209 protein-coding genes, 3 rRNA genes and 1 pseudogene (2 of these 213 only partly in view) are annotated in these 230,686 nt (G+C 69.2%); 100 read left to right on the top strand and 113 right to left on the bottom strand.

The annotated features are described in order from the left end of the window. Nucleotides 1–294, top strand: partial view of a DUF2786 domain-containing protein gene (locus BOX37_RS09605; protein ID WP_084759514.1) — the end only. 960 nt of this gene lie to the left of the window's left edge; 294 of the gene's 1,254 nt are visible here — the last part of the coding sequence; the start codon falls outside the window, past its left edge; the stop codon is at nucleotides 292–294. Between the two features lie 117 nt (nucleotides 295–411). Here BOX37_RS09605 and hisH read toward each other — a convergent pair whose 3' ends face one another. The 9 genes from hisH to BOX37_RS09560 all read right to left on the bottom strand — a co-directional run bounded on the left by hisH (nucleotide 412) and on the right by BOX37_RS09560 (nucleotide 11,916). Beyond that, nucleotides 412–1,047 (bottom strand): imidazole glycerol phosphate synthase subunit HisH, encoded by a 636-nt coding sequence (hisH, locus tag BOX37_RS09600; protein WP_071927337.1) that lies wholly within the window; start codon nucleotides 1,045–1,047, stop codon nucleotides 412–414. Further along, the gene (gene hisB / locus BOX37_RS09595; protein ID WP_071927336.1) at nucleotides 1,044–1,658 is read right to left on the bottom strand and encodes an imidazoleglycerol-phosphate dehydratase HisB; all 615 of its coding nucleotides are present in this window, start codon (nucleotides 1,656–1,658) and stop codon (nucleotides 1,044–1,046) included. The genes hisH and hisB overlap by 4 nt, the downstream gene beginning before the upstream one ends. Nucleotides 1,659–1,676: 18 nt before the next feature. Continuing rightward, on the bottom strand, nucleotides 1,677–2,804 hold the full coding sequence (locus BOX37_RS09590) for a histidinol-phosphate transaminase (RefSeq protein ID WP_071927335.1): 1,128 nt from the start codon (nucleotides 2,802–2,804) through the stop codon (nucleotides 1,677–1,679). Continuing rightward, entirely contained in the window at nucleotides 2,801–4,138 is a 1,338-nt protein-coding gene (gene hisD, locus BOX37_RS09585) for a histidinol dehydrogenase (protein ID WP_071927334.1), read from the bottom strand. The genes BOX37_RS09590 and hisD overlap by 4 nt, the downstream gene beginning before the upstream one ends. 164 nt (nucleotides 4,139–4,302) lie before the next feature. Next, nucleotides 4,303–5,901, bottom strand: a complete 1,599-nt coding sequence (locus BOX37_RS09580) for a serine/threonine-protein kinase (protein ID WP_084759513.1) — start codon at nucleotides 5,899–5,901, stop codon at nucleotides 4,303–4,305. Between the two features lie 90 nt (nucleotides 5,902–5,991). After that, nucleotides 5,992–7,737 (bottom strand): penicillin-binding transpeptidase domain-containing protein, encoded by a 1,746-nt coding sequence (locus tag BOX37_RS09575; protein WP_071927333.1) that lies wholly within the window; start codon nucleotides 7,735–7,737, stop codon nucleotides 5,992–5,994. Between the two features lie 40 nt (nucleotides 7,738–7,777). Further along, nucleotides 7,778–9,862 (bottom strand): acyltransferase family protein, encoded by a 2,085-nt coding sequence (locus BOX37_RS09570; protein WP_338039851.1) that lies wholly within the window; start codon nucleotides 9,860–9,862, stop codon nucleotides 7,778–7,780. A gap of 128 nt (nucleotides 9,863–9,990) precedes the next feature. Then, nucleotides 9,991–10,863: an arylamine N-acetyltransferase family protein gene (locus BOX37_RS09565; protein ID WP_071927332.1), complete on the bottom strand. Its 873-nt coding sequence runs from the start codon at nucleotides 10,861–10,863 to the stop codon at nucleotides 9,991–9,993. Nucleotides 10,864–10,923: 60 nt separating this feature from the next. Further along, nucleotides 10,924–11,916, bottom strand: coding sequence for an alpha/beta hydrolase family protein (locus BOX37_RS09560; protein WP_071927331.1), 993 nt, complete (start codon nucleotides 11,914–11,916; stop codon nucleotides 10,924–10,926). Between the two features lie 224 nt (nucleotides 11,917–12,140). Between BOX37_RS09560 and BOX37_RS09555 the strand changes: the two genes are divergently transcribed. Continuing rightward, on the top strand, nucleotides 12,141–13,319 hold the full coding sequence (locus BOX37_RS09555) for a winged helix DNA-binding domain-containing protein (protein ID WP_071931334.1): 1,179 nt from the start codon (nucleotides 12,141–12,143) through the stop codon (nucleotides 13,317–13,319). A 128-nt stretch (nucleotides 13,320–13,447) separates the two neighbouring features. Further along, a complete protein-coding gene (locus BOX37_RS09550; protein ID WP_071927330.1) occupies nucleotides 13,448–14,086 on the top strand; it encodes a GNAT family N-acetyltransferase in 639 nt (212 codons plus the stop codon). Between the two features lie 106 nt (nucleotides 14,087–14,192). Here BOX37_RS09550 and nadC read toward each other — a convergent pair whose 3' ends face one another. From nadC to nadA, 3 genes are all read right to left on the bottom strand, one after another. Further along, nucleotides 14,193–15,053, bottom strand: coding sequence for a carboxylating nicotinate-nucleotide diphosphorylase (gene nadC / locus BOX37_RS09545; protein WP_071927329.1), 861 nt, complete (start codon nucleotides 15,051–15,053; stop codon nucleotides 14,193–14,195). Between the two features lie 169 nt (nucleotides 15,054–15,222). Further along, complete coding sequence (locus tag BOX37_RS09540; RefSeq protein WP_071931333.1) at nucleotides 15,223–16,920, bottom strand: L-aspartate oxidase; 1,698 nt, start codon at nucleotides 16,918–16,920, stop codon at nucleotides 15,223–15,225. Between the two features lie 31 nt (nucleotides 16,921–16,951). Then, nucleotides 16,952–17,989, bottom strand: coding sequence for a quinolinate synthase NadA (gene nadA, locus BOX37_RS09535; RefSeq protein WP_071927328.1), 1,038 nt, complete (start codon nucleotides 17,987–17,989; stop codon nucleotides 16,952–16,954). Nucleotides 17,990–18,066: 77 nt separating this feature from the next. On the opposite strand from nadA, the gene BOX37_RS09530 reads away from it, so the two are divergent. Then, a complete protein-coding gene (locus tag BOX37_RS09530; RefSeq protein WP_071927327.1) occupies nucleotides 18,067–18,804 on the top strand; it encodes an NUDIX hydrolase in 738 nt (245 codons plus the stop codon). A 30-nt stretch (nucleotides 18,805–18,834) separates the two neighbouring features. Here BOX37_RS09530 and BOX37_RS09525 read toward each other — a convergent pair. Then, nucleotides 18,835–19,584: pseudogene (locus BOX37_RS09525) on the bottom strand (MFS transporter); the annotation flags it as partial. Between the two features lie 176 nt (nucleotides 19,585–19,760). On the opposite strand from BOX37_RS09525, the gene BOX37_RS09520 reads away from it, so the two are divergent. Then, the gene (locus BOX37_RS09520; RefSeq protein WP_071931332.1) at nucleotides 19,761–20,495 is read left to right on the top strand and encodes an AraC family transcriptional regulator; all 735 of its coding nucleotides are present in this window, start codon (nucleotides 19,761–19,763) and stop codon (nucleotides 20,493–20,495) included. Nucleotides 20,496–20,538: 43 nt separating this feature from the next. Next, on the top strand, nucleotides 20,539–21,042 hold the full coding sequence (locus BOX37_RS09515) for a nitroreductase/quinone reductase family protein (RefSeq protein ID WP_071927325.1): 504 nt from the start codon (nucleotides 20,539–20,541) through the stop codon (nucleotides 21,040–21,042). Nucleotides 21,043–21,074: 32 nt separating this feature from the next. Here BOX37_RS09515 and BOX37_RS34615 read toward each other — a convergent pair whose 3' ends face one another. The 6 genes from BOX37_RS34615 to bioB all read right to left on the bottom strand — a co-directional run bounded on the left by BOX37_RS34615 (nucleotide 21,075) and on the right by bioB (nucleotide 25,106). Further along, nucleotides 21,075–21,242 (bottom strand): hypothetical protein, encoded by a 168-nt coding sequence (locus BOX37_RS34615; RefSeq protein ID WP_167659916.1) that lies wholly within the window; start codon nucleotides 21,240–21,242, stop codon nucleotides 21,075–21,077. A gap of 101 nt (nucleotides 21,243–21,343) precedes the next feature. Then, nucleotides 21,344–22,525 (bottom strand): AI-2E family transporter, encoded by a 1,182-nt coding sequence (locus tag BOX37_RS09510; RefSeq protein WP_071927324.1) that lies wholly within the window; start codon nucleotides 22,523–22,525, stop codon nucleotides 21,344–21,346. Nucleotides 22,526–22,606: 81 nt separating this feature from the next. After that, nucleotides 22,607–23,140: a DUF1353 domain-containing protein gene (locus BOX37_RS09505; RefSeq protein WP_071927323.1), complete on the bottom strand. Its 534-nt coding sequence runs from the start codon at nucleotides 23,138–23,140 to the stop codon at nucleotides 22,607–22,609. An 82-nt stretch (nucleotides 23,141–23,222) separates the two neighbouring features. Continuing rightward, a complete protein-coding gene (locus BOX37_RS09500) occupies nucleotides 23,223–23,864 on the bottom strand; it encodes a DUF2567 domain-containing protein (protein WP_240505287.1) in 642 nt (213 codons plus the stop codon). 8 nt (nucleotides 23,865–23,872) lie between these two features. Beyond that, nucleotides 23,873–24,082 carry a biotin synthase auxiliary protein BsaP gene (gene bsaP, locus BOX37_RS09495; RefSeq protein WP_071927321.1) on the bottom strand — a complete coding sequence of 70 codons (210 nt, stop codon included), beginning with the start codon at nucleotides 24,080–24,082 and terminating at the stop codon, nucleotides 23,873–23,875. Nucleotides 24,083–24,092: 10 nt separating this feature from the next. Next, entirely contained in the window at nucleotides 24,093–25,106 is a 1,014-nt protein-coding gene (bioB, locus tag BOX37_RS09490) for a biotin synthase BioB (RefSeq protein ID WP_071931331.1), read from the bottom strand. A gap of 145 nt (nucleotides 25,107–25,251) precedes the next feature. On the opposite strand from bioB, the gene BOX37_RS09485 reads away from it, so the two are divergent. Next, nucleotides 25,252–25,836 carry a TetR/AcrR family transcriptional regulator C-terminal domain-containing protein gene (locus BOX37_RS09485; RefSeq protein ID WP_071927320.1) on the top strand — a complete coding sequence of 195 codons (585 nt, stop codon included), beginning with the start codon at nucleotides 25,252–25,254 and terminating at the stop codon, nucleotides 25,834–25,836. A gap of 111 nt (nucleotides 25,837–25,947) precedes the next feature. Here the strand turns inward: BOX37_RS09485 and BOX37_RS09480 are convergent, their stop codons facing one another. The 3 genes from BOX37_RS09480 to BOX37_RS09470 all read right to left on the bottom strand — a co-directional run bounded on the left by BOX37_RS09480 (nucleotide 25,948) and on the right by BOX37_RS09470 (nucleotide 29,526). Continuing rightward, on the bottom strand, nucleotides 25,948–27,108 hold the full coding sequence (locus BOX37_RS09480) for an alpha/beta fold hydrolase (protein WP_071927319.1): 1,161 nt from the start codon (nucleotides 27,106–27,108) through the stop codon (nucleotides 25,948–25,950). A gap of 78 nt (nucleotides 27,109–27,186) precedes the next feature. Next, on the bottom strand, nucleotides 27,187–27,645 hold the full coding sequence (locus tag BOX37_RS09475; RefSeq protein ID WP_071927318.1) for an SRPBCC domain-containing protein: 459 nt from the start codon (nucleotides 27,643–27,645) through the stop codon (nucleotides 27,187–27,189). 9 nt (nucleotides 27,646–27,654) lie between these two features. Further along, nucleotides 27,655–29,526: a hypothetical protein gene (locus tag BOX37_RS09470; protein ID WP_156910347.1), complete on the bottom strand. Its 1,872-nt coding sequence runs from the start codon at nucleotides 29,524–29,526 to the stop codon at nucleotides 27,655–27,657. A 266-nt stretch (nucleotides 29,527–29,792) separates the two neighbouring features. Here BOX37_RS09470 and BOX37_RS09465 point away from each other — a divergent pair, with 266 nt between their 5' ends. Next, complete coding sequence (locus tag BOX37_RS09465) at nucleotides 29,793–30,350, top strand: hypothetical protein (RefSeq protein ID WP_156910346.1); 558 nt, start codon at nucleotides 29,793–29,795, stop codon at nucleotides 30,348–30,350. A 206-nt stretch (nucleotides 30,351–30,556) separates the two neighbouring features. On the opposite strand, the gene rrf is transcribed toward BOX37_RS09465, so the two are convergent. The 7 genes from rrf to BOX37_RS09430 all read right to left on the bottom strand — a co-directional run bounded on the left by rrf (nucleotide 30,557) and on the right by BOX37_RS09430 (nucleotide 39,722). Next, a 5S ribosomal RNA gene (gene rrf, locus BOX37_RS09460) occupies nucleotides 30,557–30,673 on the bottom strand. A gap of 96 nt (nucleotides 30,674–30,769) precedes the next feature. Beyond that, nucleotides 30,770–33,904 (bottom strand): 23S ribosomal RNA (locus tag BOX37_RS09455). 331 nt (nucleotides 33,905–34,235) lie between these two features. Next, nucleotides 34,236–35,752 (bottom strand): 16S ribosomal RNA (locus tag BOX37_RS09450). The 16S, 23S and 5S rRNA genes sit together here, the layout of an rRNA operon. A 500-nt stretch (nucleotides 35,753–36,252) precedes the next feature. Further along, complete coding sequence (bioD, locus tag BOX37_RS09445) at nucleotides 36,253–36,921, bottom strand: dethiobiotin synthase (protein ID WP_071927315.1); 669 nt, start codon at nucleotides 36,919–36,921, stop codon at nucleotides 36,253–36,255. Next, nucleotides 36,918–38,072 (bottom strand): 8-amino-7-oxononanoate synthase, encoded by a 1,155-nt coding sequence (locus BOX37_RS09440; RefSeq protein WP_206045794.1) that lies wholly within the window; start codon nucleotides 38,070–38,072, stop codon nucleotides 36,918–36,920. The genes bioD and BOX37_RS09440 overlap by 4 nt, the downstream gene beginning before the upstream one ends. Nucleotides 38,073–38,119: 47 nt before the next feature. Further along, nucleotides 38,120–39,397, bottom strand: coding sequence for an adenosylmethionine--8-amino-7-oxononanoate transaminase (locus BOX37_RS09435; RefSeq protein ID WP_071927314.1), 1,278 nt, complete (start codon nucleotides 39,395–39,397; stop codon nucleotides 38,120–38,122). Nucleotides 39,398–39,455: 58 nt separating this feature from the next. Beyond that, nucleotides 39,456–39,722 carry a MarR family winged helix-turn-helix transcriptional regulator gene (locus BOX37_RS09430; protein ID WP_240505286.1) on the bottom strand — a complete coding sequence of 89 codons (267 nt, stop codon included), beginning with the start codon at nucleotides 39,720–39,722 and terminating at the stop codon, nucleotides 39,456–39,458. Here BOX37_RS09430 and BOX37_RS09425 point away from each other — a divergent pair. Genes BOX37_RS09425 through treY form a run of 3 tightly spaced genes read left to right on the top strand, consistent with a single transcriptional unit; the run spans nucleotide 39,702 to nucleotide 44,786 of the window. Then, nucleotides 39,702–40,178 carry a cupin domain-containing protein gene (locus BOX37_RS09425; RefSeq protein WP_240505285.1) on the top strand — a complete coding sequence of 159 codons (477 nt, stop codon included), beginning with the start codon at nucleotides 39,702–39,704 and terminating at the stop codon, nucleotides 40,176–40,178. The two genes, BOX37_RS09430 and BOX37_RS09425, sit on opposite strands and share 21 nt — an antisense overlap. Before the next feature lie 58 nt (nucleotides 40,179–40,236). Then, nucleotides 40,237–42,357 carry a glycogen debranching protein GlgX gene (gene glgX, locus BOX37_RS09420; protein WP_071927313.1) on the top strand — a complete coding sequence of 707 codons (2,121 nt, stop codon included), beginning with the start codon at nucleotides 40,237–40,239 and terminating at the stop codon, nucleotides 42,355–42,357. A gap of 8 nt (nucleotides 42,358–42,365) precedes the next feature. Beyond that, nucleotides 42,366–44,786, top strand: coding sequence for a malto-oligosyltrehalose synthase (gene treY / locus BOX37_RS09415; RefSeq protein WP_206045793.1), 2,421 nt, complete (start codon nucleotides 42,366–42,368; stop codon nucleotides 44,784–44,786). A gap of 174 nt (nucleotides 44,787–44,960) precedes the next feature. On the opposite strand, the gene BOX37_RS09410 is transcribed toward treY, so the two are convergent. After that, nucleotides 44,961–45,383: a hypothetical protein gene (locus BOX37_RS09410; protein WP_071927312.1), complete on the bottom strand. Its 423-nt coding sequence runs from the start codon at nucleotides 45,381–45,383 to the stop codon at nucleotides 44,961–44,963. Nucleotides 45,384–45,419: 36 nt separating this feature from the next. Then, nucleotides 45,420–45,773, bottom strand: coding sequence for a nuclear transport factor 2 family protein (locus BOX37_RS09405; RefSeq protein ID WP_071927311.1), 354 nt, complete (start codon nucleotides 45,771–45,773; stop codon nucleotides 45,420–45,422). 156 nt (nucleotides 45,774–45,929) lie between these two features. Between BOX37_RS09405 and BOX37_RS09400 the strand changes: the two genes are divergently transcribed. Beyond that, nucleotides 45,930–48,635 carry an AAA family ATPase gene (locus BOX37_RS09400; RefSeq protein WP_071931327.1) on the top strand — a complete coding sequence of 902 codons (2,706 nt, stop codon included), beginning with the start codon at nucleotides 45,930–45,932 and terminating at the stop codon, nucleotides 48,633–48,635. 1 nt (nucleotide 48,636) lies between these two features. On the opposite strand, the gene BOX37_RS09395 is transcribed toward BOX37_RS09400, so the two are convergent. Next, nucleotides 48,637–48,855 carry a hypothetical protein gene (locus BOX37_RS09395; protein ID WP_071927310.1) on the bottom strand — a complete coding sequence of 73 codons (219 nt, stop codon included), beginning with the start codon at nucleotides 48,853–48,855 and terminating at the stop codon, nucleotides 48,637–48,639. Nucleotides 48,856–48,952: 97 nt separating this feature from the next. Between BOX37_RS09395 and BOX37_RS09390 the strand changes: the two genes are divergently transcribed. Further along, nucleotides 48,953–49,387 (top strand): nitroreductase family deazaflavin-dependent oxidoreductase, encoded by a 435-nt coding sequence (locus BOX37_RS09390; protein ID WP_071931326.1) that lies wholly within the window; start codon nucleotides 48,953–48,955, stop codon nucleotides 49,385–49,387. A 128-nt stretch (nucleotides 49,388–49,515) separates the two neighbouring features. Next, the gene (gene ilvA / locus BOX37_RS09385; RefSeq protein ID WP_420811618.1) at nucleotides 49,516–50,859 is read left to right on the top strand and encodes a threonine ammonia-lyase IlvA; all 1,344 of its coding nucleotides are present in this window, start codon (nucleotides 49,516–49,518) and stop codon (nucleotides 50,857–50,859) included. Nucleotides 50,860–50,863: 4 nt separating this feature from the next. Here the strand turns inward: ilvA and BOX37_RS09380 are convergent, their stop codons facing one another. The 4 genes from BOX37_RS09380 to dnaE all read right to left on the bottom strand — a co-directional run bounded on the left by BOX37_RS09380 (nucleotide 50,864) and on the right by dnaE (nucleotide 59,663). Further along, a complete protein-coding gene (locus tag BOX37_RS09380) occupies nucleotides 50,864–52,117 on the bottom strand; it encodes a serine hydrolase domain-containing protein (protein WP_071927308.1) in 1,254 nt (417 codons plus the stop codon). 76 nt (nucleotides 52,118–52,193) lie between these two features. Beyond that, nucleotides 52,194–53,945, bottom strand: coding sequence for a malto-oligosyltrehalose trehalohydrolase (treZ, locus tag BOX37_RS09375; protein WP_071927307.1), 1,752 nt, complete (start codon nucleotides 53,943–53,945; stop codon nucleotides 52,194–52,196). Between the two features lie 125 nt (nucleotides 53,946–54,070). After that, a complete protein-coding gene (locus BOX37_RS09370; protein WP_084759512.1) occupies nucleotides 54,071–55,966 on the bottom strand; it encodes a hypothetical protein in 1,896 nt (631 codons plus the stop codon). Between the two features lie 106 nt (nucleotides 55,967–56,072). Beyond that, nucleotides 56,073–59,663 carry a DNA polymerase III subunit alpha gene (dnaE, locus tag BOX37_RS09365; RefSeq protein ID WP_071927306.1) on the bottom strand — a complete coding sequence of 1,197 codons (3,591 nt, stop codon included), beginning with the start codon at nucleotides 59,661–59,663 and terminating at the stop codon, nucleotides 56,073–56,075. Between the two features lie 305 nt (nucleotides 59,664–59,968). Between dnaE and BOX37_RS09360 the strand changes: the two genes are divergently transcribed. From BOX37_RS09360 to BOX37_RS09310, 11 genes are all read left to right on the top strand, one after another. After that, nucleotides 59,969–61,150 (top strand): sensor histidine kinase, encoded by a 1,182-nt coding sequence (locus BOX37_RS09360; protein WP_071927305.1) that lies wholly within the window; start codon nucleotides 59,969–59,971, stop codon nucleotides 61,148–61,150. A gap of 21 nt (nucleotides 61,151–61,171) precedes the next feature. Further along, a complete protein-coding gene (locus BOX37_RS09355) occupies nucleotides 61,172–61,972 on the top strand; it encodes a LytR/AlgR family response regulator transcription factor (RefSeq protein WP_071927304.1) in 801 nt (266 codons plus the stop codon). An 82-nt stretch (nucleotides 61,973–62,054) separates the two neighbouring features. Beyond that, nucleotides 62,055–62,420 carry a hypothetical protein gene (locus tag BOX37_RS09350; RefSeq protein WP_071927303.1) on the top strand — a complete coding sequence of 122 codons (366 nt, stop codon included), beginning with the start codon at nucleotides 62,055–62,057 and terminating at the stop codon, nucleotides 62,418–62,420. 260 nt (nucleotides 62,421–62,680) lie between these two features. Beyond that, nucleotides 62,681–64,435: a sodium/solute symporter gene (locus tag BOX37_RS09345; RefSeq protein ID WP_071931324.1), complete on the top strand. Its 1,755-nt coding sequence runs from the start codon at nucleotides 62,681–62,683 to the stop codon at nucleotides 64,433–64,435. Between the two features lie 151 nt (nucleotides 64,436–64,586). Continuing rightward, nucleotides 64,587–64,943, top strand: coding sequence for a DUF485 domain-containing protein (locus tag BOX37_RS09340; RefSeq protein ID WP_071927302.1), 357 nt, complete (start codon nucleotides 64,587–64,589; stop codon nucleotides 64,941–64,943). Then, the gene (locus BOX37_RS09335; protein WP_071927301.1) at nucleotides 64,940–66,565 is read left to right on the top strand and encodes a solute symporter family protein; all 1,626 of its coding nucleotides are present in this window, start codon (nucleotides 64,940–64,942) and stop codon (nucleotides 66,563–66,565) included. The genes BOX37_RS09340 and BOX37_RS09335 overlap by 4 nt, the downstream gene beginning before the upstream one ends. Before the next feature lie 75 nt (nucleotides 66,566–66,640). After that, the gene (gene acs, locus BOX37_RS09330) at nucleotides 66,641–68,584 is read left to right on the top strand and encodes an acetate--CoA ligase (protein ID WP_084759511.1); all 1,944 of its coding nucleotides are present in this window, start codon (nucleotides 66,641–66,643) and stop codon (nucleotides 68,582–68,584) included. A gap of 23 nt (nucleotides 68,585–68,607) precedes the next feature. Then, on the top strand, nucleotides 68,608–69,240 hold the full coding sequence (locus tag BOX37_RS09325) for an LON peptidase substrate-binding domain-containing protein (RefSeq protein ID WP_338039850.1): 633 nt from the start codon (nucleotides 68,608–68,610) through the stop codon (nucleotides 69,238–69,240). Between the two features lie 234 nt (nucleotides 69,241–69,474). Beyond that, nucleotides 69,475–70,131 (top strand): hypothetical protein, encoded by a 657-nt coding sequence (locus BOX37_RS09320; RefSeq protein ID WP_071927300.1) that lies wholly within the window; start codon nucleotides 69,475–69,477, stop codon nucleotides 70,129–70,131. After that, nucleotides 70,121–70,681, top strand: coding sequence for a DUF6529 family protein (locus tag BOX37_RS09315; RefSeq protein WP_071927299.1), 561 nt, complete (start codon nucleotides 70,121–70,123; stop codon nucleotides 70,679–70,681). Before BOX37_RS09320 ends, BOX37_RS09315 begins: the two co-directional genes overlap by 11 nt. A 15-nt stretch (nucleotides 70,682–70,696) precedes the next feature. Then, nucleotides 70,697–71,122: a Rieske (2Fe-2S) protein gene (locus BOX37_RS09310; protein ID WP_071927298.1), complete on the top strand. Its 426-nt coding sequence runs from the start codon at nucleotides 70,697–70,699 to the stop codon at nucleotides 71,120–71,122. Between the two features lie 8 nt (nucleotides 71,123–71,130). Here the strand turns inward: BOX37_RS09310 and BOX37_RS09305 are convergent, their stop codons facing one another. Further along, nucleotides 71,131–71,598, bottom strand: a complete 468-nt coding sequence (locus tag BOX37_RS09305; protein ID WP_071927297.1) for a VOC family protein — start codon at nucleotides 71,596–71,598, stop codon at nucleotides 71,131–71,133. 140 nt (nucleotides 71,599–71,738) lie between these two features. On the opposite strand from BOX37_RS09305, the gene BOX37_RS09300 reads away from it, so the two are divergent. Then, the gene (locus BOX37_RS09300; protein ID WP_071927296.1) at nucleotides 71,739–72,599 is read left to right on the top strand and encodes a TIGR03619 family F420-dependent LLM class oxidoreductase; all 861 of its coding nucleotides are present in this window, start codon (nucleotides 71,739–71,741) and stop codon (nucleotides 72,597–72,599) included. Nucleotides 72,600–72,608: 9 nt separating this feature from the next. Here the strand turns inward: BOX37_RS09300 and BOX37_RS09295 are convergent, their stop codons facing one another. Together BOX37_RS09295 and BOX37_RS09290 are read right to left on the bottom strand one after the other, a co-directional pair. After that, nucleotides 72,609–73,310, bottom strand: a complete 702-nt coding sequence (locus BOX37_RS09295; protein ID WP_240505283.1) for a hypothetical protein — start codon at nucleotides 73,308–73,310, stop codon at nucleotides 72,609–72,611. Next, on the bottom strand, nucleotides 73,307–74,260 hold the full coding sequence (locus BOX37_RS09290; protein WP_071927295.1) for a hypothetical protein: 954 nt from the start codon (nucleotides 74,258–74,260) through the stop codon (nucleotides 73,307–73,309). Before BOX37_RS09290 ends, BOX37_RS09295 begins: the two co-directional genes overlap by 4 nt. 86 nt (nucleotides 74,261–74,346) lie before the next feature. Here BOX37_RS09290 and lspA point away from each other — a divergent pair, with 86 nt between their 5' ends. The 3 genes from lspA (at nucleotide 74,347) to BOX37_RS09275 (ending at nucleotide 76,667) form a co-directional block, all read left to right on the top strand. Further along, complete coding sequence (gene lspA / locus BOX37_RS09285) at nucleotides 74,347–74,955, top strand: signal peptidase II (protein WP_071927294.1); 609 nt, start codon at nucleotides 74,347–74,349, stop codon at nucleotides 74,953–74,955. A gap of 73 nt (nucleotides 74,956–75,028) precedes the next feature. Beyond that, the gene (locus BOX37_RS09280; RefSeq protein WP_071927293.1) at nucleotides 75,029–75,955 is read left to right on the top strand and encodes an RluA family pseudouridine synthase; all 927 of its coding nucleotides are present in this window, start codon (nucleotides 75,029–75,031) and stop codon (nucleotides 75,953–75,955) included. Continuing rightward, nucleotides 75,948–76,667 carry a hypothetical protein gene (locus tag BOX37_RS09275; protein ID WP_240505282.1) on the top strand — a complete coding sequence of 240 codons (720 nt, stop codon included), beginning with the start codon at nucleotides 75,948–75,950 and terminating at the stop codon, nucleotides 76,665–76,667. Before BOX37_RS09280 ends, BOX37_RS09275 begins: the two co-directional genes overlap by 8 nt. Nucleotides 76,668–76,795: 128 nt before the next feature. On the opposite strand, the gene BOX37_RS09270 is transcribed toward BOX37_RS09275, so the two are convergent. Both BOX37_RS09270 and BOX37_RS09265 read right to left on the bottom strand, forming a co-directional pair. Next, nucleotides 76,796–77,614, bottom strand: a complete 819-nt coding sequence (locus BOX37_RS09270) for a PhzF family phenazine biosynthesis protein (RefSeq protein WP_071927292.1) — start codon at nucleotides 77,612–77,614, stop codon at nucleotides 76,796–76,798. Nucleotides 77,615–77,694: 80 nt separating this feature from the next. Next, complete coding sequence (locus tag BOX37_RS09265; protein WP_071927291.1) at nucleotides 77,695–80,118, bottom strand: cation-translocating P-type ATPase; 2,424 nt, start codon at nucleotides 80,116–80,118, stop codon at nucleotides 77,695–77,697. Nucleotides 80,119–80,153: 35 nt separating this feature from the next. On the opposite strand from BOX37_RS09265, the gene rarD reads away from it, so the two are divergent. Continuing rightward, nucleotides 80,154–81,080, top strand: coding sequence for an EamA family transporter RarD (gene rarD, locus BOX37_RS09260; protein WP_071927290.1), 927 nt, complete (start codon nucleotides 80,154–80,156; stop codon nucleotides 81,078–81,080). A gap of 93 nt (nucleotides 81,081–81,173) precedes the next feature. Continuing rightward, nucleotides 81,174–82,103, top strand: a complete 930-nt coding sequence (locus BOX37_RS09255; RefSeq protein WP_084759509.1) for an ADP-ribosylglycohydrolase family protein — start codon at nucleotides 81,174–81,176, stop codon at nucleotides 82,101–82,103. Nucleotides 82,104–82,276: 173 nt separating this feature from the next. On the opposite strand, the gene BOX37_RS09250 is transcribed toward BOX37_RS09255, so the two are convergent. The 3 genes from BOX37_RS09250 to BOX37_RS09240 form a co-directional block, all read right to left on the bottom strand. After that, entirely contained in the window at nucleotides 82,277–85,516 is a 3,240-nt protein-coding gene (locus BOX37_RS09250; protein WP_084759508.1) for an arabinosyltransferase domain-containing protein, read from the bottom strand. A 117-nt stretch (nucleotides 85,517–85,633) separates the two neighbouring features. After that, a complete protein-coding gene (locus tag BOX37_RS09245) occupies nucleotides 85,634–86,140 on the bottom strand; it encodes a WKL family lipoprotein (protein WP_071927288.1) in 507 nt (168 codons plus the stop codon). A gap of 58 nt (nucleotides 86,141–86,198) precedes the next feature. After that, the gene (locus BOX37_RS09240; RefSeq protein ID WP_240505396.1) at nucleotides 86,199–87,506 is read right to left on the bottom strand and encodes a DNA polymerase IV; all 1,308 of its coding nucleotides are present in this window, start codon (nucleotides 87,504–87,506) and stop codon (nucleotides 86,199–86,201) included. Nucleotides 87,507–87,675: 169 nt separating this feature from the next. On the opposite strand from BOX37_RS09240, the gene BOX37_RS09235 reads away from it, so the two are divergent. Next, the gene (locus BOX37_RS09235) at nucleotides 87,676–88,551 is read left to right on the top strand and encodes a UTP--glucose-1-phosphate uridylyltransferase (RefSeq protein ID WP_071927286.1); all 876 of its coding nucleotides are present in this window, start codon (nucleotides 87,676–87,678) and stop codon (nucleotides 88,549–88,551) included. Nucleotides 88,552–88,555: 4 nt separating this feature from the next. On the opposite strand, the gene BOX37_RS09230 is transcribed toward BOX37_RS09235, so the two are convergent. The 23 genes from BOX37_RS09230 to BOX37_RS09120 form a co-directional block, all read right to left on the bottom strand. Continuing rightward, nucleotides 88,556–89,038 (bottom strand): NlpC/P60 family protein, encoded by a 483-nt coding sequence (locus BOX37_RS09230; protein WP_084760756.1) that lies wholly within the window; start codon nucleotides 89,036–89,038, stop codon nucleotides 88,556–88,558. Between the two features lie 437 nt (nucleotides 89,039–89,475). Next, nucleotides 89,476–92,682 carry an isoleucine--tRNA ligase gene (ileS, locus tag BOX37_RS09225; RefSeq protein WP_071927285.1) on the bottom strand — a complete coding sequence of 1,069 codons (3,207 nt, stop codon included), beginning with the start codon at nucleotides 92,680–92,682 and terminating at the stop codon, nucleotides 89,476–89,478. Nucleotides 92,683–92,964: 282 nt separating this feature from the next. Beyond that, nucleotides 92,965–93,168: a hypothetical protein gene (locus tag BOX37_RS09220; protein WP_071931317.1), complete on the bottom strand. Its 204-nt coding sequence runs from the start codon at nucleotides 93,166–93,168 to the stop codon at nucleotides 92,965–92,967. A gap of 87 nt (nucleotides 93,169–93,255) precedes the next feature. Beyond that, the gene (gene wag31, locus BOX37_RS09215) at nucleotides 93,256–94,119 is read right to left on the bottom strand and encodes a DivIVA-like cell division protein Wag31 (RefSeq protein ID WP_071927284.1); all 864 of its coding nucleotides are present in this window, start codon (nucleotides 94,117–94,119) and stop codon (nucleotides 93,256–93,258) included. A 60-nt stretch (nucleotides 94,120–94,179) separates the two neighbouring features. Continuing rightward, on the bottom strand, nucleotides 94,180–94,482 hold the full coding sequence (locus BOX37_RS09210; RefSeq protein WP_071927283.1) for a YggT family protein: 303 nt from the start codon (nucleotides 94,480–94,482) through the stop codon (nucleotides 94,180–94,182). A gap of 89 nt (nucleotides 94,483–94,571) precedes the next feature. Then, nucleotides 94,572–95,324: a cell division protein SepF gene (locus BOX37_RS09205; protein ID WP_071927282.1), complete on the bottom strand. Its 753-nt coding sequence runs from the start codon at nucleotides 95,322–95,324 to the stop codon at nucleotides 94,572–94,574. Nucleotides 95,325–95,511: 187 nt separating this feature from the next. Then, on the bottom strand, nucleotides 95,512–96,252 hold the full coding sequence (locus tag BOX37_RS09200) for a YggS family pyridoxal phosphate-dependent enzyme (RefSeq protein ID WP_071927281.1): 741 nt from the start codon (nucleotides 96,250–96,252) through the stop codon (nucleotides 95,512–95,514). Next, complete coding sequence (pgeF, locus tag BOX37_RS09195) at nucleotides 96,249–96,980, bottom strand: peptidoglycan editing factor PgeF (RefSeq protein ID WP_071927280.1); 732 nt, start codon at nucleotides 96,978–96,980, stop codon at nucleotides 96,249–96,251. Before pgeF ends, BOX37_RS09200 begins: the two co-directional genes overlap by 4 nt. 196 nt (nucleotides 96,981–97,176) lie before the next feature. Beyond that, nucleotides 97,177–98,430 carry a cell division protein FtsZ gene (gene ftsZ / locus BOX37_RS09190; RefSeq protein WP_071927279.1) on the bottom strand — a complete coding sequence of 418 codons (1,254 nt, stop codon included), beginning with the start codon at nucleotides 98,428–98,430 and terminating at the stop codon, nucleotides 97,177–97,179. Nucleotides 98,431–98,561: 131 nt separating this feature from the next. Next, nucleotides 98,562–99,239: a cell division protein FtsQ/DivIB gene (locus tag BOX37_RS09185; protein WP_071927278.1), complete on the bottom strand. Its 678-nt coding sequence runs from the start codon at nucleotides 99,237–99,239 to the stop codon at nucleotides 98,562–98,564. A gap of 8 nt (nucleotides 99,240–99,247) precedes the next feature. Then, complete coding sequence (gene murC / locus BOX37_RS09180) at nucleotides 99,248–100,771, bottom strand: UDP-N-acetylmuramate--L-alanine ligase (protein WP_071927277.1); 1,524 nt, start codon at nucleotides 100,769–100,771, stop codon at nucleotides 99,248–99,250. Continuing rightward, complete coding sequence (murG, locus tag BOX37_RS09175; RefSeq protein ID WP_071927276.1) at nucleotides 100,768–101,907, bottom strand: undecaprenyldiphospho-muramoylpentapeptide beta-N-acetylglucosaminyltransferase; 1,140 nt, start codon at nucleotides 101,905–101,907, stop codon at nucleotides 100,768–100,770. Before murG ends, murC begins: the two co-directional genes overlap by 4 nt. Then, nucleotides 101,904–103,415: a putative lipid II flippase FtsW gene (gene ftsW / locus BOX37_RS09170; protein ID WP_420811617.1), complete on the bottom strand. Its 1,512-nt coding sequence runs from the start codon at nucleotides 103,413–103,415 to the stop codon at nucleotides 101,904–101,906. The genes murG and ftsW overlap by 4 nt, the downstream gene beginning before the upstream one ends. Further along, entirely contained in the window at nucleotides 103,393–104,829 is a 1,437-nt protein-coding gene (gene murD / locus BOX37_RS09165) for a UDP-N-acetylmuramoyl-L-alanine--D-glutamate ligase (RefSeq protein WP_071927274.1), read from the bottom strand. Before murD ends, ftsW begins: the two co-directional genes overlap by 23 nt. Before the next feature lie 50 nt (nucleotides 104,830–104,879). After that, the gene (gene mraY / locus BOX37_RS09160; RefSeq protein ID WP_071927273.1) at nucleotides 104,880–105,956 is read right to left on the bottom strand and encodes a phospho-N-acetylmuramoyl-pentapeptide-transferase; all 1,077 of its coding nucleotides are present in this window, start codon (nucleotides 105,954–105,956) and stop codon (nucleotides 104,880–104,882) included. After that, nucleotides 105,953–107,446: a UDP-N-acetylmuramoyl-tripeptide--D-alanyl-D-alanine ligase gene (locus tag BOX37_RS09155; protein ID WP_071927272.1), complete on the bottom strand. Its 1,494-nt coding sequence runs from the start codon at nucleotides 107,444–107,446 to the stop codon at nucleotides 105,953–105,955. Before BOX37_RS09155 ends, mraY begins: the two co-directional genes overlap by 4 nt. After that, complete coding sequence (locus BOX37_RS09150) at nucleotides 107,443–108,984, bottom strand: UDP-N-acetylmuramoyl-L-alanyl-D-glutamate--2,6-diaminopimelate ligase (protein WP_084760754.1); 1,542 nt, start codon at nucleotides 108,982–108,984, stop codon at nucleotides 107,443–107,445. Before BOX37_RS09150 ends, BOX37_RS09155 begins: the two co-directional genes overlap by 4 nt. Nucleotides 108,985–109,138: 154 nt before the next feature. After that, nucleotides 109,139–111,022 (bottom strand): peptidoglycan D,D-transpeptidase FtsI family protein, encoded by a 1,884-nt coding sequence (locus BOX37_RS09145; protein ID WP_071927270.1) that lies wholly within the window; start codon nucleotides 111,020–111,022, stop codon nucleotides 109,139–109,141. Beyond that, the gene (ftsL, locus tag BOX37_RS35200; protein WP_240505281.1) at nucleotides 111,019–112,044 is read right to left on the bottom strand and encodes a cell division protein FtsL; all 1,026 of its coding nucleotides are present in this window, start codon (nucleotides 112,042–112,044) and stop codon (nucleotides 111,019–111,021) included. Before ftsL ends, BOX37_RS09145 begins: the two co-directional genes overlap by 4 nt. Next, nucleotides 112,041–113,039, bottom strand: coding sequence for a 16S rRNA (cytosine(1402)-N(4))-methyltransferase RsmH (gene rsmH, locus BOX37_RS09135; protein ID WP_071927268.1), 999 nt, complete (start codon nucleotides 113,037–113,039; stop codon nucleotides 112,041–112,043). The genes ftsL and rsmH overlap by 4 nt, the downstream gene beginning before the upstream one ends. 219 nt (nucleotides 113,040–113,258) lie before the next feature. Beyond that, nucleotides 113,259–113,690 (bottom strand): division/cell wall cluster transcriptional repressor MraZ, encoded by a 432-nt coding sequence (gene mraZ / locus BOX37_RS09130; protein ID WP_071931316.1) that lies wholly within the window; start codon nucleotides 113,688–113,690, stop codon nucleotides 113,259–113,261. Between the two features lie 431 nt (nucleotides 113,691–114,121). Further along, nucleotides 114,122–114,559, bottom strand: a complete 438-nt coding sequence (locus BOX37_RS09125) for a DUF3040 domain-containing protein (RefSeq protein ID WP_071927267.1) — start codon at nucleotides 114,557–114,559, stop codon at nucleotides 114,122–114,124. Between the two features lie 125 nt (nucleotides 114,560–114,684). Beyond that, nucleotides 114,685–115,134: an SAV_6107 family HEPN domain-containing protein gene (locus BOX37_RS09120; protein WP_071927266.1), complete on the bottom strand. Its 450-nt coding sequence runs from the start codon at nucleotides 115,132–115,134 to the stop codon at nucleotides 114,685–114,687. A 116-nt stretch (nucleotides 115,135–115,250) separates the two neighbouring features. Here BOX37_RS09120 and BOX37_RS09115 point away from each other — a divergent pair, with 116 nt between their 5' ends. From BOX37_RS09115 to BOX37_RS09095, 5 genes are all read left to right on the top strand, one after another. Then, entirely contained in the window at nucleotides 115,251–115,883 is a 633-nt protein-coding gene (locus BOX37_RS09115) for a GNAT family N-acetyltransferase (protein WP_071927265.1), read from the top strand. Further along, nucleotides 115,880–117,457: a phytoene desaturase family protein gene (locus tag BOX37_RS09110; protein ID WP_071927264.1), complete on the top strand. Its 1,578-nt coding sequence runs from the start codon at nucleotides 115,880–115,882 to the stop codon at nucleotides 117,455–117,457. The genes BOX37_RS09115 and BOX37_RS09110 overlap by 4 nt, the downstream gene beginning before the upstream one ends. A gap of 175 nt (nucleotides 117,458–117,632) precedes the next feature. After that, complete coding sequence (locus BOX37_RS09105) at nucleotides 117,633–118,451, top strand: carotenoid biosynthesis protein (protein ID WP_206045792.1); 819 nt, start codon at nucleotides 117,633–117,635, stop codon at nucleotides 118,449–118,451. Nucleotides 118,452–118,556: 105 nt separating this feature from the next. Then, nucleotides 118,557–119,303 carry an LppM family (lipo)protein gene (locus BOX37_RS09100; RefSeq protein ID WP_084760750.1) on the top strand — a complete coding sequence of 249 codons (747 nt, stop codon included), beginning with the start codon at nucleotides 118,557–118,559 and terminating at the stop codon, nucleotides 119,301–119,303. 1 nt (nucleotide 119,304) lies between these two features. Next, nucleotides 119,305–120,477 (top strand): glycosyltransferase family 2 protein, encoded by a 1,173-nt coding sequence (locus tag BOX37_RS09095; RefSeq protein ID WP_071927262.1) that lies wholly within the window; start codon nucleotides 119,305–119,307, stop codon nucleotides 120,475–120,477. A 134-nt stretch (nucleotides 120,478–120,611) separates the two neighbouring features. Here the strand turns inward: BOX37_RS09095 and BOX37_RS09090 are convergent, their stop codons facing one another. Continuing rightward, a complete protein-coding gene (locus BOX37_RS09090; RefSeq protein WP_240505280.1) occupies nucleotides 120,612–121,331 on the bottom strand; it encodes a hypothetical protein in 720 nt (239 codons plus the stop codon). 191 nt (nucleotides 121,332–121,522) lie between these two features. Next, a complete protein-coding gene (locus BOX37_RS09085; protein WP_156910715.1) occupies nucleotides 121,523–122,464 on the bottom strand; it encodes a methylenetetrahydrofolate reductase in 942 nt (313 codons plus the stop codon). 263 nt (nucleotides 122,465–122,727) lie between these two features. Between BOX37_RS09085 and BOX37_RS09080 the strand changes: the two genes are divergently transcribed. From BOX37_RS09080 to BOX37_RS09065, 4 genes are all read left to right on the top strand, one after another. Further along, nucleotides 122,728–123,882, top strand: coding sequence for a polyprenyl synthetase family protein (locus BOX37_RS09080; RefSeq protein ID WP_071931312.1), 1,155 nt, complete (start codon nucleotides 122,728–122,730; stop codon nucleotides 123,880–123,882). Between the two features lie 7 nt (nucleotides 123,883–123,889). Then, nucleotides 123,890–125,518, top strand: coding sequence for a phytoene desaturase family protein (crtI, locus tag BOX37_RS09075; RefSeq protein ID WP_071927261.1), 1,629 nt, complete (start codon nucleotides 123,890–123,892; stop codon nucleotides 125,516–125,518). 137 nt (nucleotides 125,519–125,655) lie between these two features. Then, complete coding sequence (locus BOX37_RS09070) at nucleotides 125,656–127,266, top strand: alpha-(1->6)-mannopyranosyltransferase A (protein ID WP_071931311.1); 1,611 nt, start codon at nucleotides 125,656–125,658, stop codon at nucleotides 127,264–127,266. Continuing rightward, a complete protein-coding gene (locus BOX37_RS09065) occupies nucleotides 127,263–128,300 on the top strand; it encodes a phytoene/squalene synthase family protein (protein WP_084759504.1) in 1,038 nt (345 codons plus the stop codon). The genes BOX37_RS09070 and BOX37_RS09065 overlap by 4 nt, the downstream gene beginning before the upstream one ends. Before the next feature lie 81 nt (nucleotides 128,301–128,381). Here the strand turns inward: BOX37_RS09065 and BOX37_RS09060 are convergent, their stop codons facing one another. After that, a complete protein-coding gene (locus BOX37_RS09060) occupies nucleotides 128,382–128,750 on the bottom strand; it encodes an Rv2175c family DNA-binding protein (protein WP_071931309.1) in 369 nt (122 codons plus the stop codon). 128 nt (nucleotides 128,751–128,878) lie between these two features. Here BOX37_RS09060 and pknB point away from each other — a divergent pair, with 128 nt between their 5' ends. The 3 genes from pknB to BOX37_RS09045 are packed head-to-tail and all read left to right on the top strand — an operon-like array spanning nucleotide 128,879 to nucleotide 131,704. After that, the gene (gene pknB / locus BOX37_RS09055; protein WP_071931308.1) at nucleotides 128,879–130,816 is read left to right on the top strand and encodes a Stk1 family PASTA domain-containing Ser/Thr kinase; all 1,938 of its coding nucleotides are present in this window, start codon (nucleotides 128,879–128,881) and stop codon (nucleotides 130,814–130,816) included. 57 nt (nucleotides 130,817–130,873) lie between these two features. Next, nucleotides 130,874–131,215, top strand: coding sequence for an ArsR/SmtB family transcription factor (locus BOX37_RS09050; protein ID WP_071927260.1), 342 nt, complete (start codon nucleotides 130,874–130,876; stop codon nucleotides 131,213–131,215). A gap of 3 nt (nucleotides 131,216–131,218) precedes the next feature. Beyond that, complete coding sequence (locus BOX37_RS09045; protein WP_071927259.1) at nucleotides 131,219–131,704, top strand: SRPBCC family protein; 486 nt, start codon at nucleotides 131,219–131,221, stop codon at nucleotides 131,702–131,704. A 171-nt stretch (nucleotides 131,705–131,875) separates the two neighbouring features. Here BOX37_RS09045 and BOX37_RS09040 read toward each other — a convergent pair whose 3' ends face one another. After that, complete coding sequence (locus tag BOX37_RS09040) at nucleotides 131,876–133,261, bottom strand: class II 3-deoxy-7-phosphoheptulonate synthase (RefSeq protein WP_071927258.1); 1,386 nt, start codon at nucleotides 133,259–133,261, stop codon at nucleotides 131,876–131,878. Between the two features lie 194 nt (nucleotides 133,262–133,455). Here BOX37_RS09040 and BOX37_RS09035 point away from each other — a divergent pair, with 194 nt between their 5' ends. Further along, nucleotides 133,456–133,953 (top strand): polyadenylate-specific 3'-exoribonuclease AS, encoded by a 498-nt coding sequence (locus tag BOX37_RS09035; protein WP_071931307.1) that lies wholly within the window; start codon nucleotides 133,456–133,458, stop codon nucleotides 133,951–133,953. 68 nt (nucleotides 133,954–134,021) lie between these two features. Here BOX37_RS09035 and qcrB read toward each other — a convergent pair whose 3' ends face one another. Genes qcrB through ctaE form a run of 4 tightly spaced genes read right to left on the bottom strand, consistent with a single transcriptional unit; the run spans nucleotide 134,022 to nucleotide 138,310 of the window. After that, nucleotides 134,022–135,644 carry a cytochrome bc1 complex cytochrome b subunit gene (qcrB, locus tag BOX37_RS09030; RefSeq protein WP_071927257.1) on the bottom strand — a complete coding sequence of 541 codons (1,623 nt, stop codon included), beginning with the start codon at nucleotides 135,642–135,644 and terminating at the stop codon, nucleotides 134,022–134,024. Beyond that, nucleotides 135,641–136,780, bottom strand: a complete 1,140-nt coding sequence (qcrA, locus tag BOX37_RS09025) for a cytochrome bc1 complex Rieske iron-sulfur subunit (protein ID WP_071931306.1) — start codon at nucleotides 136,778–136,780, stop codon at nucleotides 135,641–135,643. The genes qcrB and qcrA overlap by 4 nt, the downstream gene beginning before the upstream one ends. Beyond that, nucleotides 136,777–137,640 (bottom strand): cytochrome bc1 complex diheme cytochrome c subunit, encoded by an 864-nt coding sequence (qcrC, locus tag BOX37_RS09020; RefSeq protein ID WP_071927256.1) that lies wholly within the window; start codon nucleotides 137,638–137,640, stop codon nucleotides 136,777–136,779. The genes qcrA and qcrC overlap by 4 nt, the downstream gene beginning before the upstream one ends. Before the next feature lie 58 nt (nucleotides 137,641–137,698). Beyond that, complete coding sequence (gene ctaE / locus BOX37_RS09015; protein ID WP_071927255.1) at nucleotides 137,699–138,310, bottom strand: aa3-type cytochrome oxidase subunit III; 612 nt, start codon at nucleotides 138,308–138,310, stop codon at nucleotides 137,699–137,701. Nucleotides 138,311–138,488: 178 nt separating this feature from the next. Here ctaE and BOX37_RS09010 point away from each other — a divergent pair, with 178 nt between their 5' ends. Together BOX37_RS09010 and trpD are read left to right on the top strand one after the other, a co-directional pair. After that, nucleotides 138,489–138,938 carry a hypothetical protein gene (locus tag BOX37_RS09010; RefSeq protein ID WP_071927254.1) on the top strand — a complete coding sequence of 150 codons (450 nt, stop codon included), beginning with the start codon at nucleotides 138,489–138,491 and terminating at the stop codon, nucleotides 138,936–138,938. A 105-nt stretch (nucleotides 138,939–139,043) separates the two neighbouring features. After that, a complete protein-coding gene (gene trpD / locus BOX37_RS09005; RefSeq protein ID WP_071927253.1) occupies nucleotides 139,044–140,105 on the top strand; it encodes an anthranilate phosphoribosyltransferase in 1,062 nt (353 codons plus the stop codon). A gap of 9 nt (nucleotides 140,106–140,114) precedes the next feature. Here the strand turns inward: trpD and BOX37_RS09000 are convergent, their stop codons facing one another. The 3 genes from BOX37_RS09000 to BOX37_RS08990 form a co-directional block, all read right to left on the bottom strand. Next, nucleotides 140,115–140,390 (bottom strand): Lrp/AsnC family transcriptional regulator, encoded by a 276-nt coding sequence (locus tag BOX37_RS09000; RefSeq protein WP_071927252.1) that lies wholly within the window; start codon nucleotides 140,388–140,390, stop codon nucleotides 140,115–140,117. A 9-nt stretch (nucleotides 140,391–140,399) separates the two neighbouring features. Next, nucleotides 140,400–140,942 (bottom strand): phosphoribosylanthranilate isomerase, encoded by a 543-nt coding sequence (locus BOX37_RS08995; protein WP_071927251.1) that lies wholly within the window; start codon nucleotides 140,940–140,942, stop codon nucleotides 140,400–140,402. Nucleotides 140,943–141,038: 96 nt separating this feature from the next. Beyond that, entirely contained in the window at nucleotides 141,039–142,934 is a 1,896-nt protein-coding gene (locus BOX37_RS08990; RefSeq protein WP_071931305.1) for a DEDD exonuclease domain-containing protein, read from the bottom strand. A gap of 574 nt (nucleotides 142,935–143,508) precedes the next feature. On the opposite strand from BOX37_RS08990, the gene BOX37_RS08985 reads away from it, so the two are divergent. The 13 genes from BOX37_RS08985 (at nucleotide 143,509) to BOX37_RS08925 (ending at nucleotide 157,062) form a co-directional block, all read left to right on the top strand. Beyond that, nucleotides 143,509–144,078: a C40 family peptidase gene (locus BOX37_RS08985; protein WP_071927250.1), complete on the top strand. Its 570-nt coding sequence runs from the start codon at nucleotides 143,509–143,511 to the stop codon at nucleotides 144,076–144,078. A 179-nt stretch (nucleotides 144,079–144,257) separates the two neighbouring features. Then, the gene (locus BOX37_RS08980; RefSeq protein WP_156910342.1) at nucleotides 144,258–145,322 is read left to right on the top strand and encodes an NlpC/P60 family protein; all 1,065 of its coding nucleotides are present in this window, start codon (nucleotides 144,258–144,260) and stop codon (nucleotides 145,320–145,322) included. Between the two features lie 9 nt (nucleotides 145,323–145,331). After that, complete coding sequence (locus BOX37_RS08975) at nucleotides 145,332–146,345, top strand: hypothetical protein (protein ID WP_071927249.1); 1,014 nt, start codon at nucleotides 145,332–145,334, stop codon at nucleotides 146,343–146,345. A 45-nt stretch (nucleotides 146,346–146,390) separates the two neighbouring features. Then, a complete protein-coding gene (locus BOX37_RS08970) occupies nucleotides 146,391–147,518 on the top strand; it encodes a glycosyltransferase family 4 protein (protein WP_071927248.1) in 1,128 nt (375 codons plus the stop codon). A gap of 43 nt (nucleotides 147,519–147,561) precedes the next feature. Continuing rightward, nucleotides 147,562–147,954, top strand: a complete 393-nt coding sequence (locus tag BOX37_RS08965) for a polyketide cyclase / dehydrase and lipid transport (RefSeq protein ID WP_071927247.1) — start codon at nucleotides 147,562–147,564, stop codon at nucleotides 147,952–147,954. Nucleotides 147,955–147,997: 43 nt separating this feature from the next. Beyond that, complete coding sequence (locus BOX37_RS08960) at nucleotides 147,998–148,435, top strand: SRPBCC family protein (protein ID WP_071927246.1); 438 nt, start codon at nucleotides 147,998–148,000, stop codon at nucleotides 148,433–148,435. Continuing rightward, nucleotides 148,432–149,712, top strand: a complete 1,281-nt coding sequence (locus BOX37_RS08955; RefSeq protein ID WP_240505393.1) for an ArsA family ATPase — start codon at nucleotides 148,432–148,434, stop codon at nucleotides 149,710–149,712. The genes BOX37_RS08960 and BOX37_RS08955 overlap by 4 nt, the downstream gene beginning before the upstream one ends. Further along, the gene (locus tag BOX37_RS34870) at nucleotides 149,702–150,625 is read left to right on the top strand and encodes a hypothetical protein (RefSeq protein WP_206045791.1); all 924 of its coding nucleotides are present in this window, start codon (nucleotides 149,702–149,704) and stop codon (nucleotides 150,623–150,625) included. The genes BOX37_RS08955 and BOX37_RS34870 overlap by 11 nt, the downstream gene beginning before the upstream one ends. Next, entirely contained in the window at nucleotides 150,622–151,617 is a 996-nt protein-coding gene (locus BOX37_RS08945; RefSeq protein ID WP_071927244.1) for an ROK family protein, read from the top strand. The genes BOX37_RS34870 and BOX37_RS08945 overlap by 4 nt, the downstream gene beginning before the upstream one ends. Before the next feature lie 117 nt (nucleotides 151,618–151,734). Then, nucleotides 151,735–152,460, top strand: a complete 726-nt coding sequence (locus BOX37_RS08940; protein WP_071927243.1) for a lysophospholipid acyltransferase family protein — start codon at nucleotides 151,735–151,737, stop codon at nucleotides 152,458–152,460. Between the two features lie 186 nt (nucleotides 152,461–152,646). Next, a complete protein-coding gene (locus BOX37_RS08935) occupies nucleotides 152,647–154,035 on the top strand; it encodes an AarF/UbiB family protein (RefSeq protein ID WP_240505279.1) in 1,389 nt (462 codons plus the stop codon). A 147-nt stretch (nucleotides 154,036–154,182) separates the two neighbouring features. Further along, on the top strand, nucleotides 154,183–155,739 hold the full coding sequence (locus BOX37_RS08930) for an alkaline phosphatase D family protein (RefSeq protein WP_084759502.1): 1,557 nt from the start codon (nucleotides 154,183–154,185) through the stop codon (nucleotides 155,737–155,739). A 51-nt stretch (nucleotides 155,740–155,790) separates the two neighbouring features. Beyond that, nucleotides 155,791–157,062: an FAD-binding oxidoreductase gene (locus BOX37_RS08925; RefSeq protein ID WP_071927242.1), complete on the top strand. Its 1,272-nt coding sequence runs from the start codon at nucleotides 155,791–155,793 to the stop codon at nucleotides 157,060–157,062. A 401-nt stretch (nucleotides 157,063–157,463) separates the two neighbouring features. Here the strand turns inward: BOX37_RS08925 and BOX37_RS08920 are convergent, their stop codons facing one another. Both BOX37_RS08920 and ctaC read right to left on the bottom strand, forming a co-directional pair. After that, nucleotides 157,464–157,880 carry a cytochrome c oxidase subunit 4 gene (locus BOX37_RS08920; RefSeq protein WP_071927241.1) on the bottom strand — a complete coding sequence of 139 codons (417 nt, stop codon included), beginning with the start codon at nucleotides 157,878–157,880 and terminating at the stop codon, nucleotides 157,464–157,466. A 10-nt stretch (nucleotides 157,881–157,890) separates the two neighbouring features. Continuing rightward, nucleotides 157,891–158,985 (bottom strand): aa3-type cytochrome oxidase subunit II, encoded by a 1,095-nt coding sequence (gene ctaC, locus BOX37_RS08915; protein WP_071931301.1) that lies wholly within the window; start codon nucleotides 158,983–158,985, stop codon nucleotides 157,891–157,893. Between the two features lie 379 nt (nucleotides 158,986–159,364). Here ctaC and asnB point away from each other — a divergent pair, with 379 nt between their 5' ends. After that, complete coding sequence (gene asnB / locus BOX37_RS08910) at nucleotides 159,365–161,344, top strand: asparagine synthase (glutamine-hydrolyzing) (protein ID WP_071927240.1); 1,980 nt, start codon at nucleotides 159,365–159,367, stop codon at nucleotides 161,342–161,344. Between the two features lie 61 nt (nucleotides 161,345–161,405). Here asnB and BOX37_RS08905 read toward each other — a convergent pair whose 3' ends face one another. Together BOX37_RS08905 and BOX37_RS08900 are read right to left on the bottom strand one after the other, a co-directional pair. Further along, nucleotides 161,406–162,332: a carbohydrate kinase family protein gene (locus BOX37_RS08905; RefSeq protein ID WP_420811616.1), complete on the bottom strand. Its 927-nt coding sequence runs from the start codon at nucleotides 162,330–162,332 to the stop codon at nucleotides 161,406–161,408. A 342-nt stretch (nucleotides 162,333–162,674) separates the two neighbouring features. After that, nucleotides 162,675–163,031 (bottom strand): HesB/IscA family protein, encoded by a 357-nt coding sequence (locus BOX37_RS08900; RefSeq protein WP_071927238.1) that lies wholly within the window; start codon nucleotides 163,029–163,031, stop codon nucleotides 162,675–162,677. Between the two features lie 313 nt (nucleotides 163,032–163,344). Between BOX37_RS08900 and BOX37_RS08895 the strand changes: the two genes are divergently transcribed. Further along, nucleotides 163,345–163,947 carry a DUF3043 domain-containing protein gene (locus BOX37_RS08895; protein WP_420811615.1) on the top strand — a complete coding sequence of 201 codons (603 nt, stop codon included), beginning with the start codon at nucleotides 163,345–163,347 and terminating at the stop codon, nucleotides 163,945–163,947. A 54-nt stretch (nucleotides 163,948–164,001) separates the two neighbouring features. On the opposite strand, the gene BOX37_RS33845 is transcribed toward BOX37_RS08895, so the two are convergent. Further along, nucleotides 164,002–164,169 carry a hypothetical protein gene (locus tag BOX37_RS33845; protein WP_156910341.1) on the bottom strand — a complete coding sequence of 56 codons (168 nt, stop codon included), beginning with the start codon at nucleotides 164,167–164,169 and terminating at the stop codon, nucleotides 164,002–164,004. A gap of 86 nt (nucleotides 164,170–164,255) precedes the next feature. Here BOX37_RS33845 and BOX37_RS08890 point away from each other — a divergent pair, with 86 nt between their 5' ends. From BOX37_RS08890 to BOX37_RS08865, 6 genes are all read left to right on the top strand, one after another. Beyond that, nucleotides 164,256–165,227, top strand: a complete 972-nt coding sequence (locus tag BOX37_RS08890; protein WP_071931299.1) for a helix-turn-helix domain-containing protein — start codon at nucleotides 164,256–164,258, stop codon at nucleotides 165,225–165,227. A gap of 176 nt (nucleotides 165,228–165,403) precedes the next feature. Continuing rightward, entirely contained in the window at nucleotides 165,404–166,321 is a 918-nt protein-coding gene (locus BOX37_RS08885; RefSeq protein ID WP_240505277.1) for an alpha/beta hydrolase, read from the top strand. A gap of 199 nt (nucleotides 166,322–166,520) precedes the next feature. Continuing rightward, on the top strand, nucleotides 166,521–167,042 hold the full coding sequence (locus BOX37_RS35195) for a bifunctional adenosylcobinamide kinase/adenosylcobinamide-phosphate guanylyltransferase (protein WP_071927236.1): 522 nt from the start codon (nucleotides 166,521–166,523) through the stop codon (nucleotides 167,040–167,042). A 39-nt stretch (nucleotides 167,043–167,081) separates the two neighbouring features. Beyond that, nucleotides 167,082–168,197, top strand: coding sequence for a nicotinate-nucleotide--dimethylbenzimidazole phosphoribosyltransferase (gene cobT, locus BOX37_RS35190; protein ID WP_071927235.1), 1,116 nt, complete (start codon nucleotides 167,082–167,084; stop codon nucleotides 168,195–168,197). A gap of 175 nt (nucleotides 168,198–168,372) precedes the next feature. After that, entirely contained in the window at nucleotides 168,373–169,122 is a 750-nt protein-coding gene (locus BOX37_RS08870) for an adenosylcobinamide-GDP ribazoletransferase (RefSeq protein ID WP_071927234.1), read from the top strand. A 134-nt stretch (nucleotides 169,123–169,256) separates the two neighbouring features. Beyond that, complete coding sequence (locus BOX37_RS08865) at nucleotides 169,257–169,970, top strand: MBL fold metallo-hydrolase (RefSeq protein ID WP_071931298.1); 714 nt, start codon at nucleotides 169,257–169,259, stop codon at nucleotides 169,968–169,970. 55 nt (nucleotides 169,971–170,025) lie between these two features. Here the strand turns inward: BOX37_RS08865 and BOX37_RS08860 are convergent, their stop codons facing one another. Both BOX37_RS08860 and gcvT read right to left on the bottom strand, forming a co-directional pair. Beyond that, nucleotides 170,026–171,123 carry a branched-chain amino acid aminotransferase gene (locus BOX37_RS08860; protein WP_071927233.1) on the bottom strand — a complete coding sequence of 366 codons (1,098 nt, stop codon included), beginning with the start codon at nucleotides 171,121–171,123 and terminating at the stop codon, nucleotides 170,026–170,028. A gap of 54 nt (nucleotides 171,124–171,177) precedes the next feature. Further along, complete coding sequence (gcvT, locus tag BOX37_RS08855) at nucleotides 171,178–172,278, bottom strand: glycine cleavage system aminomethyltransferase GcvT (protein WP_071927232.1); 1,101 nt, start codon at nucleotides 172,276–172,278, stop codon at nucleotides 171,178–171,180. Between the two features lie 43 nt (nucleotides 172,279–172,321). On the opposite strand from gcvT, the gene BOX37_RS08850 reads away from it, so the two are divergent. From BOX37_RS08850 to BOX37_RS08835, 4 genes are all read left to right on the top strand, one after another. Next, nucleotides 172,322–172,546, top strand: a complete 225-nt coding sequence (locus BOX37_RS08850) for a hypothetical protein (RefSeq protein ID WP_156910340.1) — start codon at nucleotides 172,322–172,324, stop codon at nucleotides 172,544–172,546. Further along, nucleotides 172,543–174,093: a bifunctional phosphatase PAP2/diacylglycerol kinase family protein gene (locus tag BOX37_RS08845; protein WP_240505275.1), complete on the top strand. Its 1,551-nt coding sequence runs from the start codon at nucleotides 172,543–172,545 to the stop codon at nucleotides 174,091–174,093. The genes BOX37_RS08850 and BOX37_RS08845 overlap by 4 nt, the downstream gene beginning before the upstream one ends. A 98-nt stretch (nucleotides 174,094–174,191) precedes the next feature. Next, nucleotides 174,192–174,821, top strand: coding sequence for a nucleotidyltransferase domain-containing protein (locus BOX37_RS08840; protein WP_071927230.1), 630 nt, complete (start codon nucleotides 174,192–174,194; stop codon nucleotides 174,819–174,821). A gap of 144 nt (nucleotides 174,822–174,965) precedes the next feature. Then, nucleotides 174,966–175,214, top strand: a complete 249-nt coding sequence (locus BOX37_RS08835; protein WP_071927229.1) for an excalibur calcium-binding domain-containing protein — start codon at nucleotides 174,966–174,968, stop codon at nucleotides 175,212–175,214. A gap of 54 nt (nucleotides 175,215–175,268) precedes the next feature. On the opposite strand, the gene BOX37_RS35185 is transcribed toward BOX37_RS08835, so the two are convergent. Together BOX37_RS35185 and msrA are read right to left on the bottom strand one after the other, a co-directional pair. Continuing rightward, entirely contained in the window at nucleotides 175,269–176,462 is a 1,194-nt protein-coding gene (locus BOX37_RS35185; protein WP_071927228.1) for a hypothetical protein, read from the bottom strand. Nucleotides 176,463–176,640: 178 nt separating this feature from the next. Then, nucleotides 176,641–177,156: a peptide-methionine (S)-S-oxide reductase MsrA gene (gene msrA, locus BOX37_RS08825; protein ID WP_071927227.1), complete on the bottom strand. Its 516-nt coding sequence runs from the start codon at nucleotides 177,154–177,156 to the stop codon at nucleotides 176,641–176,643. 202 nt (nucleotides 177,157–177,358) lie between these two features. On the opposite strand from msrA, the gene BOX37_RS08820 reads away from it, so the two are divergent. Both BOX37_RS08820 and BOX37_RS08815 read left to right on the top strand, forming a co-directional pair. Beyond that, on the top strand, nucleotides 177,359–177,784 hold the full coding sequence (locus tag BOX37_RS08820) for a carboxypeptidase-like regulatory domain-containing protein (protein WP_167659915.1): 426 nt from the start codon (nucleotides 177,359–177,361) through the stop codon (nucleotides 177,782–177,784). Nucleotides 177,785–177,862: 78 nt separating this feature from the next. Beyond that, entirely contained in the window at nucleotides 177,863–179,818 is a 1,956-nt protein-coding gene (locus tag BOX37_RS08815) for a GMC family oxidoreductase N-terminal domain-containing protein (protein WP_071927225.1), read from the top strand. Here the strand turns inward: BOX37_RS08815 and BOX37_RS08810 are convergent. The 7 genes from BOX37_RS08810 to BOX37_RS08780 form a co-directional block, all read right to left on the bottom strand. Then, nucleotides 179,815–180,198 carry a DUF742 domain-containing protein gene (locus BOX37_RS08810; protein WP_071927224.1) on the bottom strand — a complete coding sequence of 128 codons (384 nt, stop codon included), beginning with the start codon at nucleotides 180,196–180,198 and terminating at the stop codon, nucleotides 179,815–179,817. The two genes, BOX37_RS08815 and BOX37_RS08810, sit on opposite strands and share 4 nt — an antisense overlap. Continuing rightward, on the bottom strand, nucleotides 180,195–182,141 hold the full coding sequence (locus tag BOX37_RS08805) for a sensor histidine kinase (RefSeq protein WP_071927223.1): 1,947 nt from the start codon (nucleotides 182,139–182,141) through the stop codon (nucleotides 180,195–180,197). The genes BOX37_RS08810 and BOX37_RS08805 overlap by 4 nt, the downstream gene beginning before the upstream one ends. A 142-nt stretch (nucleotides 182,142–182,283) precedes the next feature. Continuing rightward, nucleotides 182,284–183,591, bottom strand: a complete 1,308-nt coding sequence (locus tag BOX37_RS08800; RefSeq protein ID WP_071927222.1) for an AAA domain-containing protein — start codon at nucleotides 183,589–183,591, stop codon at nucleotides 182,284–182,286. Next, nucleotides 183,588–185,072: a hypothetical protein gene (locus tag BOX37_RS08795; RefSeq protein ID WP_071927221.1), complete on the bottom strand. Its 1,485-nt coding sequence runs from the start codon at nucleotides 185,070–185,072 to the stop codon at nucleotides 183,588–183,590. The genes BOX37_RS08800 and BOX37_RS08795 overlap by 4 nt, the downstream gene beginning before the upstream one ends. Beyond that, nucleotides 185,069–186,154: a hypothetical protein gene (locus BOX37_RS08790; RefSeq protein ID WP_071927220.1), complete on the bottom strand. Its 1,086-nt coding sequence runs from the start codon at nucleotides 186,152–186,154 to the stop codon at nucleotides 185,069–185,071. Before BOX37_RS08790 ends, BOX37_RS08795 begins: the two co-directional genes overlap by 4 nt. Next, complete coding sequence (locus tag BOX37_RS08785; protein ID WP_071927219.1) at nucleotides 186,151–186,951, bottom strand: hypothetical protein; 801 nt, start codon at nucleotides 186,949–186,951, stop codon at nucleotides 186,151–186,153. Before BOX37_RS08785 ends, BOX37_RS08790 begins: the two co-directional genes overlap by 4 nt. A 586-nt stretch (nucleotides 186,952–187,537) precedes the next feature. After that, entirely contained in the window at nucleotides 187,538–188,149 is a 612-nt protein-coding gene (locus BOX37_RS08780) for a GNAT family N-acetyltransferase (protein WP_071927218.1), read from the bottom strand. A 221-nt stretch (nucleotides 188,150–188,370) separates the two neighbouring features. Between BOX37_RS08780 and BOX37_RS08775 the strand changes: the two genes are divergently transcribed. Together BOX37_RS08775 and BOX37_RS08770 are read left to right on the top strand one after the other, a co-directional pair. Then, nucleotides 188,371–189,051: a TetR/AcrR family transcriptional regulator gene (locus BOX37_RS08775; protein ID WP_240505274.1), complete on the top strand. Its 681-nt coding sequence runs from the start codon at nucleotides 188,371–188,373 to the stop codon at nucleotides 189,049–189,051. Nucleotides 189,052–189,060: 9 nt separating this feature from the next. Beyond that, nucleotides 189,061–190,572: a leucyl aminopeptidase gene (locus BOX37_RS08770; protein WP_071927217.1), complete on the top strand. Its 1,512-nt coding sequence runs from the start codon at nucleotides 189,061–189,063 to the stop codon at nucleotides 190,570–190,572. Here BOX37_RS08770 and BOX37_RS08765 read toward each other — a convergent pair whose 3' ends face one another. Further along, nucleotides 190,573–190,923 carry an oxidoreductase gene (locus BOX37_RS08765; protein ID WP_071927216.1) on the bottom strand — a complete coding sequence of 117 codons (351 nt, stop codon included), beginning with the start codon at nucleotides 190,921–190,923 and terminating at the stop codon, nucleotides 190,573–190,575. Nucleotides 190,924–191,179: 256 nt separating this feature from the next. On the opposite strand from BOX37_RS08765, the gene sucB reads away from it, so the two are divergent. The 7 genes from sucB (at nucleotide 191,180) to ppnP (ending at nucleotide 197,317) form a co-directional block, all read left to right on the top strand. Then, entirely contained in the window at nucleotides 191,180–192,913 is a 1,734-nt protein-coding gene (gene sucB, locus BOX37_RS08760; RefSeq protein WP_071927215.1) for a 2-oxoglutarate dehydrogenase, E2 component, dihydrolipoamide succinyltransferase, read from the top strand. A gap of 18 nt (nucleotides 192,914–192,931) precedes the next feature. Next, entirely contained in the window at nucleotides 192,932–193,837 is a 906-nt protein-coding gene (locus BOX37_RS08755; RefSeq protein WP_071927214.1) for a TIGR01777 family oxidoreductase, read from the top strand. After that, the gene (locus tag BOX37_RS08750; protein ID WP_071927213.1) at nucleotides 193,837–194,343 is read left to right on the top strand and encodes a GNAT family N-acetyltransferase; all 507 of its coding nucleotides are present in this window, start codon (nucleotides 193,837–193,839) and stop codon (nucleotides 194,341–194,343) included. Before BOX37_RS08755 ends, BOX37_RS08750 begins: the two co-directional genes overlap by 1 nt. 86 nt (nucleotides 194,344–194,429) lie before the next feature. Beyond that, nucleotides 194,430–195,113, top strand: coding sequence for a hypothetical protein (locus BOX37_RS08745; protein ID WP_071927212.1), 684 nt, complete (start codon nucleotides 194,430–194,432; stop codon nucleotides 195,111–195,113). Between the two features lie 91 nt (nucleotides 195,114–195,204). After that, nucleotides 195,205–195,954: a lipoyl(octanoyl) transferase LipB gene (gene lipB, locus BOX37_RS08740; RefSeq protein WP_071927211.1), complete on the top strand. Its 750-nt coding sequence runs from the start codon at nucleotides 195,205–195,207 to the stop codon at nucleotides 195,952–195,954. Then, entirely contained in the window at nucleotides 195,951–196,973 is a 1,023-nt protein-coding gene (gene lipA / locus BOX37_RS08735) for a lipoyl synthase (protein ID WP_071927210.1), read from the top strand. The genes lipB and lipA overlap by 4 nt, the downstream gene beginning before the upstream one ends. 32 nt (nucleotides 196,974–197,005) lie before the next feature. Beyond that, the gene (gene ppnP / locus BOX37_RS08730; RefSeq protein WP_071927209.1) at nucleotides 197,006–197,317 is read left to right on the top strand and encodes a pyrimidine/purine nucleoside phosphorylase; all 312 of its coding nucleotides are present in this window, start codon (nucleotides 197,006–197,008) and stop codon (nucleotides 197,315–197,317) included. A 42-nt stretch (nucleotides 197,318–197,359) separates the two neighbouring features. Here ppnP and BOX37_RS08725 read toward each other — a convergent pair whose 3' ends face one another. The 4 genes from BOX37_RS08725 to BOX37_RS08710 all read right to left on the bottom strand — a co-directional run bounded on the left by BOX37_RS08725 (nucleotide 197,360) and on the right by BOX37_RS08710 (nucleotide 200,316). Then, nucleotides 197,360–197,896: a hypothetical protein gene (locus BOX37_RS08725; protein ID WP_156910338.1), complete on the bottom strand. Its 537-nt coding sequence runs from the start codon at nucleotides 197,894–197,896 to the stop codon at nucleotides 197,360–197,362. An 81-nt stretch (nucleotides 197,897–197,977) separates the two neighbouring features. Then, a complete protein-coding gene (locus BOX37_RS08720; protein ID WP_071927207.1) occupies nucleotides 197,978–198,712 on the bottom strand; it encodes a glucose 1-dehydrogenase in 735 nt (244 codons plus the stop codon). 115 nt (nucleotides 198,713–198,827) lie between these two features. Beyond that, complete coding sequence (locus tag BOX37_RS08715) at nucleotides 198,828–199,394, bottom strand: VldE C-terminal domain-containing protein (protein ID WP_240505273.1); 567 nt, start codon at nucleotides 199,392–199,394, stop codon at nucleotides 198,828–198,830. 253 nt (nucleotides 199,395–199,647) lie between these two features. Beyond that, entirely contained in the window at nucleotides 199,648–200,316 is a 669-nt protein-coding gene (locus tag BOX37_RS08710; protein WP_240505272.1) for a TetR/AcrR family transcriptional regulator, read from the bottom strand. A 164-nt stretch (nucleotides 200,317–200,480) separates the two neighbouring features. Here BOX37_RS08710 and BOX37_RS08705 point away from each other — a divergent pair, with 164 nt between their 5' ends. The 3 genes from BOX37_RS08705 to BOX37_RS08695 all read left to right on the top strand — a co-directional run bounded on the left by BOX37_RS08705 (nucleotide 200,481) and on the right by BOX37_RS08695 (nucleotide 202,382). Beyond that, on the top strand, nucleotides 200,481–200,696 hold the full coding sequence (locus BOX37_RS08705) for a hypothetical protein (RefSeq protein WP_071927205.1): 216 nt from the start codon (nucleotides 200,481–200,483) through the stop codon (nucleotides 200,694–200,696). Beyond that, complete coding sequence (locus BOX37_RS35755; protein ID WP_071927204.1) at nucleotides 200,693–201,946, top strand: hypothetical protein; 1,254 nt, start codon at nucleotides 200,693–200,695, stop codon at nucleotides 201,944–201,946. Before BOX37_RS08705 ends, BOX37_RS35755 begins: the two co-directional genes overlap by 4 nt. Nucleotides 201,947–202,022: 76 nt before the next feature. After that, nucleotides 202,023–202,382, top strand: a complete 360-nt coding sequence (locus BOX37_RS08695; RefSeq protein WP_071927203.1) for a hypothetical protein — start codon at nucleotides 202,023–202,025, stop codon at nucleotides 202,380–202,382. A gap of 121 nt (nucleotides 202,383–202,503) precedes the next feature. Here BOX37_RS08695 and BOX37_RS08690 read toward each other — a convergent pair whose 3' ends face one another. Beyond that, nucleotides 202,504–203,151, bottom strand: coding sequence for a DUF5753 domain-containing protein (locus tag BOX37_RS08690; RefSeq protein ID WP_071927202.1), 648 nt, complete (start codon nucleotides 203,149–203,151; stop codon nucleotides 202,504–202,506). Nucleotides 203,152–204,344: 1,193 nt separating this feature from the next. Here BOX37_RS08690 and BOX37_RS08680 point away from each other — a divergent pair. After that, complete coding sequence (locus BOX37_RS08680) at nucleotides 204,345–205,559, top strand: helix-turn-helix domain-containing protein (protein WP_071927200.1); 1,215 nt, start codon at nucleotides 204,345–204,347, stop codon at nucleotides 205,557–205,559. Between the two features lie 20 nt (nucleotides 205,560–205,579). Here BOX37_RS08680 and BOX37_RS08675 read toward each other — a convergent pair whose 3' ends face one another. The 7 genes from BOX37_RS08675 to BOX37_RS33835 form a co-directional block, all read right to left on the bottom strand. Further along, a complete protein-coding gene (locus BOX37_RS08675) occupies nucleotides 205,580–206,047 on the bottom strand; it encodes a hypothetical protein (protein ID WP_071927199.1) in 468 nt (155 codons plus the stop codon). A gap of 83 nt (nucleotides 206,048–206,130) precedes the next feature. Continuing rightward, nucleotides 206,131–207,900, bottom strand: a complete 1,770-nt coding sequence (locus BOX37_RS08670; RefSeq protein ID WP_071927198.1) for an alpha/beta hydrolase — start codon at nucleotides 207,898–207,900, stop codon at nucleotides 206,131–206,133. After that, nucleotides 207,897–208,238, bottom strand: a complete 342-nt coding sequence (locus tag BOX37_RS08665) for a hypothetical protein (RefSeq protein ID WP_071927197.1) — start codon at nucleotides 208,236–208,238, stop codon at nucleotides 207,897–207,899. The genes BOX37_RS08670 and BOX37_RS08665 overlap by 4 nt, the downstream gene beginning before the upstream one ends. Nucleotides 208,239–208,241: 3 nt before the next feature. Further along, nucleotides 208,242–208,688: a YbaB/EbfC family nucleoid-associated protein gene (locus BOX37_RS08660; RefSeq protein WP_071927196.1), complete on the bottom strand. Its 447-nt coding sequence runs from the start codon at nucleotides 208,686–208,688 to the stop codon at nucleotides 208,242–208,244. 18 nt (nucleotides 208,689–208,706) lie between these two features. Continuing rightward, nucleotides 208,707–209,315, bottom strand: a complete 609-nt coding sequence (locus BOX37_RS08655) for a DUF3558 family protein (RefSeq protein WP_071927195.1) — start codon at nucleotides 209,313–209,315, stop codon at nucleotides 208,707–208,709. Further along, the gene (locus BOX37_RS08650) at nucleotides 209,312–209,698 is read right to left on the bottom strand and encodes a hypothetical protein (protein WP_071927194.1); all 387 of its coding nucleotides are present in this window, start codon (nucleotides 209,696–209,698) and stop codon (nucleotides 209,312–209,314) included. The genes BOX37_RS08655 and BOX37_RS08650 overlap by 4 nt, the downstream gene beginning before the upstream one ends. After that, on the bottom strand, nucleotides 209,691–210,176 hold the full coding sequence (locus tag BOX37_RS33835; RefSeq protein ID WP_156910337.1) for an ESX secretion-associated protein EspG: 486 nt from the start codon (nucleotides 210,174–210,176) through the stop codon (nucleotides 209,691–209,693). The genes BOX37_RS08650 and BOX37_RS33835 overlap by 8 nt, the downstream gene beginning before the upstream one ends. A 1,371-nt stretch (nucleotides 210,177–211,547) precedes the next feature. On the opposite strand from BOX37_RS33835, the gene BOX37_RS08640 reads away from it, so the two are divergent. After that, on the top strand, nucleotides 211,548–211,892 hold the full coding sequence (locus BOX37_RS08640; protein ID WP_156910336.1) for a hypothetical protein: 345 nt from the start codon (nucleotides 211,548–211,550) through the stop codon (nucleotides 211,890–211,892). 890 nt (nucleotides 211,893–212,782) lie between these two features. Here BOX37_RS08640 and BOX37_RS08635 read toward each other — a convergent pair. Then, nucleotides 212,783–213,334 (bottom strand): 2'-5' RNA ligase family protein, encoded by a 552-nt coding sequence (locus BOX37_RS08635; RefSeq protein WP_167659914.1) that lies wholly within the window; start codon nucleotides 213,332–213,334, stop codon nucleotides 212,783–212,785. Between the two features lie 504 nt (nucleotides 213,335–213,838). Beyond that, nucleotides 213,839–214,429, bottom strand: a complete 591-nt coding sequence (locus BOX37_RS08630) for a hypothetical protein (protein ID WP_156910335.1) — start codon at nucleotides 214,427–214,429, stop codon at nucleotides 213,839–213,841. Between the two features lie 168 nt (nucleotides 214,430–214,597). On the opposite strand from BOX37_RS08630, the gene BOX37_RS08625 reads away from it, so the two are divergent. The 4 genes from BOX37_RS08625 to BOX37_RS33830 all read left to right on the top strand — a co-directional run bounded on the left by BOX37_RS08625 (nucleotide 214,598) and on the right by BOX37_RS33830 (nucleotide 219,840). Further along, a complete protein-coding gene (locus BOX37_RS08625; protein WP_071927189.1) occupies nucleotides 214,598–214,861 on the top strand; it encodes a hypothetical protein in 264 nt (87 codons plus the stop codon). Nucleotides 214,862–214,954: 93 nt separating this feature from the next. Further along, nucleotides 214,955–218,266: a DEAD/DEAH box helicase gene (locus BOX37_RS08620; protein WP_071927188.1), complete on the top strand. Its 3,312-nt coding sequence runs from the start codon at nucleotides 214,955–214,957 to the stop codon at nucleotides 218,264–218,266. 57 nt (nucleotides 218,267–218,323) lie between these two features. Next, nucleotides 218,324–219,688 carry a TIGR01777 family oxidoreductase gene (locus BOX37_RS08615; RefSeq protein WP_071927187.1) on the top strand — a complete coding sequence of 455 codons (1,365 nt, stop codon included), beginning with the start codon at nucleotides 218,324–218,326 and terminating at the stop codon, nucleotides 219,686–219,688. 2 nt (nucleotides 219,689–219,690) lie between these two features. Next, nucleotides 219,691–219,840 (top strand): hypothetical protein, encoded by a 150-nt coding sequence (locus BOX37_RS33830; RefSeq protein WP_156910334.1) that lies wholly within the window; start codon nucleotides 219,691–219,693, stop codon nucleotides 219,838–219,840. 183 nt (nucleotides 219,841–220,023) lie between these two features. On the opposite strand, the gene BOX37_RS08610 is transcribed toward BOX37_RS33830, so the two are convergent. After that, nucleotides 220,024–220,854: a MerR family transcriptional regulator gene (locus tag BOX37_RS08610; RefSeq protein ID WP_071927186.1), complete on the bottom strand. Its 831-nt coding sequence runs from the start codon at nucleotides 220,852–220,854 to the stop codon at nucleotides 220,024–220,026. A 214-nt stretch (nucleotides 220,855–221,068) separates the two neighbouring features. Here BOX37_RS08610 and BOX37_RS08605 point away from each other — a divergent pair, with 214 nt between their 5' ends. Then, entirely contained in the window at nucleotides 221,069–221,632 is a 564-nt protein-coding gene (locus tag BOX37_RS08605; RefSeq protein WP_071931294.1) for a lipocalin family protein, read from the top strand. Next, complete coding sequence (locus BOX37_RS08600) at nucleotides 221,629–222,942, top strand: cryptochrome/photolyase family protein (RefSeq protein WP_071927185.1); 1,314 nt, start codon at nucleotides 221,629–221,631, stop codon at nucleotides 222,940–222,942. The genes BOX37_RS08605 and BOX37_RS08600 overlap by 4 nt, the downstream gene beginning before the upstream one ends. Nucleotides 222,943–222,949: 7 nt before the next feature. Here the strand turns inward: BOX37_RS08600 and BOX37_RS08595 are convergent, their stop codons facing one another. After that, nucleotides 222,950–224,002: a methyltransferase domain-containing protein gene (locus tag BOX37_RS08595; protein ID WP_071927184.1), complete on the bottom strand. Its 1,053-nt coding sequence runs from the start codon at nucleotides 224,000–224,002 to the stop codon at nucleotides 222,950–222,952. Between the two features lie 175 nt (nucleotides 224,003–224,177). Between BOX37_RS08595 and BOX37_RS08590 the strand changes: the two genes are divergently transcribed. Then, nucleotides 224,178–224,498, top strand: coding sequence for a hypothetical protein (locus BOX37_RS08590; protein ID WP_071927183.1), 321 nt, complete (start codon nucleotides 224,178–224,180; stop codon nucleotides 224,496–224,498). 27 nt (nucleotides 224,499–224,525) lie between these two features. Here the strand turns inward: BOX37_RS08590 and BOX37_RS08585 are convergent, their stop codons facing one another. Together BOX37_RS08585 and BOX37_RS08580 are read right to left on the bottom strand one after the other, a co-directional pair. Continuing rightward, nucleotides 224,526–224,981: a PTS sugar transporter subunit IIA gene (locus BOX37_RS08585; RefSeq protein ID WP_071927182.1), complete on the bottom strand. Its 456-nt coding sequence runs from the start codon at nucleotides 224,979–224,981 to the stop codon at nucleotides 224,526–224,528. Continuing rightward, the gene (locus BOX37_RS08580; RefSeq protein ID WP_071927181.1) at nucleotides 224,978–225,208 is read right to left on the bottom strand and encodes a PTS sugar transporter subunit IIB; all 231 of its coding nucleotides are present in this window, start codon (nucleotides 225,206–225,208) and stop codon (nucleotides 224,978–224,980) included. The genes BOX37_RS08585 and BOX37_RS08580 overlap by 4 nt, the downstream gene beginning before the upstream one ends. Nucleotides 225,209–225,435: 227 nt before the next feature. Between BOX37_RS08580 and BOX37_RS08575 the strand changes: the two genes are divergently transcribed. The 5 genes from BOX37_RS08575 to nagB all read left to right on the top strand — a co-directional run. After that, complete coding sequence (locus tag BOX37_RS08575) at nucleotides 225,436–226,782, top strand: PTS transporter subunit EIIC (RefSeq protein WP_071927180.1); 1,347 nt, start codon at nucleotides 225,436–225,438, stop codon at nucleotides 226,780–226,782. Between the two features lie 4 nt (nucleotides 226,783–226,786). After that, nucleotides 226,787–227,050: an HPr family phosphocarrier protein gene (locus BOX37_RS08570; protein WP_071931293.1), complete on the top strand. Its 264-nt coding sequence runs from the start codon at nucleotides 226,787–226,789 to the stop codon at nucleotides 227,048–227,050. Next, nucleotides 227,050–228,714: a phosphoenolpyruvate--protein phosphotransferase gene (gene ptsP, locus BOX37_RS08565; protein ID WP_071927179.1), complete on the top strand. Its 1,665-nt coding sequence runs from the start codon at nucleotides 227,050–227,052 to the stop codon at nucleotides 228,712–228,714. The genes BOX37_RS08570 and ptsP overlap by 1 nt, the downstream gene beginning before the upstream one ends. 174 nt (nucleotides 228,715–228,888) lie before the next feature. Then, complete coding sequence (locus BOX37_RS08560) at nucleotides 228,889–230,064, top strand: N-acetylglucosamine-6-phosphate deacetylase (RefSeq protein ID WP_071927178.1); 1,176 nt, start codon at nucleotides 228,889–228,891, stop codon at nucleotides 230,062–230,064. After that, on the top strand, nucleotides 230,064–230,686 hold the 5' portion of the coding sequence (nagB, locus tag BOX37_RS08555) for a glucosamine-6-phosphate deaminase (RefSeq protein WP_071927177.1). It continues 157 nt past the right edge of the window; only the first 623 of its 780 coding nucleotides appear in the window; it begins with the start codon at nucleotides 230,064–230,066; the stop codon falls past the right edge of the window. Before BOX37_RS08560 ends, nagB begins: the two co-directional genes overlap by 1 nt.

Genomic DNA, 230,686 nt, shown 5'->3' with positions numbered 1-230,686 from the left:
ATCGACACCGCCCCCACCACCGCCGAAGCCCGCTCCCGCGCCTACCGCAAAGCCTTCCTCACCGCCTACGCCACCCGCATCGGCGACCGCCTCACCGCCACCACCGAGGCCGCCATCGCCGAATCCGACCCCACCCAACTCCTCCCCGTCCTTGCCTCCCACCAGCAACGAGTGGACAAAGCCTGCACCACCTACTTCCCCACCACCCACACCCGAGGCATCACCATCCGCAGCACCGAAGGCTGGAACGCGGGCGCCGAAGCCGCCAACCGAGCCCGCCTCGACCACCCCTGAACCCCTATCGACCGTTCTACCCGTTTCGACGGAGCCCTGGACTGCGGTTGCCGACTGTGCCACGAGGTGCCGTCCGCGGAGTTCGGTGCATCCGAACGCGAGCCCAGTGGCTCCGTGTCAGATCGAGCCGATCCAGTTGCGCAGCAACTGCGCACCCGCGTCCCCGGACTTCTCCGGGTGGAACTGGGTGGCCGACAGCGGTCCGTTCTCGACGGCGGCCAGGAACGGGACGCCGTGTTCGGCCCAGGTGAGTTTCGCGGGGGCGATGTGCTCGTTGTCGGGAAGCTCCCACTGCTGCGCAGCGTAGGAGTGGACGAAGTAGAAGCGGGTGTCGGCATCGAGGCCCGCGAACAACGTGCTGTCGGCGGGTGACTTCACCGTGTTCCAGCCCATGTGCGGCAGGACGGGGGCGTCGAGGTGGGCGACCGTGCCCGGCCATTCGCCGCACCCCTCGGTCTCCACGCCGAACTCCACCCCGCGGTCGAACATGATCTGCATGCCGACGCAGATGCCGAGCACCGGGCGCCCACCGGCCAGGCGCTGACCGATGATCCGCTCACCGCGCACCTCGCGCAGCCCGGCCATGCAGGCCGCGTACGCGCCGACACCCGGTACGACCAGCCCGTCGGCGGCCAGCGCGGCCTCGGGATCGGCGGTGACCTGTACCTGCGCACCGGCGCGCACCAGCGCGCGTTCGGCGGAATGTAGATTGCCGGAGCCGTAGTCCAGCAGGACGACGGATTTCGTACTCACAGCACGCCTTTCGTGGACGGGACGCCGCTCACCCGAGGGTCGATCTCGACGGCCGCGCGCAGGGCACGTGCCACCGCCTTGAACTCCGCCTCGGTGATGTGGTGCTGATCGCGGCCGTAGAGCACGCGCACGTGCAGCGCGATCCGGGCGTTCTGCGCGATCGACTCGAAGACGTGCTTGTTGAGCACCGTCGAGTACGAGGCGCCGGGGCCCGCGCTGGGAATGATGGTGTGCACCAGGTGTTCCGGCTCACCGGTGAACACGCAGTACGGCCGCCCGGACACATCGACGGCGGCGTGGGCGAGGGTCTCGTCCATCGGGATGAACGCATCGCCGAAGCGGCGGATGCCCTTCTTGTCGCCCAGGGCCTGCCCGAGCGCCTGCCCGAGCACGATGGCGGTGTCCTCGACGGTGTGGTGTGCCTCGATCTCGATGTCGCCCTCGGCCCGCACGACCAGGTCGAACCCGCCGTGCGCGCCGAGCGCGGTCAGCATGTGGTCGTAGAACGGGACTCCGGTGGAGATGTCGGTCTCGCCGGTGCCGTCGAGGTTCAGCTCGACCAGGATCGAGGACTCCTTGGTGACGCGTTCCACCCGCGCTGTTCTGCTCATGTCAGTTGCCTCCAGCGGTCAGTGGGTGAGGTCGGTGCCCGCGATACCGGCGCTCACCCGCAGGAATTCGTCGTTCTCCGCGGCGAGGCCGATGGTGGCGCGCAGGTAGCCGGTGATGCCGACATCGCGAATGAGCACCCCGGCGTCGAGATAGTGCTGCCAGGCGCGCGCGGCGTCGGTGAACCGGCCGAACAGGATGAAATTGGCGTCACTGGGGATCACGTCGAACCCCAGCGTGGTGAGCGCGGCGGCGACCCGATCACGCTGGGCCGCCAGCTCGGCGACGCTGCCGAGGGTCTCATCGGCGTGGCGCAGCGCGGCGCGTGCGGCGGCCTGGGTGACGACCGACAGGTGATACGGCAACCGCACGAGCAGGATCGCGTCGATCACCGCGGGCGAGGCGGCCAGGTAGCCGAGCCGTCCGCCGGCGAAGGCGAAGGCCTTGCTCATGGTGCGGGTGACCACGAGCTTGGTCGGGAACCGGTCGATCAGGGTGATCGCGCTGGGCGCGGCCGAGAACTCGCCGTAGGCCTCGTCGACGACCACGATGCCGGGCGCGGCATCGAGGACGCGCTCGAGCTCGTCGATCGGGATGCTGTGCCCGGTCGGGTTGTTCGGGCTGGTCACGAACACCACATCGGGGCGGCGTTCGGTGATCTGGGCGACGGCGTAGTCGATGTCGAGGGAGAAGTCGCCGCTGCGCTCGGCCTCGACCCACTCGGTGTCGATGCCCTCGGAGATGATCGGGTGCATCGAGTACGAGGGCACGAAACCCAGTGCGCTGCGGCCGGGTCCGCCGAAGGCCTGCAGCAGCTGCTGCAGGATCTCGTTGGAGCCGTTGGCCGCCCACACGTTCGCGGCGTCGACCGCGATACCGGTCTGGTGGGTCAGGTACTCGGCCAGATCCGAACGCAGGGCCACCGCGTCGCGGTCGGGGTACCGGTGCAGATCCGCGGCGGCGGCCCGCACCGATTCGGCAACATCGTCGATCAGCGCCCGGCTCGGCGGGTGCGGGTTCTCGTTGGTGTTGAGCTGCACGGGCACGGTCAACTGCGGTGCCCCATACGGCGATTTGCCGCGCAGGTTCTCCCGCAGCGGCAGCTGGTCCAGGCTCGCCGAGGCGCCGGGCACGGTGGGGGTACTCATGACAGCGCCTCGAAACGAACCTGCACGGCCTGCCCGTGCGCGGGCAGATCCTCCGCATTCGCCAGGGCGACCACGTGCCCGGCGACATCCTTCAATGCCGCCTCGGTGTACTCGACGATGTGGATGCCACGCAAGAAGGTCTGCACACTCAGCCCCGAGGAGTGGCGCGCACAGCCCGCGGTGGGCAGCACGTGGTTGGACCCGGCGCAGTAGTCGCCCAGGCTGACCGGCGCCCACGGCCCGACGAAGATCGCGCCCGCGCTGCGCACCCGCGCCGCCACGGCCGCGGCATCGACGGTCTGGATCTCGAGGTGCTCGGCGGCATAGGCGTCGACGACGCGCAGACCCTGGGCGATGTCGTCGACCAGGACGATCCCGGACTGCTTGCCGCTCAATGCTTCCCCCACGCGATCGTGGTGCTTGACCACGGCGAGCTGGGCGTTGACGGCGGCATCGACCGCGTCGGCCAACGCCACCGAATCGGTGACCAGCACGCTGGCGGCGAGCACGTCGTGCTCGGCCTGGCTGATCAGGTCGGCGGCCACGTGCACCGGATCGGCGGTGGCGTCGGCGAGCACGGCGATCTCGGTGGGACCGGCCTCGGCATCGATGCCGACCAGGCCGCGGCACAGCCGCTTGGCCGCGGTGACGTAGATATTGCCCGGCCCGGTGATCAGGTCGACCGGTTCCAGCGCGGCGCCGTCGGTATCGGTACCGCCGTAGGACAGCAGCGCCACGGCCTGCGCACCGCCGACCGCCCACACCTCGTCGACGCCGAGCAGCGCGGCGGCCGCCAGAATCGTCGGGTGCGGCAGCCCACCGAACTGCGCCTGCGGCGGCGAGGACACCACCAGCGATTCCACACCCGCGGCCTGGGCCGGAACGACGTTCATCACGACCGAGGACGGGTAGACGGCATTGCCGCCGGGGACGTACAGCCCCACCCGCTCCACCGGCACCCACTTCTCGGTGACGGTCCCGCCGGGCACCACCTCGGTGACGCTGTCGGTGCGCCGCTGATCGGCGTGCACCTTCCTGGTCCGCTCGATCGCCACCTCGAGGGCGGCGCGCACGGCCGGGTCCAGCTCGTCGAGGGCCTTGGCCAGTTCGGCGCGGGGCACACGCACCGCGGCGGGCCGCACACCGTCGAACTTCTCGCTGTAGTCCAGCGCGGCCTCGGCACCCCGGTCGCGGATGTCCTCGACGACCGGCCGCACATGATGCAGCACCGAGTCCACGTCGACCCCTCCGCGCGGCAGCGCGGTGCGCAGCTCGGCAGCGGAAGGAGTACGACCGCGCAGATCGACGCGGGCGAGCTCGATGCGGGTAGTCATATCGGGGTGCAGTCCTGTCTGTGCTGGGAGTCGAACAGCCGACCCGGGCGAGCACGATCCCCGCTCAGGTCAGCTACCAGCCTAGTGGTCGCCCGCCACCGCTTTTCCGGCACATCCTCCCCAGCGCCGGAAGATCACTCCGCGAGCGGAGCCGCGGGGTGATCTCAGCGGGTGTCGCCGTCGATCCGCAGACCGCCACCCATGCTGACCACCCGCATCACCATCGACTTGGTCTGCCCGTTGATGGTGATGCTGGCCAGGCGCATGTCGCTCGAGCCATCGGAGTTGTTGGTGCCGGTGATGCTGGCGAAGGTGTTGACGGTGCGCTCGTTCCAGTACTGCCGGAACTCGCCCTCACTGCCGTAGACCTCCTGCGCGGCCGGGGTCAGCATCGACCACGAACCACCCGGATTGCTGAAGAAGTTCTCCACCAGCAGACCGGCCGAGCCGATGTCGACGGTGCCCACATTGGCGGTCTGGCCGAGCGCGGGGACCGCGGCGGTGGTGGTCGGCGCCGCCGAGGCCTGCACCGAGGTGGTCGGATTCGCCTGCACCGAAGGGGAATCGGAGTCAGAGCTGCTCATCGCGCTGATCGCCACCGCGATCGCCGCGATCACAGCACCGACACCGGAACCGATCAGTACCGCCCTGCCCTTGCCCGCCCGCTTGTGCTGTGGGGCGGGTGCGGGCTGCGCCTGGGTCGGCGGGTGCGCGGCGGTGTCGTGGCGTGCCGGCGGGCGCGGATTGGAGCGAATCTGGCGGGTGGTCGGCGTCGAGGCGCCCGCGTGCGAGGTACGTCGGCCCGACTGCCGGATCACCTGGGTGGCCGCGGTGGAGTTGCGTCGACCGTAGGCCTCACTGGCCGGGACGAATCCGGCGGACACCGCGTTGGAGTCGGCGTCGGCGAAGGCGGCCAGCGCGTCGCGCGCCTCGGTCATCGTGGGCCGGTCCAGCGGGTCCGGGCTGAGCAGGTCGAGCAGGAAGTCGGTGGCCGGGCCCGCGTTGCGGGGCTCGCGCACCTGCCCGTTGGCCGCGGCGTAGAGCACGGCCAGTGGATTGGCGTTGGCACCGTAGGGCGGTTCGCCCTCGAGCGCGTGGAACAGTGTCGCGCCGAGCGCGAACACATCAGCGGCCGGCGTGGGGTCGGCGCCGCGCGCGACCTCGGGGGCGAGGTAGGCGGCGGTTCCGCAGATCAGCCCGGTTTCGGTGAGGGTGACGTCACCGGCGGCGCGGGAGATGCCGAAATCGGTGATCTTCACCTCACCGTGGTCGCCGAGCAGGATGTTGCCCGGTTTCACGTCGCGGTGCACCAGCCCGACCCCGTGGGCCGCGATGAGCGAGGACGCCACCTGTTCGCCGATGCGAGCGACCTCGGCCAGGGGCAGCGGACCCTTCTGCCCCAGTTCGCCGGCCAGGCTCACCGATTTCAGGTACTCCATCACCAGGCACGGGTCGCCGTTGTGCTCGGTGATGTCGAACACCACGATGGCGTTGGGATGCTGGAAGCGTGCCGCGTTGCGGGCTTCCCGAATCGCACGCTGGCGCAAGACATCCCGCTCGCCCTCGGGCAAGCTGGGTTTGATGTGGATCTGCTTCACTGCCACCGAGCGTTGGAGGCGTTCGTCGACAGCACGCCATACAACGCCTGTGCCGCCGCTACCAATACGCTCGACCAGGCGGTAATGCTCCGCGATCTTCTGACCGGTATCGATGGCGCCTACTCCGAACCTTCTCGAAATTGTGACATCCCGCGTATTGACCATGGATATGGTCCGTCGACGAGTGTAGCTGGCTGTGTGATGACCGCGTGCGGCAGCGGGGGGATTGCTCGCCTACGACACCGGTGATGTGCGTCATCGTGTCACACGAAGCATCCGTCCCGCTGCCTCGACCGCCGGTCCGGAGCTGCCGGCATCAGCCACGAACACCGCGAACGCGAGGTCACCGTCGATCCCGACGAACCAGCCGTGGGCACGGGTGTCGTCGAGGTATTCGGCGGTGCCGGTCTTGCCGAGCAGACCGGGGATGTCGCGCAGCGCGGTGGCGGTGCCCACGCTCACCGTCTCGGCCATCATGGCCGCTATCTGCGCGGTTACCTCCGCGGGCACCGGCTCGGGCTGCCGATCTGCCGTGCCGGGCTGCCCGCGCACGATGGCCGGGGCGGGCGTGGAACCGTGCGCGAGCGAGGCGGCCACGAGCGCCATCCCGAACGGCGAGGCGGTGACGGTGCCCTGTCCGATGCTCGATTCGACCCGTTGCGCCGGGTTCTCGGCGGACGGCACCTTGCCGGTGACGGTCGTCAAGCCGGGTGTCACATAGTCGACCCCGAGCCCGAGTTGCGCGGCCGCGGCGGTGAGCCCGTCGGGTGGCAGGCGCACGCCCAGCTCGGCCATGGTGGTGTTGCACGAGCGCGCGAAGGCCGTGTGCAGCGGCACCTGACCGAGGTCGAAGCCGTTGTCGTTGGGAATGGTGCGGCCCTCGATGGTGGCCTTTCCGGGGCAGGGCAGCACGGTGTCGACGGTGAGGTCGGAATCGGCCTGCAGCGCGGCGGAGGCGGTGACCGTCTTGAAGGTGGAGCCTGGCGGGTAGAGGCCGGTCAGCGCGATCGGGCCCTGGGCGTCGGCGGGGGCGTTCTGCGCGACGGCGAGCACTTCCCCGGTGGAGGGCCGCAACGCGACGATGGCGGCGGGCTCGGTGAGCGGGGCCAGGGCGCCCTCGGCGGCGTTCTGTAGGTCGATGTCGATGGTGGTGGTGATGTCGCTGGTCGTGGTGGCGTCGGGCCCGGCGATGCGCTGGGTGCCCTGGGCGGTCTGCGCGCGCACCGCCCAGCCGGCGGCGGCGTCGGCCTGCTCCTGCCACAGTTCGGCGAGTCCGGCCAGGGCCGGGCCGGTCAATGCCTTGTCCACGGTGAGCAGCCGGGTCTGAGGGGCCAGTGTCACCCCGAACACCCCGGTGAGCGGGTCGCGGACCGGCGCGATGTCCGCCTCGCGCAGGACTGCCGCAGTCGTCGACTTGCCCTGCGCCGCGTCCAGAGCCGAGCGCAGACCGGCCTCGGTGACCCCGTGCGGCGCGAGCAGCGCGGCCACCGCGGGCAGGTCGGCATCGGGCGCGATCCGCACCAGCGTCACCACCTGCTCGGTCATCAGTTCGCCGCCGGTGGCGTCGAGCACCCGCGCCGGACGCGGCCAGACCGGGCTGTAGCTCAGTGGACCGAGGTCGAGTCCGGGCGCGACGGTGCGCGGATCCCAGTCGATCTTCCAGCCGTCGGCGTCGGTGGCCGATCCGGTGCTGGTGTAGGTCCACTCGTTGCGGCCCTCCGGACCGAACTTCCAGGTGGATTCGAGGGTGAAGAAGTTGTCGTCGGTTCCGACGACCCGCACGGTGTCGTTCGCGCCGAGGTTCTCGAACAGCGTGGTCAGGGTGGCCGTTGCCGGGTCGGGCGCGTCGGTGAGCGCCGCGGCGGCGACGGCGTCACCGCTGCTCAGCGCGGCGGCGAAGGCTTCGGCGACGGTCTCGGGCTGATCGGGGCCCGTGGAGCAGGCGACAGGCAGCAGCGCTAGTGCCAGGAGCAGGACCGGTGTCTTGCGGAGGAGGCGCACGCGTCCGAGGGTAACCGCCGCGAGGACGTCGGTGCGGTAGTCACCACCAGCCGGTGATGGTGCCGATCTGGCGACCGAGTTCGGGCGCGAGCGAGCGCGCGTAGCTGGCGGTCAGGTGGTGTTCATCGCGGTAGATGAGCACATTGCCCTCGACCACCCGGCAGCGCTGCGGTCGGCAGACGGCGTCGGAGAGGTCGAGCAGGTGCACATTGGGGAATCCGGCGGCCGGTTCCAGGGCGGGGTCGGCGGGGGCCAGCGCCGAGGCGCGGTCGAGGCCGCAGCTGTCGGGGTCGCCGCGGTGGGCCAGGCAGTCGGTGGCGCGGTAGAGCACGCCGTCGCGGCGTAGCCGTGGCGTGTCGCGCAGCGCGAGCACATTGAGTCCGCGCTCCTGCATCGCCGACCACACCTCGAGGTATTCGATGGGCACCTCGTCACCGAGGCCGTCCTGGCGGTACCGCGTGGACAGGGTGAGTACCCAGTCCGGTGGATCGGCGGCCAAACGGTCGAGCACTTCCCTGGACCACTCGTGACACTCGGGAAACGGCCACTCGGCGTAGGACGGCTGGTCGGCGAGGGTGACCGGACAGCCCTCCTTGAGGTAGGAGATCACCCGGATCCCCCGTTCGGCGCCGAGTACCTCCAGCGCGGGAATCCAGTGCTCGGAATGCGACCCGCCGACCACCGCGATCGAGCGGGCCGCGTTCGGATCACCGTAGGTGCAGACACGGACCTCCCGACTGGGGGTGATGCAGCCGTCGGTGGTCGGCGGCGGACTGTCGACCCCGCCCTCGAACACCGTGGGGCGCATCGGTTCCGGCGAGTACTCCGCGCCGGTGAGCAGGGCGGTGGCGCCCGGATACCGCTGCGCGTCCAGCTCGCGGGGCGGCACGGCCGGATTGGCGGCCAGGACCAGCTGCCAGCCCATCGTCACCACCAGCACGGCGACGGTGGTCGCCGCGACCAGTACCCCGGCCGCCCGATGCTGCTTTCCTTCGTGGGACCGGCCCCGGGGTGGCAGCCGTAACGGTGTCTCGATCAGGCGGGTGGTGGCATAGGCGAGCACCAGCGAGATCGCGATCACCACCAGCCCGTCGACGAGTCCGGCGTGCGAGCGTCCCGACTCGGCCAGGTAGAAGATGAGGATCGGCCAGTGCCACAGGTACAGCGGATAGGCCAGCGTCCCGAGTTCGGTGCAGATCCGCCCGCCGAGCACCCGGTTCGGCCACGCCGACGGTCCGTCGGCGAACCCGAAACCCGAGGCGATCACCAGGCAGGCCGCCCCCACCGGCCACAGCGCCGCGACGCCGGGGAACTGGTTCGCGCCGTCGAAGAGTGGACCGCACGTCAGCACCATCGCCAGACCGACCACCGCGGCCAGGGCGCGCACCCGGGTCGGCAGCCGCAGCCAGGGCGCGGCGACGGCAAGGGCCGCGCCCGCGAGCAGTTCCCAGACCCGCGCCATGCTGTCGTAGTAGGTCCAGGCCTGGTGCTGCGCGGTGCCCGCGGTGGCGTACCAGAACGAGAGCAGTCCGAGCGCGGTGAGCGCGATCAGCAGACCGGGCCGATCGGCCCTGCCGCGCCGCCGCAGCCAGGCCCACCCGGCCAGCACCAGCAGGATCGCCACATAGAACTGTCCCTGCACCGACATCGACCACAGGTGCTGCAGTGGGCTGACCGACGGGTCGGGCGCGAGATAGTCGAGTTCGGCGGTGGCCAGGTACCAGTTCTGGACATAGAACATCGAGGCCAGCGTCTGCGCGGCGGTCTCCCCCAGCTGGGTGTAGGGCCGCAGGATGACCGTGGCGAGCACGATCGCGGCCAGCACGACCACCAGCGAGGGCGTCAGCCGACGAACGGTCCGCCGGGCGGTCTCCTTCGCGGCGATCACGCCGCGGCGCTCGACTCCACGCACCACCGCGCCGGTGAAGAAGAATCCCGACAGGACGAGGAAGACGTCGACGCCGCCGGAGACCCGGCCCGCCCACACGTGGAACGCGACGACCAGCGCGATCGCGATGCCACGCAGCCCGTCCAGATCCTGCCGCCGCACGGTCGAGGAGGCGGCGGGTCCGCTGTGGACCGGCCCGGATTCCTCGATCAGCGACGCGGTATGAACCTTCGGCACGAACGACCCCACACAATCGGACCCCACAGCCACGACTGGGGTGTGTTTCCCGGCAAGTAACCATCAATTTGCCGTAGCGACACCACGGAAGCAAACCGGGCAGCGGGACACAGCCGCGTCGAGAAGGGTCAGTTCGCTCGCCATGGCCCGGTCACGAGGGTAGCAGCGTCGACCTCGTCGAGATCGATGTCGAACACCTCTACCAGCACTTTCGGTAGGTCGACCAGGTCAAGGTCGCGGGTCTGCGCGGCCCCGTCGGGGTATTCGGTGGTCAGCCTCAGATCGTCGAGGATGTGATGTGCGCCGGGCAGGAAGCGTTGCACATAAGGCCGGGAGATGAACGGCGAGCGCGGGAAGGTCGACACGAAGTGATTCCCCACCGCGTAGTCGATGCGGTACTGCGGGTCCTCGGTGAAGGTGTGGCGGTCCAGCCAGCCTTCGTGGCTGCGCTGGAACAACACCCACAGGGGCGCACCCAGCGCACCGGTACGGCGTTCGAGCCGATAGCGCCAGTCACCGAGACCGAACTCACCGCGTCCGTCGAGAAGTTCGAACGGTTCCAGCGGTCCGAAGCCGAACCCGACATCGCAGATCCAGACCCGGTCGTCGCCGGGCACCGTGACGCGCAGCAGGGCGTGCGTGGCAGGCCGCAGCGTCCCGGCGTCGAGCACCCCGTAGGTGACCCGCCCGCTGAGCCCGGTCACGCCGAAGCCGAACCGCTCGAGCGCCGCGGCGAACACCGCGACGTTCTCGAAACAGTAGCCGCCGCGACGGCGCCGGATCAGCTTGTCCTGCAGCGATTCCAGGTCCAGCGGAATACCGCGACCGAGGATGATCTCGAGGTTCTCGAAGGGGATCGTGGTGGTGTGGCCGCGGACGAGGGCGCGCAGCGTCTCGACCGTGGCGGCACGCGGGCCGATGTAGCCGATCCTGGCCAGGTAGGCGTCGAGGTCGAGATCTTCGCCCAGCCAGCGGTCGTCGCGGTGCACGGCCTCGGTCATCGCATCCCCTCTCGGTCGACTGTGTCGCACAACCCGGCCGTAGCGGGCGTTGTTCCCGGCTCAGGCCGCGCACTTGGCGTCGGCGGGTGGCGGTGGCGCGGTGACCACGTTGTTGGCCACGTCGACGAGGTAGTCGCTGATCGGCGGGTCCAGCGGCTCGGTCCCGGCGAGCAGCCGCAGCACCACGCAACCACCTTCGAACAGGGCGGGCCCGACGTCATGATTGCCGGGGACGATCTGTCCGGCCAGGTCACGCCCGCTGACCACGGTATAGAAGGAGAACGACTTGCCCGCCGCGGTCAGCGCCGCCCGCAGCTCCACACTGGTGGCGAAGGGGACGACGGTGTCGGCGGTGCCGTGGATGAGGAAGGCCCGGCGCATGCTCAACCGGTCGGCGAGCAGCGCCGGTGAGCGCTCGATATAGGCGAGCGGGCAGACGATCGGCGTGCAGCCACCGGCGTCGCGTTCGATCTGGCGCGGCAGGGCCGGGTTCACCGTCCCGGCGGCGGCCCACATGGTGAAGCCGTCGGCGGGGCCGTAGTTGTCGACCCAGTAGTCGAACAGGCCGGGCGGGCCGTGCGCCACGGCCAGGCCGCTGGTGATGCCCCCCTGACTCCAGCCCCACAGCACCGTCGTTTCGACGCTCCGATGGAGCTCGCGGTACCACTGCGTCGCCGCGACCACGTCCCGCCAGCCGGCCCACAGATTCCATTCCCCGGTGCGCCACTGTCCGTCGGCGCTGCGCAGATCCATGAGCAGGACCGGCGAGTCGCCCGCCGCCGCGATCGAGGACATGTACGGCGCGAAATCGGCCGAGGATCCGCCGTGTCCGTGGACCGCCACGACCAGCTGCCGGGCCGGGATGTCACCCGGCACACACCGATACGGCTCGTACACCCGTCCGGTGGCGAGCTCACCGTCGACGGTGATGGTGACCGGCGTCAACGCGACACCGGCCGTGCACACCGGTTGGGTGTGCCCGACCGGTGCGGCCGCCAGCAGCGTCGCGACCAGCACGGCGCAGATCGCGGCGATTCCGCCGACCCGTGTCATGTCGCGATTGTCCGCTACCGGCACCGCCCGGGTCCACTGCGCCGCGCGCGCAGTTCAGCGCGGCCTCGGACCCGCGGTGCGGCGGCATCGGCTCGGCCGTGCCCGCGGTGGCGGGGTCGACGTCCTCGGCCGCCGGAACGACACCCGCCCCCCTCCGCGCACAGTGACAGATCGCGGCGATCTCGAAAGGCCGGGTGTCGGTGGGCGCGGATAGCATCGGCGACATGGTTTCGATCGATGCGGCGCAGCGGCGGGCACGGCTGGGGAGCAGGCATCGGCTGGCTCCGGGCGCTCGGGGTGGGGATCCGGTGGAGGTCGCGCGGTCGCTGGTGGTGTTGCATGCCACCGATCCGGCGACGGTGTTCCTGTCGGTCGGGGCGCGGACCGAGGGGTTGACGCCTGCCGCGGTGGAGCGGGCACTCTATGACGAGCGCGCGCTGGTACGCATGCTCGCCATGCGCCGCACCATGTTCGTCGCGCCGACCGAACTGCTGCCGGTGCTGCAATCCTCCACCTGTGACGCGTTGGCGCACAAGCAGCGTCGCGCCTACGGTCGCTACATCGAGCAGGCCGATGTCGTGGACGGTGACGTGGCGTCCTGGCTCGCCGAGGTCGAAGCGGAGACCCACGCCGCGCTGCTGACGCGCGGCGCGGCGACCGGGGCCCAGCTGAGCAAGGACGTGCCCCGCCTGCGCACCCAGGTCGATCCCGCCCCCGGCAAGTCGTACTCCAAGCCGACCAGCATCACCACGTGGGTGCTGGTGATCCTCGGCGCCGAGGGCAGGATCGTGCGCGGTCGCCCCAATGGCAGCTGGACCAGCAGCCAGTACACTTGGGCGCCGGTGGAAACCTGGCTGCCGCAAGGGTTCTCGCCACTGCCGTCCGAGCAAGCACGGGTGGAGTTGGTCCGCCAGTGGCTGTACGCCTTCGGCCCCGCCCCGGTCACCGACCTGAAATGGTGGACCGGCTGGACCCTCGGCGAGGTCCGAAAAGCCTTGGCACACCTCGACATCACCGAGGTCGACCTCGACGGCGTCCCCGGTATCGCGCTCACCGACGACCTCGCCCCAGTCCCCGAACCCGAGCCGTGGGCCGCCCTGCTCCCCGCCCTCGATCCCACCCCGATGGGCTGGCAATCCCGCGACTGGTTCCTCGGCCCCCACGCCCCCGCGCTCTTCGACCGCAACGGCAATATCGGCCCCACCGTCTGGGCCGACGGCCGCATCGTCGGCGGCTGGGCCCAACGCGGCGACGGTGAGATCGTCACCCGCCTCCTCGACGACGTCGGCGCCGACACCGAGAAACTCATCGCAGCCGAAATCGACCGCACCACGAACTGGTTCGGTGATGTCCGCGCGATCCCCCGCTTCCGCACACCCCTGCAACGTGAACTCACCGCGTGAGCCGACAGGTGCGATCGCCCCGCCCAGCGGCTGGCGAACCGACTTCGTCGACACCAGCCACGGCACGCATGCGACGCCGATCGCGCGCGAGGTACCGCCCAGGATCTCGGCGACGTACCGTTGCCGACATGGAGATTCGTGAATTCGCCGAGTCGGACCGCACCGAACTGCGCGCGCTGGCCCAGATCGCGGGCGAGGGTTCGCCGACCGCCTCGCTCTGGGGCCACCCGGAATCCGAGGCTGCCATCTATCTCGACCCCTACCTCGACCGGGAACCGGAGTCAGTGTTCGTCTCGGTCGAGGAGGGCAAGCTGACCGGCTTCCTCGTCGGCACCGTCGACTCCGCGAAGTTCCCGAGCGAAGAAGCCCGGATGACCGACGCGATCCGCCGCTACCGCCTCGGTGTACGCCGCGGCCCCGCCCTCTTCTTCGCCCGCGCCATGGCCGACACCGTGGCGGCCAAACTCCGCCGCCACGAAACCGCGGGCGAGTACGACGACCCCGACTACCCCGCCCACCTCCACATCAACCTCGCCCCGGCCGCCCGAGGCACGGGCGCCGCCGAGGCCCTCGTCCATCGCTTCCTCGACCACGCGCGCACCGCGGGCGCACCCGGCTGCTACCTGCAAACCCTCACCGAGAACACCAGAGCCGTCCGCTTCTTCACCCGCGTCGGCTTCACCCTCCTCGGCGCCCCCACCGACGTCCCCGGCCTGCGCTATCAGGGCCGCCGCGTCCACCAGCAGACGATGGTGCAATCGCTGTGACCAGCGCCGCTCCCCCATCCTGAACGGCGCGGCGGACTGTCACGTCTCGGTGGGCCGCCATCGCGCGGCGGCCGGGCGGTGGAGACGCGCGACGGCAAGCGCTTGCTCACATGTCCAAACCCAGGTCCAGGACGCGGACCGAGTGGGTGAGGGCGCCGACGGCGAGGTAGTCGACGCCGGTGTTGGCGTACTCGGCGGCCTGGTCGAGGGACAGGCCGCCGGAGGACTCGAGTCTCGTGGCGGGGGCCTTGGCGTCGCGGCGCTGGACGGCGGCCTGGGTCTGCCAGAGGGGGAAGTTGTCGAGCAGGACGAGTTCGACGTTCTCGGCCAGGACCGCGTCGAGTTGTTCGAGGCTGTCGACCTCGACCTCGCAGGCGATGTCGGGAGCGAGCTCCCGCACGGCGCGCAGCGCGTTCACGACCGAGCCCGCGGCGACGACGTGGTTGTCCTTGATCAGGGCGGCGTCACCGAGGCCCATACGGTGGTTCACCCCGCCACCCACGCGCACGGCGTACTTCTGCAGCGCACGCAGGCCGGGAAGGGTTTTGCGGCTGTCGCGGATTCGGCAGTCGGTGCCCTCGACCGCGTCGACCCAGGCGGCGGTGGCGGTGGCGATGCCGGACAGGTGGCAGACCAGGTTCAGCATGGTTCGTTCGGCGGTCAGCAGCCCCCGGGTGGGCGCGAGGACACTCAGCACCGAGGTGCCCGGTTCCACCCGTGTCCCGTCGGCGACCCGCTCGGAGATCTCGTAGGTGCCCGCGCCGAGCACCTGATCGAGCACGAGCAGCCCGACATCGATCCCGGCCACGGTCCCGGACTGACGCGACACGACCGACGCCTTGCTCACCGCGTCCGCGGACACGGTGGCGACCGTCGTGACGTCAGGCCCGTAACGCAGGTCCTCCTCGAGCGCGGTGCCGATCAACGCCAGCACCTCGTCACGATCCAGAGTGGCATCCAGAGCCATCACTGCACTCCTGTTCTGCGGCGCGACACGCGCCGGACGGATGGATTGGAGCGTTCGACACTCCGCCGTAGTTGCTTGACCACCAGTGGATTCCGAGCCGAAGCCGGGAACACAGCACCGCCGACCGGAACCGTGGCATACCGTTGGCCGACGATGCCGCCGGGCGCCGTCACAACGCACCGCTCGGAATCGGAGCGGAATCGACTGCCACGATGGACAGTTCGAGGCCACCCTGCGGATCGAGGCGAACCGCTGTGCTGTACCGCTGGTCGTCGACCGCGCTCGGATGATCCGAGCGCGTATGGCACCCACGACTCTCGGCGCGCGCCGCCGCCGCGGTCAACAGTGCGCGCGCGGTCAGCGTCAACGCGGCGTCCTCCACGGTCCGCAGAGACGCCGCCGCGGACTCCCGCTCACGACCGGAACCCGACTCCTGCGTGCGACCGCGGCGCGGGTCCGCCGCAGGACCGACATCGGTCTCGTCCAGCGTCCGCGCGACCGGACCAGGCACCGCCACCAGCGACATCGCCGCGTCGACGCGCGCACTCGCGATCGCGAGACCCGCACCGTCACGGACGACCGAAGCATGCTCGGTCATCGCCTGCTGCACGACCGACCGTTCGGCGAATTCCACTGTCCACGGCTCGATCTCATCGACCCGCGCTCGCACCCCGAGCCGCTCGACCGCCGCCGCGCCGGCCCGTTCACCGACGACGAGCCCTTCGAGCAGACTGTTCGATGCCAGCCGATTCGCACCGTGCAGCCCGGTTCGCGCCACTTCGCCCGCGGCATACAGCCCGGGAACTCCGGTTCGGCCGTGCGTATCGGTGAGCACCCCACCGCACTGGTAGTGAGCGGCTGGCGCGACCGGAATCAGTTGCGCCCCCGGGTCGATCCCCGCCGACAGGCAGGACGCCGTAATGGTCGGGAACCGCTGAGCGAACCCGTCGATACTCCTCGCGTCGAGGAACACATGATCGGTGCCCAGCGCTCGCATCCGCTCGGCGATTGCCCGCGACACCACGTCCCGCGGCGCCAGATCACCACGCGGATGCACCCCGGCGGTGACCGAATCACCTTCGGAATCAACAAGAATCGCGCCTTCACCGCGCACGGCCTCGCTGATCAACGGCCGCCGCCCCAACCCACCCGGGGTGTAGAGCACCGTCGGATGGAACTGCACGAACTCGAGATCGGCCGCCGCCGCCCCGGCCCACAACGCCAAGGCCACACCGTCACCGGTTGCCCCCGGCGGGTTGGTGCTCAGCGCGTAGAGCTGCCCGAGCCCACCGGTCGCGAGCAGCACGGCAGGGGTGTGTACGACACCGAATCCCTTGTCCGACGCCATGACGACCCCACACACACCGTCGGCCCCGGTCACCACCCGCAGTGCCGCGGCACCGAAGCGCACCGGCAACCCGGCCGCGTTCAGCGCCCGCTGCACCTCCGCGCCCGTGGCATCCCCACCGGCGTGGATGATCCGGCGCGTACTGTGCCCGCCCTCGCGGGTGCGCGAGATCTGCCCGTCGCGACCGAGATCGAACACCGCCCCGAGATCGGTCAGCGCGGCCACCGCCGCCTGCCCGCCCTCGACGATCGAGCGCACCGCCGCGCCATCACACAGCCCGCCACCGGCCTCGACCGTGTCGTGCACATGCGAGTCGACCGAATCACCCCGCGGCGCGACGACAGCGATGCCACCCTGGGCGTACTGCGTCGAGGTATCGGTCGGCCCGCCCTTGCTCGAGGTGAGCACCCGCAGCCCACGCAGCGATGCCGTGCGCGCGGCCGTGAGCCCCGCGACGCCACCACCGATGACCACCAGATCGGCCTCGGCCTCCCAGGTGATCCGAACACCCGCGGTCATGGTCGCTACCCGCGCGACCGAACCGCGCCGGTCACTCCCCACCACCGGGGTTGCCGATCGAGATCATCCGCTGCACCGAGGCACGACCCGCCTCGGCCATCGCCAGGTCCACGTGCACCTCGTCGGCGCCTTCGACCAGGCAGCGCAGCAGCGCGGCCGGGGTGATCATCTTCATGTACGGGCAGGAGGCCCGGTCGTTGACCGCCTGGAAGTCGATGCCGGGCGCGGCCTTGCGCAGCTGGTGCAGCATGCCGATCTCGGTGGCGACCAGCACCTGGGTCGACGTGGCCTTCTTGGCGGCGTCGATCATGCCGCCGGTGGACAGGATGTGCACCCGGTCGGCCGGGAACGAACCCTCCCCGGCCAGGTACAGCGCCGAGGTGGCGCAGCCGCACTCCGGGTGCACGAACAGCTCGGCATCGGGGTGGGTGCGCGCCTGCTCGGTGAGCTCCTCACCGTTGATGCCCGCGTGCACGTGGCACTCGCCCGCCCAGATGTGGATGTTGTCGCGGCCGGTCTCGCGCTTGACGTGCGCGCCGAGGAACTGGTCGGGCAGGAACAGCACCTCGCGGTCGGGGTCGATCGAGGCGACCACGTCGACGGCGTTGGAGGAGGTGCAGCAGATGTCGGTGAGCGCCTTCACCTCGGCGGTGGTGTTCACATACGAGACCACCATCGCGTCGGGGTGCTCGGCCTTCCACTCGCGCAACTGGTCGGCGGTGATGGAATCGGCCAGCGAGCAGCCCGCGCGCTCGTCCGGGATCAGCACGGTCTTGGCCGGGCTGAGGATCTTGGCGGTCTCGGCCATGAAGTGCACGCCGCAGAACACGATGGTGTCCTCTTCGGCCTCGGCGGCGATCCGCGAGAGGGCCAGCGAGTCACCGACGTGGTCGGCCACGTCCTGAATCTCGGGCAGCTGGTAGTTGTGCGCGAGGATCGTGGCGTTGCGCTCTCGCGCCAGTCGCCGCACCTCCTGCGCCCACTCCGGCGTCGCTTCGACACCCGTGTATCCGGTGGGTCCATCGAAGACCGAACCCATCAGCGTCGGCCGCGCAGTCGTCGTCGCCATGGTGGCTCCTTCCTCGTGCGAGCGGCTCCATCGCCGCGATTCGCACCAAACCAGGTTTTCGACTTAGAATCGAAAACGTGCCCCATAGTAACACCATCCACGAATCGCTCACCGCGGTGTTCCAGGTTCGCCGCTTCCCCGTCGACGTTTCCGCAGGTAGTGGCATTGCGGGTGGTCGCGGACGGCCGGGAAGACCCGAACTGGCCGTTCTGCTGTGGGAACGCGCGCTCGATCCACAGAAGGGGACCTGGTCGCTACCGGGCGGTCGGTTACGCGACGACGAGGACCTCGACACCTCGGCCCGGCGCCAGCTCGCCGAGAAGGTCGACGTGCGCGAGCTGACCCATCTCGAACAGCTGTCGGTGTTCAGCGCACCCGACCGCGTGCCCGGTCCGCGCCGCATCGCCTCGGCCTATCTGGGTCTGGTCCCCCTCACCACCGAGCCCGAACTCCCGCCCGACACCACCTGGCACCCGGTCTCGGCCCTGCCCACCGTGTCCTTCGATCACGGCACCGTCGTCGACCACGCCCGCACCCGCTTGGCCGCCAAACTCTCCTACACCAATATCGCCTTCGCCCTGACCCCCGACACCTTCACCCTGTCAGTTCTGCGCGAAATCTATTGCGCCGCATTGGGATATGAAGTCGACACCACCAACCTCCAGCGCGTGCTCACTCGCCGAAAAGTCATCACCCCCACCGGCGACACCGCCCCCTCGGGCCGCGCCGGCGGACGTCCCGCGGCCCTGTACCGCTTCACCGACTCCGGCCTCCGCGTCACCGACGAGTTCGCCGCCCTGCGCCCACCCACCTGAATCCCGTTGCCGCGGTGCGGCCTACGCGAGCTACCTCCGCCCGGCCACGCCCCCGTCGTCGGCGGCGGCCGGCGTCACCAGGAACCGCGCGAGGACGGCGGCCGGAACGGCGAGGACACACAGCGTGGTGAGCACCGCCTGGGTGCCGTGCCGGTCGGCGAGCAGACCGAGCAGCGGCACGAGCAGGCCACCGGCACTGACCGCCAATCCCAGGGTGACCCCCGCCGCGGTCCCCGGCCTGCCCGGCAGGTAGTCCTGCCCCAAGACGACCAGGACGGCGAACGGGATGTTCACCGTGACCCCGACGGCCGCGACCAGCAACAGTGCCCACACCGGGCTCGGGGTCATGCGTAGCGCGAGCAATGCCGGAATCACTGCCGCACAACCGAATCGGACGGTGTGCACCCCGCCGATCCGGTCGGCCAGTCGTCCGCCCACCAGGGTGCCGAGGACACCACCGGCGAGCAAGACCGTCAGCGCGACGCCGCCGAGCATCGGGGTGGCGCCGAGGTGGTCGATCCAATACAGCACGAGGAAGGTGTTCAGGCCGAGGAAGACGACCGAACGCGCCACCGCGAGCGCGGTCAGCACGAGAAAGGGCGCCCAACGACCTTGTCCACCAGAGATTTTCACCGAGATCGTCTGCTGGGCGCGGCGCAGTTGGTAGCGCCAGAGCACGAAGGCCATGAGCACCGCGGGAGCCACGAAGACGGCGGTGCCGCCCACCCCGAGCCCGACCAGTACCGGTGTCGCCAGTGCCGGTGCGAGGAAGAAGCCGAGAAGTCGGTGACGGCGTGCGAGCTCACCCAGTACCGCATCCGCGCCGTCGACGACTCGACAGCGCCCCGTGACATCGCGCCGACCCGCACGTTCACCATCGCCGACCCCTTCCCATGGAGATACCGGTCAGCCTAGGAACCCGGCCGTGCGGCAGACTTCCGATAAAATGCCCGATGATGCCGGAAATCCGCCACCCTGCGCCGACCGTCACCCGCGCTGTCGTCGCGGGTACGCGGATCCCGCGCCATCACCACCGCGAGCACCAGATCGTGTACCCGAGTTCCGGTGTGGCCCAGGTGATCACCGATCGCGGTCGGTGGATCGCACCGTCGGACCGGGCGGTGTGGATTCCGGCCGGGTGCAGGCACGAGCACCACTTCTACGGGCCGACCCGCTTCCACTGTGTCGGCTTCTCCCCCACCGGCTCCGGCGATCGCACCGAGCCCGCCGTGATCTCGGCGGCGCCGCTGCTGCGCGAGCTGATCGTCGCCTGCTCGGATCCCGGCGATCTACCGGCCGAGGAAGCGGCCCGCCTGCGCGCCGTCCTGCGCGACCGCATCCGGCGCAGCCCGGACGAGCCGCTGCAACTGCCCGCCGCCATCGATGACCGGCTGCGCGCCGCGTGCGCTCTGGTCGAGGCCGACCTCACCGTGAGCTGGACGCTGCCCGCCCTCGGACGTCGGGTCGGCGCCGGGCAGCGCACCCTGAGCCGGTTGTTCCGCACCGAATTCGGCCTGACCTACCCCCAGTGGTGGCGTACCAGGCTGCGGCTGCACCACGCCATGGGCCTGCTCGCCGAATCCGTGCCGGTGACCGAGGTCGCCCACCGCTGCGGCTGGTCCTCGGCGAGCGCGTTCATCGACGTCTACCGGGAGGCGCTGGGCCGGACGCCCGGTGCCCGCGGGGCATAGTTGCGAGCCGAAACGTGTCGGTGGCCGCTGTCACACTGTTCGCATGGCTACCGAGGCATCGAACGAGCAGTCCATCACCTCCTACGACGACCCGGACGCACCGTGGAACCAGGAGTTCTCCGAGGCGGACATGGCGAACTGGAACACCGACGTCATCCGGGAATTCCGGGAGAACGACGGGAAGGTCGGCGGCGACTACGCGGGCGCGACCCTGCTGCTGCTCACCACGACAGGCGCCAAGAGCGGTAAGCAGCACATGGTTCCGCTGGGCGCGCTGTTCCGGGGCGAGACGATGTATGTGAGTTCGTTCATGGAGGACCGCTATCCCGCGTGGTACCACAATGTGCGGGCCGATCCGCGAGTCACGATCGAGCTGGGTACGCAGAAGTACGCGGCTGTTGCGGAAGTACTGACCGGCGAGCGCTACGCCGAGTTCGCGGCGTGGGCGATGGCGGAGAACCCGCTGCTGGCCGACTTCCAGTCCAAGACCGACAAGCCACTGCCCCTGGTGGTGCTGCGCCGCGAGAGCGCTTCCACCACCTCCTGATTCCGGGTGCACGGGCGCGGCGACGGGCCGGGTCAGGAGTCGAAACGGCGATCGCGGTGTTTGGCCGAGCGACGATAGGCCCGCCCACTCGGCACCGCGGTCGCGGCCGCGGAACTACGCAGGGCGTGCCTGCGGCGCCAGGCGACCAGATCGGCTCGCTCGGTGGGCTCGTCGGTGGTGTTCTGTTCGGTGGCACGCACGGCCTGGTCCTCCCCCGCGGAAACGCTGACCGGTCAACGGTAGGGATCGGGATCCGCGCCCGCCACCGATTTTCTGCCGACGGCCCGCTCGACGCCGGTCGTCACGGCCCGTTCTCGCCGCCCGGTGGGGCGGCGTCACCGGCTGCGGCGTTCTCGGGTGTGGCGCCCTCGGGATCAGGTTCCTCGGGGTCCGAATCATCCTCGGCCAGTTCATCTTTGCGCAGGGGCGCGCCGATCAGCACGTCGGCCCACCGTGTGGACGGGTCGATGTCGAGCAGCAGCGCCTTGACCAGCAGGGTCAACGGCACTGCGAGAATCGCCCCGAGCGCCCCGATCACCCAGGACCAGAACACCAGTGACAGGAAGGTCAGGGTGACGCTCAATCCCACGGCGTCGCCGACGAACTTGGGCTGGATGATCGACTGGATCACGAAATTGATCACCGAGTACACGATGATCACCCAGACCATCAGCACCGGTCCGCTGTCGAGCAGCGCCAGCAGCGCGGGCGGAATGACGCCGATGATGAACCCGACATTCGGGATGTAGTTGGTGATGAACGACAGCAGCGCCCACAGCAGCGGCAGCGGCACCCCCATCAGCCACAACGCGCCACCGTCGAGCACGGCGACGATGGCGCCGAACACCGTCGACACCACCAGGTACTTGCGAGTGCCGCGGGCGAAGTCGGCGAGCGCGTGCGCGATCGCGGGCCGTTCCTGGGCGACCACCGCCATCCGCTGCCGGATACTCATCCCGTCCACCGCCATGAACAGCAGCAGCGCGACCACGAAGAACAGATTCGAGAAGATCCCGACCACCCCGCCGAGCAGCCCGTCGATCAGTCCGACGACCTTGCCCATGTCGATGTTGTGCAGTGCCTTCTGGATCTGGTCGCTGCTCACGCCGAGACCGCCGAGCCAGTTACGCACGTAGCCGAGCAGCTCGTCGAGCTTGTCGGTGTACTCGGGCAGCTGCGAGGCCAGCTGGTAGGCCGACAGCGCCAGCGCGCCGACGAGCGACAACAGGATCAGCAGCACCGTGGTCAACGCGGCGAGCATGCCGAGCCACGTGGGCCACCCACGCTGCTGCGCCCACCCCTGCAGGGGCTGCACCGCTACGGTCAGCATGAGCGCGAGGAAGGTGGGACCGATCACCGCCGAGAACGACTTCATCCCGGCGATGGCGACGACCCCCGCCGCCACGGCCAGCAGCACGATCAGCCCACGCGGGATCGACCACACGGCGGGTGTCGGCGAAACGGCTTGCCCGGGCATGCGCATGGGTGCCTCCTCGGCTGTCGATCCCGACGCTAGGCACCGGCCCGACCGCGCGCATCGCCCGTTGCGGGTGAAGCCGAGTGCCTAGGCCGCGCGCATCTGCGGGGTCGGCGGCGGCGCCGTGGTGCGGTGCCCGAGCCGACCGACCGCCCAGAAACTCAGTTCCACCAGCCAGAAGACCAGCAACGCCACCGTCACCACGGTGACCGGCACCGCGAGGAACACGACCGAGGGCACCGCGACCAGCAGCCAGCGCGCCACATCCCCCGCGCTCGCGCCACGCAGATGCGAGCCCAGACGCACTGCCGCCCACATCATCCAGCGTCGCGGCACGGAGATGCCGAGCTCGCGCAGGCAGCGACGGAAGATGCCGTCGGCGTCCGCACGGTCCACTTCCTCGCCGCGACACAGGTAGTCGTGCAGGATCGCGGCCCTGGTGTAGGCGCCGTAGCGCGGGATCAGCCAGACCAGCGGCCGCGGCACCGAGGCGAAGTCGGTGCGGAATCCAGCGGGCACCGTGAAGGTGTCGACCGCGCCCCGGTAGGCGAGCGGCTCGGTGAGCCGCCAGAATTTGGCGTCCAGCTCCTCGACGACCGGACCGCCTCCGATGAATGCCACGACCGCTCCTCTCGAGCCGCCCGCACAGTCTCTACCTGCCGATATGCGCGATGGTAGCGCGCGATTTCGGGCCCGGAGCAGCTCAGCCGCGTGGTTGCCAACTCGGATCGAAATCGCCGCTGGGCCGATACTCACCGGTGCCGATCGGGAGCGGGTAGCCGGTGGGATCGTCGTCGTGGTCGCGGGGGCGCAGGTCACCGAGCAGCCCTGCGGCACCGGAGCCGAGGTCGGTACGGGGGTGCAGCGCGGCGAGGAACAGCAGCACGAGCGCGGCAAGGAAGGGTTGCACCACCAGGGCGAGGTGCGTGCCGAGTTCGGCGGGCAGCGTGACGATCTCGCCGACGGCGGGATCGTCCGGACGCGGATGTCGGCCCGCCGCGACCGCCTCCCCGACCCACATCATCACCGCGGCGCCGAGCCCGGAGGCCAGCACGATACCCACGACAAGGGCGGGTCCGCGGGTGCCGCGCACCCGCCAGGCCGCGACCGCGGTGAGCACCGCGACCACGGCGCCCAGGCACAGGAACATCCCGACGGCGTCGAACAGATGCATGCTCTCCCCGGTGAGCGCGGCGGCGCGACCGGGCCGGGTGACCCGCAACCGTTCGGTGGGCGCGAGCACACCCCACGCCACCCCGGCCACCGCGCTCGCGACGAGCACCACCGCCGCCACGACGCCGACCCCGATCAGCTCACGCCGCAGCACCTCTGGGCGTGCCTGCACGCCCAGCACTAGCGGCGTTCCAGCTGTGCGGATTCGATGACCCCGTGCCGGGAACACTTGGCCCACCAGCCGTCCGGGCTCACCTGCACGATCATCCGGCGCCCGCAGTGCTCGCAGAAGCGCGGCGGCTCCAGTCCGAGCGCCGCGGCCGCCGGCGTCGCGTCATCGAGTCCGGGCACGATCCGCTTGCCGGTGAACGGGTTGTAGCGCTCGTCCATGTCCACGAATCTACAGCGTCTCGTTGAGTGCCTTGATCGGCATCTTCAGCTCGCCGAGCAGATCCAGGTCCGATTCGGCGGGGCGGCCGAGGGTGGTGAGGTAGTTGCCGACGATGACGGCGTTGATGCCGCCGAGGATGCCCTGCTTGGCGCCCAGGTCGCCGAGGGTGATCTCGCGACCACCGGCGAAGCGCAGGATCGTGCGCGGCAGCGCGAGCCGGAACGCGGCCACGGCCTTGAGCGCCTCGGCCGCGGGCAACACCTCGAGGTCGCCGAAGGGGGTTCCGGGACGCGGGTTGAGGAAGTTCAGCGGGACCTCGTCGGGCTCGAGCGCGGCCAGTTGCGCGGCGAACTCGGCGCGCTGCTCGATGGTCTCACCCATGCCGAGGATGCCGCCGCAGCACACCTCCATGCCTGCTTCGCGGACCATGCGCAGGGTGTCCCAGCGCTCTTCGTAGGTGTGGGTGGTGACGACCTTCGGGAAGTGTGACTTGGCGGTTTCGAGATTGTGGTTGTAGCGATGCACGCCCATCGCGGCGAGCTGGTCGACCTGCTCCTGGTTCAGCATGCCCAGCGAGCAGGCGACCTGGATGTCGACCTCGTTGCGAATGGCCTCGACACCGGCGGCGACCTGGGCCATCAACCGCGCGTCGGGCCCGCGGACCGCGGCGACGATACAGAACTCGGTGGCACCGGTCTTCGCGGTCTGCTTGGCTGCCTCGACCAGGCTGGGGATGTCGAGCCAGGCCGCGCGCACCGGCGACTGGAACAGGCCCGACTGCGAGCAGAAATGGCAGTCCTCGGGGCAGCCGCCGGTCTTGAGGCTGATGATGCCCTCGACCTCGACCTCGGGGCCGCACCACTTCATCCGCACGTCATGGGCAAGCTCGAGCAGTGCTTCCAGCTGGTCGTCGCCGAGGCGCAGCACCTCGACGGTCTGCTCCTCGGTGAGGCCGACGCCGCGTTCGAGCACCTGCTCGCGGGCGATGGCCAGAATGTCGGTCCGGACGGGTGCCTGCGTCACGACGTTGAGTCCCTTCATCGGGTACGCACGGCCGACGGTGTGATCCACCCGGCGTAGCCATGCGACTTGAACGGTGTTCAGGATAGGGTAGCGGCTACGAGTGAGTCACGACACTCGGGTCAAGGAATCGGACGGAAGGACGCACGTGCACCTGCGGAAAACGGATGTGGTCGATGCCGCCATCACGATTCTGGACCAGTACGGCCTGGCGGATCTGACGATGCGCAGGCTGGCCGGGTCGCTGCAGGTGCAGCCGGGGGCGCTGTACTGGCACGTCAAGGACAAGCAGACGCTGCTCGGCGCGGTAGCCGACCGGATTCTGGCGCCGATGGACGAACCGGTGACCACCGCCGAATGGCAGGGCCAGGTCACCGAATTGGCCCATCGCCTGCGGGACTGCCTGCTCGCCTACCGCGACGGCGCCGAACTGGTCTCGGCCACCTACGCCTCTCGCCTGACCACGAGCAAGGCGCGGGAACGCCTGGCTGGCATCGTCATTCGCGCCGGAATGACTCGTGAGGAAGCCGACCTCACGGCCTACACCCTGCTGTACTACGTGCTCGGCCAGACCGTCGACGAACAGTCGCGGATGCAGATGGACTCGGCGGGCGCACTGCCCGCCGAGTCCACTCCGTTGCTCGAAACACCTGATGCCACCGCCCGATTCGACTTCGGGCTACAGCTGTTCATCGCCGGGGTGCGCAGCATTCTCGGCACTCGCGTGCGCTGAACTCAGCAACCGTTCCCTTGCTTCGGTTCCCTACCGGAATCGGATCGGGCATCCGAGGCATTGACGGAGTACTCAGCTGCCATCCGGCGGGTCGCCGGCCTGCGGGCGGCATCAGTTGTCCGGGAGCGAAGGCTGTTGATCGTCCGGCGGGTGCTGGTGACGCTGGACGAAGTGCAGAACCTGGGATTCGATCACCGTGTTGTACTCGTCCGGATGTCGGCGGGGATCTGCGTGGCCGATCAGCCGCGGGCGAACCACCAGCAGGGTGCCGTCGACCCCGCCGGCGAGGTCGACGAGCACCCGGTGGGAGTGGTCGACATCGACGACGTGGTCCCGGGCCGCGTCCATGGGACGGATGAAGACGATCGCGGGGCGCGGTTTGTCGGGATGCGAACGGGCCAGCGCCCGGAGGTCATCGGCCGCGCCGCCCCCGACGATGGCCAGGAACTGCGCATGGATCAGCCCGTTGCTGGCGGCGTCGCGGGAAAAGATCTTGTCCCGCAACACCTCCGCTGCCACCGCGCGCAACGCGCTGTGATCGATATCGGCGATCATCCCGTCACGGTTCGCGAATCGGTCACGGCGGGCGGTGATCTCGACCGCGAGACGTAGAATCCGGCTCTCCCGCGCACCAGGCAACCAGCCCATCAGGCGCATCAGATCTGTGCCCCGGCTGCGGCTTTCGGGCCGAACCGCGTTCAGGTCGACTGGAGTACAGTCCAGCAGAACCGCCACCAGGCGACGATCGCTGCCCCAGTGGAGGTGGCGCGCCACCTCCAGGGCGATCACCCCGCCCATGCTGTGCCCGACCAGCACGATGTCACGTACTCCGGCCAGCTGGGTCGCCTGCACGATCAGCTCCGCGATGACCAGGGTGTCGATACCGGCGTTGTCGTAGCGCACCGCCCACACCACCCCGAAGTGTCGCAGGGCAGGTAAGGCTGTCGCGGTCGGTTCGGCGTTCAGCCCACCGAGCCCGACCATATCCACCACCGCCGTGTCCGAGCGCCGCTCGTCGTACGGCGGCGCGACCGGCAGAAGCCCGGGTTCGGTGCGCGCCAATCGTTCCCGTTCCGGAGTCACATCGTGCTGCCAGTACTGGGCGAAAACCGTCAGCGCGGCGACCACCACCACGATGCTGCGCAGCAGCACCAGACGGGTACGCCGCCACGACCGCCAGCCGGCGCCCAGCCGCGTCTCACGCAGCCGTATTCGCCGTCGCGCGTCGTCGTAGTCCGCGACGGTGGACGGATGCCGATTCGTCGACGACATACTTCCACTGTAGGGATCGCCCGTACGCTGCCCGTCCGACCAGAGAACCACGGCACCTGGCAACCACGCCCCCTGCTACTACGCTCGCCCCTCCGCCATCGCCCGCAACTTCGTGAGGGCGAGCTGCCAGCTGGCCTCGTTGTCAGCCTGGCTCAGGCCCGAAGGGACACCGGTGTGCTCGATGTCCAGCCGGGTGCCATTCCCGGTGTCGGACAGCGTGAAGGCGACCATCTGCGCCCCTGAGATATCCGGTTTCTCGGTGACGAACTCCAGCACTTCGACGATCTTCTCGTCAGGGATGAGAGTGGTGAACCTGCCGTAATAGGCGTCGTGTTGCGGTTCGGTCCCGCTAGCGTCAGTGCTCGCGGCGTAGGTGGTGGTGATCGAGAAGGTCCCGCCTTCCTTCGGCTCGAACCGGTGCACCTCGCTGGTCCCGTCCGGCATCATCCAGGCCTTGACCGCATCGCCGTCGAGCAGCAGCTGGTAGACCACCGCGCGTGGCGCGTTGATGTCGATTCCGGTCCTCGTCGTCGCCATGCCTCCACGCTAACCCTGGTATCGGTCAGGACGTCGGGGCGACTCACCGCCCGACCGCATGTTCGAGTGCACCTGTGCCTCCGCAGCGTCGAATCGGGCGGCGAGCGCCGTCAAACCGGACTGTAGCCTTCGAAAATAGGTCGCCCTGCTCAGGTGCATCCGAGTGGCGACCTGCCGATGGGTGGCGGACGGGCGCAGAAAATAGCCGACGAGGATCTGCCCGGATTCGGCCTGCACTGGGTCTGGACTGGTTGCCAGCTCAGCCACCGCCTCCCGCACCCATTCCTGCAAACGACCTACCGTCGGCGTAACCGTCGACGCCAGCAGCGGGCTCGCGGCCAATCCGATCGGGTCGTCGAGGTGCTGCATCACCGCCGCGAGTTCGGTCGGTGCGGTGGGCTCTGCGGTGGCCGCTGTGGCATCGGACAGCGCCGCCGCCCAGCGGATGCCCGCGCGGCCAGTGAAGTCGTTGCTGTAGATCTCGGCGGTACGTCCGCAACGATAGATGTCGTCGCGGACGGTGCCATGCGTCGTGAATCGCAGCCGCTGAACCAGCTCCTGATAGTCGGGGTTCGTGGTCGAGACGACCAATCGACCTACCTTGGTCGCCGCAGCGAGCGTGTACCGCAGGATCTGCGCGTGTGCACCGCGATCGACACCGAACGCGGCGCCCAGCAGCAATCCGTCGCCGAATCGTTCCAGCACATCGTCGGTGTGTTGCTGCAGCAGCGGTTCGATGCCGTCGACACGGCCCGCGTCGATCGGATCCAGTCTGGTCACACCGCGCAGCTCGCCCGCGCCGTCGCGGATGACGTGAAAGGCCGAAACACCGTCAGCCAGCCACCTTTCCACCAGTGCGGCGGTCCGCTTGCGGTCGAACCCGCTACGCTCGGACCACTGCCGCATCAGCTGGGCGATGCCCTCGGCGTCGGCCGATGCCGCTTGCCCGACCACACCGTGGTCCAGGACGGCCGGAAACAGCGTCTTCCGCACCGGCGCTGCCGCGTCGAGGTAAATACATTGCTCCACCAGCGCTGCCCGCGTTGTGCGCTCATTCGCCTGCGCCAGCCGGTTCCGCCGGTACGCTGAGGCGCGGGCTCGGGCAGCCTCGAAGCTTTCCGGTCGCCGCCACTCGTAGGCAGCGGCGAGCACCGTCCGTATAGGCTCGACGAGGCTCAGTCCCACCTCTGTACGCCGCACCACGCTGAGTCCGGCCAGCGCGGTGAACAATTCGGGGCCACAACCGAGCAACGACTCGTCAGCCGCGCCGACCGCCGCCAGAAGGCGCAGGGACTGCTGCCATCGCCGACCGGGCAACTCCCGCGCGAGCCGGGTGAGTATCTCGGTGCCGATGGCATCGGCGATTGCCCCCACCGCCGAACCGGATGTCCCGGTGTCGATGGCGCGCACCGCCGCCGCGGCCAATCCTGGCAGTCCCCCGGCCAACCGCAGCGCGGCCGCACCGTCCTCCGCCGGATGACGCCCGAACACCTCGACAATCGCATCGAGCGACACATCATCCAACGGCGACACCGCGATCGCGCGAGTCGACTTTGCGGGCAGCCCTGGGCCGACAGGCAGCCGAGTCCTGCTCACGATCACCATCGAGGCCGGCTCGCGCGCATCACACCATGCCAGCACTGCCTCGCGGACGTCGGCACCGTCGACGTTGTCCACCACGAGCGGGCCGGCCGTTCGATCGCGCCAGCCGGCGAGTTCGTGCGGATCCAGGATCGTCGCTCCCGGCACTCGCCGCACCAGCCAGGACTTACCCACCCCGAGCGGACCATGGACATTCACCACTCGACTGCTCGAGATCGCGGCACGCAACTGTGCCAACTCGCTGGCCCTGTCGGTGACCGCCCAGTCAGCTCTTGTCATCGGAACCCCTTCTCGCACGCTGCCACCCTGGTACCCGGTCAAGGCGCACTTCATGCTGAGACCATCTCGAGACTCAGACCTGTGGGGAGGTCATTAGCCTCGGCAGCACCATGAGCAATACCGATACATCAACGAAGGCGACATCCCGGTTCCGAGCTCGGCGGCCTCTCCAGCTGTCAGCAGGCATCCTCACCGCAGCGGTGGTCCTCAGCGCCACCGGATGCGCCGACAAGGCCACTGAGGCAGTCACCAGCACCACGGAATCGGTGACGACCACCGTCACCGCACCCAGTTCCAGGGTCGCGCCCACCAGCGCCCCGCCCACCGCAGAGGGGTCGGCTTTCGACGTCGAGAGTGTCCCTCTCGCCCAAGACCTCCCCGGCACATTCCCCTACTTCACCCTGCCCGCGGGCTTCGAGAATCCGAACCGGGACGAGCCCGTCCGGCCGCGCGATCGGGTGCCCATCTGGACTGGTGACCGCCTCGAGTGGGTGATCGGCAAGGTCTCTCAGTCCTATATTCACGCCGATGAGGATCACGCGTTCTCCAAGTTCGCCCTGATCGACGCGATCGACACCGAGGTCGCCGCGGCAGGCGGCAGCAAGATCACCGAATCGAAAGTCCCCGAGGAATTGGTCGACACCATCGATGAAGACCTGTTGGTCGGCTTCAACGCCGGACTGGGCGGAATCTACAGTCAGACGGTGAATACATACCTGATCCGCACCGAGGACCGCCGCGTGTGGATTCACCTGACGGCGGACTCCGCATCGGGTCACTGGCTCATCGCCGAGGAATTGATCGAGACAACCACCACGAAGTAGCTCCCGGGCCGCCTCCCCGGGGCTGGGCCGCCGCCTCCCCGGGGATTCTGCCGGACGGAGGCGCGCGAGACCTCGACCAGCGCACCAGCGACACACAGCCGGCTCGGGACGAACGCACCCGGCAAGCTACCCATACACCCGAAAATCAGCTACCCGGAAACGCAAAAAGACCCTCCAGCAATGCTGGAGGGCCTTTCGCAACGATGTTCCGGCGGTGTCCTACTCTCCCACACCCTGTCGAGTGCAGTACCATCGGCGCAGGTGGCCTTAGCTTCCGGGTTCGGAATGGGACCGGGCGTTTCCCCACCGCTATAACCGCCGTAACACTATGAAACCAACCACAACAGCGCTCCCCAAACGGGTTTGCTGCCATGTCGTGTGTTGTTTCAGAAACCGCACAGTGGACGCGTAACACCTTCGATAATAAGCCCTCGGCCTATTAGTACCAGTCACCTACACCAGTTACCTGGCTTCCAGTTCCGGCCTATCAACCCCATGGTCTGTAGGGGGCCTTAACCACTCAAGGTGGAGAGAAACCTCATCTTGGAACAGGCTTCCCGCTTAGATGCTTTCAGCGGTTATCCCTTCCGAACGTAGCCAACCAGCAGTGCTCCTGGCGGAACAACTGGCACACCAGAGGTTCGTCCGTCCCGGTCCTCTCGTACTAGGGACAGCCTTCCTCAAGTTTCTAACGCGCGCGGCGGATAGAGACCGAACTGTCTCACGACGTTCTAAACCCAGCTCGCGTGCCGCTTTAATGGGCGAACAGCCCAACCCTTGGGACCTACTCCAGCCCCAGGATGCGACGAGCCGACATCGAGGTGCCAAACCATCCCGTCGATATGGACTCTTGGGGAAGATCAGCCTGTTATCCCCGGGGTACCTTTTATCCGTTGAGCGACACCGCTTCCACTTGCCGGTGCCGGATCACTAGTCCCGACTTTCGTCCCTGCTCGACCTGTCAGTCTCACAGTCAAGCTCCCTTGTGCACTTGCACTCAACACCTGATTGCCAACCAGGCTGAGGGAACCTTTGGGCGCCTCCGTTACATTTTAGGAGGCAACCGCCCCAGTTAAACTACCCACCAGGCACTGTCCCTGAACCAGATCATGGTCCGAGGTTAGAAGTCCAATACGATCAGAGTGGTATTTCAACGACGACTCCACAAACACTAGCGTGCCCGCTTCACAGTCTCCCACCTATCCTACACAAACCGTACCGAACACCAATACCAAGCTATAGTGAAGGTCCCGGGGTCTTTTCGTCCTGCCGCGCGTAACGAGCATCTTTACTCGTAATGCAATTTCGCCGAGTCTGTGGTTGAGACAGCAGAGAAGTCGTTACGCCATTCGTGCAGGTCGGAACTTACCCGACAAGGAATTTCGCTACCTTAGGATGGTTATAGTTACCACCGCCGTTTACCGGGGCTTAAATTCTCAGCTTCGCCACAAGTGGCTAACCGGTCCTCTTAACCTTCCGGCACCGGGCAGGCGTCAGTCCGTATACATCGTCTTACGACTTCGCACGGACCTGTGTTTTTAGTAAACAGTCGCTTCTCTCTGGTCTCTGCGACCCCACCCAGCTCAGACCGTAAAGATCATCACCAGATGTGGTCCCCCTTCTCCCGAAGTTACGGGGGCATTTTGCCGAGTTCCTTAACCACAGTTCTCTCGATCGCCTTAGTATTCTCTACCTGACCACCTGTGTCGGTTTGGGGTACGGGCCATGTACCAGCTCGCTAGAGGCTTTTCTCGGCAGCATAGGATCACTGAATTCCCCTCAACGGGTACGCATCACGTCTCAGGACACATGTGTGACGGATTTGCCTATCACACTCCCTACACGCTTACACCAGGTATTCCATCACCTGGCCCAGCTACCTTCCTGCGTCACCCCATCGCTTACCTACTACAGTCAGGGTCATATGCAGCCATCATCCCCCTCACCCGAAGGCTCGGTAAGACAACATTTGGATACTTAGCACAACTGATTCAGCATTGGGCGCGGATACACGGGTACGGGAATATCAACCCGTTGTCCATCGACTACGCCTGTCGGCCTCGCCTTAGGTCCCGACTCACCCTGGGCGGATTAACCTGGCCCAGGAACCCTTGGTCATTCGGCGGACGAGTTTCTCACTCGTCTTTCGCTACTCATGCCTGCATTCTCACTCCCATGGCCTCCACAGCTAGTTCACACTGCTGCTTCCACGGCCACAGGACGCTCCCCTACCCATCCACACACCTGGCCCCAACCACTACAGCTGGGACGGGCTATTGCGTGAATGCCGCGGCTTCGGCGGTGTACTTGAGCCCCGCTACATTGTCGGCGCAGGATCACTTGACCAGTGAGCTATTACGCACTCTTTCAAGGGTGGCTGCTTCTAAGCCAACCTCCTGGTTGTCTAAGCGACCCCACATCCTTTTCCACTTAGTACACGCTTAGGGGCCTTAGCCGGCGATCTGGGCTGTTTCCCTCTCGACTACGAAGCTTATCCCCCGCAGTCTCACTGCCACGCTCTCACACACCGGCATTCGGAGTTTGGCTGACTTCGGTAAGCTTGTAGGCCCCCTAGGCCATCCAGTAGCTCTACCTCCGGCGTGAAACACGTGACGCTGCACCTAAATGCATTTCGGGGAGAACCAGCTATCACGGAGTTTGATTGGCCTTTCACCCCTACCCACAGCTCATCCCCTCAGTTTTCAACCTAAGTGGGTTCGGGCCTCCACGACGTCTTACCGTCGCTTCACCCTGGCCATGGGTAGATCACTCCGCTTCGGGTCCATAATGTGCGACTATTGGGCGCCCTATTCGGACTCGCTTTCGCTACGGCTACCCCACACGGGTTAACCTCGCCACACACCGATGACTCGCAGGCTCATTCTTCAAAAGGCACGCCATCACCCCACACACTCGAAAGTACGAAGGCTTTGACGGATTGTAAGCGCACGGTTTCAGGTACTATTTCACTCCCCTCCCGGGGTACTTTTCACCTTTCCCTCACGGTACTAGTCCGCTATCGGTCACCAGGGAGTATTCAGGCTTACCGGGTGGTCCCGGCAGATTCACAGCAGATTTCACGGGCCCGCTGCTACTCGGGAGACATCCACAACAGCCAAGAAGTTTTCGTTTACCGGACTATCACCGTCTATGGCAGGCCGTTCCAGACCACTTCAACTAACCACTTGGTTTCTTACTGTTGCTCAACTCGGCAGAGTTGAGAAGAATGATCCCACTACCCCAGCTAGACAACGACTGCCGTCTATCACATCTAACTGGTTTAGCCTCATCCGCTTTCGCTCGCCACTACTCACGGAATCACTGTTGTTTTCTCTTCCTGTGGGTACTGAGATGTTTCACTTCCCCACGTTCCCTCCACACCACCTATATATTCAGTGGCGGGTAACACGACATCACTCGTGCTGGGTTTCCCCATTCGGAAATCCTCGGATCTCAGCTCGGTTGACAGCTCCCCGAGGCTTATCGCAGCCTCCTACGTCCTTCATCGGCTCCTGGTGCCAAGGCATCCACCGTACGCTCTTAAACACTTACTAACAAAGATGCTCGCGTCCACTGTGCAGTTCTCAAACAACACACCCGAGAAAGTTCCGTACCCAGACCTACCCAGCGGTCACCCGCCAGCGGTTTCGAGGAAAACTCTCCCAGATCGTTTGTTTTGCCGTGAAAAAACACATTCGCGTGTTCTTTCAGGACCCAATAGCGTGTCGGTATATCACCGCAGTGAAAGACATTGCTTCCACCGAGTGCGATGAGTTCGTCAGCGTTCCACCCATGAGCGTCCGCAGTTCCACGAATGGGAACTAAACGGTCTCTGACGCGCCCTCATTCGACTCTTCGAAGAGTTCACGTAGAAGTGCTCCTTAGAAAGGAGGTGATCCAGCCGCACCTTCCGGTACGGCTACCTTGTTACGACTTCGTCCCAATCGCCGATCCCACCTTCGACGGCTCCCTCCACAAGGGTTAGGCCACCGGCTTCGGGTGTTACCGACTTTCATGACGTGACGGGCGGTGTGTACAAGGCCCGGGAACGTATTCACCGCAGCGTTGCTGATCTGCGATTACTAGCGACTCCAACTTCACGGGGTCGAGTTGCAGACCCCGATCCGAACTGAGACCGGCTTTAAGGGATTCGCTCCACCTCACGGTATCGCAGCCCTCTGTACCGGCCATTGTAGCATGTGTGAAGCCCTGGACATAAGGGGCATGATGACTTGACGTCGTCCCCACCTTCCTCCGAGTTGACCCCGGCAGTCTCTCACGAGTCCCCGCCATTACGCGCTGGCAACATAAGATAAGGGTTGCGCTCGTTGCGGGACTTAACCCAACATCTCACGACACGAGCTGACGACAGCCATGCACCACCTGTACACCGACCACAAGGGGGCCTACATCTCTGCAGGTTTCCGGTGTATGTCAAACCCAGGTAAGGTTCTTCGCGTTGCATCGAATTAATCCACATGCTCCGCCGCTTGTGCGGGCCCCCGTCAATTTCTTTGAGTTTTAGCCTTGCGGCCGTACTCCCCAGGCGGGGTACTTAATGCGTTAGCTACGGCACGGAGTCCGTGGAAGGAGCCCCACACCTAGTACCCACCGTTTACGGCGTGGACTACCAGGGTATCTAATCCTGTTCGCTACCCACGCTTTCGCTTCTCAGCGTCAGTTACTTCCCAGAGACCCGCCTTCGCCACCGGTGTTCCTCCTGATATCTGCGCATTTCACCGCTACACCAGGAATTCCAGTCTCCCCTGAAGTACTCTAGTCCGCCCGTATCGCCTGCAAGCTTAAGGTTGAGCCCCAAGTTTTCACAAACGACGCGACGAACCGCCTACAAGCTCTTTACGCCCAGTAATTCCGGACAACGCTCGGACCCTACGTATTACCGCGGCTGCTGGCACGTAGTTGGCCGGTCCTTATTCTACAGGTACAGTCACTTTCGCTTCGTCCCTGTCAAAAGCGGTTTACAACCCGAAGGCCGTCATCCCGCACGCGGCGTCGCTGCATCAGGCTTTCGCCCATTGTGCAATATTCCCCACTGCTGCCTCCCGTAGGAGTCTGGGCCGTGTCTCAGTCCCAGTGTGGCCGGTCACCCTCTCAGGTCGGCTACCCGTCGTCGCCTTGGTAGGCCATTACCCCACCAACAAGCTGATAGGCCGCGGGCCCATCTCGCACCGATAAATCTTTCCACCACAGAACATGCATCCCATGGTCATATCCGGTATTAGACCCAGTTTCCCAGGCTTATCCCGAAGTGCAAGGCAGATCACCCACGTGTTACTCACCCGTTCGCCGCTCGTGTACCCCGAAGGGCCTTACCGCTCGACTTGCATGTGTTAAGCACGCCGCTAGCGTTCGTCCTGAGCCAGAATCAAACTCTCCGTTGAAGACTCTCAACCACACCCCGAAAGGTGTAATCAGAAATATCTAACTAGAGTCCGAAAACCTAGCAAAGTCAAACACCAGCAAATAAGATTCGCTGTTGTTTTCAATGTCCAACCTCCCACGACCGGGGGGTACGCGAAGGCTGGAACCAATAATCATTATTGGCACTGACATTCATCGACACACTATTGAGTTCTCAAAGAACACACGCACACACTTCCACCCACAACATGTTGATCGCGGGTTTCGGTGAGGCAAGGGTTCGTACTGTAGCCCAGAACATCGACCAGAAGCAAATCCCAGCCAGATGACCCTGAACACATGATCAGTCAGGCGCTCATCGTCCTACCTCGTTTCCCCGCACCGTAGCCGCCCTGGCGGGCTGCTGCTCGGCACCGGGTTGGTGTCCGTGTCGCTCTGACTCGAATAAAGTTACGCAGCGACGAACACTAAGTCAAATCGGCTGGTCAGCGGAGGTTTTCAACGCACCGACACGCGACGTTCAGGGACGCCACCCGTCGGCGAACCAACTCGGAGCTGCCGCGGCGAAGCGCTCACGCTCCCACTGGCCCACACCCGCGGGGATCGCACCGAGCAGGGCGGTGTCGGTGACGCGGGGCAGATCCTCGCGATTGCAGCGCGAGGCGAGATCCGGGTCGGTCGGCCAGGCGCCGATGACCAGTCCCGCGCACGGCACACCGGCGGCGGCCAGGGTGCGGGTGGTGAGTTCGCTGTGGTTGAGGGTGCCGAGTCCGGCGGCGGCCACGACGAGGACGGGAGCACCGACCTTGTGGGCGAGCTCGAGCAGCGTGTATTCCCCCATCCGGACCAGCAGTCCGCCCGCGCCCTCGACCAGGACGAGGTCGGCGTCGGCGAGTTCGTCGATCGCGGCGACGGTCTCGGCCAAGCTCAGCAAGGGCATCCCGGCGCGGCGGGCTGCGGTATCGGGGGCCAGTGGGTCGGGGTAGCGGGCTAGTTCGACCGTGCGGGTCACCCCGGACAATCGGGTGATCTCGGCGAGATCGCCCGGTTCGCCAGGGGCGATCCCGGTCTGGGCAGGCTTGCACACCGCGACGGAGCGGCCCTCGGCGTGCGCCACCGCTGCGACAGCGGCCGTGACGACAGTTTTGCCGACGTCGGTGGACGTGCCGCTGATCAGCAGGATGCTCATGCGCTCACCGGCTCTTTGCCGCGCGCGTTCTCGAGGACTTCGCCGAGCACCTCGGCGATGGTGTCGAGCTCGGCGGGGGTGAGGTTGGCGCGGGCGGTCAGGCGCAGGCGAGAGGTGCCTTCGGGGACCGAGGGTGGGCGGAAGCAGCCGACGTCGAGGCCGTGTTCACGGCAGGCCTGGGCGGCATCGAAGGCGAGCTGGGCTTCGCCGAGGACCACCGAGACCACCGCGGAGTCCGGTTCGGGGACTCCGGCGATGCGGGCGATGTCGGCGGCGCGGGCGAGGACGCGCGCGGCCATGGCGGGGTCGCGGCGCAGGAGGCCGAGTGCGGCGCGGGCCGCGCCGACGGCGGCGGGCGCGAGGCCGGTGTCGAAGATGAACGTGCGGGCCGCGTCGATGAGGTGGGCGCGGATTCTGGCATCGGCGAGCACTGCGCCGCCCTGGGCGGCGAACGCCTTGGACAGGGTCGCGGTGACGACCAGATCCGATTCACCCGCCAGACCTGCCTCGTGCACCAGCCCGCGCCCGCCCTCGCCGCGGACACCGAGTCCGTGCGCTTCGTCGACGATCAGGATCGCGCCATTGGCCCTGGTGACCCGGTGCAGCTCGGCAAGCGGGGCAAGGTCGCCGTCGGCGCTGAAGACCGAGTCGGTGAGGACGAGTGCGCGCTCCTCGGTGCGTTCGGCGAGCAGCCGTTCGACAGCGGCGACGTCACGGTGCGGGGCGATCTCGACCCTGGCCCGGGAGAGCCTGCACGCGTCGACCAGGGAGGCGTGGCTACCCGCGTCGGAGACGACCAGCGTGCCGCGTCCGGCCAGCGCGGTGACGGCGCCGAGATTCGCGGCATAGCCGGAGGCGAAGACCAGTCCTGTTTCCGCGCCGACGAATTCGGCGAGTTCGGCTTCGAGCAGGGCGTGTTCGGCGGTGGTTCCGGTGACCAGGCGGGAGCCGGTCGATCCGGCCCCCCACCGACGCACGGCGGCGATCGCGCCCTCGATCACCTCGGGATGCCGAACCAGCCCGAGATAGTCGTTGGAGGCCAGGTCGATCGCGGGCGACTCGGCGGCGCGCACCCGCAGGTGCCTGCGCAGCCCGGCGTCGACCCGCTCGGCCGCGCGCTCGTCCAACCAGCTCAACGGATCCGTACTCACAGCCGAGGAGCTTACTTGAACGCCGTTCAAGCGGGCTGGGCGCGGCATCATCGCACCGATGCCTTCACCGCCGCGCGCACGGCCGCGGTGATGGTGGCGATGTCGGCGGAGCTGCTGATGAACGGGGGCATCGTGTAGACGAGATTGCGGAACGGGCGCAGCCAGGCGCCCGCGTCGACGGCAGCGGTGGTCGCGGCGCGCATGTCCACGGGCTCGTCGAGTTCGACGACTCCGATCGCGCCGAGCACCCGCACCTCGGCGACACCGGGCAGGTCGGCGACGGGCGCGAGACCCTCGGTCAGCTCGGATTCGATCCGCGCGACCTCACCACGCCAGTCGCGCGAGCGCAGCAGCTCCACCGAGGCGACCGCGATCGCGCAGGCCAGCGGATTGCCCATGAAGGTCGGCCCGTGCATGAGGCCGCCATGCGCCGAACTGATCGTCTCGGCGATGCGGGTGGTACACAGGGCGGCGGCAAGGGTGAGATAACCGCCGGTCAGCGCCTTGCCCACGCACATCACGTCCGGGCTGACGCCGGCGTGGTCGGCGGCGAAGAGTGCGCCGGTACGGCCGAAGCCGGTGGCGATCTCGTCGAAGATCAGCAGCACCTGCTGCTCGTCGCAGATGCGGCGCAGTTCGGTGAGATAGCGCGGATCGTGCCAGCGCATCCCGCCCGCGCCCTGCACGATCGGTTCGACGATCACCGCGGCCAGCTCGTCGCGATGGGCGCGCACGGCCTGCTCGAGCTCGGCGACGTAGCCGGGCTCGAAGGTCCGCGGCGGCGCGGGCACGAACACCTGCTCGGTCAGGACATCGGTCCACAGCGTGTGCATGCCGCCCTCGGGGTCGCACACGCTCATCGGAGTGAAGGTGTCGCCGTGGTAGCCGCCGCGCCAGGTGAGCAGCCGGTGTTTGCCGGGGCGGCCGACTCCGCGCCAGTACTGCAGGCACATCTTCGCCGCGACCTCGACCGAGACCGAGCCGGAGTCACAGAGGAAGACCTTGTCCAGCCCGGCCGGCGTGAGCTCGACCAGCAGCTGAGCCAGCCGGACGGCCGGTTCGTTGGTGAGGCCGCCGAACATCACGTGGCTCATTCGCTGCGACTGGGCGAGCAGGGCCGCGTCGAGCACCGGATGCCGGTAGCCGTGCACGGCCGCCCACCACGAGCTCATGCCGTCGACCAGTTCCCGGCCGTCGGCCAGGGTGAGCCTGGTGCCCGCCGCGCTCGCGACGACCAGCGGTTCGGTGGTCGCGGGGAAGCCGCCGTAGGGATGCCAGACGTGCTCGGCATCGAGGGCGCTGATCTGCTCGGGGGTCAGGTCCACAGGGTTTCCTCGTCGTCGCCCGGTGCCGCCGCAACGGCCTTGAACAACGTTCAAGTTATCAGCTGCGGCCGGACTCGGACGGCGGGTCGGACGGATCGGCGATGGCGGCGGGCACGCGCGCCAGTGCGGCCCGGAGCCGGTCGAGGGATTCCGGGCCGAGCTCGGCCGCGAGCGCCTGCTCGATCCGGTGGATGTGGCGTGCGGCCAGCGCGAGCGCCGCGCGTCCGGACGCGGTGGCAACGATCAGGCGGGCACGGCGGTCAGCGGGATCGGGCTCGCGTGCCACGTAGCCGAATCGTTCGAGGTGGGCGACCAATTCGCCCATCGACTGCTGGGTCATCCCGGCAGACAAGCGGGCCCGCACTGGCATCCCGAACTGGCCGAGACCTGGACCATTCGCGCCGGCACGATGCGGTTCCGGATCGACGGCGTCGAGATCCTCGCGGGCCCGGGTCAGACCGTCACCGCTGCACCGCGCGCGGTGCACGAGTTCTGGAACGAAACGCCCGACACGGTGCTCGATCACGTGATCCGCCCGCCGCTGCGGCACTGGGAGATGTTCGAGTTCTGGACCGGCTTGGACAACGCGCACCGGACGACAGCAGACCGGGTACCGCGCAATCCCCTCGCCCTCGCGCTGCTGTGGGAGTACCAGGACGGCTATCTGGCCGGTCCGCCCGTGCTGCTGCAGCGCCTGATGTTCGGCGGCCTCGCCCGGTTGGCGCGGCGGACGGGATACGCGCGACGACTGATCGCGAGCTTCTCCGGAACGCCGGAGTGATCAAGCACCCATCGCGCACCCCGCGCGGTCGGCGCCGGGATTCCACTACTGTCGTAGCATGTCGAGCCCGAACGACCGATCCGGTGAGGTGACCCCACTGGGAGTGTGGCCGGGAACGGCATATCCACTCGGCGCCACCTATGACGGCGCAGGCACGAACTTCTCGGTGTTCTCCGAAGTCGCCACCAAGGTCGAGCTGTGCCTGATCGCCAAGGACGGTAGCCAGACGCGTGTCGATCTCGACGAGGTCGACGGCTATGTGTGGCACGCCTATCTGCCCGCCGTCACACCCGGCCAGCGCTACGGGTTCCGCGTCCACGGGCCCTACGAGCCAGAGCTGGGGTTGCGCTGCGATCCCAGCAAACTGCTGCTCGACCCGTACGGCAAGGCCTTCGACGGCGAGTTCGTCAACGATCCCTCGCTCTACACCTACGGGCTGGATTCACTGGGCCACACCATGACCGGGGTGGTGATCAACCCGTTCTTCGACTGGGGCGCCGACCGTCCGCCGAACACGCCCTATCACGAGACGGTGATCTACGAGGCGCACGTCAAGGGCATGACGATGACGCATCCCGACATCCCGGAGGAACTGCGCGGCACCTACGCGGGGCTGGCGCATCCGGCGATCATCGGGCACCTGAAGAGTCTGGGCGTGACCGCGATCGAGCTGATGCCGGTGCACCAGTTCTTCCACGATCACGTGCTCACCGACCAGGGACTGCGCAATTACTGGGGCTACAACAGCATCGGCTATCTGGCCCCGCACAATCAGTACTCGGCCCGGCCGCGCGGTGACGCGGCGGTCGCGGAGTTCAAGGCGCTGGTGCGCGCGATGCACGCCGAGGGCATCGAGGTGATCCTCGATGTGGTCTACAACCACACCGGCGAGGGCAATCACCGCGGGCCGACGCTGAGCCTGCGCGGGATCGACAATGCCGCCTACTACCGGGTCGACGACACCGATCCCGAGCTCTACAAGGACTACACCGGCACCGGCAACAGCCTCAATGTGCGGCATCCGCACACCTTGCAGCTGATCATGGACTCGCTGCGCTACTGGATCCTGGACATGCACGTCGACGGGTTCCGCTTCGACCTCGCCGCCACCCTGGCCCGCGAATTGCACGATGTGGACCGGCTTTCGGCGTTCTTCGACCTGGTGCACCAGGACCCGGTGGTGAGCCAGGTCAAGCTCATCGCCGAACCGTGGGATGTGGGTGAGGGCGGCTATCAGGTCGGCAACTTCCCGAGCTTGTGGACCGAGTGGAACGGCAAGTACCGCGACACCGTGCGTGACTACTGGCGCGGGGAACCGGCCACTCTCGGCGAGTTCGCCTCCCGGCTCACCGGGTCCTCGGATCTGTACGAGTCCACCGGTCGACGGCCCGGCGCCAGCATCAACTTCGTCACCGCGCACGACGGTTTCACGCTGCGAGACCTGGTGTCCTACAACGAGAAACACAACGACGCCAACGGCGAGGACAATCGCGACGGCGAGAGTCACAACCGGTCGTGGAACTGCGGGATCGAGGGCCCGACCGACGATCCGGCGATCCTCGCGCTGCGGGCCCGCCAGCAGCGCAATCTGCTGGCCACGCTGATCCTGAGCCAGGGCACGCCGATGCTCGCGCACGGTGACGAGATCGGGCGCACCCAGCTCGGCAACAACAATGTGTACTGCCAGGATTCGCCGCTGTCGTGGATGGACTGGACACTGGCGCAGACCAATGCCGAGCTGCTCGAGTTCACCCGCTCGGTGATCGCCCTGCGCACCGAGCATCCGATTTTCCGGCGCCGCCGCTTCCTCGCTCCCGGTCCGGGCGACGGGAAAGGTCAACGGCGCGAGATCGCCTGGTTCACCCCGGCGGGCGCGGAGATGACCACCGACGACTGGCACTGCGGCTTCGGCAAGTCCCTGGCCGTGCTGCTCGACGGCGACGGTATCGCCGAACCGGGACCGCGCGGCGAACGTATCACCGACGACTCGTTCCTGCTGTGCTTCAATGCGCACGACGAAGCGATCGATTTCGTGTTGCCGGGGCCCGAGTTCGGGGCCGAGTGGACGCTGGCCCTGGATTGCTCGACCCCGACCGGCGCGGCCGAGGCGGTCCACGCCGCGTCCGCGCCGCTGCCCGTGCCGAGCCGCTGCCTGCTCGTATTACGCCGAACCGCCTAGCCGAGACGATGACCGAGACCTACGTAACCGACCCGCTGACTCTGCTGCATCGCGCGCCGATCCGGCCCAGCACGGTGCGCAGCACCTATCGACTGCAGCTGCGCCCCGACGCCCTCACCTTCGGCGACGCGCGCGCCATCGCCGAATACCTGCAGCAACTCGGTATCTCGCACCTGTACCTGTCGCCGATCCTGACCGCGACGCACGGCTCGACGCACGGCTACGACGTCACCGATCCGACCACGGTCTCGGCCGCGCTCGGCGGCCCGACCGGGCTCAAGGCGCTCTCGGACGAGGTGCGCAGTCGGGGTATGGGGTTGATCGTCGACCTGGTGCCCAATCATGTCGGTGTGGCCGATCCGCGGCAGAACCCGTGGTGGTGGGATGTGCTGCGCAATGGTCAGAAGTCCACCTACGCGAAGTATTTCGATATCGACTGGAGCCCCGGTAACGGTGCGGGCGGGCGGCTGGCGTTGCCGGTGCTGCAGAGCGAGAACGATCCGGCGGCGCTGACCGTCGACCGGTCCGGCCCCGAACCCATGCTGGCGCTGCACGATCTGCGGTTCCCGATCGCGCCCGGCACCGACGGTGACAACGCGCTGCGCATCCATGATCGCCAGCACTACCGGCTGGTGAGCTGGAAGGCGGGCGTGTGCACCTATCGCCGGTTCTTCGCGGTGAGCAGCCTGGCCGCGATCCGACAGGAGGAGCCGGAGGTGTTCGAGGCCACCCACCGGGAGCTGGCGGCCTGGTGCGAGCACGACCTCATCGACGGCGTCCGGGTCGACCATCCCGACGGCCTGGCCCATCCCAGCGCGTATCTGACCCGGCTGCGCAGGCTGATCGGCCCGCAGCGGCTGCTGCTGGTGGAGAAGATCCTGGCCAATCGCGAGCCGCTGGACGCGACGTTGCCGGTCGACGGCACCACCGGCTACGACGCGCTCGCCGATGTCGGTGGGGTGCTGATCGATCCGGCGGGCGAGGCCGCGATGACCGAACTGTCCCAGCACGTCGCCGGGCACGGCAGCGACCGGGCCTGGTTCGGCGAGACCGAGCACCGGATCAAACGCGCGGTCGCGGAAACCATTCTGGCGCCGGAGATCCGGCGGCTGGTCGCGGCGATCAAGCGCGACGGCAACGCCGGTAGTTTTGACACCCTGGCGGTGAGCAACGCGACGATCGAGGTGCTGGCGTTCATGCCGGTCTACCGGGTGGACTACGCGCCGCTGGCCGGGATCACCGCCGCGGTGGTCGCGGAGGTGGAGAAGCGCAATGCCGAACTGACCGCGCCGCTGTCGGTGCTGGTGACCGCGCTGTCGGTGGGTGGCGAGGCGGCGACCCGGTTCTCGCAGGTGTGTGGCGCGATCACCGCGAAGTCGGTCGAGGACACCATGTTCTATCAGGGCGCGCGGCTGGTGTCGCTGCAGGAGGTGGGTGGCAATCCGGCGCGATTCGGCCACTCCGTCAACGACTTCCACCTCTCCAACAGCGAGCGCTCGCAGCGCTGGCCCGCCACCATGACGACCATCTCCACCCACGACACCAAGCGCGGCGAGGACGTGCGGGCGCGGATCGGGGTGCTCTCGCAGGTGGCCGAGACCTGGTCGCAGCGGGTGCGGGGCTGGCTGGAGATCAGCCCGGCGCCGGACGGGGCGACGGCGCTGTTCCTGTTGCAGAACATGTTCGGGGTCTGGCCCGCGGACGGTCGACCGGCCTCGTCGGTGCCGGGGCTGCGGGATCGGCTGCATCTGTTCGCGGAGAAGTCGATTCGGGAGGCGGGCACCAAGACCTCGTGGGAGGAGCCCGACGCGGAATTCGAGTCGGCGGTGCACGGCTGGCTCGACACCGTGATCGACGGGCCGGTCGGCACCGGCATCGGCGATCTGGCGCACGAATTGGCGCCACACGCCTGGTCGGACGCGGTGGCGCAGAAGTTGTTGCAGCTGTGCGGGCCCGGTGTCCCTGACCTCTATCAGGGCACCGAACTGTGGGAAGACTCCCTCGTCGACCCGGACAATCGACGGCCGGTGAACTTCGCCGTCCGCGCCGGAATGCTCCAGTCACTCACCGACACACCGACACTGGACACCACCGGCGCGGCGAAGATGTGGGTGGTCGCCTACGCGCTGTGGTTGCGGCGAGAGCGCCCGGAGTGCTTCGTCGGCGGGATGTATCGACCGCTGTACGCCGCCGGTGAGCACGCGCACCGGCTCGTCGCCTTCGGACGTGGACCGGCGGGCGAGGAGCCGGAGGTGATCGTGGCGGCGACCAGGCACTCGGTGGGGCTCGCGGCCACCGGCTGGCTCGACACCACACTGCCACTGCCGGAAGGCAATTGGACCGATCGGCTGACGGGCAGTTCGTTCGCGGGAAACGCCAGGCTCGACAAGCTGTTCACCCGACTGCCGGTCGCGCTGCTCGTGCGCTGAACAGGGTGGAGATCACCACCGCGACAGCGCATCCTGACCGTGACCGCTGCTGGTCGAGCCACGCAGCAACGGCGTGGCAGTCACCAGCGGGGAGCGGCGAGGTCTCGCAGACTCGTCGACACAGCACGAACGCGGGGCCACGATCTGTGGCCCCGCGTGGGTCGCGACAGGTGTTCAGCGGGTGCGGCGCAGGCCCAGGTACTGCAGGGCCGCGAATCCGCCGACGGTGATCGCCTGCAGCACCGCCCACACCGAGCCGACCGTGGTGAGGCCGAGGATGCCGGTCGCCACCGCCACCAGGCTGGCGAGCACCCAGGCGAGATTGCCGATCGCGACCGCGGCGACTGCCGTGCGGTTGATGGTCGCGGGACGGCCGACGAGCGCGACGGCGAGGCCGTACGCGGTCAGGAACGCGCCGATCGCGAGGCCGATCGTGGCGTCCAGACCGAGCAGGCGTTCCAGTGGCTGGGCCAGGACCAGGTAGGCGAGGCCGTTGGCCCCGGTGACGACGGCGTCGAGGCGCAACGAGACGCGCAGCAGGTTCTCGCCGGAGGCGAGCAGGGCGGACAGGCGGGACGGGGCGGTGGCGGCGGTCATGGCGAATCTCCTGGGGTGTGAGGGGTGTGGTGCGGGTCAGGCGCTGGGGACCTGGTCGAGGAACCCGTAGACGTTGTCGATGCGGCCGTCGGTCAGCGTCGCGACATCGAAGCCGAGCACGACCGCGTCGCCGTCGGCGGGACCGAGGCCCCAGGTGAAACGCACCTGGTCGTGGTGGCCGTCGACCGGGCCCGCGAGGTGGAAGGTCCACTCGGGGAACTGGGCCTGCACGCCGGCGATGGCGGCATCGAGCTCGGCGTGCCCGGCCGCGGCGACCAGCGGGTCGACGTAGCAGGCGGTCGGGGTGAAGAGCTCGGCGATCGCGGCGCGGCGCGCGGCGGCGTCGCGGGTGTTCCACGCTTCCAGGTACTGTGCGACGACGGTGTCCATCTCGGCCTCCAAAACATACTGTGAGCTGGTATTTCGCGGTTTGTTACTGCGATGACACCTACGCTATGGGGCGAGGGGGTAGGTCGAATCAGTCGCCTATAGGTACTTTTCGGAGGCGACTACTGTCGGCATCGGTACGCCGATACGGTGGTGGTCATGCTGCACGGACGCGAAACCGAACAGGCCAGGATCGATGACCTGATCACGGGCGCGCGTGCCGGGCGCAGCGGGGCACTGGTGCTGCGCGGCGAGCCCGGGATCGGCAAGTCCGCGCTGCTGGATTACGCAGCGGCGCAGGGCATTCCGACAGTGCGCAGCGCCGGCATCGAGTCCGAGGCCGAATTGCCGTTCGCGGCGTTGCACCTGCTGGTGCGGCCGGGAATGGAATTGGTGCGGCAGTTGCCGCCGCGCCAGCGTGACGCGCTGGAGGCCGCGTTCGGCCTGGGCGACGGCACCCCGGCCGACCGGATGCTGATCGGCCTCGCGGTGCTCACGCTGCTGGCCGAGGAGGCCGCCGAGGGCCCGCTGCTGTGCCTGATCGACGACGCGCACTGGCTCGACCGCGCCACCGCGGAGGCCCTGCTGTTCGCCGCGCGCAGGCTCGACGCGGAGGGAGTGGTGATGCTGTTCGCGACCCGCCCCGGCCCCGACGACTTCCCCGCACCAGGCCTGGCCGAACTCGCGCTGTCCGGGCTGCGTCCCGACGCGGCCGCGGCCTTGCTCGACGCGGGCGGCGCGAATCTCTCACCGACCGCCCGCTATCGACTGCTCACCGAATCCGGCGGCAATCCCCTTGCCCTGCTGGAACTTCCGTCGGTGATCGGCGCGGGCGCGGACGGGAATCCGCTGCCGTTGACTCAGCGACTCCAGTTGGCCTTTCACGGGCGGGTCGCCCGGCTGCCCGCCGCTACCAGGACGGTACTGCTGGTGGCCGCGGCGGCAGGCGCCGAGGACCTGGCGCCGGTGCTGCGCGCCGCCGCGAGCTTCGGCGCCGGGCTGGCCGATCTGCAACCGGCACAGGACGCGGGTCTGGTCGGCACCGACGGTCAGGTGCTGACCTGGCGTCATCCGCTGCTGCGCGCGGCGGTCTACCAGGGTTCGCCGCTCACCGAGCGCCTCGCCGCGCACCGCGCACTGGCCGACGCGCTCGACGACGCCGACGCGGCCGATCTGCGTGCCTGGCATCTGGCCTGTGCCGCAACGGGTCCCGACGAGCAGGCCGCTGACGCGCTGGAGCGCTCGGCCGCACGGGCCCGGCGCCGCAACGGCTTCCACGGCGCGGTCGCCGCCTACGACCGCGCGGCGGCGCTGAGCGTCGACGTGCCGGCCCGGACCCGGCGACTCGTCCTCGCGGCCGAGATCGCGACCGAGGCCGGACTCACCGAGCAGGCCGCCCGCCTGGCCGACCGCGCCGCCGCCCAACCTGTCGGCGACACCTTCGAGTCCCGCTTGCAGCTGGTCCGCGCCCAGGCCGAATTCGCCAGAGGCACCACCGGTTCGGCACATCGCCGGCTGATGGCAGCAGCCATCACCGCACGCGCGGACGACCCGAGCGCGGCCGCCCGCATTCTCAGTCGAGCGGTACACACAGCCTGGTATCTCGGTCCCACCGAGCTCGACGAGGTGGCCGAGGTGCTCGCCACGCTGAGGCTCGACGAGAACGACCCGATCACCCCGATCATGCGTTACCTGACCACCGCCGTCGCCGGGCGGCGCGCGATCGCCCCGGGCACAGCCGACAGCCGTGAGGTGGACCTGCTCACAACGGCGCGACAGGCGCGGGCCGCTGGGGCGGACAGCCCGGCCGATCTGGTGCAGCTGTGTGGTAGCGGGCTGGTGGTCGGTCAGGACGAGCAAGTCGGTGAGCTCGCCGAGGACCTGCTCGGCGAGGCGCGGGAGCAGGGGCGAATCGCCTTGCTCGCGCCGCTGCTGTTCTTTCGGTCCGAGGCCCAGCTCTTCGGCGGCGTACCGGGCGAGAGCCGGGTCGGGGCGGAGGAAGGGGTGCGGATCGCCGCCGACATCGGTCAGGCCCACTGGGTCAGTCAGCTCAGCGCGTTCCTCGCCTACCTCGCCGCGCTGCGAGGCGACGAGGAGTCCTGCCGGGTACACGCCGAGCGGGCGGTGGACGAGGAGTTCGGCGGTGCGGGATCGGTCGGTGCCTCGTGGGCGCACGCGGCGCGGGCGATGGCCGCGCTCGGCACGGGCCGGCTGGAGCAGGCGCACGCTGAGTTCGACCAGCTGAGCATCGAGCCCGCGCGTCATCAGGTGGTCGGGTTGCGCACGCTGGTCGACCGGATCGAGGTGGCGGTGCGGCTCGGTGCGTTCGACCGGGCCAGGGAGGCGCTCGAACGGCTCACCGACTGGTCCGAACAAGCCGGTCAGGCGTGGATCGCGGCGCTGGTGGCCCGCGGCCGGGCGCTGCTGGCCGACGGAGCGTCCGCCGAAGCGCACTTCGCGGCGGCGCTCACCGCGAACCGCCCGTTCGACGAGGCCCGCACCCGGCTGCTCTACGGCGAATGGCTGCGCCGCGACAAACGCAAGGTGGATGCCCGAACCCAGCTGGAACAGGCGCTGGAGGTGTTCGATCGGCTCGACGCCCAACCGTGGAGCGCTCGCGCACGGGCGGAACTGGGGGCACTGGGCGTGGGTGTGGACGCGGCGACCGGCTCGGGCGCGCTGAGTGCGCTCACCCCGCAGGAATCACAGATCGTGCGACTGGCCGCGCAGGGCCTGTCGAACCGGGAGATCGCCGCGCGACTGTTCCTGAGTCACCGCACGGTCGGGCACCACCTGTACAAGGCGTATCCGAAGCTGGGCGTGGTCTCGCGAGCAGAATTGAGCGCGCTCGACCTCGCGCCGTGAGTCAGTCGCCGGTGCGGTGCGCGCGGGTGGCGCCGATGATCCAGCGCACCGCGGCGACCGCGGCGCCGACCAGCACGGCGGTCTGCGCCGAACCGACGACGAGCAGCAGCAGGGCACCGACCACGAGCCCGGCGACCAGCGCCTCGAGCTTGTAGACCGGCCAAGCGCTGCCCGCGATGTCGACCGTCGCGGATGCTGCCGATGGGGTGACCACTGCCATGCACACAGGATAGGCGCACATCAGAGTTCGGTCCACCGAACTCTTCGTCGGGATGCCTGTCGGGAACATCACCCCCCGACGGTTCGTTGTGCAGGTCATGCCATTGACAGGAGAGTACGCACCGAGCACTTCCGATTGGGCACGCGAACAGGCCGAAGCCTATGAGAGCTCCGGCGGGGTCGAGGCCACGTCCTTGCAGGGCAAGCCGGTCATCCTGCTCACCACCAAGGGCGCCAAGACCGGAAAACTGCGCAAGACACCGCTCATGCGGGTCGAGCACGACGGAGAGTACGCCGTCGTCGCCTCGCTGGGCGGCGCGCCGAAGCATCCGGTCTGGTACCACAACATCGTCGCCGAGCCGCACGTGGAACTGCGCGACGGCGTCGTCAGCAAGGACTACACCGCGCGCGAGGTCTTCGGCGAGGAGAAGGCCCTGTGGTGGGACCGCGCCGTGCAGGTGTGGCCCGACTACGCGGAGTACCAGAAGAAGACCGATCGCCAGATCCCGGTCTTCGTCCTCACCCCCCGCTGACCACCGCGCGACCCGGACCCCGCCCGCCGTGGCCGAGCAGGCCCGGCGGGTATTCGGGCGCGGGCGAGCTGAGCGGGAGCACCTGCTGGCCCCTTCGGACGCCTCGGTAGCATATTCGGGTGTCCCCCATCGCTGACGTCGCCGAAGTGTCCGTAACCCGTCCGCCGCTGACCGCGGACGAGATCGACGCCGCCGCCAAGCGAATTTCCGACATCATCGAGCCGACTCCGCTGCAGTACAGCCCGCGGTTGTCGGCCGGCACCGGCGCGCAGGTGTACCTCAAGCGCGAAGACCTCACCGCCGTGCGCTCCTACAAGCTGCGCGGCGCCTACAACCTGATGGTCCAGCTCACCCCCACCGAGCGGGCGGCGGGGGTGGTGGCGGCCAGCGCGGGCAATCACGCCCAGGGCGTGGCCTTCGCCTGCCGGGCGATGGGTGTGCGCGGGCGCATCTACGTGCCGACCACCACTCCCAAGCAGAAGCGCGACCGCATCCGCGTCCACGGCGGTGAGTTCGTCGAACTGATCGCCGTCGGCGAGACCTACGACGCGGCCGCCGCGGCCGCCGCCGACGACGTCGCCCGCACCGGCGCCACCATGGTGCCGCCGTTCGACGACCCGCGCACCGCCGCGGGCCAGGGCACCATCGCCGCGGAATTCCTCGAGCAGCTGGGCACCGCGCCCGATCTGGTGATCGTGCCGGTGGGCGGCGGCGGTTGCCTGGCCGGAATCGGCACCTACCTGCGCGAACGCGCGCCGCGGGCCGGGCTGCTCGGCGTCGAGCCCGCGGGCGCGGGATCGATGACGGCCGCACTGGTGGCCGGTGCGCCGGTGACGCTGCCCGAGATCGACCCGTTCGTCGACGGCGCCGCCGTGCGCCGGATCGGTGACCTGCCCTACCGGGCGGCGGCCTCCTTCGGCGGCCGGGTGGTCTCGCATGCCTCGCTGCCGTTGCTGATCGCCGCCGAGATCCCCACCGGCACCGCGTCTTTCCGGATGATGCAGGTCGACGAGGGTGCCATCTGCACCGCGATGCTCGACCTGTACCAGAACGAGGGCATCATCGCCGAGCCCGCGGGCGCGCTGGCCACCGCGGCGCTGGCCGAGATCGACATCGAGCCGGGCGCCACGGTGGTGGTGCTGGTCTCCGGCGGCAACAACGATGTGTCGCGCTACGGCGAGATCATCGAGCGCTCACTGGTGCATCGCGGGCTCAAGCACTACTTCCTGGTCGACTTCCCGCAGGAACCCGGCGCGCTGCGCCGCTTCCTCGACGACGTCCTCGGCCCCGACGACGACATCACCATGTTCGAGTACGTCAAGCGCAACAACCGGGAGACCGGGGCGGCCCTGGTCGGCATCGAACTCGGCGCCACCGACGACCTCGCCTCGCTGCTGCACCGCATCGAGGAGTCCCCGATCCAGGCCGAGCGCCTGGAACCGGGTTCCCCGGCCTACCGCTACCTGACCTGACCCGCTACGCGGCGGCCGCGCGGTCGATCCTCGTCCCGCGGCTGCGGCCGGCGCGCACACCTGAGAGCACCAGCGGCAACAACCAGCCCATGGCGATCTGGTCGTAGGCGAGCAGGCTCTGGTCGAGGCGGTTGTGGACGAAGGCCACCGACAGCCCCGACTGGGGGTCGACCCAGCCGAACGAACCCCCGAGTCCGATGTGCCCGAACGCGTTGCGCGCACCGACGGCGGGCATCGAGTGGTATCCGAGGTGCCACATCATCGGCAGGTAGAACAGCGCGTGGTCGGGGCGGTAGGTCTGCACCCGGCGGATCGCGCGATGCGTGCCCGGTTGCAGGAACGGCTGCCCGTCGAGGGTGACGCCGTCGGCCAGCGCGGCGTACATCCTCGCCAATCCGGCGGCGGTGGCGACGCCGTTGCCCGCGGGCATCTGGGAGTTCAGGATCGCCGGGTCGTCACCGTCGAGGATGCCGCCGAGGCCGGGCACGAACAGACAGCGGGCGGCCGCGCCCAGCGGGCCGGGGATCCGGTAGCCGATCCGGCCGAGGAACCCGGCGGCGATCGGGTGGGCGACCACGCTGAGATGGGCGCCGGACAGTCGGGCGTACTCGGTCGCCGAGCCCGCGGCGGGCCTGCCGAGGTGGATGCCGTCGATGCCGAGCGGATCGGTGACCTCGGCGCGGATCAGCTCGCCCATGTCGCGGCCGGTGACGGCCCTGGCCAGCCCGGCGAGCAACCAGCCGTAGGTGAGGGCGTGATAGGCGGGCACGCCGAGCAGACCGTCGGGGCGGGCCGTCGCCAGCCGGTCCTCCATCAGCTCGTGATCGAGGGATTCGGCGGCGGTGGTGGCGACCGCGGACAGCGAGGACAGCCCGGATCGGTGGGTGAGCACGTCGGCGACGGTGATCGCGCCCTTGCCGTGCGCGGCGAAGCGCGGCCAGTACTCGGCCACGGGCGCGCGGTAGTCGAGCAGGCCGCGATCGGCGAGGCGGTGGATCACGGTGGCGGTGACGCCCTTGGTCGCCGAGAAGACGATGGCGCCGGTCTCGGCGGTCCAGGGTTTCTCGCCCGCGCTGCCGGTCCACAGATGCGCCAGCGGTTCGCCGTGCCGATAGATCGCGAGGGCGCCGCCCGCATCGCGGCGATGGCCGATCAGGGCGGCGAAGGCGCGCGCCAAGGGGCCGAAGCCGGCCGGGGCGAATCCGCCGACACCGGCCGGTAGGGCAGCGGTGTCCTGCCCATAAGCGTCGTTGCTCATCGCCTAACCGTACGGTCGTTCGGTCGCCTGGGCAACGATCTGCGCCCATCCGTGGCCGAGCCGTGCTGTGCCGTCATCACTCGGTGACCACGGTGCCCGCGCCGTCGCCTTCCTCCAGTACCGCGAAACTGTGCCCCGAAACGAGAGTTCCCGCACCGGATTCGGTGGCGGGTGCCCAGGCCAGCAGGACGCGGCCGTGCACCGGGATCACCGCCTCGTCCTCGGACAGGTTGCACACCACCGAGATCCGGCCGCGACGCAGGACGAACCAGCGTCGCGCCTCGTCGTAGTCGGCCCAGACCCGTTCCAGCCATGGGTCGGTGAACTCCGGACGCGATCGGCGCAGGGCCAGCAGGGCGCGATAGCAGGCCAGCAGGCGAGCGTGCGGTTCACGGCGGGGCTCGGTCCAGTCGAGCTTGGATCGGGTGAAGGTGGCGGGGTCCTGCGGGTCGGGGACCTCGTCGCTGGACCAGCCGTGCTCGGCGAACTCCGCACGGCGACCGGTCGCGGTGGCGGCGGCGATATCCGGGTCGGTGTGCGAGGTGAAGAACTGGAACGGCGTGCGGGCGCCCCACTCCTCCCCCATGAAAAGCATCGGCGTGCTCGACGAGAGCAGGACCAGCGCGGCTTTCACGGCGAGCTGGCCGGGAGTGAGGTATTCGCCGGGGCGGTCGCCGACGGCACGATTGCCGATCTGGTCGTGGTTGCAGGTGTAGCCGAGCAGGGCGCTGCCGGGGATCAGGTCACGCGGAATCGGCGTGCCGTGGGTGCGGCCGCGGAAGCTCGAGTAGGTGGCGGCGTGGAAGAACCCGTGGGTGAGGGTCTGTTCCAGGCAGGCCAGGGAGCCGAAATCGGCGTAGTAGCCCTGGCGTTCGCCGGAGACAGCGGTGTGGACGGCGTGGTGCAGGTCGTCGTTCCACTGGCCGGTCAGACCGTAGCCGCCTGCCGCGCGGGGCGTGATCAGGCGGGGATCGTTGAGGTCGCTTTCGGCGATGAGGGTCAGCGGATGGCCCAGATGTGCTGCCAGGGCGGTGGTTTCGATGGCGAGCTCTTCGAGCAGATGGGTCGCGGTGCGGTCGACGAGGGCGTGCACGGCATCGAGTCGCAGTGCGTCGATGTGGAATTCACGCAGCCAGCGCAGGGCGTTGTCGATGATGTGTCGGCGCACCGCGTCCGAGCCGGGGCCGTCCAGGTTGAGACTCTGACCCCAGGTGTTGCGGCCGCTGGTGAGGTAGGGGCCGAAGCGGGGCAGGTAGTTGCCGGAGGGACCGAGGTGGTTGTAGACGACGTCGAGGCAGACCGCGAGGCCGCGGGCGTGGCAGGCGTCGACGAAGCGTTGCAGGCCGTCGGGACCGCCGTAGGTCTCCTGCACCGCGTACCAGAGCACCCCGTCGTAGCCCCAGTTGTGGGTGCCGTCGAAGGCGTTCACCGGCATGAGCTCGACCATCGTGACGCCGAGCGCGACGAGATGGTCGAGGCGCTCGATCGCGGCGTCGAAGGTGCCCTCGAGGGTGAAGGTGCCGATGTGCAGCTCGTAGAACACCGAGCCCGCCAGCTGTCTGCCGGTCCAGTCGTGGTCGGTCCACGCGGTCGGATCGAGGTCGTGGACAGCCGAGGGCGCGTGCACGCCGTCGGGTTGTCTGGCCGAGCGCGGGTCGGGCAGGACGGTCGGATCGTCATCGACGAGGAAGCCGTATCTGGCACCCTGACCTGCCTCGACCCGGACCGACCACCATCCGCCACCGTTGCGCCGCATCGGTCGCGCCACCCCGTCCAGTTGCAGCCGCACCGCTCCCGCCGTAGGCGCCCACACCCGAAACTGCCTCATCAGCCCAGCATCGCACGCGCCGCACCGACCTGCTCGACAACGATCGCCCGCTGGTCGCGGAGGCCGCGATGACGACTGCGCCGGACCAGTCGGCGTCGTGGGGTGTGGCGACGTCGCCCTGCCGACTACCGGTCATATCCCACGACGCCGACCGGACCGGCGCCGACACACAACGACTGCTGCGGATCGACGGTCCTGACTCGCAGGGCGGTGCCGCCGCCGAGCAGGCGGACATAGACGGTCCCGAGCCCGGCGCGCACCTCGGCGACCGTTTCGGCGTCGCCCTCGAAGGACACCGCGATCTGTCCGTCGCGTTCGGCGAAGTAGTTGATCTGGGCTGTCCAGTCGCGGATCTGCATGGGGCCGTCGAGCGGGAGGGTGGTGGGCTCGCGGACGCGGTGACCGCACTCCGGTTCCGGGCCTTCGACGATCGCCCGGTTCCACCACACCTGTGCCTCGACGATCGCGCCGTCGTCGGTGATCATCCGCAGGCGCGAGGTCGACTGGGCGAAGGTGGTCGGGGTGGCGATCGGCGCGAGGACGTGATCGGTCATGTTCAGCGGGAAGGCCAACGGGTTCAGCACATTCCAGGGCACCTCCTGGGGCAGCAGTGGCGCATCGGCGGCCCCGGGCAGGGCAGCCTGGACGCCGGTGATGTAGGTGCGCGCGGGGCTGGGTTCCCACGATCGGGTGAAGGTGATCGTGGAGTAGACGCTGCTGCCGAGGAACAGCACCGCCACCGCCAGTCCGGCGAACCGCCGCGCGCCGGTCCGGCCTCCGACTCCTGTTCGACCGCCATCGGCGCGTTCGTGAGTCGACGAATCATGTTGTCCGACATTACCTTTCGCGGCAGCGGCGCTCGATCGCGGTGGTGCCAGCAGCAGAATCGCGAAGGCGATCGTGGCGACCACCGCGAAATCGGCGAAATAGCGCAGGGATTGGAGCAGCAGGGCGGCGGTGCCAGGGCCGTCGCGCAGCACGACGATGGGGGCGATCGTCAGCACCGCGTGGCCGATGACGAACATCCACGCCCCGACGGCACGGGAACGGGAACGGGAGCGAATCGTCCACGCCACCAGCGCGATCAGCAGTACCCAGCACAGCATGACGGCCACGCCGGGCGGGTCGGCCCACGGGGTGGCCGGTTGCCAGCGTTCCCACCGCCAAGGGCCGCCGAACACGCCGGGGACCAGCCCGTCCGACAGTGCGCGGCGCAGCAACGCACCGGGGTCTTCGGGGCCGGACAGGCCACGGGGCCGTTGCACGACGGACAGGAAGTACGCCGCCCAGGCCAGCAGGACCGCCCCGCAGGCCGTCCACAGGGCGGCGCCGCGGCGGGCCACCTCGCGGGCCGACGAGCCGGTCACGTGCGCCACCAGCACGGCGGTCACGAACGCGACCGGCAGCACCACCACCGATTTCTCGAAGCACAGCAACGCCACCGCGAACACCGCCGCACCCGACACCGCGTACCGGCGCCGCCCGGTGCGGGCGAGCAGCACCGCGTCGGCGCTGACCCAGGCGAGGGCGATCTGCAGGGGTAGCGCGTTCACCGCCGCCGCCCACCAGGCGAACGCGGGCACCGTCAGCGGGACGAACAGGAAGAAGAGCAGCGGTCCGAGCAGTCGCGCGCGTACCCCGAGCAGCACGATGAGCAGCCGCAGGACCGCGAGCGAGGCGAGCAGTTGCATCGCCACCAGCACGACCACCGCCGCTGTCCAGTTCAGCGGCGCCACCGCCGTGACCAGCCAGGTCAGCACGAAGGCCAAGGGCATCACATGCCCGTCGTGACTGGTCAGCAGCAGTTCGGTCGACCACAGTGGATGGGTCGCGACCTGGCCGATCAGGATGAAATCGTCCCAGTAGAAGAACCCGGATCCGGCGACCCAGCCGCGCAGGACCAGCTGCGCGAGGATCGCCACCGCGGCAGCCAGCAGCACCGCTCGTCCCGAAACCGGCGGGCGTCTCGACGGCGCGGGGATCCGGGAGGTCGGTGGCGAGTCGAGGGGTGGCGCGGACATCACGTCTCTCGACGCTAGCCCGTCGTCCGCCGGGCGGCCATCATCACCGGCCACAGGGGTGTCGGCGCCGGCCGGTGGGCCACCACGACCGACCGCCACCCCTGATTCAGCCCAGGCAGCCCGGGCCGAGGAGGGCCTTCAGGTCGCCCATGAGAGCGGAGGACGGGGAGACGCGCCAGCTGTCGTCGAGTTTGAGCAGGGTGGTCTTCTCGCGGGCACCGACATGGCGGACGTGCACGTCGGAGGTGCCGGGGTGGCGGGACAGGACCTTCTTGAGTTCGCCGATCTTGTCGGGGGTGCACATGCGGGTGGTCATGATGACCGAGAGCGGTTTGGCGACACCGATGGCCGAGAGGTCCGGCACCACCAGGTCGTTGGCGATCAGCGAGACGCGATCGTCGCGGACCGAGACCCGAGCCTTGACCAGCACCACGGCGTCCTCGACGACGTCCATGCCGTACACCTGGTAGGACTGCGGGAAGAACAGGACTTCCACGCCACCGGTGAGATCTTCGAGCTGGGCCGAGGCCCAGGCCAGGCCGTTCTTGTTGATCCGGCGGTTGACCGAGGCCAGGATGCCGCCGATGGTGACCTGGGCGCCGTCCTTGACATCGCCTTCCAGAATGGCCGGGATCGGCGTGTCGACCTGGGCGGCCAGCACGTGCTCCACGCCGTTGAGCGGATGCCCGGACACGTACAGGCCCAACATCTCTCGTTCGAGGGCGAGCTTGTGCTTGGTCTCCCACTCGTCGTCGGGCACCTTGACATCGAAGACCGAGGCCATCGACTCGTCGCCGTCGTCGAGGCCGCCGAACAGGTCGAACTGGCCGATCGCCTCGGCCTTCTTGGTCGACATCACCGCGTCGATGGCGTCGGAGTGGATCAGCAGCAGGCCCTTGCGGGGATGCCCGAGCGAATCGAATCCGCCTGCCTTGATCAACGATTCGGTGACCTTCTTGGTACAGGCGATCGCGTCGATCTTGTTCAGGTAGTCGGAGAAGTCGGTGAACTTCGACTTCTCCTTGCGCGCGGCGATGATCGAGGACACCACATTGGCGCCGACATTGCGCACCGCGCCGAGGCCGAAGCGGATGTCGGTGCCGACCGAGGCGAAGTTCAGTTCGGACTCGTTGACATCCGGGGGCAGCACGGTGATGCCCATCTTGCGGCAGTCCGACAGGTAGACCGCGGCCTTGTCCTTGTCGTCACCGACGGAGGTGAGCAGACCGGCCATGTACTCGGCGGGGTAGTTGGCCTTGAGATAGGCCGTCCAGAACGAGACGAGGCCGTAGCCCGCCGCGTGCGACTTGTTGAACGCGTAGCCGGCGAACGGGAGGATGGTGTCCCACAGCGCCTTGATGGCCGGCTCGGAGAAGTCGTTGGCGAGCATGCCGTCGCGGAAGCCGGCGTAGGCCTCTTCCAGCACCGACAGCTTTTTCTTACCCATCGCGCGGCGCAGGATGTCGGCCTGACCGAGCGAGTACCCGGCCACCTTCTGCGCGATCTGCATGATCTGCTCCTGATAGACGATCAGGCCGAAGGTGTCGGCCAGGATCTCCTTCAGAGGCTCTTCGAGCTCGGGGTGGATGGGTTTGACTTCTTGGCGGCCGTTCTTGCGATCGGCGTAGTCGTTGTGGGCGTTCATGCCCATCGGGCCGGGGCGGTACAGCGCGAGCACCGCGACGATGTCACCGAAGCCGGTGGGCTGCATGCGACGCAGCAGGTCGCGCATGGCGCCGCCGTCGAGCTGGAACACGCCGAGGGTGTCGCCGCGGGCGAGCAGTTCGTAGGTGGCCGGGTCGTCGAGCGGCAGGCGATCCATGTCGAGATCGATGCCGCGGTTGGCCTTGATGTTCTCCAAGGCGTCACCGATGACGGTGAGGTTGCGCAGACCGAGGAAGTCCATCTTCAGCAGGCCGATGGCCTCGCACGACGGGTAATCCCAGCCGGTGATGATGGCGCCGTCCTGGGCGCGCTTCCACACCGGGATGGCGTCGGTGAGCGGCTCCGAGGACATGATGACCGCGCAGGCGTGCACGCCCGCGTTGCGGATCAGGCCCTCCAGGCCCTTCGCGGTCTCGTAGATCTTGGCGATGTCGGGGTTGGAGCCGATGAGCTCGCGCACCTCGGCGGCTTCCTTGTACCGCTCGTGCTCGGGATCGGTGATGCCCGAGACCGAGATGTCCTTGGCCATGATCGGCGGCGGCAGCGCCTTGGAGATCTGGTCGGCGATGGCGAAACCGGGCTGGCCGAACAGGACTCGCGCGGAGTCCTTGATCGCGGCCTTGGTCTTGATGGTGCCGAAGGTGATCACCTGGGCGACGCGGTCGCTACCCCACTTCTCGGTGGCGTAGCGAACCATCTCACCGCGGCGACGATCGTCGAAGTCGATATCGATATCGGGCATCGACACGCGCTCGGGGTTGAGGAACCGCTCGAAGAGCAGACCGTGCGGGATCGGGTCGATATTGGTGATGCCCATCGCGTAGGCGACCAGCGAACCGGCGGCCGAACCACGACCGGGGCCGACGCGGATGCCGACCTCGAGCGCGTGCTTGATCAGGTCACCGACGACGAGGAAGTAGGCGGGGAAACCCATTTCGCAGATGACGTTGAGTTCGAAGTCGGCGCGGTCGAGGTATTCGCGCGAGGGACCGTCCGGGAAGCGGCGATCGAGACCATCGAGAACTTCCTTGCGCAACCAGCTGGCCTGGTCGTGGCCTTCCGGCACCGGGAAGATCGGCATCCGGTCGCGGTGTTCCCAGACTTCGTCGTACGGCTGTACGCGCTCGCCGATGAGTTCGGTGTTGTCACAGGCGCCGGGGACTTCGGCGTCCCAGATGGCGCGCATCTCCGCGGCGGACTTGAGGTAGTAGCCGTCGCCGTCGAACTTGAACCGGGTGGGGTCCGACAGCGTCTTGCCGGTCTGGATGCACAGCAGCGCTTCGTGATTGACCGACTGGTCCTTGGTGACGTAGTGGCAGTCGTTGGTGGCGATCGGCGGGATGCCGAGCTGCTTGCTGATATCGATCAGGCCCTCGCGGACCCGGCGCTCGATGGACAGACCGTGGTCCATCACCTCGAGGAAGAAGTTGTCGGCGCCGAAGATCTCCTGCCACTTCGCGGCGGCTTCGAGCGCTTCGCGTTCGTGGCCGAGGCGCAGGCGGGTCTGCACCTCACCCGACGGGCAGCCCGTCGTGGCGATGATGCCCTCGGCGTGCTGGGCGATGATCTCCTCGTCCATGCGCGCCCACTTGCCCAGCTGGCCCTCGATCGAGGCGAGACTCGACAGCTTGAACAGGTTGCGCAGGCCGGTCGCGTTCTCGGCGACCATGGTCATGTGGGTGTAGGCACCCGAACCCGAGACGTCATCGCCCTTCTGACCCGGATCGCCCCACTTCACACGCTTGGTGTCGAACCGCGAACCCGGCGCGATGTAGGCCTCGATGCCGATGATCGGCTTGATGCCCGCCTTCTTGGCGCTGTTGTAGAACTCCGAGGCGCCGTACATGTTGCCGTGGTCGGTCATGCCGACGGCGGTCATCCCCAGCCGCTCGGCCTCCGCGAAAAGAGGCGAGATCTTCGCCGCCCCGTCGAGCATGGAGTACTCGGTGTGGTTGTGCAGGTGAACGAACGATCCGGACGGTGCCAAGATGGTCCTTCCTCCCAGGGTGTCGACGGGGGTTGGCCTAGGCATTCTAGGCATGTGGGTCCGACAGGTTTTCGCGTGCCACACGGGCGTCCCGGCCCTGCCTCGGCCTCGTCCGGCGTGTCGTGGTGAACGTCACCGGCGAGTTCTCGGTGACGGCCGATTCCGTCGGGTTTCGACGTGCCCGGGTCGGCGCGAGCGTTCGGCGTCCGCGATCGTCGGTGCCCGGGATCGGCCTGCGGCGATAATCGGCGGATGCCCACACTGCGTGACCGACCTGTCCTCGGCCGACTCGATGAACGGTTGTCCCTGGGTCGCGATCGGTTCCTGGCGCGGGCCGACAGGAGGTCGCGGTGACGACCGCGGTGGTGGCGTTGACGTGCGTGGTGATCGTCGTGGTCGCCGCGTGGCTGGTGTGGCGGCGGACCCAGCGGGTGGTGACCACGCCCGCGCAGCGGGCTGTACATCAGGCGTTGCACACCGCGTCGTTGGCGGCGGTACCGTTGCGGCGGGGGTTGACCGAGGAGTCGGCGCGGGAGGCGGCGCCGCAGCTGCGGGCGTTGGCGGGAGCCGAGGCGCTCGGGGTGGTCGATGCCGAGGCGACGTTGCTGGCGTGGGATGGACCGCGGGCGGGGATGATCGAATCGTTCGTCGAGGCGGCGCGGCGGGCGATCGCCGATGAGCGGGCGGTGCTGGTGGCCGGTGAGGAGCACTCGCTGATCGCGCAGCCGCTGGTGATCGATACCGGGGCCGCGGTGGGCGCGCTGGGGATGGTGACCAGCGGGAAACCGGGCCCCGGGATGCTCGGGGCGGCCGGGGAGGTGGCGCGGTACGCGTGTGGGCAGTTGGAGCTGGCCGAGCTGGATGCCGCGCGAGCACGGGTGGACCGGGCGGAGTCGCGGGCGTTGCGGGCACAGATCAGTCCGCATTTCATCTACAACGCGCTCAATACGATCGCCTCGTTCGTGCGGACCGATCCCGACCGTGCGCGGGAGCTGATTCTCGAGTTCGCCGACTTCACCCGGTATTCGTTCCGGGCCGCGGGCGAGTTCACCGTGCTCGCCGACGAGCTGCGCAACATCGAGCGGTATCTGGCGCTCGAGCAGGCCCGGTTCGGTGACGCCCTGGATGTTCGCCTGCGCATCGCGCCCGAGGTTCTCGGCGTGGTTCTGCCGTTCCTCGCGCTACAACCACTGGTCGAGAACGCGGTGCGGCACGGCCTGGCCGGTGGTGGTCGCGGTGGGCAGCTGAGCATTGTCGCCAGTGACGCGGGCACCGACTGCCTGATCAGTGTCGAGGACGACGGCATCGGCATGGACCCCGAGTTGCTGCGCTCGGGCGCGCTCGACGCCGTCGACACCGGCTCCGGTCCCGCCCGCACCGGTGAGGCGGCCCACGTGGGGCTGGCCAATGTGGACGACCGCCTGCGCGCCGCCTTCGGCAACGACTACGGGCTGGTGGTGGAGACCGCACCGGGCGCGGGCACCAAGGTCAGCATGCGGGTCCCGAAGTTCCGAGCCGGAATACGCGCCTGACCCGGTTACGATGGATGGGCTGTGACCTGGACCACCGATGAACCTTCGACCGCGCTGCGGGTGCTCGCCGTCGACGACGAGAAACCGGCACTCGACGAACTGGTGTATCTGCTGAGCACCCAGAGCGGGGTCGGCGAGATCCATCGGGCCGGTGAGTCGACGAGTGCGCTGCGGCTGTTGCGGGCGCATCCGATCGACGCGGTGTTCCTCGACATCGATATGCCCGGTCTCACCGGGATGGAGCTCGCGGGCATCCTCTCGGAGTTCGCCGAGCCGCCCGTGGTCGTGTTCGTCACCGCGCACGACGATCACGCGGTGGCCGCGTTCGATCTCGGCGCGGTGGACTATCTGCTCAAGCCGTTGCGCGGGGCGCGGCTGGCCGAGGCGGTGCGGCGCATTCTCGCCGCCAGGACCGCGCCGGTGCCCGCCGCGCCACCGCCGCAGCCGGCACATCCGAGCGAGGTGATCCCGGTGGAACTCGGCGGTGTCACCACCCTGGTGCACCGCGCCGATGTCGCCTGGGTCGAGGCCGACGGCGACTACGCGCGCCTGCACACCGGCACCGGCTCGCATCTGGTGCGCATCCCGCTCTCGGCCCTCGAATCCCGGTGGGAGGATGCGGGTTTCCTGCGGGTACACCGGTCGTACCTGGTGGCCTTGCGCCTGGTCACCGGGTTGCGCAGCGCGGGATCGGGCACTGTGGTGTGCCTGCGTGCCGAGGGCGCGACCGGTGCGGTGGAACTTCCGGTGAGCAGGCGGCAAGTGCGCGAACTCAAGCAGCGACTCGTCCACGGGCCACGCCAGAACTGGACGCAGCGATGATCGGACGAAGGCACCCGGCACGCGACTGTGCTGTGCGGACACAGTGGCTCGGGTACCGCCCGAGTGCGAACAGGCCACTACGGTGACCGGCCCACAGCGACCGCCACGCGAGCGGGTCGTGCTCGCGCAGCGGCGTGGCGCGCGGCAGGTACGGACCCGGACCGAAGTGGTCGAGCAGACCGATCTCGGTGCAGCGCTCATCGGTGGCCTGATTCGGGCGCAGCTGGGTCTTGCGCTGCGGCTCGCCCTGGTGACGGTGGCCGGGTTCGGCGCGCTGCCTTTGCTGTTCGGCATCGATGCGATCGCCGAGGCCACCGTGCTCGGTATCCGCCTGCCCTGGCTGGTCCTCGGCTTCCTCGCGTTCCCCGCGCTGTACGCGGTGGGTCGGCTGTACGTCCGGCTCGCCCAGCGCAACGAGGACGACTTCCTGGAACTGGCCGGGGACTGACACGTGCGTCCCCACCCGCCCCGCACCGATTCGCCCGCCCCACCGCCGGCACACCTGCGCGATGACGCCCACCCCTGCGGCACCCGACACGGTCGCCGATCCCGTTCGAACCCGAACCACCGTCCGGCACACGACTCGTTCGCGGTATCGACCCGCTCTCGTCCACGGTGCGCCGCGGCCCGTTTCACGATCGGCAGTTCCGCTCCGGTGCCCGCGACGCTGCTGTCCACCCCCGCGGGTTCGTGGCCAGGGATCGGCCGATGAGCACCGACAACCCCGCACTCACCATCGCCGCGCTGTTACTGGCCGCGCTCGCCACGATCGGCATCGGGTTCTACGGAGTTCGCCTCTCGCGCACCACCTCCGATTTCCTCGTCGCCTCCCGCACGGTGGGTTCACGCTGGAACGCGGCCGCGATCTCGGGTGAATACCTGTCCGCTGCCTCGTTTCTCGGGGTCGCGGGGCTGATCGCCAAATACGGGGCCGATGCGCTCTGGTACCCGGTCGGTTTCACCGCGGGCTATCTGGGCCTGCTGATGTTCGTCGCCGCACCGCTGCGCAGGTCCGGCGCCTACACCGTGCCGGACTTCGCGGAGTTCCGGCTGGGGTCGATTCGGCTGCGGCGCATGGCCGCCGGGCTCGTGGTGCTGGTGTGTGCGGTGTATCTGATTCCGCAGTTCCAGGGCGCGGGGCTGACTCTGCACATTCTGCTGGGGTTGCCCGCCTGGGTGGGGGCGGTGGCGGTGGGGGCGATCGTGCTGGTGAACGTGATCGGCGGCGGGATGCGGTCGGTGACGCTGGTGCAGGCCTTCCAGTACTGGTTGAAACTGACGGCGGTGGCGATTCCGGCACTGGTGCTCGGCCTGCACTTCTTCGCCGACGAACGCCAGGTCGGAACCGCGGCGCCGCCGATGGTCGAGCAGCGGACCACCGTCGACATCTCCACCGATGTCGTGGTGCACCTCGACGTCTCACAGGTGGTGACGATCACCGGCACCGTCGACGGGCGCACCGAGAACGGGCCGGTCGTGCTGTCCCCCGGCGACCACACGCTGGCCAAGGGCACCGAGTTGATCCTCGAACCGGGCTCGGCGGTCCCGGTGGTGGCGGGCGCACCGGCCGACGGCGCGAGCTGGGTGCGCTCGGGCGGCGGATTCGGCGGCGAACATCCCCGGTACCAGGTGTTCTCGCTGATGGTGGCCACTTTCCTCGGCACCATGGGGCTGCCGCACGTCCTGGTGCGCTTCTACACCAACCGCGACGGCGCCTCGGCGCGACGGACCGCGCTGACCGTGATCGGCCTGGTCGGCGTCTTCTACCTGTTCCCGGTCCTGCTCGGCGTGTTCGCCCGCCTCTACGTGCCGCAACTGCTGATCACCGGCGCCTCCGACGCCGCGGTGGTCCTGCTGCCCGGCGCGGTACTCGGCGGACTGGCCGGGCAGCTGCTGGCCGCGCTCGCCGCCGCCGGGGCGATCGCGGCCTTCCTGTCGACCTCATCGGGATTGCTCGTCAGCCTGGCGGGCGTGCTCAGCACCGATGTTCTGCGTGGGCGGATCCGGGATTTCCGCGCGGCCGCGCTGGTCGCCGGAGTGGTCCCGCTCACCCTGGCGCTGGCCGTCGCGTCACTGGACCTGTCGCGCACCGTCGCGCTCGCCTTCTCGGTCGCCGCGTCGACCCTGTGTCCGCTGCTGGTGCTCGGCATCTGGTGGCGCGGGCTCACCGCGGCGGGAGCCGCGGCCGGCATGCTCACCGGCGGCGTCACCGCGGGCGGGGCCACCGTGCTGGCCGTGCTGGGCGGAGTCTCCCCCGAGTGGGCCGATGGTTGGCCCGCGGCGATCATCGACTATCCGGGCGCGGTCAGCGTGCCGCTGGCGTTCGCGGTGACGATCCTGGTCAGCCTGCTGACCACCGGCCAGGATCAGCGCACCGTCGCCGGGGTGTTCCTGCGGATGCACGCACCCGAACGGCTCGGGATGAGCGCCGATCGCGACCCGGAAACCCCCGTCGACCGCTGAGCTCGCACCGACCGTTCGTCGCACCGGATCGACCGTTCACCGCACGAGCGGCCACCTTCACCGAGTGACCCATGACACATCGTCCATGGGCGGACCCGGCGACCTACCGTCATCTCCACGCACGACCCCCCTCACGTCAGGACCACCGAGCATGACCGAAACCGACATCGAAGCCGCCCCGCCCGGGCGCACCCCGAGTGCCGAAGAATTCCTCGCCGTGCAGGCGAGCCCGCAGTTCCAGGACCTGCGAAACCGGCTGCGCCGCTTCGTTTTCCCGATGACCGCGCTGTTCCTGCTGTGGTACCTGAGCTATGTGTTGCTCGGCGCGTACGCGCACGACTTCATGGCCACCGAAGTCTTCGGCAATGTCAACGTCGGCCTGCTGCTCGGCCTCGGGCAGTTCGTCTCCACCTTCCTCATCACCGGGCTCTACGTCCGGTTCGCCAACCGTGAACTGGATCCGCGCGCCGCGGCCATCCGCGAGTACCTCGAGGAGGATCGCGCATGAGCACGCTCGCCGCGGGATCGACAGTGGGCAACCCACTCGCCAATATCGCCATCTTCGGCTTGTTCGTCGTGGTCACCATGGTCGTGGTGATCCGGGCCAGCCGCAACAACGCCACCGCCGCCGACTATTTCACCGGCGGTCGTGGGTTCTCCGGCCCGCAGAACGGCGTCGCCATCGCCGGTGACTACCTGTCGGCGGCCAGCTTCCTCGGCATCGCCGGCGCGATCGCCGTCTACGGCTACGACGGGTTCCTGTATTCGATCGGGTTCCTCGTCGCCTGGCTGGTGGCGCTGCTGCTGGTGGCCGAAATGCTGCGCAACACCGGCAAATTCACCATGGCCGACGTGCTCAGCTTCCGGTTGAAGGAAGGCCCGGTGCGCACCGCGGCCGCGCTGACCACGCTGACGGTCTCGCTGTTCTACCTGCTCGCGCAGATGGCGGGCGCGGGTGGTTTGGTCGCGCTGCTGCTCGACATCTCCAGTCGCGCGGGGCAATCGCTGGTGATCGCGGTCGTCGGCGTACTGATGATCGTCTATGTGCTGGTCGGCGGGATGAAGGGCACCACCTGGGTGCAGATCATCAAGGCGGTGCTGCTGATCGCGGGCGCCGCGTTGATGACGGTGCTGGTGCTGGCCAAGTTCGGCTTCAACTTCTCCGAGATGCTCGGCGCCGCGCAGCTGGCGGTCAGCGGATCGGCCAGCGAGGCGGTCGCCGCCCGCGATGTCCTCGCACCCGGCGCGCAGTACGGCGGCAGCGAGATGTCGAAGCTGAACTTCCTGTCACTGGGTCTGGCGCTGGTGCTGGGCACCGCGGGTCTGCCGCACGTGCTGATGCGCTTCTACACGGTCCCGACCGCGAAGGAGGCTCGCCGCTCGGTGGTCTGGGCGATCGCGCTGATCGGCGCCTTCTACCTGTTCACCCTGGTGCTCGGCTACGGCGCGGCGGCCATCGTCGGCCCGGACCGGATCCTCGCCGCGGCGGGCGGACAGAACTCGGCGGCGCCGCTGCTGGCGTTCGAACTCGGTGGTGTGATCCTGCTCGGCGTGATCTCGGCGGTCGCGTTCGCGACGATCCTCGCGGTCGTGGCCGGTCTGACGATCACCGCCTCGGCCTCGTTCGCACACGACATCTATGCCAGCGTGCTCAAGAAGGGCAAGGTCGACGAGCTCAAGCAGGTCCGGGTCTCGCGGATCACCGCGGTGGTGATCGGTGCGCTCGCGATCGGGCTCGGCATTCTCGCCAACGGCCAGAACATCGCGTTCCTGGTGGCGCTGGCCTTCGCGGTGGCGGCGGCGGCGAACCTGCCGACGATCCTGTACTCGCTGTTCTGGCGGCGTTTCAACACCACCGGCGCGCTGTGGTCGATGTACGGCGGCCTGATCTCGACCATCGTGCTCATCGTGTTCTCCCCGGCCGTGTCCGGTACGCCGACCTCGATGATCACCGGGACCGATTTCCACTGGTTCCCGCTGTCCAATCCCGGCATCGTCTCCATTCCGCTGGCCTTCGCGCTCGGTATCATCGGCACCTTCGCTGGTGGCCGGGACGAGCAGGTCAAGGCCGCGGAGATGGAAGTGCGGGCCCTGACCGGCGTCGGTGCGGAGAAGGCGATCTCGCACTAGCGCTACCCCTGCCCGTGCCGGTGGCGTCCGCCACCGGCACGGGCCAAGCCTCGTTTGTTTCGAAGGAGATTTCTTGTGACCGGTGCAGTGACCGACCCCACCCGGCCCGACCACGCGAACGCCTACCCGCCCGCCGCGGAGTTCGTCGCGCGGGCCAATGCCGATGCCGCGCTCTACGAGCGGGCCACGACCGATCGCGACGGTTTCTGGGCCGAGCAGGCCAACCGGCTGCACTGGCACACACCGTTCACCGAGGTGCTGGACTGGTCCGATGCCCCCGTGGCGCGCTGGTTCGCGGACGGCGAGCTCAATGTGGCCTACAACTGCGTGGATCGCCACGTCATCGATGGGCACGGCGACCAGGTCGCCATCCACTGGGAGGGTGAGCCGGGCGATTCGCGCGCGATCACCTACAGCGACCTGCTCGACGACGTGTCCAGGGCCGCCAATGCTTTCACCGCGCTGGGACTGGTCGCCGGGGACCGGGTGGCCATCTACATGCCGATGGTGCCCGAGGCGATCGTCACCATGTTGGCCTGTGCCCGTTTGGGTCTCACGCATTCGGTGGTGTTCGCCGGCTTCTCGCCGACCGCGCTGCGCCAGCGGGTCGACGACGCGCAGGCCCGCTTGATCGTGACCACCGACGGTCAGTGGCGCCGGGGCGCGGCGGCACCGTTGAAGTACGCGGTCGACGAGGCACTCGGTTCGGACCCGACCTCGGTGGAGCACGTGCTGGTGGTGCGCCGGGTGGGTCTCGATGTGCCGTGGACCGAGGTGCGTGACCTGTGGTGGGACGAAACCGTCTCCCTCGCTTCGCCTTCCCACGAAGCACAACCCTTCCCCGCCGAGCATCCCTTGTTCATCCTCTACACCTCCGGCACCACCGGAAAACCCAAGGGAATCCTGCACACCACCGGCGGCTACCTCACCCAAACCGCCTACACCCACCACAACGTCTTCGACCACAAACCAGGCCAAGACATCTACTGGTGCACCGCCGACATCGGCTGGGTCACCGGACACAGCTACATCGTCTACGGACCACTCGCCAACCGCACCACCCAAGTCGTCTACGAAGGCACCCCCAACTCACCCAACGAACACCGCCACTTCGAGATCATCGAAAAATACGGCGTCACCATCTACTACACCGCACCCACCCTGATCCGCACCTTCATGAAATGGGGACGCGAAATCCCCGACACCCACAACCTGAGCTCACTACGCCTACTCGGATCCGTCGGCGAACCCATCAACCCCGAAGCCTGGCGCTGGTACCGCGACGTCATCGGCGCCAACCAGACCCCCATCGTGGACACCTGGTGGCAGACCGAAACCGGCGCCATCATGATCTCGCCGCTGCCCGGCGTCACCGCTACCAAACCCGGCGCCGCCACAGCACCGCTGCCGGGCATCTCGGCGAAGGTCGTCGACGATGACGGCACCCCACTCGGCAACGACGAATCCGGCCTGCTCGTCCTCGACCAGCCGTGGCCGTCCATGCTGCGCGGAATCTGGAACGACATGGACCGCTACCGCGAAACCTATTGGCAGCGGTTCGCTTCCGAAGGCTGGTACTTCGCCGGTGACGGCGCCAAGCTCGACGCCGACGGCGACCTGTGGATACTCGGCCGGGTCGACGACGTCATGAACGTCTCCGGGCACCGCATCTCCACCGCCGAGGTCGAATCCGCGCTCGTCGGGCACCCGGCGGTCGCCGAAGCGGCGGTGGTCGGCGCCGCCGACGACACCACCGGGCAGGGCATCGTTGCGTTCGTCATCCTCACCGGATCGGCCGCGCCCGGTGACTCCCTGGTCACCGAGCTCAAGGCCGCGGTGTCGCTGGAGATCAGCCCGATCGCCCGCCCGCGCGAGATCCACCTCGTGCCGGAACTTCCCAAGACCCGCAGCGGCAAGATCATGCGCAGACTGCTGCGCGACATCGCCGAGGGCCGCGAACTCGGCGACACCTCGACCCTCGTCGACCCGACCGTGTTCGAGGCGATCGCCAAGAAGTGACCGACACCGGGCATGCTGTGACAGTGCAGATTCCCATGTTCCCGCTGGGCGCGGTGCTGCTGCCCGGTGAGCCACTGTCGTTGCAGATCTTCGAACCGCGCTATGTGGCGCTGGTCGAGGACTGCCTCGACGGCAGCCGCGAACCGGAGTTCGGCGTGGTGCTCATCGAACGCGGGCACGAGGTCGGCGGCGGTGAGGTGCGCACCGACATCGGCGTCGTCGCCCGGATCATCGATGTCGTCGAGCTGTCCGGTTCCCGGTTCCGGCTGCGGTGCGTCGGCACCGATCGAATCCGGGTCGACGAGTGGCTCCCCGACGCCCCCTACCCCCGTGCCGACACCAGGATCTGGCCGGACGAGATCGGCGCCGACGACGCCGATCTGGTGGACGACCTGCGCAAACGCGCCGACCGGCTGCACACGCTCACCGCCCAGCTGGCTCGGCGCTCTGGTATTCACCGCCCCCCGCCGTCGGCCTCGCTGGAGAATCTCGCCGACGATCCGACCGTCCGCTCCTACGAACTGGCTGCGCGCCTGCCGATCGGCCCCACCGATCGGCAGGCGGCCCTGGCGGCTCCCGACCCACGCGCCCGCCTGGCATCCCTGGTCACCGCGGTCGACGACGCGATCGCCATGATGGAATTCCGGCTGCAGTAAAGCGGGTTCGGCCACGGTCGCCACGTCGACCGGATGCGCCGGTCAGCAGGAGTGCAGTTCGGTTCCACCGAGTTCGACGCGGTGGCGTTCGCACCGTGCGCGAAAAAGACTTGGGCGGGGATCGAACCGGCGCGGGGGCCGTTCCGTTGAACTCAGCAGGACCGGGCACGCGATGGTGCGAAGGACCCGGTCCCGGGCGCGAAATACCGCGGCCATGAGGGAGGAGATTCATCGATGAGCAGACTGGGCCCCTGGTTGACCCTGGCGGCGGTAGGCGTGCTCGGAGGCACGCTGCTCGCCGTCACAATGGCACAGGACACGACAACATCCACGGAAGCGAGCGCGCCGGCAGCGGCAGGCAGCACACCTGCCACAGCGCCGACCACTGTGCAGAACACCACGGCCGCAACACCTTTCCCTGCCAGGGCCGACTACATCGGGTCAACCCCGCTGGCGTCCGGCGCAACCCTCACCCTGGCGATCACCGTCGAGGACGGGAAGGCGATCGCCTACGCCTGCGACGGGGTCGGCATCGAAAGCTGGCTGGACGGGCCCGCCGAGACCGGAGCGCTGCGGCTGACCGGTAAGAACGCGGCTACCTTCGACGGAGCCTTCGATGGCAGCGCGGTCACCGGATCGCTGGCGATCGGTGACAAGCAGTGGACGTTCACCGCCGCGCCCGTACAAGCCCCGGCCGGGCTCTATGTCTATGAGGCCGGCGGCGTGCGGCAGAGCTGGATCACCGACGGCGCGGGCCGCGTCACTGGGGTGCAGCGGGCCGCCGACGGCACCACCGCACCGGCACCGGCACTGCGCCCGGACGGCACCGCGACCGTAGCGGGCGCCGAGGTGACCGCCACCAAGGTGAGCGGAGCAGACCATGTCGGCTGACCAGCGGACCGCGCGCCCGGACGCGACCCTCGGACTGATCCTGGCCCTGCTGGCCGGCGCGGCGGTGTCGGTGGCACTGGGCGTGTACGGAAAGATCCACGAACCCCAGTTCTTCGCCGTCAATGTGGCCGGGTTCTCCAGTCCCACCGCGGTGAAAGCCTGGCTGGCCACGGCGGTGTTCGTGCTGGTGATCGGCCAGCTGTTCTCCGCGCTGCTGATGTACGGCAAGCTGCCCGGCCTGACCGCGCCGTCGTGGACCGGTGTCGTGCACGTGTGGTCGGGCCGGGCCGCGGTGCTGCTCAGCGCGCCGGTCGCCGTGCACTGCCTGTACGCGCTCGGTTTCCAGGACGGCACGGCCCGGGTGTACGCGCATTCGGTGCTCGGCTGCTTCTTCTATGGCGTCTTCGTCGCGAAGATGCTGCTCCTCACGCGAAAAGGGCTGCCCGGCTGGGCTGTTCCCGTCGCGGGCGGATTGACCTTCGCGGGCCTGACCGGCCTGTGGCTCACCTCGTCGCTGTGGTTCTTCCAGAACAACGGCCTCACCTTCTGACAACGGAGCGCAACGATGACAAGCAACGAGATCCGGATCGACCGCAGAACCGCCGTCGTCGGGGTCGGCGCCATCGCCGCCGCGGCGACCCTGGCGGGCTGTAGCACCTACGGCAACACCAACGGCGGCGCGGCCGAGGTGACGCCACCGGCGGACGGGCCTGCGGGCGCGCTCGCCAAGACGGCCGACGTACCGGTGGGCGGTGGGGTGATCGCGGGCGACACGGTGATCACCCAGCCGACCGCGGGCACCTTCGTCGGCCTGTCGGCCACCTGCACCCACGCGGGCTGCAAGGTCGCCGAGATCGCCGACGGCACCATCAACTGCCCGTGCCACGGCAGCCGCTTCGGGCTCGACGGCAGCGTCAGCGGCGGGCCGGCCACCCGGCCACTACCCGCGAAACCGGTACGGGTGGAGGGCGATTCGATCGTGCGCGGCTAGCCAGTGGCTCAGCCCGCGTCCATCATCTCCGCCATTCGCCGCTGCATCTCCGCTTCGGGCACGTCCTCGATGTGGGTCGCCACCGTCCAGCGGTGACCCCACGGGTCCTCGAACGCGCCGCTGCGGTCGCCGTAGAACTGGTCGGTCATCGGGGTGATCTCGGTGGCGCCCGCGGCGATCGCGGCGGCGAAGGCGGCGTCGGCGTCGGCCACGTAGACCATCAGGTTGACGGGGGAACCGCCGACGGTTTTCGGGTCGAGGAAGCCGATCTCGGGGACCGGGTCACCGACCATGAGGACGGACTCGCCGACGAGCAGTTCGCAGTGCATCACGGTGCCGTCGGGGCCGGGCATGCGCATGCGTTCGGTGGCGTCGAAGATCGCCGTGTAGAAGGCGATCGCGTCGGTGGCACCCGCGCAGGACAGGCCGGGACAGATCGCAGGGTAACCAGCGGGAAGGGGGGAAACATCAGACATCGGATACCTCCGTGTCGCGGTTGATGCTCGGACGCTGTCGAGCCTATTCCCCTTGCTCGGTCGGGGGAAGGCCTTCCGGCGAGCCGAAAAGGCTGGTAGAACTTGTTTCAGTTTTTGCTGTCTATCCGGAGGGCCGGGACGTGCGGTACGGGGTTGTTTTGTTCACCAGTGACCGGGGCATCACGCCCGCCGATGCCGCGCGGGCCGCCGAGAACGCGGGGTTCGACGCGTTCTACGTCCCCGAGCACACCCATATCCCGGTGGTACGCGCCGCGGCCCATCCGCAGACCGGGGACTCCTCGCTGCCCGACGACCGGTACCTGCGCACCCTCGATCCCTGGGTCGCCCTCGCCACCGCGGCCGCGGTCACCGAGCGGATCACCCTGTCGACGGCGGTGGCGCTGCCCGCCGAGCATCATCCGATCACCCTCGCCAAGACCATCGCCTCGCTCGATCACCTGTCCGGCGGCCGGGTGGAGCTGGGCGTCGGGTTCGGCTGGAACACCGACGAACTCGCCCACCACGGGGTGGATCCCAAGAAGCGGCGCACCGTGCTGCGGGAGAACCTCGGCGCGATGCGGGCGCTGTGGTCGCAGGAGGAAGCCGAATTCGCCGGTGACTTCGTGAATTTCGGGCCCAGCTGGTCCTGGCCGAAGCCGGTGCGCGCCGGGGTGCCCGTGCTGCTCGGCGCGGGCGGCACCGAGAAGTCCTTCGGCTGGTTGGCCAAGAACGCCGACGGCTGGATCACCACCCCGACCGAGGGCGAACTCGGCGACAAGATCGACCTGCTGCACCGGGTCTGGCGCGAGGCCGGCCGTGAGGGCACCCCACGGGTGATCGCGCTCGCCGGGCGCCACAACAGCGCGCAACTGGCGCAGTGGGCCGAGGCCGGGGTCACCGAAGTGGTGTTCGGCCTGCCGGACCGCTCGGCCGAGGAAGTGCTCGGCTACATCGCCCATCTCGGCGGAAAGATCGCGCCGCCGGTGCCCGCCAACGGCTGAGATCGCCGCTCAGGCACGGAGTTTTCGGACCTGGGCCGCGGTGAGGTCGGTCAGGACGCCGGGGTCGACGGTTTCCGGCGCGGTCACGGTGACCTGGACCAGAGTGTTGCCGACCTGGACCAGGGCGGTGGCAGAGGTGAGGGTCAGGCCGTCGCTGGACGCGGTCAGCAGGAAGGCCGAACTCGCGTCGCCCGCGGGCGGTTGCGGTAGGTCCTCGGCGCGGTAGTCGATCCGTACGCCCGCGTCGTCACCCGAGTAGGTGGTGCAGCGGCGAGGCTGGGCCTGCAGCGCGTCGAACGCGGCGGCCAGCGAGGTCTCGGGATAGCTGGCGGCGTCGATGTCGATGGTGGCGAAGCTCGGACCGGCGAACTGTACCGACGCGGCGGCCGCCGAACCGGGCCATTGCTGCGCGATCGGCGTCAGCAGGCGCGCGCAGTCCGCCGGTTCGGTCAAGGCGATCGGCGGGACGGGCGATGAGTCGGGCCCGGTGCGCGGTGGAACGACCGCGAAGTCGCCGGGAAGATCGTCCGCCGCGAGCAGGCCCGCCGCGAGCCGATCCGGATCGCGCACGACCTCGCCGGATCCCGGCGCGGCGGCGGGAGCGGGGCTGAACGGCGCGCCGGAGTCGTCGGAACCGCAGGCGGCCACCATGCTCAGCGCGGCGCACGCCGAGGCGGCCGCGCTCGCGCGCAGCAGAGCCGAACGCATCATTCGGCCCAGGACACGCGGGTCGACTGGGTCTGGACGAGGGTGCTCGCACTGTAGGAATCGCGGTAGGTCTGCTGACCACCGACCTCGATGGTGCCCGAGACCGGCAGCGGGAGACCGAGATCGACGGTGATCGTGCCGACGCCCTCCATGACGTAGCCCTCGATGTCGAGTGCGCCCGCGTCGTTGGGCAGCAACCAGACCGAGTCCGTGGGGGTCTGGCTCACCTGCAGATCGATGGTGAGCCGGTCGCCGTCGCGGCCGACCAGGGTGGCCGTGGTGACCTGGTCGAGACTGACGCCGCCGTTGATCTCCTGGTGCACCGTCCACACCGCGCCGACCCCGACCGGTTCGTCGGGGAACGCGATCGAGCGGTACACGGCCTGATAGAAGGCTTGTTCGAGGGCGGCGCGCGCGGTATTCGGGGTGTCCGGCGACGGGGCGAGGCGCAGCTCGGTGATGGCGCCGAAATCGCTCATCCCCAGTCCCGCCTGCGAGCCGTCGGCGGCGGTGAACGCCTTGTTCAACGCGGGATCGGGGGTGGTGACGGCGCCGAGGACGAGGTCGACCCCGTCGGTGCCCGCCGAGGCGGTCATCGGAATGGTCAGTGCCGCGGGCGAGAGGTCGCGCGCGGGCTGGTCGTTGACCTGCTGCTGGATCCGGTAGTCGGTGCGCAGCGTCACCTCCTGGCTGGTGCCCACGGCGTAGCGCGGCCGCAGCAGCTCGCGCGGCTCGTCGCCGGGCGAGACCAGCGTGGTGGCCGCGGCCGAGATCGGCACGGTCACCTGCTTGCCGATGCCGAGCGGCTCGAGGCCCTCGACCTCGGCGGGCGACGGCGACCGATCGGCGCACCCGGCGCCGAAGGTGGCGAACCCGAGCACGAGCGCCACGACCAACACCCCGGGGCGCGCGATACGGGGTAAGCGGGAACCAGACAACACCGTCACAGCCATCAGCGTACGACCGCTTCCTGAGTAACAGCTGGGACTCCCCCGGCACCGCGACGCGCGCCCGATCACCACTAGGGAATGATGGACGCGTGAGTGAAGACCGGCCATCCGACAACGCCGCCGTCCCCGAGACGGGCGACGACACCGCCGCACCGGCGACCGATGCCGCCGACGAGACGAAACTCGCTGGTCGCCGACGGTTGCCGCTGCTGCTGATCATCGCCGCCGTGCTGTTCGGGCTCGACCTGCTGACCAAGTGCCTCGCCGTCGCCCTCATCGAGCCCGGCGAATCGGTGCCGATCATCGGCGATTTCGCGCGCTTCACCCTGGTGCGCAATCCGGGCGCGGCGTTCTCGATGGCGACCGGCATGACCTGGCTGCTGACGCTGATCGCCGTCGCGGTGGTGATCGGGGTGATCCGGATCGGACGCACCTTGCGGTCACTGTGGTGGGCGATCGGGCTCGGCATGGTGCTCGGCGGCGCGCTCGGCAACCTGGTGGACCGGTTCTTCCGCTCCCCCGGTCCACTGCAGGGCCATGTGGTCGATTTCGTCGCCATCGGCTGGTGGCCGGTCTTCAATGTGGCCGACTCGGCCATCGTGTGCGGGGCGATCCTGTTGGTCGCGCTCACCGTCTTCGGTTTCGAACCGGACGGCACCCGCAGCGGTCGCAAAAACACCAGCGAGGAGTCCGCATGACCGAGTCAGGGCCCGGAGGAGGCAGCTCGAGTAACCACGGAGGGCCCCTCGGGCAGGCGCGAGGGGATACAGCGTGAGAGAAACCAGAACAATGCCCGTGCCCGACGGACTGGACGGGATGCGGGTCGACGCCGGCCTGTCCCGGCTGCTCGGACTGTCGCGCACCGCGGTCGCCGCGCTGGCCGAGGAGGGGTCGGTGCAGATCGACGGGACCGCCGCGGGCAAGTCCGACCGGCTCACCGCGGGCGCCTGGCTGGAAGTGATCTTCCCCGAACCCCAGCGGGAAGTGACCATCGAGGCCGCGCCGGTGGACGGGTTGAACATCCTCTACGCCGACGACGACATCGTGGCCGTCGACAAGCCGATCGGCGTCGCCGCGCACCCCGGGGTCGGCTGGACCGGGCCGACCGTGGTCGGCGGGCTGGCCGCGATGGGCTACCGCATCTCCACCTCCGGCGCACACGAGCGCCAGGGCATCGTGCACCGGCTCGACGTGGGTACCTCCGGGGTGATGGTGGTCGCCCAGTCCGAACACGCGTACACGGTTCTCAAGCGCGCCTTCAAGCAGCGCACGGTCGACAAGCAATACCATGCTCTCGTGCAGGGACACCCCGATCCGAGCAGCGGCACCATCGACGCGCCGATCGGGCGGGCGCGCGGCAACGCCTGGAAGTTCGCGGTGACCGGCGATGGCAGGCCCAGCGTCACCCACTACGACACGATCGAGGCGTTCCAGTCCGCCAGCCTGCTCGACGTCCACCTCGAGACCGGCCGCACCCACCAGATCCGGGTGCACTTCTCCGCGGTGCGTCACCCGTGCGCCGGTGACCTCACCTACGGCGCCGACCCGACACTGGCCAAGCGCCTCGGCCTGGAGCGGCAGTGGCTGCACGCGCGCCAACTCGGGTTCAACCATCCCGCCGACGGTCGCTGGCTAGAGATCACCAGCGAGTACCCCGCGGATCTGGCGGGTGCCTTGGACGTACTACGCAATGCCTGACGACCCGCGGTCGTCGCAGCCGGTGCCGGACACGGTCCCGGACGACGATCGCGGGGAGCGCCTGCTGCGCAACGCGGTGTTCCTCGGCGGTGCGGTGCTGCTGGGGGTGGTCGTGGTGGTCCTCGGGATCATCAATCCGCGCCCGTCGATGGGGGTCGCGACCGATCGGCTCGGTCCCGCGCCGGGCGAACGGGTCGACGACTACCTGAACGAGGCGCGCGCGTCACTCGACGGCGCCGACACCGCGCCCCGCTGGGCGCTGGTCTCCTACAGCGAATACCTGACGCCACAGCAGATCCCGGCCGCCGTCGACGGCCTGCGGATCTCCGGGGTGATCCAGCACGTGCCGATCGACCGCGTGCAGACGCCGGTGATCACGGTCGGTACCCCCGCCGGTGACATTCCCGCGCTGAACTCCGCCGGCTCGGCGGCCGGACTGCTCGCCGCGCAACGCCAACCGGATCAGCGCACCACCGACATCGCCCGGATCAGCGAGGCCCGCCTGCGCGCCGGCTGCGCCTGCGCCGCCGGCGTCGTCGTGCGCGGCACCCTCCCCGAACTGCGCGAGCTGGCGAGCCGACCGGGCGTTCGCGCGGTCCAAGCCCTTCCCGCCGACGCCATCGCAGGCCGCTTCGCCGTCGCCCCCTTGCTCCCCGGGACGATCGGCACGGTCGCCCCCACTCCCGACGACGGCCCGGTCCCGGCCGAATAGTCCGTCACCGCACCGGATCCCCGTGATCGGGAAAGCCACGCACGCTGCGTGCGCAGGCCCTCGCCGACCTTCCGCGCGGGCGGGCCCGGTCTCGGCGCACGGGGCTCGCCGGGACCGGCACGCACCGATCAGTCCGGCAGGGTGACGACGCCGTCGAGGTAGCGGCGGCAGCGCCCCAGGAGCAGGACGCGGTCGTCGGTGAGTTCGGCGCGCAGGGTCCCGCCGCGACGGGAGAGCTGACGGGCGGACAGGGTGGTGCGGCCGAGGTCGCGGCACCACAGCGGGATCAGCTGGGCGTGGGCGGAACCGGTGACCGGGTCCTCTGGGAGGCCGATGCCAGGGGCGAAGAACCGGGAGACGATGTCGGTGGCGGTGCCGGGTGCGGTGAGGATCACGCCGCGGCGCAGGACCGGAAAGGCCCCGAAATCCGGTGTGGCATCGCGTACCTCGGATTCGGTGGCGACGACGATCACCTCGTCCTGGCCGGTGTGCGCACCCACCGGGTTGACGCCGAGGGCGGCGACCAGCGCCGGGTCCGGTTCGACCTGCACCGAAGCGAGGGCGGGCAGGTCGAGGACGTACTCGTCGTCGACGGTGCGGTCGACGTGCAGCCAGCCGGAACGGGTGTAGAAGCTGACCCGGTCGTGTTCGGGGTGGACGTCCTCGATGATCTGGGTGGCCGCGGCGAGGGTGGCGTGCCCGCACATGTCCACCTCGACGGCCGGGGTGAACCAGCGCAGGTGGAAGGCGGGCCATTCGCCGGGCGGAGCACCGGCGTCCGGGGGTAACTCGGAGGTGTAGAACGCGGTCTCGGCGAGGTTGTTCTCCTCGGCCAGTTGTTGCAGCAGCGCGTCCGGCAGCCAGGTGGGCAGCGGCATGACCGCGGCCGGGTTGCCCGAGAACGGTGCGTCGGCGAACGCGTCGATCTGGTGCAGCAATACCTCCATAGTTCCCAAAGGTACTCCTACACCGAATGTTCTTCCGGCACAAGGGTTCTCGAAGCCAACCCGGCCAGGTCAGCTGCCGGTCAGGCGCCCTGGGCGCCCACGGGGGGCACGAACTTGCCGGGGTTGCCCGACAGCCGCGCCTGTACCCACCACGCCAGTTCGACCAGCACGATGCCGACCAGGCCGCAGATCACCGCGGCGGCGGTGAGGCGCGGGTTGGACGGGTCGAGCTTGAAGAACTCGCGGGTGAACGGAATCGTGAACAGCGCGACGTAGGCCAGCACCGAGGTCGCGATCAGCACCACCTTCCACCACACGTATGGCCGGGCCACCAGGGCCAGCACCCACACCGCGATCATGATCAGCGTGATCAGCGCGGTGGTGCCCGCCTGCACCTTCTGCGTCTCCGAGGCCTCCGGACCCGCGTAGGCGATGAGGTAGGCGACGAACGTCGCGACGCCGATCACCACGCCCGAGGGCACCGCCAAGCGCATCACCCGGCCGACGAAGCCGGTGCGGGCGCGCTCGTTGTTGGGCGCCAGCGACAGGATGAACGCGGGGATGCCGATGGTGAACCACGCCGCGATCGTGACGTGGCGGGGCAGGAACGGATAGCCGATCGGGTCGTAGCCGAAAATCTGCGAACCCACCCCCGCGATGCCGACGAGGAAGGCCAGCAGCACCGAGTAGACGGTCTTGGTGAGGAACAGGTTCGACACGCGTTCGATGTTGCCGATCACCCGACGACCCTCCCCCACCACATAGGGCAGGGTCGCGAACTTGTTGTCCAGCAACACGATCTGGGCCACCGCGCGGGTGGCCGGGCTGCCGGCGCCCATCGCGACGCCGATGTCGGCGTCCTTGAGGGCCAACACGTCGTTGACGCCGTCCCCGGTCATGGCGACGGTGTGCCCGCGCGACTGCAGCGCGCCGACCATGGCGCGCTTCTGGTCGGGCCGGACCCGGCCGAAGGTGGTTTCGCGGTCGAGCACGTCGGCGAGTTCCTCGCGGTCCTCGGGGAGCTTGCGCGCGTCGACGGGATGATCGCCGCCGGGCAGGTCGAGCGAGGAGGCGACCGCGCCGACCGAGACGGCGTTGTCGCCGGAGATCACCTTGATCGAGACCTGCTGGTCGGCGAAGTATTCCAGCGTGCCCTTGGCGTCGGGACGCACCTTCTGCTCGAGCACCACCAGCGCGGCCGGTGTCACCTGGCCGGGCGCGTCGTCGGCGTCGACGGGACGGTCGCCGCGCGCCAGCAGCAGCACGCGCAGCCCGGAGGAGCCCAGCTGTTCGGCGTGCGCGGCCTCGGCGGAGGTGGGATCGAGCAGCACATCGGGGGCACCGAGCAACCAGTCGCCGTGGACGCCGTAGGAGATGCCGCTCCACTTCTTCGCCGAGGAGAACGGGGCGATGGCCGTCTGGTCCCAGTCCGGGGTGTCGGGCAGCGCCTCGGCGATGGCCTGCACGCTGGCGTTGGGACGCGGATCGTCACCAGCCAGGGCGGCCAGCACCGCGCGGACCTGTGCCTCGTCGAAGGAGCCGAGCGGCTCGATCTGCGCCAGGCGCATGCCGTTCTCGGTGAGCGTGCCGGTCTTGTCGGCGCACACCACATCGACGCGGGCCAGGCCCTCGATGGCGGGCAATTCCTGCACCAGGCAGTTGCGCTTGCCCAGCCGGACCACGCCGACCGCGAACGCGATGGAGGTCATCAACACCAGGCCCTCGGGCACCATCGGCACCAATGCGGCGACCATGCCGGTGACCGCGGGCCGCCACTGCTCGCCACTGGAGAACAGCTGGTTGTAGATGCTGAGCAGACCAGCGGGAATGAGCAGGTAGGTGATGAACTTGAGGATCTTGTTGATGCCGGAGCGCAGTTCCGAATGCACCAGGGTGAACTTGCTGGCCTCCTCGGCCAGTTTCGCCGCGTAGGCGTCACGGCCGACCTTGGTCGCCCGGTAGGCACCCGACCCGGACACCACGAAGCTGCCCGACATCACCGGCGCGCCGACGCCCTTGTCGATCGGGTCGGCCTCACCGGTGAGCAGCGATTCGTCGATCTCGAGCGAGGCCGACTCCTCGACCTCGCCGTCGACCACGATCTGGTCACCGGGGCCGAGCTCGATCAGGTCGTCGAGCACCACCTCGCCCGGCGAGACCTGCTCGGCGACGCCGTCACGACGCACCGTCGGCTTGGCCTGGCTCACGATCGCCAGTTGATCGAGGGTCCGCTTGGCCCTGATCTCCTGAATGATGCCGACCGCGCTGTTGGCGACGATGAGCAACCCGAACATGCCGTCGATGATCGAGCCGGTGGACAACACCAGCACCAGCAGTACACCGAGGATGGCGTTGATCCGGGTGAAGACGTTCGCGCGGACGATCTCACCGACCGAACGGCTCGCCCTGGCCGGGACGTCGTTGGTCTGCCCGTCACGGCGACGCTGTTCGACCTGTGCTGCGGTGAGCCCGGCGGCCGCGGGCTCCTGCACGGATATGGACATGCACGTCAGGCTACGTCAGTCGTAACATGGGACGAATGCAGCGCAGCCCCTCGCCACCCGGTGTCGCGTTCGGTGCGGGTGCTTATCTGATCTGGGGCCTGTTCCCGGCGTTCTTCGGGCTGCTGGCGTTCGCCTCCCCCGCCGAGGTGGTGGCCCAGCGCATCCTGTGGACGCTGGTCGTGGTGCTGCTCGCGCTGGCGGTGACCAGGCGGCTGCGCGAGATGCGCGGCATCGACGCGCGGACCTGGCGGTTGGCCGCGGCGGCCTCGGCGGCGATCTCGATCAACTGGGGCACCTACGTCTTCGGCGTGATCTCCGGCAATGTCGTGGAGTGTGCCCTGGGCTACTTCATCAACCCGCTGGTCACGGTGGCCTTCGGTGTCGTGCTGTTCCGGGAGCGGCTGACCAGGGCGCAATGGGTGGCACTGGGGCTGGGCGCGCTCGCGGTGGTGGTGCTCACTGTCGACTACGGTCGCCCCCCGGTGATCGCGCTGATCCTGGCCTGCTCGTTCGCCACCTACGGCCTGGTGAAGAAGGTGATCCGGCTCGACGCGCTGCGCGGGATCGCCGCGGAGGGCATCGTCGCGGCACCGTTCGCCCTGGCCCTGCTGGTCGTGCTGATGGCCACCGACCGCAGCGAGTTCACCTCCAGCCCCGCCCATTTCGGGTTGATGATGGCGACCGGTCCGGTCACCCTGGTGCCGCTGCTGCTGTTCGCCGTCGCCGCCCAGCGCGTGCCGCTGTCGACCATGGGGATCCTGCAGTACCTGACCCCGGCCCTGCAGCTGGCCTGGGGTGTCGCGGTCATGCACGAACCCATGCCCGCGTCCCGTTGGGCCGGTTTCGCGCTGATCTGGGCAGCGCTGGCGGTGTTCACCGCCGATGCCTTCCGCCGGTCGCGACGGACCCGCAGTCGGCTCGTGGTCGAGGCGAAAGACCTCACCGCGCACCAGGAACGGTGAGCGACGCGACAACGGCACGGTGCCATCACGAATGGCGGCGGATCACACTCCGACCGGTAGGCTCGACGGTCGGAGAGCGGGCGCCCGAGAGGGGTGAGTGCTGTGCAGGATGCGGGATTCTCGGATCGGGTCGCCGGCGTGCTGGTCGGCACCGCCGCGGGTGACGCGCTGGGCGCGGGCTACGAATTCACCCGACCGGCACCCGACGCGGTGATCGACATGATCGGCGGCGGCGCGTTCGACTGGGCCCCCGGCGAGTGGACCGACGACACCTCGATGGCCCTGGCGGTCGCCCTGGCCGCGATGCACGGGCCAGGGATCGATCTCGACGCGGTGGCCGCGGGCTTCGTCCGCTGGTACGACTCGAATCCGCCCGACATCGGGAACCAGACCCGACTCGTGCTGTCCGAGCGACCGGGCTCCGCGCGCGCCATGCAGGCCCAGGCGATGTCACTGACCGGCCGGACCGGTGGCAACGGGTCGCTCATGCGCACCGCGCCCGTCGCGCTGGCCTATCTCGACGACGCCGAGGAATGCATCGCGGCGGCGGGCCGGATCGGGCTGCTCACCCACCACGACGAACACGCGGTCGAGGCCTGCAAGCTGTGGACCTACGCCGTGCGCCACGCGGTACTCGAGGCCGATTTCGACGGTGTCCGCAAATACGTCAGCCGCTCATCGCACGCCGAGTTCTGGACCGACCGCCTGGACGAGGCCGAACGCGGCACACCCGATGACTTCGCGAACAACGGCTGGGTCGTGCACGCCCTGCAGACCGCGTGGTGGGCCATCACCACCACCGAAAGCTCCGGCCCCGAGCACCTTCCGCTCGCCTTGGCGGCCTGCGTCCGCGCGGGCAACGACACCGACACCACCGCCGCCATCGCGGGCGGCCTCCTCGGTGCCCGCTGGGGCGCCTCCGCGGTCCCCGCCCCCTGGCGTGCCATCCTGCACGGGTACCCGGGCCTGACCGGCGCCGACCTCCCTGACTTGGCGCTGCGTATCGCCACCAACTGCCGCTGACTCGGGGCAGCTGGACACCGCCAGTTCTTCCGGACCGGCCGGCGCAGATCCTGCCCCGCCCGCGCTCATCAGCCCCCACTCCCGCGGGAGCCTGGACAGTTGCGCACCAGGCAGCGGTGGGGTACCGACCGAGAACGGGCACCACCAATGCCTGCTGATCTCGAAGTCCGGGGCTACCAGGCGGTGATGATGGGGCCTGGGGTCCAGGTCCCCCAGCGGTTGGTGGATTCGAGGCTGACCTCGGCCTGGGTGGCGGTGGAGTCGAGGGGGAGGTACTGCTCGATGGAGCCCCAGTCCCGGTCCCAGTCGTTGTTCAGGTAGGTGGGCAGGGTCCGGGCGGTGAAGAGGAGCTGGGTCCAGCCCAATGGACCGCCGCCGTCGTGGCCCTGCCACAGGTTGGTGATGGTGGCGCCGTTGCGGTCGGGAAGGATGCGGTAGTCGGGCAGATCCGCGACGCCGTTGTAGGTGGGCAGGTGGTTCTGGCACGGGAAGTGCAGGCCGACAGCCCAATCCAGCAGGACCGGCGAGCGCGAACCGACCAACGCGTTCAGCGTGGTGGTCTGCGGCATGCGCGGAGGGGTGACCGCGAGCCACTGGTCGGGGCCGAGATCGCGGTCGGTGGCGACCAGGCGAACGACGTCGGCGTCGGCGGGCAGCTGGTCGGTCGGCACGCGCAGATTGCGCCACACGGGGGCGGGTCCGATGTCGAGGGGGGCGGCCTGGCCGGTCACGGCGACCGAGCCGTCCGGGCTCGCGGTGCCGTACTCGACGGCGAGTTCCTGACCCGGGCGGATCACACCGTCGGCGTCGACCGTCCGGATGCGACCCGCCGCCGCGATGGCGAGCAGCGGGCCGCGCGGGCCCTCGGGCAGGCGGAACCAACCGGTGGTCAGCGCGGCCGGTTCCTGCGGGCCGGAACGGTAGCTGCCGAAGACCGGGGTCGTGGCAGGGTCGAGGCCGAACGGGAGTTGCAGCGAACCCTGCCGGGATTCCGATCCGGCCGAGGTCGAGGCTTCGCGCAGCGTGTCAGGATCATCGGACACCGAATTCGCTTGTCCTGTGGTCGATTCCACCTCCTCGGAGGTGAGTACCGGCGCCACGCCGTCGGGCTGGAAGCCCATCGATTCGACGCCCGCCATGGCGGTGACCACGTCACCGGTCAGCGGTGCCAGCATCGAAGCGTTCGGATCGGTTTCGACCAGCACCTCATCGGCCATGCCACAGCCACCCGCGAAGGCTGCGGCGAAGTTGGAACTGGCCAAGGAGTAGGCCGGGTACTGGGCGATGCTCGCCTTCGCGAAGGAGGCCAGCTCGAACAGCACCATCATCGCTGCCGCGATGGCGAGGACAGGCAGCCCGGACACCCGCCCCGGTTTGGTCGACGGGTTCGGGTGGATGTGGAACCACGCGGCGACGGCGAGGGCGAGCGCGGCCAGTCCGGCGAAGACGGTGGAGACACCGAAACCTGCGACGGTCGGCGGCTTGTCCCACCATGGGATGCCCCAGGAGGACACATACCAGTAGCCGTTGGCGCCGACGAAGGTCATGGCGAGTGCGAAGGAGACGGCGGCGGCGAACAGCGCTCGGTTACGCAGCGGACGCAGCACAGTCGAACTCACCGCGACCGCGGTCACTGCGGCGACACAGGTCGCCAGGCCCGCGAAGACGCCGAACTGGTGGGTCCACTTGGTGGGCGAGAACATCATCAACACCATGGCGGCGAGGGTGATTCCGAGCATGCGCCGGGTGGGTCCGACCGCGGTGCCGGGGATGTGCCCGCCGCGGCGCAACATGGTCGCTACGCAAACGATGATCCCGAGCAGCATCATGAACACACCGAAGCGCCGGGTCAGCCAGCCGTCGGCGTTCAGCTGGAGCAGGTACTGGTAGCGCAGGAATTCGAAGAACCAGGATTCCCCCGGCTCGATCACGCCGTGCACAGCGAACATCTCCCGCACGCCGGCCAGCGTCCGGTCGGCGAACACGACGGTGAGCACCACCAGACCGGCGGCCAGGATCGGCAGCAACTGAGCGAGGTAGCCCACCGACTTCGCCCGCTGCACGATCACCGAGGTGACCGTGCGCGCCCCGGCGACCAGCACACCCACGCAGATCAGACCCGACGGCGCACCCGTGAGCGTCAACGCGGCCACGATCACCGCCACCGCGAAGGGCAACAGCCGTCGCGTCGCGATGGCTCGTTCGACCGAGACCCAGGTGACCAGCACACCCAGGGCCACCACGAATTCCGCGCGCAGGCCGTTGTTGTAGGGCAACCAGAACGCCAGGAACACCAGTGCCGCGGTCCACGTGACGACCGGGCTGCGGCGCAAGGCCACGCCGAGGCGGGGCAGCACTTCGCGGCTGATCAGCCACCAGGCGAGGATGCCGGCCCCGAGCGCGGGGAGGCGGACCAGTGGGCTGACGGCGGAGATGTTGGCGATCCAGCCGATGATGTCGGTGTAGGGGGTGTAGAACGGGCCCTCGTCGACACTGAACCAGCGGTAGTAGTTCGACATGTTGCCCGAACTCTGCGCGCCGCGAGCCATGCCGAGGATGTAGCCGTCGTCGGAGGTGTTGGCGCCGATGAAATGCCAGAGCCCCAGCACTGCGAACACCAGCCAGTCCACCGGGCGCAGCCGCCACCAGCGCTGCGGCAGGAACCGGCGCGGGGACCGGCCGTCGCGCGCGTCGAGGCGGTGCAGGGCGAACAGCGCCAGCGCGGTGGCCAGCAGGCACAGCACGATCGCGCTCAGTTTGAGGAAGGTCGGCGAGGAGATGTAGCGCGAGTCCACGTCGACGCGCACGGCCAGCTCGGCGGGCGCAGCGCCGGTGAGTTCGCTGAACACACCGACCACCTGCGGACGCAGGTCACGGTCCAGGGTCGCGCCCGGGATGTCGAGGCCGGTCGCGGCGACCGTGGCCTGCTGCGGCGTGATCGTGATGGCCAGCGCGCAGGCGCGGTCGCGGACGTCCGCGAGGGCGGCGGTCCACACCAGGGTCGACCGCGACACCACGTCGACGCGGCCGGGACGCTGCTCGGTGTCGGCGACGACCTTGACGACGAAGCCGTAGCGCTCCATGTCGGCGGACTGCCGCGGGATGGTGGAGGCGACGACGCCCCCGGATTCGGCCAGCGAACCCAGCGCCGCACAGGGCACGGTCGCCGACATCGCGGCGGGCGCGTAGGCGATGAGCGGTGATTCGACGGCGGCGGGCGAGCCTTGCTGCGGCCAGGAGATGGTCGCGGCGTCGACCCGCACCGGCAGGAACGGAATCGCGACGGCGGTGAGCACGGCGATCACTCCGGCGACGATCGCGACCGTGCGTGCCCAGCCGGGGCGATCACCCCGTCGCGCAGGTCCCGAAGCATCCTTGGGCGGATGCCCTTGCCGCACGATCGTCTCTACCACGGGGCCCGATAGTAGCCGTGCCGAGGACACCGCGATTCGACGGCAACCGGTATTCCGGATCGGACACACGAAAGCCCCGACCGGATCACTCCGGCCGGGGCTGGCACACGCCGCGGATCAGACGCAGGCGACCGATTCCTGACCCAGGTTGGTCAGCATCGTGCAGGCCCAGGTCTTCTGAACCTTCCACTTGCCGTCCTCGGCGACGAACGGCACGTCCACGACATTGGTCTGGCCGTTGATCGTGAAGTCGGCCGTGGCGTTCACGCTCTCACCGAAGGAGGTCACATCGGTCACCGCAACCACCACGCCGGCCTCCTGAGCGGCCACGGCCAACCGGTTCGGCAGCTCGGGATCGGCCTCGCCACCCTGCACGAAGTCCAGCTTCTCCTCGTTCGGGATCGACGGATCCAGCGCGGTGTTGAGCTGGGTGTTGAGCTCCTCCACAGTCGGCACGGGCGGCAGCTCCGCCGTGGCCGCGGCCGAGGTCGTCGCGTTGACACTGGTGGTGGTCGCGGCGGTGGTCGAGTCGTCGCCCTTGTCATCACTGCACGCGCTCATACCCAATGCGGCGACCACGGCCAGGCCTGCGATCGCGACACGTCCGGTCCTACGAAGCTTCAACGTCTCGTCCTTTGCGTTCGGGGTGGGCGGGATTCATCGCGGTAGCCGAGGCTACTCCTCAGGTGAGGCTGCCGAGCGGATCGGCCCGCGACAGCCCGCTGTCGTCGGCACGAAAAGTACGCGCCGGACCCGGACCTGTCGAGCTGGTCTCGAACCGCACGGTCACCACCCCGTAGCCCGCGCCCTGCACCCACCCGTGCCCGAATTCTGCGTGGTACACGTCCAGCCCCGGAACCCATTGCCCCGCAAGCAGATTCCGCGTTTCGTCGGCCGGTGGCGCCTCGGTACGGTCGGCCGACTCGATGTCCAGATCTTCCGGCACCGCCTGATCGAGTTCGGGGAACAGCGATTCCTGGCGCACATCCGACAGCCCGCCGTATCCGACGCCGACCAGCCGGATCGGCCCCAGTTCGACCGGATCGATCGCCGAACGCTGCGCCGCCGCGGACAGCGTGGTCAGGTCGGCGGTGGCGTAGGGCAGGGTGAACGATCTCGTGACGATGCCCATGTCGGACTTCTTGAGTTTGAGCACCACGGTGCGCGCCGCGCGCCCGTCCCGTTCGAGTCTGCGGTGCGCGGCCGCCGCCATCGCGGTCACCGCGACGCGCAGATCGGGCAGGGTGACGATGTCGCGCTCGTAGGTGTTCTCGGCGCTGATCTGTTTGGCTTCGGCACGTTCGGCGACCGGCCGATCGTCGATGCCGCGGGCCAGCCGGTGCAGCGCGGCCCCGACACTGCCACCGAGGATCGAGGCGGCCTCCGACTCCGGCAGTGCGGCGAACGCGCCGACCGTCTCGATCCCGAGACCGCGCAGCCTGCTCTCGGCGACCGGTCCGATCCCCCACAGTTTGCGCACCGGCAACGCGGCCAGCAGGGCGCCCTGCTCGGCGGGCGAGATCACCCGCATACCATCGGGTTTGGCCAGCCCGGAGCCGATCTTGGCCAGCTGCTTGCCGGTCCCGGCGCCGATCGAGGCGGTGAGACCGGTTCTGGCGCGGACCAATTCGCGCAGTGTCGCGCAGTACTGTTCGACCCGCTCGACGCTCGCCCCCGACAGTTCGGCCGGTTCGGCGAAGGCCTCGTCGAACGAGAGCGTCTCCAGCACCGGGACACAGCCGCGCAACGTGTCGAACACCTGCGCGCTCAGCGCCGAGTACACCGCCCCGCGCGGGGGCACCACCACCGCCGAGACGCCGATCAGGCGCCGGGCCTGGTGCATGGGCATGGCCGAGCGCGCGCCGTACACCCGCGCCTCGTAGCTCGCGCCCGCGACGACGCCACGCTGCCCGGCACCGCCGACCAGGACGGGCCGACCGCGCAAGGTGGGCCGCGTCAACTGCTCGGCCGAGGCGAAGAAGGCGTCCATATCGATGTGCAGCACCCAGCGGCGGGCGGTGACGGCCGCATCAGCCCTGTCCGGGGTGGTGGCATCGGTGCTCACGCCCGCAATCTACGCGCCGCCGCCGACAGGTCTTTGGTCCCTGATGACCGCCGTGCCACAGCGGCGACACCGCCGGATATGTGATGATCGGTGGATGAAGATCCGTAAGGCTGTCATTCCGGCTGCCGGAATCGGCTCCCGGCTGCTTCCGCTGACCAAGGCGACGCCGAAGGAGATGCTGCCGGTCGGGGACAAACCCGTCATCGAGCACACCGTGCGTGAGCTGGTCTCCTCCGGGATCACCGACATCACCATCGTGGTGAGCAGCGGCAAGTCCCTCATCCAGGATCACTTCCGGCCCAACCCCGCCCTGGTGGCCCAGCTACGCGCCGACGGCAAGTCCGCCTACGCCGACGCGGTGGAGGAGGTCGGCGAGCTCTCGCGCGCCGGTCACATCACCTACCTCGACCAGCACGGCCCCTACGGCAACGGCACCCCCGTGCTCAACGCGGCGCGTCACCTCGGTGACGAGCCGATGCTGGTGCTGTGGCCCGACGACGTGTTCGTCGCCGAGGTCCCGCGCGCCCAGCAGTTGATCACCGCCTACGAGTCCACCGGCTGCCCGGTGCTCGCGCTGCTGCCGATGCAGCCGGGCGAATCCCAGCGCTACGGCGTTCCGGTGGTGCGCGAGGACCTCGACGACGGACTGCTGCGCATCTCCGGCCTGATGGAGAAGCCCAAGCCCGAGGACGCGCCCTCGGCGTTCGCGGCCATCGGCGGCTACGTGGTGACTCCCGGCATCATCGAGGAACTGCAGGCCCAGACCGAGAACTGGTACACCCACAAGACCGGTGAGGTGTATCTGACCGACGCGATCAACAACTACGCCGCCAACCACGCGGTGTACGGCCAGGTGATCCAGGGCCGCTGGTACGACACCGGCAACCCGGCCGACTATCTGGTCGCCCAGTTCGCCTCGGCGCTGGCCCATCCCGAATACGGGCCGCTGCTGCGCCAGCTGGTGGACTGAGGGCTCAAAAACGCCTGATCGTGAAGATGTCGTATTCGCGCAACGGGTGCAGCCCGACCGGGATCCCCCAGTCGCGGGCGTCGAGGATCTGCCCCATGCCCGCGTAGATGCCGACGTGGGACCCGTCGCCGTTGAGGACGACGACATCGCCGGGGGCGAGGCCGCCGTAGGTCACCGGCATGCCTACCTCTGCCTGTTCCCAGGTGGTGCGCGGCAGGTGCACGCCGACCTGCCGGAACGCCCACTGGACCAGCGCCGAGCAGTCCCACGCGTGCGGGCCCGTCGCGCCCCACTCGTACGGCTTGCCGATCTGCGTGGCCGCCGCGGTGAGCGCGCCGACGCCGGTGGCGCTGGGCAGCGGGATCGCGCCCGAACCACTCGAACTGCCCGAGGCCGATCCCGATCCGCCGGACCCGGTATCACCCGAGCCGGACGCACTGCCGGTCTGCGACCAGACCGGACCGGCGAGAACGAGAGTGGTGACCATGGTGGCGACGAAGCCGAAGAGTAGCCGGTGCAGGATTGTTCGTCTCACGCGCGCGCCCTTCCTCACGGCCGGACGGCGCGAGCCACCGGCTGGTCGGCTATCGGGCGGCATCGCCTGACCGACGGGTGAGCCACCCACTGATCCGGTGTCGCACCAGGCGAGTGCACCGCCGGTGCGACACCGTTTCCACAGGACAATCGTCACAAACAGTCACTGCCGCCTCAGCGGGTTCCATGCGCATCAGCAGTAACGGTAACGATTGTGCCCGAGGATCCCCTCGATGTCACACGCATCAGCAACTTTTCAGCATCGAAACGGCTGAGGTCGGTCCACCGGTGTCGGCGACCGTGCAGCACGACGGGAGCGTGGCGCGGCCGCCCCCTTCGACCGACGAGATGGGTGAGCAGAGTCGTCTCCCGCCCACCCCCCGCGTCGAGCTAGGCCTTGGCCACCGCGGCGCGCACACCACCGGTGAGCTCGGCGGCGTCCGCGCCCACCGCGCCGAAGTCCAGGGCCGTCGCCAGGATCTCGCCCGCGATCAGGTCGCGGTGGGTCTTGGCCCAGGCCAGGCGCTCGGCCGGGACCTCGAGGGTGACGGTGATCCGGTCGGACACGTCGAGCCCGTGGGACTTGCGGGTCTCCTGCAGGTCGCGGATGAGATCGCGGGCCCAGCCCTCGGCCTCGAGCTCCTCGGTGACCACCGAGTTCAGCACCACCAGACCGGCATTGCCGGGCAGAGCCGCGGTGGACTCCGGCTCGGCGGCGACCAGGCGCTGGGTGTATTCCTCGGGCAGCAAGGTGATCCCGGCCGCGGTGACCACCCCGTCGGCCGACTCGCTCCACTCCCCCGCCTTGACGGCCTTGATCACCGTCTGGACCTGCTTGCCCAGGCGTGGACCGGCGGCGCGCGCGTTCACGGCCAGTTCGAAACGGCCGTGCACGGCGACGTCGGTGGTCAGGTCGACCTTCTTGACATTGACCTCGTCGGCGATCAGGTCGGCGAACGGCGCGAGCCGCTCGGCGTCGGCCGCGGCGATGGTGGTCTCGGCCAGCGGCAAGCGCACCCGCAGGTTCTTGGCCTTGCGCAGGCTCAGCACCGTCGAGCAGACCATGCGGACCTCGTCCATCGCCGAGACCAGCTCCGGATCGTGCGGGAGCTCGTCCGCGGCCGGCCAGTCGGCCAAGTGCACCGAGCGCTCGCCGGTGAGCCCCCGCCAGATGACCTCGCTGATCAGCGGCAGCAGCGGCGCCGCGAGGCGGGTGACCACCTCGAGCACCGTGTGCAGCGTGTCGACCCCGTCGCGGTCCTCGGACCAGAACCGCGAACGCGACCGGCGCACATACCAATTGGTGAGCGCGTCGGCGAAGGAGCGCAATTCGTCGGCGGCACCGGCGATGTCGTAGGTCTCGAGCGCCTCGGTGATCACGTCACGGGTCACCGCGAGCTTGGCCAGGATGTAGCGGTCCAGCACGTTCGGCGAGTCCGTGCGCCACACACCGGGCTTGGAGGCATAGAGCTGCAGGAAGGTCCACGCGTTCCACAACGGACGCAGCGCATGGCTGACGCCTTCGCGGATACCGCGCTCGGTGACGATGAGATTGCCACCGCGCAGGATCGGCGAGCTCATCAGGAACCAGCGCATGGCATCGGAGCCGTCACGGTCGAAGACCTCGTTGACGTCGGGGTAGTTGCCCTTGGACTTCGACATCTTCAGGCCGTCCTCGCCGAGCACGATGCCGTGCGCGGAGACCGTCTTGAACGCGGGCGAGTCGAACAGCGCGGTGGCCAGCACGTGCAGGGTGTAGAACCAGCCGCGGGTCTGCCCGTTGTACTCGACGATGAAATCGCCGGGGAAGTGACTGTCGAACCACTCCTTGTTCTCGAACGGGTAGTGCACCTGGGCGTAGGGCATCGAGCCCGACTCGAACCAGCAGTCGAGCACCTCGGGCACCCGGCGCATGGTCGAATTCCCGGTCGGGTCATCGGGATTGGGCCGGGTCAGCTCGTCGATGTAGGGGCGGTGCAGGTCGTCGGGGCGCACGCCGAAGTCGCGCTCGAGCTCGTCGAGCGAACCGTAGACGTCGGTGCGCGGGTAGGCCGGATCGTCGGAGACCCACACCGGGATCGGGCTGCCCCAGTAGCGGTTCCGGCTGATGTTCCAGTCGCGCGCGCCTTCGAGCCACTTGCCGAACTGACCGTCGCGGATGTGCTCGGGCACCCAGCTGATCCGCTGGTTCAGCTCGACCATCCGGTCGCGGAACTTGGTCACCGCGACGAACCACGACGGCACCGCCATGTAGATCAGCGGCTGGCCGGAGCGCCAGCTGTGCGGGTAGGAGTGCTCGATCGTCTCGTGCCGCAACAGCTTTCCGGCAGCCTTGAGATCCTTGATGATCACCGGATTGGCGTCGAAGACCATCTGACCCTCGTACGGCGGCACCATCGAGGTGAACTTGCCGCCCGCGTCGAGCGGCTGCACGATCTCGATGCCGTTGGCCGTGGCGACATCCATGTCCTCCTCGCCGAAAGCCGGTGCGAGGTGGACGATTCCGGTGCCGGAGTCGGTGGTGACGTAGTCGGCGGTGAGCACGCGGTGCGCGTTGGGGTGCCCGACGAAGAAGTCGAACGGCGGGGCGTAGGACAGGCCGGCCAGTGCCGCGCCGTCGTACTCGCCGAGTACCTCCGGCTCGTCACCGAGTTCCCGCCCGTAGTGCGAAACCCGTTCAGCGGCAAGCAGATAGCGCTTGTCGTCGGTGCCGCGCACGTGCACGTAGCGCACGTCGGGGTGCACCGCGATCGCCAGGTTCGACGGCAGGGTCCACGGCGTGGTGGTCCAGATCAGCGCGTTCGCGCCGTCGAGCGCGGCCAGGGGATGCTCGGCGGGCACGCTCAGCACCATGTCGACGGTGACCGCCGGGTCCTGACGCATCTTGTAGGCGTCGTCGAGGCGGGTCTCCTGGTTCGACAGCGGGGTCTGCTCGTACCAGCTGTAGGGCAGCACCCGGAAGCCCTGATAGATCAGACCCTTCTCGTGGAGGGTCTTGAACGCCCACATCACCGACTCCATGAAGTCGAGATCGAGGGTCTTGTAGTCGTTGTCGAAATCGACCCAGCGAGCCTGGCGGGTGACGTAGTCGCGCCACTCGCCGGTGTAGCGCAGCACCGAGGACTTGCAGGCGGCGTTGAACTCGGCCAGCCCCATCTCGTCGATCTGCGACTTGTCGGTGATGCCGAGCTGCTTCTCGGCCTCGATCTCGGCGGGCAGGCCGTGAGTGTCCCAGCCGAAGCGGCGGTCGACCAGCTTGCCGCGCATGGTCTGGAAGCGCGGGACCAGGTCCTTGACGTAGCCGGTGAGCAGATGGCCGTAGTGCGGCAGACCGTTGGCGAAGGGGGGACCGTCATAGAAGACGAATTCCTCGGCGCCTGCGACGGGGCCGGAGGCGGCAGCCTGCGCAACCACGGAGGCCCCCGCAGGCGCCGAATCAGACACTGCGCCGGCCCGGTTGGTCAGGCTCGCGCGGAAGGTGTCGTCACTGGCCCAGTAGTCCAGGACGCGCTGTTCGAGCTGGGGGAAGGTGGCGCCCGATCCCGCACCGAAATCGACTCGGGGGTAGGCGCCGCCGGTGGTCTTCTCGTCCGCCATCGCGGAGTGCTCCTCGTGCCGCCGCGCTGTTCGCGCGAATCCTGGGCACGGGGACGATGGCGGCGCCGGTGCGCCGTACCGCGGTACCACCCCGCTTGCCCGCACCACTCCTCGTGAGGAGGGCACGAGCCTCTCGTTGTGTGAGCTGTGACGGGCTCACCCGTTCGGTTCTACTGAGCGCGCGAACACGCCGTTCTTCCGAAGGCTCCCCGGTGATGGCCGGATCGGTGCCGTGTTCTTCGATTCTAGCCGGGGCCGTCCACCGGTTATTCCCCGCCCACCTCAATCCCGGCGGGCGTGTCGGCCCTGCGGCGGAACATCGTCGCTGTCAGGATTGCCGACAGCCAGTGCGCTGACGAGCAGCAGGACCGCTCCGATGACGCACACCAGGATGCATCCCCAGGCCCACAGCACCGACCCGGTGGCGAGTGCGGCGACCAGCAGTCCGAATCCGATCGCAGCGAGGACGAGCGTCAAGACGAGCATGGTGACTCCCAAGCCAACCGAACGGCCCGACGAATACCTGGCGGTCGATCCGGGTCGCGCGACGCGATGCCGCGCGCCCGGAGCGGCCTACTTGCCGCCCTTGCCGAAGGACGACGCGGGGGCCAGGCTGTTGGCCGAACCATTGGTCTCGCCCGCGAATTCGCCGCCGTCGACCGGGACCGCGGACCCGCGGTTCTCCAGCTCCTCGAGCTGCGATTCCAGGTAGGACTTCAGCCGCACGCGGTATTCCCGCTCGAAGGTCTTGAGCTGCTCGATGCGGCTCTCCAGGACCGTGCGCTGCTGGGTGATGGTGGCCATGATCTCGGCGTGCTGACGCTCGGCGTCGGCGGTGAGCGCCTCGGCCTTGTCCTTGGCCTGCCGGATCTGGGTGTCGGAGCGGTTCTGCGCGTCGGCCAGCATCGCATCGGACTTCTGGCGCGCGTCGGAGATCATCGCCTCCGAGCGGGTACGGGCGTCGCCGACCAGTCGCTCGGAGTTTGCCCGCGCGTTCGACAGCAGGCCCTCGGCCTCGGTCTTGGCGTCGGTGGTGAGCCGGTCGGCCATCTCCTGCGCCAGGGTGAGCACCTTCGCGGCCTGCATGTTCGCGTCCGGACCGGAGTTGTCACGGACCGGCGCGGCGGCGGGCATCGGCGCGGGCGGCGCCACCGGTACCGGTGGCGCTATTGGTTCAGGTACGGGCGGAGGTGCCTGCTGAACAGGCGGTTTCACGGCGTTGACCGGGGCGGATCCACGATTTTTCTTGGCGTCGGCCAGCTCGGTGTCGAGCTCGGCGACCCGCTGACGCAGGTCGGCGTTCTCCTCGATCAGGCGCGAGAGCTCCTGCTCGACGAGATCCAGGAAGGCATCTACCTCGTCCTCGTTGTAGCCGCGCTTACCGATCGGCGGTTTGCTGAACGCGACGTTGTGCACATCGGCGGGAGTCAGCGGCATCGAAGGATCCCTTCACGCGTCTTTTGGAGAACTAGCAAGCGGTCTTCTCGATTCAGTATGTCACACGGAGGTCACGGGCTGCCCGAGCCCACCCACGATCGACATCAGGATGAAGACGACGAAGAGCAGGACCATAATCGACAGATCGAGCCGGATACCCCCAAGATTCACCGGGGGTATCAACCGCCTCAGGAGTTTCACCGGCGGGTCGGTCACCGTGAAGATGACTTCCAGCAGGATCACCACCACACCGGTCGGACGCCAGTCACGCGCGAAACTGCGAATGAGCTCGACGATCACCCGACTGATCAACAACAGCCAGAAGACGAAAAGCACGAGGTACAGAACCGCGAACAAGGCCACGTCTTCACTCTGCCGCAAAAACGGCAGTGTGCAAAGTGGCCGCGCCGCGCGGTGCGCGGGCGGCCATCATGGCATTGCGGTCCTGGCCACTATTTCTGGTTGTAGAAGCCGTTTTCGGCGATCCGGCGGCGCTCTTCCGCCGATACGTCGACATCGGCGGGTGAGAGCAGGAACACCTTCGTCGCCACCTTGTCGAACGAGCCGCGCAGCGCGAATGCCAGCCCGGCCGCGAAATCGACCAGCCTTTTCGCGTCGGCATTGCTCAGGTCGACCAGGTCCATGATCACCGGGTTGCCCTCCCGGAAACGCTCACCGATGATCCTGGCCTCGCTGTAGTCGCGCGGACGCAGCGTGGTGATCTTGGACAAGGGACCTCCGTCCTCGAAGATCCCTGGCCGCCGCGCGGGCGCGGGCTCGGGGCGCAAGCGCTCCTCGATCCTGCGTTCCTCGGCGTCGGGATCGACCGCGAGCGCACCGCGGGTGGAGCCACGCATGCCCGGTGCGACACCGCCCGCCCTGAACCGGCCCGACGAAGGGGCCGTTTCGATCCTGGTCGGACGCCGGGGCGCCTCGTAGCGATCATCGGCGTAGGCATCGCCGACGTAGTCGTCGCGTCGCGCCTGGTAGGCCGACTTGTAGGCGGGCTGGGGAAAGTCGTCGACCTCGTCCTCGAAACGCTCGGCGCCGTACCGATCCTCGGCGTAGCGGTCGTAGCTGCGCGGGCGAGCGCGACCGGCACGCTCCTCGGCGCCGCGAGGGGCGTGATCGTCGACGTAATCGTCTTCGTACTCGTCGAGCGGAACCATGCCGAAGTACGCCTTGAACTTGTGCAACGTACTCATGCTCCCACCTCGCTGTCGCTCTGCTCCGGTATGACCACGCAGGTGGCTGAGCCGATGTCCCGCTCGCTCCGCTCGCTCATATGGTCGACCTTCCTTCGGGCCCCGGTGGCGGCCGGGTGTTGAAGTTCTTGCTCAGCGCCTCGTCGGCCAATCGTATGTGTCGAATGTGACTGATGAGGTTTCTTTGCTACGCCGAGGTTATCGGTCGCGCGCCCATCAAGGCGGTTCCGACACGCACACACGTCGAACCGTGTTCGACCGCTTTCTCCAAATCACCCGACATACCTGCAGAAAGCTCGGTGGCATCGGCGTGTTGCGCGCGCAGCGAAGTGTGCAAAGTCGCAAGATTCGCAAAGGACGCATCAGTGTCGGCGTCAAGGGGCGGAATCGCCATCAGACCGGCCAGATGCAGTCCCGGCGCCTTCGCCACCACGTCGGCCAAGGCGAGCAGATCGGCCGGGGCGACACCCCCGCGTCCGGGATCGGTATCCAAGCTGACCTGCAGCAGGACTCGCAGCGGCGCGGTACGCTCGCCGGCTGCCAGTGTGTCCTGCGCGGCCCGGTCCAGCGCGGTTGCCAGGCGTTCGCTGTCGACCGAGTGCACGGTGTGCGCCCACCGCGCCACGGCCCTGGCCTTGTTGCGTTGCAGCCGACCGATCATGTGCCATTCGACGTCGCCGTAACCGAGCTCGGCCGCCTTCGCCGAGGCCTCCTGCTCGCGAGACTCGCCGAACTCGCGCCTGCCGAGTCCGTGCAGGATCTCGACGTCGGCCGCGGGAAAGAACTTGGTCACCGGGAGCAGGCGGACCGAGCCGGATGGGCGGCCCGCGGCGGTGACGGCGGCATCGATGCGGGAGAGCAGGCCGTCGAGGCGGGCGCCGAGCTCGGCGGTCCGCGTGGCCGTCTGCTGGTCGGCGGCCGGGTTCATGCGGCCGGGTCCATCCAGATCACTCCGGCGATGCGGCCGGTCGGGGCGCCGCGTCGGTGACTGAACAGAGTCTTGTCCTCGATGGTGCAGCGCGGGTCGAGCGCGATGCCGCCCACGCCCACCTCGGTGAGCTGCCTGCTGATCCCCGCGCGCAGGTCGAGGCCGGGGGTCTTGCGGACGGTGGTGGTGGCGCTGCCCGGCAGGTGCGCTTCGACGTCGGCGCGCATGGCGGCGGGGACTTCGTACTGGCGGCCGGAAGCGGCCGGGCCGAGGAATGCGCCGATGCGGTCGACGCGCGCACCGACCGAGACCATCGCCTCCAGCACGCGCGGCACGATGCCGATGCGCGCGCCGATACGACCGGCGTGCACGGCGGCGATCACGCCCGCTTCGTCGTCGGAGAGCAGGATCGGCACACAGTCGGCGGAGAGCACCACCAGAGCCAGGCCGGGCACGGTGGTGACCAGCGCGTCGGTCATCGGGACCGGTTCGGCGCGCGGTCCGTCGACGATCTCGACGGCGCGACCGTGCACCTGTTCCATCCAGACCAGCCGGTCGGGGGTCAGACCGATGCCTTCGGCCAGGCGGAGCCTGTTGCGGCGCACGGCTTCCGGATCGTCACCGACATGATCGCCCAGATTGAACGAGTCGTAGGGCGGGGCGGAGAAGCCACCGGCACGGGTCGTGGTCACCCGGCGGACGGTCACGGTCTGAGCTGCGGCAGTCATGGGTTCGAGGGTAATGCGGTCGCGACCGTCCGGAGTACCCGCGCACGGTGACGTCGGCCAACCCGGGACATGGTCCAGTTCGTCGAGCTCGCGGGCGATGCGGCGACCACGTTCTGCCTAGGCGGCGCCACGCGCTGACCGCACGACGAGAAGCGCCCCAACTCCGTGGAGTTCGGGCGCTTCTGGTGTCCGGAGTCTATCGACGCATGAAGATCGGCACCTCGATGTCGTCGTCATCGTCGCCGTCGTCGCGCTGATCGGGGTTGTTGACCCGGTTCATCGCCGCCTCGGTGACCCGCTGACGCTCGGACTCGCGGTACCGCTCGGTGTCGCGGTAGTTCGGCGCCGCCGCACGCCCACTCGACACCCCACTGGTGGCGGGTTCGGTGGGACGGGCCGGCGCCTCGGTCCGCGCCTGGCCGACCTCGCCCGCCCGGCCGGAGCCGATCGGATTGGACCCGCTGCGCGCGCTGACATTCGGCTCGAACGTCCGCCGCGCCGGACCGCCGCCGTCGAAACCGGCCGCGATCACGGTGACCCGGACTTCATCGCCGAGCGAATCGTCGATGACCGTGCCGAAGATGATGTTGGCCTCGATGTGGGCCGCCTCCTGCACCAGCGAAGCCGCTTCGTTGATCTCGAACAAGCCCAGATCCGAGCCACCGGCGATCGAGAGCAGCACGCCGTGCGCGCCGTCCATGGAGGCTTCCAGCAGCGGCGAGTTGATCGCCGTCTCGGCCGCCTTCACCGAACGGCCCTCACCGCGCGCCGAGCCGATGCCCATCAATGCCGAACCCGCACCGGACATCACGCTCTTGACGTCGGCGAAGTCGACGTTGATCAGACCCGGGGTGGTGATCAGGTCGGTGATGCCCTGCACACCGTTGAGGAGTACCTCGTCGGCGGAACGGAACGCGTCCATGAGGCTCACGGCCGCGTCACCGAGCTGCAGCAGCCGGTCGTTGGGGATGACGATCAGGGTGTCGCACGACTCGCGAAGCTGGTTGATTCCCACTTCGGCCTGGTTCCCACGCCGCTTGCCCTCAAAGGAGAACGGCCGGGTGACGACGCCTATGGTCAGCGCGCCCAACTTGCGGGCGATGCTGGCAACGACAGGGGCGCCACCGGTTCCGGTACCACCGCCTTCGCCCGCGGTGACGAAGACCATGTCGGCGCCCTTGAGCACCTCTTCGATCTCGTCCTTGTGGTCTTCGGCAGCCTTGCGGCCGACCTCCGGATCGGCTCCGGCACCCAGACCTCGGGTGAGTTCACGGCCGACATCGAGCTTGACATCGGCATCGCTCATGAGCAGGGCCTGCGCGTCGGTATTGACCGCGATGAACTCGACTCCCTTGAGTCCCTGTTCGATCATCCGGTTGACGGCGTTCACGCCGCCGCCGCCGATACCGACGACCTTGATCACTGCAAGGTAGTTGTGCGGGGGCGTCATGGGCTCTCGCCTTCCTTCGATCCAAAACCCTCAACCTCAACCATAGGGTTGGCGTTATGTCAAGTATCCGACTGCTGCGGAACGCTATTCGCAGTCACCGCGATCCCGGCGCAGGCGCGCCGACGTTTCGCTCACTTTACCGTGACCAGATTCGGACTCGAAACGTCGAACACGGTGCCTTCCCTGGTGAGCAGCGGCATTACGACGGCGGCTTTGCGCTCGCCGTCGCCCGTGCCGCCCCACACTACCTTCCTACCGTCGCGAAGGTTCAGCGAGACGTCCGAATTCGACCGCGCGACAACCTCGCCCACCTGCACCGACAGCGCGGGTGGCAAGGTGACCAGCACATCCACCGCCGCCCTGGCCGCTTCGGGGCCGGTGAAGTGCTCCTCGGTGACCAGTTTCGGCACCCCGATCGGCACCGCGGGCTCGATCGCGAATTCGACGCTGTCGGCGTCGATCAGGTGCGCACCGTCCGGTGATTCGACGTACACCACCGGCGTTCGCTCCACCACCGTCACCGCGACCGTGGACGGGAACTTGCGCTGCACCCGCACCGAACGCACCTTCGGGATCGCGGCGACACGCTGGGCGATCTCGGTGGTATCGATGCGCAACATCGAACGGCCTTCCGGGATTTCGAGCAGGACGCGGACGTCCTGTTCGGGCACCGAGGACAGACCGTCGATGTGCACGGTCCGCACCGACAGCACCGGTGTGAACCACGCGAGCACCGCGATGACGGTCACCACGAGTACCCCGACCACCGTCCAGAGCCGGTAGCCGTGCCACCCGCGGGCCGCGGGCATCGGCAATCTCACCGACCGCCCTGCTGGGGCCGGGACCGCAGGCCGTCGAGGATCTGGGTACCGAGCATGGTGACATCGCCCGCGCCCATGGTGATCACCACGTCACCGGGCTGGGCCAGACCGGCGACCTGCTTACCGACCTTGGACATATCCGGTTGGTAGTGCACGGGTTTGGTCACCGACTGGGCCACCAGCGCGCCGTTGACGCCGGGCAGCGGGTCCTCGCGAGCGCCGAACACGTCGAGCACGACGACCTCGTCGGCCAGGCTCAGCGCGGTGCCGAACTCGGCGGCGAAAGTGGCGGTGCGGCTGTAGAGATGCGGCTGGAACACCACGATCACCTGGCCGCGCCGGGTGCGGGCGCTGTCGCGGGCCTCCTGGGCGACCAGCTGGGCGGCCGCCTCGAGCACAGCGCGCACCTCGGTGGGATGGTGGGCGTAGTCGTCGAAGACGCGCACGCCGTTCTCCCGGCCGGTGAACTGGAACCGGCGGTGCACGCCGCCGAATCCTTCCAGGCCCTGCACGATCTCGTCGATGTCGGCGCCGGTGGCGCGGGCGGCCAGCAGCGCGGCCAGCGCGTTGAGCGCCATATGCCTGCCCGGGACCGACAAGCGCACCGTGCGCGGGGTGTCCTCCCCGCCGAGCTGGAATTCGATGATGCCGCCGACATCGCGGGGTTCCCAGCCGAGCAACCGGGCACCGACCGGCACCGGGGCCTGGCTCAGATCACCGGAGCCGTATCCGAGTACCTCGACGCCACGCTCGCGCAGTCGCGGGGCGACCCGGTGGGCCAGCGCCAGGGAGCCCGGATCGTCCAGGCACACGACCAGCAGGCCGCCGGGGGCGAGGCGGTCGGCGAAGTCGTCGAAGACCTGCACGTAGTTCTCGTCGGTGCCGAAGAAGTCCAGGTGGTCGGATTCGATGTTGGTGACCACGGCGACGTCCGGGTCGTATTGCAGCAGTGAGCCGTCGGATTCGTCGGCCTCGGCGACGAAGATGTCGCCGCTGCCGTGGTGGGCATTGGTGCCCGCCTCGTTGAGCTCGCCGCCGACCGCGAAGGAGGGATCGGCGCCGCAGTGCTGCAGCGAGACGATCAGCATCGAGGTGGTCGAGGTCTTGCCGTGGGTGCCCGACACCAGCAGGGTCTTGTGCCCACGCATCAGTGCGGCGAGCACGGTCGGGCGCATCAGCACCGGGATCTCGCGCCGATTCGCCTCGACCAGTTCGGGATTGGTCTTCGGAATGGCCGCGTAGGTGGTGACGACCACCGTCGGGCCGCCGGGCAGCAGGTCGAGCGCCTCCGCGGCATGGCCGATGCGCACCTGGGCACCGCGCGCCCGCAACGACAGCACGCCGCGGCTCTCGCGGGCATCGGAGCCCGAGACCGCGCCGCCGCGAGCGAGCAGGATCCGGGCGATGCCCGACATCCCGGCGCCGCCGATCCCGACCATGTGCACCCGTTCGAGTTCGGGCGGCAGACCGGCGCCGACCTCGGCGCCGATCGCGTTCGCCTCCGGTGGCTGACCGCTCATCGGGCGACCTCGGTGACGATCCTGGCCACCGTGTCGGCGGCGTCACGATGGCCGGCGCCGGCTGCGGCGCGGCTCATCTCGGCGAGTCGAGCGGGGTCGAGCAGCAGCGGAATCACCTCTTCGATCACGTATTTCGGAGTCAGATCGGCGTCGGCGACAATTCTGCCACCTCCCTGCGACACCACCGGTCGGGCGTTGAATTCCTGTTCGCCGTTGCCGTGTGGCAGCGGCACGTAGAACGCGGGCAGGCCGACCGCCGATACCTCGGCCACCGTCATCGCGCCCGAGCGGCACACCACCGCGTCGGCGGCGGCGTAGGCCAGGTCCATTCGCGAGAGATACGGCACCGCGAGGTATTCCGCGGCCGGTGTCGCGGGTTCTCCGCTCTGAAAACGCGAGGTGTCCAGTTCGAGGCTGTTCTTGGGACCGTGCGCGTGGAGCACCGAGATCCCGGCGGCGGCCAGTTGCGGCGCGGCGCCGGCGACGGCTTCGTTGAGGCTGCGGGCGCCCTGGGAACCGCCGAACACCAACAGGACCGGACCTTCGGCCGGCAGCCCGAAGTGGGCGCGGGCCTGCGCGCGCAGCGCGGAACGGTCGAGCTCGGTGATCGAAGCGCGCACGGGGATGCCGACGACCTCGGCATCGGCCAGGCCCGAGCCGGGCACGGCGGCAAGCACCTTGGCCGCGAGCTTGGCACCGACCTTGTTGGCGATGCCCGCCTTCGCATTGGCCTCGTGCACGATGACCGGTACCCGGCGCTTGCGGCCGAACAGTCCACCGCGGGCGGCGAGGTAGGCGGGCAGCGCGACATAGCCACCGAACCCGATGATCACATCGGCGTTCACCTCGTCGATCACGGCCCTGGTCGCCTTCACCGAGGCGCGCACCCGGCCGGGCAGCCGCAGCAGGTCGGCGGAGGGCTTGCGCGGCAACGGCACCGGCGGGATCAGTTCGAGCGGATAGCCCCGTTCCGGCACCAGCTTCGTCTCGAGCCCGCGTTCGGTGCCCAGGGCGGTCACCCGGATCGAGTCGTCGAGCCTGCGCAGCGCGTCGGCGACCGCCAACGCGGGTTCGATGTGGCCTGCGGTGCCCCCGCCTGCGACGATCACCGACAACCCGGATCGCGGGTTACTCACTTGGATCTACCTCGTTCTCTAGCGTGTGGCATCGGATAGGTCGGTTCCCATGCTCGGGTCGACCGTAGCGAACTGGTACCGCGACTCTCCGACGCGCGTCGACGGCGTTCGGGCGGCGGCCGGCGGCGGGGGGCCTGACGTGGCCGTTCCGCTCTGGCACGGGACGCGGCCTTGCGCGGCGCGTCGGCCCTGGCCGGGGTGTAGACCTCCGGGACCGGGAGCCGGAGCAGTCTGCTGAATCGGCCGTCCTGCCCGGCTTGCAGCGCCGAGACCGCCTCGGGTTCGTGTCGTGCGGCGCTGGCGATGATGCCGAACATGAACAGCGTGATGGCCAGCGAGGAGCCGCCGGCCGAGACCAGCGGCAGCTGCAGACCGGTCACCGGCAGCAGCCCGACGACATAACCGATGTTGATCAGCGCCTGCGTGGTGATCCAGGTGGTGGCGGTGGCGACGAGCAACCGCAGGAACGGGTCGACCGACCGCAGCGCGATCCGGATACCAGTGTAGACGAACAGGGCGAACAGGGCCAGCACCATCATGCAGCCGAGAAAACCGAGTTCCTCGCCGATGATGGCGAAGATGAAGTCGTTGTGCGAGTTGGGCAGATAGCTCCACTTGGCCCGGCTCTGGCCGAGGCCGCGGCCGAGGATACCGCCGTCGGCGAGTGAGTACTTGGCCTGGCGCGCCTGATAGTTGGCGCCCTGCGGGTCGTCGCCGGGGTTGAAGAACGCGCGCACCCGGTCGGAGCGATACCCGGCTGACACCGCGAGGATCGAGGCGGCGACCAGCCCGGTCACCAGGATGCTGACGAACAACCGCACCGGCAGCCCACCGAACCACAGCAGCGCCATCAGCACGATGCCGAGCGCGATCGTGGTCGACAGATTGGGTTCGAGCACCACCAGCAGGCACACCAGCAGCCCGGCGGGCACCAGCGGCACCAGGATGTCCTTGAGCTGGGCGCCGCGGCGCGAGGCGAGCAGATGTGCGCCCCAGACCACCAGGGTCACCTTCACCACTTCGGATGGCTGGATCGAGATCGGGCCCACGTCGAACCAGCGCCTCGCGCCACCGACCTCCGAACCGATACCGGGGATCAGCACCAGCACCAGCGCGAGCACCGAGAGGCTGAACAGCGGGAACGACCACTGCCGCAACATGCGCAGCGGCAGGCGCAGCGCCACGTAGAAACCCACCGCCCCCAGTGCGGCGAACATGGCCTGCTGAATGAACAGCGAATACGCCGATCCGCCACCGGCATAGGCCTCGACGCTGGAGGCCGACAGCACCATCACCAGACCCAGCACCGTGAGCAGCGTGGCGATCGTGACGATCAGGTGAAAGGACGCGAGCGGACGAGCCAACCAGGCGCCGAAGCGCTCCCCCGCCCACCCTGGCTGTGCCGGTTTCCGGCTGCCCCGGCGCCCTACGTGGTTACGCACGCTGCCTCCTCCGGGCGCTGACGGTTCAGCCGGGGCGTCTCGGTCATAGTTCCCGCCCGATGTCACCATCTTCCAGTGCCGTCACCGCGTCCACGAAGCAGCGTCCGCGATGGGTGTAGTCGTCGTACATGTCCAAGGAGGCGGCCGCCGGGGCGAGCAGGACGGTGTCGCCGGCGCGCGCCAGCCCCGCCGCCGCGCGCACCGCGCGGCCCATGACCGCTTCGGCCCGCTGGGATCTCGACGACTGCATGTCTGCATCGTCTCCCGCATCCAGCTCGATGACCGGGACTTCGGGTGCGTGTCGCGCCAATGCGGCGGCGATCACCGGCGCGTCGGCCCCGAACAGGACCGCGCCGACCAGTCGGTCACCGACCTCTTCGATCAGATCGTCGATGCTGGCGCCCTTGAGCAGTCCACCGGCCAGCCACACCACCTGCGGGTGCGCCATGATCGCGGCGCGCGCGGCGTGCGGATTGGTGGCCTTGGAGTCGTCGATGAACTCGACCCCGCCCAGCTCGCGCACGAATGCCGTGCGGTGCGGACCGACCTTGTGCTCGGCCAGGCCCTCCTTGACGAACTGCGGGGCCACGTCGATCGCCCTGGTCAGCGCCGAAGCGGCCAGCGCGTCGGCGATCCCGGCCGGTCCCGGCGGACTGATGTCGCCGGTCTCGGCGAGGATCGCGGCCTTGGTGAACGCCCGGTCGAGCAGTTTGCCGTCGACCACGCCGAGTTCACCGTCGGCGGGCACGCCGATCCGGAAGCCGACGGTGCGCCGCGCCTTGGCCTTGCGGGCCAGCGACCCCGCGACCGGATCGTCGAGGCCGACGACACCGACCCGACCGGTCAGCGCGCGCGCCTTGGCGGCGGCGTAGGCATCCAGGCCGCCGTGCCAGTCCAGGTGGTCCTCGGCGACATTGAGCACCACGCCCGCCTCGGGCCGTACCGACGGCGCCCAGTGCAGCTGGAACGAGGACAGTTCCACGGCGAGTACCTGCGGGCCGGGGTTGCGGCGCAGCGCGTCCAGGATGGGCAGGCCGATGTTGCCGCAGGCCACGCTGGAGATGCCGGCGGCACGCAGGATCGAGTGCGTCATCTGGGTGGTGGTGGTCTTGCCGTTGGTGCCGGTGATCACCAGCCACTTGCGGACCGGACCGTAGATCCTGGCCTGATCGACCCACCAGGCGAATTCGACATCGCCCCAGACCGGGATGCCCTCGGTGACGGCCGAGACCAGCACCGGGGAATCCGGTCGCCAGCCGGGGCTGGTGATGACCAGGGCGAACCGGCTCAGGTCGGTGTGTTCGAGTTCGATGCTGGTGGCGACCTCGAGACCCAGCTCGGCGGCCTCGGCCAGCGCCTTGGCGCCGCTGTCGGTGACGACCGGGTGGGCGCCGATATCGCGCAGCGGCTCGATCAGCGAGCGTCCGGAGACGCCCCAGCCTGCGACGAGAACGTCACGGCCACGCAGGAATTCGAGCATCGGGCCCGGGGAGCGCAGTGCGCGGGGTGAGTGTTCGACCATGTCCGTCCTCACCCGACCTGGGAAAGATATTCGCTGTAGAACAAGCCGAGACCCACGGCGGCGGCGATGCCGGCCAGGATCCAGAACCTGATGATCACCGTCGTCTCGGCCCACTTGCTCAATTCGAAGTGATGATGGAACGGCGCCATCTTGAACAACCGGTTGCGGGTGGTGCGGAAGACCACGACCTGCAGCACCACCGACGCCGCCTCGGCGACGAACAGCGCGCCGATGACGACCATCAGCAGCTCGGTGCGGGTGGTGATGGACAGTCCGGCGAGCAGACCGCCCAATGCCAGCGAGCCGGTGTCGCCCATGAAGATCTTGGCGGGCGCCGCGTTCCACCACAGGAAGCCGATGCAGGCAGCTGCCGCCGCCGCGCAGACCAGCGCAAGGTCGAGCGGGTCGCGCACGTTGTAGCACCCGGCCTCGGGGTTCACGGCGCAGGCGTTGCGGTACTGCCAGAAGGTGATGATCACGTACGCGCCGAGCACCATGCTCATCGAACCGGCGGCGAGGCCGTCGAGGCCGTCGGTCAGGTTGACCGCGTTCGACCAGGCGGCCACGAGGACGCACACCATGATGACGAACACGATCGCGCCCATCGAGAACATCGACCAGTCGCGCACATAGGAGATGTGCTTGCTGCCGGGCGTCAAGCCATCGGTGTTGCGGAACTGCAGCACCAGGACGGCGAAGATCACCGCTGCCGCCGTCTGACCGATGTACTTACCCGCCGCCGAGAGGCCGAGGTTGCGCTGCTTGCGCAATTTGATGAAATCGTCGAGGAATCCGACGACGCCGAGCGCGGTGGTCAGTCCGAGTACCAGCAGGCCCGAAGCCGACGGGCCCTCGGCGTCGTAGCCGATGCCGATCAGGTGCGAGCCGAGGTAACCGGCCCACATGCCGATCAGGATGGCGACGCCACCCATGGTCGGCGTGCCGCGCTTGGCCTGGTGACTGGCCGGGCCGTCGACCCGGATCTCCTGGCCGAAGCCCTGTTTGGCGAACACGCGGATCAGCAACGGCGTCAACAGGATCGACACCGCCAGCGCGATCCCCGCCGCGAACAAGATCTGCCTCATCGAGCTGTGCTACCTTCCCCTGCCCTGGTCAGGTGCTCGGCGACGGCCCACAGGCCCACCGCCTTCGACGCCTTGACCAGCACCACATCGCCTGCGGCGATCTCGTCGTCCAGCAGCGCGATCGCCGCGTCGATATCGGGTACGAGGATCGACTCCTCGCCCCATGAGCCTTCCATCACCGCGCCCTGGTGCATGCCCCGGGACGGGCGTCCGGTGCCGACCACGATCAACCGGTCGACGTCGAGGCGTACCGCCAGCCGTCCGATCGCGTCGTGTTCGATCACCGATTCCGCGCCGAGTTCGCCCATCTCGCCGAGCACGGCCCAGCTGCGTCGGGGTTCTTCGCCCGCCTTGGCCAGGGTGACCAGCGCTTTGAGCGCCGCGCGCACCGAATCGGGATTGGCGTTGTAGGAGTCGTTGATGACGGTGACACCCGCGGCGGTGGTGCGCACGTCCATCCGGCGCACCGAGGCCGCGGTGGCCCCGGCCAGCGCCAGGGCGACGGTCGCGAGGTCGGCGCCGCACTCGAGCGCGACGGCGGCCGCCGACAGCGCGTTGCCGACCTGGTGTTCGCCGTGCACGGCCAGCCGCACCGGTACGGACTCCCCGCCGGCGTGCAGGGTGAACCGGGCGCGGGCCTGGTCGTCGGTCTGGACGTCGGTGGCGCGCACATCGGCGTCACCGGAGCGGCCGACCAGCACGACGCGGGCCTTGGTCCGCGAGGCCATGGCCGCGACATTGGGATCGTCGGCGTTGAGCACGGCGAGACCCTCGGCGGGCAGCGCTTCGACCAGCTCGCCCTTGGCGGCGGCGATGGCCTCGCGGCTGCCGAACTCGCCGAGATGGGCGGTGCCGACATTGAGCACCACGCCGATGCGCGGCGGCGCGATCCGGGCCAGCGCGGCGATGTGGCCGGGTCCGCGGGCGGACAGTTCCAGGGCGAGGAACTTGGTGTCGAGGCCCGCGCGCAGGGCGGTCCACGGGTGGCCGAGTTCGTTGTTGAACGAGCCGGGCGGCGCGACCACCGGGCCCAGCGGGGCGAGGACCGCCGCGAGCAGGTCCTTGGTCGAGGTCTTGCCGGAGGACCCGGTGACGCCGACGACGGTCAGGCCGGTGCGCTGGGCCAGCCGCTCGGTGCTCACCCGCGCCAGCTCGGCCAGTGCGGCCAGCACCGCGGCACCGGAACCGTCGGCGTCGTTGCTCAGTGCCACCGAACTCGCCGGAACCGAACCGCGTTCGGGGGCGACGACGATGGCGGGTACGCCGACCGGGCGGGCCGCGAGTACGGCGACCGCTCCGGCGGCGACCGCGGTCGCCGCGTAGTCGTGTCCGTCGGAATGGGCGCCGGGCAGCGCGAGGAACAGATCGCCGGAACCGATTCGGCGCGAATCGAATTCCACCGAACCGGTCACCAGCGCCTGGGGGTCGGGCACGTCGTGCAGCTCGCCGCCGACGACGTCCGCGATCTCCCGCAGTGTCATCTCGATCATGAAACCGTCAAGTCCTCCGAGTCCGTCTGCGCGGTGGGTCGTGCCCGCAGGGCTTCCAGTGCCGCGGCGACCGCCGCGCGGTCGTCGAAGGGGTACTTGACGCCCTGGATCTCCTGGCCCACCTCGTGGCCCTTGCCCGCGATGAGCACCACGTCACCCGGCCGCGCCCAGGCGAGCGCGTCGGCGATGGCGAAGGCCCGGTCGCCGACCTCGCGGATCTCGCCGCGGTCGGTGGCCGGGACTTCGCGCGCACCGGCGAGCACGGCGGCCCTGATGGCGGCCGGTTCCTCGGTGCGCGGGTTGTCGTCGGTGACGATCACCAGGTCCGAGCCCTGCACCGCCGCCGCGCCCATCAGCGGTCGCTTGCCCGAGTCGCGGTCACCGCCCGCACCGAGAACCACGGCCAACCTGCCGTGTCCGGCCTCGGTGAGGTGCCCGCGCAGGGTTGCCACGACCGATTCGATCGCGGCGGGCTTGTGCGCGTAGTCGACGAGCACCAGGAAATCCTGACCGCATTCGACCCGCTCCATCCGGCCTGGCACATCGACGGTGGCCAGCGCGGGCGCGACGACCTCGGCGTCGACACCGGCCGCCGCGCAGGTCGCCACCGCGAGCAGCGCGTTGGCCACGTTGTAGCGGCCGGGCAGCCGTAGCCGCACGGTCAGCTCGCCGTCGGGCCCGGCAGCGGTGAACTCCTGCTGGGCGCCCACCGTGTGCACCGGGCCGGCGACCTGCCAGGTGGCGGCGCCGACGGTGGAGACGGTGATCGGCGCGGCCAGGTCACCGGCCAGTCGGGTGCCCCACTCGTCGTCGACGCAGACGACCGCGGTGCGCGCGGCGACCGGTGAATCGGCGGCGAACAGTTTTCGTTTGGCGCCGAAGTAGTCCTCGAAGTCGGCGTGGAAGTCCAGGTGATCCTGCGAGAGATTGGTGAACGCGCCGACCGCGAAACGCACGCCGTCGACCCGGCCGAGGGCGAGCGCGTGGCTGGAGACCTCCATCACGACCGCCTGCACGCCCTGCTCGACCATCGCGGCGAACATCGCGTGCAGCTGCGGGGCCTCGGGCGTGGTGAGCGCGCTGGGCACCCGCTGCCCGGCGATACGGGTCTCGATGGTGCCGATCAGTCCGGTGGCCAGACCGGCCGCGACCAGACCCGCCTCCACCAGGTAGGAGGTGGTGGTCTTGCCCGCGGTGCCGGTGATGCCGATGATCCGCAACCGGTCGCTGGGGTGGCCGTAGATCTCGGCCGAGAGCTCACCGAGCACGGCGCGCGGGTGCTCGCGGACCAGCACGGGCACCGCGACCTCCCCGATCAGCTCGGCGCCCGCGGCATCGGTGAACACCGCCACCGCGCCCGCGGCGATCGCGTCGGCGGCGAAGCGGGCACCGTGGGCGGACGCGCCGGGCAGCGCGGCGAACAGGTCACCGGGCAGCACCGCGTTCGAGCGCTGCTCGATCCCGGTGACGACCACCTGGGTGGGCGCGGCGGTCACGACCGTGGCGCCGGTGAGGTCCAGCAGGGCCTGCAGCGGCATCGACGGCGGCGTGGTCGGCCGGAGCGCGTGCGGGCTGGACTGCGCGGGCACAGGGCTCCTCTCTGAGAGTGATCGAGCGCGTGGGCGAGACGAGGAGTCAGGTTACCGACGCGCGGTGTCGGATGGGCAACGCGGGTTGTGCCAAGGCGAACTGTTAGAGCCCGGCCTCCAGGACGAGCGGTCGCGACTCCGGGGAGGGTGGCACGCGGTCGCGCTGCAGGGCCCAGGAGGCGATGCTGTGGAACAGGGGCGCGGCCGAGCCGCCGCCGGTGCCGTCGGAGCTGCGGACTGGCGCGTCGAGCATCATGCCGATCACGTAGCGGGGGTTGTCGGCGGGGGCCAACCCGGCGAAGGTGATGTAGAACGACGAGGTCGAATAGCACCGGCAGGCGGGGTCGACCTTCTGCGCGGTGCCGGTCTTGCCCGCCACCTGGTAGCCCTCGATCGCGGCGGGCGCGCCGGTGCCCATCTGGACCCCCATCGGATCGCGCTGCACGGTCGCCTGGAACACGGTGCGCAGGGTCTCGGCGGTCTGCGGGCTCACCACCCGCACACCGTCGGGTTGCAGTTCCTCGGTGCGGGTGCCGTCAGGGGCGATCCTGGCCTTGACGATGCGCGGCGGAATGCGCAGGCCGTCGTTGGCGATGGCCTGGTACATCCCGGTCATCTGCAGCGTCGTCATCGAAAGGCCCTGGCCGATGGGCAGGTTGGCGAAGGTACCGCCGGACCACTGGTCGCGGGCGGGCACCTGGCCCGGGCTCTCGCCGGGCAGGCCGATGCCGGTGCGCTGGCCGAGGCCGAACCGGTCGACCATGTCGGCGAAGCGGTCCTCGCCCACCCGCTGGGCGAGCATGAGAGTGCCGACGTTGGAGGACTTTCCGAAGATGCCGGTGGTCGTGTACGGCGCGACGTCGTGGGCCCAGGCGTCGTTGACGGTGACCCCCGACATCCGGATCGAGCCGGGGACCTGCAACACCTCGTCGGGGTGGGTCAGCCCGTATTCGATCGCGGCCGCCGCGGTCACGATCTTGTTCACCGAGCCGGGTTCGAAGGGCTCGGAGACCGCGGGGTTGCTCATGTTCGCCGAAGCCCAGTGCTGGGGTCCCAGTGCGGGATTGAAGGTGTTGTCGTTGGCCATGGCCAGCACCTGGCCGGTCTTGGCGTCGAGCACGACCGCCGAGGCCGAGGACGCGCCGGAGAGCTGCTTGGCCTGCTGCACCTGCTGCTGCACGTAGTACTGCAGGTCCTCGTCGAGGGTCAGCTCCACGCCGTAGCCGTTCACCGCGGGCTGCTGGTCGCGGTGGCTGCCCGGGATCACCGCGCCGTCGGAGCCGCGGTCGTAGGTGCGCGAACCGTCGGTGCCGGCCAGCACCGAGTCCAGTGCCGATTCCAGGCCGATCTGGCCGTGCCCGTCCCAGCCGGTCGCGCCGACCACATTGGCCGCCAGTGAGCCGCCGGGATACTCGCGCAGGTCCTGGCGTTCGGCGCCGACCTCGGGGTACTTGGTGACGATCTCCGAGGCCACCCGCGGATCGACGTTGCGGGCGAGGTAGGTGAAGGTCTTGTCACTGCGCAGCTTGTCGAGCAGCTCCGCTTCCTCGGGCGCCTCCGGCCCGAGCTTGTCGTGCACGAACTTCGCGATGTCCTCGAGCCGCTGCTCGGGATCGGGCGCGCTCGACTTGGCTTCCTTGGCGTCGGCCAGCTGCTGACGCACCCGAACCGGCTGGAAGGTCAGGGCTCGGGCGGTGATGGTGAAGGCGAGCCGGTTGCCGTGCCGGTCGGTGATCGGACCGCGCACGGCGGCCTCGGTCTCCTTGTACATGCGCTGGGAGGCGGCCTGCGCCGAGAGCGTCGGCGCGGCCAGGCTCTGGATGTAGAGCAGCTGCAGCGCAACCACGGCGAGGGTGGCCAGCATGGTGACCCGGCCGACGCCCAGGCGCAGCCGGATCGGCCGGTCCGGCGAGAGCGAACCCGATCGACGGGCCCTCGATGACACCGGCCCGCGTCGCTGCTGCGACGCGGGCCCGCTCTTCCTCATCGGAGTTCGCCCTCCGGATCGACGATGTGCGGTTGCTCGCTCGGTGGTGCGGCGCCGGGAGCGGGCCGTCCCGGCGCGACACCCGGTGCGGGTGGTGGTGTATCGACCGGCTCGGGCGCCGTCACCGGGGCGAGGGCAGGGCCATCGGTTGATGCGGGCGTGAAGGCGCCGTCGGCCGCCGGGGCGCCGACCTCGACCCGGTCGGGCACTGTCGCCGGGACGAGCGGTGCCGGGGTCACCTCACCTTCGACCGGCGCCTCGCCCGGTGTCTGTGCACCCTGCGGAGCCGGGGTGCCCGCCTCGGCCGGGGCCAATGGCTCGGGCTGCGGCGCCGCCGCAGGCTGCGGCGAAACACCGGGCACCGGTGGCTGATTCGCACCACCGCCCGGCGCGGCGAGCACATCCGCCGGGGTGCCGCTCGGGGCGGCCGGACTCGCGATCGGCGCGCCCGGCTGCACCGGCACGACTCGTTCGCCCTGGGCCTGCTGGTGTCCCGGCCCCGGGCCGCTGGGTGTGGTGGTCGGCGGGCCGTTGAGTGGTGGCACCGGTGCGCCCTGGGCGGGCATCGGGGTACCGATGACGGTGACCTGGCCGTCGGGGCCGATGACCAGCCGCGCCGGGTCGGTCGCCGGGATCATGCCGAGTTCGCGAGCGCGCGCGGCCAGTTCGGGTGCCGAGTCGGCGGCGGCGACTTCACGCTGCAGCGCGGCCCGCTCGTCGGCGAGCTTGCGGTTGACCGCTCTGGCATCCCCGAGCAGGTAGCTGTCCTCGGCGGCGCGGGTGGTCAGCAGCAGGGTCAGGGCGAGGCCGCAGCCGAGCAGACCGATGATGGCGGTGACGAACGGGATCCGCCCGGCCATCGTCGAGGCCCGCTCGGGCAGCTCGATGCCGTCGAGCAGCTGCTGCCTGGTGCGCTTGCGCGCGTAGGCCCGCTGGGCGGCACCGGACTTCACCCGTTCGGCTGCCTCCACGCGACGGGCCGTACGCCCCGGCACGGCGACAGTGCTCGTCCGCACGCTCATCGTGTCCCCTCCTGTGTCCTCCCTGGCCTCTCCGCGATCCGCTCGGCCGCGCGCATGCGCACCGGCGCCGAGCGCGGGTTGGCCTCGATCTCGGACTCGGTCGCCTTCTCCGCGCCCCGGGTCAGCATCCGGAATTCCGGTCCCATGCCGGGCAATTCGACCGGCAGTTCCATCGGTGAGCGGGACACGATCCGTGGCGCGAACTCCTGCTTGACCAGCCGATCCTCCAGCGACTGGTACGACATCACGCAGATCCGGCCGCCGAGGCGCACCGCGTCCAGCGCGGCGGGCAGCGCGGCGCGCAGCGAGTCGAGCTCGCCGTTGACCTCCACCCGCAACGCCTGGAAGGTGCGCTTGGCCGGATGTCCACCGGTGCGCCGCGCCGCGGCCGGGATGCTCGCGTAGAGCACCTCGACCAGCTCGGCGCTGGTGCTGAACGGGCGAACGGCACGCCTGCGCAACACCTCCGAGGCGATCTTGCCCGCGAACCGTTCGTCGCCATAGGTTTTCAGCACCCTGGCCAGGTCGCCGTGGCTGTAGGTGTTGAGCACATCGGCGGCGGTGGGTCCGGTGGTGGGGTCCATCCGCATGTCCAGGGGGGCGTCGACGGAGTAGGCGAAGCCACGCTCGGCCTCGTCGAGCTGCATCGACGACACCCCGAGGTCCATCAGAATCGCCGAGACGGAGCCGGTTTCGGCCAGACCGGCCTCGGCGAGCGCGTCCGCGATCCCGTCATAGCGGGTGTGGACCAGGGTGATCCGGTCGGCATAGGGCGCCAGGCGCTCGCCGGCCAGTTTCAGCGCGGTGGTGTCACGATCGAGACCGACCAGCCGCGCCTGCGGATAGGTGCGCAGGAAATGTTCGGCGTGCCCGCCCAAGCCGAGGGTCGCGTCGAGATAGACCGCACCCGGCTCGCTCAGCGCGGGGCCGAGCAGTTCGTCGGCGCGCTCGAGCAGGACCGGCACATGACGGGGGTTCTCGGTGTCATGGTTCACCTGGACCTCCCGGGATACTGCCTCGCGTCGCAGACGGATCGCCGTGCCACACAGTGCTTTGGAATGAGATTGCGGTCCGAAAGAAGCTGTTCCACCGCCCTTGCGGTGGAACCGGCGAATGCGTCGAGGTCTCTGACCGAGGCGCGGCACCTGGCGTCGGGGAAGTACGTCAGGGTCCACGCCCGGGCAGAGGCCTCGCAGCACTCGCGTGCTCCGGGCTCAGAAGATCCCGCCCAGCGACTCGTCTCTGGCTTGCGCGTAGTCCTCCTCGTGCTCGGCGAGGTAGGACTCCCACGCCTGCTTGTCCCATATCTCGAGGAAGTCGACCGACCCGATCACCACGCAATCCCGCGTGAGATCGGCATACCGCCGATGGTCCGGCGACAGCGTGATCCGGCCCTGTGCGTCCGGACGTTGTTCGTCGGTGCCCGCCGCCAGCGCTCGGACGAAAGCCCTTGCCTGCGGGTTGCTTCGGGACGCCGCCGCGGCTCGCCGCGCGAGCGCGGTGAACTCGTCTTTGGGATACACGGCCAGGCTGTGGTCTTGGCCCTTTGTGACCATCAACCCTCCCGCCAGATCGTCTCGAAACTTCGCAGGCAACGTCAGTCGCCCTTTGTCATCCAGGCGGGGGGTGTAGGTACCGAGAAACATCCCGGCCACCTCCCTACTGGATCACCTCGCCATACGGCCTCTCCTGTAGTGCGCGACCCACATTACCCCACTTTCCCCCACTTTCAATCGAAACCCTGGGTGATCCTGCTCCCCGGCAACACAATTCCGCAGGTCACCCCAGCTATCACCGAGATTCGGGGTTATCGCGTGTTCGGACGACCCGCGCGGGTCGGCAACCCCTGGTTCCGACAACGTTCAGCAAACATCCCAGGTGCGGCCGATGCCGGCCCCGGCCGAGTGGGGCCGAGGACGCGGCGCGGGGGCGGCGTGGGGAATGGTGGAGAAGGTGGGGGAACTGCCCTGACCTCCGACTCGGACCGGCGTCAGCTACCCGGACACGACGAAGGCGGCGCCGCACCGTTGGGGTGCGGCGCCGCCTGTTCTGCCGTGATGTTCCGGCTACGGGCGAGCTATTCCTGCTCGAACCGTCGGCGGAACCGGTCCTCCATCCGCTCGGAGAAGCCGCCGGACTTGCGCTGGCGACCACCTCGTCCGGTCGAACCTCCCGACGGCGACGGGCCCTTGCCCGCCGCAGGAGGGGTCTCGTCCGAGTCCGCGGGCGCGGCTCGGCGCGAACTACCGATCATCAACAGGACACCCGCACCGAACATGGCGATGAATCCGACGAGGCTGATGATGGGGAAACCGCCCGGCTTGAACGGGGCGGCGATGCCTGCGACGAGAAGACACAGGCCGATGGCGAACAATGCCGCGGCCTGAAATCTCCGTCGACTCGACGTGGAGCGAAGACGTCCGCCACGGACGGACGAGGCGAACTTCGGATCCTCAGCATAGAGAGCGCTCTCGATCTGTTCGAGCATGCGCTGCTCGTGCTCGGAGAGTGGCACGGTACCTCCCCCGGCACTAGGCGTGGCTGGTCGCCTCCGGGTAGGCGACGGGTAGCCGACCTTGGCGGCTATCTGCTCCCCATGATACGAGTTCGATCGAAGCCGTACCACCCACTCGGTGATAACTAAGCAGTCATGTCCCGGTCGCGACTCGGCTGCGGGCGTGTCTTGGCCGCGGCGACCAGCGCATCGTCGACGTCGTAGAGGAACGCGCCCACCCGCGAGCAGAACTCGTCGGCATGTGTGTCGGTGATCGCACGGTCCAATCCGGCCTCCAGCGCGGCCCGAAGTTGGGAGTGCGCCTCGAAGTAGTCCGCCCACATCGCGAACTCCGGCGAGGCGCGCCGCAGCAGCACCCACGCGCTACGCGAGCGGGCCCGCGGCGCCCGATCGGCGCCGGTGAGCGCGATCATCGCGCCCGCGCCGCGCAGGGCGGCGAGGTAGGCGGTGCGGAACCGCTCGCCGGGTTCGTGTTCCCAGGCCGAGTCGGTGAGCAGGGCGTCGGCCTGGCGTAGCAGGCCACCCGCGCGACCGTCGTGCGCCGCGTGCTCCCGACCATCATTGCGACCAGTCATCTGCTGCCCCTTTCGCCCCTCGCACAGATCGAACAAGCATTCGAACGTTTGAATTGAGTTTCAATATAGGGACACCCACCGACAACTTCCGCGCCCGCGCGCCACCGACGAGAGCCATGACAGCCGTCAAGCCCAATCACACTCCCGCCCCCGCCGTCGTCGACCTCAGCGTCGCCGACCTGCGCGCGCGCCTACACGACGCCCTGTCGGTCTATGTCGCCGCCATGGACTATCCGCGCGGCACCGAGCACCATCGCGCGCCGATGTGGACCGAGCACACCACCCGGGCCGGGTGGCGCGCGGTGGCGGCCGTCCTGCCCGACGACTCCGGCGCGGTCGACCTGCGGACCGCCCCGATCGTGGCGATCGCCTACGGCTATCACGGCACCCCCCGCCAGTGGTGGCATCAGCAGGTGCACACCGGGATGCGCCGGTGCGGCTGGCCCGACGCCGCCGCCCGCGACCTGCTCGCCGACTACTTCGAGCTCACCGAGCTGCACGTCCACCCCGCGGCGCAGGGCCGCGGGATCGGCGCGACACTGCTGCAGCGGTTGCTGGCCGACCGTCCCGAGGCGGCCGTGCTGCTGTCCACCCCCGAAGTGCCCGAGGAGGCCAATCGGGCCTGGCGGCTGTACCGGCGGGCCGGATTCACCGATGTGATCCGCAATTTCGTGTTCGCGGGCGACACCCGGCCGTTCGCCATCCTGGGGCGGCGACTGCCGATGCCGACGCGTGGCAGCCGAGCATGAGGACCCCGGGCACCACGATCGTCGTCGGGTCGGGGCACAACGCGCTGGTCGCGGCCTGTTACCTGGCGCGGGCCGGTCGGCGGGTGCAGGTGCTCGAACGCGATGAGGTGCCCGGCGGGGCGGTGTCGACGGTGGCGCGGTTCCCCGGCCATCTGGTCGATCGCGGTTCCTCGGCGCACATCATGATCCGGCACACCGGGATCATCGAGGAGCTCGAGCTCGCGCGTTTCGGGTTGCGCTATCTCGACTGCGACCCCTGGGGTTTCACGCCGTCCGACGGTGCGCGCCCGCCGATCGTGTTCCATCGCGATCTCGACCTGACCTGTGCCTCGATCGCGGCGGCCTGCGGCGACCGCGATGCCGCGGCGTACCGGCGTTTCGTCGCGGTGTGGGGTGCGCGCAGCGCACGGGTGATGCGTTCGTTCGGTGGTCCGCCGACGCCAGGGCGGCTGTTGCGCTCGTTCTGGGGGCTGGACGCGCGCGACGGCGGCAGTGCGCTGTCGCGGGAGTTCCTGCAGTCCGGGGACGCTCTGCTCGACACCTGGTTCGACGACGAACGCCTCAAGGCCTCGCTGGCCTGGTTCGGCGCGCAGTCGGGTCCGCCGATGTCGGAACCGGGGACCGCGCCGATGGCCGGGTTCGCCGCGCTCATGCACACGCTGCCACCCGGCCGGGCCATGGGGGGAAGTGGGGCGCTGTGCGCGGCGCTGATCGCCCGGCTGCGCGCCGACGGCGGTGAGCTGCACACCGGGGACGCCGTGACGGTGCTGCGGCGCTCCGGTGACGGCTGGCAGGTGCGCACGGCCGCAGGGCGGAATCTGCACGCCGACACCGTGATCGCGGGCGCCCACATCCTGGCCACCTTCGACCTGTTGCGCGCGGGCGGCTTCGACGAGTCCGTCCTCGACGACTGGCAGCGCCGTGTCCGGGTGGGCCCCGGCATCGGCATGGTGGTGCGTCTGGCGACCGACCGGTTACCGGAGTACCCCGGCGTCTCCCCCACCGAATCCGCCCGCGGCCTGCAGTTCCTGGTGTCGGACCGTGCTCAGCTGCGTCAGGCCCACGGCGCGGCCCTGGCCGGTGCGCTCCCGCCGCGACCGGTGGTGTTGGCGATGAGCTTCAGCGCACTGGACCCGAGCATCGCCCCACCCGGCGAGCACCAGCTGTCACTGTGGGCGCAGTGGCATCCCTACGAACTCGCCGACGGCGGCGACTGGGCCGCGCACGCCGAGACCGAAGCGGACCGGATCATCGCCGAAGTCGAGCGATACGCGCCCGGATTCACCGACTCCATCCGCGAGCGCTTCGTTCAGACACCCGTCGACCTGGAAAGCGAGATGGGCCTGCGGGGCGGCAATGTGATGCACGTCGAGATGTCCCTCGACCAGATGATGCTGTGGCGCCCGCTGCCCGAACTGTCCGGCCAACGAGTCCCCGGCGCCCCCGGCCTGTACCTCACCGGTGCCTCCACCCACCCCGGCGGCGGAGTCTCCGGCGCGAGTGGGCGCAGCGCGGCCCGCCTGCTCCTCGGCGATCAGCGCACCCGTCGATTCTCCCTGCCCCGCAAACGATGACTTCCGGCGCGAACCTCCACACCGGCAGGACCGGGCAGACGCATCAGCGGCACCGGGCGGCGCTCGCAGTCGGTTTCGCCGGGCGGCGCGGGGCCTGCGGGCGTGGCCGCACGCCGGGCAGACCGATCAGGGGGCATCGGTGATCCGCGCTCGCCGACGGCGCCCCGATACGGCCGTGGGACGGATACGGGCGTGGTCACGGAGCGAGCCGTGGCGGGTAGTGCCCGCGGGCGCGGCGATCCTGTTGGTCCTCGTGCAGATCGCCTATCCGCTCAGCGGAGGGGACGCGCGAGACCGGATCACTGTCGCGGTGGTGGTGTTGTCGGCGGCGACGGCGCTGCTCCATGCGTGGACCACTCGTGGAGGGGGCTGGGCCCTCGGGTTCTTCGCGGTGGTGTCCGGGGTCGGGCTGGGCGCCGAGATGGTGGGGACCGCCACGGGATTTCCGTTCGGGGCCTATACCTACGCGGTGGATCGGCTCGGGCCCGCGGTCGCCGAGGTTCCGCTGGTGATCCCGTTGGCCTGGACCGGTGGGTTGTATCCGATCTGGGTCGTCGCGGGACTGCTGACGGGTTCCCCGGTCGGGCGGGCGGGGCTGCTGGTCGTCGGCGCGGTGGGCTGGGACCTCTTCCTCGATCCGCAGATGGTCGCCGACGGGCAGTGGACCTGGGCGGTCACCGACGCCGGACTGCCCGGCCTGCCCCAGATCCCGTACACGAACTACCTCGGCTGGGCCCTGGTCGCCGCTGTGATGGCGCTGCTGCTGACCGTACTCGACCGGGTCCTCGCCCCCGCCCACGATCGAACAGTGGCCGTGCCGGTCGCCGTCTTCGGGTGGACCTGGCTCGGCTCCACCCTCGCCCACGCGGTCTTCCTCGGCCTTCCCGCCTCCGCCGCTTGGGGTTTCACCGGACTCGGCCTCCTCGGCATCCCCCTTCTCCTGCGGGCACGTCGGCGCGCGACACGAGCGGATGACCCGAGATCACGCGGGTGAATCGCCTGTTCGACGTGGGTCGCTGTGCGCAGGTGGGCCCGTCGGGTGGGTTCTCGGGCCGGGGCCTGGCACGATGTCAACGTGCAGCCGAGTCCCGTCGCCGACATGCCCTGTCCCTCCTCGCGTCGCCGCGCGCCCGGGCGGCGGGTCGCGGCCGTCGTCGTGGTGTTGGCGCTGCTGGTTCCCGCGCTGACCGGGTGTCTGCGGGTACAGGTATCGATGGGCGTGTCGTCCAACGATCGGGTGTCGGGGCGGATCGTGGCCGCCGTGGTGCCGACCGGTCCCGAGGACAAGGGCCCACAACTGACGGCGCCCGGCCAGCTGGCGGCCAAGGTGCGGATCGAGGAGTACAACCAGGACGGCTACCTGGGCACCCAGGTGTTCTTCGACGATCTGTCCTTCGGTGAGGTCGGCCAGCTCGGCAGCCTGTCGGACCAGACCCAGGGCATGTTCACCCTCGAGTTCCAGCGTTCGGGCGATCTGGTGAGCCTGACCGGGCGCGTCGACCTGGAGTCGGTGCCGCCCAACGGGTCCGACGTGCAGTTCTCCATCGCGTTCCCGGCCCGCGTCGCCACCACCAACGGCACCCGCGAGGGTGACAACACCGTGCTGTGGAAGCTGCCCGCCGGAGAGACCTCGACCCTGCGCGCCCAGGTCAAGTACGCCGACCCGAACACCCGCTCGTTCGCGGGCTGGGCGGGCATCGTCGGCGGGATCACCCTGGCGGTGGCCGCACTGGTCGCCGGTATGGCCTTCCGAGACCGCAATCCCGGTCCGCCGAACGCGCCGCGCGGCGGGTTCTCCCCCTCGGAGATGTGGCGCGAGATCACCAGTCGCAGGCTGGGCCGCTGACATGCGTGCGGCCGGGCGCTACCTGACCTGGGCGGGCACCGGTCTGGCCGCGCTCGGCGCGGCCACCGCCGCCTACAACCTGGCCACCCTGCGCACCCTGCCGCGTCAGGTGTCCGGCGTGATCGAACCGGTCACCGTGTGCGTCCCCGCCCGCGACGAAGCCGACCGGCTGCCCGACCTCATCGCCGACCTGCGCGCCCAGACCGGGGTGCCGCGCCTGCGTGTGCTGATCCTCGACGACGCCTCCACCGACGGCACCTACGAGGCCGCCCTGGCCGCGATCGGCGGCGACGACCGCTTCACCGTGCTGCGCTCGGCCGCCCACCCGGCCCCCGGCTGGACCGGCAAGGCCGCGGCCTGTGCCCGACTGGCCGCCCGAACCGACGACGCGGCACTGGTTTTCATCGATGCCGATGTGCGGCTGACCCCGCAGGCGGTCGCCGCGGCCGTCACCGAACTGCGCAAACGCGAGGCCGGGATGGTGTCAGCGTGGCCGGTGCAGGTGACGGGCTCGGTCACCGAATCCCTGGTCCAACCGCTGCTGGCCTGGTCGTGGGCCTCGACCCTGCCGCTGGGCCCGGCCAATCACAGCCTGCGCCCGTCCACCGCGGTGGCGTGTGGGCAGTTCCTCGCCGTCGACGCCGAGGCCTACCGCGCCGCCGGTGGGCACGGCGCGGTCGCGGCCAGCGCCACCGAGGATCTCGACCTGGCCAGGGCCGTACGCCGGGCCGGTCACCGCACCGCGCTGGTCACCGCGAGTCACGCGGCCCGCACCCGGATGTACACCGGTGCCACGGAACTCACCGACGGCTACACCCGCTGGCTGTGGTCGGCTTATGGCGGCCGCCTCGACACCGGCGCGGCCGTCGGCCTGTTCGTCGCCCTCGCCTACTGGATTCCCCCACTGGCCGCGGTGCTCGGTCGCGGGCGCACCCGCCGCGCCGGTCTGCTCGGCTACCTCGCGGCTGTCACCAGCCGACTGCTCGCCCGCGCCACCGAGACCCGCCACCGGCCGACCCACGCCGACCTCGCCTCGGCCCTGGCCCACCCCGTCGGCGTCGGCCACTACCTCGCCCTCTGGGCACGCTCCCACCACCGCTACCGCACGGGCCGGCTCCGCTGGAAGCAACGCCCCCTGGTCACCCCCGACCGCCGCAGCGCCAAACACGCCTGACTCGCGCATTCGCCGTAGCGGGGTGCCCGTACTCCCCCACGCTCGACCGGATCATCGATCACCCGGCACCGGTGGCGGCGCTTCTCGGCCGATGCTCACCTGAACCCGGTGATCACCTGACCGACTCGCGGGAGTCAGGGGACCTCGGTGATGCCGATGGTCGGGAAGAAGAAGCAGGAGCGGCCCGCGTTGTCGGCGGTGCCGAAGACGGCGGCGAGGACGGTGCCGCGACCGGTGTCGACGGGAACCGCGCGGACACCGCCGACCGGGATGGCGGCGAAGAGGAAGTCGCGGATGGCGGCCTCGGCGAGCGGGCGCAGTTCCACGGGGACCTCGGGCGGGACCATGGCGCCGACGATGTCGGCGATCGGGCCCATCGAGGCCATCCCGCCGCGGCCGCTGCTGAGGTTGAGCCAGGCCACCTGCATACCCGCCGTCTCGGTGGCGGGGGTGTCGGGCGCGAGTCCGTAGGGCAGGAAGGTGAACAGGGTCTGCCCTGATTTCACCGCGGTGAGGTCGAGACCGGCGATCGGCAGGGTGTTGGTCGGCCACGGACCGGGCACCGCGCCCGCGACGGCGGGGACGATGCCGAGTCCGTCACCGGAGCAGTTCAGCGCGGCTGTGGGGTACAGGAACGGCTCGATGCCCAGCGCCTTCAGCGTCTCGACCACGGTGTGGTAGGCGGCGAGCAGGTCGCCGGGCCCGGCGGTGGGGGTGGCCGGCGAGTCCCTGGTGACAGCGGGTGTCGTCGCCGCGGCGGCGGGCTCCGCGGCGGCGGGCGGCACGGCCAGCACCAGCGCGGCGGCGCAGGCCGTCAGCGAGGTCAGTGCGGTGGAACGACGCGACACGATCACGGCGCAACTCCTCATCATCGACACTCAGAAGGCCGACGGTACTCCGGGGATTCGCGGATCCGGGCGATGAACACGGCGTGGCGGGCCGACATGTTCGGCCCGCTCGACCGCGTCTCACCCGGAGTGACCGCACAGGGAAAGCCTCGACGCGGACGTCACCGAATCCGGTGGCCGAAGCGACCGCGATCTGATTACGCGCTGATGGGGGCGGCGGTGACGCCGTAACCGAGGTTGGTGAGGACTTCGCTGGTGGCCTTGGCGAAGTTGAGGGTGATGAAGTGCAGGCAGGGAGCGCCCTCGTCGATGAGGCGCTGGGCCATCTCGGTGGCGATCTGGATGCCTTCGGCACGGACTGCCGCGCGGTCTTCTTCCGGGGCGGTGCCCGCGGCCTTCTCCAGCCGGGTCATCACCGATTTCGGCAGGGTGCGCCCGCAGAGTTCCTCGGCGCGCTGGACGGTGCGCAGGGAGGTGATGGGCATGAGTTCGGGGATGATCGGCTTGGCGCCCTCGATCGGGTCCATGGCGACGACGCGATCCCGCAGGCGCAGGTAGTGCTCGACGTCGAAGAACATCTGGGTGATCGAATACTCCGCGCCCGCACGCAGTTTCGCGGCGAGGTGGAGGGTGTCGTGGTCGAGGTCGGGTGAGCGGTGGTGGCCCTGGGGGAACGAGGCCACGCCGACGTGGAAATCGCCGAGGTCGCGGACGATGCGGACCAGTTCCTCGGCGTATTCGACGCCGCTGGGGTGCTTGTGCCACTCGCCGAGGGGGTCGCCCGGCGGGTCGCCGCGCAGGACCAGCAGGTTACGGATCCCGGAGTCGGCGTAGGAGCCGACCAGGGAACGCAGTTCGGCGATGCTGTGGCCGACCGCGGTGAGGTGGGCGACCGGGAGCAAGGTGGTCTCGGTGGCGAGTTCGCCGGTGATCCGGACGGTGCGGTCGCTGGTGGATCCGCCCGCACCGTAGGTCATCGAGACGAAGGCGGGATGCATCCGTTCGAACTGGCGCACCGCGCGCCACAATCTGGCCTCGCCGGCCGCGTCGCGGGGCGGATTGAATTCGACCGAGAACGGCACGCCACTGCCGGAATGGGTGCGCAGACTCTGCACCACCGACGGGGTGCGCGAGACGATCTGCCGGGCCGAGGCGGGGCGATCAGGGGTCGAGCGTCCCCGTCCGTTGTCGAAATCCACCGGTCCAGTGTAGTGGTGCACTCGAACACCCTGACGCCGCCTTCCTGCGGAGCACCGGCCGTCGACGCCACGGATGTGGGGTCGGTCGCACCGGCCACGTGCGGAGACTTCGCCGGCGACCGGCCCGCGTATCCTGCGACGGAAGGCCGGTGACCGCACCGCCGAGTGCGACCGGTGCACCCCGTTCGTCCACTTCGCCCACCCTGGAGGCCGCCCTGTCCGCCGGAATCGGTACCCCACTGTCGCGGCCCCGCATCGGGCCACCGGCCTCGGTCGAGGTCACCACGCTCACCCCCGGCACCCCGGCCTTCGCCGGCGCCGTGGAGGGCGTGCTCGCCGCGTTCTTCGCCACGCGCCGTGAGATCGTGGACCCGCTCGGGCCGGTGTTCATCGACGCGGCCGAGGCGCTCGAGCAGTTCGTCCTGCGCGGGGGGAAGCGGACCAGGCCGGGATTCGCGTGGACCGGCTGGGTGGGCGCCGGTGGCGATCCGGCCGGACCCGACGCGGCGGCCGTGCTCACCGCCTGTTCGGCGCTCGAACTCGTGCAGGCCTGCGCGCTGGTGCACGACGACATCATCGATTCCTCGCGGACCCGGCGCGGGTTCCCGACCGTGCACGTCGACTTCGAGGATCGCCACGGCGCGGCGGGCTGGCCCGGTGACGGTGCCGCCTACGGGTCGGCGGTCGCCATCCTGATCGGCGATCTGGCGCTGGCCTGGGCCGACGACCTGGTCAACGAGGCCGGACTCGCGCCCGACGCGCACGCCAGGTTCGCGCGGGTGTGGGCGCGGATGCGCACCGAGGTGCTCGGCGGTCAGCTGCTCGACATCAACGGAGAGGCCGGGGGTGACGAATCGGTCGAGGCGGCCCTGCGGATCAACCGGTACAAAACCGCCGCCTACACGATCGAACGCCCGCTGCATCTGGGCGCGGCGCTGGCCGGCGCCGACGACGCGCTGGTGGCGGCCCTGCGGACCTACGGCACCGACGTGGGTATCGCCTTCCAGCTCCGCGACGACCTGCTCGGCGTATTCGGCGACCCGGCCGTCACCGGCAAGCCCTCCGGCGACGACCTGCGCGAGGGCAAGCGCACCGTGCTGATCGCCGAGGCCCTGCGCCGGGCCGACCCGGCGGCGGCCGAGGCGCTGCGCACCGGACTCGGCACCGAGCTCGACGACGAGGCCGTCGACCGGCTGCGCGCGCTGCTCACCGACCTCGGCGCGGTGGCCGAGGTGGAGCGGCGGATCACCGAGCTCACCGACACCGGCCTCGCCGCGGTCGCCACGAGCACCGCCACGCCGGTCGCCAAACAGCTGTTGCAGGCCATGGCCTTGGCCGCTACCCGTCGAGCTGCCTGAGGACATCATGAGAAGTGTTGTGGGACAGACGAACCATGTCGTCGTGATCGGGGCCGGGCTCGCCGGACTCGCGGCCGCGCTGCATCTGCGCGGCGCGGGTCGCGAGGTGACCGTGCTCGAACGCGCCGATCATCCCGGCGGCCGGGTGGGTCGCTACCGGTTCGACGACTACGACATCGACAGCGGCGCCACGGTGCTCACGATGCCGGAACTGATCGATGAGGCGCTCGCCGCCGTCGGCCGGACCCGCGACGACGTCTCGCTGCGCATCCACCGCCTCGCGCCCGCCTATCACGCGCGCTTCGCCGACGGCTCCGACATCCGCGTCTTCGACGACGCCGACACCATGGCCGCCGAGGTCGACCGGGCCTGCGGACCGGCCGAGGCTCGCGGCTATCGGCGGCTGCGTGACTGGCTCGACCGGATCTACGCGGCCGAGTTCGACGACTTCATGGACGCCAATTTCGATTCACCGCTCGACATGGTGCGCACCCGGCGCTCGCGCACCGCGCTGACCGCGCTGGCCCGGCTCGGCGGGTTCGGCAGGCTCGGGCCGCGCGTCCGGTCCTATGTGGGCGACGAGCGGCTGACCAGGCTTTTCACCTTCCAGGCCCTGTACGCGGGGATGGCGCCGGACCGGGCGCTGGCGCTCTACGGCGCGATCCCGAACATGGACACCTGCCAGGGCGTCTATTTCCCCGAGGGGGGAATGCGGGCGATCACCACCGCGCTGGCGGAGGCGTTCACGGCGGCCGGCGGACAGCTCGTGCTCGGCGCCGAGGTCGACCGGATCGTCTATTCGCGCGGAGTCCAGCGCACGCCTGACCGCACCGACGCGAACCCGAGCCGCGAGGCCGATGCCAGGGTGCGCGGCCGGCGTGCGGAAGCGGTCCGCACCACCGACGGGCGCGACTTCCCGTGCGATGCCGTGGTCCTCACCGCCGACCTGGGTTCGCTCCCCCGGTTCGGCCTGCGCGCACGGCGCGGGCTGCGAGCCTCACCGTCGGCTGTCGTCGCGCACGGCACCATCCCCGCCGCGATCGCCGCACGGTGGCCCGTGCAGGCGCATCACACCATCGATTTCGGGGCAGCCTGGGCGCAGACCTTCGCCGAGATCGCCGCGCGGCCGGGTCGCGGGCGTTTGATGAGCGACCCGTCGCTGCTGCTGACCCGGCCCGCGCTCACCGACCCCGGCCAGTTCGTCGACCGGGCGCAGGGCCGCTTCGAACCGTTCTCGGTACTCGCACCGTGCCCCAATCTGACCGCCGCCCCACTCGACTGGGACCGACTCGGACCGGCTTACCTCAACGAGCTGCTCACCGTGCTCGAGCAGCGCGGATACACCGGAATCACTGAGCACTTCACGGTCGATCACCTCGACACACCGGCCACCTGGGCCGCCCAGGGCATGATCGCGGGCACACCGTTCTCGGTGGCGCATCTGTTCCGGCAGACCGGGCCGTTCCGGTCACGCAATCTGCCAAGGGGCATGGACAACGTCGTTCTCGCAGGTTGCGGCACGACTCCGGGGGTGGGTGTGCCCACCACGCTGCTGTCGGGCAAGCTGGCGGCTGCGCGAATCACCGGCGACCGGACGCGCAGCCGGACCGACCACCGGGTTAGTGTTCCAACGTGAAGCCGTAAACTGACGGCCGACTTATCAGCTCGCGGTTGCGACCGCCGACCATCCGGGGGGACCGACCGACAATGCCGCCCCCCGAGACGACCGTAGGCCCCATGGACACCACGCGCACCCTCGAGCCGCAGCGCCACATGCCCTCCGGGTCCGATCCCGGCGTCCGGTCACGGCTACGGATCGCGAGCGACTTCGCCCGCAGCCCCGAGGGCCACGCGGCCGTGCTGGGCTTCTTCGGCGCGATCATGATCACCGTCGGCGGCTTCGGCGCCGGTGCGGTCCGCAAGCACGACCCGCTACTGGAGGCGCTGCACCTGTCGTGGCTGCGCTTCGGCCACGGCTACGCGCTCTCGACGATCACCATCTGGATCGGCGTCCTGCTGATGATCACCGCGTGGGTCCGCCTCGGGCGCACCACCATCGGCAAGAACGGCTCGCAGGTCACCCTGAACGAGCTCCGCGCGATCGTCGCCATCTGGACCACCCCCCTGCTTTTCGCGGCGCCCATGTTCAGCCGCGACGTGTACTCCTACCTCGCCCAGGGCGCGCTGCTACGCGACGGCTTCGACCCCTACCAGGTGGGACCGGTCGCCAATCCCGGCACGCTGCTGGACAACGTGAGCTCGGTCTGGACCACCACCACCGCGCCCTACGGTCCGATGTTCCTGCTCATCGGCCGCGCCGTCACCATGATCACCGGCGACAACATCATCGCGGGCACCATCGCCCTGCGCTTCGTGATGCTGCCCGGCTTGGCCCTGATGATGTGGGCGGTGCCGTATCTGACCAAGCACCTCGGCGGCAAGCCGACGGTCGCGCTGTGGCTCGCGGTGCTCAACCCGCTGGTGCTGATCCATCTCATCGGCGGCGTGCACAACGAGCTGCTGATGGTCGGGCTCATGTGCGCGGGCATCGCGCTCGTCTTGGAACGCCATCACGTGGCGGGCATCGTCGTGGTCGCCATCGGCGTCGCGATCAAGGCGACCGCGGGCGTCGCGCTGCCGTTCCTGGTGTGGATCTGGATTCTGCACGAGAAGGAACGCCGCGCCGCCAAACGCGGTGTCACCAATGAACTCGACGACCGCAAGCATCCCGATGCTGCCCGGCCCTCGGCGGACATGCCGCATCCACTGTTCGTGTTCGCCAAGATCGCCGGGATCGGCTTCGGTGTGTTCGTGGCGGTGTTCGGCGCGGCATCGGTGATCGCGGGAGTCGGCTTCGGCTGGGTCACCGCGCTGCAGGGCTCGAACAAGATCATCAACTGGCTCTCGCTGCCGACGATCCTCGCGCACATGGTCACCTGGGTGACCCCGCTCGATTTGGACTCGGTGCTGTGGGTGACCCGCAAGCTGTGCCAGGTCGCGCTGGTCGTACTGCTCGTGGCGACCTGGTGGCGGTTCCGCCACAGCGAGCGCGAGGCCGTGATGGGCATCGTCATCGCCTTCGTCGCGATCGTGCTGCTCTCCCCCGCCGCGCTGCCCTGGTACTACTCGTGGCCGTTGGCGCTGGCCGCCGGGTTCGCGCTCTCGACCACGACCCTGATGTGGCTGGTCGGACTGTGCACCTGGTTGATGCTGGTGTTCCAGCCCGACGGCTCGATCGGGCTGTACAACTTCTGGCACGTCGCGCTCGCGACCTTCGCCGCCATCGTGGCTGCGCTGTCGCTGCGTACCGTCGACCCGCTGCACCTGCGTTCCGCGAGTTCGAAGCCCGACCTCAGGGAACCGGCGCCCGCCGTCCGGGCATGAGCGATCGCGTTCATCTCGACGGGGGCAGGCGCCGAGACGTCGACATCGCTCCAGGCAACCTGAGCGAGGCGTACGCGCGCTGTCGCCGGATCACCGCCGAACACGGACGCACCTACTACCTGGCGGCCACGCTGCTGTCCGCGCCACGCCGCCAGGCCGTGCACGCGCTGTACGCCTTCGCCCGGATGGTCGACGACATCGTCGATCACGCGAACGACCCCGCCCAGGGCCTCGCCGGGCACCCGACTGGCCTCGGTCGGCACCGCAGCACTCCGCATGGCACTGCCGACTCCGCCTTTTCGGTGGTGCGGCAGCTCGACGTGATCGAGCGACAGCTGCGCGACGCGCTCGACCACGGCGTCATCGACGGCGACCCACGCACCCTGCCGATCCTCGCCGCGGCCGTCGACACCATCACCCGCTACGAGATCGATCACCACCACTTCTGGACGTTCCTCGACGCCATGCGCATGGACGTCCCCGGCACCGCCACCCATCGCACCCGCTACGCCACCATGGCCGAGCTGCGCGAATACATGCGTGGGTCCGCTGCCGCCATCGGCCTGCAGCTGCTGCCCGTCCTCGGCACCGTCGTCCCGGTCGCCGAGGCCGAACCGGCCGCGGCGGCGCTCGGCGAAGCCTTCCAGCTCACCAACTTCCTGCGCGATGTCGCCGAGGATCTCGACCGCGACCGCATCTACCTGCCCACCGAGGAACTGGCCGCATTCGGTGTCGACGAAGCGCACCTGCGCGAAGCCCGCCGCACCGGCCACACCGACGCACCCCTGCGCCGCGCCCTGGCCCACCTGATCGCGATCAACCGCGACATCTACCGCCGCGCCACCCCCGGCATCGACCTGCTCGACCCCCGGGTCCGCCCCGCGATCAGCACCGCCCGCATCCTCTACGCCGAGATCCTCGACCGCATCGAAGCCGCCGAATACCAGGTCTTCGCCGCCAGAGCCCGCGTCCCCCGCCGCCGCCGAATCCTGGTCGCCACCAAGGGCTTCGCCACCGCGACCCGGCGCCGCTGACCGCAACGGCCCGCGTTCTCGCCATCGCGAGCGGTGCCGGTCAGCGCGTTGCGGGAGGCCGCGCCGGACTTCGAACCGAGATCAGAAGGGTTCGGCGGCGGCGCGGCGGACGACTTCGCGGGCCAGATCGCCGTGCAGGGCGTCGACGGGGCGGCCGGGGAGGGAGTCGTCGGGGGTGTAGATCCAGCGCAGGATCTCCTCGTCGCTGTACTTGCCGTCGCGCATCACCGTGATCAGGCCGGGCAGCATGCGGACGATCTCGTCGTTGTCGTCGAAGAAGCGCGAGGGGATGCCCGCGACGCCGTTGCGGCGGATCGCGATGAGCTGATGGTCACGCAGGAGTTGGTGCACCGCGGTGACCGGGACACCGAGGATTTCGGCGGCCTCGGGAAGCGAGACGATGGTTTCGGTGTCGGGCAGCACATCGTCGCTGCAGGGGAAGGCACTCACCCACACAACGGTAATACGTGGGTACCGGCGAGCAGTGGCTGGCCTGCACGGGTCGCCCGGTTACGATCGTGGGGGCCGCACACCGTGGCCTGTTTGTCGTACGCCGGAGGACGCACTTGATCGGCCAGATGCTGGAAGGGCGCTATCGCATCGATGCGCCGATCGCCCGCGGCGGAATGTCGATGGTGTTCCGCGGAACCGACACCCGTCTCGACCGCCCGGTGGCGATCAAGGTGATGGATCCGAAGTTCGCCGGTGACCCGCAGTTTCTCACCCGCTTCGAGTTCGAGGCGCGCGCGGTGGCCAAGCTCAAGCACCCCTCGCTGGTCGCGGTGTACGACCAGGGCATCGACGGGGAATACCCGTTCCTGATCATGGAACTGGTCGAAGGTGGCACGCTGCGCGAACTGCTGCGTGAACGCGGACCGATGCCCCCGCACGCCGTGCGCGCGGTGGCCGAGCCGGTGCTGCGCGCGATCGGTACCGCCCACGACGCGGGCCTGGTGCACCGCGACGTCAAACCGGAGAATGTGCTGATCTCCGACGCGGGCGAGGTGAAAATCGCCGACTTCGGTCTGGTGCGCGCCGTCGCCGCCGCCAACACCACCTCCGCCAGCGTGATCCTCGGCACCGCCGCCTACCTCTCGCCCGAACAGGTCACCACCGGCACCGCCGACGCGCGCAGCGATGTGTACTCCTTCGGCTTGCTGATCTTCGAGTTGCTCACCGGCCGGGTGCCGTTCACCGGCGACAACTCGCTGTCGGTGGCCTATCAGCGGGTCGAGAACGATGTGCCGCCGCCGAGCCAGTTCATCGGCGGCGTGCCGCCCGAGTTCGACGAACTGGTCGCCACGGCCACCTCCCGCGACCCGGCGCAACGCTTCGCCGACGCCCACCAGATGGCCGCGGAACTGCAGTCGATCGCGATGGCGCTGAACCTGCCGCCCTATCGTGTTCCCGCGCCACGCGATTCGGCCGAGCATCTCAGCGAGAGCTACCACACCGGGGACGCGCATCATCCCGGCGAGCGCCCCGCCACCCCGAATCCGGCGTTCGCGCCACCGATTCCGGCGCCGGACCGGCAACCGCAGCACACCAGGGTGGTGACCGCGCCGCGCCCGCGCGCCGAGGAGTACACGTCCTCACACTCCCCAGCGCCACTGTCGAATCCGTTCGTGGCCGAGGACAATCGTTCCCGCCGCACTGGATTGATGTGGGTCGGCATCGTCACCGCGCTGACCCTGCTGGTCGGGATCGGCGGCTGGTGGCTCGGCGTCGGCCGCTACACCGCCGTGCCCCCGATCGCCGGGATGGATTCCGAGCGCGCGGTCGCCGTGCTGCAGGAGGCGGGTTTCGAGACCGAGCTACGGCAGAAGGCCTCCGACACGATCCCTGTCGGCGGCGTGGTGGGCACCGATCCCTCGGCCGGATCGCGGGTCACCAAGAGTTCCACCGTCGCGGTGCTGATCTCCAACGGCAAGCCGCGGGTGCCCGATATCAACCCCGGCGACCAGATCAGCGAGGTCAACCAGGCGATCCGTGACGCCGGCCTGCAGCCGATCGACAGCGGCGAGGCGCCGAGCACCGCGCCGAAGGGCTCGCTGGCCAGGGTAGAGCCCGCGCCCGGCACCGTCCTGCCGATGGGCGCGCAGGTGAAGGTGTATCGCAGTAAGGGCTCGCAGCCGGTCAACGTGCCGGATGTGCGCGGCATGAGCACCGAGGACGCGGCGGCCGCGCTGGCCGGCGCCGGGCTCGTCGTGCGCGACACCAGGGTGCAGTTCGACAAGGGCGTGGAGGGCGACAAGGCCATCGGCACCGATCCGGCGGTCGGCGCCACCCTGCAGTCGGGTGACAGCGTGACGCTGATCGTGTCGAACGCGGTGAAGGTGCCCAATGTGATGGGCCAGTCCGTGGGCAATGCCCGCTCCAAGCTGCAGCAGCTGGGCCTGCAGGTGGAGGTCAAGTCGATCACCGACTCCAACAGTTCGCTGGTGATCGGCCAGGTACCCGGGATCAGCTCCAATGTGGAGGCGGGCAGCACGGTCACCCTCACCGCCCTCCCCTGATGCGATTTCTCGTTCGAGGGTTGACAACATACAACCACCTGGTTGTACATTAGAAGGGTGAACGACACCGACGAGGACGCGGCAGACGCCCTGTTCCACGCCCTCGCCGACCGCACCCGGCGCGACATCGTGCGCCGGGTGCTGGCCGGGGAGCATTCGGTGTCGGCACTGGCGGAGAACTACGACATGAGCTTCGCCGCCGTCCAGAAGCACGTGGCCGTGCTGGAACGGGCCGGGCTACTGACCAAGCGACGCCAGGGCAGGGAACAACTGGCCAGTGGTGACGTCGCCGCGGTCCGCGCGGTCGCCGGCATGCTCGCGGAACTGGAACAGATCTGGCGCGGCCGGATCGGCCGCATCGACGACCTCATAGCGATCAACCCTCACCCGGAGGTATGAATCATGCCCGTCACCAACGTCACCCACGATCTCGACACCCGCACCCTCACGCTGACCGCCGAATTCGCGGCCCCGCGCGAGCGGATCTGGCAGGTCTACGCCGACCCGCGCCAGCTGGAGAAGATCTGGGGCCCGCCCACCTACCCCGCGACCGTGGTCGAGCACTCGCTCACCCCCGGTGGCCGGGTCACCTACTACATGACCAGCCCCGAAGGCGAGAAGTACCCCGGGTACTGGGAGATCGTCTCCGTCGACGAGCCGAACGGGTTCGTGTTCCGGGACGGCTTCGCCGACGAGAACTACAACCCGGTCGAGTCGATGCCCGTCGCCACCAACACCTACACCTTCGAAGAACGCGACGGCCACACGATCGCCACCTACGTGGGCATCTACGACAGCGCCGAGGGCCTGCAGAAGGTGCTCGACATGGGCGTGGTCGAAGGCGCGACCGGCGCGATCAACCAGATCGACGACCTGGTGTCTGTTTGAGCGCTGGCGCGCTCGAGTCGCGGCCCCTGGGGGTCGCCGGTCAGCGCTCGAGACTCGCGCCTGCGGCGCATGCGCTTCGAGCGCTGACCGGCGACCCGGCCGCGACCGGCCACTGCGTGGCCGCCGCTCCTCGGGGTCGCGGGTGCGCGGCCGGGTTGTCGGAGCTCTGACTCAGCGCAACATCTCGGCGACGAGGAACGACAGTTCCAGGGACTGCTGGGTGTTGAGGCGGGGGTCGCAGGCCGTCTCGTAGCGGTCCTCGAGGTCCAGGTCGGAGATGTCCTGGGCGCCGCCGAGGCATTCGGTGACGTTCTCGCCGGTCAACTCGATGTGCATACCGCCGGGGTGGGTGCCCAGGGAGTGGTGGACCTCGAAGAAACCCTGCACCTCGTCGACGATGCGGTCGAAGTGGCGGGTCTTGAAACCGGTGGATGACTCGTGGGTGTTGCCGTGCATGGGGTCGCACTGCCAGATCACCTGGTGGCCGGTGGCCTGTACCTTCTCGATGATCGGCGGCAGCACGTCGCGCACCTTGCCGTTGCCCATCCGGGCGACCAGGGTCAACCGGCCCGGCTCGTTGTTCGGATCGAGCCGCTCGACGTACTCCACGGCCTGTTCGGGCGTGGTGGTCGGGCCGATCTTGAGACCGATCGGGTTGGCCAGCAGCTCGGCCAGCGCGATGTGCGCGCCGTCGAGCTGACGGGTGCGCTCGCCGATCCACAGGAAGTGCGCCGAGAGGTCGTAGAGCAGAGGCTCGCCGGTCTCGGACTCGCTCAGGCGCAGCATGGCGCGCTCGTAGTCGAGGACCAGGGCCTCGTGCGAGGCGTAGATCCGGGCCGACTGCAGGCTCGGGTCGTTGACCCGGCAGGCCGTCATGAACCGCAGGCCGCGGTCGATCTCCTCGGCGAGTGCCTCGTAGCGGGCGCCCGCGGGCGACTGGGCCACGAAATCGCGGTTCCAGTCGTGCACCTTGTGCAGATCGGCCATGCCGGCGCTGGTGAGCGCGCGAACCAGGTTCATCGCGGCGCTGGCATTGGCGTAGGCACGGACCAGGCGTGAGGGATCGTGGCGGCGCACCGACTCCTCGGCGACGAGGGAGTTGATCATGTCGCCGCGGTAGGACTTCAGGCCGAGGGCGTCGATGTCGGACGAGCGCGGCTTGGCGTACTGGCCCGCGATCCTGGCCACCTTCACCACCGGCATGCTCGCGCCATAGGTGAGCACCACGGCCATCTGCAGCAGGGTGCGGATGTTGCCGCGAATGTGCGGTTCGGTGTTGTCGGCGAAGGTCTCCGCGCAGTCACCACCTTGCATGAGGAACGCCTCGCCACGCGCCACCTGCGCCAGCTGGGTCTTGAGGTCCTCGACCTCGGCGGGCAGACAGATCGGCGGTACGCTCTCGAGCACGGTGCGCATGGTCGCGGCCTCGTCGGCGTCCCAGGAGGGCTGCTGCAGGGCGGGCCGGGCCAGGGCCGCGTCGAGCCGGGTACGCAGCTCGGTGGGCAGCGGCGGCAGTTCCGGCAGGCGGTCAATCGGTACGTCGACGGTCCAGGTCACCAGCTAAGAATACGGACCCGAGGCAACGGGCGGATATCCGGCGTGCCGCCCGGCCCCGGTCGCGTACCGGCGACCCTGTGCGCACCGCGCGCGCGAGGCGCGCATAGGGTTCCACCAACACACTGTGGGCCCGCTGGCCGGTGCCGTCCTCCCGGGCGAGCACGGCCGCCCACCTGCACGAAGAGGCGATCTCCCTGCGATATTTCTACGACTCGGAATTCATCGAGGACGGCGTCACCATCGACCTGGTCTCGATCGGCGTCGTCTGTGAGGACGGGCGCGAGTACTACGCGGTGTCCACCGAATTCGATGCCGGGCGCGCCGGTCCCTGGGTCCGCAAGCACGTGCTGCCGAAGTTGCCGCCCGCGGGATCGTCGCTGTATCGCACCAGGGAGCAGATCCGCGACGACCTGTTCAAGTTCTTCCTGCCGCGGCCCAGCGTGCAGCCGGAGCTGTGGGCCTGGGTCTCCGCCTACGACCATGTCGCGCTGTGCCAACTGTGGGGTGACATGACCGCGCTGCCCAAGGGCATGCCGCGCTATACCAACGAGCTGCGCCAGCACTGGGTCGCGCACGGCAGCCCCGACCTGCCGCCGATCCCCGGCGACGCCCATGACGCGCTGGCCGACGCCCGGCACAACCTGGCCAAGTTCGAGGCCATCGAGTCCTACCGGCGTACTCCCCGCCTCTGAGCGGTCACCGACAGGCGAAGGCCCCGAGTCGAATTCGACTCGGGGCCTTGCTGCGTCGGGACGCGCGGTCAGTGACCGTTCGGCTCGCTGCGATTGGCGATCGCCTGCTGTTCGGCGAGTACGCCGAGCATCCGATGCTCCTCGTTCTCCTCGACCTCGGCCCAGGCCTCGGCCTCGGACTTGGGATCGGGCGTCAGGAAGCTGCCGGTGCCCGGCTTGCCCGCCGAACCCAGCTTGTTCATCTTCTTGGGTACCGGGGCGCCCTGGTACTCCAGCGGGATCGGGTGACCGTGCGAGTCGACCGGGCCCAGCGGCTGGTGCACCTCGATGTACTCACCGTGCGGCAGTCGCTTGATCACACCGGTCTCGATGCCGTGCTCGAGCACCGCCCGGTCACTGCGCTGCAGGCCGATGCAGAACCGGTAGGCGATGAAGTACGCCAGCGGCGGGCCGAGCAGCACGCCGATACGACCGATCCAGGTCGTCGCGTTCAGCGAGATGTCGAACTTGAACGCGATGATGTCGTTGATGCACGACAGGGTCAGGATCACGTAGAACGTGATGGCCATGGCGCCGATCGCGGTACGCACCGGCACGTCGCGCGGACGCTGCAGCAGGTTGTGATGCGCGGTGGTGTCACCGGTGAGGCGCTTCTCGATCCATGGGTAGGCGATCAGCAGCGTGAACACCAGGCCCATCACCAGCGCGACCCAGAACGCCGCCGGGATCGTGTACCGACCCAGGTAGAGCTCCCAGGCGGGCATCAGGCGCGCCATACCATCGGTCCACATCATGTAGAAGTCGGGCTGTGAACCCGCCGACACCTGTGAGGGGTTGTACGGACCGAGGTTCCACACCGGGTTGATCTGCAGGACACCACCCATGATGCCGACGATGCCCAGGGTGAACGCGAAGAACGCGCCCTGGTCGGCGGCGAACACCGGGATGATGCGCGCGCCGACGACGTTGTGCTCGGTGCGGGCCGGTCCGGGGAACTGAGTGTGCTTCTGGTACCAGACCAGCGCGACGTGCGCGCCGATCAGCGCCAGGATGATGCCGGGCAGCAACAGCACGTGCGCGATGTAGAGGCGCGGGATGATGATGTCGCCGGGGAAATCACCGTTGAAGATCAGCCAGTGCATCCAGGTACCGACGACCGGGATACCGATCGTGATACCGGAGAACGCGGCGCGCAGACCGGTACCCGAGAGCAGGTCGTCGGGCAGCGAGTAGCCGAAGAAGCCCTCGAACATGGCCAGGATCAGCAGCAACGAGCCGATCACCCAGTTCGCCTCACGCGGCTTGCGGAACGCGCCGGTGAAGAAGATGCGGAACAGGTGGATGATGATCGACGCCGCGAACAGCAGCGCCGCCCAGTGGTGGACCTGGCGGACGAACAGACCGCCGCGCACCTCGAAGGAGATGTTCAGCGTGGTCTCGTAGGCCCTCGACATACCGACACCGCGCAGCGGCTGGTAGGCGCCGTCGTAGACCACGTGGACCAGCGACGGGTCGAAGAACAGTGTCAGGTACACACCCGACAGCAGCAGGATGATGAACGCGTAGAGCGCGATCTCGCCGAGCAGGAACGACCAGTGGGTCGGGAAGACCTTGTTGATCGACCGCTTCATGAACGCGGCGGCGCGATACCGCTCGTCCATCTCATTGGCCTGGCTTGCCACAGCACTCATGAACGACGCTCCCAGAAGGCCGGGCCGAGCGGCTCGATGAAGTCGCCGTTGGCGACCAGGAAGCCCTCGGAGTTGACGGTGATCGGCAGCTGCGGCAGCGCACGGGCGGCGGGACCGAAGATCGGCTTACCCCACTCGGTCGCCAAGAACTGCGACTGGTGGCAGGGACACAGGATCCGGTTGGTCTGCTGCTCGAACAGCGAGGTGGGGCAGCCGAGGTGGGTGCAGATCTTCGAGTAGGCGAAGTAGTCGCCGTAGTTGAAGCTCTCCTGGCCCTTGCGCTTGATCGCCTTCTCGGCGTCGGCGGTCCGCAGGCGGATCAGCATGACGGAGTTGCGGATGCCGCGCAGCGACTGCAGCGTCTCGTGCGAGTCGCCACGCCACTTCTCCTTCCACGGGAACACCGTCTCCATGGCGCCCGCGTCCAGATCCTCGGGGCGCACCAGCACGATGTCCTCGGGGCGACCGGTGTCGCGGCGAAGGTAGATGGTCTCGCCGGGGTAGTCCGGGGTCCAGCCCGAAACCCACAGCGGCGACTTGTCGCCCTTGGCCCACGGGTTCTTGATCATGCCGCCGACGAACACCAGCAGCGCGCCGACACCGAGCACGCCGACACCGGCGCCCGCGGTGCCGAGCATCATCTTGCGACGCCCCAGCGTGGAGGTGTCGAGCGCGTCCTGCAGCTCGGCTGCCAGGGTGCGGCGCTCGACCTCTTCGGACGGGCCGTCGTGACGCTGCTGGATGGAGATCTCGGCGGGGATGAACTTCTTGCGGATCAGCACCATCGCGACGCCGATGACCAGCACCGAGATACCGAAGCTCAGACCGATCAGCGGGGTGAACAGCGAGTAGGCGCCGTGGCCGTCCTGGCCGTTGCCCTTCCACTCCCACGGCCAGAACAGGAAGACGCCGACCAGGGCCACGGCGGCGAGTCCGGAGATGGCGAACCAGAACGTCACCTGACGTTCGGCGCGCTTCTCGGCGCGGGTACCTTCGACCGGCCACCGCTCGCCGCGGTACACGACCTCGACGTCGTCGCGCGCGGTGCCGAGCTCGACCAGCTCGTCGCGCGACATCGCGTCCAGTTCGTCTTCGGTGGGTTCGCGACCCATCTCGCTTCGCTCCTGTCCACTCATGATCGGGATCCAATCCACATCGCCGCGCCGACGGTGGCGGTGATGCCGATGACCCAGATCGCCACGAATTCGGTCGCCGGACCGAAACCGCCGAGATCCCAGCCGCCGGGCGACCGCTCTTCGGCGGAGTTCTTGACGTAGGCGACGATGTCGCGCTTCTCCTCCGGCGAGAGCTGCCGGTCGGAGAACTTGGGCATGTTCTGCGGGCCCGTGGACATCGCGGTGTAGATCTGCTGCTCGTTGGCGGGCTCGAGCGGCGGAGCGAACTTGCCGCCGGAGAGGGCACCACCACGACCGGTGAAGTTGTGGCAGGAGGCGCAGTTCATGCGGAACAGCTCCGAGCCGCGGGCGATGTCGTCGCCGCGCAGCGATTCCTGGGCGATCTCACCGTTGGCGTCCCGGACCACCGAGGGGCCACCGCCGTTGGCGGCGACGTAGGCGCCGAGCGCGTCGGTCTGGTGCGCGTCGAACTTCTCCGGCTTGCGCCAGGCCTGCGCCTCGTTGCGAGCCATCGGCATGCGGCCGGTGGACACCTGGAAGTAGACGGCGGCCTCGCCGACACCGATCAGGCTCGGCCCGCGGTCCAGCACACCCTGCAGGTTGGCACCGTGGCAGGTGATGCAGGAGGTGTCGTAGAGCTGCTTGCCCTCGCGGATCAGCGCGGACTGGTCCTGGTTCGCGGTGGCGACCTGCGGTGTCGGCGTGAGCGCCGCGGCGAGGAAGCCGGCTCCGACCAGACCCATCAGCAACGCGAGACCGCCCGCGAGACGACGGCGGGTGCGACGCTGCTTACGCGTCTTGGCGGCCTGCCCGTTGCCGGGGCCAGCGGGCTCTTGGGCCGACGGGGGAGATGAACTCATCTGTGTCCCTTTGGAGTAGACGGAACCGACTTGTACGAATGCTAGGTGCGCCAGCGCGCTACTTGACGAAGTAGATCGTGGCGAACAGCCCGATCCAGACGATGTCGACGAAGTGCCAGTAGTAGGACACCACGATCGCGGCGGTGGCCTGCGCGGGGGTGAACTTGCTCAGCTTGGTGCGGATGAGCAGGAACACGAACGCGATCAGACCGCCGATCACGTGCAGACCGTGGAAGCCGGTGGTGATGTAGAAGACCGAGCCGTAGGAGCTACCGGCGATCGTGGTCCCGTGGTTGGCCAGGTGGTAGTACTCGTAGGCCTGACCGAGCACGAAGAAGGTACCCATGATCAAGGTGATCGTGTACCAGCGCCGCAGGCCGAACACATCACCGCGTTCGGCGGCGAACACACCCATCTGGCAGGTGAACGAGGACAAGATCAGCACGGTCGTCACCGGCACCGCCAGAGCGAGGTTCAGCTCGGTCGGCTCCGGGGGCCAAGCCCCGTTCGCCTGCGCGCGCGCAACGAAGTACATGGCGAAGAGTCCGGCGAAGAACATCAGCTCGCTCGACAGCCAGATGATGGTTCCGACGCTGACCATGTTGGGCCGGTTCAGCGAATGCACACGCTGAGTAATGGCCGATCCTGGGGTGCCTACTGCGGTCGTCACGGGGTAAGTATGACTCTTCGTAGTACGACAGCTGTACCCGGGTACGAAAGTTTGTCGCGCGAGTCGGAAAACCCACGCACAGAGGGGGTCCGCGACATCCGTCGGCGTGTTGGCGACGAGCAGGCGACAACCCATTGTGACAGCGTTGGATGTGGATAAGCTGAGACGAGGAGGCCCCATGGTTGTGGTGCGGATGTGGCGGCGGATGTTCGGCGGGTCGGCGCAGGCCCTCGACCCGGCGCGGACCGACTTGGTGGTCGTGGCGTCGAGCTTCGACGACGCCGAGGCCGGTTCGACCGCCCTGAACAGGGCCGTCGATCTCGATCGCGATGCCGACGCGGTCTTGCGCCACCATCTGCGTCTGCCCGCCGAGCAGATCGAGGCGGCGTGCGAGATCGCGGGATATGACGGATACGCCCAGGCCGAGCCCGCTCGCGACGCGGGCGAAGGCCCAGACACCGCCGACCGCGCCGCGGGCGGGCTGGTGCCGGTCGTCTTGCAGCGGGTCCAGCGCCTGGATCCGCTGAGCTGTTCGCAGGAACGCTCGCGGATGGCCGGGCTCGCCCAGCGCCATGACGGGATCGCCGACGGCTGGGATGCGCTGCAGCCGCCGCACCTCGCCCCTTAAGCTTGCTCGGTAGTGCGCGCACCATCACGTCGTGCACGTCGTATCCAACGCCGTCGAGCTGCGATCCCGCGGCCACGGTGGAGTCGAACGAAAGATGCGGAGCAGATGAGCGTGCGCAGCTGGCCCCAGGTCCTGGGAACCCTCGCCGACGGTGGCGACCTGGCCGCGGACGACACCACCTGGGTGGTCGACGAGATCTTCACCGACAACGCCACCCCCGCCCAGATCGCGGCGTTCGGCGTCGCCATGAAGATCAAGGGCCCGACGCCCGCGGAGCTGGCGGGCATGGTCGCCGGCATGCTCGGCCACGCGCGCCTGGTCCGGATCGACGGCGACGCGGTCGACATCGTCGGCACCGGCGGTGACCGCTCGGGCTCGGTGAACATCTCCACCATGTCCTCGGTGGTCGTGGCCTCGGCCGGTGTTCCGGTGGTCAAGCACGGCAACCGGGCCGCGTCTTCGAAGTCCGGCGGCGCCGATGTCCTCGAAGCGCTGGGTGTGAAGCTGGCACTGGGCCCCGAGTCGGTGGCGCGGTCGGTCCGCGAGGCCGGGATCGGTTTCTGTTTCGCGCCGCTGTTCCACTCGGGGCTGCGCTTCGCCGGTCCGGCGCGCAAGGAGATCGGCATCCCGACCGTGTTCAACGTGCTCGGCCCGCTGACCAACCCCGCGCAGCCGCGGTCGGGGCTGATCGGGTGCGCGTTCGCCGATCTCGCGCCGGTCATCGCGGGCGTGTTCGCCGAGCGAGGCGCGAGTGCGCTGGTGGTGCGCGGGCGCGACGGGCTCGACGAGATCACCACCTCCGACCTCACCGACGTGTGGGTGGTCAGCGGTGGGCGGATTCGGCAGACGGTGCTCGATCCGACGCGGCTGGGCATCCCCCGTGTCGATCTGGACGAGCTGCGCGGCGGGGACGCCGAGGTCAATGCCCGGATCGCCCGCGAGGTGTTCGCCGGGACGCCCGGTCCGGTCCGCGACGCGGTGCTGGTGAACTCGGCCGCGGCGATCGTGGCCTACGACCTCTCGCGCGGGTCCGGCGACGTCGACCTGGATCTGGACGCGGCGCTGAGTCAAGCGCTCGAGCGCGCCGCCGCCGCCCTCGACAGCGGGGCGGCGGCGAAACTGCTGCAGAGCTGGGCCGAACTCACCCAGGTCCTCGACGAGTCCTGAGCGCGGGCCTCACTCCCCCAGCGAGAATCCGGCTTCCACATCGGCGCTGGAATAGGATTTGAACGCGATGTGGGTGGTGGTGCGCATGACGCCCGCCACCTTGTCGATGCCCCCGGTGACCACCTCGGCGATGCGCTCGTGGTCGCGGACCCGCACGATCGCGATCAGGTCCACATCGCCCGCGCAGGAGTACACCTCGGCCACACCGTCGGTGTCGGCGAGCGCCTGCGCGGTCTCGGGGATACGAGAGTTCTCGGCCTGGATCAGCACGATCGCGGTAATCATGGGATCAGCCTAGAACTTCGACTCGGTGGCCGCCGCGAACCGTGCCATCGCCTCGTAGCTCTTCACCCCCGGCGCCGCCTCGACCGAACTCGACACGTCGACGCCGTAGGGGTGGTGCCGGGCGATGACGTCGGCGACATTGTCCGCGTCGAGGCCACCGGCCAGCACGACCTGGCCCGGCTGCGCGCGGACCCAGTCGGGGAACTCCTCGAAGATCCCCGACCCCGCGCTGGCGTCGTAGAAGAAGTACTGACTGCGCTGCGCCGGGTCGGGCGGGGTGGACGAGCAGAAGGCCAGGTTCGGCAGGTCGGCCCACTGATAGAGCTGCACCACGTCGAAGGCATCGGCCACCTCGGCGACCTCCATCGCTTCCAGGGCGACAACGAAGGTGGTGATGCGACCGCGCGCGTAGTCGGCGAGGGCGCGGGCCCGCGCGGGGGTGCGGTAGCGCTTGCTCCTGGGGGTGACCATCACACCGATCGCGGAGTACCCGAGCTCGACCGCCCAGTCGATCTGTTCCTCGGTGGTCAGACCGCACACCTTCACGAACATCCGCCGATGCCCCTCTCCTTATTACCCGCACGCGCGCGGGAGTCGGTGGTCCATGATCCCGGATCGCAACCGGGCACCGCTCGGCCAGGTACCGGCTCACCGCTGCGCCGAGTACTCGTCCTCCGGGCTGATCGCCGTCGCCGCGGTGCGCGCGAGCTTCGCCCAGCCCACCCAGCGGGCGGCGCCGTGCAGCGGTTCGCGATAGCCCTCGCTGGTGCGCACGATCCGGGCACCGGGCATCGCCAGCCACCGGGCGACCACGCCCACCTCCTCGGGGGAGGCACCGCGCAGGGGTGGGATGTCGTCCGCGGAGCGCGGCGGACAGCCGAACAGAGCGCCGTCGGTCTCGGCGTCCGTCGCGCTGCCCGCGGAGGGCCACCCCACGGTCGACGACGCCGTCGGCATCGGCGCGGCGGGTGGGTGCGTCAGCGCCTTCGCCGTGGCCGCGTCACCGAGATCGGGGACGACTGTTTCGGCGGCGGCGACGATCTGGTCGACGACCGCCATGGGCGGGGTGCCGCGGGGTGCGGTACCCGCGGCGGCGAGGCGGCCGTAGCGGATCACCGAGAACTCCCATCCACGTTCACCATCGGGCGAGGCGACGATCAGTTCGGCGATCCGGGCCACGGCAGCGAGGCGCTGGGTGCGGTGCAGCACCGTGACGACGGCGGCGGTGCGATCGCGCAGGCGGGCGGCAGCTTCGAAATGCTGTTCGGCCGAATGGGTTTCGATGCGATCGAGCATGGCACGCAGGAGCGTGTCGGCGCGGCCGGCGAACAGATCGCGGACCGCGTGAACGGCCGGGACGTAACCCGCCGCGTCGAGTTCGAGGTCCGCGCGCGCCGCGGGGCAGCCACCGACGACCGCGGGCTGACAGGCGTGATTCGCCGCGCGGGTGAGCCGGGTCGAACAGGTCCGCAACCCCGCGAACTCGGCGACGGTAGCGGCAACATCCAGAGCATGGGCACGAGAAGAGAAGGGGCCCAATGCTGTTCGAGTCGGCGTCCGCACCGCGACGAGCCGGGGGAAGGCCTCGTCGCTGAGCGTGAGCCACCACCCTTTGCGGGGGAACTTCGAGCGACGGTTGTAGGGCGGGGCATGCGCGGCGAGCAGTCGCAGCTCGCGGACCCCGGCCTCCAGACCGTGCGAGCACACCACGTGGTCGACCCGAATCGCCAGTGCCACCATCTCTTTCATCCGGCCGCGAGTCTCCGAACCGGTGAAGTAATTGCGCACGCGGCGACGCAGATTCACCGCCGTCCCTATATAGAGGACTTCCTCCGACGGTCCGCGGAAGAGATAGACGCCGGGTGCGGCGGGCAGATCGGTCGCGAACGTGCGCTTGGCGCGCTGGGTTCCGGTGACGCCGGGCAGATAGTCGAGCAACTCGGTCAGGCTGTGCACACCCTGATTGCCGACCCGGCCGATCAGCGCGTGCAGCACGTCGACAGTGGCGCGGGCATCGTCGAGCGCGCGATGGGTCGGCGTGGTGCCCGCGCCGAGGACCGCCGCGAGCACGCCGAGCCGGGCCGAGGGCGCCTCGTCCCGGGTGAGCACCCGTCGCGCCAGCTTCACCGTGCACAGCACCTGGGGATTGGGCCAGGCGATGTCGCGGCGCGCGGCGGCGGCTTTGAGGAAGGCGGTGTCGAAGCGGGCATTGTGCGCCACCAGCACCGCCCCCGCCGCGAACTCGAGGAACCCGGGCAGCACCGCCTCGATGCGCGGCGCCTCGTAGACCATGGCGGTGGTGATCCCGGTGATCTGCACGATCGCGGGCGGAATCGCGAATCCCGGGTTCACGAGGGTGGCGAACTCCCCCAGTACTTCTCCCCCGCGCACCTTCACCGCGCCGATCTCGGTGATCGCGTCACCGTCCGGGCTGGTCCCGGTGGTTTCCAGGTCGACGACGACGAAAGTGGTGTCGCAGAGCGGGGTATCGAGCTCGTCGAAGGCCAGTTGGCGAGCGGCCGGGAGCGCAACGGGTTCGGACACGGCCAGCAGCGTAGGGAGGGGGTCCGACACGCTCGCCGAGGGCAATTCGGCGCGCGACTTTCGTTCCGATGCGAACAAAATGACCTTGGTCGGACTCGATGGAGACCGGGCTCACAGTTTGCCGAATTTCACATGACTCCGGCGAATTTCATTGGGTAAGCCGGATTACCGATCGGAGGGCGCCGGAGCGGGCGGCGCGCCGCCCGCGCGCACGACTGGACAACCGCCCGGTTCAACCCGCGACGCGCGGAGTCGACCTGGGGGTTCACCCCTAGGGGTAGACTAATAAGCCGTCAAGTGGCCATCGACGACGCGCCGGACGACAGCCACGAAGCGGACTGGAAGTGACCTGGCGTTATCGTTTCGTGATTCGTGTGACCCAGCTCGCACCCCCCATTCGGCGATATCGCCGGAATGCCCTCGCGGTCACCTGTCCGACTTTACAAACCACCGTGACGTCTTCGTAACCTTTTCGAGACCTCACGGAGTCCGCCGGACCGGAAACGGCTCGGCGCGAGGAGTCCGCCCCGTCATACGGACGGGGCGTCGTGGGGCAGATTGGAAGTACCGCATCATGGCGACCAACACCGTCAAGCGTCAGGCGCAGCGTGCCGTTGCCGCCGGAGCCGTCGGCGCTGCCACCATCGGCGCGTTCCTCCTCCCGGCCGCACCCGCGTCGGCGACGCCGGTGACGATCCCCGGGATCGGCACCTTCGAGGTGCCCAACGAGATCCCGCTGCCGCAGGGCATCCCCGGCATCGAGATCCCGGCCGCACCGCAGACTTTCACCGCGCCGCGCGCCACCGCCGCCGACATCGCCCTCGATGCCGCGCTGAGCAAGATCGGCTCCCCCTACGTCTACGGCGCCGCGGGCCCGGACGCCTTCGACTGCTCGGGCCTGGTCCAGTGGGCCTACCGGCAGGCCGGCCGGGAGCTGCCGCGCACCAGCGGTGCTCAACTCGGCGCAGGCGCCCCGGTCTCGATCGACGCCCTGCAGCCCGGCGACATGATCTCGTTCTACGGTGGCGGCCACTCCGGCCTGTACGCCGGTAACGGCAACGTCGTGCACGCCTCCACCTCGGGTACCCCGGTACAGCTCGCGCCGCTGTCCTCGATGCCGTTCGCGGGCGCGCGCCGCTTCTGACCGGTCGGGTACGGTGCGTCGTTCACGGGGAAGGGCGCACCGTGACCCTCTCGTGCCCTACTGGACACGGACACACGCGGTTCCGTAACCTGATCGAGACCTTTGTGGCGGACGAGGAGCTCGGGCTCAGGTAGAGGCGCTGCACCAGCGGATAACGAGAGAACGAGGTACCGGGCACTGTGACCCCACACCACCGGAATCCGCACGCTTCGCGTGGCTTCGTCGCAGCACTGTCCGCCGCATTCCTGATGTGCGCCGCCGTCACCGGTGGTCCCGCCGCCGCCGACCCGGCCGCCCTGCCGACCACCGCGACCGACGCCATCGCCCGGATGGTCGATCTGTCCCGCCAGTCCGAGCAGCTCAATCAGCAATCACTCACCGCCCGGGCCGATCTCGACGCCAAGCTGGCCCTGCAACGCGAGGCCGACGACAAGCTGGCCGCGAGCACCGCGGTCGCCGACGCCGCCCGCGCCGAGGTGCGCAGGTTCCAGCCGATGATCGACCGCACCGCCGTGGCCGCCTATACCGGCGTGCGCACCAACAGCATGTTCGCCGTGCTGTCGAGCGGTTCACCGCAGCAGCTGCTGGACAAGATGTCGACCCTCGACGTGCTCTCCCAGCAGACCGCCGACACAGTCCGCCAGTTCAAGCAGGCCGCCGATGCCGCCACCGCCGCGGAATCGGTCACCCGCGCCGCCGCCGACGCGGCGCGCGCCGCGACCGCGGCCGCCGACGCCGTGCGCGCCGATGTCGATCGCAAGCTCCAGGATCTCGGTGTCGCGACCACCCAGGTCGTCGAGGCGTGGGGCGCGCTCTCGGCCCGCGACAAGTCGACGCTGGCCGGTTCGCCCTTCCCACCCGGCTTCGACCGCGACAGCCTGCTGGCCGGTTTGGTCCCCGGCAGCGGCACCAGCGCGCTGGCCGCCGCCCTGACCCGAGTCGGCGATCCGTATGTCTGGGGCGCCACCGGCCCCGACAAGTTCGACTGCTCCGGTCTGGTGCAGTGGGCTTTCAAACAGGTCGGCAAGAACGTCCCGCGCACCAGTTCCGCGCAGGCGGGATACGGCACGCCGGTGGCCAAGGGCGATCTGCAGCCCGGCGACGTGGTGCTGTTCTATCCCGACATCTCCCACGTCGGGATCTACGCGGGCAACGGAATGATGGTGCACGCCTCCACCTTCGGTGTGCCGGTCGCTGTCTCGCCGATCAACACCACCCCGTACCACTCGGCCCGGCGATACTGAGGGGCCACGGTGACCGAACCGCCGCGCCGCACATCCGGCTTCCGATCCTGGTTCTCGGCCAACGGCCGTCTGGAATTCGCTCTCACGCTCGTCTCGGTCACCCTGTTGACCGGGGCGTGCGCCGCGCTGATCCTGGTGCCGCGCAATGTCGGCGGGCTGCAGCTGGCCACCGACGAGGCCGAGGTGCTCGGTAGCACCGAGGCCATCGACGACCCGCGCCTGACTCCCGTGCGGCGCGAGCTGCAGCCCTTCGGTCCGATCCTGGTGCGCGCGGTCGCCGCGGGCGATTCCGCCGACGCGCTGCTGGTCGCCCACCCCGGCCACCGCGCCGACCTCGATGTCCTCGAACAGGAACTCGGATCGGCGATCGCGCAGGTGAGCGCCGTGTGGGGCACCGAATGGAACCGCGCGCCCATGCTGGTCGTCGCGGGGTCACCGGCCGAATTCACCGCGCTCACCAGGGTCGCGGGCGCCGCGGCCACCGCCGATGTGGCCGCGGTATCGCTCACCGGCTCCTATGTCCCCGGGAGCACCCCCACCGACCAGCGGATCGTGTTCAACCCCGACGCGCGCCGCCGGGTCGGCGACGAGGGTCTGGCGACGTTGCTGCGCCATGAGCTCACCCACGTCGCGACCAGGGCCGTCACCACCGATGGCTCCCCACTGTGGATGCTCGAGGGCTTCGCCGAATACGTCGCCCAGCGCGCGCAGGACACCACGTTCTCCCAGATCGCGCCGACGCTCACCACCCGGCTGCGCGCGGGCGCCCTGCCCACCGATCTGGTCGCCGACGCCGAGTTCACCGGGACCGACGCGCCCTACGCCTACGAAACCGCGTGGAGTGCCTGCGCGTTCGTGGCCGACCAGTACGGCGAGCACACCCTGACCACGCTGTACAAGCGGCTCGCGACCGGTCCGCAATCGGCCGCCGCGCAGGACGCCGCGTTCACCGAAGTCCTCGGCGTCTCGCGCGCGGAGCTGCTCGACGGCTGGCGGTCCTGGCTGCGCGGCCATGCTGCCTGACCACCGCCCGCGTCCGTATCAGCCGACCCATTAGGTTGTTCAGTTATGGCCCGAACTCTGCTGGTTACCAATGATTTCCCGCCTCGGCCGGGCGGAATCCAGTCCTACCTGCAGGCACTGTCGAATCAGCTGCCGCCCGAGGACCTGGTGGTATACGCGCCGCGCTGGCGTGGCGACAGCCACGACAAGTTCGACGCCGCCCAGAAGTTCCGCGTCGTTCGCCACCCCACGACGCTGATGCTGCCCACCCCCGCGGTCATCACCCGCGCCTCGGCGCTGCTGCGCGAGCACGAGTGCGACACCGTGTGGTTCGGCGCGGCCGCCCCGCTGGCCGCGATGGCGCCGATGCTGCGGCGCGCGGGCGCCGAACGCATCCTGGCCAGCACCCACGGCCACGAGGTGGGCTGGTCGATGTTGCCGGGTTCGCGGCAGGTACTGCGCTCGATCGGCGAGAACACCGACGTGGTCACCTACGTCAGCAAGTACACCCGCGGCCGGTTCGCCTCGGCCTTCGGTCCGCGCGCCGCGCTCGAGTACCTGCCGCCGGGGGTCGATCCGGCCGAGTTCCGGCCCGACCCGGCCGCGCGCGCCGAGCTGCGCGCCCGCTACGGCCTCGGCGACCGGCCGACCGTGCTGTGCCTGTCGCGACTGGTGGCGCGCAAGGGCCAGGACGTGCTGATCGCGGCCATGACCGAGATCCGCGAACGCGTCGACGGCGCGGTGCTGGTGATCGCGGGCGGCGGACCCTACGAGGCGCGGCTGCGGGGACTGGCAGACGCGCTCGGCGTCACCGACAGTGTCGTGTTCACCGGGCGGGTGCCCTCGGGCGAACTGGCCGCCCACCACACCATCGCCGACGTGTTCGCCATGCCGTGCCGCACCCGCGGCGCCGGGCTGGACGTGGAGGGCCTCGGCATCGTCTTCCTCGAAGCCTCCGCCAGCGGGGTCCCGGTGGTCGCCGGTGATTCCGGTGGCGCGCCCGAGACCGTGCGCGAAGGCGAGACCGGACTGGTCGTGCAGGGCCGGTCCGCGTCGCAGGTCACCGACGCGATCGTCGAGCTGCTCACCGACCGGGACCGGGCCGCCGCGATGGGTGCCGCCGGCCGGGCCTGGGTGGAGCGGAACTGGCATTGGGACCGGCAGGGCGCCCGGTTGCGGGAACTGCTGCGGTGACACCCTGGCCTGCGCCGGTGTGGCGTCCACTACGCTCAGCGAGGTGAGCAGTATCCAGGTCGCAGATCAGACCTTCGTCGCCGCGCCGCCCGCCGCCATCGCCGAGCTGCTCGGCGCCGCGAACAACTGGCGCCGCTGGTGGCCCGACCTGCGCCTCGACGTGCGCGAGGATCGCGGGGACAAGGGCATCCGCTGGACCGTGGCCGGTCCGCTGAGCGGCACCATGGAGGTGTGGCTGGAAGCCGTCGCCGACGGGGCGATCCTGCACTACTTCCTGCACGCCGAGTCGACCGCGGCCACACCGCTGTCCCCGCGCGCGCAGGCCGCGGCCAATCGGGCCCGTCGCGTCGCGGGCAAGGACATGTCGTTCGAAGTGAAGACTCGGCTCGAAGCCGGTCGACCCGCGGGCGTCGCACCCGCGACCGCCGCGTCCTGAGTGCCCGACTGCTCGTCCCGTACGAAAGGAACCATCCTTCGCCATGGCCGACCGGACCCAGAGATCGATCGTCATCGAGGCGCCGTCGAAACAGGTGATGGCCGTCATCGCGGATCTGGAGTCCTATCCGGAATGGGTCTCCGCCGCCCAATCGGTGGAGGTCCTCGACACCGATGCCGCCGGACGCGCCGCGACCGCGCGTTTCGTGCTCGACGCCGGCGTCGTGAAGGACACTTACGTGCTGGCTTACACCTGGCGCGCCGACGGTATGGCGGTGAGCTGGCAGCTGGTCAGCGGTGACCTGCAGAAGGCCCAGGACGGCAGCTACGAGCTGCGCGAGCTGCCCGAGGGCGGCACCGAGGTGATCTACGAGCTCACCGTCGACTTGAACATCCCGATGATCGGCATGTTCAAGCGCAAGGCCGAGAAGGTCATCACCGATACGGCGTTGAAGGAACTGAAGAAACGGGTCGAGGACTGAGCGCCACGGGCGGTACCCGCGTCGAACTGTTCGTCGGCAAGGGCGGTGTCGGCAAGACGACGCTGGCCTGCGCGACGGGCATGACCCACGCGCGCGCCGGTCAGCGAGTGCTGATCGCCTCGCTCGACCAGGCGCATTCGCTCGGCGACGCACTCGGTTTCCGGTTCCCGCACGATCCGGGCACGGTCGCCGGGGTCGCCAGGGTGGCGCCGGGGCTCGAGGCGATCGAGATCGATTCGCTCGCGCTGCTCGAGGACCGGTTCCGCGATGTCGTGCGGATGCTGGACAAGGGCGGCGGCCACGATCACGGAATCGACCTGGCGGCATTGGATCCCGCCGAGCTGACCGGGCTGCCCGGCGTGCAGGAACTGCTGATGCTGGTCGAGATCGCCCAGTACACCGAGGAGCAGGACTGGGACGTCATCGTCATCGACTGCCCGCCCTCGGCCGACATGCTGCGCATCGTCACCGCGCCCGATACCCTGCTCAGCTATCTCGAACGCCTCTGGCCGCGGCACGCGCGCACGATGAGCGCGATCGGCGCCGACCTGCGCAAGGCGGTGCTGGCGGTCACCGTCGAACGAATCGTCAAGGCGGTGACCCAGGTCCGTGATCTGCTCGCCGACCGCACCCGCACCAGTGCTCGGCTGATCACCGGCCCCGAGCAGGTCGCCGTCGCCGAGGCGCGACGGGTGCGCTCGGCGGCCGCGCTGATCGGGCTGCGGCTGGACGCGGTGGTGGTGAACAAGGTGCTCGCGCCGGTGCCGCCGCCCAGCGAGAACGCCCACCCGGCCGTGCACTGGTACCTGAACCGGCGCGCCGAACAGCTGGAAGTGGTGGCCCGGCTGCACGAGCAGCTCACCGATGTGCCGATCCTGATCGCCCAGCACGCCGGTGCCGAACCGGTCGGGCTGAGCGCGCTGTCGGCGTTCTCCTATTCGCTCGACACGCCGTCGGCCACGCACGCCGAGGGCGCGGAATCGGGCGAACCGATGGTTCGATGGGAGTCGGGCTCCGGCATCGACTCCGTGTACGCGATGCGGATGCGGTTGCCGGTGGTCGATCCCGGCACCTTGCGGCTGGGCCGAGTGGAGGACGATCTGATCGTGGGAGCCGACGGGGTGCGCACGCGAGTGCGACTGGCACCGGTGCTGCAGCGCTGCACGGTGGCGGGCGCCGAACTCGACGACGGTCAGCTCGTGGTCCGCTTCCGTCCCGACCCGCAGGTCTGGCCCGCCGATCCGAACTACACGAAGGCCACCGCAGATGAGCAGTGACAGGCAATCCGACCGCCACGGCCACCATCCCGACGGCTTCGCCGAGTTCACCGAGGAACTGCGCCTGCTGGCCGAGGTGCTGCTGGCCCGCGTCGAACCGGTGCTGCGCCGCACCGCCGCCGACGGCCAGGCCGATCTCGGCGGCTGTGCCTGGTGCCCGGTCTGCGCGGCCGCCGCCCTGGTCCGCGGCGAACACCACGACGTCGTTGCCGCCCTCGCCGAACACGGCACCTCCATGGTGACCGTCCTGCGTGAAGCACTGGCCGGCGTCCCCGTCGAACCCCTGCTGCCCGAGGAATGGGCCGAGCACGCCGCGGGCCACCCGAATTCGCGACCCGAACACCCGAGCGACGGCGCGGCCCCACCGAACGGCGCCGACGGGTCCGGCGCACCAGGACAGCCGCCCCGAACCACCGAACTGGCCGCGCCAACACGCGACCGTCGTGGCGCCGCCGGAAACGGCCACCACTCCACACCAGCCGAAGCAGCGGCCACCGCCGACGAATCCGGCTCCGCGACAACAGGTTTGCGCGCCACGGTGCCCGGTCGTCCACCCGGCGGCCCGCCGCCCGCGAGCGGAACCGCCGAGACACCCCACCTCGCCGATCCCACGGGTCACCCGCGCCCGCGCTGGGGTAGCGCACGCGGTGACCAAACGGGCACGCCGCGACCGCGGCGGGTCGACGAGTACGCCGCCCCCCGCCAGCAGGGCGCCCCAGCCCGCGCGACCGAGCACCGGGCCGCCGAGGCGGTGATCCCCGAGGATCCTTCGCCCACCGGCCGCTTCCCCGCTGCCCCGCCCAAGACCGACGACACCGCGCACCGGCGCCGCACCGCCGACGCGGATCGAGCACGCGCCGCCAGCGCGCCACGCTCGCGCTATGTCGACATTCCGGTGACGATCCGGGGATGACCCAGCGGATCGACCCCTCCCACCTGCTCACCGTCGGCATCGACGTGGGCGGCACGAACATCCGTGCCTCGGTCGTCGATGCCGAGGGCGAGGTGCTCGACACCGTGCAGGCGCCGACCCCGCATTCGGCGCGCGCGCTCGAAGACGCCATCGACCGCTCGGTGCGCGAGCTCGCGCGCAGGCACCCGATCGCCGCCGTCGGACTGGCCGTCGCCGGTTTCATCTCCGATGACCGTTCGACGGTCCTGTTCGCTCCGCACCTGCCGTGGCAGAAGGCTCCCGTCGCGCAACGGCTGAGCGCGCGCCTCGGTCTGCCGGTCATCCTCGAACACGACGCGAACGCCGCGGGCTGGGCGGAGTACCGCTTCGGCGCGGCGGCGGGCGGGCACACCGTGGTACTCGTCGCGATCGGCACCGGCGTCGGCGCTGCCCTGCTCATCGACGGTCAGCTCTATCGCGGCAGTCACGGCATCGCCCCCGAACTGGGGCACCTGCAGGTGGTTCCCGGCGGGCGGGCCTGTCCCTGTGGCAAACGCGGCTGCTGGGAGCGCTACTGCAGCGGAACGGCACTGGCCGAGACCGCGATCGAGATGCTGGCCACCGACCCGGTGCGTTCGGTGCTCGCCCGCGACGTGATCCGCGACCCCGGCTCGCTGACCGGACGCCGGGTGGCGGGCGCCGCGCACGATGGTGACGCGCTCGCGGTCCGGGTGATGGCCGACTTCGCCCGCTGGCTCGGCCTCGGCCTCGCCTTCGTCAGCGATCTGTTCGATCCCGATCTGATCGTGATCGCGGGCGGGGTGAGCAGTTCGGCCCCGCTGTTCCTCGACGAGGCCCGCGAGCACTACACGAGCGCGGTCACCGGCGCGGGACATCGCCCGCTGGCCCGGCTGCGCACGACCCAGCTCGGCGAGGCCGCGGGCATGATCGGCGCCGCGGAATTGGCCAGGGCGGCGGCCGACGCGCCCGTGGCCCGCACGGCCGGGAGATGATGGTCACATCCATACCCGACGGCTACCGTCCTGGGTTGGTTGTGACCTGCGACCAGCGGTAAAGTCGTTCTCCGACGAGGCTGCACACGACCATCCCGGTCCCGGGGAAAGGACGCCATGTTCTACTGGCTACTCAAGTTCGTACTCGTGGGACCGTGGATGCATCTGTACAACCGGCCCGAAGTCGAGGGTGTGGAGAACATCCCGACCGACGGCCCGGCGATCATGGCGGGTAACCACCTGTCGTTCTCCGACTGGTTGTTCGCTCCGCTGCTGAGCCCGCGCCGGATCAACTATCTCGCCAAGGCCGAGTACTTCACCACCCCCGGCCTCAAGGGCCGCCTGCAGAAGTTCTTCTTCAGCGGCACCGGCCAGTACCCGATCGACCGCAGCGGCGCCACCGCGGCCGAGGACGCGCTCAACGCGGCCCGCAAGCTGCTCGACGAAGGCCGGCTCGTCGGCCTGTACCCCGAGGGCACCCGCTCCCCCGACGGGCGCCTCTACAAGGGCAAGACCGGAATGGCCCGGCTCGCCCTGGAGACCGGCGTCCCGGTGATCCCGGTCGCGGTGATCGGCACCGACAAGGTGAGCCCGCCCGGACCGTTCAAATGGCGTCGGCACAAGGTCATCCTCAAGTTCGGTGCGCCGCTGGACTTCTCGCGCTACGAGGGCATGAGCGGCAATCGCTTCGTCGAGCGCGCGGTCACCGACGAGGTGATGTACGAGCTGATGCGCCTCACCGGCCAGGAGTACGTCGACGTCTACGCGCACAGCCTCAAAAAGGGCGTGCCGTCGGGCGCGCGGCCCGAGGCCACCCGGATCCCCGACACCGCGGCGAGCTGACCCGAATCCACTGTCCCGCAGGCCGATGAGCGCCGCCGCGGCAGCCACCGTCCGCTGAGGCGAATCGGTCGGCACCGCGGGCGACAGCCAACGCGGCGCGCACCTGGTTGGTAGCCTGCACCGAGCACATCGCCGACGGGTGGGCGGTCACACCGGTGACAGCGTCGACGGGGCAGTGAGGTGGACATGGTCGGTCGCGATCTCGAAGGCCGGGTGGTGCCGTTCACCCGCAAGGCCCGCTCGACACCCGATCCTGGGACAGGCATTCCGCCCACCGGTCGGGTCGCCCGCAGCGCGCGCCTGGCGGCGGTGCCGGTGGCGTACGCGGGGCGGCGGATCGCCGGGCTCGGTCAACGAGCCGTCGGCCGGTCCTCGGCCGAGGTCGACCGCGACATCAGGATCCGCACCGCCGAGCACCTGTTCGAGGTGCTGGGCGAACTCAAGGGCTGTGTGGCCAAGCTGGGTCAGCTGCTCGGCCTGCTCGAACTCGGCCTCGGCCCCGACCTCGCCGAGCCGTATCGCCTCGCTCTTGCCCGCCTGCACGACTCCGCACCGGCCATGCTGCCCGCCGCCGTGCACGCCGAACTGGCCACTCATCTGGGCCTCGAGTGGCGGTCGCTGTTCCTGGAATTCGACGATCGCGCCGCCGCGGCCGCCTCGGTCGGTCAGGTCCATCGCGCCCGCTGGCACGACGGCACCCCGGTCGCGGTGAAGATCATGTACCCGGGCGCGCGCCGCGCCGTCCTGGCCGACCTGCAGGCCCTGCGCCGGGCGACGCCCCTGTTCACCGCCTTGCTGCCCGGTGCCGACACCCGCCCGGTGATCGAGGCGTTGTGCGCCGAGATCAAGGCCGAACTCGACTACGCCCGCGAGGCGGCCAACCAGCGCGCTTTCGCCGCCGCCTTCGCCGACGACCCGGATGTGGTGCTGAGCCGGGTGATCGCCCAGCGCGGCGACGTGCTGGTCACCGAATGGCTCGACGGTGTCCCGCTGTCGCGGTTGATCGTGCGCGGGGAGGCCACCGAACTCGACCGGCTGGGCGTGCTGATCCTGCGCTTCCTGTTCTCGGCGCCCGCCCGCGCCGAACTCGTCTACGGCGACCCGCATCCCGGCAACTTCTTGCGCATGCCCGACGGCCGCCTCGGCGTCGTCGACTTCGGCGCGTGCACGCCGTGGCCTGCCGCGTTCCTCGAGGTGGCCGGTGATGTCGGCGCCGCGGTGATGGCGGACTCCGCCGCTGATCTCGAGGCCGCCATCCGCCGGCACGGATTCGTCGCGCCGGGCCGCGAGCTCGACATCGCCACCGTCGCCGCCCGCCTGCGGGTGTTGCGCGAGGCGCTGCTCGCCCCCACCTATCCACTCTCCGGCGATTGGCTGCGCGAGCAGGTCCGCCTGGTGACCGATCTACGCCTGTCGAACGTGTTGCGCCAGCTGACGATGCCGCCCGGCCACACCCCCATTCTGCGCTCGTTCCTCGGCGGTGTCGCCGTGCTGTGCCAGCTGCAGACCGCGGTGCCCCTGCGCGCCGAATGCACGCGCTGGTATCCGGAAACCGCCGCCGCGGTCGGACTGTGAGCGCTGTCAGGGCCGTAGAGCAGGAACAGGTCCCGGGAAACCGGACACGGTGACACCGGGCTTCGGCACTGTCGCGCCACGCCGCGTTCACATTCCGTTGCCACGCAGACGGCTGCGCGTTCCCACCGGCGCGTCACGGTGTCAACCATGGCTGGTTCGGATTTCGCGATGTCCCGGCGCACACTGTTGCGCGCCTCCGCCCTCGGCTTGGTCGTCACCCCCGCCCTCGCGGCATGCGGTTCCGGTGACGGACCCGCGCTGGTACGCGCCAGGCCCAGCCTCACCCACGGCGTCGCCGTCGGCGATCCGCGCAGCGACGGCGCCCTGATCTGGGCACGCTCGGATGTCCCGGCGACGCTGATCGTGGAGACCTCGGCGACCGAGAGCTTCAGCCAGGTCAAGCGTTTCACCGGTCCCCTGCTCACCCCCGCCACCGACGGCACCGGGCGGATCCGGGTCAACGGCCTGCCGGCCGGCGAGCTCGTGCACTACCGAGTGCGCCTCGACGGCGAGGACGGCGCCGGCTCCGAACCGGTCACCGGTGTCTTCCGCACCGCCCCCACGGCGCCCGCCGACATCACCCTGCTGTGGTCCGGTGACGTCGCGGGCCAGGGGTTCGGCATCAATCCCGAGCTGGGCGGCATGAAGATCTTCTCGGCCATGGCCGCGCGTGACCCGCACCTGTTCCTGCATTCCGGCGATGTCATCTACGCCGACAACGCGCTGGAGGAGTCGGTGACGCTGCCCGACGGGCGGGTCTGGCGCAATGTGACCGCCGAGGCCAAGAACGCGCCCGCCGAGACCCTCGACCAGTTCCGCGGCAACTACGCCTACAACCTCACCGACGACAACTACCGCGCCTTCAATGCCGCTGTCGCCCAAGTGGTCCAGTGGGACGACCACGAGACCACCAACAACTGGTACCCCGGCGGTACCGTCGCCGCCGAGAAGGGCTACACCGAGCGCAGCATGGACACCCTCGCGGCCCGCTCCTGGCAGGCCTTTCACGAGTGGATGCCGCTGGACCCGAAAGAGGCCGTCGACGGGCGGCTCCATCGCAAGATCTCCTACGGCCCGCTGCTGGAGGTGTTCGTCCTCGACATGCGCGCCTACAAGGACGCCAACGACGCCAACACCGCGCCCAGTGGCGCGATCTTGGGCCCCGCCCAGACCCGCTGGCTCATCGACGGGCTGCGCGATTCCACGGCCACCTGGAAGATCGTCGCCGCCGACCTGCCGTTGGGCGTGATCGTCCCCGACGGCAAGACCGCCTTCGAGGGCCCGGCCAATGCCGACCCCGGCGCGCCGTCGGGCCGCGAGACCGAGATCGCCCAGGTGCTCTCGGCGATCAAGGCGAACAAGGTGCGCGACGTCGTCTGGCTCACCGCCGATGTGCACTACACCGCCGCGCACCACTACTCGCCCGCCCGCGCCGCCTTCACCGATTTCGACGAGTTCTGGGAGTTCGTCTCGGGTCCGCTCAACGCGGGCGCCTTCGGTCCCAACGACCTCGACCCCACCTTCGGACCCGAGGCGGTGTTCGTACACGCGCCGCCGAAGCCCAACACCTCGCCGCTGGAGGCGGACTATCAGCATTTCGGCGAGGTCCGCATCGACGGCCGGTCCGCGGAATTGACTGTCAACTTGCGCGACGCGACCGGAAAGGTCCTGTTCAGCCAGCAGCTCGCGCCCGGGCGGAATTAGGTGCGAAGTACCCTGCGCAAGAACCGCCCAGCTGTGGTTAGCTATGCGGTCATGGGCACGCCGCATTCCGTCATCTCCGAAGAATATCTCCCCACCGACACGGCGGATGTCGTTCGCACTGTGCGTGATTCACGTGATCGTTCGGAACGATTGACGGTTCGCGGCGGTGAGCAGACCGAAGAGTCCTATGGGCTGCCCGATCAGCGCGCGGTGCTCTCCCTGCGCAAGATGAACTCGGTCCTCGACATCAACCTCGGTCGGCGCACCGTGCGGGTGCAGGCCGGGGCGAAACTGTCCGAGATCGACCGCCGCCTCGGCGCGCACGGTCTCGGCCTGCCCGTGGTGGGCGATCACCGTGACATCACCGCGGGCGGGTTCGCCTCGGTCGGCGGCGTGAGCACCGCCTCGCACCGCTACGGCATGTTCATCGACCAGATCGTCGACCTCGAGTACGTCGACCCCGACGGCCGGATCGGCACCTGCGGGCGCGGTCATCACACCGAGCGTTTTCACCGCATCCTCGGCGCGGGCGGACGCGCGGGGATCATCACCGCGCTGACCCTCGACGTGGTCGAGGTCGACAAGGACCACACCTGGCTCACCACCGACGCCGACCGGTTCCTCGACTTCGATTCCTTCGTCGAGCACGCCACCACCGAGATCACCAATCCCGGCAGCGCGGCGCTGCAGGTCGGCCGCTGGGTCGACACCGCCCCGCTGAAGGTGGCGCGGCCCGTCGGCACCGGCCAGGTGACCCTCGGCGCGGTCCGCTTCGGCCAGTGGTCGAGCCTCTACCCCACCGCGCCCACCCGCGGCCTGCGGGCCCGGCGCGAGGTCGGCACCCGCACCCGCAAGTCACTGGGCGCCATCGCCTCCGCCGCCGGCGGGCGCGCGGGTATGCCGGTGCGCAACGCGGCGGCCGGCGCGCTCATGTTCGCGCCGAAAGTGCTCACCATCCGCGACGCCGAGTACCTCGCCGACACCGTGATCAACTCTTCCGAACGCGGCCCCGCCTACCGTGTCGGGGTGTTCGCCCCCCTGGCCAACTACGGCTCGGTGTTCTACGGCCTGCACGACCTGTTCGCCGGACACCGCGAGCGCACGGGGTGCTTCACCGTCATCTCCGCGATGACCTACGGCGTGCGCTCGGCGTACCTGCGCGCCGAAGCCGCCGCCCGCGGCCTCGCCCCCGCCGACTACGGCCTGATCACCTTCACCTGCCGCCTGCGTCCCTCGGCCCTGCCGTCGGAGCAGCTGCGCGAGATCGTCTCCGGCATCGACGACATCTGCCGCTCCGAACAGGCCCTGCGGTACAGCGTGTAAAGCCCGCCGACAACAGACACGAAAAAGTCCCCACCGGAATCCGGTGGGGACCTTTCCACTGTTCGCTCCTGACGCAACCCGCACGACCCGACCTCGAGGAGGGTCCGCCGCGGTTCGCGCCCGTCCCGCCGATCAGGTGCCGTGGCGTAGGCGACGAAGGAGCAAGCCGCGGTGCCCGATCGACAGGACCGCCAGGGGACGTGAACCCCGAGCGCGCCACCGCTCCAACAAACCCAACCCCGCACATCCCGACCCCGAGGAGGGATCGCCGACGAAGTCGGCGGTTCGCGCCCGTCCCGCCGATCAGGCGCCGTGGCGTACGCGACGAAGGAGCAAGCAACGGTGCCTGATCGGCGGGACCGCCAGGGGCGCGAACTCGAGCGCGCCAGCGCTCCAAGAACTCAGTGCTTCTCGGCGCCCAGGTAGTACTCGAACACCAGGCCGGCCGAAGCGGCCAGGACCAGGACCACGCCCAGACCGATCAGCCAGAACTGGAAGAACGCCAGGCCCAGCGCGGTCACCGAGCCGGCCGCGGCCAGCAGGATGGGCCAGAAGCTGCCGGGCGAGAAGAAGCCCAGGTCGCCCGCGCCGTCGACGATCTCGGCGTCCTCGTAGTCCTCGGGCCGCAGATCGATGCGGCGCGCGACGAAGCGGAAGTAGGTGCCGATGATCAGCGACAGTCCCGCGGTCAGCACGATCGCGGTGGTGCCCGCCCATTCCACGCCGGTGCGAGACTGCGCGGTGAAGAAGCCGTAGACGATGCCCACCAGGATGAAGAACGCTGTGAGCAGTTCGAAGATCCGCGCTTCGATCCTCATATCAGAATCCTCACTTGCTCTCGTTCACCGAAGCGCTCTTGAGATCACGCTTGGTGTTGAAGGGGTACGTGGAGGTGGCCACCGGCGATTCGCCGATCGACTCGAGCGCCTCGCCATTGGTCTTGCCGTCGATGCGCGCCTGCAGGTACTGGGCGAACTTCTCCGGCGAGACCGCCCGGACCTCGAAGTTCATCATCGAGTGGTAGGTACCGCACATCTCGGCGCAGCGGCCGACGAAGGCGCCTTCCTTCTCGATCTCCGTGATCTGGAAGACGTTGTCGGAGTGGTTCTCCTTCGGGTTCGGCATCACGTCGCGCTTGAACAGGAACTCCGGCACCCAGAAGGAGTGGATCACGTCGGCGGCGGCGAGCTGGAACTCGATGCGCTTACCGGTCGGCAGTACCAGGACCGGGATCTCTTCGCTGGAGCCGTAGGTCTCGACCTTGTCGTAGTGCAGGTACGAGATGATGTCGTTGGCCGGCTTGCCGTGCAGCGGGCCCGGCTGCGGGTGGCCCTCTTCGTCCGTGCGGTCCGCGTACTCGAGGACCTGCTGCTCGTTGGCGGCCTCGCGCTCGTAGTCGATACCGTCCCAGGTCAGCCCAGCGACGTCGTTCACACCGCGGTAGCCGAACTTCCAGTTCCACTGGAAGGCCGTCACGTCCACCGTGACGTCCGGGTTGTCGGTCTTCTCGTGCACGTAGTTCTGCACGACCACGGTGAAGTAGAACAGCACCGCGATGATCACGAACGGGATCGCGGTGTAGGTCAGCTCCAGCGACACGTTGTACCCGGTCTGGCGCGGGAACTCCGGGGAGTCCTTGCGCTTGCGGTGCACGATGATCGTCCAGAAGGTCAGACCCCAGACCAGCACGCCCATGGCGAGCGCGGCCAGCACCGACCAGGTCCACAGTTCCCGCATCCGGGCGGCCTCGGGCGTGATGCCCGAGGGCCAGCCGAACCGCAGCCAGACATTGTCGATCGAGCAGCCCGAGACGAGCACCGCGGTGATCCCCAGGGACACCACCAGCCCGGCCCGCCGAAGGAGACGGCCCTGCCGCCCCCGAACGGGCCGTGCCCCGATCTCTTCGCTCGCCTTGTGCGCCACGCTCACGCCTTCCTGGTCGCCACACATTCCGACACATCGCGTCGTCCGGGCCGCGATTCGCCCGTTCCGACACGTTTTTCAAGCACGTTTCAGGCCGCCCTCGAGTATTGCCGCTGTGATGCCTGCACACCTGAGAAGGACCTGAGTACTACGCAGCGTAGACCAAAGCGGGCACCGTCTTGTCGCGGGGTCGCATTCGACACTCCGCAATCACCGCACCAGACACGGCGACCTGCGGTTTGACACCGGGGCGGGGTGGGAAAGGCCGCTGGGCCGGGTTGCGCGCGGCGCGTCGCGTGGGCGTGCGGCATACTCGGACACAGCGTTTCGGCCCGTCAGTGGCCATCCCATCATCGAACGAGAGAAGGTTGCCGACACCGTGTGCGGACTGCTCGGATTCCTGACCGCTGATCCGGCGACGACCGAGGTGGTCGACCAGGTGTACGACGCGCTGCACTGCCAGCGGCATCGCGGCCCGGACGAGAAGGGCACCTGGCACGACGAGCACATGATCTTCGGCTTCAACCGCCTCTCGATCATCGACATCGAACACTCGCACCAGCCGCTGCGCTGGGGCCCCGCCGAGAACCCGCAGCGCTACGCGATGACGTTCAACGGCGAGATCTACAACTACCTCGAACTGCGCGAACAGCTCGCCGCCGAGCACGCGAGCGAGTTCCCCGACGGCAAGATCTTCGCCACCGACGGTGACGGCGAGTCCATCGTGGCCGCCTTCCACTTCTGGGGCCCCGAGGCCGTGCGCAAGCTGCGCGGCATGTTCGCCTTCGCGATCTGGGACACCGAGAAGCGGGAATTGTTCCTCGCGCGCGATCCGTTCGGCATCAAGCCGCTGTTCATCGCGACCGGCCCCGGCGGCACCGCCTTCGCCAGCGAGAAGAAGAGCGTTCTGGAACTGCTGGGCCCGCTCGGGGTGTCCGACGAGCTCGACCCGCGCGCGCTCGAGCACTACACGGTGCTGCAGTACGTGCCGGAGCCGGAGTCGCTGCACAAGAATATCCGCCGTCTCGAATCCGGCACCTACGCCACGATCGAGGTCGGCGAGGAGCCGAAGGCCACCCGCTACTTCCGTCCCGACTTCCGGGTCCGCCCGTTCGCCCCGGCGACCACACGGCGAGCCGGGGGCGGAATCGACACCGATGCCGCGCAGGCCCGCTACGACGAGATCGCCGCGGCGCTCGAGGACTCCGTCGCCAAGCACATGCGCGCCGATGTCACCGTCGGTTCGTTCCTGTCCGGCGGCATCGACTCCACCGCCATCGCGGCGCTGGCCATGCGGCACAACCCGAAGCTGATCACCTTCACCACCGGGTTCGAGCGCGAGGGCTACTCGGAGGTCGACGTGGCCGCCGAGAGCGCCGAACTGATCGGCGCGCGCCACATCGTCAAGGTGGTCTCCCCCGCCGAGTTCGCCGCCGCGATCCCCGAGATCGTCTGGTACCTCGACGACCCGGTCGCCGACCCGGCGCTGGTCCCGCTGTACTTCGTGGCCAAGGAGGCCCGCAAGCACGTCAAGGTGGTGCTGTCCGGCGAGGGCGCCGACGAGTTGTTCGGCGGCTACACCATCTACCGGGAACCGTTGTCGCTCAAGCCCTTCGAGTACCTGCCCGCCGGGCTGCGCAGGCTCGCGGGCAAGCTCGGCGAGGCGATGCCCGACGGCAGACGCGGCAAGTCCCTGCTGCAGCGCGGGTCGCTCTCGCTCGAGGACCGCTACTACGGCAACGCCCGCAGCTTCAACGACGCCCAGCTGCGCTCGGTGCTGCGCGAGTTCCGTCCCGAGTGGACCCACCAGGACGTCACCGCCCCCATCTACGCCCAGTCCGCGGGCTGGGACCCGGTGACCCGCATGCAGCACCTCGACCTGTTCACCTGGCTGCGCGGCGACATCCTGGTCAAGGCCGACAAGATGACCATGGCCAACTCGCTGGAACTGCGCGTGCCGTTCCTCGACAACGAGGTCATGCGCGTGGCCCAGGGGCTGCCCTACGAGCAGAAGATCTCCTCCGACACCTCGAAGTACGCGTTGCGCCGGGCACTGGACGGCATCGTCCCCGATCACGTCCTGCACCGCGCCAAGCTCGGTTTCCCGGTCCCACTGCGGCATTGGCTGCGCGGCACCGAACTCTACGACTGGGCCGAGACCCAGATCGCCGAGTCCCACACCGACCACCTGCTGAACACGCCCGCCATCCTGCAGATGCTGCGCGACCACCGAGCAGGCGTCGCCGACCACAGCCGCCGCCTCTGGACCCTGCTCGTCTTCATGGTCTGGCACGGCATCTTCGTCGAAGACCGCATCAAGCCCGAGATCCAGGAGCCGGTGTACCCCGTCTCGCTGTAACTCCGACGAGAACGCCCCCTCGGATCCACGGATCCGAGGGGGCGTTCGTCGGGTGTCCGGACTAGAGCAGCGACGCCAGGTCGTCGGCGGCGTCGGAGCCGTAGGCCTTGGTGAGGCGTTCGAGGGCGTCGTCGGTGTCGAGGGTCCATTCCTGGGTGCCGGTGGTTTCCAGGACCAGGACGGCGATCAGGGAGCCGAGCTGGGCGGCGCGTTCGAGGCTCAGGCCCGCGCGGTGGGCGGTGAGGAAGCCGGCGCGGAAGCCGTCGCCGACACCGGTCGGGTCGACCTTGGCGGTCTCGGGCACGACCCCGACGCGCACCTCGGTGCCGTCGGCGTCGACGACGAGAACACCCTCCGAGCCCAGCGTGGTCACCCGGATGCCGACCTTGGCGGCGATCTCGGTTTCGGTCAGGCCGGTCTTCTGCAGCAGCAGGGCCCACTCGTACTTGTTGGTGAACAGGTAGGCCGCGCCGTCGACGAGTTCGGTCGCCTGCTCGCCGTCGAGGCGGGCCAGCTGCTGGGACGGGTCGGCGGCATACGGGATGCCCTGCGCTTTGGCCTGGCGGGTGTGCGCGACCATCGCCTCGGGATCGTTGGCGCCGACCAGCACCAGGTCGACCTCGTGCGCGGCGGCGACAGCGGCGATGTCGATATCGCGCGCCTCGCTCATCGCGCCGGGGTAGAACGACGCGATCTGCGCCATCGCCTCGTCGGTGGTGCAGACGAAGCGGGCGGTGTGCGCCTTCGCCGAGACGTGCACAGCCGAACAGTCGACCCCGCTGTTCTCGAGCCACTGCCGGTACTCGGCGAAATCGGCACCCACCGCACCGACGAGCAGCGGCCGCTGCTTCAACAGGCCCATCGCGTAGGCGATGTTGCCCGCCACCCCGCCGCGACGGATCTGCAGATCGTCGACGAGGAAACTCAGGGACACATGATCGAGCTGATCGGCGAGCAGCACATCGGCGAACTTGCCCGGAAAACGCATGAGGTGGTCGGTGGCGATGGACGCGGACACGGCAACAGACACGAGGCAGGGCCCCTTCGACGCTAGGCGAGGAAACAGAAAAAGCCCGGAATCAACCGATCCCGGACTTCAACGGTAGCAAGGCACACACCCCCACGGTTCACCTCAGCGCAACCCAGCCACCCCGAACCGGACCCGCCTCACGAGTGAACCACTCGTACTTCATGCCCCCACCTACGGACTCCCCACCCGACCACAACGTTTTCGGCCGCCCCGCAACCGAGGGGCGATACGTCACGGCGAAGCCGGAGTATCGCCCCTCGGGCGCGGGGTCACGAGGCCGAAAACCCGCGGCGCCAGCCGCTAGTTGAACGAGTCGCCGCAGGCGCAAGAACCCGTCGCGTTGGGGTTGTCGATGGTGAAGCCCTGCTTCTCGATGGTGTCGACGAAGTCGATCGAGGCGCCCTGGATGTAAGGGGCGCTCATGCGGTCGACGGCCAGCTTCACACCGGAGAAGTCGACGACGATGTCACCGTCGAGGACGCGATCGTCGAAGAAGAGCTGGTAGCGCAGACCCGCACAACCACCCGGCTGCACGGCGATCCGCAGGGCGAGATCGTCGCGACCTTCCTGGTCGAGCAGCGCCTTCGCCTTGGCGGCGGCAGCGTCGGTCAGCGTCGCACCGTGGGTCTCGGTGGCGGTCTCGTTCTGCACAGTCATGGACACTCCTAGTTCGGTCAGCCCGTCAACGGACCTCAGGTGCACAGCGCACAACTGATTTCAACACCAGCGCGCGACCTGCTATTCCTATTTTGCCACTCCGGCCGCAACCCGTGGACACGACCTGGGTGCTTCGCCCCACCCTACGCGCCACCACGGGGTGAGCCAGCTCTCACCCGGGCCGCGATGAGACCGGCCACACCGCGAACCGGACCGCGTTTCGTCCTCCTCGCCGTCATCGAATAGCCTGGTGAACGTGAAATTGTTCCGTCGCGGCGAGTCCAGCACCATCGACGAGTCCGTCGACCCCTCGGTGCAGGATGTCGAACAGACCGCTACCGCACCCACTTCGACCACCCCCGGCAAGGGTCGTCCCACCCCGAAAAGGCGTGAGGCAGAAGGAAAGCGGCGTGGCCCGATGGCGCCCGCCCCGCTGACCCGCAAGGAGGCCCGCGCCCGCCGCAAGGCGGTCAAAGGCACCAAGGCCGACCGCAAGGCCGCCGCCGCCGATCGCCGCGCCGCCGTGCAGGAGCGCCGCGCCCGCATGCTCGCCGGCGAGGACAAGTACCTGCTGCCGCGCGATCAGGGCCCGGTCCGCGCCTATGTGCGCGATCTGGTCGACGCCCGCCGCAATCTGGTCGGCCTGTTCATGCCGATGGCGCTGGTGCTGATCATGTCGATGTTCGTGGCGCCGGGTCTGCAGACCATCGTCACCTTGGCGATGCTGGTGATGATGATGTTCATGATCATCGAGGGCTTCGTGCTCGGCAAGATCGTGAACAACCGGGTGATCGAGCGCTTCCCCGACACCACCGACACCGGTTTCAAGCTCGGCTGGTACTCGTTCGTCCGCGCCTCGCAGATCCGCAAGATGCGCGCCCCCAAGCCGCGCGTCGGACCTGGCGACGCCGTCTGAGATTTCCTGTCCCGAATGCCGTTCCCGCTGCCGGAGGGGACGGCATTCGTGCGTTCAGTCGCGACCGGGGCCGATGTTGTTCGCGTATCCGGCGATCGCGGCGAGTTCGGCGCCGACCCGCTGGGCGTCGCGGTCGACGACCCCGGTGGAGCCCGCGGGGCCGCGGCCGAGAAGCACGGCGAGTCCGACGATGACGGCGAAGGCGATCAGAGAAGTAAGCATGGCAGAAAGTTTGCGCTCGTCTGATTTCAGCCGAAAGTGGCTGTTCTGTCATTGTGCGTAAAGATTCAGCCAGATAGCATGGGGTGGTGCTGTCGAAGGTGGCCGTCGTCCTCAACGAGAAGCTCGCCATGTTCGAATTCGGCGTCGTCTGCGAGGTTTTCGGGCTCGACCGGACCGCCGACGGCCTGCCCGGCTTCGACTTCCGGGTCTGCGGCGCCGCACCCGGCACACCGCTGCGCTCGACCACTCCGGGTGTCACCGTCACGCCCGAATACGGCCTCGACGAGCTGGTGCGGGCCGACCTGGTCGCCATTCCGGCTTCCCCGATCGTGGTCGACGACCAGTACGACCAGCGCGTCGTCGCGGCCGTGCGCGCGGCGTCCGAGGCGGGCGCGACCGTGCTCACCGTCTGTTCCGGCGCCTTCCTCGCCGGCGCCGCCGGGCTGCTCGACGGTCGCAGGTGCACGACGCACTGGCGCTACGTCGACACGCTGGCCGCCCGTTTTCCCAGCGCCACCGTCGACCCCGACGTGCTGTTCGTCGACGAGGGCAACCTGATCACCAGCGCGGGCACCGCCGCGGGCATCGACGCCTGCCTGCACCTGGTCCGCCGCGAGATCGGCTCGGCCGCGGCCAACGGCATCGCCCGCCGCATGGTCGTGCCGCCCCAGCGCGACGGCGGCCAGCGCCAGTTCATCGAGCAGCCCGTGCCCGACTGCCAGACCGACAGCCTGTCGAGCACGCTGATCTGGCTCACCGAGAACCTGGCCCGCCCGCACACCGTCGACGAGCTCGCCGCCCGCGCCAGCATGTCCACCCGCACGTTCGCGCGCCGTTTCGCCGCCGAGACCGGCACCACGCCGGTCAAGTGGCTCACCACCCAGCGTGTGCTGTTCGCCAAGCAGCTGCTCGAGGCCACCGACTTGCCGCTCGAACGCATCGCCGATCAGTCCGGTTTCGGATCCGGCGCGCTGCTGCGTCACCATTTCCAGCGCCAGGTCGGCATCGCGCCCACCGAATACCGCCGCCGTTTCGGCACGCCCGCCGAGGCGCGCTGAGGTCGACATCAACCTGTCAAGAAGGCACCGAACCCGCTGTGAGCAAACACAATCGGCGACCCCGGCCGATCATTTCCGGCCGGAATCGGCTTGACGTGGTCATCCGCCGCTGATCAGCTGACCGAGTGTCGCGCGCTGAGTCGGGTAGGTTTCGTCGGCTGAGAAGAGTACTGACGGTGGTCACCGCCGCCGTGTTCGTCTCCTCGATCGGGCTGCCCGTCGCCACCGCGGCGCCTGTCTCCCGCACTCCCGCCGGCGGTTTCGAGGAGCTGTTCGTCCCGTCGAGCATGGGGCCGATCAAGGTGCAGGTGCGGTGGGCCGCGCGCGGCGGCAGCTCGGCGCTCTATCTGCTCGACGGCCTTCGCGCACCCGCCGGGCACAGCCAGTGGACCACCGACACCGACGCCCTGCACCAATTCGCCGGTGACGACGTGACGCTGGTGTTCCCGGTCGGCGGCCGCTCGAGCTTCTACACCGACTGGTATCGGCCGAGCAGCACCAACAACCAGACCACGACCTACAAGTGGGAAACCTTCCTCACCCGCGAACTGCCCGAATTCCTCGCGGGCCGCGGCATCTCCCGCACCAACAACGCGATCGTGGGCGCGTCGATGGGCGGCAACGCGGCGCTGATCCTGGCCGCCCACCATCGCGACCAGTTCCGCTTCGCCGGATCGTTCTCCGGCTTCGTCAATCCGACCTATCCGTGGTGGAACGAGGCGATGCGGGCCGCCATGCTCGGCGAGGGCGGTTTCCATGTCGACGACATGTGGGGCCCGGTAGGCGATCCCGCGTGGAGCCGCAACGACGCCACCATCCAGGCCGAGCGGCTGCGCGGTCTGCCGATGTACGTGACGTCGGGCAATGGCCTCCCGGGTCCGCTCGACCCGCCGTACGGCCTCGGCGACACCGTCCACGCGATGAGCCTCGAGGCGATGACCGCGGTCGCGGCGGGTATCTTCCGCGATCGGGTGACCGAGCTCGACATCTCCGCGCGCGTGGACATCCTCAACGGGAACCACACCTGGCCGTACTGGGCGCAGTCGCTCACGACGGCGCGCCCGATGATCCTCGACGCCCTCGGCGCGCGCTGATCCTGCCCCGCACGCAGGCACACGGTCCCGACCACGCTGGCACACGGTCCCGACCGCACAGGTGCCCCGGCTGCGCGCGGGTGCACAAGCTGCGCGCAGGGCACAGGCTGCGCGGGCAGGAGCGCGGTCAACGCACAGGTACGCGGTGTGCTGGATCATCGGCGTGTGGCCGACGAGTGCCGCTTGCTACCGTGCTCGAATGGCCACCCGCACTCTCGTCCTCGGCGGCGCGCGCTCCGGCAAGTCCGCCTTCGCGGAGAACCTGCTGGCCGACGCGGGTACGGTCCGCTATCTGGCGACCGCCGTTCTCGACCCGGCCGACCACGACTTCGCCGACCGGATCGCCGGGCATCGCGACCGTCGCCCCGCGCACTGGTCGACCGTCGAGAACATCGAGCCCGCAACCGTTCTCGCCGATCCGGCGCCGGCCACCCTGCTCGACGACATCGGCACCTGGCTCACCGCCCGGCTCGATGCCCGCGCCGCCTGGGAGGCTCCGCGCGGCACCGTCGCCCCTGATTGCGACGCGCTCGTCGCCGCGGTCGAGACCTATGGGGAGCGGCTGGTGATCGTCTCGCCCGAGGTCGGGATGGGTGTCATCCCCGCGACGCGCTCGGGCCGAGTGTTCCGCGACGAGATCGGCACGCTCAACCAGCGTCTGGCGCGGGCGTGCGACGACGCGTTCCTCATCGTGGCCGGGTTGCCGGTCCGACTGAAATGAGGCGGGTCGGTCGGCGCGGCGGGTCCCGATCCGGGCAAGATGAGCGTCGAACACCCCGGCACCACACCGAAAGGCTTGCCAGTGACTCACGGATTCGCCCCGGTCTCTGCCCCCGACGCGCAGGTGCGCGCGGCGGCTGAACAGCGCCAGCAACAGCTGACCAAACCGGCCGGGTCGCTGGGGCGCCTCGAAGAGCTGGGCAACTGGATCGCCGCCTGCCAGGGCGTCTGCCCGCCCGCGGAGTTCGAGCGGGCCCGGGTGGTGATCTTCGCCGGTGATCACGGTGTCGCCGAGCACGGCGTCTCGGCGTATCCGAGCGAGGTCACCGCGCAGATGGTGGCCAATTTCCTGGCCGGCGGCGCGGCGGTGAACGCGCTGGCCACGGTGGCCGGCGCGACCGTGCGGGTCGTCGACATCGCCGTCGACGGGGACACCGAGCTCTCGATCGCCGGGCACAAGGTGCGCCGGGGCAGCGGGTCGATCGACCGCGAGGACGCGCTGACCGAGGACGAGGTCGCCGCGGCGCTGGCGGCGGGCCGCGCGATCGCCGACGAGGAGATCGACGGGGGCGCCGACCTGCTCGTGGCCGGTGACATGGGCATCGGCAACACCACCCCCGCCACCGTCCTGATCGCCACCCTCACCGGCACCGAACCGGTCGCCGCCGTGGGCCGGGGCACCGGGGTCGACGACGCGGGCTGGATCCGCAAGGTCGCCGCCATCCGCGATGGCATGCGCCGCGCCCGCCCGGTGGCCACCGACCCCGTCGACCTGCTCCGCGTCGCCGCGGGCGCCGACTTCGCCGCCATGACCGGCTTCCTGGCCCAGGCCGCGACGCGGCGCACCCCCGTCCTGCTCGACGGTGTCGTCGTCACCGCCGCCGCCCTGGTCGCCGAGGACCTCGCCGCGGGCGCCAAAGCCTGGTGGCTACCCGCGCACCGCTCCACCGAACCCGCCCACGACCTGGCCCTGAAGCACCTGCGCCTGGAACCGCTCCTCGACCTCGACATGCGCCTCGGCGAAGGCTCCGGCGCCCTGACCGCCCTGCCGATCCTGCGCGCCGCCGTCGCCACCCTCGCCGAGATGTCGACCTTCGCCGACGCCGGCGTGAGCACGGCCGAAGCGGACTCGGCCACCATCGACCTGGTCAAGTGACCCCCTCGGCGGAGATTCCCCGAGCGCGACTCGACGTGGCGGGCGCCGCCGGGCACCCACCTGGACCGTTGATCACCAGGCTGTGGTGGCGTTCGATCCTCGGCCGATACTCACCTGAAAGCCTGGTGATCAACGGTCCAACATCAACGGCAGGCACGTCCGCTGGGAGTCGGTCGTGAACGGCGTTCGGCTGGCGGTCTCCTGGCTCACCGTCGTGCCGGTGGCCGGACCGGCGACAGTCGACCGACAGATCGCCGGTCGGGCAATCACTGGTGCTCCGCTGATCGGCGTCGCGCTCGGTGGCATCGCGGCCGGGGCGATGTGGCTGTTCGACCAGGCGGGGCTGACCACGCTGCTGACAGGGCTGCTCACCGTCGGGCTGCTCGCCCTGCTCACGCGGGGTATGCACCTCGACGGGCTGGCCGACACCGTCGACGGACTCGGTGGCTACGGCCCGCCCGCGCGGGCGCGCGAGATCATGAAGTCCGGTGGCGCGGGACCTTTCGGCGTGGCCGCTCTCGTCTTCGCTGTCGCCATCCAAGCCGTGGCCTTCGCGACGCTGGCCGAGCAGCAACGCTGGTTCGCCCTCGTCCTCGCCGTCGCCGCGGGCCGGGTCGCCGTGGTCCTGGCATGCCGCCCAGGCGTCACCGCCGCGCCCGACGCGGGGTTCGGCGCGCTGGTCGCGGGCACCCAGTCGCGCGCCGCGGTCGCGATCTGGCCGACCATCGCGATCGCCGGCTCCGTGGCGGTCGTTCCCAGCGCACGCTGGCTCGGCCCGATCGTCGTGGTCGCCGCCCTCGCACTGGCCCTGCTGATCACCCGCCATTGCGTGCGCCGCTTCGAGGGGCTGTCCGGCGATGTGCTCGGCGCGCTCGTCGAGATCACGGTCGCGCTGGCCGCCGTGGGGTTCACCCTGCGGGGATAGCGCGGAACCGCGGTGTCGGCAAACTCCAACTGGTCACAAGTCCAAGACATGGCCGCTTGTGTGCTCGCACAGATCGTTCGGTCAGCGGTATGCGGATGCCACCCCAGCACACCGGTGGCAATACAGTGGTCGACATGTCTTCGGAGCGCCTCTACTTCCGCCAGCTGCTGTCCGGCCGGGATTACGCCGTCGGCGATCCGATCGCCACGCAGATGCGCAACTTCGCGTATCTGATCGGCGACCGGGAGACCGGCGAGACCGTCCTGGTCGACCCCGCCTACGCCGCGGCGGACCTGGTCGACGTCGCCGAGTCCGACGGGATGCGCGTCACCGGCGTGCTCGCCACCCACCACCACCCCGACCACGTCGGCGGCACCATGCTCGGTTTCACCCTCGGTGGCGTGCGCGAACTGCTGGAGAAGACCAGCGTCCCCGTGCACGTGAACCAGCAGGAACTGGACTGGGTCGCGCAGACCACCGGCATCGCCCCCAGCGAACTGACCGGCCACGACCACGGCGACAAGGTGCGGGTCGGCGCCTTCGACATCGAACTCCTGCACACCCCCGGCCACACCCCCGGCAGCCAGTGCTTCCTGTTCGACGGCCGCCTCATCTCCGGCGACACCCTCTTCGTCGACGGCTGCGGCCGCACCGATTTCCCCGGTGGCGACTCCGACGAGATGTTCCGCAGCCTCCGCTACCTCTCGGCCCTCGACGGCAACCCGGTCGTCTACCCCGGCCACTGGTACTCCGAGGAGCCCAGCGCCGCACTGGCTTCCGTTCGCGACAACAACTACGTGCTGCGCCCCCAGTCCCTGCAGCAATGGCAGGCCCTGATGCCGGGCTGACAGCGAAGGAGCGGGCCCCGATTCGGGACCCGCTCCTTGCCTGCTGTGGGGGCTCTTACAGGTTCTTCATCCAACCGTGGGTGTCGGCGAAGGTGCCGCGCTGGATGCCGGTGAGCGTGTCGCGCAGGGCCATGGTGACCTCACCCGGCTCCCCGCCACCGATGCTGAACTCACCCTCGGTCGAGCGCACCCAGCCCACCGGCGTGATCACCGCGGCCGTTCCGCACGCGAAAACCTCACTGATCTCGCCGGATTCGGCGCCCTTGCGCCATTCCTCGACCGAGACCTTGCGCTCCTCGACCGGGTAACCGGAGTCGGCGGCCAGGGTGAGCAGCGAATCGCGGGTGATGCCGGGCAGCAGCGAACCGGACAGCTCCGGGGTCACCAGCCGGGCCTCCGAGCCGGTGCCGTAGACGAAGAACAGGTTGTTGGTGCCCATCTCCTCGACATAGCGGCGCTCGCAGGCGTCCAGCCACACGACCTGGTCACAGCCCTTCTCGGTGGCCTGCGCCTGCGCCAGCAGCGACGCGGCGTAGTTACCGGCCACCTTCGCCTCGCCTGTCCCGCCGGGCGCCGCCCGCACGTACTCGGTGGACAGCCACACCCGCACCGGCTTCACACCACGCGGGAAGTACGCGCCCGCGGGCGAGGCCAGCAGCAGGTACTTGTAGGACGCGGCGGGCTTCACGCCGAGGCCGGCCTCGGTGGAGAACATGAACGGGCGCAGGTACAGCGAGTCCTCGCCGCCGGCGGCGGGCACCCAGTCGGCGTCCACGTCGAGCAGCTGGCGCACCGACTCGATGAACAGCTCCTCGGGTAGCTCCGCCATCGCCATCCGCGCCGCCGAGCGGCGGAACCGCGCGGCATTGGCGTCGATGCGGAAGGTGGCGATGCTGCCGTCGGACTGGCGGTAGGCCTTGAGCCCCTCGAAGATCGCCTGACCGTAGTGGAACACCATGGTCGCCGGGTCCATCGACAGCGGAGCGTACGGCTCGACGCGCGCATTGCCCCACTGCCCGTCGGCGTAGTCGATCGAGACCATGTGATCGGTGAAGAACCGCCCGAACCCGGGGGCCGCCAGTACCTCTGCCCGCTGCTGCGCCGGGACGGGCGCGGGATGCGGAATACGAGTGAACTGTGCAGCAACTGTCATGATGCGATCCTATCCGGGCCGATTTCTGGCTGTCTCGCCCCCACTGCTGGGGAATTACTTGGTGTTGGTCTCCACGAACGGCGGCTTGACGACCGCGCAGCGCAGCTTGCGCCCACGCACGTCGACCTCCACTTCGTCGCCCGGTTCCAGCTTGGCGTCGGTGTCGAGCAGCGCGAGCGCGATGCCGACCTTGAGCGACGGGGAGAACGTCCCCGAGGTGGTCTCGCCGACCGGTTCGCCCTCGCGCAGCACGGTCTGACCCTGCCGCAGCACGCCGCGATCGAGCGCCTTCAACCCCAGCAGCGTCCGGCGCGGGCCGTCGGCCTTCTCCTGCTCGAGCGCCGCCTTGCCCCAGAACTCCGGCTTCTTCCAGCCGACGGCCCAGCCGGTGCGGGCTTGGTTCGGGGTGATGTCGACGGAGAGTTCGTGGCCGTGCAGCGGGTAGCCCATCTCGGTGCGCAGGGTGTCGCGCGCGCCCAGACCGGCGGGCTCACCTCCGGCGGCGCGCACCCGCTCGACCAGCGCACGGAACACCGCCTCGGCGTCGTCCCAGGTCGGCAGGAGCTCGTAGCCGTGCTCGCCGGTGTAGCCGGTCCGGCACACCCGCACCGGGCGTCCCTGCCACTGCGCGTCGGTGTAGGCCATGTACTCCATCTCGGTGGGCAGGCCGAGCGCGGCGAGCACCTCGGTCGACTTCGGGCCCTGCACGGCGAAGACCGCGTACTCGCGATGCTCGTCGGTGACCGTGATCGCCTCGGGCGCCGCCGTCCGCAGTTCGGCCACCACAGCCGCGGTGTTGGCCGCGTTCGGGACGAGGAACACCTCGTCGTCGCCGACGTAGTAGGCGATCAGATCGTCGATCACCCCGCCCTCGGGGGTACAGCACAGCGTGTACTGCGCCTTGCCCGGCCGGATCCGCCCCAGATCGTTGGTCAACGCCGAGTTCACGAAGGCCGCGGCGCCCGCGCCGCGCACGGTCGCCTTGCCGAGGTGGCTCACGTCGAACAGGCCCACCGTGGTCCTGGTCGCGGTGTGCTCGCCCACCGTGCCCGCGTAGGAGACCGGCATCGCCCAGCCCCCGAACGGCGCGAAGGTCGCGCCGAGCTCGACGTGAACGTCATGGATCGGACCCTGCAGCAGGTTGGTGTCGGTCATCGGCCGAGTTTATCGCCGACAGCGCGACCACCGGGTCCGAGGTGTGTCGACCGCTCCGCTGCTCATCGCCGCCCCGGCCGCCAACGCCGATACCGGCTCATCGTCGATCAACCTCGGCCGCATCCTCCAGGCGCTGTCCGCCGAGTCGCCCACCGCCGACTGCGATCCCCCGCAGATCCCCGCCACCACACCGCAATTCGATCTCGGACGCGGTGGTTGCCGACTCGGGAACCACCGACCGCCCGCGCCGGTAGTGTCGGTGCGGTGAGTGAGTCGCGCGGCCACAGATTCCGCCATGTCGCCCGGATGGACGAGTCCGTGAGCCGGGTCGTGTCCCGAATTCCGGAGTCCTCGGCCGATGGCGCGATTCTGCGGCTCACCCGCTCGGCGAACACCGGCCGCCTGTGGCTGGCCGTCGCAGCGGCGCTCGCGGTCCGGCCGGGTCCGCCACGCCGGGCCGCACTGCGCGGTGTGATCGCCCTGGGCGGCACCAGTTTCGCGGTGAACCTGGTGCTCAAGACGCTGATCCCGCGCCGTCGCCCACCGGCGGAACTGATGCCGCTGGGCCGCCGCCTGGTCGACACCCCCATCTCGTCGTCGTTCCCGTCCGGCCACAGCGCCAACGCGGCGGCCTTCGCCACAGCCGTCGCCTTGGAGAGCCCGCGCGCCGCCCTGGCCGTGGCGCCGGTGGCCGCGGCCGTCGCCTACTCGCGCGTCCACACCGGTGCGCACTGGCCCTCCGACGTCCTGGTCGGTGCCGCCGTCGGCACCGGGGTCGCGCTGACCACCCGGCGCTGGTGGCCGATCCGCGAGTCCGACGAGGCCGACGCGCACGCCGTCCACGACGCCCCTGTCCTGGCCGAAGGCAAGGGACTGCTGCTACTGATCAATCCGCGCTCCGGCGACGCCGCCTACGACCCCACCGCCGATATCGCCGAGGCCATGCCCGCGGCGACTCTGCTGCAGACCGCATCGGGTCGCGACGCCATCGACCAGCTGCAGGAGGCCATCGACCCGTCGATCGTCGCAGTCGGCGCGGCCGGTGGTGACGGCACCATCGCCGCGGCCGCCGCCGTCGCGATCAGCAACAAGCTGCCCCTCGTCGTCGTCCCCACGGGCACGCTCAACCACTTCGCCCGCGACCTCGGCGTCTACGACCTGCGCGAGGTCGTGGACGCGACCGGCACGGGCGAGGCCGTCGAAGTCGATATCGCCACGGTCGAATTCGACACCCCCGACGGTCCGCGCACCCACCACCTGATCAACACCGCCAGCATCGGCGCCTACCCCGAACTGGTCCGCCTGCGCGAGAAATGGGAGGACCGCTGGGGCAAATGGCCCGCCTTCGCCGCCGCGCTGGTGGTGACCCTGCGCCGCGCCGAACCGATCAGAGCCCGGATCGACGACCGCTGGCACGACCTGTGGTTCCTGTTCGTCGGCAACGGCCCCTACCACCCGCACGGCGCGGTGCCCGCCTTCCGGTCCCGCCTGGACGAGGGCCTGCTCGATGTCCGCTGGCTGCGCGCCGACGTCCGATTCTCCCGCACCCGCGCCGTACTCGCCCTGATGGTCGCCGCGATCGGGCACAGCCGGGTCTACGGCGAGCGCCAGATGCGCGAACTCACCGTGGCCCTCGACGCCCCCGCGCCCGTCGCCGCCGACGGTGAAGTGGTCGGCACCTCGCACACCCTGCGCTTCGCCATCGCGGGCCGTGTCGCCGCCTACCGCCGCGACGAGGACAACCCCCGCTGGGAGAACCGCGCCCGCCCGCACCACCGCCGCCCCCTCGCCTGGCTCACCGACCGCCGCCGCTGAGGGGTGCGGGCGGGTTTGCTCACGAACCCGCATCACCTCGATCACCATCGCCCACAACAGGCTTGCGCCCGCACCCATGCCTGTGTCCATGATGGGTCATGAACCTCCCGGCCGGTGGTCGTCCGATCACGGCGACCGAAGCTGCCCGCCGCTGGGATCCCTGGACCCCCAGCGTGGTGGCCGCTTGTCTCGGATCCTGTTCCGCGCCTTGGGCGATCGCGGGCGGATGGGCCCTCGACCTGTTCGCGGGCGCGATCTCGCGCGCGCACGAGGACATCGAAATCGCCGTCCCCCGAACGGACTTCCCGCAGATCGCGGCCGCCTTCCCCGAATACCGGTGGGATGTCGTCGGTGGCGGGCGCCTGTGGCCCTACGAGCGAGCCGCCGCCGACCCCGAGCTACACCAGACCTGGCTGCGCGACCCGTTCACCGGCACCTATCACCTCGATGTCTTCCGCGAACCCCATGACGGTGACACCTGGATCTGCCGCCGCGACCCCTCCATCACCCTGCCCTACTCCCAGCTCATCCTGACCAGCTCCGCCCGCATCCCCTACCTGATCCCCGAGGTGGTCCTGCTGTTCAAGGCCAAGGCCCACCGCCCCAAGGACGACACCGACTTCCACCGCGTCCTCCCCCTGCTCCCACCCACCAGGCTCGCCCGCCTGAACACCTGGCTGGCCAAGGTCCACCCCGGCCATCCCTGGCTCACCCGCATCGCCGCCTGACCACGACGCCGATTCCCCATCGCGCCCGTCGAATTCGGGTCCCACGATGTCGCCGAGGCTACCGACAGGTACCGGCACAGAGGTTTCCAGCAAACCACTCCGCCGTGAAACACTGTGCGCCGCTGTACAACTGATCGGAGCTCCATGAAATATGCTGTGACTCTCGGGTCCGCCGCCGTCGCCGCCTTCGCCTTCGCGATCGCGACCCCGGCCGTCGCCACCGCGCAACCGTCGAAGTGCCACTCCTCCTACATCCCCTGCCTACCCATCGTCAGCGATGTCGACTGTGCAGGCGGCAGTGGCAACGGGCCGGTCTACACCGGGCGCGTGCAGGTCGTCGGGCCCGACGACTACGGTCTCGACCGGGACGGGGACGGCATCGGCTGCGAGTAGACAGACGCGAGGGGCGCGCGATGTGGTCATCGCACGCCCCTCGTGGGTGTTTCGTCAGCGGTTGTCGTCGGGCCTCGGGTCGTTGGGCTTGCCCAGATCCGGACCGGAATCGGGCTCGCCGGAAGGACCGCCGGGCTCCCCCGAACCGGGTCCGCCGTAGCCGGGGTACCCCTGGTCGCCGTACCCGGGACCACCGGCAGGTGTCCCACCGTAACCGGGGCCTCCGGCCCCCGGACCGCTCGCGGGCGGACCACCGTAGCCCGGTCCGCCGTAGCCCGGCTCACCGGCCGGCCCACCGTAGCCCTGGCCACCGGCGGGCCCGCCGTAGCCCGGCCCACCAGCAGGACCGCCATAACCCGGCCCACCAGCAGGACCGCCATAACCCGGCCCACCAGCAGGACCGCCATAACCCGGCCCACCAGCAGGACCGCCGTAGCCCGGATCACCAGCAGGACCGCCGTACCCGGGTCCGCCGTAGCCCGGACCACCCGGCTGTCCACCGAACCCACCGGCCGGACCGCCGTACTGCGGATACCCCGGCTCCGGCACGGCTGCCCCACCGACCACCGGTCCGCCGACGACCACGCGGTAGGCGTAGGTCGAGGCGATGATGGTCAGCGGAATCGACACGAGCAGGCCGAGGCCACACAGCAGCGCGCCGACGACATTGATACCGAACAGCGCCAGCGCCAGCAGCAACAGCGGACCCGCGTTGCTGGAGATCGCCGAGAAACTGGATTTGATCGCCGAGACCGGGTCCTGATCCTGGTCGATCACGAATTGCATCGTCCACCAGGTGAAGAATGCGATGACCAGGCCGGGCAGGATGCACAGCAGCAGGCCGACGCCGGTCGCCACGCCGACGAGCAGACCGGCCAGGATCACCGCGCCCACCCGGGAGAACTGGAAGAACGCACCGAACCCGGGCTTGTGCCCGTCGATTTCGTGCAGCGCGCCGCGGATGAAGGCCGCCGAAATCAGATAGCCGACGACGGTACTCACGATGGTGCCGATGAATCCCCACACACTGAATCCGAAGCTGACGCCGTCGCTGTAATCGGTATCACCGGTATTGCCGACGCTGAAGAGGAGATTGAGCGCCAGCTGAATCAGAAACGCGATCAGGACGATGGCGATCCACACCACCGCGTTGTTCTTGAATTTGTCCCAGGCGTAACCGAGGGCGTCACCGACGCCGAGTTTCGGTCCCGCCGGGGGATAGCCGGGTTGCTGCTGTCCATACGTCATCCGAATCGCACCCCTCATCGTCCGCGGCGGCCGAGCCGCCGATATATGAGTCATTCCGATCCGACGTCACGGTCACGCCGACACTGCCGATCATGGCACATCGCCATCGCCGTGGCGGCTCATCACATGCGACGGGCGGCCACCCCACCTGGGATGACCGCCCGGACGACCGAGGGACCTACGCCTGCGCGTCCGCCCGCCGCGGCAGTTTCCAGCCGGGGCGCGGGAAATGGCAGGTGTAGCCGTCGGGATAGCGCACCAGATAGTCCTGATGTTCGGGCTCTGCCGCCCAGAACGGTCCCGCCGGGGTCACCTCGGTGACCACCCGGCCCGGCCACAGGCCGGAGGCGTCGACGTCGGCGATGGTGTCGAGCGCGGTGCGGCGCTGGTCCTCGTCGAGGTAGAAGATCGCCGATCGATAGCTCGAACCGATGTCGTTGCCCTGTCGATCCTTGGTGGTCGGATCGTGGATCTGGAAAAGGAACTCGAGCAGCGCCCGATAATCGGTGGCCGCGGGGTCGTAGACGATCTCGACCGCCTCGGCATGCCCGGGGTGATTGCGGTAGGTGGGGTGATCATTACTCCCCCCGGTGTAACCCACCCGGGTCGAGAGCACACCGGGCTGACGCCGGATCAGATCCTGCATCCCCCAGAAGCATCCACCGGCCAGAATCGCCTTTCGGGTTTCGGTCACGCGTCCTCCTTCACGAGAGCTCGGTGGTCGCACAGATCGGCCACAACCGTGTTTGTACAACGCCCAATCCGGCGCCGGAATTCCCGTCAGTAAGGTTGCCGCCCGAGCGATACCTCAGCAACGTCCACGCGCACCAGGATCACCGAGGAAGCAGGAGGAAGTCGGCGCGATGCCACGGCTTGTCGTTTCACAGTGTTTGGCGTTGGGATTGGCCACCACAGCGCTGGTCGGGGCGGCGGTGGGGAGCGCGGCCGCGCACCCGGGCACCGGCGACACGGTCCGGCAATCGTCGAGCTGCGAACTATCGCACGCGCGACAACACGAACTACAGGTTCGCGACGACAGCCCGGCGGCGGTCGGTCAGCTCGACGCCGTCCTCATCGAAGCGGGCACCAGGAAGCCCATTTCCGGGGGGAAGGTCGTGCTGACCGGCGTCGACATCTGCGGTGACAGCATCCACCGGCACCTGTCCACCGGGGCCGACGGCCAGGTCAGCTTCCGTGGATTGCAGCCCGGCCGATACCGGCTCACCGCCCAGCCCACCGGGTCGATGCCGCGGGCCACCGCCACCACCGATGTCGAGCTGGCGACACCGAGCCGCAAAACCATCCAGTTCACGATGGGCTGATCCGAAAGCCTGTGACGCCCAGCGCCGTCGCGTGACCCGTGATACAAATCACCCAGAGTTGGAAGGGGTGGTTTCCACATGGAGCCCACGGCGGAACAGCGCGCTGCGCTGGGCATGATCTGCGATACGTTCCTGCCGGGTGACGGGCTCGGATTGCCACCGGCGACCGAGGTGGGCACGGTGGAGACGATCTTCCGGATCCTGGGCCGCAATCCCCGCGAAGCGGAGCAGAAGCAGCTGGCGATGCTGCTGGGGCTGTGGGATTCGCGCGGCTTCGGCCTGGCCACCGGCAGCGGGTTCCGCCGGTTCTCCACGCTGTCGCCCGACCAGCGCGAGGCGGCCCTGCTGCGGCTCGGCGATTCCGGCCTCGCGCCGGTCAGGGCGGTGTTCCAGGCGCTCAAACAAGCTTCCCTGCTGGCCTACAACGTGAGCCCCGGCCCGACCGGCACGCATCCGCTGTGGAAGGAGATCGGCTATCCGGGTCCGGTGGGTCGCCTCGAGTCGGCGCCCCAGCCGCCGCTGTCGCCGCAGCGGTTCACCGAGCCGGCCACGCTGGACTGCGATGTCGTCGTGGTCGGCTCGGGCGCCGGTGGTGGCGCCGCGGCGGCAGTGCTGGCCGAGGCCGGGCTCGACGTGGTGGTACTCGAGCGCGGCGGCTACTACGACGACCGGGACTTCGGCGACGGCGAACTCGACGCGCTGACCAGCCTGTACTCGCCGGGACCTGCTGCGTCGGCGGAGGGCCAGATCACCCTCGTCGCGGGCACCTGCCTGGGCGGCGGCACCGTCGTCAACTGGAGTACCTCGCTGCCGACACCGGACCGGGTTCGCGGCGAATGGGCCGATTCCGGCGTGCCCCAGTTCGCCACCGACGAGTTCGGTGACGCCCTCGCGGTGGTGAGCGAACGGATCGGCGTCACCGACCGCAAGTCACCGCTGTCGGCCCGCGACGGGATCCTCGAACGCGGCGCCCGCGCACTGGGCTGGGACGTCGACACCCTGCCGCGCAATGTCGACAACTCCTGCGATGCCGGAATCGAGTGCGGGCGCTGCGGTTACGGTTGCCGCCTCGGTGCCAAGCAGTCGGTCACCAAGACCTGGCTGGCGGATGCGGCCGGGCGCGGGGCCCGCCTCGTGGTCGACGCCGACGTGCGCGAGATCGTGGTGAGGGCGGGCCGGGCCGAATCGGTCTCGGCGGTGACCGCCGCGGGCGTGCCGATCACCGTGCGCGCGAAGACGGTCGTCGTCGCCGCGGGCGCGATCCAGACTCCCGCGTTGCTGCGACGCTCGGGACTGCGGAACAAGAACATCGGCCGCCACCTGCGGCTGCATCCGGCCGCGGCCGTTTTCGGTGTCTTCGAGGACGAGATCCGGCCGTGGGAGGGCGCGCTGCAGGCCCGGATCAGCCGGCACCACGCCGATCTGGACGGCAACGGCTACGGCGTCATCTACGAGACCGGGCCGGTCCACCCCGGCCTGGCCACCGGCTTCATGAGCTGGCGCGGCGCCGCGCAGCATCGGGCCACCATGCTCGACTTCGCCCGCACCAGCTCGATCGGGATCATCACTCGTGATCGCGATCCGGGCACGGTCTCGGTCGACGGCAGCGGCGAACCGGTGGTGAAGTACCGGCTCTCCGACTACGACGCCGCCCACCTGCACACCGGGATCGTCGGTGCCGCCTCGATCCTGGAAGCGGCTGGTGCGCAGCGCATCTACTCCGGGCACCAGGCCGGAATCTCCTTCGAGCCGGGGACGCGTGGCTCGCTCGCCGAGTTCGACGCCGCGACGAAGAAGGCGGGGTACGGGCCGGGCCGGTGCGCGCTCGGCGCGCTGCACATCATGGGCTCGGCGCGGATGGGCGGTACCCCGGCGCTGTCGGCGACCGATCCCGACGGCGCGACCTGGGAGGTGCCCAACATCGTGGTGGCCGACGGGTCGAGTTTCCCGACCGCGCCGGGGGTCAATCCGATGCTGACCATCGAGGCGATCGGCTACATGACCGCCAAGCGCCTGGCCGCGCGGCTGCGCTAGATCTGCACCCGGCGGATGCCGGCCAGCACCGCGCGCAACACGTGCAGGTCGGTGGACGGCTCGCTCGCCGTGGGCTCCGGTGCGCGGGCCGCCAATCGACCGTCGTCGATCAGGTCGCCGACGAGCACCTTGGTCAGGGTGAGCGGCAGGTGCAGGTGGGCCGACACCTCGGCCACCGACAGCGGGGCGCGGCACATTTCGACGATCGCGTCGTATTCGGGTCCTGGGCGGCGGGGAGCAGCCTCGGCGTGGGCGTCGATGAGCAGTGTCGTGAGATCGAGCTCGCGCCGCGGCGCGCGGCCGCGACCACGGGTCACCGCGTAGAGGCGCACCAGTGGGCCCGCGTCCTCCTCGTACCAGTGCTCGGGCTCGTCGGTCATGGCTGCGGCGAGACGGCGGGGAACTGACCGGAGATCTCCGATTCCGGATCGGTGGCCCGAGCCAGCGCCGAGGGGATCAGTACCACCGCCCGCACGCCGCCGTAGACCGATTCCCCCAGCCGCACCGAGATTCCGTGCCGGCCTGCCAGGGTGGCCACGACGAACAGGCCGAGACGGGAGCTGCCCGACAGGGTCGCCACGCTGAACGCGGGCGGGTCGGCCAGCATCGCATTGCGTTCGGCCAGGTCGTCTTCGCGCATGCCGAGGCCCTGATCGATGATCTCCACCGCCACGCCGCGCCCGACCACGACACCGGAGACCACCACATGCGATTCCGGTGGTGAGAAGGCGGTCGCGTTGTCCATCAGCTCGGCGAGCAGGTGGATCACGTCGGCGACGGCGTGGCTGGCGATGCGCACCTCCGGCATCCGCTTGGCCTCGATCCTGGTGTAGTCCAGGCTTTCCGCGATCGCGCCGCGCACCAGTTCCAGCAGCGCCACCGGGTTGCGCCAGCGCCTGCCCGGCTGTTCGCCCCCGAGGATGACGAGATTCTCGGCATTGCGGCGGGTCCGGGTCGCGAGATGGTCGAGCTGGAACAGCAATTCGAGCTGATCGGCATTGCCTTCGTCGCGTTCGGCACGGTCGAGCAGGGCCAGCTGACGATGCACGACCACCTGGCTGCGGTGCGCGATGTTGAGGAACACGGTGTTGATGCCCGCCCTGGTCTGCGCCTCGGCCACCGCGGCCGATACCGCGGCGACGTGGGCCCGGTTGAACGCCGCCGCCACCTGCCCGAGTTCGTCGGAGCCGAAGTCCAGGCGCGACGCTTCGGCACTCGCGTCGACATTCTCGCCCGCCGCCACCCGGCTCATGAGCTCCGGGAGTCGTTCGTCGGCCAGTTCCAGGGTGTCGTGGCGCAGGCGGCGCATCCGGGCGATGAACCGGTTCGCCATGACCAGCGCCACCAGGAACGCGACCACCGCGATCAGCGCGACGACGGCGCCACCCAGCAGGGCGGTCCGGGTGTCGCGGTCGCCCTGCTGGCGGGCGATGACGTGAGCGTCGCCGCTCTGGTCCTCCCACAGTTTCTGCAGTCCGAGGTTGACCTGACGCGAGGCGTCCTGCCACTGCGCCAGGGTCATCGGCAGGTCGGTCTCCGCGTTGGTGCCCGAGATCGGACCGCGCAGCAGCACCGCGTCCTGCATCGCGATCACCTGCTGCCACTGCGGGCTCGCGACGAGGTCGTCCAGCTGCGCGCGTCGCACACCTTTCAGCACCGCAGCGGAATACTCTGCCTCGCCACGGAATTCGCCGACCCGGCGACCGAAGTCGACCAGGTGGGCCGCGGTGAACTCGCCGGTGGTCAGGGCCACCGAACCCAGGGTGTCGGCTTGCGACAGCGCTTCGGCGGCCCGCAATTGTTCGACGGCATAACCCAATTCGATGCCGATTCCCGCCGTGGGCGCCACTCGTGCGGCGACCATGGACGCGGCGATGATGGTGCCGATCACCTGGGTGAAGAAGGTGAACACCTGATCGGCCGGAATGCCGAGCGCGTCGACACCGCCACGCACGGTGGGCACCATGGTGAACAGCTGGTTGTACCCCTCGATGTCCTCGGCCGAGCCGTCCGGGTTGAGCTCGCGCGCGGCCTCCCCCTTGGCGATCACCGCGGCCAGCGCCTCGTCGGAACGCTGTCTGGCCGTACCCAGCGCCGGGCCCGCCGACGCGTCACCAGCCAGACGCAGCAGCGACAGCCTGCGCTCCTCCTGGAAGGCCGAGACCATGAGGATGGCGGGCGCGGTGGTGCTGCTGGCCAGCTCCGCCCACTCGGTCGACTCCCGGGCCGAATTCACCAGGTGGACCGCGGCACCGCCGCCGGTCAGCAACAGCATGACGCTGGAGATGAGCACGATGGACAGCAGTCGGGTCCGCACGCTCACGCGGCCACGAACGCCGGTACGCCAGATCTTCACAGGGTTTCTTTCCGCTCCCGCAGCGCAGCGGGCACGCTCATTGGTCGAGAGAGTAACCGACCACCCGCACCCGCGCGCGTACTCGAGAATTACTGCGCGCTGGGCAAACTCACAGCATGCCGCCGGCTCGGACCCGATGGCGGGCCAGGTGGGTCAGCACCGCCTGGTTGGCTTCCCAGCCGTCGGGGAACTTGACCGGGACACCGAGATGGACCGGTTCGGCCGAGGGATGCGCGTCGAGCAACTCCGGGATACCGGCCCGGCCGACGAGAACGCAGGCGTGCCGGTGCCGCGAGGCGAGCACACACAGGCGGCCTGCCTCGAGGTGGAAGGCACTGGCGTCGCGTCGACCCGACAGCGGATGCAGCACGAGGGTGACGTCGTATTCGCGGCCTTGCAGCCGGTTGGCGGTATCGACGGTGACGGGTTCGGCCGCGGTCCCGCGCAGCGCGGCGCGCACGGCATCGGCCTGGTCACGGTGGGCGGTGCCGATGGCCACCCGCTCGGTGGTGACCGGGTGACTGCCGGATTCGGAGTGCGCGGTCGCGCCGCGTTCGATCAATCGCGCGGCGATCGCGGCGATGGCGGCCACGGCTTCGCGGTCGGTGCGCAGGGTGTGCCGAGCCGGGAGTTCGTACCAGCCCCACCCGGATTCGGCGGCTTCCTCGAGCACCGCGTCGACCGGGCCGCCCATCCCCCGGGTGGTGAAATCCATGCGGCGGTCACCGAATCCGGTACCGGACTCGAATTCGGTGAAAGGGTAGAAGGCCCGCGAGACCACGGGTGCGGCGGTGGCGGGAAGACGCCAGGAGACCGGCAGCCGATGGGTGGGAATGTGGTCGTTGTTGGCGAGCATGACGCTGACCGCGCTCATGGTCGGGTCCCAGGTGAGCCCGGCCCAGCGGGCGGTCTCGACGGTGGCGAACGGGTCGAGCTGGCCGGGGTCGCCGACGAACAGGCCGCGGTCGAAGCGGTTCGCGATGCGCAGCAGCATGTCCGAACGCATCTGGTAGGCCTCGTCGATGATGGCGTGCGACCAGCTGCCCTCGGTGATGGTCGCCCACTTGGCCGCCGTGCCGATGACGATGGTGCGATCGGCCAGGTCACCGGGCTGCTTGGCGACCCGGACATTGCCGTGCTGGTCGACCCGCTCGCTGGTGACATAGGCGGCGCTGGAGAGGCGGCCGATGCGCAGGGCGGGGTCGGCGGTGGCGAGGCGGTCGATGAGGTCGTCGACCTGCTCGTTGGTCTGGGCGACGATCATCCGCTGCTCGTCGTCCTCGGCGAGCTGCCGGGCCGCGCGGACCACGAGGGTGGATTTGCCCGCGCCGGGCGGTGAGTCGACCACGATCGCGCGATGGTTCTCGTCGCGCAGATCGGCGAGAATTCCGGCGACGGCCTGGTCCGGTGTGGTCATTGCAGGTCCTCCCCCGCGTCGTCGGTGGGCGGCGGGGTCCACTCCGGCGGCGGACCGCCGTGCGTCCACGGGGTCTCCTCGGGCGCGGGCAGATTCAGCTGGCCGTTGAAGGCGGCGGGCTTGAAGCGGGCGAAGCCGAGTTCGTCACCGGGTTCGGGGACGCTGCCCGGATCGGCGACGAGTTTGCGGCCCATCCCGCCGGACAGTTCCAGCACGATGGCCGCACCGTCGCTCTCGACGACGACACCGGTCTGCTTCGGACGCTCCACACATGTCAGCTCCTCGCCGGGAACCGGGACGAACGGGTCGGTGGTGCGCAGATGGATGTGCGGGCGCAGTTTCGGACGCGAACCCGAACGGTCGAGGCGATCCGGTTCGCTGTGCACCACGGTGCCGCGGAAGGCCGCGCCGGTGACGCGGTGTTCGAGCATCCGCAGCGGGTCGTCGAAGGCGCACTGGGCCTGCAGCGCCTCCAGCGCGCGTTCGCGGGCCAGCAGCCTGCGCACGGCCGGAACCGCGGAATCCCGGCGGGCCTGCGGAATCCCTTCCGCCACGTCGGCGGCGAAGCGGGAGAACGCGCCACGATCGTCGGTCCAGCGGCTCTCGACGCTGGCGCCCGGCGGGAGTGCGTGCAGCAGGTCGAGCGCACGCCACATCAGTCCCCAGGTCGGTTCGAGCTGCCCGCGCAGCGAACGTTCGAGGCGTTCGGCGGCCACCGCGCGAGCGTTCTCGTCCTCGGCGGCGTTGTAGGCGGCGATCAGCGGCGCCAGTTCCTCGTTGTCGAAACCCGGGTCCGTGGCCGGGCCCGCGGGCGGGGACAGCAGGGGATCTTCGGCCAGCGCGGCCGCTTCGGCGCCGGTCAGGCCGGGCGGCGGATCGATCCAGCCGAGCAGGGCCGCGAGATTGCCGTCCTCGAGCGCGGACTGGCCCGAGGCCCAGTGTGCCGAGAGCACCGCCGTGACCGCGGGCAGGACCGCCGAACCCGGATGTTCGGCCCGGTCGCCGAACCAGGTGAGCCAGCGGCCGAGCAGCGGAATCGATGGCGGCACCGGGTTGTCGCCGTCGGTGCGGTGGAAACGTACCGAGCGGCCGAGCAGTTTCAGGAAGGTCACGCCGGCCGGGTTGGGCGTCCACAGCTGGGGTGCGTCCAGGCAGCGGGTGTAGGTCTCGCCCGCCTTGCTGGTGAGTTCTTCCGTCTCGGCCAGGAACGACGAGAGATACGGCAGCACCACGTCGGCCAGTTCTTCGATGAACCGCAACCGCAGCACCCGGTCGCGGGGCTGCGGCACGATCAGCACGTTCTGATCACCGCGCGCGGTGCCGATCATGATCGCCAGCGGCGCCGCCGCCTCCCCGGCCAGTCGCAGCGGCACGGTGACCAGCGGACGTTCGGCGAGATGCAGATGGCGCAGCGCCGCGGTGGGTTGCGCGCGGCCCGAACGGACGGCCTCGGCCTTGGCCAGGGCGGACAGGACGCTCATCCGGCGATCTCGAGCCGCAGGCGGTGCGCGGTACGCAGCATGGCGGTGATGTCGGCGTGCTCGGGGCCCGGTTCCAGCGTGCCGTCGGCCAGGCCGAGGACCGTGTGGATGTTGTCGATACCGCCGACCTCGTCACACACGCCGCGACCGAGCGCGTCCACCGAACCGCAGGTGCGGGCCTCGTCCCGGCAGGCGAAGGCCAGTTCGCAGCTCGACATGCATTCGGGGGCATAGCGCGCCGGGATCGCGGCGATGGTCTTCTCCAGGTCCTCCCCCGGCGCGAAGCTGGCCGCCGGCGGCAGCAGGTCGAGCAGTTCGGGAATGGCGGTGAGCCGGGTGAGCTGCCGGGAGACGACGGCGAGTTGCTTGCGCAGATCGACCAGTTCGGCGGTCGGGCGGTTGGTGAAGTTCTTGGCGCACACCAGGATCACATTGTGCGACACCAGCTCCGGTGACTCCCCGATCTCGGTCATCAACTCGCGCAACGCGATCACGTACACCGCGGATTGGCGGGCCGCCGCCGCGACCTGCGCCGGGTCGGCCTGGCCGTCGATCACCGGGAACGCCTTGATCTCGACCACATGGAACTTGCCGTCGAGTTGCACGGCGACGACATCGGGTTCGAGATAGGCGGCGGCGCCCGCGATGTCCAGGCGCAGCATGGGGTGGTCGAACAGGGTGCCGTCGCCCGCGGCGATCGAGGCCTTCAGCAACTGCCTGGTCCGCTGGTGGCGCACCGCGTTGCCGGTGTTCTCGCCCACCGAGTTCAGATCGTGGTAGGCGACCTCGGGAATCGTGAGGCCGAGCTTGTCGCGCAACAGCGCCAACAGCTCGGCACAGCCGTTCGCCTTCACCATGGCTTCGAAGGCGTTGCCACGGGTGATGGCGAACTGGGACTGACCGAACTGTGGTGGGAAACCGAGCGATTGGGCGATCACGGTCTTGTCCACCGCGGCCGCGTCGAGCAGGGCGCGGCGAGCGCATCCGGGATTGGCCGTCAACGCGGCGATGGTGCGGGCGTTGTGCCGCGTGGCGGGCGCATCGCCGCGCAACTGGTCCAACTGTGCTGCGAGAGTGCTCATCTCACCTCGATTCGTCGCCGATCGGCTACGCCGAGCCGAACACCGAATAGTTGTGCGGCCGGATCGGCCAGCTGATCCGCCGCTCGGCGCGCGGCCGCGATCCGCGCTCGCGCGTCGTCGTTCTCGTGCACCGCCAGTTCCCGTCGCGCGGCCTCGAGTACCGTCGCCGGGTCCAGCGAATCCGGTGCGCTGTTCACCCCGGGTATCGACACGGCGAGCCGCCACAGTACGCGCAACCCCGCCGGTTCGGCGGCAGGCTGCGCCGAAAGATGTTCGGCCAGGCGGATTGCCGAGGTCAACAGGTCGACGCGCGGGCTCAGCGGACCGATCATCCGCCGCTCGAGCGGCCACGAACTCACCGCCATCAGCCCCCGCGCCGGGGCGAGCAGGTCGGTGGTCAGTGCCGCGCACACGTAGTAGGGGCGGGCGAAGGGCGCCGAGCGGAAGGAACGTTCCTCGTCGCGGCGCAGGCTGGTGAGCCGTGCGGGCAGGAGCTCACCGGAGAAGAAGCCGTCGTGCACGGCCAGCACCAGCTTCGGCGACGAGGGCACCGACAGCAGGGTCAGCGCGCGGTGCACGTGTTCGCGCACCGGCACGGCGGGGGCGTCGACCCGGTCCGGAAACTCGGGCGTCTCCGGGATCGAGCCGAGAACGACCGCGTCCCAGTCGGTTTCGGCCTTACGTAGCTCCGCGCGGAGCTGACGCGCGGTGGCCCGATCGCCGGCCGCGGCGGCTCGGCGCACCTCGGCGCGCAGGCCCGCGATGCGCGCCTCCAGCTCCTCGGCCGAGTCCGTCACGATCGCGAGCGTATTCAGGCATTCCAGTATTGTCCAGTGATTGCCAGTATTGGCTCCGGGATTGCCCTGGGCCGCCGATGCCGAATCGGCACCGGTACATCTCGGTCAGTGGGGTTTGCCCGTAGTCGAGTGCCAACAGCCGGGGCGCACCGCCACGGCAAGCGCCAGCTGCGGCAAGCGCCAGCTGCGGCAAGCGCCAGCTGCGGCAAGCGCCAGCTGCGGCAAGCGCCAGCTGCGGCAAGCGCCAGCTGCGGCAAGCGCCAGCTGCGGCAAGCGCCAGCTGCGGCAAGCGCCAGCTGCGGCAAGCGCCAGCTGCGGCTGGGTGCCAGCTGCGGCACAACGCCGACTGCGGCACAACGCCGACTGCGGCAAGCGCCAGCTGCGGCTGGGTGCCAGCTGCGGCACAGCGCTGGCTGCGGCACAACGCTGGCTGCGGCCAGCGGCGTCGCCTGCGGCCGGCGGCCAGCGGCGTCGGCCGGCCCGCAGAGTCGGTGTGCCCAGGCGCACCCTCGAGCGCCGGGTATGCGTGCCCGCAGTGATCGCGGGGCCTGCACGGCCGGTGGGGCCGGGCCCGCAATGGCGCGGTTCAGCCGCGGAACCACATCGGAAGCAGAGTGGGTCCGCCGTCGGGCAGTTCGATCGGCGCGCCCTCGTGGGCGAAACCGTTGCGGGCGTAGAGCCGCGACGAGCGTGGCGTGCTGGCTTCGAGGAACGCGGATTCCCCCGCATCAGAGAACGCCTTCAACCGATCCGCCAGAATCGCACCGCCCGCGCCCTTGCCGCGATGTTCGGGCACCGTGACGATGACGTGCAGATAGCGATGCGGGAATTCGCGGGGATGCGCCTCGGCGACCAGACTCGAGACCGCCGCCATCCGCTGCAGCGCCACCACCTCGGGCGCCGCGTCGAGGAAGGCACGCGCCTCGGCCGCCTCGGCGTGGAAACGGTCGGCGGAATTGACCCGCTGCCACAGCGACACCGCCCAGATCTCGTCGCCGGTCCCGGCCAGCCAGACCTCGTCCTGGGCGAGCGCCTTCGTCACGACCTGCGGACCGATCGTGGTCTTGTACGCCTCGTCCATCGCGGGGTCACCCGCCCGGACCCAGGCGTTGACCACCTCGTCGAGACTGCCCGCGACGAAGGCTTCGGCGACCGCGGCGACGTCGTCGGCTCCTGCTTTCCAAACCTGTGGCTGCATGGTGAGTACCTCCTGAGTGAACGGTGTGCGTGTCCGCCAATCTAGGAGCGGTACTGCGCAACAGCGACCATTTCGTCACACTGGTTGGTGTGCGGAAAACAACGCTGTGCGCGCAGTGTGGAGCCGAAGTGGTCCAGGCCGACCGAGGGCGAGTGCGGCGCTATTGTTCGCGGTCATGCCAGGGCCGGGCCTATCGAGCACGCCGCGATCGACGAACACCGGTGCGGCATCCGCGACCAGCCAAACTGACCGCGGTCCTCATCACCCGCACCGCCGTCGACCTGGCCGACCGCGACGGGCTCGACGGCCTCACCATGCGGCGGCTGGCGGGCGAACTGGGCGTGGCGACCGCCGCGCTGTACCGGCACTTCCCCGACCGCGAAGCGCTGCTGGCGGCGATGACCGAACTGGCGCTCGACGAGACCCCCGATCCTGCGCCCGCGCCGACCTGGTACGCGACCCTGGCCATCGAGGCCGAGGAGGAATGGCGGCTCTACCGCCGTCACCCCTGGATGCTGACCGTGCTCGCCCGCACCCGTCCACCGCTGGGCCCGACCCTGCTCGACTCGGTCGAACGCGCCTTCGCCGCCCTCGACGAACTCGACCTGACCAGCGCCCAGATGCTCACGATCTACCTGGCCTACTCGGGCATGGTCCAGGGCCTGGCCCTGATGTGGAGCACCGACCGCGGCGACCGCATCGGCGCCGGCGCGCTGGCCGCCTCGGACCGGATGCGCGACGAACTCGCCGAACTCCTCGACCCGAGCACCCGGCCGGTCGTGCACCGGGTGTTCACCGGCGAGCCCGCCGGGCCCGACCTGTCGTTCGACGAACTGCTCACCGCCGGTGTCGGACTGCTCCTCGACGGCGTCGCGGTGCGACACCGACCGGCCACCGAATAGCCTGGGGCGATGACCGCTGTTGCAGATCGTTCCCTCGGACCGGAACTGGCACGTACCGAAACCATCGCCCCGGATACCGATGTCCTGGTGATCGGGTTGACCTCCTCGGAGAACGGCCCGGCCATCGTGCCCGCCGACCTGTTCGGCGACATCCTCACCGCCGAGGTCCGCGCGGAGTTGCTCGACGCCCTCGGTGCCGTCGGCGCCAAGGGCAAGCCCGAGGAACTGACCAGGGTGCCCGCGCCCGCGGGCTTGGACAACGTCACCAGTGTGCTCGCGGTCGGACTCGGCGCGGCCGAGAAGCTCGACGCCGAGCAGGTGCGCCGCAGCGCCGGAGTGGCCGGGCGCGCGCTCAGCGGCACCGAACTCGTCGCCACCACCCTGTCCGGCATCGACCTCGGTGCCGCGGCCGAGGGCTTCTACCTCGGCGCCTACACCTTCAGCACGTTCAAGTCGACCAAGAGCGCCCCGAAGCCGGACGAGCAGCCGGTGGTGCGCGTCGAACTGCTGGTCCCCGAACCGGAATTCGGCGTGCTGGAACTGCTGCGCGCCCAGCTCGTCGCCGAAGCCGTCGCCACGGCCCGCGATTTCGTGAACACCCCGCCGAGCGCGCTGTACCCGGCCGAGTTCGCCGATCGGGCCCGCGTGCTCGCCGAGGCCGCCGGGCTCGAGGTCGAGGTGCTCGACGAGACCGCGCTGGCCGCGGGTGGTTACGGCGGGATCGTCGGCGTCGGCCAGGGTTCTTCCCGGCCGCCGCGGCTGGTGCGGATCACCTACGCGGGCGGGCCGAAGAAGATCGCGCTCGTCGGCAAGGGCGTCACCTTCGACACCGGCGGCATCTCGATCAAGCCCGCCGCCAACATGGAGAACATGACCTCCGACATGGCGGGCGCCGCAGCGGTCATCGCGACCACCCTGCTCGCCGCGCGCCTCGGCCTGCCGGTCACCGTCATCGCGACGGTGCCGATGGCCGAGAACATGCCATCGGCTACCGCGCAACGCCCCGGTGACGTGCTCACCCAGTACGGCGGCACCACCGTCGAGGTCATCAACACCGACGCCGAGGGCAGGCTCATCCTGGCCGATGCCATCGTGCGCGCCAGCGAGGACGAGCCCGACTATCTGATCGACGTCGCCACCCTCACCGGCGCCCAGATGGTGGCGCTGGGCACCCGCACCCCCGGCGTGCTGGGCACCGAGGAGTTCCGCGACCGCGTGGCCGCCACCTCGCGGGCGGTCGGCGAGAACGGCTGGGCCATGCCGATGCCCGCCGAACTGCGCGCCGACATCAACTCCAAGGTCGCCGACCTGGCCAACGTCGCCCCGCACCGGTGGGGCGGAATGCTCTCGGCGGCGCTGTTCCTCAAGGAGTTCGTGCCCGAGGACGTGCAGTGGGCACACCTGGACGTCGCGGGTCCGGCCTACAACACCGGTGGGCCGTTCGGCTACATCGGCAAGGGCGGCACCGGCGTCCCGGTGCGGACGCTGATCACGGTGATCGAGGAGATCGGGGCGGAGTAGTCACTCGTCGAACTCGGCTTCGCGGGCCCGCCGCTGCTCGATCCGGCGGCGGGCGTCGAAGTCACGCATCCGCTGCGGATAGCCGGTCTTGTTGACGTCGTAGACCGGGATCTTCAGCGCGTCGGCCAGCTTGCGCGCACCGCGCTCGCCGACGATCCGGCGGGTCCATTCACCATCCACGGCCACCAACACGGCTGTGACATCGGTCACAGTTGTTTTCGGTTCGATGAACGCCTCGACACCGCGCCGAGACCGCGCCCAGTCGGCCAGCGCGCGCACCTCCGACGCGCCCTCGCGCGCACCTGACCTGCTCCTGCCGCGCCCACCGCGGAAACGATCCAGCAAACCCATCGGTTCAGCCCTCCTGCCATCCGACGGAATTCTGCTCACCGCCGTACATTCCATGGTGCCAGCTCTGCCCGGAATGCCGCCCTGCGCTACGCACGCGGCGAGCGAGTGCAAGGATGGTTGCCGGAACAAGAACCAACGCTCCCGGGCGCCCCGCCGCGAAGGTTGGGGTGGACGTCCGCCGCGACCCGCGACGGGAGTCCACCGGGACGAAGCACTGTTGTATTACCCGTCGAACAGTCAGAGGAGTCAGAGGACTATGGCCTTCTCCGTCCAGATGCCGGCTCTTGGTGAGAGCGTCACCGAGGGAACGGTGACCAGGTGGCTGAAGCAGGAAGGAGACACGGTCGAGGTCGACGAACCGCTGCTCGAAGTCTCCACCGACAAAGTCGATACCGAGATCCCGTCGCCGACCGCCGGTGTGCTGTCGAAGATCGTCGCGCAGGAAGACGACATCGTCGAGGTCGGTGGTGAGCTCGGCGTGATCAGCGACGCGGGCGAAGCCGCCCCTGCCGCGCCCGCCGCGGAGCCCGCCGCCGCCGAACCCGAACCGGCCCCCGAGCCGGAACCGGCGCCCGCCGCGCAGGCTCCCGCCGAATCCGCGCCCGCACCGGCTCCCGCCGCCGCGTCCGCCGCCGATGGCACCCCGGTGAAGATGCCCGAATTGGGCGAGTCGGTCACCGAGGGCACCGTCACCCGCTGGCTCAAGGCCGTGGGCGACAGCGTCGCCGTCGACGAGCCGCTGCTCGAGGTGTCCACCGACAAGGTCGACACCGAGATCCCCTCGCCGGTCGCGGGCACGCTGCTCGAGATCTCGGCGCAGGAGGACGACATCGTCGCCGTGGGTGGTCAGCTGGGTGTGATCGGCAGTGGTTCGCCCGCCGCCGCGCCCGCTCCCGAGCCCGCACCGGCACCGGCTCCGGCCAAGGCGCCCGAGCCTGAGCCCACGCCGGCTCCCGCGCCCGCCGCCGCGGCCCCAGCGCCCGCTCCGGCACCGGCTCCCGCCAAGGCTCCGGCCGCGTCCGCTCCTGCCCCGGCGTCCTCCGCCAACGGCAGCAGCACCCCGTACGTGACCCCGCTGGTGCGCAAGCTGGCCGACGAGAACAACGTCGACCTGACGACCCTCACCGGTTCCGGTGTCGGCGGCCGCATCCGCAAGCAGGACGTGCTCGCCGCCGCCGAGGCCAAGAAGGCCCCCGCCCCGGCTCCGGCCGCCGCCGCACCCGCGTCGGCGCCTGCCAAGCCGACCGCAGCGCCCAAGCTGGCCGCCCTCACCGGCACCACGCAGAAGGCCAGCCGGATCCGCCAGATCACCGCGACCAAGACGCGCGAATCGCTGCAGAGCACCGCGCAGCTGACCCAGGTCCACGAGGCCGACGTCACCAAGATCGCGCATCTGCGTCAGCTCGCCAAGGCCTCGTTCAAGGAGCGCGAGGGCGTCAACCTGACGTACCTGCCCTTCTTCGCCAAGGCCGTGGTCGAGGCCCTCGGGGTGCACCCGAACGTGAACGCCTCCTACAACGAGGATTCCAAGGAGATCACCTACCACGCGTCGGTGCATCTCGGGATCGCGGTCGACACCGAGCAGGGTCTGCTCTCGCCGGTCATCCACAACGCCAGCGACCTGTCGCTGGCCGGGCTGGCCCGCGCGATCGCCGACATCGCCCACCGCGCCCGCAATGGTGGGCTCAAGCCCGACGAGCTGTCCGGTGGCACCTTCACCATCACCAACATCGGCTCCGAGGGCGCGCTGTTCGACACCCCGATCCTGGTTCCGCCGCAGGCGGCCATGCTCGGCACCGGCGCGATCGTCAAGCGCCCGGTGGTGATGACCGACGAGACCGGTGGCGAGTCCATCGGTGTGCGCTCGATGGTGTACCTGCCGCTGACCTACGATCACCGGCTCATCGACGGCGCCGACGCGGGCCGGTTCCTCACCACCATCAAGAACCGGCTGGAAGATTCGGCGTTCGAGGCCGATCTCGGCCTGTAGCCGGAGTATTCGCCGACCATGCAGGTGGTGATCGCCGGTTCGTCCGGACTGATCGGGACAGCACTCGTCGCGGCCCTGCGCCGCGACGGGCACGTGGTGTCCCGATTGGTCCGGCGCGAGGCCGCCGCACCCGACGAATTCGCGTGGGACCCCGCGCGCGCCCAGCTCGACGAGCGGGCGTTGCGCGGGGCCGACGCGGTGGTGAACCTGTGCGGTGCGAGTATCGGTGGTCGCCGCTGGACCGGCAGCTACAAGCAGGAGCTGCGTGACAGCCGCATCACCCCCACCGATGTCCTGGCCACCGCGGTCGCCGCGGCGGAGGTGCCGACGCTGGTCAACGCCAGCGGCGCGCACTACTACGGCGGCGACACCGGTGACACGATCGTCGACGAGACGGCCGCCGCCGGAACGGGTTTCCTGGCGACGCTGTGTCGCGACTGGGAGGCCGCGACGGCCCCGGCCACCGCCGCGGGCGTGCGCACCGTGCTGGTGCGCAGCGCGGTGGTCCTCGCCCCCAACGGCGGAATGCTGAGCATGTTGCACCCGCTGTACTGGCTGGGGCTGGGGGGCCGGCTCGGCAGCGGCCGTCAGTACACGCCCTGGATCTCCCTCGATGACGAGGTCGGCGCCATCGCCTTCGCCCTCACCCATCCCGAGGTGTCGGGCCCGATCAATGCCGCCGGTCCCGCGCCGGTGACCAACGCGGAGTTCGGTCGCGCGCTGGGCCGGGCGCTGCATCGGCCCACACCACTCATCGTCCCCGGCTTCGCCCTGCGCGCCCTGGTCGGCGAGTTCGCCGACGAGGCCATCCTGCACGGACCACGCGCCATCCCCGCCGCGCTGGAGCAAGCCGGATACACCTTCCAGCATCCGACGATCGGTGCCGCGCTGGCCGCCGCCGTCGGCCGATCCGGGAACCGCTGATGCGGATCCGCGACGCCGACAAGGCCGATCTGCCCGCCGTCCTCGCGATCCACAACACCAATATCGCCGAGTCGACGGCGATCTGGGACACCGACGAGGTCGACCTCGACGACCGCCTGACCTGGTTCGCCGACCGTTCCGCCGCGGGCATGCCGATCCTGATCGCCGAGATCGACGGCGAGGTCGCCGGGTACGCCTCCTACGGTCAGTGGCGCCCCAAATCCGGCTACCGCTTCACGGTGGAGAACTCGGTCTACGTCGACGACCGCTTCCAGCGCCGCGGCGTCGCCACCGCCCTGCTCACCGAACTCATCACCCGCGCCACCGATTCCCACCGCGTGCACGCCATGGTGGCCGCGATCGAATCGAGCAACTCCGGTTCCATCACCCTGCACGAACGCTTCGGCTTCCGCGTCGTCGGTGAACTTCCCGAGGTCGGCCACAAATTCGGCCGCTGGATGGACCTGACCCTCCTGCAGCTGACCTTCCCGATGAACCACCGCTGAACAGCAGCCGGGGCACACGTGAAATCCTCGGCGCCGGGTCACCGCACGGTTGCGCATACCGGTCGGTTTGCCGAAACATCGAGCGCATGAGAACCCGTCGTGCACTCGTCGCTGTGGTGGCGGCGCTGTCGTTTCCCCTCCTCGCGACGAGCCCGGCTCTCGCGGCGCCACCGATCGAGGAACCGGCCGCCCTGTGGACCGTGCCGACAGCCGAGACACGCGAGTTCTCCGTCCTCATCGCCTTCAGTTTCGGCAACCGGATTCCCGAGGGCGTCGATCCGCAGCGGACCGTCGGGGACCCCGGCCCGGTGAACGAGGCGCTCGCCGCGGCCACCGTCGCGGCCAGAGCCGGACGCGACATCCCGGTGTACGCCCAGACCGAGATCGCCACGGTGCTGCGTTCCGAGTACGGGCTGCGCGATGTCGTGTCCATCGATCCGACCCGTGCTGCCGACGGAACGCTGGTCTACCTGTCCACCGACGGCGTCGCCGCCGAGGTCGCCGCACTCCGTGGTCCGGCCGCCTCCGAGGACGTCGCGGGTGTGGTGGCCTTCCAGGATCACCTGTGGCGGGCCGTATACACCAGCCGCGCCCGCGGCGTCACAGCCTTCGCGCCCCGCGAGGTGCCGATGCCGAGCGAATACGATCCACAGTCCGGTCAGCCGTGGACCACCAGCCGGGAACGCTATCTCCCCACCGACTACGCGGGGCGTGTGCCGGTGCTCGCGCGACTGTTCGGGCTCGCGCCGACCGAGCTCGGGCCGCGCTGACGAACCAGGTGGGCGCGCGAGGCCGTCCGGCTCCTATTCGCCTCCTGACCGACCTGCACCGGATTCCGGCCGTGGGCGTAACGTCAGGGACGTGAACAACACGCGCCCCCTCGCGTCCGCACGGTTCGATTCGACCCCGATCGTGGTCGAGAATCTCGGACTCATCGACTACCACGCCGCCTGGGAGCTGCAGCGGCAGACCGCCGAGCAGCGCGCCGCGGGCGAAGGCTCCGACCGGCTGTTCCTGCTCGAGCACCCGTCGGTCTACACCGCGGGCCGCCGCACCGAGGCCGAGGATCTGCCGATCGACGGCAGTCCGGTGGTGCAGGTCGACCGCGGTGGCAAGATCACCTGGCACGGGCCGGGTCAGCTGGTCGGCTATCCGATCATCCGGCTGGCCGAGCCGGTGGACGTCGTGCACTACGTCCGACGGTTGGAGGAGGCGCTGATCCAGGTGGTCACCGGACTCGGCGTCGACTGTGGTCGCGTCGAGGGCCGCTCCGGCGTCTGGCTGCCCGCCACCGAGCTGTTCTCCGAACGCAAGATCGCCGCGATCGGGGTGCGCGTGCAACGCGGGGTCGCCCTGCACGGCATCTCGCTGAACTGCAATTCCGCCCTCGACGGTTTCCAGGCGATAGTGCCCTGCGGCATCAAGGACGCCGGCGTCACCACGCTGACCCGTGAACTGGGCCGCGAGGTCACCGTCGCCGAGCTCGAGCCGCTCGTCGCCGCCGCGATCGTTGCCGCCCTCGACGGCGAAATTCCCGTTCAGCCCCATGACATTGATCGCACCACCGGCCCGGCGAACACGCAGGCCCCGAGCGTAGAGTCGATCCAGTGAGCTCCGTAGACGCTTCTGCCCCCGCCGGACGCAAGCTGCTGCGCATCGAGGCGCGCAATGCCGAGACCCCGATCGAGCGCAAGCCCAAGTGGATTCGTACCCGCGCGACCATGGGCCCGGAGTACACCGAGCTCAAGGGCCTGGTGAAACGCGAAGGCCTGCACACCGTCTGCGAGGAAGCGGGCTGCCCCAACATCTTCGAATGCTGGGAAGACCGCGAGGCCACCTTCCTCATCGGTGGCGAACAGTGCACCCGCCGCTGCGACTTCTGCCAGATCGACACCGGCAAGCCCGCCGCCCTCGACCGCGACGAGCCCCGCCGCGTCGCCGAGAGTGTCCAGGCCATGGGCCTGCGCTACTCCACCATCACCGGGGTGGCCCGCGACGACCTCGACGACGGCGGCGCCTGGCTCTACGCCGAAACCGTCAACGCCATCAAGCGGCTCAACCCGAACACCGGCGTGGAACTGCTCATCCCCGACTTCAACGCCGACCCCGACCAGCTCGCCGAGGTCTTCGCCTCGCGCCCCGAGGTGCTCGCCCACAACCTGGAGACGGTCCCGCGCATCTTCAAGCGCATCCGCCCCGCTTTCCGCTACGAGCGCTCCCTCGCCGTCCTCACCGCCGCCCGCGAGGTCGGCCTGGTCACCAAGTCCAACCTCATCCTCGGCATGGGCGAGACGCCGGAGGAAGTCACCGAGGCCATGCGCGACCTGCACGAGGCGGGCTGCGACATCCTCACCATCACCCAGTACCTGCGCCCCTCCCCCCGCCACCACCCCGTCGACCGCTGGGTCAAGCCCGAAGAGTTCGTCGAGCACTCCCAGTTCGCCGAGTCGCTCGGCTTCGCCGGTGTGATGGCCGGTCCCCTTGTCCGCTCGTCGTACCGCGCCGGCCGTCTCTACGCCCAGGCCATGGCCCACCACGGCCGCGAGATCCCCGAGGCCATGAATCACCTGGCCCAGGGTGGCACCGCGTCCCAGGAAGCCAGCTCCGTCCTCGCCCGCTTCGGCAGCTAAGCTCAGGGTCCCCTCACTCCTCGGAAGGACCCATGTCGAAGTTCGAGAACGTCTCCGTCACCAAGCAGGCCAATGTCTACTTCGACGGCAAATGCGTCAGCTACAGCCTCGAGCTGCCCGATGGCACCGCGAAGTCGGTCGGCGTGATCCAGCCGTCGGCGCTGACCTTCACCACCAGTGCGCCCGAGGTCATGGAGCTGGTGGCCGGTGAGGCGAAGGTGACCCTGGCCGGGGCGAGCGAGGCCGTCACCTACCGCGGTGGGGAGTCGTTCGAGGTGCCCGGCGACAGCTCGTTCGACATCGAGGTCGTCGACACCATGCACTACGTCTGCCACTACGGCTGACCGGACCGGGGGCGACCGCTCGGCCGCCCCCATCCCGGGTTTCTACTTCACGAGGAATTCGTCCTTGTACAGCCGGTTCGGCCGTGGCGAGGTCGTCTCGGCCAGCTCCACCTGGAAGTCGTTCTCGCGCACGGTCCTCGGCCGGTAGCTCCCGCCGAAGGTGACCATCACCGAGCCACCGACACCGTTCACACCACCCCTGGTCGTGTTCGACTCGCGGCCCGCGTTGAACACACTCACCAGATCGCGTCCGTCGTTGCCGACCGCGATGGTGCCGTCGTGGAAGAACTGCACGAACGTCCCGTTGTCGGCGGCCACGGTCGCCGCGACCGTGTGACCCTGTTCCGGGTCGAGCGAGAACTCCGCGTCGGGCTGCTGACGTCGATCCACGGGTCCCGGGGTGTCCAGCGTGCGCCCGAAACCGAGCAGCACCGTCTCGCCGAGCGCGTTGTGACGCTCCCGGCTCAGTTCAGTCCACAGGTGGGTGGTCGACCAGACCTTCACGCGCCCGTCGTCGAAAAGTGACACCCGGTCGTCGGTGCCGTTGCTGATCAAATATTTCGCGCTGTTGGGGGCCATCCCTCGATCATGCTCGATCCGGCCGCCGAAGTCGCATCGTTCGGCGCAGCCGACCACGCATCGACACGATCGAGGGCGCCGCTACTTGTGCGGTACGCCCACCGTGAGCCCGCCGTCCACGACGAATTCCGCCCCGGTCGAGTACGAGGATTCGTCGGAGGCCAGGTACGCCACCAGCGCGGACACCTCGTCCGGCTCGGCCGCCCGTGCCAGCGGGATCTGCAGGAAGTCGGCCGGGATCCCCTCGGTCATCGGCGTGCTGATCAGACCGGGATGCACCGAGTTCACCCGGATGCCCTGTGGCGCGAGTTCGAGCGCCGCCGACTTGGTGAGCCCACGCACCGCGAACTTCGTCGCGGTGTACCCGTGCAGCCCGGGACTGCCCCGCATCCCCTCGACCGAGGAGATGTTGACGATCGAACCACCACCGGCCGCCAGCATGGCCGGAACCGCCGCCTGCATCCCGAGGAAGGTCCCGGTCAGGTTGATGTCGATGATCCGCTGCCACTCCGCGAGCGCGAAGTCGACGAGCAGGTTCCCGTTCACGATCCCCGCGTTGTTCACCAGCACGTGCAGCCCGCCGAACTCCTCGACCGCCGCCGCGACGACCGCACTCCACTGCTCGGGTTCGCGCACGTCCAGGTGCCGGTAGATCGCGGCGGCGCCGAGTTCCTTCGCCACGACCGCGCCTTCGTCGTCGAGCACGTCACCCAGCACCACCGAGGCCCCCTCGGCGACGAATCGGCGCGCGTGCGCCGCCCCCATCCCCCGAGCGCCACCACTGATCACCGCGACCTTGCCGGTCAGTCGTCCCATCGCGCAGAACCTCCTCGTCGAGCCGATGCGTTTACACCGTACGAGCGCCACCGGTTCCGCGCGGCGAATTGCTCAGGAAGGCGCAGGAATACGCGTCACCAACCAACAGTGACAGTCAGCAGGTGAGGTTCGCCGCGCCGTAGGAGTGGAACGACACGTGGACGTGGTCGTAGTGGTTCTGGGTCGAGCTGCCGCGGTCTTCCATGAGCGACCAGCCGTTGCCGTCGTTGTAGCGCTGCTTCCAGATCACATAGGTGACGCCGAAGCGCTCCTTGTTGGCCAGCACGAACTCGGCGATCGTGTCGCCGACCGCGGCGTTGGGCGTCATGAAGTCGAGCGCCAGGCCCGAGCCGTGGTCGCCGTCCCAGCGCCCCTCGGCGCCGCCGATGTCGTGGAGACCGAAGGTCTGCTGGATCAGCCGCCCCACCTGTGCCACATGGGGCTTGGCGCCGCGCAGGTCCGTCGAGCACAGCAGCTTGGCCTTCATCGCCGACAGAGCCGCCAATTCGTCGTCGGCCGCCACCGGCTCGAGTCCGGACTCGGGCTCGAGCTCGGTGTGCTGTGCCGCGGCGGCGATCGGATCGAGCTCGATGTTCGACGTCGACCGCGGCTCGGCCGCGGCAGCCTCCGGCACCGCCGGGCTCGGTTTGAACGCCATCCACAGCATCGCCGGAACAGTCATGGCGAGCCCACAGACACCCAGAGCCCCACGACTCCCAGGGGCAGGGGCCGTTTTCCGATGTTGACCAGGCACGTTCTCGATCACCAGCTACTGTCGATAATTAGGTCTCTGCAACATTACGAAAAGGTCGCGGAAATGTCACGCCGCGCCCGCGTGTCGCATGTCAGGAGACAGCATCTCCTATCCGACGCGATTGCGCGAGACCGTGATCGTTTTGTTCTCCGAACTCGCGATCCGACGCCGAGAATCTCCCTCAGTCGCTGTCCTGGTTCAGCGCCGCGAGGGTGACGAAGATCGGCACGTCCGAATCGGCGTCGACACCCCGTCCACGCAGGAACGCGTTGATCATCCCCCACACCAATTCCCCGGCCCGATCGACGAATTCCGCCGGGTCCGGCATGGGTTCGGTCAGCCAGAGATCGGTGAGCGCGATCATCACCCCGACTATCCCGCGTGCCAGATAGTCGATGCCCTCGGTGTCGAGCGGAATCGAATCAGCCACCGCGCGTGCCCGTTTCGCGAATCGGTTCGCGACGGCGCTGCTCAGGTCGTATTGCCAGACCGAACCGTCCCTGGTCGATCCGGTCTGGGCCTGCGCCAGGAATCGGAAGACATCGGGGTGGTCGAGGATGCCCGCGGCGTAGTCGCCGAGCGCCCTGGCGATGGCCTCGCGCGGCGGCTGGAGCAGCAGCGTGAGGTCGGCGCCGGTCGCCGCGAAGGCCGTGTCGGCGAAGCGGCTGCCGATGGCGGTGTAGAGGTCGCCCTTGTCGGTGAACTGGCGATAGAGCCGCGGTTTGGTGATCCCCGCCTCGGCCGCGATGGCCTCCATGCTCGGCCGGGGGCCGTCGCGGTCGAGGACCCGTATGGCCGCGTCGACGATCGCGTCCCGGCTCACCGGCGGCGGTCGTTTGGCACGGGTCACGGATCTCGACACTACACGTACCGCCAGTACGATCGCGCACCCCACCGAGGTCCGCAGCAGCCCGACACAGATCCAGCAGGCTTTACATTCGGCCACCGTACCGGCAGTATCACGCTCCGTACCGACAGTACGAAACCTGTCGGACACCATCGAAGGAGAAGCCCGTGCCGGATGCCCTGCGTCAACTCACCACGACACTCGGCACCCCACCGCCGCCGGAGTTCGCCGCCCTCTCCCCCGACGAGTTCACCCGCCTCGACGGCTTCGTCCACCACGCCCTCGACCAGCGCGAAGCCGCCCTGAACAACGCCCTCGACGCCGGCATGCGGCACATCCCCCGCCTGGCCCGTCCCGCCGTGAAGAAGGTGCTCGGCCTGTGACCGCCACCCACCACACGACCGCCGAGATCGCCAAGCTGGCCCGCGTCCTCGACCAGCCCGACCCGGCCGACCTGGCATTCCTCGCCGAGCTCCCACCGGCTGCGATCCGCGCCTTCCGCGACCAGGTCAACGATCTGATCTCCCGCCGAGACGCCCGCCGCATGCAACGCATCGGCGCCGCCGCCAAACTCGTCCCCGCGCCCATCGCCGCCAAGATCACCGAGGCCGCCTTCGGCCCCGTCCTCGCCGCCGCCGTCGCCGGATCGGTCGACCCGGCCCGAGCCGTCGCCATCGCCGGTTCGCTGTCCCCGAGCTTCCTCGCCGACGCCACCGTCACCCTCGACCCGCACCGCGCCGCCGAGGTCATCACCCACGTCCCCACCTCGATGGCCGCCGCCGTCGCCCGCGAGCTCATCCGCCGCGGCGACTACCTCACCATGGGCCGCCTGGCCGGCTCCGTCCCCGACTCGGCCCTGCGCGCCGCCCTCCCCCACGCCGCCGACATCGACCTCCTGCACGTCGGCTACTACCTCGAGAACACCTCCGCCGCCGACCGCCTCCTCACCCTGGTCGCCGACCGCATCCCCGGCATGCTCCGCGCCACCCACACCGAAAACCAATGGCCCGAAGCCATCACCCTGCTCGACCTCCTCGGCCCCGCCGAACGCTCCCGCATCGGCGACATCGCCGCCGACCAGGACGACGAAGTCATCGACGGCCTCCTCACCGCCGTCGATGAACTCGACGCCTGGGACACCCTCCTCCCGGTAGCCGCGGGCATGACCCCCACCGCCCTCCAACACCTCACCCAACGCCCCCTCCTCCACACCCCCGAGGCCCTCACCACCATCACCGACACCGCCCTCACCCACGACCTCTGGTCAGACCTGCTCCCCCTCGCCGCCCACCTGACCCCCACCCAATCGCAGTGCGTGGCAGCGCGAGTCGCCACCGAATCCGACGACTCACTCACCGCCCTGATCGAACAGGCCCACACCCACAACCAGTGGGCATCTCTCCTCCCGATCGTCCTCGCCTTCGACACCCCCACCCGCACCCGATCCCTGACCCTGCTCAACGAGGCCCCCGACCTCGAAGACCTGATCAGCACCTTCACCACAACCGATCCAGCGTTCTGGACAGCCCTGTCCGACATTCGAACCGAGATCCCCCAGCCCTTGCGAGAGCTTCTCGCCGCACAGGCAGCGCGATCCGGCCTCCCCGAGCTCAGCGACCAACTGAGCTCCTGAATCAGCGCGCACCCCTGGCACGACACTCACTCTCAGTCGGTCTCCACGCCCGATTCATCCGGATACGCTCCGCGGAATGCACGTCATCGGCAGCCGAAAGCGGAACCAGCCCGCACCCCCGCACGCCATCTTCGAATCACTCACCAACCCCGACCGCGACCCCACCCGCCCATGGCTCAACCTCCTCCGGGACGAGCAACGCCCCACCGTCCTCGACAGCACTTACCCCCACTTCGTGGTGTGGAGTTCGCTGTGGCCCCGACGCCCCGACGCCCGCCTTCAGTTCGATCTCCCCTCCGACGGTGGTTCCGGCACCGACCTACGCTGGACCCTGTACGTCGACGACCCACTCCCCGACGACTCCACGACTGGCCACCTACGCCACCGAATAGACAAACTCATCAACGCGAACCTGCGCCGCAGCTACGGCCAGTAGGTCCGGCTCAATGCTGCCCGCACTTCGACTGATCCTATACGCCGGTCCTGATCAGCAACCATGTTGGTACACAAGGGATTAACGTGAACGAGCTCGGACTCGACGTGGATCGTCCAGGGGTTCAGGGGGAACCCTGGCCAATATTCGACGTGAGCGCCGCCTGCGAGCAGCCGATGACGTGGGTGGCCAGTGCTCGGTTCAGGATGACGCGAGCACCGTCATCGTAGGCAGCCACGGTGGCGATCAGATCGAAGGTTCTCACTGCCGACGCGATCTCCTCGGCGCCCGTGGCGGTGACGAAGCCGGTGACAGTTTCGATGTCGACGATCGACTCGTCAGGGATCACGAAATTCGCAGCCGGAGCGACCAGTTCGGAATCCAGGGGCACGATCCCGATTTCTACGTTTTCGCGGGTAGCCAGAATTTCCAGGAGGAATCGGACCTGGTCTGCCATCACGTCCGCAGCGCCTACCTTCCGCAACAACGCGGTCTCACCAATGAGCAGGTGGAACCGGCGGCCAGGTGCATCAAGGATGGTGTGCCGCTGCAAGAGCGCGGTGACTGTCTCTTCGGTGTCGTCGGGGATTTGGAGTACCGAGACGCACACGGACAAGACCGCGCGGGCGTAAGCCGGAGTCTGTAGTAGTGCTGGTATCAGGTCCGGGCTGTACCCACGCTGATTGGCAGTCGTGTGCTCGAGAGCGATGAGGCTGCGTTGCAGCGTCGATAGCCCGGTGCCGCACGTTTCGTACCAGGTGGTGTAAAACACCGTTTCACCTCTTCCTAGGCGTTTCATGATTGATGGGATGGTTGGTTCCCGGGAGATCGGCGTCCCCGGAGTTCTGAGCGGAAGTAGACCTCCGGAAACGCGTCTCACCTCGGCTGACGATCGGCACAGTGTGAGGTGCGCTGGCGCACCCGAGGCCATACCGATGGCATGAAGGCTCGTGTGCAGTTCGGTCGCGAATCCGACCTCATCCCGGGTTCCGCATCTGCAAGCAGGCACGAGCACACTCGAGAACAACCGCTCCCGACGGCCGAAACGCACTGATGGCCGGTGATATCCATGTTCGGGCCACAAGCGGATCGGATGTCGGAGACGGGAGTGCGATGTCGCCTTCTCGGATGACGACGACTCTCGCCCGCCACAGTCGCGCCACATCAGCCGGGTCCCCCATGGGTCGGATATCGGTGCGCACGAGAAAAGTCCACATGGCTGCTCTCGGGTGGCTGATGATCGACAGCGGTGCGACACCCCGTTGATCGAGCGTTGTTCGAACGCGTTGAGCGAGACCGGCGGGCATCATCACGGCGCCGATCAACCCGGCCCGCATGGTGATTCGACCCGACTCAGGATCGACCACCGTCGGCAACAAACAGACGTCGCGGTAGAACTCACATCGCGAACGCGGCGTTTCGGAATACGCCGCGTCGGACGAACTTGTCGAGGCCATACTCACTACCCGCTACTGTCGGTCGTGCCGGTATCGAGGCAGAGTCGCACGGGCGATGCCTCAACCCACCCTGCTTCCCTCATCGACTCGAGGAGTTCGACCAAGCGGTCGAGACTGGACCCATCAGAGGTCGACGAAGTCGTCGAATTGTCCTGTGTCATCGCGACCCCCCGCCCTGCCAGCTGCGATGGATCTGCGGCCCGATTACGGGAAATCGGGTTTCCTGAAGCGGAGTGCATCGGTTCGTCGGCGGTACATGTCGGTGTCGCGGCACGGTCCCTCCTCGTTGGTTCACGGTGGATGCACCCACCGCCGGGGGCTTTCGCCATCGGGTGCAGCTCACTGAGCCCGAGGTGGCGGGCGGGCGCCCTGCCATCACCCCGGCGGCGGGGCTGGAACGACATTGGCCGCAACCCCGCGTCACTTTGTCCCGCCGCGGGACAACACAGGGATCAGGCGGAAAAACGGACGTACGATGTGGGTTGTCAGGTCATCGACGGGAGAGTTCATGGACGCCGACCGCTTCATCGGGCAAAAGGTGCGCGAGATCCGGGCGCGCCGGGGAATCTCGCAGCAGGTATTGGCCGACAGGACAGGGTTGAGCCGGGGCGCGATCGCCAAGTACGAGAACGGTGAACGGCCGATCGACTCACGTCGGATACTGCTCGCACTGGCAGCGGCGCTCGGGGTCACCATCGGTGACCTGACCGGCCATGAGCAGGACAAGCTGGATCCATCCACAGCGGGGTTCCACGCCGCCGTTCCCGAGCTGGAGACTGTGCTGTGGTCGCGCGGCAACATTACCGATCTAGCGCCACCTCATACTCTCGACGAACTGGCCGCTCTCGCACGGACCGCAACCGAGCTTCGCAACGATTGCGACTACGCCACGCTCGGACCGCTCCTCGCTCCGATGCTGACTGACGCCTACCGTCACGTCCGCGGCGCCGCGGGCGGCCACGCCGAGCGCGCGTGGGATGTTCTCGCCACCGTGACATACGGTGTCGCGTCGGCGCTGCGAGCACGGGGTTACTACGCGCTGGCGTGGACAGCCGCACAGGAGTCCGAACGCGCCGCCACCCACATCGGCGGCGTCGCGCCGATCGCGGCCGCCGCGTTCGCCCAGGGCCAGATCATGCTGTCGCGCCCTGGTGCACTGCCCGCGGCGCTGGCGACCACGACCGAGACCGCCGAGAAGATCGCCGCCGATGTGCGCACGGTCGGCGAGGTCGAGACGTTCGGGATGCTGCATCTACAGGGTTCGATCGTCGAGGCGACCTTGGGCGGCGATCCCGAACCCCACCTCACTGAAGCGGCCGAGCAGGCGGCTCGGCTCGCCGATGCCCGGTCCAGCACATCGGTGGCACGAAACGAGTCGTTCGGCCCCGCGAACGTCACACTGTGGCGGATGTCGGCGGCGATGGAGCGGCGCGAACCCGGCCAGGTGCTGGCGCTCGCACCGACGTTGTCGCCTGTGGATCTGCCCAATGACGGTCGACGCGCTCAGTATTTCGTAGAGACGGGCCGCGCGTACGCGATGAAGAAGAACTACCGAGACTCGCTGTACGCGCTGCTGCGCGCCGAACACGCCGCGCCACAGCACGTGCGCACAATGGCCCCCGTTCGGGAGCTGGTCGGGCACATGATGCGGAGCGCGCGGCGGGACCTGACGACCGGTGATCTCGGCCGTTTGGCACAGCGGGTCGGAGTTGTCCCGACCTGACCGGCTGCGCGGCTTCTAGTTCAGGGCTGTGTGATCGTGAATGGGTCGTTCTCCATCGCATCGATCGTTGCTTCCGGCACACATGGGGAGAATCCAGTGAGGCTGAGCGAGCCATCGCCCTTCCCCGCATCTTGGAGCTGGAACCCGAAACCGTCCGGGATCTTCGCTTTTACCACTGTCCGCCCTTGCGGTTCCGTGGCCCAGCCTTTGCTCTGCCACAGTTCAGGTATCCGCTCGAAATACTCGGTCGTCGAACCAGCCGGCAGACCGACGATCCAGTACCCGATACTGAGGTACCGCGGCCCGTCCGACTGAACGTTGCCCTCCCAGCACGGATTCGCGATGGGGTTTCGACGATTCTTGGTCGCGAGATCCGGGTTGTCAGGCTTCTTGGACAACGCCGTCCCAGTGGGAAGCTCCGCGAGTAGCTCGGACATGTACGACCGAATCTTGAGTTGTGCGTCTACTGCGGTGAGTGACTCGTCCACGTGGGGTCCTTCTGATGTCGATCCGCAACCTACTACAGCCAGTAACACAGCAACCGCGATCGGTACCAGTACTCGGATTCGTCTCACTCGTACCTCACCTCACCAAGATTTCCCGCGATGATCTGCCCAATGTTGACCAGCGACGCGCTACCAGGTTCCCAATACTCGCTGTGCGAGGCACCGCTGTACCCCACCAGGGGGGTACGCGAGCCCGGGTCGGAAGTGAACACCTGACCGCCGAATTCGGACTCGGTCGGGTCCTCGCCATGCCGGTCGACGCCGGGAATCCACCCAGGGAGGTTCTCGTACAGCGGAGTTGGGTCATTCTCCGCTCGGGTGGAGTAGACGTGTTTGTATTGTTGTCCGTCCTCGACACCGGTCAGGCTTAGATCCCGTGCGGAATCCACGCCAGCGCCGGGACTCGCCACCATCACAACCGTGTCGGCGTCTAGGGTCCGCCCCTCCGCCGCCGACAACCCGACGACGGTTGTACCGTAACTGTGTCCGAGCACAGTATTGCGGGACGGTTCACCTTCATGGGTTATCCGTAGTCCATCCTGGAACGCGTTCAACGCCGGAGCCCCCGCCGCCGCGTAGTCACGCTGCGTCGCGTCTCCGAGCTCAGGCGGCGCGTCATATCCCATCCAAGCGATGGTCACCGGTTTGGCTGCACCAGAGTTCTCGGCTTGGTCGGTCATGCGGTCCACTCGCTCCATGTCACCTTCGAGCTTGGCGGGTTGCGACCCGGTTCCCGGCACATACGTGGTGACATGAGATGCCGTGTCCGGGTTACCGTCGGCGACGATCGCCTGAACACGTTCACCCGATTTGTCGTCCAAACCCAACAACATGCGCGGTTCGCCGGTGTCGGCGTTCGGCTCGATAGCTGAGGCCGTGGCGGTAAGGTCGTCGAGGCGTGCGTACTGGTCCATCTTGGTTTTCCACTCGGTGTAGCCGGGCTGGGTCTCCAGCCACCGCTCCCCTTCGGCGGTCCCCGAGTACTTCATCCATTGATCGTGTTTGTCACCGGCGATCACTTTCGCTTCATCAAGAGCGTTCCGTGTCTCGGCGATCTGCTCGGTGAGGAGAAGCCGGTTGTAGTGGTCGCGGTCAGTGGCGGGCATACCGTCACGATTGCCCAGATACTGGTCCTGGTTCCAGAGCGCGTCTTTGTCCTCATCGGACAGCGTGGACCACAGATCGTGGAATTCCTGGGTGCCCGCCGGCAGAGTCGCCTTGCCATCGAGGATGTCTTGTACCTGCTGGCTGCGTTCGCCCAGACTCACCAGAACGGAGTCGGCGACCGGTTTGATGGCGCCGACGTTCTCGAACGCCTTCTCGATCGCCACGGTGGTGTCTTCGATCGCCTGGCCCAGCCCGAGCAGGGCGGCTTTGATCGGTGGCTCGTAGACGTTCTTCGCGGTCGCGTCGAGGGCGGCCTGAGCGGCGACGAGGTCGTCGGGTTGCGCGTCGGGCAGTGACAAGCGGGCGTCGGGGGCGGTGACGGTGCCGTCTTCGCTGACTGAGAACTTGTCCTTCTCCGCGAGGTCTATCGCGGCCGTGGCGGTTGATTTGCTCGCGGCGATACTCGACTGACCGTTGGATCCCGCGGTGATCGCACTGTTGAGTGCGTCAGTGATCTTCCGGCCCTCGGTGACAGTGCTCGCTGTCGTCTCGCGAGCACGATCACCGGCGTTGCCGACCCAGTAACTGGTCGATCCCGCGTAGTCACGTTGTGCCAGATCGAGATTGGTGACGAGCCGGTCGTGCAAGGAGCGCCACTCAGTGGTCTGGGCTTCCAACGCTCCCGGCTGGATGGCATAGGCCTGGGTCTTCGTCGCCGGTCCGGTCATGAGCCGGTCTTCCAGGTCGACAAGTTGTCGATCCGAAGTTTGGTGGCGTGGTCGGTGTCATGGAAAGCATCGACACACTTGACTGTGTTGTCGCCGATCGCTTGGAGCGCGTCACTCAAAGCGCTGTTCGCTGACGCGGTTTCGGTGGACTTGGCCGCACAGACATCGGCCAGGCGAAAGTCGGCGAACCCGAAGCGGACGGCGTTCGCTGCCCACCCGAAGTTGCTCGGCGCGACCGTGCCGTAAGCAACCTCGGCGGCATAGCTACGCATCCCCCGCGCGAGCGCGAGCGCGTCATCGGCGTTGATGTCGAGCGAATCAGCGAGACCACTACCCATGACCTATCTCCCCCAGGTGTTTCGGTGCGAGAAACCGTCCTCGGATCCCGCTCGTCGTTCGTCCACCGCCGCCTGCCGCCCGAACTCGTCGCGGGGTCGGTCGGTGACGTCGAACGTATGTGACTGCTCGGGCAGTGGTCCGTTCATCGCGTCGACGGTGTCGGCGACAGCGGCCGCGACCCGAGGGTCGGACCGGAACTCCGCCAGCATCGTCTGAGCGTTCGTTCGGGCCGTGCGCAGCGCGTGCGCGGCGAGTTCGGTGATCAGTTTGCTGAGTCCCGCGCCACCAAGCACCAGGAGTTTGTCATCGATCTGGACGGATATTTCGCCGTCCGCGCTGGCATGGACCTGGATCAGCCCGTCCGCGGCGGTGGCCGTGGAGCGGGTCGAGGTGAGCGCGGACACCAGGTTCGATGTCTTCTGCTGAAGTGGGTCCAAGGAGTTCGTCATATCAGTTGTCGGCTTCCGTCACTTCGGGACGAGGGGTTCGATCGCACCAGCGATCCCATCGATGTGATCGCACGCGTTCCAATCAGTGAGTGCTATGGAGCTCGAGACACTGATGTGAACGACGCCATCCGGTCCGGGAAACGCCACCAAGCAGGCTTCGGCAGGACGATCACGATAGAAGACGCCAGCCCGTCCGTTGACGGTGAACTCCTCTTCGTCTTCGCGCTCACGTATCTGTTCGAGGCCGATGTTCGCTGATGATACGAACATCAGTCCTGTTCCAAGCATCTGACCACGCACGTCTTCCTGGCGCTCGAACTGGCAACCGATGAACGCGTAGTCATAGTTGATGGCATCCGATCGTTCGCGGGTGTCCGGGGCGAACCCGGCAGCGGACACCGTGGAGTCGGGTATCTCGACACACGGGTCCCACCGAACGGGAATCTTCGTCCCTCGACCCTGCTGCGGTGGATCACCAACCGGCGCCGCGAAGGTCCGGGTCGGGGTCGTGGTCGTGGTCGTGGCAGACGGGCTGTCGGGCGAATCTGACTCCTGCGTCGCACAGGCACCGGGCGCCAGCGCAAGCACCAGCACTGCCAGCAGCAGGCGCCGACCGTTCCTCGTCATTGCGGTCCCTCAACCGTGCTGGCCATCAGAGCGATTCGGCGAGCGCTCACACTGTCGGCGTCTTCGATCAGCCCCGCGGATCGAAGGAACCCCTCCTGGATCTGCATCGCGCCCTCGATCAGCTGATTGATCGCGCTACCAGCGGATCGAGCTTTGTTCTGAAAGCCCAGCTGAAGCTCCATACCCGACGGGAGCGTGCCGAATCCGCTGGCGCTCTCCCCGCTCGCGATCTTGCCACGTGACACGATCAGCTCGTGGATGTAGGAGTCGATCTCCTTCACCGCGGCCCTCACCGCATCGGGTTCGAAACTGAACTCGCCGGCACTCGCGCGTTGCGTGAAAGCGGTGATGTCCGCTTCCCCGTAGTTGACCTTCTCAGCCACCGATACTCCTCTCGTCGGACGGGGCGGGTTCTCGGATGTGCGTGAGCAGTTCGTGAGGAAGCGTCGTCGGGGACACCGGCACGACACGGGTGTCGTTCTCGTCGACGGTGATCAGGTATCGCCCGCTCGTCGGTCGTCCCTCGGCGACATCGATGAAGCTCACGTAGTGGGCGGGCTGTGGACGATCGGTGTCGAGTCCCCGGGCTGCCTCGAAATATCCTTCGCCGGATCGGCGCTGACGGACCAACGTTCTGATCCGCTCCTCGACCGGAGCTTTCCCGTCCGGCATCACGCCCCATCGCGTCGGCGGCTCCTCACCGCGCACCCGTGGTGTGAAACCCGCCATCCGCCCCGCGCTACCCGGCGGAGTCGGCGGCAGCACTGCGCACAGGCGCGACGGGACACTGGCCCGCCGGACCAGCGCGATCATGACGGGCGTCGACGGCTCGGATGCCGTCGTGTACTGGTACGCGACCACACCAACCGCACCCAACACCGCGCCGTGGGCCCGGACCTCGAGCCCACCCGCCAGCCGTGCCGAACATCGAAGCCGCGTGTCAGCACCAGCGAGAACCGTGAAAGCCGCCGATAGACCTTGGTCGTCTCCGGGAGGGAACCGCACAGACAGAGCGTCGGCCGCGAATCGCTGTTGGGCGGCGCGGGTCCCGAAGGTCTCGCGGATCGTGATCGGGCTCGGATAGTCGAACGCGTCGAGACGCGTTTCACGGTGCCACAGTGCCGCGAACTCGTCAGGTGACAACGTCCATGTCCGCAGGTCAGTCACTGCGTGTCCCTCGACGGCGTGCTCGATTGCGAGGTCCCCGAAAGACCGTGCTGGGCGAGCAGACTCGCGATCTCAGCTGACAGCGCAGGTGGCTCGGGCTGCGGTACTTCAGGTTCGCTTGATCGCGGTGGTGTCGATTCTTGAACTGGTGTGGCCGCAGGTTTGTCCCGTACCGGCGGGGATGGTGAGTACTCAGGTTCGCGTCGAATCGAGGGGACCGGCGCTGGTTGTGTTGGTATGTGTTGCGGTGCGGGCTGCGAGGGTTCTGTCACGGGAGCGGCTGATTCGGCATCGGCGCCGAGCACTACGGTGGGCGCTTGGATCCCTGCCAGCCAGTCGGGATGAACGCCCCGCAGATAGTCCGGTGCTCGGTGTTCTCCTTCGTCGTCACCGCCCTTGCCGCGGGCTCCGGCGCCGCCGGGGGCCATCGGACCCATTCCCGTCGGCGACCCCACGACGCGGCCCGTACCTGCCGCGCCGCCCATTGGGGCGCGAGGGCTGGCGACAGGCCCAGGAACCGACCTGCCCGGGGCGGGCGCCCCCGCCTGCCCTCCCGCGCCCGGCGAACTCGAACCACCTGCCGAACCTGCGGAGTTAGGTGAACTCGCGCTCGGCGCGGCACCCGGTTGGCCTCCTGGCTGCGTGGTCTGCGCTGCGCTCGGCGTGGTGGCGGTACTCGCCGGTGTCGTCGATTCGCCTTGATCGGGTGCCGACGAACTACTACTGGTCCCGTCGCCGGCATCGCTGGATGAGTCACCACCGCTCGCGCCCTCCGGCCCTGTGCTCGGCGGGACTTCAGATGTCGGCACGGCGGTCTCTGGCGAGTCAGGCTCCTTCGAGCTGCCTGGGTCGGCATTCGAGCCGCCACCGTTCTGCGAGCCCTGCCCGACCACTGGTGCGCCGTTCTCGCCGAACCGAGGCGCCTCGGTGAAGGCTGGGACCGCGTTCCCCGTCGTGGGAAACGAGGGAGCGTACAACGTGTTCATCGTGGCGCGCGCGGCGTTCTCCGCCGCGGCCTGTGCGTCTTGGTCCGCCGCCACAGTCGCGGGATTGAGGAGGCCAGGGATGATCATCGACGTCGGATCATCCGGATTCGGCGCGGCGACCGCTGACGAAGCCACTGGCGGCGGCACCGCGAGCCGAGTGGCTTCCGCAGCCCACGCGGCCGCGTCGAGCCGATCCGACACCGTGGAGAACACGTCCGCGATTTGCCTCGTCGCTCCACCGAGCGCGCCGACAGCCGTACGAGCGGCATCCCCGCTCTGGCCCTTCCATTCCCCGTCGTTCATCAATCCGAGAATCGAGATCTGCAGAGACATGGACAGGTCCGACAACCGCGTGCATTCCGCCGACCACAAGCTGTGGGCCGTCCGCAGACCTTCGACGTTCATCGCTTGGGCGTGCTGGTAGATATCGGTATGTGAGAATGCGCCGAAGTTCTCCTCACTGGCGACGAAGTCCGGGTCAATGCCCGCGTTCTTGGCCAGCAGTGCTTGGTCGGTCGCGCTCGCTCGCGAATTCGCCGCCGACACCTTTTGCTGGGCAGCGGCAGCCGCTACCGCAGCTGCATTAGCACCGAGCTGTGCCAGAGGGGCAGGAATCCCGCCGAGAGAGGGAGGTGCACCTTGATTGTCCGCCGTCATCGACTCCCCCTGAGCATCAACGATCGTTGCGGCCCCTTCCGCATCAATCCGCCGCCGGATGCTATCACGCGTGGAGCTACCCAGCAGTAGGGCCGACGACGTCTCTGCACCAAGTCCAAGGTCGTATCTATCGAGGTGACCGCCACGTGACTGCACTTGGTCGGACGCCAGGGGCCTGCGGGGGGCTGTTGCAGGGGATAGGTGAAGCTGTCACCCGATCCTGCAGCAGCCCCCAATCATCCCAGGGTTCCTGCTCTCGCTCACGTTCAGACCGTACGGAATGACCCGGCTCCTGGCCGACGCCGCGACGGCAGTGGCGCCGCGGGGAGATTCGACAAGGTTCTCGAGTACGGTGGCCTGGCCGACGCCAGTCTGTCTCGCAGTCGGACTCGGTCTGGAGCCGTGCGCTGGTGACTTTGGATATGGCGAGCGCGTTCACGCTCCAGCGTTCCCCGGAGGATGTCGAGCAGGCCGTTCAGTTCGGGATCGAGGCGCTGGATGCCTCGGAGGACCGGCCGATCCGCTCGGTGTGGCAACAGGCGAACGAACTCGACGCTCTCTTGGAAGCCCACTACCGCGGCCGTCGCGTGACTACATCGAGCGATAGGCGGATTGGCGACGCGCCTCGCGGCTGCTCATCGCACTGGAGAGCAACCGTTAGCCTCCGAGCGCGATGGCAGCGCGCGTATCCCAGCGGTAGCAGCGCCCCTCCCGCCGGAGAACAACCAGTTCAACAGTGTCCACCCGGACAGAGATCCGCTCCGGTGTCCGCTGCGCGGCGACTGCGGCGATGACGGCTGCCGCGGCTCGGTCGGTGTTGTTGTAGGCGATTCCCAGGTGCGGTCGAAATCGCGACGGCGAGCCCGGTACGTCACGCGCGGCCGGATCAGGCGATACCTCGCCTGAGCATGCCGAAAGAACTCGATGGACATCGAGCAGCGGGTCCCACGGAGCGACCGAGAATCGGATCGCGCTTCGAGAGCCGGCGAGCGGGCCGATGGTCAGATCGAACGGCTTCACGTCCGAAAGCCGCTCGCGGGCAGAGGAAACCAGCGCATCGACATGCTCGTCGGGGACAGCCGTCGTGTCGCCGACACCTCTGATCGTGATGTGCAAACCGTCCGGCGGCACCGCGTCGAGGCCGGTGAGGCCGAGTCCGCGCCGGCGTTCGGCGGCGAAGCCCACCAGGTCCGGGTCGTCGAAGGTCAAGTACCAGTAGTACCCCGTGCGTCCGGGTGACCACTGCTTCACGCTCCAGTGGTCGCGCAGGTACTCGATTTCGGCGAAGGCCTCCCAGTCGTTCCTGGCGATGGCTTCGGGGTCCGCGGTCGAGTCGGGCAGATGCCGGGGAAAGGGGCCATGGGACGTCATTTCTGGTCGGCCTGCCTCTCGATATCGGACTGCCCGGACTGGAGTCTACGGACCCGTCGGCCGGACACGATCCCACTACGGAACGCGCCCGGCCGACAGCTCACATTCGTTCCGGCGCGGCGATTCACAACTGGCCCAGACCCAGCTCCAGCCGCATCCCGCCCCAATGAATCCTCGTCGTTCGCCCCGCAGGCTATCGGACCGCTTGCCACCCGGCGCACCCAGCCAGGAGCCATCCCGCCCACGCGACGCTCCACGGAATCAACCCGCGCTCGACGGTCGTGTCCACCGTGCACAGGCCCTGGAAACCGCAGTACGCGGGTTCGCTCAACGCGATCCAGATCATCCACGTAAGACGCGCCGTAACCACGGTGGGAGGGTTCGCCACCACGGCCGCTTCGCAACCGCGGCACTGTCCGTGCTGACAACGCGCTGGTATATCGGCTCGTAGGGCGGACCGGCCAGTAGGTGTCGGCACCCGCGTCGCGCGTCGTCGAGGACGTCCTCGAGGTCACGGTATCCGTCGTAGGCGCAGCCCCACAGGTACTCGAAATCTGCGGCCAGAGTGTCCAGATCGGCGCGCTGCGACGTTGGCGTCCGCACCAGGGTGAACAGGTGCGTGGAGATCCTCGAGAGGTGTTCGAGGGGATCACCGTCACCGGACAGCAGGCGCTCGGCGTGCTGGCTGGCTCGGCGGAGCATGATATCGGCTTCTCGCTGCGGCCAACTCGGGCCGTCGAGACCGAGTTCCGCCAGGGCGGTGCGGAACAAGTCGGGGGCATCCCGAGTGTCCGTGCGGTGCAGGCAGGCGAGCTCGATCAGGGCCGGTGAGTCGAGGCCCCGGGCCAGTGCTTCGGCGGCGACCATGGGCAGGTCCTCTCGACCGCGCTCGCCCAGCGCGAAGAGGTCGGCGGCGGTGTCGAGGTCGTCCATGCCCCTCAGCGTGCGATGTCGGAGTTCCTCGGTCAATCCATATTTCGATGCCGTGGGAGGGTGGGGTCGACGTTTCCGGCGTGGTGGTTCGGTCAACACTGCTGCCGTCGTCGAGACCTCGGCGGGTGGATGAATCGGCGCGGAGTGCCGCGCAGTCCAGGAGGACAAGTGCGAAGTGTCAGGATCGCGGCGATCGTGGGAGCGGTGGCCGCGTGCGCCATGGTCGGGATGGGTTCGGCCGCTGCCGAACCCGAGCAGCCCGAACCGAGGGAGAACATCTTCATCGATGTGAACGTCCTCGGGTGTTCGTTCGGGGCGGGGCTGGGTGGAGATGTGTTGGTGGCGTTGGGGGCCGGGAGTGGGTCGAGTGCGATGGTGAACTCGTCGCTGGCGGGGCGGTTGCGCGCGGCGGGGTGTCTGCCGAGCTGGTAGTGGCTGACGTGCGGGTTGGCGTGCCGGAGAAATAGCGATCGCGTACCGTGGTACGGGTTGTCAGCATGATGGCCGACGGAATTGGGGTGCATCGTGAGCGGATCCGAGCATGCCGTGCGGCTCGTGCGTTTCTGGCAGACCGTCGAGTTGTTCGGTCCCCAGTTGGTTCCCGAGATACAGGCGGACTGTGAGTCGGGTGGACTCGTCGTCGAACTCGGGACCGAGGACGTCGCGCCGTGGGAGGACACGACGGTCCTGCCGCCGCTGCGGGCGGGGCATGTGTGGCAATTCGTGGTCTACGGCGGGCTGTTCGGGGTCGGCCGGGCTCGTGAGGCATTGGTGCGGATGTTCGGAGAGGACCAGCTCGAGGCGGACGCTCGACGGGCCGGAACCACAGCCGCTTTCGCGCTGACGCTGTCCGACGACGGGGTGGTCGTCGGCGGCTCGGCGACGCTGTCGGGGTTGGCGTGGGCGGTGAATCGACTGCGGTCGCCGGGGCCGGGCGATACCGGTTGGGCCGACGGGTTCGATCATGATTCGGCGGCCTTCACCGCCGCCTTCGACACCTTGACGCGGGAAGCCGCGGCGGCGCCGGAGGCCGAGCAGGTGGACAAGCCGCGGTGGCGGGCCTTGGATGTGGCCGGTCGCGGGGTCGGCGCGTCGCTGATCGCGGCGGGTGCCGACGGCGTGATCTCGCCGGGGCTGGCCGGGATGTCGGCATTGGCCTTCGCCGAACGGTTCGTCCCGAACGAGCCGGAGGACGGCGTCGAGGCTCCTCGACTGACCGGGCGGGATCTGCAGACCTTCACCGGAGAGCTGTGCGGCGCGCTCGGGATTCGGTCCGAGCTGCGCGCCGGTGGCGTGCGGGTGGCGTGTGTGCAGGTCGCCACGCGCGATGTCGACAGTGCCGGCGCCGAGGATCGCCTCAACAGTGGGTTGGGTGCGGACCTCGCCGCGCTGGGCTCGGCGGTGCAACGCGGCGATGTCGGTGCGGCGCTGCGGGACTACCTCACGGCAGCGCAGGCGTTGCCGGTCGATGATCGGATCGATGTCCGGCAGCGGCAGGACGTGATGGTCGAAGGGCTGCTCCCCCATCTGATTCCGGACGGACGCTGGCCGGGTGACCCGCTGGTGTCGGGCCAGCAGTTCGCTGTCGACCGGGCGATGGCCGAGTTGGCCGACAGTGCGGGAATTTTCGCGGTGCACGGCGCGCCGGGCACCGGGACGACGACGATGCTGCGGGATCTGCTGGCGGGAATCGTGGTCGAGCGGGCCGCGCGACTGGCGGCCTTCGACGATCCGCTCGCGGTGTTCGCCGGAGTCACCGAACAGGTGCAGGTGGCCAAGAACTACACGGTGGGGGCACATCGGCTGGCCACCGCGATCACCGGATTCGAAGTGGTGCTGGCGACAGGCAGCGACGAGACCGCCGCCGAGGTGGTCGCCGAGATCCAGCACCGCGAGTCGATCGACAGCGACGTGCGAATCGATCATTTCACCGACCTCGCCGAACTCGTCGGCGACGAGCCCGCGTGGGGCTTGGTCGCCGCGGCGCTCGGTGGGACGCGCCGCGCGTTCGGTGAGCAGTTCTGGTTCGGCGATCGGTTCGCCACCGAACGCCAGAACGGCGCGCAGGCGAGTTCGGGCGGCATGCTCGACATTCTCAAACAGGCGGAGGCGGAACCGGATTCGATCCCGGATTGGTCGACCGCGGTGCGCGAGTTCGCGCGGTGTCGGGCCGAGGTGCGCGGGCTCGCGCAGGAGCGCCAGGACGTCGCCGACGCGGTCGCCGAACTGCCCACGATGAACAACGGGCTGGCGACGATGTCGGCCGAGATCGCCGAAGCCGATGACGCGCACGCGCACTGGCGGGACCGGCATCGGCTGGCGGCCGAGCATCTGCGCGGCGCGCAGGCCGAGCATCATCGGGCGGGCAAGGCACTCGGTGAGCACAGCGGGCTCAAGCCGGGATTCCTGGCCTCGCTGTCGACGGGGTTCCGGGCCGGACGACGGTGGAGTGCGCGTAGCACCGAACTGTTGCGGGAGCGCCACATCGCCGAGTCGGAGATGCGGCGGCGCCAGACCGAGGTCGAGTACACGCGTGAGCAGTGGGCGCGAGCGGCTGAACACGGGCGCACGCTCATTCGCGAGCACCTCGAGTTGACCGAGCGTCGCGAGGCGGCGCTCGATGTCATCGAGCGGGCGCGGGAGAACTGGTCGCGCACCATTCCTTTCGGCGATGTCGCCGGGGACGACGAGCAGTTCCAGCTGTGCAATCCGTGGGCCGACGAGCAGTACTCGACGGCGCGCCGTGAACTGTTCCTGTCGGCGCTGCGGCTGCACCGGGCCTTCCTGCTCAATGCCGCGCCGCGGGTGCGCGACAACCTCATCGTGGCCGTCGCGTTGATCCGGGACGAGCTCGCGGTGGCGCCGAAGCCGGAGACGATCGCGGCCGCCTGGCAGACGATGTTCCTCGCGGTGCCGATGATCACGACCACGTTCACCGCGTTGCCGAGTCTGTTCGCCGGGTTGGGACGCGAGGCGCTGGGCTGGTTGTTCGTCGACGACGCGGGTCGGGCCGCACCGCAGGCGGTGGCCGGTGGGCTGTGGCGGGCGCGGCGGGCGGTGATAGTCGGCGACCACCGTCAGCTCGGACCGGTGGGCGTGCTGCCGACCTCGGCGCAGGAGGCTCTGGTCGGCGAATACGACCTCGATCGGGAATGGATGCCGGATCGGGCCTCGGCGCGCCATGCCGCCGACCGCGTGGTGCGGTACGGCACCTGGTTGACCCCCGCCGACGCCGAAGCGCCGGTCTGGGTCGGCACGCCGCTGCGGGTGCACCGGCGCAGCGATCTGCCGATCTTCGAACTGACGCACCGGATCGCCTACGACGACGATCTGCTGATCTTCGGGACGCCGTCACGACCCGAATTCCCCGATGACAATCGCTGGATCGATGTGCGATCGGCACGGGCGGAAGGCAATTGGATTCCGGGCGAAGGCGAGGCGCTCGCCGCGTTGCTCACCGAACTCGCCTCCGACGGTGTCGATCCGGCGCAGATCCGGGTGGTCAGCCCGTTCCGCGATGTCGCGCGGGGCGCCGGGGAGGTGGCGCAGGCGGTGCTCGGACCGGAGTTCGCCGCCCGGCAGGTCGGCACGATTCACGCGATGCACGGCAACTCGACCGAGGTGGTCGTGCTGGTGCTCGGCACCTCACCCGCCGCGGGCGGCTCGCGGCGGTGGGCGGCGACGAATCCGAACGTGCTCAACACGGCAGTGTCGTGTGCGCGGCGACGGGTCTACGTGATCGGCAACTACCGGCTGTGGAGCAGCCAACGCTACTTCGACGCACTGGCGGCGCAGTGGACGGTGCAGACCGAGCAGCTGGTCCGTTCGGCGCTCTGACCCGGCACTCGCGGCGGCGGGACACCTTTCGGCGGGCGGTATGTCTACAGTCGAGGGATGGGCATCGACTGTTCCGCCATCGTTGCTTCACCCCGGACCGAGGTCTTCGACTGGTTCGCCCGGCCCGGCGCGTTCGCCCGGCTGGCGCCACCCTGGCAGCCGGTGACACTGCTCGCCGAATCGGACTCCCTCGCCTCCGGTTGTGCCGTCCTCGGACTGCCGGGCGGGCTGCGCTGGCTCGCTCAGCACGATCCGGACGCCTATCGGCCACCCGAACGTTTCGCCGATGCCGTCACCACGGACGGGCTCGCCTCGGCACCGGTCGGGCGGCTGCTCCCGTGGCGGCACGTGCACGAGTTCGAGGAGATCGACGAGGGGCACACGCGGGTGATCGATCGGGTGCGCACGCCGGTGCCGAAGGCCGCGTTGCGGGCGATGTTCGACTATCGCTATCAGCAACTCGCGAACGATCTCGCCGCGCACCGTCGCGCCAGTGACAGCGGCTGGTCCTCGCGCACGATCGCGGTGACCGGCGCATCCGGACTGGTCGGTTCGGCCCTGTCCGCGTTCCTGACCACCGGCGGACACCGGGTGCTGCGGCTGGTCCGGCATCCGGCCCGAGACCAGGACGAACGGCAGTGGAATCCCGACGAGCCCGCCGCCGATCTGCTCGACGGTGTCGACGCCGTCGTGCATCTCGCCGGCGCCTCGATCGCGGGGCGGTTCACCGACGCGCACAAGCGCGCGATCGCCGACAGCCGAATCGAGCCGACCCGGCGGTTGGCCGAGCTCGCCGCGACGGCCGGGATCGCCACCTTCGTCAGCGCCTCGGCCATCGGCTTCTACGGCTACGACCGTGGTGAGCAGACGCTGACCGAGGAAGCCGAGCGCGGCGACGGGTTCCTGGCCGACGTGGTCGAGCGGTGGGAGGCGGCGACCGTTCCGGCCTCGGCGGCGGGAGTCCGGGCGGTACAGGTGCGCACCGGGATCGTCCAGTCGCCGCAGGGCGGGACGTTGCGACTGCTGCGGCCGTTGTTCGCGGCCGGGCTGGGTGGGCGAATCGGCGACGGGCAGCAGTGGTTCTCGTGGATCGGAATCGATGACCTGGTCGATGTGTATCACCGCGCGCTGTGGGACGACAGCCTGTCCGGTCCGGTGAACGCTGTCGCACCGCATCCCGTTCGCAACAGCGAGTACACCCGGGTGCTGGCTCGGGTGTTGCACCGGCCCGCACTGCTGCCGGTGCCTGGTTTCGGCCCCGCGGTGCTGCTCGGCAAGGAGGGTGCGCGGGAGTTGGCCGGGGCGAATCAGCGGGTGATCCCGGCTCGACTGAGCACCGCCGGACACCGGTTCCGCACCGGGGAACTGGAGGCCACGTTGCGCCATGTCCTCGGGCGCACGGCAGCGCCCCTTACCGATTGAGAGTGCGCCGTGACCGGCGCAACGGCACCGGCCCTCAAACCCGGCCGGGGCTCGGCGCGGCTGGTGTGCCGCGGCAGCTGCCCGAACGCGGCCACGTCGGGTATGTCGACGCGGCCGAACCGATCATCTGCGAAGCGGCGGCCGCCGCATGAGGTGTCCCTACCGGATCGGTCCTACACGGCCCACCACAGGCGCTACTCGCCGTAGATCCGATCGGCACAGGACGCGTCGATAATGCATCGTTCGATCGATTTCGGGAACCCGAGCAATCCAGCCGCCGCGGGGCACCGAACTGCAGTTGCGCTCAGCGACAGAGCGATCCGACCGAAAAGGAGTCAGCTGAAGATGGCGACCGCGGCAGAAAGGTCGGTGACCCGTTCGGCCGCGTCGGGCAGCAACACCGCATCCCACCCCGGCCCACCGACGAATACCCGAGCGCCGGTGTGCGCGCAGGCGAGCACGGCGGAGGTCAACGCCGTGGACTCGCGCTGCGACCACAGCAGCACCGACGACGGCCCCGCGTGTCGGGCGAGCGCGTCCGACAGCGCGGCGGTCGGCACGTCGGCGCCCAGCATGCGGGCGCCGACTCCGGCTTCGGCCAGGGCCGCGCGCAAGACGTCCAGCGGGAGCGCGTGGGTTTCTCCGCTGGTGCACGCCAGGAGCACGGGAGCACTGCTCGGCGCCGGGCGGACGTGCTGCATGATCGCCGTGATCGACCAGGACAGCAGGTGCTCGACATCGATGCAGCTCTCACCACCGCCTTGGCGCGCCACGATGTCGGCAAAGGCGGGGCGGCACAGGAGCTCCCAGGTCTGTACGACACCGTAGGCCCGCACATGGGCCTCGATGGAGGCGCAGACGGCGGCGGTGTCGAGGTCGAAGGCCGCGTCGAGCAGGCCGGTGCGGTCGCCCTGAACGGGGACGGGTCCACGGGCCGCCGCGGCGGCTCCGGCCGGACTCGCGCCGCCGCGGATCAGCTCGAGCATGTGCGCCAGCAAGGCGATGTCGGTTTCGGTGTAGAGACGATGCCGTCCCGGCCGGGCCTGGGCGGGACCGATGCCGTAACGACGGTTCCAGCTCCGGAGGGTGGCGGTGGGGATGCCGAGACGGTCGGCCACCGCGCGCACGGTGTATCCGGCGGGGGTGGGGGCGAAACCGGCGGGCATCGTCTCATTCTGCCCGGAACCGCGCGGCGCTCGCGCCGCGGCCGGGGCCGACGCGCGTCGGCAAGCCTCCATCGACCCCGCGCAGAACACTCGGACAAGCCCACCAAGACTGTGTGAGTGCATCATTTTTGCATCGAAATTTGCTACTGTGGCCAGACACCGACCCTAGGAGTTTCCCGTGCACTCTCGTCGCAACTCGTGGACCACCGGACTGATGATCGCCGCGGCCGTGGGCCTCGGCGCGGTGGTTCCCGGCGGGGCCGCCGCGGCACCGCCCGCGCCGGTTCCGAGCCTCGAACTCGACCGCTACCTAGGCGAATGGCGTCAGCTCGCGGCGATCCCCCAGCCGTTCAACCTCAATTGCGCGCGCGACACCACCGCGACCTACACCCTCGACCCGCAGGGCGACATCGGGGTCCACAACCGGTGTCACACCTGGACCGGCGGCGTCGACGAGATCCGCGGTACCGCGACCGTGAACGATCCGGACACCAACGCGCAACTGCACGTGAGCTTTCCCGGCGTCCCCGGCCAAGGCGAGCGGGAAGGCGACACCAACTACATCGTGACCGCGCTGGGCCCGGAGTACTCGTGGGCGCTGGTCACCTCCCCCAGCCGGCTCTCCGGCTTCGTCCTCTCGCGCACCCCCGCGCTCGATGACACCACCTGGCAGGACGTCGACGCCGCCATCCGCACCGCAGGCCAGGACCCGTGCGTGTATCTCACCACGCCGACCACCGGCGGCGATCCCGACGTGCGGCCCCTCTGCACGCGATGAGCGTCGCGGTCGCTCTGTTCACCCGCGATCTTCGGGTCCACGACAATCCGGTACTCACGGCCGCGACCCGCGCGGCCGACCGAGTGGTACCGCTGTTCGTCGTCGACGAGGCGCTGGTGCCGGACCGCTGCCCGCCCAACCGCGCGCACTTCCTCGCCGCCGCACTCGCCGAACTCGACGAGCAATTGCGCGCGCTCGGCGGTCGGCTGATCGTGCGACACGGCGCGGTGGTCGACGAGGTGCGGCGAGTCGCCGCCGAAACCTCGGCCACGAGCGTGCATCTGGCCGAGGACGTGAGCCGCTACAGCAGACATCGCGAGCACGCCCTGCGCGACCGCGCGGACGGCTGGTCGGTGCACTGCCATTCCGGCTCGGTGACCGCCACGTCCGCCGAGATCACGCCGTCGACCGGCCGGGACCACTTCTCGGTGTTCACCCCGTACTTCCGCCGATGGAGCGAGACCCATCGCCGTCGTCCCCTGCCCGCTCCTGGCTCGCTGTCCGTACCGCGCACGGCCAGCGATCCGCTACCGGAGGCACGCGAGCTCGCCACCGGGGAGCCGTCACCTCGATTGTCGGTCGGCGGCGAGACGACCGGTCGTGCGCTGCTGCGGGAGTGGCTCGACGGCCCGATCGGCGACTACGCCCGCGACAACGACGATCTGGCCGCCGACGCCACCTCACGGCTGTCACCCCACCTGCACTTCGGCTGCGTGTCCCCGACCGAGCTGGTCCACCGCGTCGACTCGACCACCGAAGGCGGACTGGCCTTCGTCCGGCAACTGGCCTGGCGCGACTTCCATCACCAGGTGCTCGCCGCGCGCCCCGACGCCGCCTGGTCGGACTACCGCCGACGGACCAGCACCGGGGCCGACGACGAAAAGTCCGTCGCCGCATGGAAAGACGGCCGCACCGGCTATCCGATCGTCGACGCGGGCATGCGCCAACTGCGCGCCGAGGGCTGGATGCCGGGACGAGCGCGCCTGATCACGGCCAGCTTCCTCGCCAAATCGCTGCGCCAGGACTGGCGGGTCGGCGCGGCGCATTTCCTGCACTGGCTCGTCGACGGCGACCTGGCCAACAACCAGCTCAACTGGCAGTGGGTCGCGGGCACCGGCACCGACACCCGCCCCAACCGTGTCCTCAATCCACTCCGGCAGGCCGACCGCTACGACCCGGACGGCGTCTACGTGCGGCGCTGGATCCCGGAGTTGGCACACCTGCCGGGCGCGCGGATTCACCGGCCGTGGCGCGAGGGAATCGTTGCGGGGGACTACCCCGCGCCACTCATCGAATGTGTGGGCAGCTGAGCGAGTTTCACGTGGCCAGGAGGTAGAAGCGCCAGAAGCCGAAGTCCTCGATCGGAAGAGTCCGCACGCTGGTGAAGCCGGCCTGCTCGGCGTATTCGCCCAGTTTGGCGGCGCGCATGACTGTGCCGGTGCCCGCCGAATCGGGGTGAGCCATACCGTCGGGCAGGCAGACCAGCAGGCTGAATCCGTACATGAGCCGATCGATCTCGCCCGCCGGTCCGGTGAACTCGGGTTCCACCGCTTCGTCCATCACGATCACCGCGCCGCCGGGGCGCAAGGCTTTCCGCATCGCGGATAGCACCGCGACGGGATACGGCATGTCGTGCACGCATTCGAAGGCGAAGGCCAGGTCGTAGGCACCTTCGGGGAGTGCGGTGGCATCGGCGTGCTGGAAGCGGACGCGGTCGCCGAGCTCGGCGGCGTTCTCGCGGGCCATGATGACCGAGGGCGCGTCGATGTCGTAGCCGTCGACCATCAGCTCGGGGTAGGCGCGGGCCAGCGCGATCGACGACCAGCCGCCTCCGGAACCGATATCGGCGACCTTGGCACCGGGGCGTGACAGCGCGTTGTCGACCTCGGCGACCTCGGCGAAAGCCGGAGCGAGGCGGTGCTCGAACCAGGGACGGTTCATGTCCGACTGGGATTCGCGCAGATCGGCGCCGTAGTCGGACCAGCCGACCCCGCCGCCGTCACGGTACGCGCGCACAAGCGCGGGCATCTGCACCGCCGCACCGGCGAACATCCGGGCCAGGGGCGCGAGGTAGTTGAGGCTGTGCCGGTCGGTGAGCACTTCCGCCGGTCCCGCCGGGAGGGCGAATCTGCCGTCGGCGCCGACCGTCAACACCCCGGTCGCGGCCTGCTGTTCCAGCCACTCCTGGGCATACCGCACGTCACCGCCCGCCCGCTCGGCCAGCTCACGCGCGTCGACCGGGCCGGCGGCCAACGCCTCGTACCAGCCGAGCCGATCACCGAGATACACCGCCAGGATGTCGACGGCGCCGAGCGCTGCGCCGAACAATCGCTCGGCGAACTCCTCACCGGTCTGCTCCACTGTCGTCACTGTTTGGTCCTCCCGAGTCCCAGCGGACTCCGCGGATCGCGGGGCCCCACTGTGCAGAACTACGGGCTGTCCGGCCCAGGGGTTCATTCCCGCCGCCAACGATTCGGTCTCCGAAACGCATTGTGCGGACAGTGTGCGCGAGACTGTTCGTGCGTCTCGAATGATCGGAGCAGTCATGAGACCAGCGACAATTCTCGGACCGGCCGCTTGCGCGGCGATTGCCATCGCCATCGCGTTGCCGACGGAGGCCGGCGCCGATCCGATCGCCGATCTGCTGTGCGGCAGCGGATCGAGCCAGTTCTGTCCGCCACCACCACCGCCGCCATCGGGCGAATGTCATCCGTCCTACGACCCGTGTCTCCCGATCACCAGCGATGTCGACTGCGCGGGCGGCAGCGGAGACGGGCCGGTCTACAGCGGACCGGTGCGGGTGATCGGGCCCGACGACTACGGGCTCGACAGCGATGGAGACGGATTCGGATGTGAAAACAGCTGACGCCGAGTAGGCGTCAACTGTTTGCGATTACGGCGAGTCGAACAGGAGGGCGCCGGGCTCCACGGCGGTGTCGATCGCGTCGCTGGTGACCGAGTCCTTGGCCGAGTCCATGACCACGATCGGGCAGATCGGCGAATAGCCGGTGGTGTCGATCCGGGTGGGATCGAAGGTGACGACAGGGGCTCCCGCGACCACCTCGTCGCCTTCGGCGGCGAGAAGTTCGAAACCCTCGCCTTTGAGCTTCACCGTGTCGATCCCCAGATGGACCAGGACGCCGACACCGTGGCCGAGGATCACGAAGGCATGGGGATGCAGTTTGACGATCTTGCCCGCGATGGGCGCGGTGACCACGAGTGGCCCCCGGGTGCGGTCGGGGTCGACGGCGACGCCGGAGCCGACCAGCTGACCGGCGAAGACCGGGTCGGGGACCTCGGCCAGCGCGACGACCTTGCCGGGCAGCGGAGCGAGCACCGGCACACTCACAGGATGTCCTCGATGTCCTCGGCGAGGGTGTCGGCTTCGGGGCCGACGACGACCTGCACGACCGAGCCCGCCTGGAGAACGCCGTGCGCGCCCGCCGCCTTGAGCGCGGCCTCGTCGACCTTGTCGCCGTCCTTCACCTCGGTGCGCAACCGGGTGATGCAGGCCTCGATCTCGACGATGTTCTCCGCGCCACCAAGGCCCTTGACGATCGCTTCCGCTTTGGACATGTGTTCTCCCCTTCTGCGGTGGTTGCCGATTCCAGTATGGGAGCCTCGAATGTGCGCCACGTCATATTTCGCGGTTGACATCCGACGGCCACCTGGTCAAACTGACAACTGGTTATGACCGGACAGTACCCGTCAGGGTCACTGGTTCACAATAGTTGTCCCGGATCGGCTGCGAAGTCCGACCGGCTCGCCGAGACCGCCGGAACGCCCGGCACGAAGAGGTCGACATGACTGCCGTTACCGACAGCCCCAAAAAAGAATCGAAGGTGTTCGCGGGTTTGCAGCGCCTCGGTCGCAGCCTCATGCTGCCGATCGCGGTCCTCCCCGCGGCGGGCATCCTGCTCCGCGTCGGCCAGGACGACCTCCTCGGCCGATTCTCCGCACTGGAGAGCACCGCCGCGGTCATCTCGGCCGCCGGACAGGCCGTGTTCACCTGGCTGCCGCTGATCTTCGCCGTCGGTATCGCGATCGGCTGGGCCAAGAAGGCCGACGGCTCGACGGCACTGGCCGCGGTGGTCGGCTACATGGTGATCAACGGCGTGTTCGAGGCGATGTCGCCGATCGTGCTCGAGGGCAAGACCGATCCCACCGGCGGCCAGGCGATGATCAACTACGGCGTGCTCGCCGGCATCGTGATGGGGCTGCTCTCGGCGATGCTGTGGCAGCGGTTCTACCGCACGAAACTGCCCGACTTCCTCGGCTTCTTCAACGGCAGGCGGCTGGTACCGATTCTGACCGCGGTCACCGGCCTGGTCGTCGGTGTCGGGATGGCGTTCCTCTACCCGGCGTTCAACTCCGCGCTCACCTGGGTGGGCGAGACGGTCGCCGAGAACACCGTCCTCGGCGGCGGCATCTACGGCGCGGCCAACCGCCTGCTCATCCCCACCGGCCTGCACCACATCCTGAACTCCACCGTCTGGTTCCTCGTCGGCGACTACAACGACGCCTCCGGCCAGCTCGTGCGCGGCGACCTCAACCGGTTCTTCGCCGGTGACCCGACCGCGGGCACCTTCATGACCGGCTTCTTCCCGATCATGATGTTCGCACTGCCCGCCGCCGCCTTCGCCATCTACCGCAACGCCCGCCCGTCGCAGAAGAAGCTGGTCGGCGGCATCATGCTCTCCACCGGTCTGACCGCGTTCGTCACCGGTATCACCGAGCCGCTCGAGTTCTCGTTCATGTTCGTGGCGTGGCCGCTGTTCGTCGTGCACGCACTGCTCACCGGTACCTCACACGCCTTGGTCAACGCCCTCGGCATCCATGACGGATTCACGTTCTCCGCGGGTGCGATCGACTATGTGCTCAACTTCGGCAAGGCGACCGACGCGTGGATGCTGATCCCGATCGGCCTCGGGTACGCGGTGATCTACTACGTGCTGTTCAGCTTCGTGATCAAGAAGTGGAATCTGCGCACGCCCGGTCGTGAGGCCGAAACCGATGTCGAGGTCGGCGCGCCGGATGTCGCCGCGACCGAAGCCGCGGCCGCGCAGACCGCGACCGGTGATACTCGAACCGACGCGCCACTGGTCGCCGAAGTCGAAACGAAGTTGGACAAGAAACTGGAAGGTGAGTGAGACCATGACCACCCGCACAGCCGTCGTCGGATCCACGGTGGGGCTGCACGCCCGGCCCGCCGCCAAGTTCACCCAGGCCGTGCAGGCCACGGGTGTCCCCGTTCGGATCTCGGTGGGCGACGGCGAACCGGTCGACGCCGCGAGCATTCTCGCGGTGATGATGCTGGGCGCCGGTCACGGCACCGAGGTGACGCTGCACGCCGACGGTGACGACACCGTGCTCGAGCACCTCGCCGAACTCGTCGCCTCGGACCTGGACGCGGCCTGATGGCCGAGCAGGTGATCCGTGGCCTCGGCGTGAGTCCCGGCGTGGTGAGCGCACCGTGGTTGCGATTCGGTTCGCAGCTCGAGACTTCCGCGCAGGACCCGGTCGGCGATTCGCCCGAGCGGGAGCTCGCCCGGGTCAAGGACGCCCTCGGTGGTGTGGCCGACGAGATGGCTGCGCGCGCCGCTCGGGTCAGCGGCGTCGCGGCGGAGATCCTGACGATGTCGGCGACGATGGCCCGTGATCCGGGCATCGTCGCCGCCACCGAGAAGGAGCTGGCCGCCGGAATGCCGACCGCGCACGCGGTGCACCTGGCCTTCGAGGGGTTCTGCGCCAAGCTCGAGGCACTCGGCGGATACATGGCGGAGCGGGCCACCGACCTGCGCGACATCGGTGGCCGTACGGTCGCCGTGCTGCTCGGACAGCCGATGCCGGGGATTCCGGAGCCGGGGTATCCGTTCGTGCTGGTGGCTCGGGATCTCGCGCCCGCCGATACCGCGATGCTCGGCGACAGCGATGTGGTCGGGCTGCTCACCAGCGAAGGCGGGCCGACCAGCCACACCGCGATTCTGGCGAAATCGCTGGGACTACCCGCGGTGGTGAACTGTCCCGGAACCGACCTCCTCGTAGACGGCGCGCCGGTCCTGCTCGACGGCACCACCGGTGAGGTCGTGATCGATCCGAGCACGGCCCGCCAGCAGGCTGCTACCGAACGGGCGGCCGCGGACAAGGCACGCATCGCCGCCGCGAGCGGGCCGGGGCACACCGCCGACGGCACACCGGTGAGCTTGCTGGTGAACATCGGCACTGTCGACGACGCCGTGAAAGCCGGACCCGTCGACAGCGAGGGCGTCGGACTGTTCCGCACCGAGTTCATGTATCTCGGTAAGCCGTCCGAGCCGTCGCTCGACGAGCAGACCGCCTCGTACACCGCGGTGCTCGAGCAGTTCGCCGGGCGCCGCGTGGTGGTGCGCACCCTGGACGCGGGTTCGGACAAGCCGTTGCCCTTCCTCGATCTGGGGACCGAGGAGAATCCCGCGCTGGGTGTGCGTGGCCTGCGGATCGGGACGGTGTTCCCGCAGACACTGGCCACCCAGCTGACCGCGCTGGCCCGCGCGGGCGAGGCGACCGGCTCCGAGCTGTGGGTGATGGCGCCGATGGTCGCCACCGCCGACGAGGCCGCCGGATTCGCCGCGCTCGCCCGCGAATCCGGGCTGCGCAAGGTCGGCGCGATGATCGAGATCCCCGCGGCGGCCCTGCGCGCGGTCGATCTGCTCGCCCACCTCGACTTCGTCAGCATCGGCACCAACGACCTGAGTCAGTACACCTGCGCGGTCGACCGGATGGCCGGTGGGCTCGCCCACCTGCTCGATCCGTGGCAGCCCGCCGTACTCGATCTGATCGCGATGGTCGGTGCGGCCGGAGCGGCGGCGGGGAAATCGGTCGGGGTGTGTGGTGAGGCGGCCTCGGATCCGACGCTGGCACCGGTACTGGTCGGACTCGGGGTGACGAGCCTGTCCATGTCGGTGCCCGCCCTGCCCGCGGTGCGTGCGGCCCTGTCGGCCGTCGACATCGAGCGGTGCCGGGACGCGGCGGACGCGGCGTGTGCCGCAAGGAATCCGCAGCTGGCGCGCGAGGCGGTCGCGGCGATCGTCGGGCATCCGTGAGCGTCCCGACAATCGCGTGGCCGGTCCGGCTGCCCGCCGGTCCGGCCACGCGGCAGCAGGCCGCGTCGACTCCCGGCGGATTTCGGTGACGCCGTGGCGGGCGCGGACCAATGCCCGGCAAGAGCCCCGCCTCCCCCGGCAAGACCATGCCGATGTCTGTCTGGTGGCGGCGCGGTGAGCCGACCGAATGTCGTGCGCGGGCATCTCGTCGGGACGTCGGTCGGTGAGATCGCCGATGGTGTCGTCGAATTCGACGACGGCCGGATCACCTGGGTCGGGCCCGCGGTGGATCGGGGCGGCGGCGCGTTGCTGCCGCCGGTCAGCGACGACCTCGTCCTGCCGGGACTCATCGACCTGCACTGCCATGGCGGCGCCGGGTTCGGGTTCCCCAATGCCGATGGCGACGGCGCGCGCATCGCGGCCGCGCATCACCGCCGCCACGGCACGACCGGGTTGCTGGGCAGTCTGGTCTCCGCCCAGTCCGACGCGCTGGTGCGCCAAGCGTCGATGCTGGCCGACCTCGTGACCGACGGCGACCTGCTCGGCGTGCACCTGGAGGGTCCGTTCATCAACGCGATCCGCTGTGGCGCACAGGATCCCGCGGCGATCATTCCCGGTGACCCCGATCTGTTCGAGCGGATCTGCGCGGCGGCGCGGGGTACCGTCCGCTCGATGACGCTCGCGCCGGAGACGGCGAACTTCGACGCGCTGCTCACCGCGATGCGCTACCACGAGGTGCTGCCCAGCCTCGGCCACACCGATGCCGACGCCGCGACCACCGCGGCCCGCATCGCCGACGCGGTCGGTGCACCGATCACGGCGACCCACCTGTTCAACGGGATGCCGGGACTGCACCACCGCTCCCCCGGCCCGGTCGCCGCCTGTCTGGCGGCCGCGGGCCGCGGCGAGATGGTGGTCGAAGTGATCGCCGACGGCGTGCATCTCGCGCCCGAGACCGTGACGATGGTGTTCGACACGGTCGGAGCCGACCGGATCGCACTGGTTTCCGACGCGATGGCGGCCGCGGGAATGAGCGACGGCGACTACCGGCTGGGTGCGCTCGATGTGCGCGTTCATGACGGTGTCGCCCGGCTCGCCACCAGCGACGGATCTCCCGGCGCCATCGCGGGCGGCACGGCCACGCTCCTCGATGTCGTCCGCTGGGCCGTCCGGCACGCGGGGATCCCCCTCCTCGACGCGGTCACCGCGGCCTCCCGCACCCCCGCTCGCGTGCTCGGCCTCACCGACGAGCGCGGCACGCTCTCCGTCGGCGCACGCGCCGACCTCCTCGTCACCGACCAGTCATTGCAACCGCGACGGGTGTTCGTCGCCGGAACGGAAGGAACCTGATGGAGATCGTGATCCGGGCGGACGAGCACGAAGTGGCCACCACGGTCGCCGACATCGTCGGCGGTTACGTCGAGCGCGGCAACGCGATCCTCGGCCTGGCCACCGGGTCCTCGCCGCTGGGCAGTTATCAGGAACTGGCGCGACGCTGTCGCGAGGGCGAGCTGGATTTCTCGACCGCGAGCGCGTTCCTGCTCGACGAATACGTCGGGCTGCCGAAAGACCATCCGCAGTCGTACTTCTCGGTGATCCGGTCGGAGTTCGTCGACCACGTGAACCTCGACCCGACCCGGGTGCTGAGCCCGAACGGCGAAGCCGGCGACATCGCGGGTGAGGGCAGGCGATACGACGCCGCCATCGCCGCGGCGGGCGGGGTCGACGTGCAGTTGCTCGGCATCGGCACCGACGGGCACATCGGCTTCAACGAGCCCGGATCGGCGCTGACCTCGCGGACCAGGGTGAAGACACTGACCGAGCAGACCCGCAAGGACAATGCCCGCTTCTTCGACGGTCCCGAGGATGTGCCGCATCACGTGCTCACCCAGGGCCTCGGCACGATCAACGAGGCCGGTCACCTGGTGATGATCGCCCTCGGCGCCGGGAAGGCCGATGCCATCGCGGCCGC

The organism is Nocardia mangyaensis, assembly GCF_001886715.1.
Classification (GTDB): Bacteria; Actinomycetota; Actinomycetes; order Mycobacteriales; family Mycobacteriaceae; genus Nocardia; species Nocardia mangyaensis.
The sequence above is the reverse complement of the archived record's forward strand: the minus strand, read 5'-3'. Positions and strand labels throughout refer to the sequence as shown.

Coding starts and splice junctions, on each gene's coding strand:
- mraY (WP_071927273.1), bottom strand. CDS start 105,956: ATGAGGCAGATCTTGTTCGCGGCGGGGATCGCGCTGGCGGTGTCGATC.
- treY (WP_206045793.1), top strand. CDS start 42,366: ATGACCGAGACCTACGTAACCGACCCGCTGACTCTGCTGCATCGCGCG.
- BOX37_RS09065 (WP_084759504.1), top strand. CDS start 127,263: ATGAGCGATCGCGTTCATCTCGACGGGGGCAGGCGCCGAGACGTCGAC.
- BOX37_RS08840 (WP_071927230.1), top strand. CDS start 174,192: ATGAACCTCCCGGCCGGTGGTCGTCCGATCACGGCGACCGAAGCTGCC.
- BOX37_RS08725 (WP_156910338.1), bottom strand. CDS start 197,896: ATGGCCCCCAACAGCGCGAAATATTTGATCAGCAACGGCACCGACGAC.
- bsaP (WP_071927321.1), bottom strand. CDS start 24,082: ATGGACGAGCGCTACAACCCGTTCACCGGCAAGCGGATCGTGCCCGGA.
- BOX37_RS09510 (WP_071927324.1), bottom strand. CDS start 22,525: ATGCGCATGCCCGGGCAAGCCGTTTCGCCGACACCCGCCGTGTGGTCG.
- BOX37_RS08815 (WP_071927225.1), top strand. CDS start 177,863: ATGGAGCCCACGGCGGAACAGCGCGCTGCGCTGGGCATGATCTGCGAT.
- BOX37_RS09335 (WP_071927301.1), top strand. CDS start 64,940: ATGAGCACGCTCGCCGCGGGATCGACAGTGGGCAACCCACTCGCCAAT.
- BOX37_RS09010 (WP_071927254.1), top strand. CDS start 138,489: ATGGTTGTGGTGCGGATGTGGCGGCGGATGTTCGGCGGGTCGGCGCAG.
- ftsZ (WP_071927279.1), bottom strand. CDS start 98,430: ATGACGCCCCCGCACAACTACCTTGCAGTGATCAAGGTCGTCGGTATC.
- BOX37_RS09290 (WP_071927295.1), bottom strand. CDS start 74,260: ATGGCTGTGACGGTGTTGTCTGGTTCCCGCTTACCCCGTATCGCGCGC.
- BOX37_RS09200 (WP_071927281.1), bottom strand. CDS start 96,252: ATGAACCCGGCCGCCGACCAGCAGACGGCCACGCGGACCGCCGAGCTC.
- BOX37_RS09145 (WP_071927270.1), bottom strand. CDS start 111,022: ATGAGGAAGAGCGGGCCCGCGTCGCAGCAGCGACGCGGGCCGGTGTCA.
- BOX37_RS09345 (WP_071931324.1), top strand. CDS start 62,681: ATGAGCACCGACAACCCCGCACTCACCATCGCCGCGCTGTTACTGGCC.
- BOX37_RS08795 (WP_071927221.1), bottom strand. CDS start 185,072: ATGAGCGTCCTGTCCGCCCTGGCCAAGGCCGAGGCCGTCCGTTCGGGC.
- BOX37_RS08720 (WP_071927207.1), bottom strand. CDS start 198,712: ATGGGACGACTGACCGGCAAGGTCGCGGTGATCAGTGGTGGCGCTCGG.
- wag31 (WP_071927284.1), bottom strand. CDS start 94,119: ATGCCGCTGACTCCCGCCGATGTGCACAACGTCGCGTTCAGCAAACCG.
- cobT (WP_071927235.1), top strand. CDS start 167,082: ATGAGCGTCGAACACCCCGGCACCACACCGAAAGGCTTGCCAGTGACT.
- BOX37_RS09370 (WP_084759512.1), bottom strand. CDS start 55,966: ATGTCCGCGCCACCCCTCGACTCGCCACCGACCTCCCGGATCCCCGCG.
- BOX37_RS09320 (WP_071927300.1), top strand. CDS start 69,475: ATGAGCAGACTGGGCCCCTGGTTGACCCTGGCGGCGGTAGGCGTGCTC.
- BOX37_RS09560 (WP_071927331.1), bottom strand. CDS start 11,916: ATGACACGGGTCGGCGGAATCGCCGCGATCTGCGCCGTGCTGGTCGCG.
- BOX37_RS08770 (WP_071927217.1), top strand. CDS start 189,061: ATGACCGCTGTTGCAGATCGTTCCCTCGGACCGGAACTGGCACGTACC.
- sucB (WP_071927215.1), top strand. CDS start 191,180: ATGGCCTTCTCCGTCCAGATGCCGGCTCTTGGTGAGAGCGTCACCGAG.
- BOX37_RS08970 (WP_071927248.1), top strand. CDS start 146,391: ATGGCCCGAACTCTGCTGGTTACCAATGATTTCCCGCCTCGGCCGGGC.
- BOX37_RS08745 (WP_071927212.1), top strand. CDS start 194,430: ATGAGAACCCGTCGTGCACTCGTCGCTGTGGTGGCGGCGCTGTCGTTT.
- BOX37_RS08660 (WP_071927196.1), bottom strand. CDS start 208,688: ATGACGAACTCCTTGGACCCACTTCAGCAGAAGACATCGAACCTGGTG.
- BOX37_RS09540 (WP_071931333.1), bottom strand. CDS start 16,920: ATGACCGCGGGTGTTCGGATCACCTGGGAGGCCGAGGCCGATCTGGTG.
- BOX37_RS08930 (WP_084759502.1), top strand. CDS start 154,183: ATGGCTGGTTCGGATTTCGCGATGTCCCGGCGCACACTGTTGCGCGCC.
- BOX37_RS09155 (WP_071927272.1), bottom strand. CDS start 107,446: ATGATCGAGATGACACTGCGGGAGATCGCGGACGTCGTCGGCGGCGAG.
- BOX37_RS09590 (WP_071927335.1), bottom strand. CDS start 2,804: ATGAGTACCCCCACCGTGCCCGGCGCCTCGGCGAGCCTGGACCAGCTG.
- BOX37_RS09295 (WP_240505283.1), bottom strand. CDS start 73,310: ATGATGCGTTCGGCTCTGCTGCGCGCGAGCGCGGCCGCCTCGGCGTGC.
- BOX37_RS08655 (WP_071927195.1), bottom strand. CDS start 209,315: ATGACGAGGAACGGTCGGCGCCTGCTGCTGGCAGTGCTGGTGCTTGCG.
- BOX37_RS08865 (WP_071931298.1), top strand. CDS start 169,257: ATGTCTTCGGAGCGCCTCTACTTCCGCCAGCTGCTGTCCGGCCGGGAT.
- BOX37_RS08610 (WP_071927186.1), bottom strand. CDS start 220,854: ATGCCCGCCGGTTTCGCCCCCACCCCCGCCGGATACACCGTGCGCGCG.
- BOX37_RS08960 (WP_071927246.1), top strand. CDS start 147,998: ATGGCCGACCGGACCCAGAGATCGATCGTCATCGAGGCGCCGTCGAAA.
- BOX37_RS09580 (WP_084759513.1), bottom strand. CDS start 5,901: ATGGTCAATACGCGGGATGTCACAATTTCGAGAAGGTTCGGAGTAGGC.
- BOX37_RS09205 (WP_071927282.1), bottom strand. CDS start 95,324: ATGAGTACGTTGCACAAGTTCAAGGCGTACTTCGGCATGGTTCCGCTC.
- BOX37_RS09480 (WP_071927319.1), bottom strand. CDS start 27,108: ATGTCGTCGACGAATCGGCATCCGTCCACCGTCGCGGACTACGACGAC.
- glgX (WP_071927313.1), top strand. CDS start 40,237: ATGTCGAGCCCGAACGACCGATCCGGTGAGGTGACCCCACTGGGAGTG.
- BOX37_RS08945 (WP_071927244.1), top strand. CDS start 150,622: ATGACCCAGCGGATCGACCCCTCCCACCTGCTCACCGTCGGCATCGAC.
- BOX37_RS08670 (WP_071927198.1), bottom strand. CDS start 207,900: ATGACCGGACCGGCGACGAAGACCCAGGCCTATGCCATCCAGCCGGGA.
- BOX37_RS08615 (WP_071927187.1), top strand. CDS start 218,324: ATGGGCATCGACTGTTCCGCCATCGTTGCTTCACCCCGGACCGAGGTC.
- BOX37_RS09235 (WP_071927286.1), top strand. CDS start 87,676: ATGAAGATCCGTAAGGCTGTCATTCCGGCTGCCGGAATCGGCTCCCGG.
- BOX37_RS09380 (WP_071927308.1), bottom strand. CDS start 52,117: ATGAGCAACGACGCTTATGGGCAGGACACCGCTGCCCTACCGGCCGGT.
- BOX37_RS09270 (WP_071927292.1), bottom strand. CDS start 77,614: ATGGAGGTATTGCTGCACCAGATCGACGCGTTCGCCGACGCACCGTTC.
- BOX37_RS09430 (WP_240505286.1), bottom strand. CDS start 39,722: ATGGGCGAATTGGTCGCCCACCTCGAACGATTCGGCTACGTGGCACGC.
- BOX37_RS08790 (WP_071927220.1), bottom strand. CDS start 186,154: ATGAGCACTCTCGCAGCACAGTTGGACCAGTTGCGCGGCGATGCGCCC.
- BOX37_RS09110 (WP_071927264.1), top strand. CDS start 115,880: ATGAGGACCCCGGGCACCACGATCGTCGTCGGGTCGGGGCACAACGCG.
- hisD (WP_071927334.1), bottom strand. CDS start 4,138: ATGACTACCCGCATCGAGCTCGCCCGCGTCGATCTGCGCGGTCGTACT.
- BOX37_RS09070 (WP_071931311.1), top strand. CDS start 125,656: ATGCCCTCCGGGTCCGATCCCGGCGTCCGGTCACGGCTACGGATCGCG.
- qcrA (WP_071931306.1), bottom strand. CDS start 136,780: ATGAGTGGACAGGAGCGAAGCGAGATGGGTCGCGAACCCACCGAAGAC.
- BOX37_RS09410 (WP_071927312.1), bottom strand. CDS start 45,383: ATGACCGCCGCCACCGCCCCGTCCCGCCTGTCCGCCCTGCTCGCCTCC.
- BOX37_RS08835 (WP_071927229.1), top strand. CDS start 174,966: ATGAAATATGCTGTGACTCTCGGGTCCGCCGCCGTCGCCGCCTTCGCC.
- BOX37_RS08780 (WP_071927218.1), bottom strand. CDS start 188,149: ATGCAGCCACAGGTTTGGAAAGCAGGAGCCGACGACGTCGCCGCGGTC.
- BOX37_RS09565 (WP_071927332.1), bottom strand. CDS start 10,863: ATGACCGAGGCCGTGCACCGCGACGACCGCTGGCTGGGCGAAGATCTC.
- qcrB (WP_071927257.1), bottom strand. CDS start 135,644: ATGAGTGCTGTGGCAAGCCAGGCCAATGAGATGGACGAGCGGTATCGC.
- bioD (WP_071927315.1), bottom strand. CDS start 36,921: ATGAGCATCCTGCTGATCAGCGGCACGTCCACCGACGTCGGCAAAACT.
- BOX37_RS09000 (WP_071927252.1), bottom strand. CDS start 140,390: ATGATTACCGCGATCGTGCTGATCCAGGCCGAGAACTCTCGTATCCCC.
- BOX37_RS08680 (WP_071927200.1), top strand. CDS start 204,345: ATGGACGCCGACCGCTTCATCGGGCAAAAGGTGCGCGAGATCCGGGCG.
- BOX37_RS08755 (WP_071927214.1), top strand. CDS start 192,932: ATGCAGGTGGTGATCGCCGGTTCGTCCGGACTGATCGGGACAGCACTC.
- BOX37_RS08905 (WP_420811616.1), bottom strand. CDS start 162,332: ATGCGTTTTCCGGGCAAGTTCGCCGATGTGCTGCTCGCCGATCAGCTC.
- BOX37_RS08940 (WP_071927243.1), top strand. CDS start 151,735: ATGTTCTACTGGCTACTCAAGTTCGTACTCGTGGGACCGTGGATGCAT.
- murD (WP_071927274.1), bottom strand. CDS start 104,829: ATGCTCGAATTCCTGCGTGGCCGTGACGTTCTCGTCGCAGGCTGGGGC.
- ptsP (WP_071927179.1), top strand. CDS start 227,050: ATGGCCGAGCAGGTGATCCGTGGCCTCGGCGTGAGTCCCGGCGTGGTG.
- BOX37_RS09310 (WP_071927298.1), top strand. CDS start 70,697: ATGACAAGCAACGAGATCCGGATCGACCGCAGAACCGCCGTCGTCGGG.
- BOX37_RS08605 (WP_071931294.1), top strand. CDS start 221,069: ATGATCGCCGCGGCCGTGGGCCTCGGCGCGGTGGTTCCCGGCGGGGCC.
- BOX37_RS09520 (WP_071931332.1), top strand. CDS start 19,761: ATGCCGGAAATCCGCCACCCTGCGCCGACCGTCACCCGCGCTGTCGTC.
- BOX37_RS09405 (WP_071927311.1), bottom strand. CDS start 45,773: ATGGACACCGTCGTCGCACAGTACCTGGAAGCGTGGAACACCCGCGAC.
- nadA (WP_071927328.1), bottom strand. CDS start 17,989: ATGGCGACGACGACTGCGCGGCCGACGCTGATGGGTTCGGTCTTCGAT.
- BOX37_RS09470 (WP_156910347.1), bottom strand. CDS start 29,526: ATGACAAGAGCTGACTGGGCGGTCACCGACAGGGCCAGCGAGTTGGCA.
- BOX37_RS09230 (WP_084760756.1), bottom strand. CDS start 89,038: ATGGTCACCACTCTCGTTCTCGCCGGTCCGGTCTGGTCGCAGACCGGC.
- treZ (WP_071927307.1), bottom strand. CDS start 53,945: ATGAGGCAGTTTCGGGTGTGGGCGCCTACGGCGGGAGCGGTGCGGCTG.
- BOX37_RS08715 (WP_240505273.1), bottom strand. CDS start 199,394: ATGACTGTTCCGGCGATGCTGTGGATGGCGTTCAAACCGAGCCCGGCG.
- BOX37_RS09100 (WP_084760750.1), top strand. CDS start 118,557: ATGCCCTGTCCCTCCTCGCGTCGCCGCGCGCCCGGGCGGCGGGTCGCG.
- BOX37_RS33845 (WP_156910341.1), bottom strand. CDS start 164,169: ATGCTTACTTCTCTGATCGCCTTCGCCGTCATCGTCGGACTCGCCGTG.
- trpD (WP_071927253.1), top strand. CDS start 139,044: ATGAGCGTGCGCAGCTGGCCCCAGGTCCTGGGAACCCTCGCCGACGGT.
- BOX37_RS08665 (WP_071927197.1), bottom strand. CDS start 208,238: ATGGGTAGTGGTCTCGCTGATTCGCTCGACATCAACGCCGATGACGCG.
- BOX37_RS08570 (WP_071931293.1), top strand. CDS start 226,787: ATGACCACCCGCACAGCCGTCGTCGGATCCACGGTGGGGCTGCACGCC.
- BOX37_RS09555 (WP_071931334.1), top strand. CDS start 12,141: ATGGTTTCGATCGATGCGGCGCAGCGGCGGGCACGGCTGGGGAGCAGG.
- BOX37_RS08575 (WP_071927180.1), top strand. CDS start 225,436: ATGACTGCCGTTACCGACAGCCCCAAAAAAGAATCGAAGGTGTTCGCG.
- ftsL (WP_240505281.1), bottom strand. CDS start 112,044: ATGAGCGTGCGGACGAGCACTGTCGCCGTGCCGGGGCGTACGGCCCGT.
- ileS (WP_071927285.1), bottom strand. CDS start 92,682: ATGGCGGACGAGAAGACCACCGGCGGCGCCTACCCCCGAGTCGATTTC.
- BOX37_RS08860 (WP_071927233.1), bottom strand. CDS start 171,123: ATGACAGTTGCTGCACAGTTCACTCGTATTCCGCATCCCGCGCCCGTC.
- hisB (WP_071927336.1), bottom strand. CDS start 1,658: ATGAGCAGAACAGCGCGGGTGGAACGCGTCACCAAGGAGTCCTCGATC.
- BOX37_RS09045 (WP_071927259.1), top strand. CDS start 131,219: ATGCCCGTCACCAACGTCACCCACGATCTCGACACCCGCACCCTCACG.
- BOX37_RS08935 (WP_240505279.1), top strand. CDS start 152,647: ATGGTCGGTCGCGATCTCGAAGGCCGGGTGGTGCCGTTCACCCGCAAG.
- BOX37_RS08600 (WP_071927185.1), top strand. CDS start 221,629: ATGAGCGTCGCGGTCGCTCTGTTCACCCGCGATCTTCGGGTCCACGAC.
- BOX37_RS08920 (WP_071927241.1), bottom strand. CDS start 157,880: ATGAGGATCGAAGCGCGGATCTTCGAACTGCTCACAGCGTTCTTCATC.
- BOX37_RS08630 (WP_156910335.1), bottom strand. CDS start 214,429: ATGGACGACCTCGACACCGCCGCCGACCTCTTCGCGCTGGGCGAGCGC.
- BOX37_RS09275 (WP_240505282.1), top strand. CDS start 75,948: ATGCCTGACGACCCGCGGTCGTCGCAGCCGGTGCCGGACACGGTCCCG.
- BOX37_RS09120 (WP_071927266.1), bottom strand. CDS start 115,134: ATGACTGGTCGCAATGATGGTCGGGAGCACGCGGCGCACGACGGTCGC.
- BOX37_RS09395 (WP_071927310.1), bottom strand. CDS start 48,855: ATGGCAGTGGTCACCCCATCGGCAGCATCCGCGACGGTCGACATCGCG.
- BOX37_RS09390 (WP_071931326.1), top strand. CDS start 48,953: ATGCCATTGACAGGAGAGTACGCACCGAGCACTTCCGATTGGGCACGC.
- BOX37_RS08580 (WP_071927181.1), bottom strand. CDS start 225,208: ATGTCCAAAGCGGAAGCGATCGTCAAGGGCCTTGGTGGCGCGGAGAAC.
- murC (WP_071927277.1), bottom strand. CDS start 100,771: ATGAGCGGTCAGCCACCGGAGGCGAACGCGATCGGCGCCGAGGTCGGC.
- BOX37_RS08925 (WP_071927242.1), top strand. CDS start 155,791: ATGGGCACGCCGCATTCCGTCATCTCCGAAGAATATCTCCCCACCGAC.
- BOX37_RS09305 (WP_071927297.1), bottom strand. CDS start 71,598: ATGTCTGATGTTTCCCCCCTTCCCGCTGGTTACCCTGCGATCTGTCCC.
- rarD (WP_071927290.1), top strand. CDS start 80,154: ATGCAGCGCAGCCCCTCGCCACCCGGTGTCGCGTTCGGTGCGGGTGCT.
- BOX37_RS08640 (WP_156910336.1), top strand. CDS start 211,548: ATGATCATCGACGTCGGATCATCCGGATTCGGCGCGGCGACCGCTGAC.
- pgeF (WP_071927280.1), bottom strand. CDS start 96,980: ATGACTGCCGCAGCTCAGACCGTGACCGTCCGCCGGGTGACCACGACC.
- BOX37_RS09475 (WP_071927318.1), bottom strand. CDS start 27,645: ATGGCGACGACGAGGACCGGAATCGACATCAACGCGCCACGCGCGGTG.
- qcrC (WP_071927256.1), bottom strand. CDS start 137,640: ATGAGTTCATCTCCCCCGTCGGCCCAAGAGCCCGCTGGCCCCGGCAAC.
- BOX37_RS09315 (WP_071927299.1), top strand. CDS start 70,121: ATGTCGGCTGACCAGCGGACCGCGCGCCCGGACGCGACCCTCGGACTG.
- BOX37_RS09150 (WP_084760754.1), bottom strand. CDS start 108,984: ATGCCGCTGCAGGCCCTGCTGGACCTCACCGGCGCCACGGTCGTGACC.
- BOX37_RS08900 (WP_071927238.1), bottom strand. CDS start 163,031: ATGACTGTGCAGAACGAGACCGCCACCGAGACCCACGGTGCGACGCTG.
- BOX37_RS08800 (WP_071927222.1), bottom strand. CDS start 183,591: ATGACCACACCGGACCAGGCCGTCGCCGGAATTCTCGCCGATCTGCGC.
- BOX37_RS09095 (WP_071927262.1), top strand. CDS start 119,305: ATGCGTGCGGCCGGGCGCTACCTGACCTGGGCGGGCACCGGTCTGGCC.
- BOX37_RS09515 (WP_071927325.1), top strand. CDS start 20,539: ATGGCTACCGAGGCATCGAACGAGCAGTCCATCACCTCCTACGACGAC.
- nadC (WP_071927329.1), bottom strand. CDS start 15,053: ATGGCTCTGGATGCCACTCTGGATCGTGACGAGGTGCTGGCGTTGATC.
- BOX37_RS08590 (WP_071927183.1), top strand. CDS start 224,178: ATGAGACCAGCGACAATTCTCGGACCGGCCGCTTGCGCGGCGATTGCC.
- dnaE (WP_071927306.1), bottom strand. CDS start 59,663: ATGCCTAGGCCAACCCCCGTCGACACCCTGGGAGGAAGGACCATCTTG.
- BOX37_RS09400 (WP_071931327.1), top strand. CDS start 45,930: ATGCTGCACGGACGCGAAACCGAACAGGCCAGGATCGATGACCTGATC.
- BOX37_RS08695 (WP_071927203.1), top strand. CDS start 202,023: ATGCACGTCATCGGCAGCCGAAAGCGGAACCAGCCCGCACCCCCGCAC.
- BOX37_RS09240 (WP_240505396.1), bottom strand. CDS start 87,506: ATGGACGCCTTCTTCGCCTCGGCCGAGCAGTTGACGCGGCCCACCTTG.
- BOX37_RS35195 (WP_071927236.1), top strand. CDS start 166,521: ATGGCCACCCGCACTCTCGTCCTCGGCGGCGCGCGCTCCGGCAAGTCC.
- gcvT (WP_071927232.1), bottom strand. CDS start 172,278: ATGACCGACACCAACCTGCTGCAGGGTCCGATCCATGACGTTCACGTC.
- BOX37_RS08765 (WP_071927216.1), bottom strand. CDS start 190,923: ATGGGTTTGCTGGATCGTTTCCGCGGTGGGCGCGGCAGGAGCAGGTCA.
- BOX37_RS35185 (WP_071927228.1), bottom strand. CDS start 176,462: ATGACGTATGGACAGCAGCAACCCGGCTATCCCCCGGCGGGACCGAAA.
- BOX37_RS09265 (WP_071927291.1), bottom strand. CDS start 80,118: ATGTCCATATCCGTGCAGGAGCCCGCGGCCGCCGGGCTCACCGCAGCA.
- ppnP (WP_071927209.1), top strand. CDS start 197,006: ATGTCGAAGTTCGAGAACGTCTCCGTCACCAAGCAGGCCAATGTCTAC.
- BOX37_RS08985 (WP_071927250.1), top strand. CDS start 143,509: ATGGCGACCAACACCGTCAAGCGTCAGGCGCAGCGTGCCGTTGCCGCC.
- pknB (WP_071931308.1), top strand. CDS start 128,879: ATGCTGGAAGGGCGCTATCGCATCGATGCGCCGATCGCCCGCGGCGGA.
- BOX37_RS09115 (WP_071927265.1), top strand. CDS start 115,251: ATGACAGCCGTCAAGCCCAATCACACTCCCGCCCCCGCCGTCGTCGAC.
- BOX37_RS09220 (WP_071931317.1), bottom strand. CDS start 93,168: ATGCTCGTCTTGACGCTCGTCCTCGCTGCGATCGGATTCGGACTGCTG.
- BOX37_RS09185 (WP_071927278.1), bottom strand. CDS start 99,239: ATGCCCGCGGCCCGCGGGTGGCACGGCTACCGGCTCTGGACGGTGGTC.
- BOX37_RS34870 (WP_206045791.1), top strand. CDS start 149,702: ATGAGCAGTGACAGGCAATCCGACCGCCACGGCCACCATCCCGACGGC.
- BOX37_RS08810 (WP_071927224.1), bottom strand. CDS start 180,198: ATGACCGACGAGCCCGAGCACTGGTACGAGGAGGACGCGGGCCCACTG.
- crtI (WP_071927261.1), top strand. CDS start 123,890: ATGAGAAGTGTTGTGGGACAGACGAACCATGTCGTCGTGATCGGGGCC.
- BOX37_RS08750 (WP_071927213.1), top strand. CDS start 193,837: ATGCGGATCCGCGACGCCGACAAGGCCGATCTGCCCGCCGTCCTCGCG.
- mraZ (WP_071931316.1), bottom strand. CDS start 113,690: ATGTTTCTCGGTACCTACACCCCCCGCCTGGATGACAAAGGGCGACTG.
- BOX37_RS09550 (WP_071927330.1), top strand. CDS start 13,448: ATGGAGATTCGTGAATTCGCCGAGTCGGACCGCACCGAACTGCGCGCG.
- BOX37_RS09340 (WP_071927302.1), top strand. CDS start 64,587: ATGACCGAAACCGACATCGAAGCCGCCCCGCCCGGGCGCACCCCGAGT.
- BOX37_RS08995 (WP_071927251.1), bottom strand. CDS start 140,942: ATGTTCGTGAAGGTGTGCGGTCTGACCACCGAGGAACAGATCGACTGG.